The sequence below is a fragment of the Nonomuraea sp. NPDC050451 genome (assembly GCF_044458585.1).
Window position 1 is genome coordinate 1 of the sequence record NZ_JBITHZ010000020.1, and the last position, 204,737, is coordinate 204,737.

At 71.6% G+C, this 204,737-nt stretch carries 114 protein-coding genes and 2 tRNA genes; 64 read left to right on the forward strand and 52 right to left on the reverse strand.

All coding sequences use genetic code 11. From position 1 onward, the window contains the following. On the reverse strand, window positions 1–1,431 hold a 1,431-nt coding region (locus ACIBI9_RS41865), incomplete at its 3' end, for an ATP-binding cassette domain-containing protein (protein WP_397231022.1). A 173-nt stretch (window positions 1,432–1,604) separates the two neighbouring features. Here ACIBI9_RS41865 and ACIBI9_RS41870 point away from each other — a divergent pair. The 5 genes from ACIBI9_RS41870 (at window position 1,605) to ACIBI9_RS41890 (ending at window position 8,293) form a co-directional block, all read left to right on the forward strand. After that, on the forward strand, window positions 1,605–3,905 hold the full coding sequence (locus ACIBI9_RS41870; RefSeq protein WP_397231024.1) for an ATP-binding protein: 2,301 nt from the start codon (window positions 1,605–1,607) through the stop codon (window positions 3,903–3,905). A 327-nt stretch (window positions 3,906–4,232) separates the two neighbouring features. Next, complete coding sequence (locus ACIBI9_RS41875; protein ID WP_397231026.1) at window positions 4,233–5,006, forward strand: AMP-binding protein; 774 nt, start codon at window positions 4,233–4,235, stop codon at window positions 5,004–5,006. A gap of 120 nt (window positions 5,007–5,126) precedes the next feature. Further along, window positions 5,127–6,428, forward strand: a complete 1,302-nt coding sequence (locus tag ACIBI9_RS41880) for an ABC transporter substrate-binding protein (protein ID WP_397231028.1) — start codon at window positions 5,127–5,129, stop codon at window positions 6,426–6,428. A 48-nt stretch (window positions 6,429–6,476) separates the two neighbouring features. Beyond that, a complete protein-coding gene (locus ACIBI9_RS41885; RefSeq protein WP_397231030.1) occupies window positions 6,477–7,439 on the forward strand; it encodes a carbohydrate ABC transporter permease in 963 nt (320 codons plus the stop codon). Continuing rightward, window positions 7,436–8,293: a carbohydrate ABC transporter permease gene (locus ACIBI9_RS41890; RefSeq protein WP_397231032.1), complete on the forward strand. Its 858-nt coding sequence runs from the start codon at window positions 7,436–7,438 to the stop codon at window positions 8,291–8,293. The genes ACIBI9_RS41885 and ACIBI9_RS41890 overlap by 4 nt, the downstream gene beginning before the upstream one ends. A gap of 92 nt (window positions 8,294–8,385) precedes the next feature. Here ACIBI9_RS41890 and ACIBI9_RS41895 read toward each other — a convergent pair whose 3' ends face one another. From ACIBI9_RS41895 to ACIBI9_RS41930, 8 genes are all read right to left on the reverse strand, one after another. Continuing rightward, a complete protein-coding gene (locus ACIBI9_RS41895) occupies window positions 8,386–9,390 on the reverse strand; it encodes a 2-hydroxyacid dehydrogenase (RefSeq protein ID WP_397231034.1) in 1,005 nt (334 codons plus the stop codon). Beyond that, entirely contained in the window at window positions 9,387–10,004 is a 618-nt protein-coding gene (locus ACIBI9_RS41900) for a histidine phosphatase family protein (RefSeq protein ID WP_397231036.1), read from the reverse strand. The genes ACIBI9_RS41895 and ACIBI9_RS41900 overlap by 4 nt, the downstream gene beginning before the upstream one ends. After that, window positions 10,001–11,425, reverse strand: a complete 1,425-nt coding sequence (locus ACIBI9_RS41905; RefSeq protein ID WP_397231038.1) for an FGGY-family carbohydrate kinase — start codon at window positions 11,423–11,425, stop codon at window positions 10,001–10,003. Before ACIBI9_RS41905 ends, ACIBI9_RS41900 begins: the two co-directional genes overlap by 4 nt. After that, window positions 11,422–12,921 carry an FGGY family carbohydrate kinase gene (locus ACIBI9_RS41910; RefSeq protein WP_397231040.1) on the reverse strand — a complete coding sequence of 500 codons (1,500 nt, stop codon included), beginning with the start codon at window positions 12,919–12,921 and terminating at the stop codon, window positions 11,422–11,424. Before ACIBI9_RS41910 ends, ACIBI9_RS41905 begins: the two co-directional genes overlap by 4 nt. Continuing rightward, the gene (locus ACIBI9_RS41915) at window positions 12,921–14,153 is read right to left on the reverse strand and encodes a sugar ABC transporter permease (protein ID WP_397231042.1); all 1,233 of its coding nucleotides are present in this window, start codon (window positions 14,151–14,153) and stop codon (window positions 12,921–12,923) included. The genes ACIBI9_RS41910 and ACIBI9_RS41915 overlap by 1 nt, the downstream gene beginning before the upstream one ends. Further along, window positions 14,150–14,911, reverse strand: coding sequence for an ATP-binding cassette domain-containing protein (locus tag ACIBI9_RS41920; RefSeq protein ID WP_397231044.1), 762 nt, complete (start codon window positions 14,909–14,911; stop codon window positions 14,150–14,152). Before ACIBI9_RS41920 ends, ACIBI9_RS41915 begins: the two co-directional genes overlap by 4 nt. After that, the gene (locus ACIBI9_RS41925; RefSeq protein WP_397231046.1) at window positions 14,911–16,008 is read right to left on the reverse strand and encodes a sugar ABC transporter substrate-binding protein; all 1,098 of its coding nucleotides are present in this window, start codon (window positions 16,006–16,008) and stop codon (window positions 14,911–14,913) included. Before ACIBI9_RS41925 ends, ACIBI9_RS41920 begins: the two co-directional genes overlap by 1 nt. Window positions 16,009–16,143: 135 nt before the next feature. Beyond that, on the reverse strand, window positions 16,144–17,109 hold the full coding sequence (locus ACIBI9_RS41930) for a sugar-binding transcriptional regulator (protein ID WP_397231048.1): 966 nt from the start codon (window positions 17,107–17,109) through the stop codon (window positions 16,144–16,146). Window positions 17,110–17,293: 184 nt separating this feature from the next. Here ACIBI9_RS41930 and ACIBI9_RS41935 point away from each other — a divergent pair, with 184 nt between their 5' ends. After that, window positions 17,294–17,614: a hypothetical protein gene (locus ACIBI9_RS41935; protein WP_397231050.1), complete on the forward strand. Its 321-nt coding sequence runs from the start codon at window positions 17,294–17,296 to the stop codon at window positions 17,612–17,614. Window positions 17,615–17,618: 4 nt separating this feature from the next. On the opposite strand, the gene ACIBI9_RS41940 is transcribed toward ACIBI9_RS41935, so the two are convergent. Further along, window positions 17,619–18,605: a LacI family DNA-binding transcriptional regulator gene (locus ACIBI9_RS41940; RefSeq protein ID WP_397231052.1), complete on the reverse strand. Its 987-nt coding sequence runs from the start codon at window positions 18,603–18,605 to the stop codon at window positions 17,619–17,621. Window positions 18,606–18,672: 67 nt separating this feature from the next. On the opposite strand from ACIBI9_RS41940, the gene ACIBI9_RS41945 reads away from it, so the two are divergent. Beyond that, the gene (locus ACIBI9_RS41945; protein WP_397231054.1) at window positions 18,673–19,845 is read left to right on the forward strand and encodes a CynX/NimT family MFS transporter; all 1,173 of its coding nucleotides are present in this window, start codon (window positions 18,673–18,675) and stop codon (window positions 19,843–19,845) included. Between the two features lie 11 nt (window positions 19,846–19,856). Continuing rightward, window positions 19,857–20,525 carry a hypothetical protein gene (locus ACIBI9_RS41950; RefSeq protein WP_397231055.1) on the forward strand — a complete coding sequence of 223 codons (669 nt, stop codon included), beginning with the start codon at window positions 19,857–19,859 and terminating at the stop codon, window positions 20,523–20,525. Here ACIBI9_RS41950 and ACIBI9_RS41955 read toward each other — a convergent pair. Both ACIBI9_RS41955 and ACIBI9_RS41960 read right to left on the reverse strand, forming a co-directional pair. Beyond that, on the reverse strand, window positions 20,494–21,027 hold the full coding sequence (locus ACIBI9_RS41955) for a cysteine dioxygenase (protein ID WP_397231057.1): 534 nt from the start codon (window positions 21,025–21,027) through the stop codon (window positions 20,494–20,496). The genes ACIBI9_RS41950 and ACIBI9_RS41955 overlap by 32 nt on opposite strands. Further along, on the reverse strand, window positions 21,024–21,884 hold the full coding sequence (locus ACIBI9_RS41960; RefSeq protein ID WP_397231059.1) for an amidohydrolase family protein: 861 nt from the start codon (window positions 21,882–21,884) through the stop codon (window positions 21,024–21,026). The genes ACIBI9_RS41955 and ACIBI9_RS41960 overlap by 4 nt, the downstream gene beginning before the upstream one ends. 265 nt (window positions 21,885–22,149) lie before the next feature. On the opposite strand from ACIBI9_RS41960, the gene ACIBI9_RS41965 reads away from it, so the two are divergent. Next, window positions 22,150–23,139 carry a LacI family DNA-binding transcriptional regulator gene (locus ACIBI9_RS41965; protein WP_397231061.1) on the forward strand — a complete coding sequence of 330 codons (990 nt, stop codon included), beginning with the start codon at window positions 22,150–22,152 and terminating at the stop codon, window positions 23,137–23,139. A 226-nt stretch (window positions 23,140–23,365) separates the two neighbouring features. Here ACIBI9_RS41965 and ACIBI9_RS41970 read toward each other — a convergent pair whose 3' ends face one another. Both ACIBI9_RS41970 and ACIBI9_RS41975 read right to left on the reverse strand, forming a co-directional pair. After that, window positions 23,366–24,745 (reverse strand): aromatic amino acid lyase, encoded by a 1,380-nt coding sequence (locus tag ACIBI9_RS41970; protein ID WP_397231063.1) that lies wholly within the window; start codon window positions 24,743–24,745, stop codon window positions 23,366–23,368. Window positions 24,746–24,752: 7 nt separating this feature from the next. Continuing rightward, window positions 24,753–25,133 (reverse strand): phage holin family protein, encoded by a 381-nt coding sequence (locus tag ACIBI9_RS41975; protein ID WP_397231065.1) that lies wholly within the window; start codon window positions 25,131–25,133, stop codon window positions 24,753–24,755. 134 nt (window positions 25,134–25,267) lie between these two features. On the opposite strand from ACIBI9_RS41975, the gene ACIBI9_RS41980 reads away from it, so the two are divergent. Next, window positions 25,268–25,543, forward strand: coding sequence for a hypothetical protein (locus ACIBI9_RS41980; protein WP_397231067.1), 276 nt, complete (start codon window positions 25,268–25,270; stop codon window positions 25,541–25,543). A 78-nt stretch (window positions 25,544–25,621) separates the two neighbouring features. On the opposite strand, the gene ACIBI9_RS41985 is transcribed toward ACIBI9_RS41980, so the two are convergent. After that, complete coding sequence (locus ACIBI9_RS41985) at window positions 25,622–26,395, reverse strand: FAD:protein FMN transferase (protein ID WP_397231069.1); 774 nt, start codon at window positions 26,393–26,395, stop codon at window positions 25,622–25,624. 50 nt (window positions 26,396–26,445) lie between these two features. Next, window positions 26,446–27,147, reverse strand: coding sequence for a hypothetical protein (locus ACIBI9_RS41990; protein WP_397231071.1), 702 nt, complete (start codon window positions 27,145–27,147; stop codon window positions 26,446–26,448). A 52-nt stretch (window positions 27,148–27,199) separates the two neighbouring features. Here ACIBI9_RS41990 and ACIBI9_RS41995 point away from each other — a divergent pair, with 52 nt between their 5' ends. The 3 genes from ACIBI9_RS41995 to ACIBI9_RS42005 all read left to right on the forward strand — a co-directional run bounded on the left by ACIBI9_RS41995 (window position 27,200) and on the right by ACIBI9_RS42005 (window position 28,868). Next, the gene (locus ACIBI9_RS41995; protein WP_185068009.1) at window positions 27,200–27,592 is read left to right on the forward strand and encodes an OsmC family protein; all 393 of its coding nucleotides are present in this window, start codon (window positions 27,200–27,202) and stop codon (window positions 27,590–27,592) included. 237 nt (window positions 27,593–27,829) lie between these two features. Continuing rightward, window positions 27,830–28,753, forward strand: a complete 924-nt coding sequence (locus tag ACIBI9_RS42000; RefSeq protein ID WP_397231073.1) for a nucleoside hydrolase — start codon at window positions 27,830–27,832, stop codon at window positions 28,751–28,753. Window positions 28,754–28,794: 41 nt separating this feature from the next. Further along, a tRNA-Lys gene (locus ACIBI9_RS42005) sits at window positions 28,795–28,868 on the forward strand. 44 nt (window positions 28,869–28,912) lie between these two features. Here the strand turns inward: ACIBI9_RS42005 and ACIBI9_RS42010 are convergent. Both ACIBI9_RS42010 and ACIBI9_RS42015 read right to left on the reverse strand, forming a co-directional pair. After that, on the reverse strand, window positions 28,913–29,431 hold the full coding sequence (locus tag ACIBI9_RS42010; protein ID WP_397231075.1) for a flavin reductase family protein: 519 nt from the start codon (window positions 29,429–29,431) through the stop codon (window positions 28,913–28,915). Next, entirely contained in the window at window positions 29,428–30,468 is a 1,041-nt protein-coding gene (locus tag ACIBI9_RS42015; protein ID WP_397231077.1) for a MupA/Atu3671 family FMN-dependent luciferase-like monooxygenase, read from the reverse strand. The genes ACIBI9_RS42010 and ACIBI9_RS42015 overlap by 4 nt, the downstream gene beginning before the upstream one ends. A gap of 324 nt (window positions 30,469–30,792) precedes the next feature. On the opposite strand from ACIBI9_RS42015, the gene ACIBI9_RS42020 reads away from it, so the two are divergent. The 18 genes from ACIBI9_RS42020 to ACIBI9_RS42105 all read left to right on the forward strand — a co-directional run bounded on the left by ACIBI9_RS42020 (window position 30,793) and on the right by ACIBI9_RS42105 (window position 130,378). Beyond that, on the forward strand, window positions 30,793–31,542 hold the full coding sequence (locus tag ACIBI9_RS42020) for a thioesterase II family protein (protein ID WP_397231079.1): 750 nt from the start codon (window positions 30,793–30,795) through the stop codon (window positions 31,540–31,542). A 37-nt stretch (window positions 31,543–31,579) separates the two neighbouring features. Then, window positions 31,580–57,010, forward strand: coding sequence for an SDR family NAD(P)-dependent oxidoreductase (locus ACIBI9_RS42025; RefSeq protein WP_397231081.1), 25,431 nt, complete (start codon window positions 31,580–31,582; stop codon window positions 57,008–57,010). A gap of 31 nt (window positions 57,011–57,041) precedes the next feature. Next, window positions 57,042–67,934, forward strand: coding sequence for a type I polyketide synthase (locus tag ACIBI9_RS42030; RefSeq protein ID WP_397231083.1), 10,893 nt, complete (start codon window positions 57,042–57,044; stop codon window positions 67,932–67,934). Between the two features lie 33 nt (window positions 67,935–67,967). Continuing rightward, window positions 67,968–77,336, forward strand: coding sequence for an SDR family NAD(P)-dependent oxidoreductase (locus ACIBI9_RS42035; RefSeq protein ID WP_397231085.1), 9,369 nt, complete (start codon window positions 67,968–67,970; stop codon window positions 77,334–77,336). A gap of 48 nt (window positions 77,337–77,384) precedes the next feature. Continuing rightward, window positions 77,385–78,974, forward strand: a complete 1,590-nt coding sequence (locus tag ACIBI9_RS42040) for a (2,3-dihydroxybenzoyl)adenylate synthase (protein ID WP_397231087.1) — start codon at window positions 77,385–77,387, stop codon at window positions 78,972–78,974. 25 nt (window positions 78,975–78,999) lie between these two features. Continuing rightward, entirely contained in the window at window positions 79,000–80,421 is a 1,422-nt protein-coding gene (locus tag ACIBI9_RS42045; protein ID WP_397231089.1) for an isochorismate synthase MenF, read from the forward strand. A 40-nt stretch (window positions 80,422–80,461) separates the two neighbouring features. Next, complete coding sequence (locus ACIBI9_RS42050) at window positions 80,462–81,361, forward strand: ABC transporter ATP-binding protein (protein ID WP_397231091.1); 900 nt, start codon at window positions 80,462–80,464, stop codon at window positions 81,359–81,361. After that, window positions 81,358–82,146 carry an ABC transporter permease gene (locus tag ACIBI9_RS42055; RefSeq protein WP_397231093.1) on the forward strand — a complete coding sequence of 263 codons (789 nt, stop codon included), beginning with the start codon at window positions 81,358–81,360 and terminating at the stop codon, window positions 82,144–82,146. Before ACIBI9_RS42050 ends, ACIBI9_RS42055 begins: the two co-directional genes overlap by 4 nt. A gap of 180 nt (window positions 82,147–82,326) precedes the next feature. Beyond that, window positions 82,327–83,229: an FG-GAP repeat domain-containing protein gene (locus ACIBI9_RS42060; RefSeq protein WP_397231095.1), complete on the forward strand. Its 903-nt coding sequence runs from the start codon at window positions 82,327–82,329 to the stop codon at window positions 83,227–83,229. Between the two features lie 57 nt (window positions 83,230–83,286). Continuing rightward, a complete protein-coding gene (locus ACIBI9_RS42065) occupies window positions 83,287–110,634 on the forward strand; it encodes an SDR family NAD(P)-dependent oxidoreductase (protein ID WP_397231097.1) in 27,348 nt (9,115 codons plus the stop codon). 26 nt (window positions 110,635–110,660) lie between these two features. Further along, a complete protein-coding gene (locus ACIBI9_RS42070) occupies window positions 110,661–111,479 on the forward strand; it encodes a hypothetical protein (RefSeq protein WP_397231099.1) in 819 nt (272 codons plus the stop codon). A 2-nt stretch (window positions 111,480–111,481) separates the two neighbouring features. After that, entirely contained in the window at window positions 111,482–114,562 is a 3,081-nt protein-coding gene (locus tag ACIBI9_RS42075; protein ID WP_397231100.1) for an amino acid adenylation domain-containing protein, read from the forward strand. Between the two features lie 131 nt (window positions 114,563–114,693). Continuing rightward, window positions 114,694–120,978, forward strand: coding sequence for an amino acid adenylation domain-containing protein (locus ACIBI9_RS42080; RefSeq protein WP_397231102.1), 6,285 nt, complete (start codon window positions 114,694–114,696; stop codon window positions 120,976–120,978). Continuing rightward, window positions 120,975–126,491, forward strand: a complete 5,517-nt coding sequence (locus ACIBI9_RS42085; protein ID WP_397231104.1) for an amino acid adenylation domain-containing protein — start codon at window positions 120,975–120,977, stop codon at window positions 126,489–126,491. Before ACIBI9_RS42080 ends, ACIBI9_RS42085 begins: the two co-directional genes overlap by 4 nt. Next, a complete protein-coding gene (locus ACIBI9_RS42090; RefSeq protein WP_397231106.1) occupies window positions 126,488–127,621 on the forward strand; it encodes a saccharopine dehydrogenase NADP-binding domain-containing protein in 1,134 nt (377 codons plus the stop codon). Before ACIBI9_RS42085 ends, ACIBI9_RS42090 begins: the two co-directional genes overlap by 4 nt. Further along, window positions 127,618–128,652, forward strand: coding sequence for a Gfo/Idh/MocA family oxidoreductase (locus ACIBI9_RS42095; RefSeq protein ID WP_397231108.1), 1,035 nt, complete (start codon window positions 127,618–127,620; stop codon window positions 128,650–128,652). Before ACIBI9_RS42090 ends, ACIBI9_RS42095 begins: the two co-directional genes overlap by 4 nt. Further along, the gene (locus ACIBI9_RS42100) at window positions 128,649–129,392 is read left to right on the forward strand and encodes a thioesterase II family protein (RefSeq protein ID WP_397231110.1); all 744 of its coding nucleotides are present in this window, start codon (window positions 128,649–128,651) and stop codon (window positions 129,390–129,392) included. Before ACIBI9_RS42095 ends, ACIBI9_RS42100 begins: the two co-directional genes overlap by 4 nt. A gap of 11 nt (window positions 129,393–129,403) precedes the next feature. Further along, window positions 129,404–130,378, forward strand: coding sequence for a methyltransferase (locus ACIBI9_RS42105; RefSeq protein WP_397231112.1), 975 nt, complete (start codon window positions 129,404–129,406; stop codon window positions 130,376–130,378). Between the two features lie 57 nt (window positions 130,379–130,435). On the opposite strand, the gene ACIBI9_RS42110 is transcribed toward ACIBI9_RS42105, so the two are convergent. The 5 genes from ACIBI9_RS42110 to ACIBI9_RS42130 all read right to left on the reverse strand — a co-directional run bounded on the left by ACIBI9_RS42110 (window position 130,436) and on the right by ACIBI9_RS42130 (window position 136,532). After that, a complete protein-coding gene (locus tag ACIBI9_RS42110) occupies window positions 130,436–132,940 on the reverse strand; it encodes a PEP/pyruvate-binding domain-containing protein (RefSeq protein ID WP_397231114.1) in 2,505 nt (834 codons plus the stop codon). A 219-nt stretch (window positions 132,941–133,159) separates the two neighbouring features. Continuing rightward, window positions 133,160–133,795 carry a response regulator transcription factor gene (locus ACIBI9_RS42115; RefSeq protein ID WP_185067987.1) on the reverse strand — a complete coding sequence of 212 codons (636 nt, stop codon included), beginning with the start codon at window positions 133,793–133,795 and terminating at the stop codon, window positions 133,160–133,162. 3 nt (window positions 133,796–133,798) lie between these two features. Then, complete coding sequence (locus ACIBI9_RS42120; protein WP_397231116.1) at window positions 133,799–135,100, reverse strand: sensor histidine kinase; 1,302 nt, start codon at window positions 135,098–135,100, stop codon at window positions 133,799–133,801. Further along, window positions 135,097–135,819 carry an ABC transporter permease gene (locus ACIBI9_RS42125; protein WP_397231118.1) on the reverse strand — a complete coding sequence of 241 codons (723 nt, stop codon included), beginning with the start codon at window positions 135,817–135,819 and terminating at the stop codon, window positions 135,097–135,099. Before ACIBI9_RS42125 ends, ACIBI9_RS42120 begins: the two co-directional genes overlap by 4 nt. Beyond that, window positions 135,816–136,532 (reverse strand): ABC transporter ATP-binding protein, encoded by a 717-nt coding sequence (locus ACIBI9_RS42130; RefSeq protein WP_397231120.1) that lies wholly within the window; start codon window positions 136,530–136,532, stop codon window positions 135,816–135,818. The genes ACIBI9_RS42125 and ACIBI9_RS42130 overlap by 4 nt, the downstream gene beginning before the upstream one ends. 161 nt (window positions 136,533–136,693) lie before the next feature. Here ACIBI9_RS42130 and ACIBI9_RS42135 point away from each other — a divergent pair, with 161 nt between their 5' ends. Further along, window positions 136,694–137,539 (forward strand): ABC transporter ATP-binding protein, encoded by an 846-nt coding sequence (locus tag ACIBI9_RS42135; RefSeq protein WP_397231122.1) that lies wholly within the window; start codon window positions 136,694–136,696, stop codon window positions 137,537–137,539. Window positions 137,540–137,547: 8 nt separating this feature from the next. Further along, window positions 137,548–138,387 carry an ABC transporter permease gene (locus tag ACIBI9_RS42140; RefSeq protein ID WP_397231124.1) on the forward strand — a complete coding sequence of 280 codons (840 nt, stop codon included), beginning with the start codon at window positions 137,548–137,550 and terminating at the stop codon, window positions 138,385–138,387. A 230-nt stretch (window positions 138,388–138,617) separates the two neighbouring features. Here ACIBI9_RS42140 and ACIBI9_RS42145 read toward each other — a convergent pair whose 3' ends face one another. The 3 genes from ACIBI9_RS42145 to ACIBI9_RS42155 form a co-directional block, all read right to left on the reverse strand. Then, window positions 138,618–139,349, reverse strand: coding sequence for a 4'-phosphopantetheinyl transferase (locus ACIBI9_RS42145; protein WP_397231126.1), 732 nt, complete (start codon window positions 139,347–139,349; stop codon window positions 138,618–138,620). 133 nt (window positions 139,350–139,482) lie between these two features. Next, complete coding sequence (locus tag ACIBI9_RS42150; RefSeq protein WP_185067983.1) at window positions 139,483–140,145, reverse strand: response regulator transcription factor; 663 nt, start codon at window positions 140,143–140,145, stop codon at window positions 139,483–139,485. Continuing rightward, the gene (locus tag ACIBI9_RS42155) at window positions 140,132–141,232 is read right to left on the reverse strand and encodes a sensor histidine kinase (protein WP_397231128.1); all 1,101 of its coding nucleotides are present in this window, start codon (window positions 141,230–141,232) and stop codon (window positions 140,132–140,134) included. Before ACIBI9_RS42155 ends, ACIBI9_RS42150 begins: the two co-directional genes overlap by 14 nt. 735 nt (window positions 141,233–141,967) lie before the next feature. On the opposite strand from ACIBI9_RS42155, the gene ACIBI9_RS42160 reads away from it, so the two are divergent. Both ACIBI9_RS42160 and ACIBI9_RS42165 read left to right on the forward strand, forming a co-directional pair. Next, window positions 141,968–144,712 carry an AAA family ATPase gene (locus ACIBI9_RS42160; protein ID WP_397231130.1) on the forward strand — a complete coding sequence of 915 codons (2,745 nt, stop codon included), beginning with the start codon at window positions 141,968–141,970 and terminating at the stop codon, window positions 144,710–144,712. Window positions 144,713–144,922: 210 nt separating this feature from the next. After that, window positions 144,923–145,852 carry an aldo/keto reductase gene (locus tag ACIBI9_RS42165; RefSeq protein WP_397231132.1) on the forward strand — a complete coding sequence of 310 codons (930 nt, stop codon included), beginning with the start codon at window positions 144,923–144,925 and terminating at the stop codon, window positions 145,850–145,852. 16 nt (window positions 145,853–145,868) lie between these two features. Here ACIBI9_RS42165 and ACIBI9_RS42170 read toward each other — a convergent pair whose 3' ends face one another. Beyond that, window positions 145,869–146,747, reverse strand: coding sequence for a UbiA family prenyltransferase (locus ACIBI9_RS42170; protein WP_397231134.1), 879 nt, complete (start codon window positions 146,745–146,747; stop codon window positions 145,869–145,871). 207 nt (window positions 146,748–146,954) lie between these two features. Between ACIBI9_RS42170 and ACIBI9_RS42175 the strand changes: the two genes are divergently transcribed. Then, complete coding sequence (locus ACIBI9_RS42175; protein ID WP_397231136.1) at window positions 146,955–148,622, forward strand: 2-isopropylmalate synthase; 1,668 nt, start codon at window positions 146,955–146,957, stop codon at window positions 148,620–148,622. 267 nt (window positions 148,623–148,889) lie between these two features. Here ACIBI9_RS42175 and ACIBI9_RS42180 read toward each other — a convergent pair whose 3' ends face one another. Both ACIBI9_RS42180 and ACIBI9_RS42185 read right to left on the reverse strand, forming a co-directional pair. Continuing rightward, complete coding sequence (locus ACIBI9_RS42180) at window positions 148,890–149,099, reverse strand: DUF5988 family protein (protein WP_397231138.1); 210 nt, start codon at window positions 149,097–149,099, stop codon at window positions 148,890–148,892. A 12-nt stretch (window positions 149,100–149,111) separates the two neighbouring features. After that, window positions 149,112–150,524: an acyl-CoA carboxylase subunit beta gene (locus ACIBI9_RS42185; RefSeq protein ID WP_397231140.1), complete on the reverse strand. Its 1,413-nt coding sequence runs from the start codon at window positions 150,522–150,524 to the stop codon at window positions 149,112–149,114. Between the two features lie 307 nt (window positions 150,525–150,831). Between ACIBI9_RS42185 and ACIBI9_RS42190 the strand changes: the two genes are divergently transcribed. Next, window positions 150,832–152,040 (forward strand): NADP-dependent malic enzyme, encoded by a 1,209-nt coding sequence (locus ACIBI9_RS42190; protein WP_397231142.1) that lies wholly within the window; start codon window positions 150,832–150,834, stop codon window positions 152,038–152,040. Between the two features lie 83 nt (window positions 152,041–152,123). Here ACIBI9_RS42190 and ACIBI9_RS42195 read toward each other — a convergent pair whose 3' ends face one another. Both ACIBI9_RS42195 and ACIBI9_RS42200 read right to left on the reverse strand, forming a co-directional pair. After that, the gene (locus ACIBI9_RS42195; protein ID WP_397231144.1) at window positions 152,124–152,552 is read right to left on the reverse strand and encodes a nucleoside deaminase; all 429 of its coding nucleotides are present in this window, start codon (window positions 152,550–152,552) and stop codon (window positions 152,124–152,126) included. A 69-nt stretch (window positions 152,553–152,621) separates the two neighbouring features. Further along, complete coding sequence (locus ACIBI9_RS42200; RefSeq protein ID WP_397231146.1) at window positions 152,622–153,479, reverse strand: DUF4429 domain-containing protein; 858 nt, start codon at window positions 153,477–153,479, stop codon at window positions 152,622–152,624. Window positions 153,480–153,517: 38 nt separating this feature from the next. Here ACIBI9_RS42200 and ACIBI9_RS42205 point away from each other — a divergent pair, with 38 nt between their 5' ends. Further along, window positions 153,518–154,105: an HD domain-containing protein gene (locus tag ACIBI9_RS42205; RefSeq protein ID WP_397231148.1), complete on the forward strand. Its 588-nt coding sequence runs from the start codon at window positions 153,518–153,520 to the stop codon at window positions 154,103–154,105. Here ACIBI9_RS42205 and ACIBI9_RS42210 read toward each other — a convergent pair. Beyond that, entirely contained in the window at window positions 154,102–154,812 is a 711-nt protein-coding gene (locus ACIBI9_RS42210) for a FadR/GntR family transcriptional regulator (RefSeq protein ID WP_397231149.1), read from the reverse strand. The genes ACIBI9_RS42205 and ACIBI9_RS42210 overlap by 4 nt on opposite strands. A gap of 133 nt (window positions 154,813–154,945) precedes the next feature. Here ACIBI9_RS42210 and ACIBI9_RS42215 point away from each other — a divergent pair, with 133 nt between their 5' ends. Genes ACIBI9_RS42215 through ACIBI9_RS42235 form a run of 5 tightly spaced genes read left to right on the forward strand, consistent with a single transcriptional unit; the run spans window position 154,946 to window position 161,324 of the window. Beyond that, entirely contained in the window at window positions 154,946–156,550 is a 1,605-nt protein-coding gene (locus tag ACIBI9_RS42215) for an ABC transporter substrate-binding protein (RefSeq protein ID WP_397231151.1), read from the forward strand. Then, entirely contained in the window at window positions 156,547–157,506 is a 960-nt protein-coding gene (locus tag ACIBI9_RS42220; RefSeq protein WP_397231153.1) for an ABC transporter permease, read from the forward strand. The genes ACIBI9_RS42215 and ACIBI9_RS42220 overlap by 4 nt, the downstream gene beginning before the upstream one ends. Beyond that, window positions 157,503–159,440 carry a dipeptide/oligopeptide/nickel ABC transporter permease/ATP-binding protein gene (locus ACIBI9_RS42225; RefSeq protein ID WP_397231155.1) on the forward strand — a complete coding sequence of 646 codons (1,938 nt, stop codon included), beginning with the start codon at window positions 157,503–157,505 and terminating at the stop codon, window positions 159,438–159,440. Before ACIBI9_RS42220 ends, ACIBI9_RS42225 begins: the two co-directional genes overlap by 4 nt. Next, on the forward strand, window positions 159,433–160,422 hold the full coding sequence (locus ACIBI9_RS42230) for an oligopeptide/dipeptide ABC transporter ATP-binding protein (RefSeq protein WP_397231157.1): 990 nt from the start codon (window positions 159,433–159,435) through the stop codon (window positions 160,420–160,422). Before ACIBI9_RS42225 ends, ACIBI9_RS42230 begins: the two co-directional genes overlap by 8 nt. Further along, window positions 160,419–161,324, forward strand: coding sequence for a dihydrodipicolinate synthase family protein (locus ACIBI9_RS42235; RefSeq protein ID WP_397231159.1), 906 nt, complete (start codon window positions 160,419–160,421; stop codon window positions 161,322–161,324). The genes ACIBI9_RS42230 and ACIBI9_RS42235 overlap by 4 nt, the downstream gene beginning before the upstream one ends. Window position 161,325: 1 nt before the next feature. Here the strand turns inward: ACIBI9_RS42235 and ACIBI9_RS42240 are convergent, their stop codons facing one another. From ACIBI9_RS42240 to ACIBI9_RS42250, 3 genes are all read right to left on the reverse strand, one after another. Next, window positions 161,326–161,583: a DUF1876 domain-containing protein gene (locus ACIBI9_RS42240; RefSeq protein ID WP_185067965.1), complete on the reverse strand. Its 258-nt coding sequence runs from the start codon at window positions 161,581–161,583 to the stop codon at window positions 161,326–161,328. Between the two features lie 67 nt (window positions 161,584–161,650). Continuing rightward, on the reverse strand, window positions 161,651–162,607 hold the full coding sequence (locus ACIBI9_RS42245) for a sugar kinase (RefSeq protein WP_397231160.1): 957 nt from the start codon (window positions 162,605–162,607) through the stop codon (window positions 161,651–161,653). A gap of 9 nt (window positions 162,608–162,616) precedes the next feature. Continuing rightward, window positions 162,617–163,723: a winged helix DNA-binding domain-containing protein gene (locus ACIBI9_RS42250; protein ID WP_397231161.1), complete on the reverse strand. Its 1,107-nt coding sequence runs from the start codon at window positions 163,721–163,723 to the stop codon at window positions 162,617–162,619. 100 nt (window positions 163,724–163,823) lie between these two features. On the opposite strand from ACIBI9_RS42250, the gene ACIBI9_RS42255 reads away from it, so the two are divergent. Genes ACIBI9_RS42255 through ACIBI9_RS42265 form a run of 3 tightly spaced genes read left to right on the forward strand, consistent with a single transcriptional unit; the run spans window position 163,824 to window position 167,722 of the window. After that, window positions 163,824–164,858, forward strand: coding sequence for a LacI family DNA-binding transcriptional regulator (locus tag ACIBI9_RS42255; protein ID WP_397231162.1), 1,035 nt, complete (start codon window positions 163,824–163,826; stop codon window positions 164,856–164,858). A 34-nt stretch (window positions 164,859–164,892) separates the two neighbouring features. Continuing rightward, entirely contained in the window at window positions 164,893–165,894 is a 1,002-nt protein-coding gene (locus tag ACIBI9_RS42260) for a hydroxyacid dehydrogenase (protein WP_397231164.1), read from the forward strand. Window positions 165,895–165,952: 58 nt separating this feature from the next. Beyond that, the gene (locus ACIBI9_RS42265) at window positions 165,953–167,722 is read left to right on the forward strand and encodes a serine/threonine-protein kinase (RefSeq protein WP_397231166.1); all 1,770 of its coding nucleotides are present in this window, start codon (window positions 165,953–165,955) and stop codon (window positions 167,720–167,722) included. Between the two features lie 2 nt (window positions 167,723–167,724). Here the strand turns inward: ACIBI9_RS42265 and ACIBI9_RS42270 are convergent, their stop codons facing one another. The 3 genes from ACIBI9_RS42270 to ACIBI9_RS42280 form a co-directional block, all read right to left on the reverse strand. Then, window positions 167,725–171,024, reverse strand: a complete 3,300-nt coding sequence (locus ACIBI9_RS42270) for a protein kinase (RefSeq protein WP_397231168.1) — start codon at window positions 171,022–171,024, stop codon at window positions 167,725–167,727. Between the two features lie 105 nt (window positions 171,025–171,129). Next, complete coding sequence (locus ACIBI9_RS42275) at window positions 171,130–171,684, reverse strand: GNAT family N-acetyltransferase (protein WP_394504169.1); 555 nt, start codon at window positions 171,682–171,684, stop codon at window positions 171,130–171,132. Window positions 171,685–171,696: 12 nt separating this feature from the next. Further along, a complete protein-coding gene (locus tag ACIBI9_RS42280; protein WP_397231170.1) occupies window positions 171,697–172,206 on the reverse strand; it encodes a shikimate kinase in 510 nt (169 codons plus the stop codon). A gap of 38 nt (window positions 172,207–172,244) precedes the next feature. Here ACIBI9_RS42280 and ACIBI9_RS42285 point away from each other — a divergent pair, with 38 nt between their 5' ends. Further along, entirely contained in the window at window positions 172,245–172,526 is a 282-nt protein-coding gene (locus tag ACIBI9_RS42285; protein ID WP_192787484.1) for a hypothetical protein, read from the forward strand. A gap of 13 nt (window positions 172,527–172,539) precedes the next feature. Further along, window positions 172,540–173,019 (forward strand): ChaB family protein, encoded by a 480-nt coding sequence (locus tag ACIBI9_RS42290; protein ID WP_397231172.1) that lies wholly within the window; start codon window positions 172,540–172,542, stop codon window positions 173,017–173,019. Between the two features lie 101 nt (window positions 173,020–173,120). On the opposite strand, the gene ACIBI9_RS42295 is transcribed toward ACIBI9_RS42290, so the two are convergent. The 3 genes from ACIBI9_RS42295 to ACIBI9_RS42305 all read right to left on the reverse strand — a co-directional run bounded on the left by ACIBI9_RS42295 (window position 173,121) and on the right by ACIBI9_RS42305 (window position 176,327). Beyond that, entirely contained in the window at window positions 173,121–174,950 is a 1,830-nt protein-coding gene (locus ACIBI9_RS42295) for a transketolase (RefSeq protein ID WP_397231174.1), read from the reverse strand. Between the two features lie 86 nt (window positions 174,951–175,036). Next, the gene (locus ACIBI9_RS42300; RefSeq protein ID WP_397231176.1) at window positions 175,037–176,044 is read right to left on the reverse strand and encodes an SDR family oxidoreductase; all 1,008 of its coding nucleotides are present in this window, start codon (window positions 176,042–176,044) and stop codon (window positions 175,037–175,039) included. A gap of 7 nt (window positions 176,045–176,051) precedes the next feature. Further along, on the reverse strand, window positions 176,052–176,327 hold the full coding sequence (locus ACIBI9_RS42305; RefSeq protein ID WP_397231178.1) for a hypothetical protein: 276 nt from the start codon (window positions 176,325–176,327) through the stop codon (window positions 176,052–176,054). Between the two features lie 54 nt (window positions 176,328–176,381). On the opposite strand from ACIBI9_RS42305, the gene ACIBI9_RS42310 reads away from it, so the two are divergent. Genes ACIBI9_RS42310 through ACIBI9_RS42320 form a run of 3 tightly spaced genes read left to right on the forward strand, consistent with a single transcriptional unit; the run spans window position 176,382 to window position 178,395 of the window. Next, entirely contained in the window at window positions 176,382–177,377 is a 996-nt protein-coding gene (locus ACIBI9_RS42310) for a DNA topoisomerase IB (RefSeq protein WP_397231180.1), read from the forward strand. A 45-nt stretch (window positions 177,378–177,422) separates the two neighbouring features. Continuing rightward, the gene (locus ACIBI9_RS42315; RefSeq protein WP_394504181.1) at window positions 177,423–177,671 is read left to right on the forward strand and encodes a BON domain-containing protein; all 249 of its coding nucleotides are present in this window, start codon (window positions 177,423–177,425) and stop codon (window positions 177,669–177,671) included. Next, entirely contained in the window at window positions 177,664–178,395 is a 732-nt protein-coding gene (locus tag ACIBI9_RS42320) for a metallophosphoesterase (RefSeq protein WP_397231182.1), read from the forward strand. Before ACIBI9_RS42315 ends, ACIBI9_RS42320 begins: the two co-directional genes overlap by 8 nt. On the opposite strand, the gene ACIBI9_RS42325 is transcribed toward ACIBI9_RS42320, so the two are convergent. Continuing rightward, window positions 178,392–180,173, reverse strand: a complete 1,782-nt coding sequence (locus ACIBI9_RS42325) for a PP2C family protein-serine/threonine phosphatase (protein ID WP_397231184.1) — start codon at window positions 180,171–180,173, stop codon at window positions 178,392–178,394. The genes ACIBI9_RS42320 and ACIBI9_RS42325 overlap by 4 nt on opposite strands. Before the next feature lie 30 nt (window positions 180,174–180,203). Further along, complete coding sequence (locus ACIBI9_RS42330; protein WP_165959640.1) at window positions 180,204–180,353, reverse strand: GPGG-motif small membrane protein; 150 nt, start codon at window positions 180,351–180,353, stop codon at window positions 180,204–180,206. A gap of 113 nt (window positions 180,354–180,466) precedes the next feature. On the opposite strand from ACIBI9_RS42330, the gene ACIBI9_RS42335 reads away from it, so the two are divergent. Continuing rightward, window positions 180,467–181,063: a nucleotidyltransferase gene (locus tag ACIBI9_RS42335; protein WP_397231186.1), complete on the forward strand. Its 597-nt coding sequence runs from the start codon at window positions 180,467–180,469 to the stop codon at window positions 181,061–181,063. A gap of 81 nt (window positions 181,064–181,144) precedes the next feature. On the opposite strand, the gene ACIBI9_RS42340 is transcribed toward ACIBI9_RS42335, so the two are convergent. After that, the gene (locus tag ACIBI9_RS42340) at window positions 181,145–181,486 is read right to left on the reverse strand and encodes a PRC-barrel domain containing protein (protein WP_394504184.1); all 342 of its coding nucleotides are present in this window, start codon (window positions 181,484–181,486) and stop codon (window positions 181,145–181,147) included. 150 nt (window positions 181,487–181,636) lie between these two features. Here ACIBI9_RS42340 and ACIBI9_RS42345 point away from each other — a divergent pair, with 150 nt between their 5' ends. The 6 genes from ACIBI9_RS42345 (at window position 181,637) to ACIBI9_RS42370 (ending at window position 189,253) form a co-directional block, all read left to right on the forward strand. Then, on the forward strand, window positions 181,637–182,722 hold the full coding sequence (locus tag ACIBI9_RS42345) for an acyltransferase family protein (RefSeq protein WP_397231188.1): 1,086 nt from the start codon (window positions 181,637–181,639) through the stop codon (window positions 182,720–182,722). Between the two features lie 67 nt (window positions 182,723–182,789). Then, the gene (locus ACIBI9_RS42350) at window positions 182,790–183,605 is read left to right on the forward strand and encodes an SAM-dependent methyltransferase (RefSeq protein WP_397231190.1); all 816 of its coding nucleotides are present in this window, start codon (window positions 182,790–182,792) and stop codon (window positions 183,603–183,605) included. A gap of 381 nt (window positions 183,606–183,986) precedes the next feature. Next, on the forward strand, window positions 183,987–184,850 hold the full coding sequence (locus ACIBI9_RS42355) for a DMT family transporter (protein ID WP_397231192.1): 864 nt from the start codon (window positions 183,987–183,989) through the stop codon (window positions 184,848–184,850). A 187-nt stretch (window positions 184,851–185,037) separates the two neighbouring features. Continuing rightward, window positions 185,038–187,188: an accessory Sec system translocase SecA2 gene (secA2, locus tag ACIBI9_RS42360; protein ID WP_397231194.1), complete on the forward strand. Its 2,151-nt coding sequence runs from the start codon at window positions 185,038–185,040 to the stop codon at window positions 187,186–187,188. Between the two features lie 45 nt (window positions 187,189–187,233). Beyond that, window positions 187,234–187,608: a VOC family protein gene (locus ACIBI9_RS42365; RefSeq protein ID WP_397231196.1), complete on the forward strand. Its 375-nt coding sequence runs from the start codon at window positions 187,234–187,236 to the stop codon at window positions 187,606–187,608. Window positions 187,609–188,368: 760 nt separating this feature from the next. Next, complete coding sequence (locus ACIBI9_RS42370) at window positions 188,369–189,253, forward strand: DMT family transporter (RefSeq protein WP_397231198.1); 885 nt, start codon at window positions 188,369–188,371, stop codon at window positions 189,251–189,253. Between the two features lie 644 nt (window positions 189,254–189,897). On the opposite strand, the gene ACIBI9_RS42375 is transcribed toward ACIBI9_RS42370, so the two are convergent. After that, window positions 189,898–191,061: an FAD-dependent monooxygenase gene (locus ACIBI9_RS42375; protein WP_397231200.1), complete on the reverse strand. Its 1,164-nt coding sequence runs from the start codon at window positions 191,059–191,061 to the stop codon at window positions 189,898–189,900. An 87-nt stretch (window positions 191,062–191,148) separates the two neighbouring features. Here ACIBI9_RS42375 and ACIBI9_RS42380 point away from each other — a divergent pair, with 87 nt between their 5' ends. Then, on the forward strand, window positions 191,149–191,703 hold the full coding sequence (locus ACIBI9_RS42380) for a TetR/AcrR family transcriptional regulator (protein WP_397231202.1): 555 nt from the start codon (window positions 191,149–191,151) through the stop codon (window positions 191,701–191,703). A gap of 579 nt (window positions 191,704–192,282) precedes the next feature. Here ACIBI9_RS42380 and ACIBI9_RS42385 read toward each other — a convergent pair. Beyond that, entirely contained in the window at window positions 192,283–195,264 is a 2,982-nt protein-coding gene (locus ACIBI9_RS42385) for a hypothetical protein (protein ID WP_397231204.1), read from the reverse strand. 7 nt (window positions 195,265–195,271) lie between these two features. Next, window positions 195,272–195,847: a GNAT family N-acetyltransferase gene (locus tag ACIBI9_RS42390; protein ID WP_397231206.1), complete on the reverse strand. Its 576-nt coding sequence runs from the start codon at window positions 195,845–195,847 to the stop codon at window positions 195,272–195,274. A gap of 109 nt (window positions 195,848–195,956) precedes the next feature. Between ACIBI9_RS42390 and ACIBI9_RS42395 the strand changes: the two genes are divergently transcribed. From ACIBI9_RS42395 to ACIBI9_RS42405, 3 genes are read left to right on the forward strand one after another with little or no spacing between them, the layout of a single operon-like run. Continuing rightward, window positions 195,957–197,159, forward strand: coding sequence for an acyl-CoA dehydrogenase family protein (locus ACIBI9_RS42395; protein ID WP_397231208.1), 1,203 nt, complete (start codon window positions 195,957–195,959; stop codon window positions 197,157–197,159). Further along, complete coding sequence (locus ACIBI9_RS42400) at window positions 197,156–198,319, forward strand: acyl-CoA dehydrogenase family protein (RefSeq protein ID WP_397231210.1); 1,164 nt, start codon at window positions 197,156–197,158, stop codon at window positions 198,317–198,319. Before ACIBI9_RS42395 ends, ACIBI9_RS42400 begins: the two co-directional genes overlap by 4 nt. Then, entirely contained in the window at window positions 198,316–199,368 is a 1,053-nt protein-coding gene (locus tag ACIBI9_RS42405; protein ID WP_397231212.1) for an acyl-CoA dehydrogenase family protein, read from the forward strand. Before ACIBI9_RS42400 ends, ACIBI9_RS42405 begins: the two co-directional genes overlap by 4 nt. Here the strand turns inward: ACIBI9_RS42405 and ACIBI9_RS42410 are convergent. After that, complete coding sequence (locus ACIBI9_RS42410) at window positions 199,339–199,929, reverse strand: TetR/AcrR family transcriptional regulator (protein WP_397231214.1); 591 nt, start codon at window positions 199,927–199,929, stop codon at window positions 199,339–199,341. The two genes, ACIBI9_RS42405 and ACIBI9_RS42410, sit on opposite strands and share 30 nt — an antisense overlap. Window positions 199,930–200,237: 308 nt before the next feature. Between ACIBI9_RS42410 and ACIBI9_RS42415 the strand changes: the two genes are divergently transcribed. After that, complete coding sequence (locus ACIBI9_RS42415) at window positions 200,238–200,876, forward strand: nuclease-related domain-containing protein (RefSeq protein WP_397231216.1); 639 nt, start codon at window positions 200,238–200,240, stop codon at window positions 200,874–200,876. 4 nt (window positions 200,877–200,880) lie between these two features. Here the strand turns inward: ACIBI9_RS42415 and ACIBI9_RS42420 are convergent, their stop codons facing one another. Together ACIBI9_RS42420 and ACIBI9_RS42425 are read right to left on the reverse strand one after the other, a co-directional pair. Further along, window positions 200,881–202,245 carry a VWA domain-containing protein gene (locus ACIBI9_RS42420; RefSeq protein WP_397231218.1) on the reverse strand — a complete coding sequence of 455 codons (1,365 nt, stop codon included), beginning with the start codon at window positions 202,243–202,245 and terminating at the stop codon, window positions 200,881–200,883. Beyond that, window positions 202,229–203,077, reverse strand: a complete 849-nt coding sequence (locus ACIBI9_RS42425; protein ID WP_397231220.1) for an AAA family ATPase — start codon at window positions 203,075–203,077, stop codon at window positions 202,229–202,231. Before ACIBI9_RS42425 ends, ACIBI9_RS42420 begins: the two co-directional genes overlap by 17 nt. Window positions 203,078–203,195: 118 nt before the next feature. Here ACIBI9_RS42425 and ACIBI9_RS42430 point away from each other — a divergent pair. Next, a tRNA-Lys gene (locus ACIBI9_RS42430) sits at window positions 203,196–203,272 on the forward strand. Between the two features lie 45 nt (window positions 203,273–203,317). On the opposite strand, the gene ACIBI9_RS42435 is transcribed toward ACIBI9_RS42430, so the two are convergent. Both ACIBI9_RS42435 and ACIBI9_RS42440 read right to left on the reverse strand, forming a co-directional pair. Continuing rightward, complete coding sequence (locus ACIBI9_RS42435) at window positions 203,318–203,875, reverse strand: phospholipase (protein ID WP_397231222.1); 558 nt, start codon at window positions 203,873–203,875, stop codon at window positions 203,318–203,320. A gap of 154 nt (window positions 203,876–204,029) precedes the next feature. After that, window positions 204,030–204,608, reverse strand: coding sequence for a hypothetical protein (locus tag ACIBI9_RS42440; RefSeq protein ID WP_397231224.1), 579 nt, complete (start codon window positions 204,606–204,608; stop codon window positions 204,030–204,032). Between the last annotated feature and the right edge of the window lie 129 nt (window positions 204,609–204,737).

The following is a 204,737-nucleotide window of genomic DNA, read 5'->3' on the forward strand; positions in this document are numbered from 1 at the left end:
GCCGGTGCCCATGGTGATGTTGTAGCGGGCGGTGAGGGGCCAGCGGGTGTGGTCCTGGGCGATGACGGCGGTGCGCAGGCGCAGGTGTTCGGGGTCGACCTGGCGCAGGTCGGTGTCGTCCCAGCGGACGGTGCCGGTGTCGGGTTCGTACAGGCCGGACAGGATTTTGGCGAGGGTGGTCTTGCCGGAGCCGTTCTCGCCGACGAAGGCGATGACCTCGCCGCGTTTGATCTCGATGGAGACCTCGCGCAGGGCGGGCTCCTCGGCGCCGGGGTAGGTGAAGGTGATGTCGGCGGCTGTGATGCGTTCGAAGCTCTCGGGCACCGACGCCTCGCGCGCGGCCGGGACGCGGCGTTCGGCGTCGGCGCAGAACTCCAGGAAGTCGGTGAAGTAGAGGCCCTCTTCGTAGAGGCGGTTGGTGGCGTACATCAGGTTGGCCAGCGAGGACTGGGCGGACCTGATCGCCAGGACCGCGGTGCCCGCCACCGCCAGCGGGATCGCGGCCAGGGCCAGGAGCACGCCGAGGGCGACGTAGACGAGGGCGGAGCCGAGGCCGCCGAGGGCCTCGCCGACCAGGCGGGCGAAGGTCTGGCGCCGGGCGAGCCTGAGCAGGACCTCCTGCTCGGCCTTGGCCACGGCGTCGTACATGCGCAGCAGGAAGCCGCGCATGGTGAACGAGCGCACCTCGGCCGCCGGCTCGCGGTTGGCCAGCAGCTCCGCGATGATCCACTTGCGGCGGTTGGCGGGGATGAGGGCGTAGAGGGTGGTGTAGCGCATCTTGGCGCTGCGGACCGCCGCCCAGGCGTCGGGCAGCACCGCCAGCAGGAGGAGCGGGAGCAGCACCGGATGGAGCAGGCCCAGGACGCCGGCCACGGCCGCGATGCCGACCGCGGCCGTGACCACGTCGATGGCCGAGGTCACCACCGAGTCGGCCATGGCCACGCCGCGCAGTCTGGCCCGCTGCAACGCGTCGTGGAACTCCGGGTCGTCGTAGGCCACGAGCTCCACCCGGCTGGTCAGCCCGTACAGGCGCTCCTCGGTGAGCCGGCTCACCTGGGGGTCGAGGCGGGACTGCGCCCAGCCCGCGCCGGCCTGCACGCCGGTGCGGAGCGTCGCGGCCACCCCGACCAGGGCGAGGCTGGGCAGCGCGGCCAGCACGCGGTCGGGGGTGGGGCCCTCGCTGAACAGGGCCGTCAGCACGCCGGTGGTCGCCAGCAGGCCGAAGGCCGTGAAGACGCCGCCGAGCAGGTTGAGCGTGATCGTGGCGAGGGTGTCGCGCGAGCTGGCCCGCCAGGCCATGCGCATCGCCTGCGCCACGAGCGACGGCAGCCGCCTGGCGATGGTCAGGAATCCGACCTCCGCCAGCTTGTCCTGATGGGCGTGCCAGTCGGAGAAGGAGATCTCACCGAGTTCGAGCGGCTCATCGGCCATGACTTGAGTGTGCCCACGGGCACTGACAGATCTCCATCGATTATGTCTGGGCGCGCGGCGTAGTTGGTGACACACTCACAGTGATGCTGTGATTCGCCGACTTCAGCGACCTGCCGGCCGAGCCGAACGCGTTCGTGGGCCGGGAGTCCGATCTCGATGAGCTCGTCCATCTGATGCGCGTCTCCCGGGCCGTGACCCTCTGCGGCGCGGGCGGCATCGGGAAGACCCGGCTGGCGCTGCGGCTCGCGGCCAGGGTGGGCCCCGACCACCCGGGGGGCGTGTGGCTGATCGAGCTGGCCGACCTGGAGAAGGGCGAGCTGAGAGGGTACGTCGCCGCCGCGCTCGGCATAGCGGGCGACCTCGCCGAGTCGATCGCGGGCCGGCGCGCGCTCCTGGTGCTCGACAACTGCGAGCCCGTGATCGGGGAGTGCGCGGAGCTGTGCCGTGACCTGCTCGGCGCCTGTTCCGGGCTCACCGTGCTGGCCACCAGCAGGGAGCCGCTGCGCGTGCCCGGCGAGACCGTGTGGCGGGTGCCGCCCCTGTCGGTGGACGCGCCGGTGGATGGGCCGGTGGACGGGCCGGTGGGCGGGGAGGAGAGCGAGGCCGTGCGGCTGTTCGTGGCCAGGGCCACCGCCGCCCGGCCCGACTTCGAGCTGACCGACGAGAATCGGCCGCTGGTCACGGAGCTCTGCCAGGCGCTCGACGGCCTGCCGCTGGCGATCGAGCTGGCCGCCGCCATGGTGCGGGTCCTGTCCGTGCGCCAGCTCGTCGAGCGGCTGGACGACCGGTTCAGGCTGCTGGCGGGCGGGGCGCGTACGGCTCCGGCCCGGCACCGCACGCTCAGGGCCGCCGTGGACTGGAGCTACCGGCTGCTCTCCCCGCAGGAGCGGCTGCTGCTGCGCCGCACGGCCGCCTTCCGCTCCTCCTGGACGCTCGATCTGGCCGAGGCGGTCTGCTCGGGGCCGGGCCTGCCCGAGGAGGACGTACTGCTCAGGCTGTGCGACCTGGTGGACAAGTCGCTGGTCGCACTCGACGGGGAGATCGCCGGTCAGGCGCGCTACCGGCTGCTGGAGACCGTACGGGACTACGCGCTGGAGCAGCTCGCCGAGTCCGGCGAGGAGACGGAGCTGCGGCGCAGGCACCTGACGGCGCTGGCCGCGATGGCGAGCGGGTTCAAGGAGGCGATCGCGCCGGGAGCACGCACGTCGTGGCCGGTGATCGAGCGGTACGTGAACCTGTTCGACGCACTCAAGGTCGAGGTCGGCTCGGCCTGCGACTGGTCGATCGCCATCGGCCTGCCGGAGACCGCGCTGGGCCTGCTGACCGACCTGCGCTACCTGCTGGTCGGCAGCGGCAGGAAGCTCGACATGGCCGAGCGGCTCGACCGGCTGCTGGCCCTCGACGTCCCGCAGGTGCGGCCGGCGCTGCGCGGCCAGGCCACGATCCTGCGCGGCGAGCTGGCGCTGGCGGCGGGCGACCTCGAACTTGCCACGTGGTGCACCCGCGCCGGGCTCGACCTGTGCAGGGCCGCCGACGACGCGTACGGCGAGGCCGTCGGCACGATCGTGCTCGCCCAGCTCACCGGCAAGCCCGACACCCTGGCCCGCGCGCTGGAGCTGGCCAGGCGCTCCGGCGATCTCATCCTGGAGTCGCTGGCCCAGGGCACCCGGGCGCAGTTCGGCCTGCACCACGGCCGTCTGCGGGAGGCGCAGCGCGGGTTCGAGGAGGTGCTGGCGATCAACGAGGGGCTCGACAACCACGTCGGCCGGTCCTTCGCCCACATCGGGCTCGCCCAGGTCGCCAGGCGTTCGGGCGACCTCGCGACGGCCAAGCGGCACTACGAGTCGGGGCTGAGCCTGCTGCGGCACGTGGACGCCAGGCAGCAGATCGTGAGCTGCCTGGCCGGGCTCGGCAAGGTGGCGCTCGACCAGGGTGACCTGTTGGAGGCCAGGACCAGGTTCACCGAGGCGCTGGTGCTCAGCCGCGACGCGGGGCTGCGGGCGGGCATCGCCAGGCGGCTGGAGGAGTGGGCGGTCCTGGTCTCCGCCGAGGGCGACCACCGGCGCGCGGTCGTGCTGGCCGCCGCCTCGGTGGCGCTGCGCAGCCGCCAGCCGGACGCGCGTACGGAGGACGTCCTGCGACCGGCGCGGGCCGGGCTGGGCGAGGCCGTGGTCGGCATGTTGTGGGCCGAGGGCGCGGGGATGACCGCCGAGCAGGCCGTGGCGTGCGCCCTGGACGGCGCGCTGCCCGAACGCCCCGTCGAGCCGGTCCTGCCGGTCAACCAGGACAGCAGGCTCACGGCGAGGGAAAGCGAGATCGCCGAGCTGATCGCCAGAGGGCTCAGCAACCGGGCCATCGCCGACGAACTGGTCATCAGCCCGGCGACCGCCGCCCGCCACGTGGCCAACATTCTGTCCAAGCTGGGCTTCTCCACACGTACACAGATCGCCGCATGGGTGATCGAGAGCCGCTGATCCGCGTACCTCTCTACACATCACAGAGCCTGCCGGTTTACATCGTCGAATGGCCATGTCAGCGCATGTGCGGCACCCGTCTGCACACCTACCGTTGCTACGTGTGATCGGCCGCACCGCCTTTCCACCTTTGGCGGTGCGGCCGGTCCATCGGGGACGTCACGCGTCCGCACGGAGCTGGGCCTCCTCGGAGGGGTGGAGGTCCGGTTCCGGGCGCGTGGCAGCGGGCTCGAGTCGCGCAGGGCTCGGGCCCGCCCGCGGGAATGCACATCGGCCTACATACATCGGTGGATGCTGTGCATGCCCGGCGGCCGTACGTTGGCGGTCATGAAGCCTGCCGCCTCGACCACCGGGACCGTGATCCACGAGGTGTTCCGCCGGGCGTACGAGCGCGGGGAGCGGCCGGCGCTCGTCGATCTGCGCGGCGGCCACGTCTACGGCTACCGCAGGCTGGTGACCGAGGTGACCAGGGCGGCCTCGGGGCTCGTACGCAGGGGTGCGCGGCGCGACCAGGTGGTGGGCGTGCACGTCTCGACGGCCGGCGCGCAGACGCTGGCCGTGCACACCGTGCTCGCGGCGGGCGGCGTGGCTGCGCCGATCGACCCCGCGCTCGGCGCCGGGGAGATGGCCGCGTGGCTGCGGGCGTGCGACGCGCGCACCTTGATCACCACCCCCGACCTGGCGGAGACGGCGGTACGGGCCGCCGACGAGTCCCGGGTGCGCCAGGTCGTCTCGCTGGGTGCGGCGCTCGACACGATCGACTTCCGCGGCCTGTTCACGCTGGAGCCCACCCCGCTGCCCGCGCTCGACGCCAAGCGCCAGGACGCGCTGCTGACGGCGGACGGTCGCCGGATGTCCCACGCCGACCTGCTGTCCAGGATGGCGGAGCTCGACCTGCCCGTGGGCCTGGCCGAGTCCGACGTCGTGCTGACCACGTGGCCGCCCGACGGCCGGTGCGACCTGGTCGCCCTGGTCGGCCTGGGCGTGTCCAAGGGCGCGCTGGTGGTCGCCGCGGGCGGCGGAGATCCGCCCGGCACGAGCTACGACTTCAGCGTCACGGTGGTGACCAACCCCGAGGGCGGGCTCGAGCGCGTCCGCTGAGTATGCGGAGCTGTTATCCGCCCATCCCTTGACGCCGCGCGGCGGGAAGTGGGTAGATGGCCGTTGGTTGACAACGTTGTCAAATCACCAACTTCGGGGGCTTCGAAGGGATGGTGTGCGATGCGACGGTGGTTAGCGACCGTCTCGATCTCGATCGTGAGCGCGTTGAGCCTGGTGGCCTGCGGTGGCGGCGGAGGGGGACAGGCGTCCCAGTCTCCGGCTGCGAGCGGTGGCGGCGGGGAGAAGAAACAGGTTGAGGTCTTCTCCTGGTGGACGGGCCCCGGTGAGGCCGACGGCCTCCAGGCGATGAAGAAGATCTTCGAGCAGCAGAATCCGAACTACACATTCTTCGACGCCGCCGTGGCGGGCGGCTCCGGTGACAAGGCCAAGGCGTTGCTCCAGTCGAAGCTCCAGGCCAACACCCCGCCCGACACCTTCCAGGGACACGCGGGCGCCGAACTCCAGGGCTACATCAAGGCCGGCAACCTGGAGGACCTGACCTTCCTCTATGACGAGCTGAAGCTGAAGGACGTCTTCCCCACGCAGCTCGTCGAGCAGATCAGCGTCGACGGCAAGATCTACTCGGTGCCGGTGAACATCCACCGCTCCAACGTGCTGTGGTTCAACCCGGCGGTGCTCAAGGACGCCGGCGTGGCCGCCGCGCCCAAGACGATCGACGAGTTCATCGCGGACCTGGAGAAGGTCAAGGCCAAGGGCAAGATCCCGCTGTCGATCGGCTCCGAGTGGACCGTAACCCACCTGCTGGAGAACGTGCTGCTCGGCTCGATGGGCACCGACGCCTACAACGCGCTGTTCAAGCCGGGCGCCGACTGGAGCAGCCCGCAGGTGACCAAGGCGCTCGAGAGCTTCGCCAAGATCATGTCGTACGCGGGCGACCCGCAGGACGACTGGCAGCCGGCCGCCAAGCAGGTCGCCGACGGCGAGGCCGCGTTCAACATCATGGGCGACTGGGCGTACGGCTACTTCCACAACCCGCCGGAGGGCGGCCTGGGCAAGACGTCGAAGACGGACTTCGACTGGGCGCCGGCTCCCGGGACCGGGGGCACGTACATGTGGCTGTCCGACAGCTTCACCCTCCCCAAGGGCGCGAAGAACCGTGACGGCGCCACCGCCTGGCTGAAGGTCGCGGCCAGTAAGGAGGGCCAGGACGCCTTCAACCCCAAGAAGGGCTCCATCCCCGCCCGCAAGGACGCCGACCAGGCCCTCTACACCGACTACCTGGCCGACGCGCTGAAGGACTGGTCGAGCAACAAGCTCGCCGGGTCGATCCAGCACGGCGTCTCGGTCAACCAGCCGTGGCTGGCGGCGATCACCGAGTCGGTCGGCCTGTTCATCGGCAGCAAGGACGTCAAGGCCCTGCAGCAGGGGCTCGCCGACGCGGCCAAGTCCAACGCTCAGTAGCGATGTGCGGCGGGCGTCACCCGGCGCCCGCCGCGCCCGTGGGAGGGAATGCTTGTGAGGCGGGCACGCACGTGGCTGCCCGGACTCCTCCTCGTCACGCCGTCGATCATCCTGATCGGCGTCTTCGTGTACGGCATGCTCGGCTGGAACTTCCGGCTGGCCATGACGGACAAGCACGATGAGGTGTCCGAGGGGAAGTTCGTGGGGCTGCAGAACTTCATCGACATCTGGGACCAGCCGCGGTGGCACCTCTCGGTGAACCACGCGATCGTCTTCACGATCGTGTTCGTGCTGGGCGCGCTCCTGCTCGGGTGGCTGCTGGCGTTCCTCATGGAGAAGGGGATCAGGGGCGAGGGGACGTTCCGGGCGATCTACCTGTTCCCGATGGCCATCTCGTTCGTCGCGACCGGCATCGTGTGGCGGTGGCTGATGAACTCGGGGACGGGGGAGCGGGCGGTCGGCCTGAACCGGCTGTTCGACTGGATCGGGCTGCCGCAGTGGCAGTGGTTCAGGGATCCGGACTGGGGGATGGCCGCGATGGCGATCCCTGCAATCTGGCAGATGTCCGGATATGTCATGGCGTTGTTTCTGGCGGGCTTCCGCGGGGTGCCCGAGGAGCTGCGGGAGGCCGCGCGGGTGGACGGCTGCACCGAGTGGGGCGTCTACCGGCACGTGGTGCTGCCCCTGCTGCGGCCGGTCACCCTGTCCGCGCTGATCATCCTGGGGCACATCTCGCTCAAGGTGTTCGACCTGATCGTGGCGGTGTCGGGCAAGCAGATCATCACGGACGTGCCCGCGGTGTTCATGTGGGTGGCGGTGTTCGACTCGCACGACCCGGCCAAGGGCGCCACGATCGCCTCGTACATCGTGCTGAGCGTGGCGGTCTTCGTGATCCCGTACCTGATCTGGTCCGTGCGTGCGGAGCGGCGAACGGTCAGGCCCGAGAGCGGTAGCTCGCGTGGCCAGCGAGGGCCAAGTGAGCGCGACCATGAACAGGAGAGGCGCTCATGACGGCGGTGGCCACGCGCCGGACGGTCTTCCCGTGGGTGCGGTTCGGACTGCTGATCCTCTTCGTGGTGATCTTCCTGATCCCCATCTACGTGCTGCTGGTCACCAGCTTCAAGCCGCTCACCGAGGCCGACCCCGGCCAGGCGTGGAACCTGCCGCGGACGTGGACGACCGAGGCGTGGCGGGTGGCCTGGGAGAAGCTGGCCCCGGGCCTGTGGAACAGCGTGCTGCTGGCCGTGCCGGGCTCGCTGCTGTCGTGCGCGCTCGGCTCCATGAACGGCTACGTGCTGTCCAAGTGGCGCTTCCCTGGGGCGGACGTGCTGTTCACGCTGTTCCTGTTCGGCATGTTCATCCCGTACCAGGGGGTCATGATCCCGCTGGTGCAGCTGCTCGTGGGGCTGAACGAGCTGACCGGGCTGCAGGGCGTCTTCTACGGTGGCATCCCCGGGCTGGTGCTGGCCCACGTCGTGTACGGGATCCCGATCTGCACGCTGATCTTCCGCAACTACTACGTCACGATCCCCGACGAGCTGATCGAGGCCTCCCGGGTGGACGGGGCGGGCATGCTGCGGGCGTACTGGTCGGTGGTGCTGCCGGTGTCGGCGCCCGCGATCGCGGTGGTCGTCATCTGGCAGTTCACCTCGCTCTGGAACGACTTCCTGTTCGCCGTCTTCCTGACCGGGCCGACGAGCTGGCCCACGACCGTGATGCTGAACAACATCGCCGGTGCGCAGGCCACCCCGTACAGCCAGCAGATGGCGGCGGCCATCCTGTCGTCGATCCCGACGATGCTGATCTACGTGCTGCTGGGCAGGTTCTTCATGCGGGGGCTGATGGCGGGAGCGCTCAAGGGGTAGCCCCCGTCACCGCCGCTTCCCGCCGTACTTCGGCGGGGTCCTTTCGGGAGGGGAGCGGCGGTGACGGCCCTACTCGGCGGGCGCGGTGGGTGTCAGGCGGTGGCCACGTGGGACAGGGGCTCGCCGCGTACGTAGCGGGCCACGTCGGCGGCCACGATCGAGGCCGCCTTCATGGCCGTCTGCTTGCTGGCCCCGGCCAGGTGCGGGGTCATGATCAGGTTCGGGGTCGTGAGCAGGCGCGAGCCGGCCGGGATGGGCTCCTCCGGGAAGACGTCCATGGCGGCCCCGAACAGGTGGCCCGACTCCAGGGCGTCGCACACGGCGTCGTAGTCGACCAGCGCGCCCCTGGCGCAGTTGACCAGGACCGAGCCGCGCGGCATGGAGGCGATCTCGGCCGCGCCGATCATGCCGTTGGTCTCGGGGGTGGCGCGGGCGTGCAGGGAGACGAAGTGGGAGCGCCGGAGCAGCTCGTCCAGCTCCACCCGGCCGGGCACGTCCACGTACGGGTCATAGACCAGGACCGCCGCGCCGAAGCCTTCGAGCATGCGGGCCACGCGGCGGCCGATGGCGCCGTAGCCGACCAGGCCGACCGTGTTGCCGTCCAGCTCGGGGCCGACGTTCTCGTACATGTAGTAGTCGCCCCGCCACACGCCCCCCGCCAGGTCGTTGTGCGTCTGGGGGATCCTGCGGGTGGCGGCCAGCAGCATGGCCAGGGTGTGCTCGGCGGTGGCCACCGCGTTGCGGCCGGGCGCGAACGTCACCGCCACGCCCGCCGCCGTGGCCGCCTCCAGGTTGGCGTTGACGGGACCGCCCCGGCTCACGCAGAACAGCCGCAGGTCGGGGGAGGCGTCCAGGACCCGCTTGGTCAAAGGGGCCATCTGGGTCACGCAGACCTCGACGCCGCGTAGCGCCTCGATCAGCTCGTCCTCCACGTCCGAGGCCTCGTCCACCTCGCCCACCCGGCCGAACGGCTCGACCGGCCACGGCAGCGTGAGCTCGCTGATGTCCAACTCGCCGGGGACCTCACGCCTGAGCGCGTCGATGAGCAGGCGGTTCTGGACGAAGTGGTCGCCCGCGGCAAGCACTCGGATGGTCAACGAACGGCTCCAATCGGGGAGTTGTACTGCAGCATCGCGGCCCGCCGCCCGGCACGCAGGCGCAGCTCGGTCAGGGCACAGTTGTCCAGGCGCGGGAACAGCCGCCGGTACTCGCCGAGCGGCACCCCGATCAGGCGGCACAGGGCGAGCCTGATGGCGGTCGTGTGCGCGACCACGAGCACGCGCCCGTCGGGGTGGGCGGTGGCGATGTCGTCGAGGGCGGCCACGAACCGGTCGGCGGCCAGGTGCGGGTCCTCGCCGCCGGGCAGCGGGTGACCGGCGGGGTCGGACTCGAACGCGGCCCGTGCCTCGGGGAAGCGGGCCGCCATCTCGGCCGAGGTCAGGCCCTCGCCCTCGCCGAAGTCGAGCTCGCGCAGCCTCGGGTCGGTCCGGAGCTCCACCCCCGCCTTGTCGGCGCCGGCCGCGGCGGTGATCCGGGCCCGGCTGAGCGTGGAGGCCCACACGGCCGCCAGGCCCGCCTGACCGGCCCACTCGGCCAGCTGGGCGGCCTGGGCGTGCCCGCGCGGGGTCAGCTCGATGTCGCTGATCCCCGCGTAGCGGTTCTCGGCGTGCCAGACGGTCTCGCCGTGGCGGACCAGGACGAGGTCGGTCATCGGGCGGTCCTCTCGCGTGCGTGCCGGGCGGCGGCCGGGTCGAGCCAGCCGCGCCCTTCCAGCTCGGTGACGAAGCGCAGGTAGGGCTCCGTGAGGTCGGCTCCCGACGGGTCGACGACCGCGCGGGTCCTGATCATCCGGTCGGGGTCGCCGCCCGCCAGGACGGCCATGCCCAGGGCGGGCTCGGCGTTCTCCCGCAGCGTCACGGGACGTCCCAGGACGTCCGCCCTGAGCCGGGTCCAGTACGCGCTGCGGGTGGCGCCGCCGGTCAGGATGATCTCGCCGTCCACGGGGGCGCCGAGGAGGTCGAGGTAGTCGAAGCAGAGGCGCTCGACGAAGGCCGCGCCGAGCAGGATCGCCGCGTAGCGCTCGACGTCGTCGGCCGGGCTGCCGAGCGTGAACCCCTCGGCGCCGGGGGCGTCGAACGGGAAGCGCTCGCCCCGCGAGACCAGCGGGTAGGTGACGCTCGCGGGCGGTCCCGGGCGGTCGGCGGCCTGGGCGCTCAGCGCGTCGAGGTCGCGGCCGGGCAGGTCGCGGGAGAGCACGCCGGCGCCGGTGCTCGACGCGCCGCCCGGCAGCCACGAGCCGTCCGGCGCGCGGTGCGAGTAGACGACGCCGAGCGGGTCGTGGATCAGCTCCTTCGTCACGCCCTTGAGCACCAGTGTCGTGCCCAGCACCGAGTTCCAGCTCCCGACCCGGGTGGCGCCCGCGCCGAGCTGGGCCGCGCACCCGTCGGTGGTCCCGGCGATCATGGGAGTGCCCGCGGGGATGCCGGTCTCCTCGGCGGCGGCCGCGCAGACCACGCCCAGCCGGGTGCCGGGCCGTACGACCTCGGGGAGCATTTCCGCGGGCACGTCCAGGGCGTCCAGCACCTCGGACGGCCAGCGCTCCTCGATGAGGTCCACGCCGGTCTTGAGCGCGTTGCTGAGGTCGGTGGCCACCTCGTGGCCGACGAGGCGCCGGTTGACGAAGTCGTTCTGGTGCGCGAGCCGCGCCCCGGCGGGGGCGTCCTGGAGCAGCCACAGGAGCTTGGGCAGCGCCCAGTTGGGCTGCATGCGCCGGTAGCCGAGCCGCTCCCACACGCGGGCGCCGACCTCGTTGGCGCGCGTGGCGTCGGCGCGCCGGTCGTCGTACATGAGCGCGGGCGTCAGCGCCCGGCCGTCAGGGCCGGTGAGCAGGATCGTTCCAGACGTGGCGGCCACGGCCACGCCCGCGACCCGCTCGGGCGGCACGTCGCGCAGCGCCTCGCGGGTGGCGGCGGCCAGCTCGCGCCACCACTGCTCGGGGTCCTGCTCGTGCCGGGGGCCGTCGCGGTGGCTGGTCAGCGGCCGGCTCGCCGTGCCGAGCACCTGCCCGTCCCCGGCGACGGCCATCGCCCGCACGCTCTGGGTCCCGAGATCGATGCCGATCCAAACACTCATGTACGGCCTCTCGAACGGTCGCGCATCTCGCCCAGCAGCGGCCACGAAGCCGCGTTCGCCGCGCGCAGGGTCAGGAAGTCGTCGAACAGCCCGTCGTAGAACGCCCGGCGGGCGGGGTCGGGCTCGACCGCGTCGCGCAGCCGTACATGGTCCGAGGCCGCGGCGGCGATCGACGGTGCGGCGCCCGTGGCGGCCAGCCCCACCAGGTACGCGCCCCGGGCCCCCACCTCGGCGTCGGCCGGGCGGCGTACGGGCAGCCCGGTGACGTCGGCGATCAGCCCGAGCCAGGCGGCGCTGGCCGCGCCGCCCCCGCACACGCGCAGCTCCGTGGGCGCGGCGCCCGTGGCGGCCAGGCAGTCGCGGATGACCATCGTGAGACCTTCGAGCGCCGCCCTGGCGACGTCCTCGCGGCCGTGCTCGAACGACATGCCCAGCAGCGAGCCCCTGGCCAGCGGGTCGGAGAACGGCGCCCGCTCACCGGCGGGCGACAGGTACGGCAGGAGCGTCAGCCCCCGCGCGCCCGGCCCGCTCAGCAGGGCCAGCTCGCCCAGCTCGGCCGGGTCGCTCAACCCCAGCATGCGGCACGTCCACTGCACCACCTCGGTGCCCGCGAACGTGGGGAAGGCCCGCAGGTAGCCGCCGGCCAGCGCGATCGTGATCCCGATCGGCTCGCCCTCCAGGTCGGCCGAGTCGACGATGACCTCGGTGCAGAGCGTGGTGCCGAGGATGCCGCACGCCTGACCGGCCCGCACCGCGCCCGCGCCCAGCGCCGTGGCGGCGATGTCGTACGGGGCCATCACGACCGGCGTCCCGGCGGGCAGCCCCACCGCGGCGGCCGCGGCCCGGGACAGCTCGGCGACGTGGCCGGAGCGGATCGGGGGCAGCAGCCGCTCGGCCCACTCCGTCCCGAACAGGCTCAGCAGCGAGGGGGAGTACGCCCGCGCCCGCAGGTCCATGAACGGCGCGGAGGCGTCGGACTCGTCGGCCACCAGCTCCCCGGTCATCCGCGCGAAGATCCAGCCGCCGCAGGTGAGCATGGCGCTCGACCGCTCCAGCCGCCCGGGGTCGTGCGCGCGCAGCCAGGTCAGGATCGCGTGCGGCAGCCCGGAGGCGGCCGACGAGCCGTTGAGCCGGAACGCCTCGGCCGCCGTCCCGGAACGGGTCCAGGCGTCCACGGCCGAGGCCGCCCTGGCGTCGTTCCAGAGGATCGCGGGCCCGGTCGGCTCGCCGTCCGGGCCGACCAGCCAGCAGCCGTCGCCCTGGGCGGTCACGGCCACGAAATCCACCCTGTCGTCAGTCGGGCCCACCTGGGCGGCGACCTCGCGCACCGTGGCGGCGACCGCGTCCCAGACGGCGTTCATGTCCTGCTCGGCGTGGCCGGGCAGGGGCCTGGAGACCACGGTCTCCCGCCGGGCGACGAACGCCTCCGCGCCCTCGGCGTCGTATCCGACCGCCTTGATGACCGTGGTGCCCGCGTCCACGCAGATGATCGCCATCAGGCCCTGCCGTGGGAGGTCCTCGACCGGCGCGACACGGAGTCGACGATCACGGCGAGCAGCAGGACCGCGCCGGTGACCACGAACCTGATCGACGAGTCGAGGTTGAGCAGGGTCAGGCCGCTGGAGATGGACTGGATGACGATGATCCCGAGCAGCGCGCCGAACGCGGTGCCGCGCCCGCCGAACAGGCTCGTCCCGCCGATCACGGCCGCCGCGATGGCGTTGAGGTTGACGTCGCCGCCGCCGCTGGACTGGTTGGCCGCCGCGAGCCTGGCCGCGGCCAGGATGCCGCCGACCGCGGCGAACGTCGAGCAGAGCACGAACACCGAGGTGTAGACGGCCCTGACGTTGATGCCGGCCCGGCGGGCGGCCTCCACGTTGCCGCCGACGGCGTAGACGGCCCGGCCCCACTTCGTCCGCGACAGCAGGTAGTGCATGATCAGCACGAGTCCCACGAAGAAGACGAACATCCAGCCCACGCCGCGCGTCTGGCCCAGGTACCAGACCACGAAGGCCAGCACGACCAGCAGCGCCACGCTCCTGACGGCCAGCGTGGACACGCTCCTGGCCGACAGCCCGGCCTTGCGCCGCTCCTGGGCATGCAGGTATCCGGTGACGAACAGCCAGACGGCCGCGACGACCGCGAACGTGTACGACAGCCAGGCCGGCACGAAGTCGAGCTGCGCGAAGTTCACCAGGCCCGAGTCGAAGGGCAGGTTGATCGACCCCTTGGTGCCCAGCACGTACAGCTGGAGCCCGAGGAAGGCGAGCAGGCCGGCCAGCGTGATCACGAAGCTCGGCACCCCGAACCGGTTGAACAGCTGCCCGTACACCCAGCCGATGACCGCGCCCATGATCACGGCCGCGGCGATGGCCAGCCAGACCGGCAGCCCCTGGCCCACGAACAGCACCGCGAGCACCGCTCCCGACAGCCCGCTGACCGAGCCGACGGACAGGTCGATCTGGCCCACCAGCAGCACGCAGACGATGCCGAGCGAGATGATGCCGACGGCGGCGGACTCCAGGGTGAGGTTCACCAGGTTCGCGCTGGACAGGAAGATCGGGTTCAGGACCTGGAGGACCGTCCAGATGACCACGAGCCCCACCACGACGGGGATGACGCCCAGGTCGCCGCCGCGGGCCCGCTCGACCACGTCGGCGAGCGCGCCGCGCAGTCCGTCGCGGTCCTGCAGCCGCTCGTCCTGGCGGTCCGTCGTCACTGTGCTCATGAGCCGTTCCCCCTCTGCGCACGCCGGGACACCACGTTGTCGGTGGCGCCGGTGATGGCGGCGATGATGTCCTCGGTGGAGACCTGGTCCACGTCGAACACGCCGTTGTTGCGGCCGAGCCGCAGCACGGCGACGGTGTCGGCGACGGCCTTCACGTCCGCCATGTTGTGGCTGATCATGATGACGCCCAGGCCGTTCTCCCGCAGCCGCTCGACCAGGTTGAGCACCTCGGCCGTCTGCGCCACGCCCAGCGCGGCGGTGGGCTCGTCGAGGATGATGACCTTCGGGTCGCCGAGCAGCGACCGGGCGATGGCCACCGTCTGCCGCTGGCCGCCCGACAGCGCCGCGACCGGCACCCGTACGCTCGGGATCTTCGCGGAGAGCTGGCGGAGCAGCTCCCACGAGCGGGTCTCCATGGCCACGTCGTTGAGACGCAGCGGGCGGATCTCCTGGCCGAGGAACAGGTTCTGGATCACGTTGAGGTTCTCGCAGAGCGCGAGGTCCTGGAAGACCGTGGCGATGCCGAGCTTGTGCGCGGCGGCCGGGGTGGGGATGTTGACCTCGTTCCCCTCGAACGTGATCGTGCCGCCGTCCGGCGGGTGCACGCCCGAGAGGATCTTGACCAGCGTCGACTTGCCCGCGCCGTTGTCCCCCACGACGGCGACGACCTGGCCGGCGGCGACGTCGAGGTCGATGCCGGTCAGCGCCGCCACCGCGCCGAAGGTCTTGCTGATCCCGCGCAGAGACAGGACGTTCATCACTTGATTCCGAGCTCGGCGCAGCCCTTGGCGTACTCACCGGTGCAGGCGTCGGCGGCCTTCATGATGCCGCTGTCGAACAGCACTTCCTTGATGTTCTCCTTGGTCACCACCGTGGGCACGAACAGCTCCGACGGGGTGTTGTAGAGCGTGGACTTGCCCGCGGGCTTCTTGCCCTGCATGAACTCCCACGCCACGTTCGCGGAGGCCTCGGCCACGATCTTGATCGGCTTGGAGATCGTGTTGTACTGGTCGCCCGCGATGATGCGCTGGGCGGCGGCCAGCTCGGCGTCGTTGCCGGTGACCGGCGGCACCTTCACGCCCGCGGCCTTGAACGCGGCGATCGAGCCGCCGCCGGTGCCGTCGTTGGCCGCGACCACGCCGACGATCTGGTCCTTGAACTGCGTGATCTGGCCGCTGACCCAGGTCTGGGCCTTCTCCGGCTGCCAGTCGGGGGTGTCGTACTCGGCCAGCAGCTTGAACCCGCTCGGGTCGATCGCGCTGTGGATGCCCTTCTTGATCAGGCCGGCCGCCGCGTCCGTGGGCGAGCCGTTGACCTGGAGGATCCCGCCCTTGGCGTTCTCCTTCTTCAGGTGGTCGACCAGGGACTGGGCGATCATGGCGCCGATCTTCTCGTTGTCGAACGAGATGTAGTAGTCGGCGGGCGTGGCCGGGATCGGCCGGTCGTAGGCGATGACCGGCACCTGCTGCGACTGGGCCGACTTGACGATGGTGGCCGCGGCGGCGGAGTCGACCGGGTCGATCACGATGGCCTTGACGCCCTGGGCGAGCGCGGAGTTGGCCTGTTGCTGCTGCTTGGCGGCGTCGGAGTCGGCGTTCTGGTAGATGACCTCGCAGGTCGGGCAGAGCTGCTTCATCTTGGCCTCGAACAGCGGCTTGTCCGCCAGCTCGTACCTGGTGGAGGCGAGGTCGGGCATGAGGAAGGCGACCTTGGCGTTCTGGACGGCGCCGCTGCCGCCGCCACCACTGGTGTTCCCGCCGGTCGAGCCGGAGCCGGAGCCGCACGCGGCCAGCACCGAGCCTGCGAGCACTGCCACTGCGGCGAACGCGGAGGTCCGCATCTTAGCTCTGTTCACGGGTTTCTTTCCTCACTTGCTACCGGGATTCATGACGCACTGCCCCCGAAACAGGACAATGCCCTCACAACCAGGCACATCCTGTGGTGCGGCTCACGGTAGCGCGGGTGCTGAAACTTTGTCCAGCAAAAATGTTCAGAGCTGGCGAGCGGCGGCCACCAGGCCCTCTGCCGTGGGGACATCCGTGACGAGCTGGTTGAAGTAGCCGCCCTTGGCGCCCGCGACGATGGACAGCACCTTCTCGGCGCCCACCGCGACCGCGATCGTGGCGGGGATGCGGCGCAGCTCCTCCAGCTTCGTGGCGACCAGGCGCTCGCTGCCCGGGTACGTGACGGGCTCGCCGTCGCGGTCGTAGACGCGCATGCACACGTCGCCCACGGCCTGGCGCAGGCTGTCGGCGTCGCGCGGCATGAGGGCGGGCGTCATCTGCCGCATCAGCGGGGCCGAGCCGACGCCGACGACGGCGCACTTGGCGTGCGCCCACAGGTCCATGACCCGGCGCACGGACGGCTCGTGCTGCAGCGAGTAGAACAGCTCGGGGCCGGGCAGGGCGGGCGCGTAGAGGTAGGCGGGCACGCCGCCGGCGCGTTCGGCCAGGATGCGGGTGGTCTCGTTGGTCTGGAACCAGGGCTGCGGCTCCTCCTGGCCGCCCACCGCGGGCGCGATCGTGACGCCCGGATACTGGCCGAGCCCCTCGCGGGCGCACTCGTAGACCGTGGTGCCGGACGAGACGAGCACGACGTCGCCGGACTCCAGCCCGACCGCCGCCAGCGCGCGGGTCACGGCGGGGGCCAGCCACGGGCCCAGCGTGGGGCCGCTGACCTTGGGGACGAGGAAGACGCGCTCCAGGTCGAGCGCCTGTGCCACCTCGGCGGCCAGCGGGCCGTCCTCGAGCGCGGCCGGCCGGTGCACCTTGATCTCGACGATGCCCTGCTTGCGGGCCTCGGTGAGCAGCCGGCTCACGGTCGCCCTGGAGACGCCGAGCCGCTGGGCGATGTCGCCCTGCGTGGCCTCCTCGATGTAGTACTGCTGGGCCGCCGCGTACATCAGCTCAAGCGGGAACCTGGCCTGCGTCTCTGGTGCGACGTCGGCGGCATTCATGCGCGCGCTCCTGTGAACATTTTTGCTGAACCGATGCGCAAACGACTATAGGCGGTGATGTCCCCGGGGGCCACTGCCGCGTTCTCCGCTGGAAAGGCTAGTCGCCATGACGACCTCTAGGCAGAGCCACTACTCTGTGCTTACGATCGACTGCGCAAAGTATTGCGCTGATGGGGGAGGGGCAATGTCCAAGGGGATGTTCGTCGCGGTGGCCGTCGGTCTGATCGCCGGGAACATGGCGCCACCCGCCGCGGCTGCGGCCACGGTCCTGCGCTGCGACACCTACGTGCACGCGCAGGACAACGACCTCGGCATCGCGTCCTGCACCAACCCCACGGGCCAGACCTGGAAGTTCCGGGCCGTGGTGGTCTGCGGCCGGGCGCCCGACGTCGTCGGCGAGTGGGTGACGCTCCCGCCGGGCGCGTCGGGGGAGTCGCGGGGATACTGCGGAGGCATCTTCACCAGCGGCGTGGGCGCCGTGGGCGTGGACGAGCGGGTCGTCTGACCGGTCAGCCCGGCGGGGGGAGTTCGCCGGAGCCGCGGGCGATGAGCCGTACGGGCAGCTCGATGTGCTCCGGCGGGCCCGAGTCGCCGCGCAGGCGGCGGAAGAGCAGCTCGGCCGCCACCCGCCCCATCCACGCCGGGTCCTGCGCCACCACGCTCACCCCCGGGGTCAGCAGGTCGGCCAGCTCGAAGTCGTCGAACCCCACCAGCGCCACCCGGCGCCCCGCCAGCGCGCGCAGCGCCGTCACGGTGTAGCGGCCGTTGCCGGTGAACAGGGCGGAGGGCGGATCGTCCAGGGCGAACATGCGGGCCAGGTCCGCGCGTACGCCCTCCAACGAGGGCGGTCGCATCGACACCAGCCGCTCGTCGAACAGTCCCCCGAGCGCCTGCCGGTAGCCGTTGAGCCGCTCGGCCGCGGTGAAGATCCCCGGGGCGTCGCCGAGGAAGGCGATCCTGCGGTGGCCGTGGCCCATGAGGTGGCGGATCGCCTCCTCGGCCCCGCCCAGGTTGTCGGCGAGCACCGTGTCCACGTCGATCCCCGTCCCCGGCGGCCGGTCGGCGAACACCACCGGCGTGCCGGCTTCCAGCTCGGGCCGCAGGTACGTGTGATCCTCGCCGGCGGGCACCATGATCAGCCCGTCCACCCGGCGCGCGCAGAACGTCTCGACCAGCTCGCGCTCCCTGAGCGGCTCCTCGCTCGACGAGCCGCTCAGCAGCAGGCAGCCGTGCTCGATGACGACGTCCTCGACGGCCCGGCTCAGACCCGAGTAGAACGGGTCCGCCACGTCCTCGATGACCAGCCCGACCGTGGCGGTCCTGCCCCTGCGCAGCACCGCCGCGCTCTCGTTGCGGCTGTAGCCCAGCCGCTCGATGGCCGCGCGCACCCGCTCGGCGGTGGCCGGGTGGACGCCGGGCTCGCCGTTCACGACGCGCGAGACGGTCTTGAGCGCCACGCCCGCCGCCGAGGCGACGTCCTTCATCGTCGGTCTCACGCCAGGATCATTCCTCACCTGGACCAGGCAGACAACGTTGTCAGGGGTTATGCGAGAGTGGTTCCCTATGTCGTTGAGATCTGCCGTGCTGGTGACCGGGTTCGTACTGGCCGCGCTCAACCTGCGCCCCGCCATCGCGGGTGTCTCCCCGCTCCTCGACGAGATCATGAAGGACGTGGGCCTGTCGCCCGCCGGCGGCGGCGCCGTCACCACGGTCATGGTGGTCTGCCTCGGGGTGTTCGGGCCGGTCACGCCGCTGCTCGCGCGGCGCCTCGGGCTCGACCGCACGCTGCTGGCCGGACTGCTGGTCATCGCGGCGGGCGTGGCGCTGCGCGGCCTCGACGGCGCGCCGGTGCTCTACCTCGGCTCCGCCCTGGCCGCCACGGCGATCGCCGTCATGAACGTCTCCATGCCCGCCGTCGTCAAGGAGCACTTCCCCACCCGGGTCAACCTGCTGACCGGCGTCTACGTCGCAGCGGTGGTCGCCGGCGCCACCCTCGCCTCCGGGCTGGTCATCCCCATCGAGCACGCCACCGGGTACGGCTGGCGCGGCGTCTCCGCGCTGCTCGCCGTGCCCGCCCTGCTGGCCGCGCTGCTCTGGCTGCCCCAGGCGCTGCGCAAGCAGAGCGGGGCGCAGAACGGGCCCAGGCCGTTCGGAGTGGTGATCAGGAGCCCCGTGACCTGGTCCGTGACCGCCCTCATGGGCCTGCAGTCGCTCACCTTCTACGTCATGCTGGCCTGGCTGCCGACGATCTTCCTGGAGGCCGGACTCCCCGCCGACCAGGCCGGCTACCTGCTCAGCCTGACGAACCTGGTCCAGGTCGTCACCTCGCTGGCGATCCCCGTGCTGGCGGGCCGGCGGGCCTCGCAGGTGCCGTACGTGGTCGGCGCCGGGGTGCTGACCGTGCTCGGCTACCTCGGCATGCTGCTGGCCCCCACGGCCGCGCCCTGGCTGTGGATGATCGTGCTGGGGATCGGCCAGGGCGCCTCGTTCGCGCTGGCACTGCTGATCATCGCGCTGCGGCCCGCCGATCCGGCCACCGTGACCGCGCTGTCGGCCGTGGCGCAGTCGGTGGGGTACGTGATCGCGGCGCTGGGGCCGTTCCTGTTCGGGTTCCTCAGGGAGGTCTCCGGCGGCTGGACGGTGCCGCTGCTGGCCGGGCTGGGGGTGCTGGTGGTGCAGATCACGGCTGGGTGGTTCGCGGGGCGGCCTGCTACCTTAGGTAAGGCTAACCTTTAGGGGGATTCAGGGTGCTGACCGAGACGCTCCAGCGGGTCGCCGACGCGCGTGGCGGGGTGCTGGGCGTCGAGCCTCGCCTGGTCATCGAGCCCGACAGCAGCTGGACGCCGGTCACCGAGCTGCTGCGGGAGCCGTACGCGGCGCTGCTCGGGCTGATCGACGAGACGGCCGCGCGCTGGAACGCGCCACGTCACGTCGGCGCGGCGCTGTTCTGGAAGACGTACGGCTACTGGCACACGATGCCCATGGCGCTCGGCTGGGCGCTGGACGGGCGGGTGCCGATCATGCGGCCGGCGGACACGTACTTCAAGGTGTCGGACGCCGGGGTGACGATCGCGGCCACGCGGGTGAGCTGGTCCGAAGGGGCCGCCGCGATCCGCGAGGCGCTCGCCGAGTCGCAGGCGCCGCTGGTGCGGGCCATCGGGGCGGTGGCGAAGGTGGGCGAGCGGACGCTGTGGGGATCCACGGCGGAGGCGCTCGCCCATCCGCTGACGTCGATCGTGCCGGGCGACTACATGCGGCTGCTGAAGGAGATCGGCCCGCCGGTCGACGGGCTGATCGAGCCCGCCGGCGACGGCTACTTCCGCAGGACCTGCTGCCTGTGGATCACACTGCCCGATGTAGAGCCCTGCGGAAGCTGCTGCGTGCTCAGGCCACCACCGCGTCGTCCAGCGGCCTGAGCTCGTCGGCGTAGCTCACCGAGACGCGGCGCATGACGCCGGTGCCGTCGATGGAGTACTGGCCGAGCCGCCACAGCGGCGGCGAGTAGGCGTGGATGGAGACGCTCTCGTCCACCGCGCCGTTGAGCCGGTGGATGTGGTCGGGCCCGAACGAGAACGACTGCCCCTCCGAGACCACGGTCTCCAGGTGCTCGCCGCCGATGCGCGGGTTGCACTCCAGGAGCGCGCCCTGCACCACGTGGACGGCGCCGGAGGAGATGTCGTGGTCGTGCCAGCCGGTGTCGTCCTCGGGGCGCCAGCAGAGCAGCCAGACGTCCACGTACGCGTCGCGGTAGAGCGAGGCGTAGTGCCTGCCGCCGTCCTCGGGGAACTCCACCTGGTCCCGCCACTCCTCTGGGTGGGCGGCCAGCTCGTTCACCAGGTCGCGTAGTTCGCGCCGGTCGAGCGCGCGCTCGGGCAACTGGGCACAGGTGCCCCCGTCCTGGATCTGCTTCGTGCTCACGTACGAGTCTCCCTTCTGGCTAGTAGACGACGGGGGTTTGCGACCCGGATGGCGTGGCCGGCGGCCGCGCCGAGTCCGGGCTCGGGTGCGGTGGCGTAGGGGGCGTCGGAGCCGTTGACGACGACGTCGATGCCCAGCTCGCGGACGATCGCGTCGATCGCCCGCGGGCCGTAGGAGGAGGTCTCCACGAAGAAGTTCGGATCGACCAGACCGCGGCTGCCACCGCCCCTGGCGATCAGGCGCTCGGAGTGCAGCGGGCCGAGCCCCGCGAGGAGGGCGAAGCAGACGCGCAGCTCCGGGTGCCTGGGGCGGACGACGGCGTGGAAGTAGTGCCAGGCGCTGTGCATCTGCTGGACGTACGGCACCACGGCGGGCCACCAGGGCGGCGTGCCCGGGGTCTTCGCGGCCGGGCCGGGGTGGACGAACAGCGGAAGGTCCAGGTCCGTCAGCACCTCGAGCAGGCCGTCGTCGGGCACGGCCGTCGCGGGGATCTGCAGCCCCGCGAAGCCGCGGCCGAGGTCCCGGGCCAGGCGCTCGGGGTCGGGCCGGCTGAGGCACGTGGACGCCCAGGCCCCGAACGGCTCGCCCAGCGCGAGCGCGCCGTCGTGGTAGGCGTCGATGACCTGCCAGGACTCCTCCGGCGGCAGGAACTCGACGCCCAGCGGGCTGGACGGCGACACCAGCGCCAGCTCCAGGCCGGTGGTGTCGCGGTGCTCGAGGTCCTGGGGGTCGATCTCGTACGGGGGCTCGTCGTCGAGGATCAACGTCCAGCCGTCGACGCGGGGAGGGGAGGAACGGGCGCGCAGGGCGTCGACGAGCGGGCGCGTCCAGACATGCTGATGGACGTCGATGCTCACGGCCTCCTCCTTCCCCTATTCCCTACTAACATTACAGGTAACCCGCCCCACCTTGCGACACTGAGCTGTGAAGCGTTTCAGTGATACGGTTCAGTGAACCGCTTCACAAGCCCGTTGTCAACGGGCTCGGGCGCCGCGGCCGCGGCCCGGAAACGCCGACCAGCCCGGTCTTCCCGGGTGGCTGCTGCTCGGCGCTTTGGGTGGCAAAGCCGACAATCGGCTGGCAGGAATCGGTTCTGTCGGCGCGAGCGAATAGGCTGGCTTAATGCCTCGCAAGAGAGCCACGATCCGGGAGGTGGCTCAGGCCACGGGCCTGTCACCGGCAGCCGTCTCATATGCGCTGCGCGGCCTGCAGGTCTCCGAGGAGACCATGGAGCGCGTACGCGCGGCGGCGGCCGAGCTCGGCTACGAGGCCGACCCCATCGCCAGGGCCCTGGCCAGCGGGCGCACCGGCATGATCGGCCTGCTGTGCGGCTCGCTGGAGGACCTGTGGCAGCAGTCCCTCGCGGTCGGCATCAGCAGGGGATTGCGGGAGAAAGACCGCTATGCCCTGATTCTCGACGCGGTGGGGGATCCCGCCCGCGAGCGGGCCTTCGCCCAGCGGCTGCGCGACCAGCGCGTTGACGGCCTGATCGTCCAGCCGATCGATCCGGTGGCGGCGTTCTGGCCCGAGCTGTGCGAGTCGCTGCCGGTGGTCGCGATCGGCGACTCGATCGCGGGCACGGCCGGGGAGGTCGTCTTCGACAACCGGCGCGGCGTGACGCTGGCGCTGGAGCACCTGCGCGCGCTGGGCCACCACCGCATCGCCGTCCTCACCCCGACCCGGGCCAGCACTCCCGACCGGCCCGCCGACGTGCACGTCACCGCCGAGGCCGACCGGCTGGGGCTGGACATCGTGGTCGCCACCGCCCCGCACGGGCTGGCGGGGGCCACCGCCGCGGCGCGCGAGCTGCTGGCGGGGCAGGGGCCGAGCGCGGTGTTCTGCTTCGCGGACTCGATCGCTTACGGGGTTTACGCCGCCGCTCAGGAGCTGGGGCTGGCCGTGCCCGAGGACGTGTCGGTCATGGGGTATGACGATCACCCGATGTCGGGGCTGCTCACGCCCGGTCTCACGACCGTCGATTGGGACATCGACGGGATCGTCAAGGCGGCGGTCCGCCTCATCTCGGCCGCGGCCGACGGGGGGACCCGGCGCCGGCGCGTCGTCCAGGCACCCACCCTCCGCGAACGGGGATCGGTCGCCCGCGTGCCATAACGCCTCCCCGCCCTCCGCCACACACCACCCCGCCCCGCCGCACCGGCGCCGAACACCCCGAGGCCGGGCACCCCGGCACCGGACGCCCCTGGGGCCGGGCGCCTCCGAGACTGGGCGCCCCCGAGACGGCGCAGTCGTGGGTCGCTTGCACCCCCCGCACGCACGCCCGCCCGCACCCCCCGCGTCTGCCGGGCCGCCGGTGGGCGTGGACGTCGGGTGGGGTGGGTCAGGGTGGGGGGTGGGGGGTCAGGGCGTGGCGGGAGGTGGTGAGGTCGTCGGTGAGGGGGCGGTCCGGGGTGGGGGTGTTGAGGGCGCGGAGGGCGGCGGTGCGTTCGCAGGCCAGGACGATCTCCAGGGGCTCCAGGCAGCGCAGGGCGTTGCGGGCCGCCTGGGTGGCGAAGCCCGCGTGGTCCTCCGTGCCCAGGGAGATCACCGCCGTGCCCGTCGTCACCGGCGTCGCGAGGAGGCGGAGCTCGGCCAGGGCGTCCTGGGCCACGTACTCCAGGATCAGCGCCCCCGACGACCCCGGGCGGTCGGCGAGAAAGGGATGGTTGCCGGTGTAGGCGGGGTCCATGAGGGTGGCCAGGCGGGCGGTGCTGAGCTGGGCCGTCTGTACGAGCGCGGCGCGCAACGCGTCGAGCGCCAGCGCCAGCGGGGCCGAGTGGAAGTTGCCGTTGTGCCAGGCCAGGGAGCCGGAGATGAGGGGGTTCTCGGCGGCGGCGTTGAGGTCGATCTCGACGGCGGCCGTGGCCCGGTCGAGGGCGTCCACGGCGGCCCCGTGCACCTGGGCGAAGGCCCGGTAGCCGTACGGGTCCTGCACGCGGGTCGCCAGCTCCTGGGTGAGCAGGCCGCGCAGGCGGGCGGCCACGGCGGCCTGGCCGGGGTGGGGGCGGGCCTCCTGTACGGCGGCCGCCAGCGGCTCGGCCGACGCGCCCACGGCGGTGAACGACATCGCCGCCACGTCGATGACGGCCTCCAGGAGGAGACGGAGGCGGTGGCAGGCGATGGCGGCGTCGGCGAGCGTGGCGGCTCCCGAGCTGATGAACGGGAGGGCGTCTTCCGGGGCGAAGGGGAAGCGCGGTTCGGCCGCGTCGATCGGCGGTGTTCCAGGAGGAAGCGGGGGCGTGGCGTCGGGGGAGAGGGGTGGGGGTTCGTGGTGCCAGGGGAGCTCGCCGAGCAGGCACAGGGCCGTGGTGGCGAGGGCGCCGAGGTCGCCGGTGCCGATGGCGCCGTACGTCTGGATCGGCGGGGTGAAACCGCCGTTGATCGCCTCGGCCAGCACCGGCAGGACGGCCGGGTCGATGCCGGAGCCGCCGGCGAGGAGCTGGTTGAGCCGGACCACGAGCATGGCCCGGGCGCGGGCCGCCGGGATGGGCGGGCCGGCGCCGCACACGTGGCTGCGGAGCAGGTCAAGGCCGGGTTTGTCGAGGATGACGCCCCTGTTGGCGCCCACGCCGGTGCTCCGTCCGTACACGGGGCCCGTGAGCTCCCGAGCGGTGGCCCACGCGGCCCGGGCCCGATCGAGGGAGGCGATCGTGACCCGGGCACCGCCGTACGCGGCGTCGTGGACCTGCGCGCAGGTCAGGCCGGCACCGTCGAGCTCCACCGGCGGTTCAGTCGCCGTCGGGAATGAACAGGCCCAGCAGCCAGCTCACCACGCTGATGATGATCGCGCCCCAGAAGGCGGCCGGGTAGAAGTTGTCGACGTGGAAGGGGATGTCGAGCTGACTTGAGATCCAGCTCGTCAGCAGCAGCATGGCCGCGTTGATCACGAGGAGGAACAGGCCCAGCGTCAGGACGATGATCGCGCATCCGAGGGCCTTGACGATGGGCTTGACGATCGCGTTCACGATGCCGAAGATCAAGGCCACGATCAGCAGCACGCCCCAGTATTTGGCGGAGTTGGTGGAGGTGCTGACCTCGATGCCGGGGACCAGTTGGATGGCCACCCAGAGGGCCGCCGCCGCGGCGATGGTTCTGATGATGAATCTCACGCTGCTTGATCCTCCCACTTGAGATCGGCACTTCGATAGTGGCGCGGCCACTACGATTCCCAGCGGTTACTGTCCGTAGTCGCCGGTTATGGTTGGCCCAACTCGGGAAGGGGCGTCCAGGGGGAGGGAGCGAGATGGACGCGAACGGGCTCGAGTCTTTGCCGGCAGACGAGTTGCACGACCGTGCGGTGCGGTATGCCGTACGCCATGGGGACCTGGGGTTTCTTTGGGACCTGTTGAAGGTGATCCCGGCCGCCGAGGCCGCCAGTGGTCACGGCACGGAGGCCGCCAACGACCTCAGCAGGGTCTCCGCGCTGCTCAGCGATGCCATCGCCTCCGGCGAAGGGCAGTTGGGCGAGGCGCTACGCCCGATCTACATAGAGTATTTGCGTAGACATCCCGACGCCTGACCGTGCTGCCGGCGCGTCGGGGGTGACCTCGCAGGGCCGATGCGGGCCACCCTCCGTCACCACGCGGGCGCGGCCCGTTCAGCCCGCCAGGCGGGCCTCGATGCCGCTGTACTCCGCGAAGCCGGGCGTGCTGACCTCCTGCCCGTCACGGGTGATGATCATCGTCTGGTACGGCCCCGCCGCCAGGTCGGCCGCGAAGCGCCTGGCCAGCATGGGGCCCATGGCGTAGATGGCGGTGGCGTACGCGTCGGCCAGTCCCAGGTCGGGACCGATCACGGTGACCGAGCCGAGCCCTTCCTCGACGGCCCCCGTGTGCGGGTTGACGATGGGCGCGCCGCCGGAGGTGGCGATGCCGAGGTCGTGGGCGAAGACGACCTTGCGGATCACGTCTTTGCGCGGATCGCGGATGCCGACGCGCCAGCGCTTGCCCGGGGCGGCCGAGCCGCGCACCCTGATGTCCTCGCCCGCGCTGATGCGGTGGTCGCCCGCGCCGGCATTGACCAGGGCGCGGGAAAGGCGTTCGAGCGCCCAGCCCTTGATGTAGCCCGACGGGTCGGTGACGCCGTTGATGCGGGCCTCGAAGTAGCCGTCGGTGGCCTGGCTGATCTCGTCGCAGCGGTGGAGGACCTCGATGAGCTCGGGGATCTGCCTGATCGTCTGGCCGCGGTTGAGGCGGCCGATCTGGCTGTCCTCCCTTACCGGGCTGAAGGTGTCGTCCACCCACCTCAGCCAGGAGAACGCGTCATCCAGCAGGGGCGTCATCTCGCGCGCCGGGAGAGCGGTGCGGATGTCCACACTGACCGGCATGCCCATGACCATCTCGACACGGGCGCTTCCGGGGAAAGTCGTCACCTTGCCTCCTTGTCCGCAGCCCACCGTTGCAGATGGCGCGTAATGTGAAGCTAAACCTTTTGCCCTGATTTGAAATGAATCTGTGATCTCGGGACAGCAAGGCGTGACAACGCACCCCGTACGTACCTCTTGAACTGCCGCGGACCGGCCACCACCACGTCGCGCTCGGCGATGTCGGGAATCTGGCGGCTCAGGCCGGAGGCGCTCAGGCGCTCCTTGGCCCGCGGGTCGTGTTCGGCGCCCTCGATGAGGATGAGCCCGTATCGGGCCTCCAGGTCGCGCAGCTCGTCGGTGGCGCGCTCGGTGCGGTAGACGGCCACGGTGTCGGGCGTGCCGGCCAGCCGTTCGCGCAGGGCGGCCGCGTCGAGGCCGGTGGCGATCAGCAGGGTCGGCCTGGTCGTGTGGGAGACCTGGTGGCTCCAGACCGCCATGACGGCCGCCATCGCGTACAGGATGAGCGAGCCGGCGCGGCTGAGGTCGGTCACGTACGCCGTGGAGCTGAACTGGTGGGCCACCAGCAGCGCGCCGGCGAGATAGCTGCCGAGCCGCAGGCGCTGCCTGGCCTCCTCGGTGCGGAGGTAGTCGGCGGCCTTGACGGTGATCAGGCCGAACGCGACGAGCAGCGCCGCGGCGGCGTAGGCACTGGGTCGCCACGGGTAGCCGAATCCCGGCTGGATCGCACCGAACTCGGCCACCGCGACCCCGCACCAGAAGAGAACGGGACCTTGGTTCGCATTCGCCTCGCTAGCCATGCCACTCACGATGCTGAATGAACATTAAAGGTTTCTGAGTAGGGTCTGAAACATGGCTAACGTGCGTGTCGAGCGAACTGAGGACGGCGGATTCCGGGCTACGAACGCCCGCGGCGCCGAGGTACGGATGGGCGGCGGCGACGAGGACGGGGTGTTCACCCCGGTGGAGTTGCTGCTGGCAGCGGTGGGCGGATGCAACATCGTGACGGTCGAGCCGCTGACCGCCAAGCGGGGTCACCGGCTGGTCCGCCTGGCGATGACGGTGCAGGCGGAGAAGGTCGAGCCCAGCAAGCTGGGCCCGGTCACCGTCACGTACGACGTCGAGCTGCCCTCGGAGGAGGCCGACGAGGTGTTCAGGGCGGTCGCGGAGCGGGTGCACGAGAAGTACTGCACGGTGAGCAGGTCGCTTCAGGAAGGTACGGAGGTTCGGTTGGAGCTTCCGTAGTCGGATTAAACAGATATTCGACCCCGTTATGACGCGACCGTTGCATTCGTCTCGGTAGCGTTGTAGCAGGTCAAGAGGCCAATAGACCTTCACCGAAGCGGACGCGGAGGGGGACCGCGGTTCGCTAGTGCGGGACCGCCGGCGTTTTGGGGGAAGCGCCGGCCTGGACCGCCGCCGATCGGGCCGGGCAGCTTTGGGGGAACTGCCCGGCCCGATCTATGCGTATCCTCCCCTTCCGTGAAGAAAGTGCTGATTGACTGCGACCCCGGCATCGACGACGCGCTCGCTCTGGCCCTGGCCGCCGGCTCCCCCTCCCTGGACGTGGTGGGCGTGACCACCGTGGGCGGCAACGTTGACCTCTCCTTGACCACCGCGAACGCGCTCGCGCTGCGGGAGTTCCTGGAAATGGGGAATGTCCCCGTGACGCCGGGCAGCGCCGGCGCCCTGCTGCGCGAGACCGTACGCGCCACCCGCGTGCACGGCGCCACGGGCCTCGGCGGCGTGGTGCTCCCCGCCCCGCAACTCGGGCCCTCGGACGGCCACGCGGTCGACTTCATCGTGGACACCCTGAAGGCCGCCCCGGGCGAGATCACGCTGGTGGCCGTGGGCCCGCTGACGAACATCGCCCTCGCCGTACGCCGCGAGCCGCGCGTCGTGGAGTGGGCCCGCGAGCTGGTGATCATGGGCGGCTCGTTCACGCGAGGCAACCACAATCCGGCGGCCGAGTTCAACATGCTGGCCGACCCGGAGGCGGCCGCCATCGTCTTCGGCGCCGGGTGGACGGTGCGGATGCTGGGGCTGGACGTGACCTTGTCCGCCATGGTGACCTCGGAGGTCCTGGACCGGATGTGGCCTCTCGGCAAGCTGGCCGAGCTGCTGGTGCCCGCCGCGCAGTTCTACGGAGTGGTGACGGCCGACAGCGGGCCGGCCATCCATGACGCGTGCGCGGTGGCGTACGTGCTCGACCCCTCCCTCTTCACCTGCGTCCCCGCAATGGTGAACGTCGAGACCGCCGGCCTGTACACGCGGGGGATGACCGTGACGGACTTCAAGGTGAGCGAGCAGGACGCGAACGCGCTCGTGGCCACGTCGATCGACGTCAAGGGATTCTGGGAGCTGGTGCTGGGAGCGTACGAGAGGTTGGCGGGGCGGCTCGGATGATGTGCGGGCAGGGCTCAGCGGCTGATACAGTTACACCTGTTGCGCCGCTAGCTCAGTTGGTCAGAGCAGCTGACTCTTAATCAGCGGGTCCGGGGTTCGAGTCCCTGGCGGCGCACAGCGAAAAGCCCAGGTCACTCAGGTGGCCTGGGCTTTTTTGATTCAGGCGAGCGCCGGGCAGCGCCGCGTCAGGATCGGGAAGGTCTCGGCGCACACCCGGCCGAGACGCCCGCGGTGGAAGACGAGCGGGTCGTCGTCGGAGTCGTTCACGGTGAGCGACACCACCTTGGCGAGGATCAGCTCGTGGTCGCCCACCACGTGGCTCAGGTCCAGGACGCAGTCGATCCACGCGACCGCGCCCTTGATCGCCGGGTGGCCGCTCTCCCGTACCGACCAGTCGACGCCCGAGAACTTGTCGCTCCCCTTGGCCGCGAACGACCGGCACACCTGCTCCTGCGCGGCGCCCAGCACGCTGATCGTGAAGGCCCCCGCGGCCTTGATGCGGGGCCAGGTGGCCGAGGTGTGGGCGGCGCAGAAGCTCACGATGGGCGGGTCCAGAGAGACGGAGGTGAAGGAGTTGACCGTGAAACCGTGCGGTTCGCCGTCCTCCAGCGCCGCGATGACGACGACCCCCGTCGGATAGTGGCCGAGCACGCGCCTCAGCCTCAGGCTGTCGATCATCGTGTGCTCCAGCGTCGCTTGAGCTCGTCGAGGTGGCGCAGCCCGTCGAGGACGGTGTCCGTGTCGGGGACGAAGTCGATGAGACAGGCGACCTCGTCGACGCCGATCTCCTGGAGCGAGTTCAGCACGGCCATGCCGTCGTCGACCGTGCCGAACAGGCCGCCCGTGTCGAAATAGCGGTCGAACGAGACCTCCAGGAGGAACTCGATGTCCTCGGGGTCCATCGAGTCCGGGTCGATGCCGGGCATCAGGTCCTCGGCCGCCTTCAGCACCAGGCCGAGAGAGCTGCGCAGGTAGTCGGTGAAGGGCTGGTGGACCACCTCGCGCACGCGGGCGCGGTCCTCGCCGATGAAGGTGTGCAGCATCAGCGCGACGTGGCCGGTGCCGCTGTGCGCCCTGGCGTAGTGCTCGCGGTAGTCGGCGACCTTGCGTACGAGGTCGTCCAGGCTCTGGCCGAGCAGGTGCGTCAGGATGCCGTAACCGAGCTCGCCCGCCTGGCGGAACGTCTCCGGATTGCCCGAGCTGGTGAGCCACGTGGGCAGCTCCGGCTGGACCGGCGCCGGGTACGCGCGCAGCTTGACCGACTCGCCCGCCCCGTCGACCAGCTCCACCTCTTCCTGCCGCCACAGCCGTCGCACCGTGTCGATGGTGTCCATCGTCACCTGCCGGCGGCCGGCGTAGTTCTCGGGCCGCAACGCGAAGTCGACCACATGCCAGCCGGGGGCGAAGGACACGCCGACCCGGCCGCCGGACAGGTTGTCCACCATGGCCCATTCCTCGGCGATGCGCACCGGGTGGTGCAGCGGCGCCACGACGCTTCCCGCGCGGATGGCGACCCGCTCGGTCACGGCGGCGACGGCCGCGGCGCTCACGGCGGGATTGGGATATCGGCCGCCGAATTCATGAAAATGCCGCTCGGGTGTCCACACCGCGGAGAATCCGTGGGTGTCGGCGAACCTGGCCCCTTCCAGCAACAGCCGGTACTGGTCGGTTCCCGCCCTGACATCGTCGGCGAAATAGAATAGACCAAAGTCCATCGTTTCTCCTTGCGTGCCGCTCTGATGCGCCCGGTCCGGGTGTCACAAGTATTTGTGAGCAGAGAAAGCGGGGTAACCCCTAGCGCCCACTAGCCGGACGTCCCCGCTGCTGGGCACGGCTTGACGCGCTCGGGCAACCCTTATCGCCCCTTGTTTCGGCGCGGCTTCACCGCGCGCCGGACCGTCGACGGATTCGTTAGGGGAATGGTCCCGGACATTAGGGGGCGAATCCCGTGGCTACGCCTCGGCCGCATGGGCTGGAATACACAGAAAGCGGCGTGGCGCCGAATTCCTGGTCGGCAGGGTCGAAGGAAGGAATGTCCAGTGATCACCGAAACCGGAGCGTGGGTACGGCGGTTCTTCGCCGCGCCGGCATCCGCCACCCGTCTGATCTGTTTCCCGCACGCGGGCGGCTCCGCTTCCTATTTCCACCCGGTCGCCAAACAGCTCTCACCGCGGCTCGACGTCCTGGCGATCCAGTATCCGGGCCGGCAGGAACGCCGCCTGGAGCCGTGCATCGACGACATCGCCACCCTCGCCGATCGCCTCACCGGGGAGATCCTGCCCCTGGCGGACCGGCCGATGGCCTTCTTCGGGCACAGCATGGGCGCGGTGGTCGCGTTCGAGGTGGCCAGGAGGCTGATGGGCGACGGCGTCTCGCCGCAGGTGCTCTTCGCGTCCGGCCGGCGCGCGCCGTCGAGCGTACGCGTCGAGACCGTGCACAAGGAGGGCGACCGGGCGCTCATCGCCGAGGTGCGGCGGCTCGGCGGCACCGACACGCGGATGCTGGACGACCCCGAGCTCGTGAACATGATCCTTCCGTCGCTGCGCGGCGACTACACGGCGATCATGACCTACCGCTGCCCGCCCGGCGTCAAGATCGACGCGCCGATCATCACCCTGGTCGGCGACTCCGACCCGCACGTGTCGCTGGACGAGGCGAAGCGCTGGAAAGAGCACACCAGCGGCCCGTTCGACATGCACGTCTTCCGCGGCGGCCACTTCTACCTGAACTCCCACGCGGCAGCGGTCATGCGGAAGATCACCGAGAACATCCCCGCCGTACAGGCGTAGGTCCCCCTTTCGGTTGCAGGAAGAGTACGAGGCGAGAATGGCTGCGAACGACACCAAGCTCATCGAGGCCCTGCGTTCCTCATTGAAAGAGACGGAACGGCTGCGTGCGCAGAACCGTTCTCTCGCCGAGGCGGCGCGCGAGCCGATCGCGATCGTGGGAATGGCCTGCCGCTACCCGGGCGAGGTCCTGTCACCGGAGGACCTGTGGGACCTGGTGGCCTCGGGCGGTGACGCGATCGGGGAGTTCCCCACCGACCGCGGCTGGGACCTCGAGAAGCTGTACGACCCGGACCCCGACAGCCGTGGGACGTCCTACTCCCGGCATGGCGGTTTCCTGTACGACGCGGGGGATTTCGACCCCGGGTTTTTCGGGATTTCGCCGCGTGAGGCGTTGGCGATGGATCCGCAGCAGCGGTTGCTGCTGGAGGCGTCGTGGGAGGCGATCGAGCGGGCGGGTGTCGACCCGGCGGGGCTGCGCGGCAGCCGTACCGGTGTGTTCGCCGGGGTGATGTACCACGACTACGCCCCTCAGGTGGCCTCCGTGCCCCAGGAGCTGGAGGGCCTGGTCGGGACCGGGAACTCGGGCAGCATCGCCTCGGGCCGGGTGTCGTACACGTTCGGGTTCGAGGGCCCGGCGGTGACCGTGGACACCGCTTGTTCGTCGTCGCTGGTGGCGCTGCACCTGGCGGTGCAGGCGTTGCGGTCGGGCGAGTGCGACCTGGCGCTGGCCGGTGGTGTCACGGTGATGGCCACGCCTGGGACGTTCGTGGAGTTCTCCCGGCAGCGCGGGCTGTCGCCGGACGGGCGGTGCAAGGCGTTCTCCGCCTCGGCTGACGGCACGGGGTGGGCCGAGGGTGTCGGCATGCTGCTGGTGGAGCGGCTGTCGGATGCGCGGCGCAATGGTCATCGGGTGCTGGCGGTCGTCAAGGGGTCGGCGATCAACCAGGACGGTGCGAGCAACGGTCTGACGGCGCCGAACGGTCCTTCGCAGCAGCGGGTGATCCGGCAGGCGCTGGCCAACGCCGGTCTGTCGGCCGGAGATGTCGATGTGGTCGAGGCGCACGGGACCGGTACGACGCTGGGTGACCCGATCGAGGCGCAGGCGTTGATCGCGACGTATGGCCAGGAGCGGGATCGGCCGTTGTGGCTGGGGTCGCTGAAGTCGAACATCGGCCACTCCCAGGCTGCGGCCGGTGTGGGTGGCGTGATCAAGATGGTCATGGCGATGCGGAACGGGGTTCTGCCGCAGACGTTGCATGTGGATGAGCCGTCGCCGCACGTGGACTGGTCGGCCGGTGCCGTTGAGCTGCTGACCGAGGCTCGGTCGTGGGACGTTCAGGATCATCCGCGTCGCGCCGCCGTCTCGTCGTTCGGAGTGAGCGGCACGAACGCCCACGTGATCATCGAGCAGGTTGACGCCGAGGCCGCGAGTGATGATGCGGTTCTGCCCATGGTGCCGTGGCTGATCTCGGCGAAGACGCCCGAGGCGCTGCAGGCCCAGGCCCGGCGTCTGGAGTCGTGGGTCTCGGAGGAGACCTCGGTCGCCGGCATCGGCGCGGCGCTGGCGATGAACCGGGCGGTGCTGGAGCAGCGTGCGGTCGTGGTGGGCGCTGATCGTGATGAGCTGCTGGCCGGGTTGCGGGAGGTGACGGCCGGGAGTGGCTCTGGCGGCCGGTTGGCGTTGCTGTTCGCCGGTCAGGGCAGCCAGCGGGTCGGCATGGGCCGACAGCTCGCTGATGCGTTCCCGGTGTTCGCCGCAGCGTTGGAGGAGATCGACCAGCTCCTACCGGTGCGTGAGGTGATGTTCAACGGCCCCGATGAGGTGTTGAACGAGACCGGCATGACCCAGCCGGCGCTGTTCGCCTTCGAGGTCGCCCTGTATCGGCTGCTGGAATCCTTCGGCGTCCGCGCGAATGTCCTGATCGGTCACTCGATCGGGGAGATCGCCGCCGCGCACGTGGCTGGAGTGTTCTCGCTGGCGGATGCGTGTGCGCTGGTGGCGGCCCGGGCCCGGTTGATGCAGGCGCTTCCCACGGCTGGGGCGATGCTGGCGATCGCCGCACCTGAGGCAGAGGTTCTTCCGCTGCTGGAGGGCCGGGTCGGGATCGCGGCGGTCAACGGCCCTGCTGCGGTGGTGGTCTCCGGCGACGAAGAGGCGATCGCGCAGATCGAAGGACGGGTGAGCGTTAGGACGCGCAGGTTGCGGGTCTCGCATGCTTTCCACTCGCCGTTGATGGAGCCGATGCTGACTTCCTTTGAGGAGGCCATCTCCGGTCTGACCTACCACGAGCCCGCTCTTGCGATCGTTTCCAACCTCACCGGCCGGCTGGCTGAGCCGGGGCAGCTCACCAACCCCGGTTACTGGGTGAAGCACGTGCGCGAAGCCGTGCGGTTCGCCGACGGGGTGACGGCTGCAGGGGCGAGCCACTTCCTGGAGGTCGGCCCGGATGGGGTGCTGACGGGGCTGGCTCAGCAGAGCATCGCCGACGGTGTGTTCATCCCCGCCACCCGCAAGGACCGCGACGAGGTCCGTACTCTGGTCGAAGCTCTGGGACGGATGCACGCGTGTGGTCTCGCCGTCGACTGGGAGGCGTTCTTCGCCCCCGTGGGGGCGCAGCGAGCGGACCTGCCCACTTATGCCTTCCAGCACCAGCGGTACTGGATGTCGGCACGGGCCGATGCCGGGGACATGGCCGGGGCCGGGCTCGCGGCAGTCGATCATCCGCTGCTGAGCGCGGTGACCGAGATCGCCGGTGGCGAGTCCGTGATCTTCAGCGGCCGGCTCACCGTGGCCGCGCAGCCGTGGCTGGCCGACCACGCCGTCAACGGCACGATTCTCCTGCCCGGCACGGCGTTCCTCGAGCTGGCGCTGCGGGCCGGGGACGAGGTCGGCTGCCCGGTCGTACAGGAGCTCACCCTGCAGGCGCCGCTGCTGCTGCCCGCCGACGGCGGGCGCCAGCTGCAGGTGCTGGTCGGCAGCGGTGACGAAGCCGGAGTGAGGCCGGTCTCGATCCACTCGCGCGCCGACGGCGACGCCCCCTGGGTGCTGCACGCCGACGGCGCGCTGGCCGATGCCGCGCCCGCGCAGGTGGAAGGGCTGGAGCAGTGGCCGCCGGCCGGCGCCGACGTGATCGACGTGTCCGACGCCTACGACCTCCTCCTGGACATGGGGTACGAGTACGGGCCCGTCTTCCAGGGCCTGCAGGCGGCCTGGCGCCAGGACCGCGACGTGTTCGCCGAGGTCGCGCTGCCCGAGCAGGCGCACGCCGACGCGGCCAGGTCGGGACTGCACCCCGCCCTGCTGGACGCCGCCATGCACGCGCAGCTGATCGCCGGGGACGGGCAGACCGTCCTGCCGTTCTCGTGGGGCGGAGCGCGCCTGCACGCGGCGGGCGCGAGCAGCGTCCGGGTACGGATCTCCCGCATTCGGGACAACTCCATCGCCCTGACCATCGCCGACGCCGAGGGTGCGCCGGTGCTGTCGGTCGATTCGCTGGCCGTGCGCCCCGTCTCGGCCGACCAGCTCACCGGCGGTCGCGCCGACTCGATGTTCCGCGTGGACTGGACGCCGCTCTCGCTCGCCCCCGCCGAGGCCGGGGACCTGCCCGAGCTGACGGCCATCGCCGAGGGTGCCGACGTGCCCGAGGCTGTGACGTACGTGGTGTCCGCGCCGGAGGCCGAGGTCCTCGACGCCGTCCACGAGATCACCGCCGAGGCCCTGGGCGTGATCCAGGATTGGCTGGCCGACGAGCGGTTCACGTCGTCGCGGCTGGTCGTGGTGACGCGTGGTGCGGTGGCCGTGCAGGCCGCCGAGGGCCTGGACGTCGGTACGGCCCCGGTGTGGGGCCTGGTGCGGGCGGCCGAGGCGGAGAATCCGGGCCGGTTCGTGCTGGTGGACGTGGACGGCAGCGCGGAGTCGTGGCGTGCCCTGGGTGCGGTGGTCGCTTCGGGGGAACCGGAGGCAGCCGTTCGCGACGGGCAGGTGCGGGTTCCCCGGCTGGCGAAGGCAGAGGCGTCGGCGGGTGAGCCGGTGTTCGGCCCGGACGGCACGGTGCTGGTGACCGGTGGCACGGGCGGGCTGGGTGCTCTGGTGGCCCGGCACCTGGTGACGGCGCATGGAGTGCGCCGGCTGGTGCTGGTGAGCCGGCGCGGACTGGAGGCGCCTGGCGCCGCCGACCTCGTGGCGGAGCTGGCCGAGCTGGGGGCCGAGGTCGCGGTCGAGGCCTGCGACGTGGCCGACCGGGAGGCGCTGGCCCGGGTTGTCGCTTCGGTGGCGGACTCGTTGACCGGGGTGGTGCACGCGGCCGGTGTGAGTGACAACGGCCTGGTGGGGTCGCTGTCGGTGGAGCGGCTCGCGCGGGTGCTGGGGGCCAAGGCCGTGGCGGCGTGGCATCTGCATGACCTGACGGCGGGGTTGGACCTGTCGGCGTTCGTGCTGTTCTCGTCGGCCGGTGGTCTGGTGTTGGCGGCGGGGCAGGCCAACTACGCGGCGGCGAACGTGTTCCTGGATGCCCTCGCGTCGTACCGGCGGTCGATGGGGTTGGTGGCGACGTCGCTGGCGTTCGGCCTGTGGGACACCGACGCGGGTATGGGCGGCGCGCTGAGCGAAGCGGACTTCGAGCGCATGCGGCGCCAGGGCCTGCCGGCGCTGTCGGTGGAGGAGGGCCTGGCGCTGTTCGATGCCGGGTCGGCCGGTGACGCGGCGGTGCTGGTGCCGTTGCGGGTGGACGCGGCGGCACTGCGGAGCCGTGGCGAAGGGCTTCCGGCGCTGTTGCGCGGGCTCGTACGCGGCCCCGCGCGGCCGGTGGCGCGTGCGGCGGGAACGGGGCTGGCACGGCGGCTGGCGGGGCTGGAGCCTGACCAGAGGGACCGGGTGCTGCTGGAGCTGGTCCGCCAGGAGGTCGCCAAGGTACTCGGACACGCTTCGATGGACGCGGTCCAGCCGGATCGCGCCTTCCAGGAGCTGGGCTTCGACTCGCTGACCGCGGTGGAGTTCCGCAACCAGCTGATCGCCGCCACCGGGCTGCGGTTGCCGGCGACGTTGGTGTTCGATTTTCCGACGGCTGAGGCGGTGGCCGGGTATCTGGCGGGTGAGCTGGATGGCGGGCGGTCGTCGGGGGCTGTGGTGGCGGCTGCTGCGGTGGTCGATGAGCCGATCGCGATCGTGGGGATGGCGTGCCGGTATCCGGGTGGGGTGACCTCGCCGGAGGGTTTGTGGGAGCTGGTGTTCTCGGGCCGGGATGCGGTTGGGGAGTTCCCGGTTGATCGGGGTTGGGATCTGGAGAGGTTGTATGACCCGGATCCGGATAGTCGGGGGACGTCGTATGCGCGGCATGGCGGGTTCTTGTATGACGCGGCGGAGTTCGATTCGGGATTTTTCGGGATTTCGCCGCGTGAGGCGTTGGCGATGGATCCGCAGCAGCGGTTGTTGCTGGAGGCGTCGTGGGAGGCGGTCGAGCGGGCGGGGATCGATCCGACGGGGTTGCGTGGGAGCCGGACGGGTGTGTTCGCCGGTGTGATGTATCACGACTACGGGCTGGGCACTCCGGCGAACACCAGCGGCGGAAGCCTGGTGTCGGGGCGGGTGTCGTACACCCTGGGCCTGGAAGGTCCTGCGGTCACGGTTGACACGGCGTGTTCGTCGTCTTTGGTGGCGTTGCACTGGGCTGCTCAGGCGTTGCGATCCGGTGAGTGTGATCTGGCGCTGGCCGGTGGTGTGACGGTGATGTCGACGCCGGGGATGTTCATCGAGTTTTCGCGTCAGCGGGGGTTGGCGGCGGATGGGCGGTGTAAGGCGTTCTCGGCGGCGGCTGATGGCACCGGCTGGGGTGAGGGCGTCGGTGTGCTGCTGGTGGAGCGGCTGTCGGACGCGCGGCGCAACGGGCACCAGGTGCTGGCGGTTCTCAAGGGCTCGGCGATCAATCAGGACGGTGCGAGTAACGGGATCACGGCGCCGAACGGTCCTTCGCAGCAGCGGGTGATCCGGCAGGCGCTGGCCAACGCCGGTCTGTCGGCCGCCGATGTGGATGTGGTCGAGGCGCACGGGACGGGCACGACGCTGGGTGACCCGATCGAGGCGCAGGCGTTGATCGCGACGTATGGCCAGGAGCGGGATCGGCCGTTGTGGCTGGGGTCGCTGAAGTCGAACATCGGTCACACGCAGGCCGCCTCGGGTGTGGGTGGCGTGATCAAGATGGTCATGGCGATGCGGAACGGGGTCCTGCCGCAGACCCTGCATGTGGATGAGCCGTCCCCGCACGTGGACTGGTCGTCCGGTGCCGTTGAGCTGCTCACCGAGGCGCAGCCGTGGCAGCAGAACGGGCACGCCCGTCGTGCGGCGGTCTCCTCGTTCGGGATCAGTGGCACCAATGCGCATGTGATCATCGAGCAGGGCCCGGGTGTGGAGGAGGAGCCTGAGCCCGTTGAGGAGCCGCGGGTGGTGCCGTGGCTGGTGTCGGCCAAGGATGCGCCGGCGTTTCAGGCTCAGGCGTCTCGACTGGCGTCGTGGCTGGAGGAGCGGCCGTCGCTTTCCCTGGCGGATGCCGCTTGGTCGTTGGCCACCGGGCGGGCGGCGCTGGAGCAGCGTGCGGTCGTGGTGGGCGCTGATCGTGATGAGCTGCTGGCCGGGTTGCGGGATGTGACGGCCGGGAGTGGCTCTGGTGGCCGGTTGGCGTTGTTGTTCGCCGGTCAGGGCAGTCAGCGGGTCGGTATGGGCCGGCAGCTGGCTGAGGCGTTCCCGGTGTTCGCCGAGACGCTGGAGGAGATCGACCAGTTCCTGCCGGTGCGTGAGGTGATGTTCGACGGCCCCGATGGGGTGTTGAACGAGACCGGGATGACCCAGCCGGCGTTGTTCGCCTTCGAGGTCGCGTTGTATCGGCTGCTGGAATCCTTCGGCGTCCGGGCGAATGTCCTGATCGGGCACTCGATCGGGGAGATCGCCGCCGCGCATGTGGCGGGAGTGTTTTCGCTGGCGGATGCGTGTGCGCTGGTGGCGGCTCGGGCCCGGTTGATGCAGGCCCTACCGGCCGGTGGGGCGATGCTGGCGATCGCCGCGCCCGAGGCGGAGGTTGTGCCGCTGCTGGAGGGCCGGGTCGGGATCGCGGCGGTCAACGGTCCGGCTGCGGTAGTGATCTCCGGCGACGAAGAGGCGATCGCGCAGATCGAGGAGCGGGTCAGCGCTCGCACGCGCAGGCTGCGGGTCTCGCATGCTTTCCACTCACCGTTGATGGAGCCGATGCTGGCCGACTTCGAGCAGGCCATCACCGGACTGACCTACCACGAGCCCACTCTCGCGATCGTTTCCAACATCACCGGCCAGATCGCTGAGCCAGGCCAGCTGACCAACCCGAGCTACTGGGTAGAGCACGTGCGGCAGGCCGTGCGATTCGCCGACGGCGTGATGGCCGCGGAGGCGAGCCACTTCCTGGAGATCGGCCCAGATGGAGTGCTGACCGGGCTGGCCCAGCAGAGCATCGCCGATGGTGTGTTCGTCCCCGCCAGCCGCAAGGACCGAGACGAGGCGCGCGCCCTGATCGAGGCACTCGGCCGGTTGCACACCCACGGCATCGCTGTGGACTGGACGGCGGTGCTGGCACCGGGCAGGCACGTCGACCTGCCCACCTACGCCTTCCAGCGGGAGCGGTACTGGGTCAACGCGCAGGTCGAGGCCCGTGAGATGAGCTCCGTCGGGCTGGCGGACGTGGACCATCCGCTGCTGGGCGCCATGACCGAAGTGGCCGGCGGGGAGTCGGTGGTCTTCAGCGGCCGGCTGTCAGTGGACACGCAGCCCTGGCTGGCCGATCACATGGTCAACGACACGATCCTGCTCCCCGGCACCGCGTTCCTGGAGCTGGCACTGCACGCCGGCAACGAAGTGGGCTGCTCGCGCCTGCAGGAGCTCACTCTCCAGGCGCCGCTGCTGCTGCCTGCGGACGCCAGTTGTCAGCTGCAGGTCGTGGTGGGCGCGAGCGACGAGTCCGGGACGAGGCCGGTTTCGATCCACTCCCGGGTCGAGGACGACGCAGCGGGCGCGTGGACGGGGCACGCCGAGGGCGCGCTGACCACGGCTCCGCCGGTATCGGTGTCGGCGTCCAGGCTGGAACAGTGGCCGCCGTCCGATGCCGTCGGGATCGACGTGGCAGACGCCTACGACGTGCTGCTGGACAGGGGTTACGAGTACGGGCCGGTCTTCCAGGGACTGCAGGCGGCCTGGCGGCGCGACGAAGTGATATTCGCCGAGGTCGCGCTGCCGGAGCAGGCCTTCGCCGACGCGGGACGCTTCGGGGTGCACCCGGCTCTGCTGGACGCCGCGCTGCACGCGCAACTGGTCGCCGCGGACGGGCAGACGGTCCTGCCGTTCTCCTGGGCCGGAGTGGACCTGCACGCGGCCGGCGCGACCAGCGTCCGGGTGCGGATCTCCCCCCTGCGTGACAACGCCATCGCTCTGACCATCGCCGATCCCACCGGGGCTCCGGTCCTGTCGGTGGAGTCGCTCGCGGTTCGGCCGATCTCGGCTGACCAGCTCGCCGCGGCCAGGAGCCTCGAGTCGCTGCACCACCTCGAGTGGAGCACGGCCGATCCCGCGGCCCAGGCGCCCACGTGGGTGTTGCTCGAGGCCGGTCTGGTGGGACTCGCCGAAACCGGGACGGTTCCGGAGCGTGTCCTGGTGGCGGCTCCGGCCGGTCGGGGCGCGGTGCACGAGGTGCTGGGCCTGCTGCAGGAGTGGCTGGCCGATGAGCGGTTCACGTCGTCGCGGCTGGTCGTCGTCACGCGTGGCGCGGTGGCGGCCGGTCCGGAGGATGTGCCGGATCCGGCGCAGGCGGCGGTGTGGGGTCTGGTACGGGCCGCGCAAGGCGAGCAGCCGGGCCGGTTCGTCCTGCTCGACCTGGACGACGACACGTCCGAGGACGTGATCGGCCGGGCGCTGGCCTGCGATGAGGCCCAAGTGGCGGTGCGGGCCGGTGAGGTGCTGGCACCACGTCTGACGCGGGCGGCGGTGCCGGAGGGCCGAGGCCCGGTGTTCGGGCCGGAGTCGACGGTGCTGGTCACCGGCGGTACGAGTGGTCTGGGCTCGCTGGTGGCCCGGCACCTGGTCACGGCGTACCAGGTGGGGCATCTGGTGCTGGTCAGCAGGCGCGGGCCGGATGCTCCGGGGGCGGCGGATCTGGTGGCCGAGCTGTCCGCGCTGGGCGCCGAGGTGAGCGTGGCCGCCTGCGACGTGGGCGACCGCGATGCCGTCGCTGAGCTGATCGCCTCCATGCAACGTCCGCTGGCCGGTGTCGTACACGCGGCCGGCGTCCTCGACGACGGCGTGATCACCTCCCTGACCTCTGAGCGTCTCGACACGGTCCTGCGGCCCAAGGCCGACGCCGCCTGGCACCTGCACGAGCTGACCCGGGATCTGGATCTGTCGGCGTTCGTCCTGTTCTCCTCGATCGCGGGCGTGCTGGGTGGTCCCGGCCAGGGCAACTACGCGGCGGCGAACGCGTACCTGGACGCCCTGGCGGAGCACCGCAGGTCACAGGGGTTGCCCGGGATCTCGCTGGCCTGGGGCCTGTGGGACATGGGCGGCATGACCGAAGAGCTGACCGAGGCCGACCTGCGCCGCATGGAGCGCGTAGGGCTGAAGCCGCTGTCGGAGGCAGAGGGGTTGACGCTCTTCGACGCCGCGCTGTGCTCCGATCGGCCGGTGCTGGTCGCGGCGCGGTTCGCGCAGGCCAGGAGCGCTCGCACCCAGCCGCGGCGGGCCGCCGCGGTCAACGGGCTCGCCGACCGGCTGGCCGCGATGGAGCCGGCCGAACGCCGGTCGGCAGTGTCGAACCTGGTGCGCCAGGAGGTGGCGACCGTCCTGGGGCACGCCTCGGCGGACGCGGTACAGCTCGATCGGACGTTCCAGGATCTCGGCTTCGACTCCCTCACCGCGGTCGAGTTCCGCAACCGGCTCACCGCGGTCACCGGGCTGCGCCTGCCGGCCACGCTGATCTTCGACTACCCGACCGCCGCCGCGGTCGCCGACTACGTGGACTCGGAGCTGACGGGGGCCGCGTCCACGGCATCCGTCGCCGTGGCCCGGACGATGATCGACGACGAGCCGATCGCGATCGTGGGGATGGCCTGCCGCTATCCGGGTGGCGTGGTGTCCCCGGAAGGTCTGTGGGAGCTCGTCTCCTCCGGCAGGGATGCCATCGGGGAGTTCCCCACCGACCGCGGCTGGGACCTCGCCAGGGTGTACGACCCCGATCCGGAGAGCAAGGGCACCTCCTACGTACGACACGGCGGGTTCTTGTACGAGGCCGCCGAGTTCGACCCCGGCTTCTTCGGGATCTCGCCGCGCGAGGCGTTGACCATGGATCCGCAGCAGCGGCTGCTGCTGGAGACCTCGTGGGAGGCGCTTGAGCGCGCCGGTGTCAGTCCCGTCGGGCTGCGCGGCAGCCGGACCGGTGTGTTCGCCGGTGTGATGTACCACGACTACGGGCTGGGCACTCCGGCGTCGACCAGCGGTGGCAGCCTGGTGTCCGGGCGGGTGTCCTACACGTTCGGGTTCGAGGGCCCTGCGGTCACGGTGGACACGGCGTGCTCGTCGTCCTTGGTGGCGCTGCACCTGGCGGCACAGGCGCTGCGCTCCGGCGAGTGCGACCTCGCGCTGGCCGGTGGTGTGACGGTGATGTCGACGCCGGGCACGTTCATCGAGTTCTCCCGTCAGCGCGGCCTGGCCACGGACGGCCGGTGCAAGTCCTTCGCCGCCGCCGCGGACGGTACCGGCTGGGGCGAGGGCGCCGGGGTGCTGCTGGTGGAGCGGCTGTCGGACGCGCGGCGCAACGGTCACCAGGTGCTGGCGGTCCTCAAGGGCTCGGCGATCAACCAGGACGGTGCGAGCAACGGGATCACCGCGCCGAACGGCCCTTCGCAGCAGCGGGTGATCCGGCAGGCGCTGGCGAACGCCGGTCTGTCGGCCGCCGATGTGGATGTGGTCGAAGCACATGGCACGGGCACCAAGCTCGGCGACCCGATCGAGGCCCAGGCGCTCCTCGCGACCTATGGCCAGGAGCGGGATCGGCCGTTGTGGCTGGGGTCGCTGAAGTCGAACTTCGGTCACACGCAGGCCGCCGCCGGTGTGGCCGGGGTCATCAAGATGGTGATGGCCATGCGGCACGGCCTCATGCCCCGGACCCTGCATGTGGACGAGCCGTCGCCGCACGTGGACTGGTCGGCCGGTGCCGTCGAACTGCTGACCGAGGCCCGCCCGTGGGAGCGGCAGGACCGGCCACGGCGGGCGGCGGTCTCCTCGTTCGGGATCAGCGGCACGAACGCTCACGTGATCATCGAGCAGGTGGACGCCGAGGCCGCGAGTGATGATGCGGTTCTGCCCATGGTGCCGTGGCTGATCTCGGCGAAGACGCCCGAGGCGCTGCAGGCCCAGGCCCGGCGTCTGGAGTCGTGGGTCTCGGAGGAGACCTCGATCGCCGGCATCGGCGCGGCGTTGGCGATGAACCGGGCGGTGCTGGAGCAGCGTGCGGTCGTGGTGGGCGCTGATCGTGATGAGCTGCTGGCCGGGTTGCGGGATGTGACGGCCGGGAGTGGCTCTGGTGGCCGGCTGGCAATGCTGTTCGCCGGTCAGGGCAGTCAGCGGGTCGGTATGGGTCGGGAGCTCGCCGAGGCGTTCCCGGTGTTCGCCGAGACGCTGGAGGAGATCGACCGGCTGATGCCGGTTCGTGAGGTGATGTTCAACGACCCGGATGGGGTGTTGAACGAGACCGGGATGACCCAGCCGGCGCTGTTCGCCTTCGAGGTCGCCCTGTATCGGCTGCTGGAATCCTTCGGCGTCCGCGCGGATGTCCTGATCGGTCACTCGATCGGAGAGATCGCCGCCGCGCACGTGGCCGGAGTGTTTTCGCTGGCGGATGCGTGCGCGCTGGTGGCGGCCCGGGCCCGGTTGATGCAGGGGCTTCCGGCAGGGGGCGCGATGCTGGCGATCGCCGCACCTGAGGCGGAGGTTCTTCCGCTGCTGGAGGGCCGGGTCGGGATCGCGGCGGTCAACGGCCCAGCGGCCGTGGTGATCTCCGGCGACGCCCAGAAGATCGCGGAGATCGAGGAGCGGGTCAGCGTTCGGACGCGCAGGCTGCGGGTCTCGCATGCTTTCCACTCGCCGTTGATGGAGCCGATGCTGGCCGACTTCGAGGAGGCCATTGCCGGGCTGACCTACCACGAGCCGACGGTTGCGATCGTTTCCAACCTGACGGGCCGGTTGGCCGAGCCGGGGCAGCTGACCACCCCGAGCTATTGGGTGGAGCACGTGCGCCAGGCCGTGCGGTTCGCTGACGGAGTGACGGCTGCCGGGGCGAGCCACTTCCTGGAGATCGGCCCGGATGGGGTGCTGACCGGGCTGGCTCAGCAGAGCATCGCCGACGGGGTGTTCATCCCCGCCAGCCGCAAGGACCGCGACGAGGTCCGTACCCTGGTCGAAGCTCTGGGACGGATGCACGCGTGTGGTCTGGCCGTCGACTGGGAGGCGTTCTTCGCCCCTGTGGGGGCGCAGCGAGCGGACCTGCCCACCTATGCCTTCCAGCGGGAGCGGTACTGGGTCGCGGCGCGGGCCGAGACCGGCGACGTGGACGCGGCCGGGCTGGGCGCCGTCGATCATCCGTTGCTGAGCGCGGTGACCGAAGTCGCAGGCGGGGAGTCGGTGGTGTTCAGCGGCCGGTTGTCGCTCGCCACGCAGCCCTGGCTGGCAGATCACCTGGTCAACGGCATGGTCCTGCTTCCCGGCGCGGGCCTGGTGGAGCTGGCGGTTCGGGTCGGTGACGAGGTGGGCTGCCCGTGCCTGCAGGAGCTGACCCTGCAGGCCCCGCTGGTGGTGTCCGCCGAGGGCGGCGTGCAGCTGCAGGTGGTGGTCGGCGCGGCGGAGGATTCCGGCCAGCGGTCGGTGAGCATTCATTCCCGGTCCGGTGACGGGGACGAGTGGGTCCGGCACGCCGAGGGCGTGCTGGCGCCCACGGTCGCGGAGCCGGGCTTCGACGTGGCGCAGTGGCCGCCGGCGGACGCGGTGCCGGTCGAGGTCGAGGACCTGTACGAGAACCTGGCGGGGATCGGCCTTGAGTACGGCCCGCTCTTCCAGGGATTGACGAGAGCGTGGGCGCGGCCGGGCGAGGTGTTCGCCGAGATCACGCTGCCGGACCAGGCGCATGCCGAGGCGGCGCGGTTCGGGATGCATCCGGCCCTGCTGGACGCCGCGCTGCACGCCAGCGCACTGGGCGATCTGCTGCCGACGCCCGAGCCGGGACAGCCGTTCCTGCCCTTCGCCTGGTCGGGAGTGTCGCTGCACGCGACCGGAGCGACCGGCCTGCGCGTCAGAGCCACCAAGAACACCGGCGCCGGCAGCACCTCCGTCTCGCTGACCATCGCCGACGGCACCGGCGCGCCGGTGGCCGACATCGACGCGCTCACCGTCCGGCCGCTGTCCACCGGCCAGCTGCAAACGGGTCACAACCCCCTCTACCAGGTGACCTGGACGAAGCCGGCCGAGATTCCGGCGGAGCCGGCCGAAGCGGGCGAGTACGCGGACCTGGCGGCCCTCGGCGACGCGGACCCGGTCCCGGAGTGGGCGTTCCTGGAATGCCCGGCCACCGACCCCGAGACGGACGTCCCCACCGCCATACGGCAGGCCACTCGCCTCGTCCTGGAATCGGTGCGGGAGTGGCTGGCCGACGCGCGGTTCGCGTCGGCGCGGCTGGTCGTCGTCACGCGTGGCGCGGCGGCGGTGAAGCCCGACGAGTCCGTGGACGTCGGCGTGGCCCCGGTATGGGGGCTGGTGCGGGCGGCCGAGGCCGAGAACCCGGGCCGGTTCGTACTGGTGGACCTGGACGGCAGCGAGGAGTCCTGGCGCGCTCTGGGCGCGGTGGTCGCTTCCGGGGAGCCCGAGGCCGCGGTCCGCGAGGGCGAGGTGTGGGTGCCGCGGCTCGCGCGGGCCGCGAGCGCGGAAGGCGGGTCACCGGCGTTCGGGCCGGACGGCACGGTGCTGGTGACCGGTGGCACCGGCGGGCTGGGCGCGCTGGTCGCCCGGCACCTGGTGGTCACTCACGGCGTGCGGCACCTGGTTCTGGCCAGCCGCAGCGGGCCGGCGGCCGCGGGCGCGGCCGATCTGGTGGCCGAGCTGGGCGAGCTCGGGGCCGAGGTGTCGGTGGCGGCCTGTGATGTCTCCGATCGCGACGCGCTGGCCGAGGCGATCGCCTCTGTCCCGCGGCAGCATCCGCTGGTCGGCGTGGTGCACGCGGCGGGCGTGGCGGACAACGGGCTGGTGGGTTCGTTGTCGGTCGAGCGGATCGACGGGGTGTTGGGGGCGAAGGCGGACGGAGCCTGGCACCTGCACGAACTGACCCGCGATCTGGACCTGTCGGCGTTCGTGCTGTTCTCGTCGGCCGGCGGGTTGGTGCTGGCGGCGGGGCAGGCGGCGTATGCGTCGGCCAACGTGTTCCTGGACGCGCTGGCAGTGCACCGTCGCTCACTGGGGCTGCCGGCGACGTCCTTGGCGTACGGGCTCTGGGACGCGGAGACGGGGCTCAGCGCCTGGCTGAGCGAGGCCGACCTGGAGCGGATGCGGCGTCAGGGGCTGCCGGCGCTGTCGGTGGACGAGGGCTTGGCGTCGTTCGACGCGGGCGTGGCGGCGGAGGCGGCGGTGCTGGTGCCGTTGCGGGTCGACGCGCAGGCGCTGCGTTCGAGGGGTGACGGCCTTCCGGCGCTGCTGCGCGGGCTGGTGCGCGGCTCGGCACGGCGGGTGGCCCGCTCGGACGCCTCGGCGCTGGGGCGGCGGCTGGCCGGTCTGGAGCCGGCGGAGCGGCGGCAGGCGCTGCTGGAGCTGGTACGGCAGGAAGTGGCGACCGTGCTGGGGCACGCCTCAGGGGACGCGGTACAGCCCGATCGCGCCTTCCAGGAGCTGGGCTTCGACTCGCTGACCGCAGTGGAACTGCGTAACCGGTTGAACGCCGTTTCCGGGCTGCGCCTGCCGGCCACACTCGTCTTCGACTACCCGACCGCCGCCGCGGTCGCCGACTACGTGGACTCGGAGCTGACGGGGGCCGCGTCCGCGGCATCCGTCGCCGTGGCCCGGACGGTGATCGACGACGAGCCGATCGCGATCGTGGGGATGGCCTGCCGCTATCCGGGTGGCGTGGTGTCCCCGGAGGGCCTGTGGGAGCTCGTCTCCTCCGGCACGGACGCGATCGGGGAGTTCCCCACCGATCGCGGCTGGGACCTGGACAAACTGTACGATCCCGACCCCGACAGCAGGGGCACCTCCTACGTACGACACGGCGGCTTCCTGTATGACGCGGGGGAGTTCGACCCCGGCTTCTTCGGGATCTCGCCGCGCGAGGCGCTGGCCATGGATCCGCAGCAGCGGCTGCTCCTCGAAACCTCGTGGGAGGCCCTGGAGCGCGCCGGAATGGACCCGCACGGGCTGCGCGGCAGCAGAACCGGCGTGTTCTCCGGCGTCATGTACCACGACTACGCCTCTCAGCTCACGTCGGTGCCGGAAGAGCTGGAAGGGCTGATCGGCACCGGCAACTCGGGCAGCGTCGCCTCCGGCCGGGTGTCGTACACCTTCGGCTTCGAGGGACCCGCGGTGACCGTGGACACGGCCTGCTCGTCGTCGCTGGTGGCGCTGCACCTGGCGGTGCAGGCGCTGCGGTCCGGTGAGTGCGACCTGGCCCTCGCCGGCGGCGTGACCGTGATGGCGACGCCGGGCACGTTCATCGAGTTCTGCCGGCAGCGCGGCCTGTCCACCGACGGCCGCTGCAAGGCGTTCTCGGCCGACGCGGACGGCGCCGGCTGGAGCGAAGGCATCGGCGTACTCCTGGTGGAGCGCCTGTCGGACGCGCAGCGCAACGGCCACCAGGTGCTGGCGGTCATCCGCGGTACGGCGGTCAACCAGGACGGTGCCAGCAACGGCCTGACCGCTCCGAACGGCCCCTCGCAGCAGCGGGTGATCCGCCAGGCCCTGGCCAACGCCGGGCTGTCGGCCGGAGACGTGGACGCGGTCGAGGCACACGGCACGGGGACCCCGCTGGGTGATCCGATCGAGGCGCAGGCGCTGCTGGCCACCTACGGTCAGGACCGGCCGGAGGACAGGCCGGTGTGGCTGGGATCGATCAAGTCGAACATCGGCCACACCCAGGCGGCCGCCGGCGCGGCGGGCGTCATCAAGATGGTCATGGCGATGCGCAACGGCGTACTTCCCAGGACCTTGCACGCGGACGAGCGCAGCCCGCACGTGGACTGGTCGGCGGGCGCGATGGAACTGCTGACCGAGGCCCGGCCGTGGGACGTCGAGGATCGTCCGCGCCGCGCCGCCGTCTCCTCCTTCGGCGTCAGTGGCACGAACGCACATGTGGTCCTGGAGGAGCCGCCGATCGAGGCCCCGGTGGAGGCCGAGCCCGTTGACGAGCCGCCGGTGGTGCCGTGGGTGCTGTCGGGTCGTAGCGCGGAGGCGTTGCGGGCTCAGGCGGGCCGGTTGGCTGACGCGGTGGCCGGGGTTCGGCCGGTGGAGGTCGGCTGGTCGCTGCTCGGCCGCTCGGCGTTCGATCACCGTGCGGTGGTGATCGGTGCCGACGGGGAAGAGCTGCTGGCCCGGCTGGAGAGGCTGGACGAAGGCGCGGTGCGCGGTGTGGCCGGGCCGGGAGGTAAGACGGTGTTCGTCTTCCCCGGTCAGGGGTCGCAGTGGCTCGGTATGGGTGTCGAGTTGCTGAACGACTCGCCGGTGTTCGCCGCGCGGATGGCGGAGTGCGAGGCGGCGCTGTCGGAGTTCGTGGACTGGTCCCTCACAGACGTGCTGCGTGGCGGGGAGACCCTGGACCGGGTCGATGTGGTGCAGCCGGTGCTGTGGGCGGTGATGGTGTCCCTGGCCGAGGTGTGGCGCTCGCTCGGCGTGACGCCCGCCGCGGTCGTCGGACATTCCCAAGGTGAGATCGCCGCCGCCGTGGTGGTCGGCGCGCTGTCGCTTCAGGACGGCGCCCGGGTGGTCGCGCTCCGGAGCCAGGCCATCGTGGCGCTGGCCGGACAGGGCGGCATGGCCTCGATCCCGCTACCGGCCTCGGAGGTGACGGCAGACGACCGGATCTCCATCGCGGCCGTGAACGGGCCTTCCTCGACGGTGGTGTCAGGCGATCGGGACGCCATCGACGAATTGCTGGCTCGGTATGACGCGGAGGGCGTGCGGGCGCGGCGGATCGAGGTGGACTACGCCTCGCATTCGGCGCATGTCGAGGCGATCGAGGACGAACTGGCGAGGCTGCTGGCTCCGGTGACGCCGCAAACAAGTGAAGTGGCGTGGTACTCGACAGTCCGGCAGTGCTGGCTGACCGGGGCCGAGGTGGACGCCGCCTACTGGTACGAGAACCTGCGGCGAACGGTGTGGTTCGCCCCCGCGGTGAGCGAGCTGGCGGGTTCGGGCTTCCGGTTCTTCGTGGAGGTCAGCGCCCATCCGGTGGTGCAGATCGGGATGCGCGAGGCGGTCGAGGAGGCCGGTGCCGAGGCGGTCGTGGTGGGTACGCTGCGCCGCGACGACGGTGGCCTGCGCAGGTTGTGGACCAGCGCCGCCGAGCTGTGGGTGCGCGGCGCCGAGATCGACTGGGGCCGTGCGTACGAGCCCGCCCGGCCGAACCGGGTCGAACTGCCCACCTACGCCTTCCAGCACCAGCGCTTCTGGCTGCTGGAATCGGCCGGTGCCGGCGACGCGGAGAGCCTTGGCCTGTGGGCCACGGGACACCCGCTGCTCGGCGCGGTCACGGGCCTCGCCGACGGCGGAGCGGTGGTCCTCACCGGCCGCGTGTCGATCGCCACCCACCCGTGGCTGGCCGACCACGCCGTCAACGGGCAGGTGTTCCTCCCCGGAACGGGCTTCGTGGAGCTGGCCATCAGGGCCGGTGACGAGGCCGGCTGCGACCTGCTCGAAGAGCTGACCCTGCAGGCCCCGCTCATCGTGCCCGAGCGCGGCGCGGTCCAGCTCCAGGTGGCCGTCAGCGCCCCGGACGAGGACGGCCGCCGGCGGCTGGGGATCTACTCCCGCCTCCATGGCGCGCAGGACGAGCCCTGGACCCAGCACGCCGCCGGAACGCTGACACGAGCCGGCGTGACGGCGCCGGAGCCCGACAGCGTCTGGCCGCCGGAACAGGCAGAGGCGGTGGCGCTGGACGGCCTGTACGACCAGTTCGCCGCCATGGGCCTCGGGTACGGCCCCGCCTTCCGCGGGCTCCGGGCCGCGTGGCGCAAGGGTGACGAGGTCCTCGCCGAGCTGGCGTTGCCGGAGGAGATGGCACGCGACGCGGCCCGGTTCGGGCTGCACCCGGCGCTGTTCGACGTGGCCCTGCACGCCACCGCACTCGGCGGGTTCGCGCCGGACGCGGAGCCCGGCCGCCCGTCCCTGCCGTTCGCCTGGAGCGGCGTGGCGTTGCACGCCTCCGGCGCCACGAAGCTCCGCGTACGGATCTCCTTGCGAGCGCAGGGCGCGGTTTCCGTGACGTTGACGGACACGGGCGGCCTGCCCGTGGCCACGGTCGCCTCGCTGGCGGTACGTCCGGTGTCCGCCGGTCAGCTGGAGACCACCCCGGCGGCCAGGAACAGGAACAAGCTGTTCCAGGTCGACTGGGTGCCGGTGACATTGAGCGCGACAGGCGACGCGCGAGAGATCCTGCCCGGCCTGGCAGGGCTCGCCGAGGCCGGGACGGTTCCGGAGTGCGTGCCGGTGGCGGCCCCTGCCAGTGTGCACGAGACGCTGGACCTGCTGCGGGAGTGGCTGGCGGACGAGCGGTTCACGTCGTCGCGGCTGGTCGTCGTCACGCGTGGCGCGGTGGCGGCCGGTCCGGAGGACGTGCCGGACCCGGCGCAGGCGGCGACCTGGGGCCTGGTACGGGCCGCGCAGGCCGAGCAGCCGGGCCGGTTCGTCCTGCTCGACCTGGACGACGACACGCCCGAGGACATGATCGGCCGAGCGCTGGCCGGCGACGAGGCCCAGGTGGCCCTGCGGGGCGGTGAGGCCCGGGTGCCGCGCCTGGCCCGGGCGGCGGCGCCGGAAGGCCGGGGCCCGGTGTTCGAGCCGGAGTCGACGGTGCTGGTCACCGGCGGTACGAGCGGTCTGGGCGCGCTGGTGGCCCGGCACCTGGTCAGCACCTATCAGGTGAGGCATCTGCTGCTGGTCAGCAGGCGCGGGCCGGATGCTCCAGGGGCGGCGGACCTGGTGGCCGAGTTGTCCGCGCTGGGCGCCGAGGTGAGCGTGGCCGCCTGCGACGTGGGCGACCGTGACGCCGTCGCTGAGCTGATCGCCTCTATGCAACGTCCGCTGGCCGGTGTCGTGCACGCGGCCGGCGTCCTGGACGACGGCGTGATCACCTCCCTGACGTCCGAACGGCTCGACACGGTCCTGCGGCCCAAGGCCGACGCCGCCTGGCACCTGCACGAGCTCACCCGGGATCTGGATCTGTCCGCGTTCGTCCTGTTCTCCTCGCTGGCAGGCGTGATGGGAGGCGCGGGCCAGGGCAACTACGCGGCGGCGAACGCGTACCTGGATGCCCTGGCGGAGCACCGCAGGGCACAGGGGCTGCCCGCGATCTCGCTGGCCTGGGGCCTGTGGAGGGAAGGCGGCCTCGCGGAGCTCGACGACGCCGCCCTGCGGCGGCTCGCGCGCTCCGGCGTCGACCCGTTGTCGGCCGAGGACGGGCTGGCCCTGCTCGACGCCGCGCTCGGCACCGACCGGGCCACGCTGGTCCCCGCTCAGCTGAACCTCAAGGTGCTCGGCGCCCACGCGGACATGCTGCCCCCGCTGCTGCGCGGTCTCGTGTCCGGTCCCGCCAGGCGCGTGGTGACAGCCGCGTCGGAGGCCGCGGCCACGCTGAAGCAGCAGCTGGCGAGCCTGCCGCCGGCCGGACAGCAGTCCGTGCTGGAGGACCTGGTACGCGATCAGCTGGCCGTGGTGCTCGGCTTCGCCGACCGGTCAGGCCTCGACGAGGGCATGTCGTTCCAGGAGCTGGGCTTCGACTCGCTGATGGCGGTGGAGTTCCGCAACCGGCTCAGCGAGGTCACGGGCATACGGCTGCCGGCAACGCTGGTCTTCGACTATCCCACCCAGGCGGCGCTCGTCAGGTTCCTGTCCGGCGAGCTGCTGGGCACGCGCGAGGTCGCGGTCACGGCACGGACGTCGGCGGCGGACGACGAGCCCATCGCGATCGTCGGAATGGCCTGCCGCTTCCCCGGCGGGGTCGCCTCGCCCGAGGACCTGTGGCGGCTGGTGGCGCAGGCCGGGGACGCCGTGGGCGAGTTCCCGGCGGACCGCGGCTGGGATCTGGACAGGCTCTACGACCCGGACCCCGGCAACCGGGGCACCTCGTACGCCCGGCACGGCGGCTTCCTGTACGACGCCGCCCAGTTCGACCCCGGCTTCTTCGGGATCTCGCCGCGTGAGGCGCTGGCCATGGACCCGCAGCAGCGGCTGCTGCTCGAAACCTCGTGGGAAGCGCTCGAACGCGCCGGAATAGATCCCCACGGGCTGCGGGGCAGCCGGACGGGTGTGTTCGCCGGTGTGATGTACCACGACTACGCGTCCCAGCTGTCCTCGGTGCCGGCGGAACTCGAGGGCCTGATCGGCACCGGCAACTCGGGCAGCGTCGCCTCCGGCCGGGTGTCGTACACCTTCGGCTTCGAGGGACCCGCGATGACCGTGGACACGGCGTGCTCGTCGTCCCTGGTGGCGCTGCACCTGGCGGTGCAGGCGCTGCGGTCGGGCGACTGCGACCTGGCGCTGGCCGGCGGCGTGACCGTGATGGCCACCCCGTGGACGTTCATCGAGTTCGCGCGGCAGCGCAACCTCTCCGTGGACGGCCGGTGCCGGGCGTTCGCCGAGGCAGAGGGCGGCGTCGGGCTGTCGGAGGGCGCGGGCATGCTGCTGGTGGAGCGGCTGTCGGACGCGCGGCGCAACGGCCACCGGGTGCTGGCGGTCGTCCGCGGGTCCGCGGTCAACCAGGACGGCGCCAGCAACGGCCTGACCGCCCCGAACGGCCCCTCCCAGCAGCGGGTGATCCGCCAGGCGCTGGCCAACGCCGGGCTGGAGGCGGCGGACGTGGACGCGGTCGAGGCGCACGGCACGGGCACCGTGCTCGGCGACCCGATCGAGGCCCAGGCGCTGATCGCGACCTACGGCCAGGAGCGGGACCAGCCGCTGTGGCTCGGCTCGATCAAGTCGAACATCGGCCACGCGCAGGCCGCCGCAGGCGTCGCCGGCGTGATCAAGATGGTGATGGCCCTGCGGAACGAGACGCTGCCGCAGACCCTGCACGCGGACGAGCCGTCCACGCACGTGGACTGGACGGCGGGCGCGGTGCGGCTGCTCACTGACGCGCAGCCGTGGCAGCGCAACGGGCACGCGCGCCGCGCCGGCATCTCCTCCTTCGGGATCAGCGGCACGAACGCCCACGTCGTACTGGAGGAGTCCCCGGTCGCGCCCGAGCCGGAGCCCGCCGGCGAGCTGCCCATGGTTCCGTGGGTGCTGTCAGGACGCAGCGAGCAGGCGCTCTCGGCGCAGGCCGGACGGCTCCGCTCCTGGATCGAGTCGCGGCCGGAACTGGACGTGGCCGACGTCGGATGGTCGCTGGCGGCGGGCCGGTCGGTGCTGGAGCACCGCACGGTGATCACAGGCGCGGACCGCGCCGAACTGCTCGAAGCGCTGGCGGCGCTGGCCGACGGCAGACCGGACGAGCCGAGGACCCAGACGGGCCTGGTGCGCTCACGGGCCAAGCTGGCGCTGCTGTTCGCCGGTCAGGGCAGCCAGCGGGTCGGTATGGGGCGGGACTTCGCTGAGGCGTTCCCGGTGTTCGCTGAGGCGCTGGAGGAGATCGACCAGTTCCTGCCGGTGCGTGAGGTGATGTTCGACGATCCCGATGGGGTGTTGAACGAGACCGGGATGACCCAGCCGGCGCTGTTCGCCTTCGAGGTGGCGCTGTATCGGCTGCTGGAATCCTTCGGCGTCCGCGCGGATGTGTTGATCGGCCATTCGGTCGGGGAGATCGCCGCCGCGCATGTGGCGGGAGTGTTCTCGCTGGCGGATGCGTGCGCGCTGGTGGCGGCCCGGGCCCGGTTGATGCAGGCCCTACCCACGGGTGGCGCGATGCTCGCGATCGCCGCACCCGAGGCCGAGGTTCTGCCCCTGCTGGAGGGCCAGGTCGGGATCGCGGCGGTCAACGGTCCCGCAGCGGTCGTGATCTCCGGCGACGCCCAGAAGATCGCGCAGATCGAGGAACAGGTCAGCGCTCGCACACGCAGACTACGGGTCTCCCACGCCTTCCACTCCCCGCTGATGGAGCCGATGCTGGCCGACTTCGAGGAGGCCATCTCCGGTCTGACCTACCACGAGCCGACGGTCGCGATCGTCTCCAACCTCACCGGCCGGCTGGCCGAGCCGGGGCAGCTGACCACCCCGAGCTACTGGGTGGAGCACGTGCGGCAGGCCGTGCGGTTCGCCGACGGGGTCGCCGCCGCTCGCTCCGCCGGGGCGAAGGTGTGGGTGGAGGTCGGTCCGGACACCACGTTGACCGCGCTGGCCCAGCAGAGCCTGGAGGACGGTGCCTTCGTACCGGTCGTGCGCAAGGACCGCGACGAGGCCCGTACGTTCGTCGAGGCCCTGGGCCGGATGCACGCGAACGGCGTCACCGTCGACTGGAAAGCGTTCTTCGCGCCGGCCCGCCCGTCCCGGGTGGACCTGCCCACGTACGCCTTCCAGCACGAGCGCTACTGGCTCCAGCCCGGCCCCGACACCGGCGACGTCACCACCGCGGGCTTGGGCGCCGTCGAGCACCCGCTGCTCAGCGCGGCGACCGAGGTCGCCGGCGGCGAGACGGTGATCTTCAGCGGGCGGCTGTCGGTCGCCACGCACCCCTGGCTGGCCGACCACGTCGTGGGCGGCAGCGTGATCGTGCCGGGCACCGCGCTCGTCGAGCTGGCCGTCCGGGCCGGGGACGAGAGCGGCTGCCCGCACCTGCAGGAGCTCACCCTGCAGGCCCCGCTGGTCCTGCCCGAGGGCGGCGGCGTCCAGCTCCAGCTGGTGTCCACCGCCACCGAGGAGCCGGGCCGCAGGTCGCTGGCGATCCACTCCCGTACGCAGGACGCGACCGAGTGGACCCAGCACGCCCAGGCCACGCTCACCGCGACCGCGCCCGAGCCGGACATCGACCTCCGGCAGTGGCCGCCCGCGGGCGCGCAGCCGGTCCCGGTCCAGGACCTCTACGACGACATGCTCGCGATCGGACTGGACTACGGGCCGACGTTCCAGGGGCTGACCGGCGCCTGGGAGCGGGGCGGCGAGGTGTTCGCCGAGATCGCCCTGCCGGAGGAGGCGCACGCGGACGCCGGCCGGTTCGTGCTGCACCCCGCCCTGCTGGACGCCGCGCTGCACGCCACCGCACTGGGTGGGCTGCTGCCGCGGCCCGAGCCGGGGCGGCCGTACCTGCCGTTCGCGTGGTCGGGCGTGTCCCTGCTCGCGGCGGGAGCGACCAGCCTGCGCGTCAAGATCGCCAACGTCGGCGGCGCGGCCATCACGCTGAGCATCGCCGACGATCTGGGCGCGCCGGTCGCCGCCGTCGAGACCCTCACCCTGCGCCCGATGGCCGGCGGCCCGCAAGGCGGCGGGAACCAGGGCACGCTGCACCAGATCGAGTGGACCCGGCTCCCCGACGCGCCCGCGTCCGAGACGCCGCGCTGGGCGCTGCTCGGCGCCGACGACCTCGGCACCGGCTGCGTCACCTATCCGGACCTCGCCACTCTGGTCTCGCTGCACGACCCGGCCGATCTCCCGGAGGCGGTCCTGGCCGGCCCCTCCATCGGGCAGGACCATCACGCCGCGACGCACGACGTCCTCGAACTGCTGCAGAGCTGGCTGGCGGAGGAGCACTTCGCGTCGTCCCGGCTCGTCGTCCTCACGCGCGGCGCCCTCGCCACCACCGCCGTCGAGAGCCCGGACCTCGCCCAGGCGGCGGTGGGCGGCCTCGTCCGGGCCGCACAGGCCGAGCAGCCCGGCAGGTTCGTGCTGCTGGATCTGGATGCCGAGGCGCCCTCCGGCGACGTGCTCGCCAGGGCGCTGGCGTCGGGTGAGCCGCAGCTCGCGGTGCGGGCGGGCGAGATCTGGGCGCCGAGGCTGGGCCGGGTCACGGATCTGGAGGATCAGGGTCCGGTGTTCGGCCCGGACGGCACGGTGCTGGTCACCGGTGGCACGGGCGGGTTGGGTGCGCTGGTGGCCCGCCACCTGGTCATCGAGCACGAGGTCAGGCGGCTGCTGCTGGTGAGCCGCCGCGGCCTGGACGCGCCGGGTGCGGCCGAGCTGGTGGCCGAGCTGGAAGGGCTGGGCGCCGAGGTGGAGGTGGCGGCCTGTGACGTGGCCGATCGTGAGGCGCTGTTCGGGGTGGTCGCCTCGGTGGCGGACTCGCTGACCGGTGTGGTGCACACGGCCGGTGTGCTGGACGACGGGGTGATCACCTCCCTGTCGGGCGAGCGGCTGGACGTGGTGCTGCGGCCCAAGGCCGATGCCGCCTGGTACCTGCACGAGCTGACGCGAGGGCTCGACCTGACCGCGTTCGTGCTGTTCTCCTCGATGTCGGGGGTGCTGGGAGGAGCGGGCCAGGGCAACTACGCCGCGGCGAACGCGTTCCTCGACGCGCTGGCCCAGCTACGGGCAGCCGAAGGGCTGGCGGGCACGTCCCTGGCCTGGGGGCTGTGGGAGCAGGGCGGCATGTCCGGCGAGCTGACCGAGGCCGACCTGCGCCGCCTGGCGCGCATGGGCGTGGCGCCGCTGTCCGCGGCCGACGGGCTCGCGCTGTTCGACACCGCCGTCGCGTCCGGCCGGTCACTGCTCATCCCGGCCCGATTCGTCCAGGCCCGCGCCGGCGCGCGGACCTCCATGCGGCGGGCGGGCACCACCGACGGGCTGGCCGAGCGGCTGTCCGCGATGGAACCGGCCGAGCGCCGGTCGGCGCTGTCGGACACCGTACGCGGCCAGGTGGCGGCCGTCCTCGGATTCTCCGACGGATCCGCCATCGACCCGCAGCGCCCGTTCCAGGACCTCGGGTTCGACTCCCTTACCGCGGTCGAGTTCCGCAACCAGCTCGGCAGGGCCACGGGCCTGCGGCTGCCCGCCACCCTCGTCTTCGACTACCCCACCCCGGTGGCCCTGACCGACCACCTCATGGGCTACTTCGGCGAAGCCGGGGCGAAGGACGAGGAGGCCGGCATCCTGCGGCTCTTCGCGGAGCTGGACCAGCTCCAGGATTCACTGACCACACTCGCCGAGGACAGCACGGTGCGCACCAGGCTCACCGCGCGCCTCAAGGAGCTCCTGTCGGGCCTGAACGGCACAGGCGAGTCGGACGTCGCGGACCAGCTCGAGTCCGCCAGCGACGACGAGATGTTCGCCTTCATCGACAACGAGCTCGAGATCTCTTGACAGTTGCAGCGGCTCAGAAGGGCTACGTTCGATGGCAAACGAAGACAAGCTCCGGGGCTACCTGAAGCGGGTCACGGCCGACCTGCACCAGACCAGGCAGCAACTGCGGGAGATCCAGGGCCGGGAGCACGAGCCGATCGCGATCGTCGGCATGGCCTGCCGCTACCCGGGCGGGGTCGCCTCGCCCGAGGAGCTGTGGCGGCTCGTCGCCGACGGCGTCGACGCGATCTCCGAGTTCCCCACCGACCGCGGCTGGGACGAGAACCTCTACCACCCCGACCCGGACAATCCGGGTACGACCACGGCCCGGACGGGCGGCTTCGTCTACGACGCGGCCGACTTCGACGCCGGCTTCTTCGCGATCTCGCCGCGTGAGGCGTTCGGGACCGACCCGCAGCAGCGGATGTTCCTGGAGTCGTGCTGGGAGGTGTTCGAGCGCGCCGGCATCGACGCGAACTCCGTGCGCGGCAGCCGGACCGGCGTCTACGCCGGCGTCATGTACCACGACTACTTCCGCGCCGAGGCGCTCGGCAGCGTGGTCTCCGGCCGCGTGGCGTACGCGCTCGGCCTGGAAGGTCCGGCGATCTCGGTCGACACGGCGTGCTCGTCGTCGCTCGTGGCGCTGCACCTGGCGGCGCAGGCGTTGCGGCGGGGCGAGTGCTCGCTGGCGCTGGCCGGCGGCGTGACGGTGATGGCGACCCCGAACACCTTCATCGAGTTCTCGCAGCAACGGGGCCTGTCGGCCGACGGCCGCTGCAAGTCCTTCGCCGACGCGGCGAACGGCACCGGCTGGAGCGAGGGCGTGGGGGTGCTGCTGCTCGAACGCCTGTCGGACGCGCGGGAGAACGGGCACCACGTCCTCGCGGTCATCCGCGGCAGCGCGGTCAACCAGGACGGCGCCAGCAACGGGCTGTCCGCGCCGAACGGCCCCTCCCAGATCCGGGTGATCCGGGAGGCGCTGGCCGACGCGGGCCTGTCGCCCTCGCAGGTCGACGCGGTGGAGGGGCACGGCACAGGCACCACCCTGGGCGACCCGATCGAGGCGCAGGCGCTCATCGCCGCGTACGGGCAGGACCGCGAGGGCGGACGGCCGCTCTGGCTGGGCTCGCTGAAGTCGAACATCGGCCACGCCCAGGCCGCCGCCGGCGTCGGCGGCGTGATCAAGATGGTGATGGCGCTGCGCAACGGCCTGCTGCCGCGCACCCTGCACGTGGACGAGCCGTCCACGCACGTGGACTGGTCGGCCGGCGCCGTCGAGCTGCTCACCGAGCCCCGGCCGTGGGAGCCCGGCGAGGCGCCCCGCCGCGCCGCGGTCTCGGCCTTCGGCTTCAGCGGCACCAACGCCCACATGATCCTCGAAGAGGCGCCCGCCGAGCAGGACGACGCCGCCGAGCAGGCCGGGCTCAACCTGCCGCTGGTGCCCTGGGCGATCTCCGCCAGGGACGCGCAGGCGCTGGCCGCCCAGGCCGACCGGCTCAACACGTGGGCGGCCGAGCGGCCGGACCTGCGTGCCGAGGACGTCGGCTGGTCGCTCGCGACCGGCCGCGCGGCGCTGGACCAGCGCGCCGTGATCGTGGGGGAGACCCGGGACGAGCTCCTGGCCGGTCTCCGGTCGCTCGCCGACGGCGCCACCGCCGTCACGGGTTCCGGGGCGGGAGGCAGGATCGCCTTCCTGTTCGCCGGCCAGGGCAGCCAGCGGGTGGGCATGGGCGCCGCGCTCGCCCAGGCGTTCCCGGTGTTCGCCGCCGCGCTCGAAGACGTCTGCAAGGTCCTGGACCCGCTGCTGCCGCACCCCATCAGGGACGTCATGTTCACCGACCCCGACGGGGCGCTGGACGAGACGGGCATGACCCAGCCCGCCCTGTTCGCCTTCGAGGTCGCCCTGTACCGGCTGCTGACCTCGCTGGGCATCGAGGCCGACGTGCTCGCCGGGCACTCGGTCGGCGAGCTCGCCGCCGCCCACGTGGCCGGCGTCTTCTCGCTGGCGGATGCGTGCGCGCTGGTGGCGGCCCGGGCCCGGCTGATGCAGGCGCTGCCCGCGGGCGGCGCCATGCTCGCCGTCGCCGCCCCGGAGGAGCAGGTCCTCCCGCTGCTGGAAGGCCGTGCGGACCGGGCCGGGATCGCCGCGGTCAACGCGCCGGGCGCGGTCGTCGTCTCCGGCGACGCCGGCGACATCGACGAGATCGCGCGGGCACTTGAGGCGCGGCAGGTACGCACCCGCCGGTTACGCGTCTCCCACGCGTTCCACTCGCCGCTCGTCGAGCCGATGCTCGAGGAGTTCCGGCAGGTCGCGGAGTCGCTCACGTACGACGAGCCCGCCATTCCGATCATCTCTGACGTGACCGGCCATAAGGCGCAGTCCGGGCAGCTCACCGACCCCGGCTACTGGGTGGACCACGTCCGCCGGGCGGTGCGCTTCGCCGACGCCGTCACCACCGCCAGGGCCGGCGGCGCCACCGTGTTCGTGGAGATCGGCCCGGACGGGGTGCTGACCAGCCTGGCCAGGCAGACGCTCGACGGCGACGACGCCGCGTTCTTCGTCAGCGCCACGCGCAAGGACCGCGACGAGGCCCGTGCCTTCGTGGAGGCCGTCGGCCGGCTGCACTGCCGGGGCGTCGCCGTCGACTGGGACGCGTACTTCGCCGACGCCGTCCCCCAGCGCGTCGACCTGCCCACGTACGCCTTCCAGCGCAAGCGCTTCTGGTTCATGCCCGGCGCCGCCCCGGCCGAGCAGGCGCCCGACGGCTCCGTCGACCCCGAGTTCTGGGCCGCGGTGGAACGCGAGGACGTGGCCGCGCTCGCTGCCACCCTCGGCATCGAGGACGGCTCCCCGCTGGCCGCCATCCTGCCCGCGCTGTCGTCCTGGCGGCGCCGGCGGCGCGACCAGGACGTGCTCGACTCCTGGCGGTACCGCGTCACCTGGACGCCCGTCGGCGCGCCCGGCGGGAAGCCGCCCGCGCTGTCGGGCACCTGGCGCGTCGTCGTCCCGGCGGACCGGGCCGGCGGCGACGCGGCGGCCTCCGTCGCCGGGGCGCTCGAACGGCACGGAGCCCGCTGCGAGCTCCTGACGATCACCTGCGACTCCGGCAGGGACGACCTCGCCGCCCAGCTGGGCGGGGACGAGGCGCCGGCCGGCGTGCTCGCCCTCCACTGCGACCTCGCCCGGACGGTCACGCTGATCCAGGCCATGGACGACGCCGGCGTGGCGGCGCCGCTCTGGATCGCCACCGACGGCGCCGAGAGCGTCAGCCGGGCCGACCCGGTCCGCGACCCGGAGCAGGCCGCGGTCTCCGGGCTCGGCCGGGTCTTCGGCCTGGAGCACCCCGCCCGCTGGGGCGGCCTCGTCGATCTGCCGGAGACGCTCGACCAGCGCGTCCTGACCCGCCTGGTCACCGTGCTGGCCGGGATCGGGGAGGAGGACCAGCTCGCCGTCCGCGCCTCGGGGATCTTCGCCCGCCGCCTGTCCAGGGCGCCCAGGGCGCGGAACGACTCGGCCGAGCGCTGGCGGGCCCGCGGCACCGTACTGATCACCGGCGGCACCGGCGGCCTGGGCGCGAACGTCGCGCGGTGGCTGGCCCGCGACGGCGCCGAGCACCTCGTGCTCACCAGCCGGCGCGGCGCCGACGCCCCCGGAGCCGCCGCGCTGGTGGCCGAACTCCAGGAGCTCGGCGCGCGGGTGACGGTGTCCAAGTGCGACGTGGGCGACCGCGACGCGCTCGCGGCCCTGGTCCGCGAGATCGAGGCCGATGCCCCCGTCCGATCGGTCTTCCACACCGCGGGCGTGCCCCACATGCAGCCCCTCACCCGGCTCGGACGGGACGAGCTGGCCGAGGCCACCCAAGCCAAGATCGTCGGAGCCGCCAACCTGGACGCGGCCTTCGACGGACCGCTCGACGCGTTCGTGCTGTTCTCGTCCGGCGCCGGTGTCTGGGGCGGCGCCCTGAACGGCGCGTACGCCGCCGGCAACGCCTACCTCGACGCGCTGGCCGCGCACCGCCGCGCCCGCGGACTGGCCGGCACGGCCGTCGCCTGGGGTTTCTGGGACGCCGCGGGCGGCGGCATGACCACGCTCCTCGACGAGGAGGACGCCCGCCGGACCGGCGTCCGCTACATGGACGCCGGTATGGCCATCGACGGCCTGCGTCAGGCCCTGGACGACGGCGAGACCAACCTGGTCGTCGCCGACGTCGACTGGGAACGGTTCTTCCCCATCTTCACCGCCGCCCGGCGGCGCCCGCTCCTCGACGGCGTCCCCGAGGCCGTGGCGGTGCTCCAGAAGGAGACGGAATCCGACTCCGAGTCCTCGGAGCTGCGCGCCAAGCTGCTCCCGCTGAACGAGGAGGAGCAGGACCGGTTGCTGGTCGCGCAGGTGCGCGAGCAGGTGGCCGCCGTGCTCGGGTACGCCCCCGGCGAGGTGGAGGTGGACCGGGCCTTCAGAGACCTCGGCTTCGACTCGGTCACCGCGGTCGAACTGCGCGGCAGGCTCAACGCCGCGTTGGGCGTTCGGCTCCCGGCGACGGTGGTCTTCGACTACCCGAACGTCAAGGCGCTCGCGAGCCTGGTCCGCGGCGAGATCCTGGGCACCCGGACGGAGGCCGGTCCCACCGGCGAGAGCCGCGGACCGGTCTCCGACGACCCGATCGTGATCGTCGGGATGAGCTGCCGGATGCCCGGCGGCGTGACCAACGCCGACGACCTGTGGCGGCTGGTCGCCGAGGGCGGGGACGCGATCTCGGCCCTCCCGGACGACCGCGGCTGGGACGTCGAAGGGATCTACGACCCGGACCCCGAGGCCCAGCTCGCCTCGTACGTACGGGACGGCGGCTTCCTGCGCGACGCGGCCGACTTCGACCCCGAGTTCTTCGGCATCAGCCCGCGCGAGGCCCTGGCCATGGACCCGCAGCAGCGAGTCCTGCTCGAAGCCTCGTGGGAGGCGATCGAGCACGGCCGGATCGAGCCGGGCTCGCTGCGCGGCACCCGTACCGGCGTCTTCGTCGGCGCGGCCTACGAGGAGTACGGCCGCCACTCCGACCAGGTCCCGCTCGAATCCGTGGGACACCTGGTCACCGGCACGCTGAGCAGCATCGCGTCCGGCCGGGTCGCGTACGCGCTGGGGCTCGAAGGACCCGCGGTGACGGTGGACACGGCGTGCTCGTCGTCGCTGGTGGCGCTGCACCTGGCCGCGCAGTCGCTGCGGAACGGCGACTGCGATCTGGCGCTGGCCGGCGGCGTCACGGTGATGTGCACCCCGCTCGGGTTCATCGGCTTCAGCCTGCAGGGCGCGCTCGCCCGAGACGGCAGGTGCAAGCCCTTCGCCGGCGCGGCGGACGGGTTCGCCCTGTCGGAGGGCGTCGGCATGCTGCTGGTGGAGCGGCTGTCGGACGCCCGCCGCAACGGTCACCGGGTGCTGGCGGTCGTCAAGGGCTCGGCGATCAACCAGGACGGTGCCAGCAACGGCCTGACTGCCCCGAACGGTCCTTCCCAGCAGCGGGTGATCCGGCAAGCCCTGGCCAACGCCGGGCTGTCGGGCGCCGAAGTGGACGTGGTCGAGGCGCACGGCACCGGGACCACCCTGGGTGACCCGATCGAGGCCCAGGCGCTGATCGCCACCTACGGCCAGGACCGGGAACGGCCGCTGTGGCTCGGCTCGGTCAAGTCGAACATCGGCCACACCCAGGCCGCCGCCGGTGTCGCCGGGGTCATCAAGATGGTGATGGCCATGCGGCACGGCGTGCTCCCGCAGACCCTGCACGTCGACGAGCCGTCGCCGCACGTGGACTGGTCGGCCGGTGCCGTCGAGCTGCTGACCGAGGCCCAGCCGTGGGACGTCGAGGATCGTCCGCGCCGCGCCGCCGTCTCCTCCTTCGGCATCAGCGGCACCAACGCCCACGTGATCATCGAGCAGGTGCCGGGCACGGACGCCGAGCCCGAGCCCGTTGACGAGCCGCCGATGGTGCCGTGGGTGCTGTCGGGTCGTAGCGCGGAGGCGTTGCGGGCTCAGGCGGGCCGGCTGGCTGACGCGGTGGCCGGCGCCCGGCCGGTGGATGTGGCGCATTCGCTGGTGGCTTCGCGGTCGGCGTTCGATCACCGTGCGGTGGTGATCGGTGCCGATCGGGAGGAGCTGCTGGCCGGTCTGGACGATGGCGCGGTGCGGGGCGTGGCCGGGCCGCGTGGCAAGACGGTGTTCGTCTTCCCTGGTCAGGGGTCGCAGTGGCTCGGTATGGGGGTGGAGCTGCTGGATGATTCGCCGGTGTTCGCGGTGCGGATGGCGGAGTGTGAGGCGGCGCTGTCGGAGTTCGTGGACTGGTCCCTCACGGACGTGCTGCGTGGTGGGGAGGGTCTGGACCGGGTCGATGTGGTGCAGCCGGTGTTGTGGGCGGTGATGGTGTCGCTGGCCGAGGTGTGGCGCTCGCTCGGGGTGACGCCCGCCGCGGTGGTGGGTCATTCCCAGGGTGAGATCGCCGCCGCCGTGGTGGCGGGCGCGCTGTCGCTTCAGGACGGCGCCCGGGTGGTCGCGCTCCGGAGCCAGGCCATCGTGGCGCTGGCCGGACAGGGCGGCATGGCGTCGATCCCGCTGCCCGCCTCGGAGGTGGCGGTAGACGACCGGATCTCCATCGCGGCGGTGAACGGGCCTTCCTCGACGGTGGTGTCAGGCGATGCGGATGCCATTGAAGAATTCCTGGCTCGGTATGACGCGGCTCGGGCGCGGCGGATCGAGGTGGACTACGCCTCGCATTCGGCGCATGTCGAGGCGATCGAGGAGGAGCTGGCGAGACTGCTGGCTCCGGTGGCGCCACGCGCAGGCGAGGTGCCGTGGTACTCGACAGTCCGGCAGTGCTGGTTGACCGGGGCCGAGGTTGATGCCGCGTACTGGTACGAGAACCTGCGGCGGACGGTGTGGTTGGAGCCGTCGGTGCGGGCGCTGGCCGAGCAGGGGCATGGGGTGTTCGTTGAGGTCAGTGCCCATCCGGTGTTGACGATGGCGGTGCAGGAGACCGTCGAGGACGTGGTGGCGTGTGGCACGCTGCGTCGTGACGACGGCGGCCTGCGCAGGTTGTGGACCAGCGCCGCCGAGCTGTGGGTGCGCGGCGTGAACGTCGACTGGGCGCAGGCGCTGGAGCCCGCCGCCCCCCGGATGGTCGACCTGCCCACCTACGCCTTCCAGCACCAGCACTTCTGGCTGGAGGAGCGCACCGCGAGCGCGGGTGACGTCGGAGCCGCCGGGCTCGGGGCGGCCGGGCATCCCCTCCTCGCCGCGGCGGTCTCGCTGGCCGACGCCGACAGCGTGCTGCTGACCGGCAGGCTCTCGCTGAAGACCCACCCGTGGCTGGCCGACCACCGGGTCAACGGCCAGGTGCTGCTGCCCGGCACGGCGTTCGTGGAGCTGGCCGTCAGGGCCGGTGACGAGGCCGGCTGCGACCTGCTCGAAGAGCTGACCCTGCAAGCGCCCCTCATCGTGCCGGAGCGCGGCGCGGTCCAGCTGCAACTGGCCGTCGGCGCCCCCTACGAGGACGGGCGGCGGCAGCTCACCGTCCACACCCGGCCCGACGGCGGAGCCGCAGACGACCCGTGGACCTGCCACGCCACCGGCGTGCTCGCGCCGGAGGCCGCCGCGCCGCCCGCCCAGGACACGGCCGCCTGGCCGCCCGAGGGCGCGCAGCCGCTCCCGCTGAACGGCCTGTACGACTGGCTCGGCGCGGTCGGCCTGGGTTACGGACCCACGTTCCAGGGCCTGAAGGCGGCCTGGCGGCGCGACCAGGAGCTGTTCGCCGAGGTGGCGCTGCCGGAAGGGACCGAGACCGGCGGATTCGGGCTGCACCCGGCGCTGCTCGACGCCGCGCTGCACAGCGTCGCGCTCAACGCGGCCACCGCCGAGGACGGGCCGCGGATGCCGTTCGCCTGGACCGGCGTGCGGCTGCACGCGACCGGCGCGACCTCGATCCGCGTCCGGCTCACCCCCCGCGGCACCGACGACGTGACGCTCGCCGTCACCGACACCACCGGCGTGCCCGTCGCGCACGTGGAGTCGCTGATCCTGCGCCCGCTGCCCGCCGACCTCGGCGCCGAGCAGCACGCCACCGGAGAGGACTCGCTCTACACGCTCGAATGGGCGCCGGTGCCCGTCGGCGAACCCGCGGGCGAGCAGCGGTGGGCGGTCATCGGCGACCCGTCAGAACTGGCGGCCGCCGGGATCGACGCGTCGGCGCACGCCGGCCTGGCCGAACTCCTGGCCACCGGATCGGTGCCCGAATGGGTGATCGTCCCGCTGGACGGCGTACCGGAGCCCGACCTGGCCGCGGCGGTCCGCGACCGGACCTGCCAGGTGCTGGAGCTGCTGCAGACCTGGCTGGCCGAGGAGGGCTTCCCCGCCTCCAGGCTCGTCCTCCTCACCCGCGGCGCGGTCGCGGCGACGGCGGAGGAGGAGGTGCCGGACCTGGTCAACGCCGGGGTCTGGGGTCTCGTCAGGTCCGCGCAGTCGGAGAGTCCAGAACGGGTCGTCGTCCTCGACCTCGATCGCGACCCGGACTCCTGCCGGGCGCTGCCCGCCGCGCTCGCGACAGGCGAGGCGCAGCTCGCGATCAGGAAGGGGACGTCGTACGCACCCCGCCTGGCCCGGCCCGGGGCCGACGGCGCGCTGACCCCGCCGGCCGGGGCCGCGAACTGGCGGCTGGACGTCACCACCCGCGGCACGCTCGACGACCTCGCGCTGCTGCCCACCCCGTCGGCGCCGCTCGCGCCCGGCCAGGTACGCATCGGCACCAAGGCCATGGGGCTGAACTTCCGCGACGTGCTGATCGCCCTGGACATGTACCCGGGCGACGCGCCGATGGGCGGCGAGGGCGCCGGAGTCGTCATCGAGGTGGCCGACGACGTCACCACGCTCGCGCCCGGCGACCGGGTGATGGGCATCGTCGACGGCTTCGCCCGGGAGGCGGTCACCGACCACCGGCTGCTCGCCCGCATCCCGGACGACTGGACGTTCGCCCAGGCGGCGTCCGTGCCGATCGCCTTCGTCACCGCCTACCACGCCCTGGTGGACCTGGCCGGGCTCCAGGCAGGCGAGGCGCTGCTGGTGCACGCGGCCGCGGGCGGCGTGGGCACGGCCGCCGTGCAGCTCGCCCACCACCTGGGCGCCGAGGTCTACGGCACCGCCAGCGAGAGCAAATGGGACGCGGTACGTGAGCTGGGCGTCCCCGCCGAGCGCATCGCCTCGTCCCGGACGCTGGAGTTCGCGCGGACCTTCGCCCCGGGCGTGGACGTCGTGCTCAACTCCCTCGCGGGCGAGTTCGTGGACGCCTCGCTGGGCCTGCTGCGGCCGGGCGGGCGCTTCATCGAGATGGGCAAGACGGACGTACGGGACCCGGCCGAGCTGCCCTCGGTCCGCTACCAGAACTTCGACCTCACCCTGCTCGGCCCGGCCCGCACCGGCGAGATCCTGGCCGAGATCGCCGCCCTGTTCGCGCGCGGCGCGCTCCGGCTCCCGCCGATCAGCACGTGGGACGTCCGCCGCGCCCCCGACGCGTTCCGGTACGTCGCCCAGGCCCGCCACATCGGAAAGGTCGTACTGACCGCGCCGCCCGCCCTCGACCCCGAGGGCACCGTGCTCGTCGCCGGCGGCACCGGCGCGCTCGGCGCCCTCGCCGCCAGGCGCCTGGTCACCGAGCACGGCGTGCGGCACCTGGTCCTGGCGAGCCGCCGCGGCCCCGCCGCCGACGGCGCGGCGGCGCTGGAGGCGGAGCTGGCCGGGCTCGGCGCCACCGTGACGGTCGCCGCCTGCGACGCCGCCGACCGCGACGCCCTCGCCGCGCTGCTCGCGAGCATCCCCGCCGAGCACCCGCTGACCGGGGTCGTCAGCACGGCGGGCGTGCTCGACGACGGGATGATCTCCTCGCTCACCCCGGAGCGCGTCGAGGCCGTCATGCGCCCGAAGGTGACCGCCGCGGCCAACCTGCACGAGCTGACCGCCGAGCTCGACCTGGCGCAGTTCGTCCTGTATTCGGGCGCCGCGGGCATCCTCGGCAGCCCCGGCCAGGGCAACTACGCCGCGGCGAACACGTTCCTGGACGCCCTCGCCCAGCACCGCCGGGCCCGCGGGCTGGCGGCGACCTCCCTGGCCTGGGGCCTGTGGTCGCCGCAGAGCGGCAGCGGCATGACCGGCCACCTGGACGAGGCCGACCTGAGCAGGCTGAGCCGGTCCGGCATGGGCGCGCTCGACCTGGAGGAGGGCCTCGGCCTGTTCGACCGGGCGCTGAGCGTGGACGAGGCGGCGCTCGTGCCGATCCACCTGGATCTCGCCACGCTGCGCGCCGGCGCGGCCAAGGGATTCGGCCACCCGCTCTTCCGCGGCCTGGTACGCATCTCCGCCCGCCGCGTGCTGGCGGCGGAGACGCCCCTGGGCGATTCGCTCACCGACCGGCTGGCCGCCCTGCCGGAGGCGGAGCGGGCTCCGATGCTCCTCGACCTGGTACGCGGCCACGTGGCCGCCGTGCTCGGCTTCGCCGGGCCGGAGTCCGTCGAACCGGGACGGGCGTTCAAGGAGCTCGGCTTCGACTCGCTGACCGCCGTGGAGCTGCGCAACCGGCTCAAGGCGGTCTCGGGACTGCGGCTGCCCGTCTCCCTGATCTTCGACTACCCCAACGCCGCCGCGCTGGCCGGGCACCTGCTGGAGGAGCTGGCGCCACCCGCGCACAGCGCCGAACAGCAGGTCCTGGCCGAGCTCGACCGGATCGAGGCCAGGCTGGCCGTCATGGCGGCCGAATGCGCCACCGCCGGGGAGATCACCGCCCGGCTCGAACAGCTGGTCTTCTCCTGGAAGGAACGGCACCAGGAGGCCGCCACCGTGGACGACGTGGCCGGCCAGCTCAGCGCGGCCACGGCCGACGAGATCATCAGTTTCATCGACAGCGAGTTCGGACTCTCCTGAGCAGGCGTCACCGAAGCTAGGAAGGCAGCACACATGGCGACAGAAGAGCAGCTCGTCGAATACCTCAAGCGCGTGACGACCGAGCTCCACGACAGCAAGAAGCGGCTGCAGGCGGCCGAGGACAAGGACCACGAGCCCATCGCCATCATCGGCATCGGCTGCCGCTACCCCGGCGACATCGCGAGCCCCGAGGACCTGTGGCGGGTCGTGTCCGGCCGTACCGACGCCATCTCCGGGATGCCGGACGACCGCGGCTGGGACCTGGAGTCGATGTACAACCCCGATCCCGACGCGGTCGGCACCTCGTACGTCCGGGACGGCGGCTTCATGCGGGACGCCACCGCCTTCGACGCCGCGTTCTTCGGCGTCTCCCCGCGCGAGGCCGTGGCCATGGACCCGCAGCAGCGGCTGCTGCTCGAAACCTCGTGGGAGGCGATCGAGCGGGCCGGCATCGACCCGGCCGCGCTGCGCGGCAGCCGGACCGGCGTGTTCGTGGGCGCCAACAGCCCCGAATTCCTCACGATGATGATGCAGGCGCCGCCGGAGCTGCAGGGCTACCTGATGACCGGCGTCGCCACGAGCGTGGTGTCGGGCCGCGTCTCGTACACGCTGGGCCTGGAAGGACCGGCCGTCACGATCGACACGGCCTGCTCCTCGTCCCTGGTGGCGCTGCACCTGGCGGTGCGGGCGCTGCGCAACGGGGACTGCTCGCTGGCGCTGGCGGGGGCCGTGACCGTCCTGTCCACGCCCGGCACCTTCATCGGCTTCAGCCGGGTACGCGGGCTGGCCAGGGACGGCCGCTCCAAGGCGTTCTCCGCCGAGGCGGACGGTATGGGGCTCGCCGAGGGAGTTGGCATCCTGCTGGTCGAGCGGCTGTCGGACGCCCGCCGCAACGGCCACCCGGTGCTGGCGGTCGTCCGCGGCTCGGCGGTCAACCAGGACGGCGCCAGCAACGGCCTGACGGCGCCGAACGGCCCCTCCCAGCAGCGGGTGATCCGCCAGGCGCTCGCCGACGCCAGACTCGCGCCGGTCCAGATCGACGCGGTCGAGGCGCACGGCACGGGGACCCCGCTGGGTGATCCGATCGAGGCCCAGGCGCTGATCGCGACCTATGGCCAGGAGCGGGACCAGCCGCTGTGGCTGGGGTCGATCAAGTCGAACATCGGTCACGCGCAGGCGGCCGCCGGCGCGGCGGGCGTCATCAAGATGGTGATGGCCATGCGCAACGGCGTCCTGCCCGCGACGCTGCACGCCGAGGAGCGCTCGCCGCACATCGACTGGTCGGCGGGCGCGGTGGAGCTGCTGACCGAAGCCCGCCCCTGGCCCGCCGGCGGCGAGCCGCGCCGGGCCGGCGTGTCGTCGTTCGGCATGAGCGGCACGAACGCGCACGTCGTGCTGGAGGAGGCTCCAGCCGAGACCCCGGCGGAGTCCAGCGAGGAGCTGCCCGTCGTGCCGTGGACGCTCTCGGCCAGGACGGGCGAGGCGCTGCAGCGGCAGGCCGGACGGCTGGCCTCGTGGGCCCGGTCGCATCCCGAGCAGGGCGCGGTGGACGTCGGCTGGTCGCTGCTCGGCCGCTCGGCGTTCGACCACCGCGCGGTGGTGATCGGCTCCGACCGGGAGGAGCTGCTGGCCGGTCTGGACGAAGGCGCGGTGCGGGGCGTGGCCGGGCCGCGTGGCAAGACGGTGTTCGTTTTCCCTGGTCAGGGGTCGCAGTGGCTCGGTATGGGGGTGGAGCTGCTGGATGATTCGCCGGTGTTCGCGGCGCGGATGGCGGAGTGTGAGGCGGCGCTGTCGGAGTTCGTGGACTGGTCCCTCACGGATGTGTTGCGCGGTGGGGAGGGTCTGGACCGGGTCGATGTGGTGCAGCCGGTGTTGTGGGCGGTGATGGTGTCGCTGGCCGAGGTGTGGCGCTCGCTCGGGGTGACGCCCGCCGCGGTGGTGGGTCATTCCCAGGGTGAGATCGCCGCCGCGGTGGTGGCGGGCGCGCTGTCGCTTCAGGACGGCGCGCGGGTGGTCGCGTTGAGGAGCCAAGCGATCGTTGCGCTGGCGGGCCGGGGCGGTATGGCGTCGATCCCGCTGCCGGCTTCGGAGGTTGTGGCGGGCGACCGGATCTCTATCGCGGCGGTGAACGGGCCGTCTTCGACGGTGGTGTCGGGTGATGCGGATGCCATTGAGGAATTGATTGCCGACTATGAGGCCCGTGGAGTGCGGGCGCGGCGGATCGAGGTGGATTACGCCTCGCATTCGGCGCATGTCGAGGCGATCGAGGAGGAGCTGGCGAGGTTGCTGGCTCCGGTGGCGCCACGCGCAGGCGAGGTGCCGTGGTATTCGACGGTTCGGCAGTGCTGGTTGACCGGGGCCGAGGTGGATGCCGCGTACTGGTACGAGAATCTGCGGCGGACGGTGTGGCTGGAGCCGTCGGTGCGGGTGCTGGCCGAGCAGGGGCATGGGGTGTTCGTTGAGGTCAGTGCCCATCCGGTGTTGACGATGGCGGTGCAGGAGACGGTCGAGGACGTGGTGGCGTGTGGCACGCTGCGTCGTGACGACGGCGGCCTGCGCAGGTTGTGGAGCGGCGCCGCCGAGCTGTGGGTGCGCGGAGTGGAGATCGACTGGGCCGGTGTGTACGAGCCCGCCCGGCCGCACCGGGTCGAACTGCCCACCTACGCCTTCGAGCGCGAGCCGTACTGGCCGAAGACCGTCCAGTCCAACGGCGACCTCACCCAGGTGGGCCTGGGCCCCGCCGGGCACCCGCTGCTGGCGGCGGCGGTGTCGCTCGCGGACGGCGAGGGCGTGCTGCTGACCGGCAGGCTCTCCTTGAAGACCCACCCGTGGCTGGCCGATCACCAGGTCAACGGCCAGGTGCTGCTGCCCGGCACCGCGTTCGTGGAGCTGGCCGTCAGGGCCGGTGACGAGGCCGGCTGCGACCTGCTCGAAGAGCTGACCCTGCAGGCCCCGCTGATCCTGCCCGAGCGCGGCGGAGTCCAGGTGCAGGTGGCCGTGGGGGCGCCCGACGAGGACGGCCGGCGCGCGCTGACCATCCACGCCCGGCTCGACGACGAGCCCTGGACCAGGCACGCCACCGGCTTCCTCGCCAAGGACACCGGCGCCGCGGCGTTCGGCGAGCCGTCGTGGCCGCCCGCGGGCGCGACCGCCGTCGGCGCCGACGACGTCTACGAGCTGCTCGCGGGCATCGGCGTCGGCTACGGCGCGGCCTTCCGCGGCCTGCGGGCCGTCTGGCGGCGCGACCGGGAGCTGTTCGCCGAGGTGGCGCTGCCGGAAGGGACCGAGACCGGCGGATTCGGGCTGCACCCGGCGCTGCTCGACGCGGCCATCCAGCCACTCGCGGTGGGCGACTTCTTCCCCGCCCAGGACGGCGCCGGGCCCGTCCTGCCCTTCGCCTGGACCGGCGTGCGGCTGGCCGCCACCGGCGCGGCCACCTTACGGGTCCGGCTGGCGCCCGCGGGAGCGAACGCGGTCCGCATCGAGGTGGCCGACGCCACCGGCGCGCCCGTCGCCTCCGTGGACTCGCTGGTCGTGCGCGCGATGGCCGCAGCCGACCTCAAGGCCGCCGCGGACCCGCTGCGGGACGCGCTGTTCGCCCTCGACTGGGTGCCCGCGCAGCCCGCCCCCGCACGGGACGGCATCCGTTACGCGATCGCCGGCGGCGACGCCACCCGGCTCGGCATGCCGGTGGACCTCCTCGACCCGGACGGCCCCGTGCCGGACCTGGCGATCCTGGTCTGCACCCCGTACGCGGGCGACGACCCGGCCGCCGGGGCCCGCGCCGCGACCGGCGAGGTGCTGGCCGCCGCCCAGTCCTGGCTGGAGCAGGAACGGTACGCAGACGTGCCCCTGGTCGTCCTCACCCAGGGAGCAACCGGCGACGACCTGCCGAGCGCCGCCGTATGGGGGCTGATCCGCTCGGCCCAGTCGGAGAACCCCGGCCGGTTCGTCCTCCTCGACGTCGACGGCACCGACGAGTCCTGGCAGGCGGTCCCCGCCGCCCTCGCCTCGGGCGAACCCCAGATCGCGCTGGTCGAAGGCGAGGCCCTGGTCCCGCGGCTGGCCCGGCACCGCGCCGCGGAGCCCGTGGATGCCACCTGGGCACCCGACGGGACCGTGCTGATCACCGGCGGCACCGGGACCCTGGGCGGGATCGTCGCCCGTCACCTGGTGACCGAGCACGGGGTCCGGCGGCTGGTACTGATCAGCCGGCGCGGCCCCAACGCCGACGGCGCGGCCGACCTGATGTCCGAGCTGACCGGGCTGGGCGCGGACGTGACCGTCACCGCCTGCGACGCCGCCGACCGGCAGGCGCTGGCGGACGTGCTGGCCGCCATCCCGGACGAGCACCCGCTCACCGGCGTCGTCCACACGGCCGGCGCGCTGGATGACGGCGTCCTGGCCGCGCTGACGCCCGAGCGGATCGACAACGTGCTGCGGGCCAAGGCCGACGCCGTGCTGAACCTGCACGAGCTGACCAAGGACCTGCCGCTGACCGCGTTCGTGCTGTTCTCGTCGGCGGCCGGCGTCTTCGGCGGCCCCGGCCAGGGCAACTACGCCGCCGCCAACGCGTTCGTGGACGCCCTCGCGCAGTGGCGCGGGCGGCTCGGCCTGCCCGCCCTGTCCCTGGCCTGGGGCCTGTGGGAGCAGGACAGCGGCCTGACCGGCACCCTCAGCGAGGCGGACCGGGCGCGGCTGGCCCGCACCGGGGTCGCGCCGCTGTCCACCGCCGACGGGCTCGCGCTGCTGGACGCGGCCTGCGCCGGGGACCGGGCGGCGCTGGTGCCGATCCGGCTGGAGTTCGCCGCGCTGCGGATGGCGGCCCAGTTCGGGGCGCTGCCCACGATCCTGCAGGAGCTCGTCCCCACCTCCAAGCGGCGGGTGGTGGGCAACGACCCGGCCGCCGCGTCGGAGCTTCGCGAGCGCCTGGCCCGCATGCCCGCGGCCGAGCACGCCAGGGTGCTGCTCGACCTGGTGCTCGGCCAGGTGGCGACCGTGCTCGGCTATCGCGACGCCGGCGCCGTGGAGCAGGACCGCCCGTTCAACGAGGCCGGGTTCGACTCGCTGACCGCCGTCGAGTTCCGCAACAGGATGAACGCGGCCACCGGGCTGCGGCTGCCCGCCACGCTGATCTTCGACTACCCGACGCCCGTCCAGCTGGTCCAGTACCTGCGGGACCGCCTGCTCGACGGGCCCCAGACGGCCGCGTCCACCACGACCCGGGCCGGTGAGGAGGAGCCGATCGTCATCGTCGGCATGAGCTGCCGGCTCCCCGGGGGCGTCACCAACCCCGACGAGCTGTGGAACCTGGTGGCCGAGGGCGGCGACGCGATGTCGATGTTCCCTTCCGACCGCAACTGGAACCTGGACGAGCTCTACCACCCCGACCCCGAGCACCCCGGCACCACGTACGCCCGCGAGGGCGGCTTCGTCTACGACGCCACCGCGTTCGACCCGGCGTTCTTCAGCATCTCGCCCAGGGAGGCCGTGGCCATGGACCCCCAGCAGCGCCTGCTGCTGGAGAGCTCGTGGGAGGCGCTGGAGCACGCCGGCATCGATCCGGCGGCGCTGCGCGGCAGCAAGACCGGCGTGTACGTCGGCCTGATGTACCACGACTACGGGATGCACCTGCAGCAACCGGCGAGCGACCTCGAGGGCCTGGTCGGCACCGGCATCTCGGCCGGCGTCGCCTCCGGGCGGGTGTCGTACACCTTCGGCTTCGAGGGCCCGTCGGTCACCCTCGACACGGCCTGCTCCTCCTCGCTGGTGGCGCTGCACATGGCGATCCAGGCGCTGCGGCGCGGCGAGTGCTCGCTCGCCCTGGCCGGCGGCGTCACCGTGCTGTCCACCCCCTCGGTGTTCGTCGACTTCAGCCGCCAGCGCGGACTGGCCTCCAACGGCCGCTGCAAGTCGTTCGCCGCGGCCGCCGACGGCACCGGCTGGGCGGAAGGCGTGGGCATGCTGCTCGTCGAGCGGCTCTCCGACGCGCGCCGCAACGGCCACCCCATCCTGGCCGTCGTGCGCGGCAGCGCGATCAACCAGGACGGCGCCAGCTACGGGCTCACCGCGCCCAACGGCCCCTCCCAGCAGCGGCTCATCGAGCAGACGCTGGCCGACGCGGGGCTGCGCGCCGCGGACGTCGACGCCGTCGAGGGCCACGGCACCGGCACCACCCTCGGCGACCCGATCGAGGCGCAGGCCATCGTCGCCACCTACGGCCAGGACCGGCCGCAGGACCGGCCGCTCTACCTGGGCTCGGTGAAGTCGAACCTCGGCCACACCCAGGCCGCGGCAGGAGTGGCGGGCGTCATCAAGATGGTGATGGCCATGCGGCACGGCGTGCTGCCGAAGACCCTGCACGTGGACGAGCCGACGACGCACGTGGCGTGGGACGCGGGCGCCGTCAGGCTGCTCACCGAGGCCACCCCGTGGCCGGAGACCGGCAGGCCGCGCCGCGCGGGCGTCTCGTCCTTCGGCATCAGCGGCACCAACGCGCACGTCATCGTGGAGCAGGTCCAGGAGAAGCCCGCCGCGCCGCCGGCGGAGACCGGGCGGCCGGTGATCCCCTGGGTGCTGTCGGCCAAGACGCCGGACGCCCTGAAGGCCCAGGCCCGCCGGCTGCGCGAGCACCTGGCGGCCCGGCCCGGCCGGCCGGTCGCGGACCTCGCCTGGTCGCTGGCCACCACGCGGTCCTCGTTCAAGCGGCGGCTGGTCGTCCTGGGCGCCACCCATGGCGACCTCGCCGCCGGGCTGGAGTCCGCGATCGAGGGGACCGCGGCGGACAACGTGATCCTCGGATCGGCGGCCCGCGGCCGGACGGCGTACCTCTTCACCGGCCAGGGCAGCCAGCGCCCGGCCATGGGGGAGGAGCTGTACGCGGCCTACCCCGAGTACGCCGAGGCCTTCGACGCGGTCTGCGCCAGGTTCGACCGGCACCTCGACCGGCCGCTGCGCGAGGTCATCGCCGGCGACCCCGACCTGCTCAAGCAGACGCGGTACACGCAGGCGGCGCTGTTCGCCGTCGAGGTCGCCCTGTTCCGGGTCCTGGAGGCGTGGGGCGTGCGGCCCGACTACCTGGCCGGCCACTCGATCGGCGAGATCGCCGCCGCGCACGTCGCCGGCGTGCTGTCGCTGGACGACGCGGTCACGCTCGTCGCCGCCAGGGGCAGGCTGATGCAGGAGCTGCCGCCCGGTGGCGCGATGGTCTCGGTGCGCGGCGCCACGGAGGAGGAGGTGCTGCTGCTGCTCGCCGCGTACGAGGGGCGCGTCGGCATCGCCTCGCTCAACGGACCGGCGTCCCTGGTCCTGTCCGGCGACGAGGCGAGCGTGCTGGAGCTGGCCGAACGGCTGGCCCGGCGCGGCTGCAAGACCAAGCGGCTGACCGTCAGCCACGCGTTCCACTCGCCGCTGATGGAGCCCGCGCTGGAGGAGTTCGTGAGCGTGGCGCGGGGGCTGGCCTTCCAGCCGCCGACCATCCCCGTCGTCTCCAACGTCACCGGCGAGCTCGCCACCGCCGACGAGCTGACCTCTCCCGAGTACTGGGCCCGCCACCTGCGCCAGGCCGTGCGCTTCTGCGACGGCGTGCGGACACTGCGGGACCAGGGCGTGTCCACGTTCCTGGAGCTCGGCCCGGACGCCGTGCTGTCGGCCATGGTCGAGGACTGCCTGGACGGCTGGAGCGGCGTCGCCGCGCCGGTGCTGCGCCGGGACCGGGCCGAGGCCACCACGCTGGTCGAGGCCCTGGCCCGGGCGCACGCGAACGGGGTCGGCGTCGACTGGAGCACGGTGATCGGTACGGGCTCCCCCGTACCGCTGCCGACCTACCCCTTCCAGCGGCAGCGCTACTGGCCGGACGCGCCCCGGCACGAGGAGGCCGCGGGGCCCGACCAGGGGCTGTGGGACGCCGTCGCCCGAGGCGACCGCGACGGCCTGCTCGCGGTGCTCGGACTGCAGGGCGGGGCGACGCTCGACGAGCTGCTGCCCGCGCTGGCCAGACTGCGCGGCCAGGACGGCGCCGATTACGCGGACGTGCGCTACCAGCTCGGCTGGCGCCCTCTGACGGACCTGCCCGCACCCGCGCTCCGCGGCACCTGGCTGGTGGTCGCCCCGGACGAGACGCCGGCCCAGGCGCTGGCGGCCGGGCTCGCGGCGCACGGCGCGGACACCGTACGGCTCTCCGCGATGCCGGACTCCGACGGCGGCGTGGCCGGCGTCGTGTGCCTGCTGCCGGAAGGCGCGACCGCTCCGGCGCTCCCTGCGGGACCGGCGCCGGTCTGGTTCCTCACGCAGGGGGCGATCCAGGTGGCGCCGTCCGACCCGCTGGCCGGGCCGCAGGCCGCCCGTGACTGGGGCGACCTGCGGGCCGCGGCCGGCCAGGGGCGCGGCGGACTGATCGACCTGCCGTCCCGGCTGGACGAGCAGGTCATGCGCCGGCTGTGCGGGGTGCTGTCCGGGCTGACCGGCGAGAACGAGGTGGCGGTGCGCTCCGGCGGGGCCTTCGCCCGCAGGCTGCGCCCGGCACCGCCGCGCGGCGCCCCGACCGGCCGCGAATGGCGTCCCGGCGGCACGGTCCTGGTGGCCGGTCCGCTCGACGATACCGCCGCCGAGCTGGCCAGATGGGTCGCGCGCAACGGCGCGGACGAGGTCGTCCTGACCCAGCCGCACGCCGAGCTCGAAAGCGAGCCGGGCGTGGTCGTCCGGGCCGTCGGCGGGCGGCTGCCCGCCGGTCAGGTGACCGCCGTCGTCTGCACGACCGCCGAGGCGGCGTACGCGCTCGACAAGCCCGCCCGCGCCGCGGACGTGCCCGTCTTCCTCATGTTGGCCCCGGCGCACGCGGCCTGGGGCGAGGACGGCGCCGGCACGTACGAGTACTTCACCGCGCTCGCCGACGAGCGGCTCGCGTCCGGGCAGCCCGCGCTGGCCGTCGCGGCGGGGCTCAAGGAGCCCGCGGACGCCGTCTCCGCCGTCCGCCAGGCCCTGCGCCAGGGGGACAGGGCGCTCGTCGTCGCCGACCCGGACTGGGCCGCGCTCGCCGCGGCCGGGCACGCCCGGCTGCTGGGGGAGATCCCGCAGGCGGACCGGCAGGACGGGCCGGACGACGTCGTGGACGGCATCGCCGCCTTCCGCCGCCTGCTGTCCGACAGCCCGGCCGACGAGCACCACGGCATCATGCTCGACGTGGTACGCGGCCAGGCCGCCGCGATCCTGCAGCTGCCGCTGCCCGACGCGGTGGAGCGGGACGCGGAGTTCTTCGAGCTGGGCTTCTCCTCGATGGCCGCGGTGGAGCTGCGCAACCGGCTCGTCGAGCTGACCGGCATCGAGGTCGCGGCCGACGCGATCTACGACTACCCGACCCCCGCCGAGCTGGCCGAGCACCTGCTCGCGGAGGCCGTGAGCTGAGCTCGCGGACATCCCTCGTGACGGTCCACCTGAGGAAAGGACGCACCCGTGCTGGATGGATGCACCCCCTGGCCCGAGGAGTTCGCCGAGCGCTACCGCTCGGCCGGCCACTGGCGCGACGAGACGTTGGGCGAGATCCTGAGCGCGCGGGCGCGCTCCCACCCGGACAGGACCGCCCTCGTGGCGGGCGCCCACCGGTGGAGCTACGCCGAGCTGGACAGCCGGGCCGACCGCATGGCGGCGCGGCTGCGCGAGATCGGCATCGGCCCGGGCGACCGGGTCGTCGTGCAGCTCCCCAACGTCCCGGAGCTCGTCGCGCTGCTGTTCGCCCTGTTCAGGATCGGTGCCCTGCCGGTCATGGCGCTGCCGGCCCACCGCGGCAGCGAGATCACGTACTTCTGCGAGTTCACGGAGGCGGCCGCGTACGTCATACCGGACGTGCACGTCGGGTTCGACTACCGGGACCTGGCCGCCGACGTGGCCGCGCGGGTGCCCACGCTCAAGCACGTGCTCGTCGCGGGCGACCCGGGCGGCTTCACCAGGCTGGACTACGCGGACGCCGGGGCGGCCGGCCTGCCCCGGCCCGACCCCGCCGGCGTGGCGCTCTTCCTGCTGTCGGGCGGTACGACCGGCGTGCCCAAGCTCGTGCCCCGCGCGCACCAGGAATGGGCCTACAGCGGGCGCGCGGTCGCCGAGGCGTGCGACTACGGCGAGGGGACCGTCCACCTGGTGAGCCTGCCGCTGTGCCACAACTGGCCGCTGACCCACGGGCTGCTGGCCACCTTCCACGCGGCCGGCACGCTCGTGCTGGCGCCCGGCCCCAGCCCGGACGAGACCTTCCCGCTCATCGAGCGGGAAGGGGTGACCGAGACCGGCCTGATCCCCGGCGCGGCCCTGCTGTGGATGGAGGCCGCAGAGTGGGACGAGTACGACCTGTCCAGCCTGCGCCGCGTCACGATCGGCGGGTCGAAGCTGCAGAACGAGCTGGCCCGCCGGGTCGAACCCGCGCTCGGCTGCCGGCTCCAGCAGGCGTTCGGCATGGCCGAGGGACTGTGCGGGTTCCACCGATGGGACGACCCGGAGGACGTGGTGCTCGTGAGCCAGGGGCTGCCCGTCTCGCCGGACGACGAGGTCCGGGTCGTCGACGAGGACGACCGCGACGTCACGCCGGGCGAGGTGGGGCAGCTCCTGGCGCGCGGCCCGTACACGGTGCGCGGCTACTACCGGGCGCCCGAACACAACGCCAGGACGTTCACCGCCGACGGCTACTACCGGACCGGCGACCTCGTACGGCTGCTGCCGACCGGGCACGTCGTCTTCGAGGGCAGGGTCAAGGACCAGATCAACCGGGGCGCCGAGAAGATCGCGGCCGAGGAGGTGGAGAACCACCTGCTCGCGCACCCCGGCGTCAGGGAGGTCGCCCTGGTGGGCCTGCCCGACGAGGTGCTCGGCGAGCGGGCGTGCGCCTGCGTCGTGCCCCGCGGCACGCCGCCGACGCTCGGCGACCTGACCGCGTTCCTGCGCGAACGCGGGGTGGCGGCCTTCAAGTTCCCCGACCGCCTGGAGATCGTCCAGGAGCTCCCGGTCACCCCGCTCGGCAAGGTCAGCAAGAAGGCGCTCGCCGGGATGTTCAGCTAACCCACGCTCGCAGAGGACGTACCCGATGCACGTCGCAGACATCGACTTGCCCGGCTTCCTGGAAGTGCACGCCAAGGCCACCATCGAGGCGCGCAACAACGCCTGTCCGGCGCTGGCGACCTGGCGTCAGGAGATCCCGCCCGTGGACCCGGTCGGGCTGCTGAGGCCGCTGTTCGAGCGGTCCACCCGGACCTTCGTCTGGATGTCGCCGCACTCCAGCGTCATCGCGATGGGCAGCGCGACGGACTTCACGCACACCGGCCACGACAGGTTCGCCGGCATCCGGCGGGGCTGGGAGAGGGCGGCCAGGACCGCGGTCTCCGGCGGGCCGGGCCCGCGCGCCATGCCGTCGCTGGTGGGCGGGTTCGCCTTCGCGCCGCGCCCCGGGCCGCTGCCCGAGGCGCTGATGTGGGTGCCCAGGGTGCTGATCTCGCGAGATCCCGACGGCACGACCTCGCTCGCGCTCAGCGTCAGCGTCGATCCCCGGCCCACCACGACGGACGGGCCCGCGCGCACGGTCGCGGACGCCTTCGCCCTGATCTCCTCCGCCGGCATCCGCCCCTGCCCCAGCCCGCTGCTCCCGGGCACGACCACGATCGAGGTCCCCTCCGCGTCGGAGTGGAAGGCGCTGGTCGCGCACACCACCGAGCAGATCGCCCGCGGCAGGTTCGACAAGGCCGTGCTGGCCCGCCAGCTGCGGATCACCTCCCCGTGGGGGTACGACCTGGCCTCCGTGCTGGGGTCCCTGCGGGACACGCAGCCGGGGAGCACCGTCTTCGCCGTGGCCGCGTACGGGCACGCCTTCGTCGGCGCCACCCCGGAGCGGCTGGTCGGCCTGCGCGGCGGGCGGGCCGAGTCGATGAGCCTGGCGGCGTCCATGCCGCGCGGCGCGACGCCCGCCGAGGACGCGTGCCTGCGCGCCGCCCTGCTGCAGGACGACAAGAGCCGGCGCGAGCAGCGGATCGTCACCGCGACGTTGAGGCAGGCGTTCGACCAGGTGTGCCGGACGGTCACGGTGCCGGACGAGCCGCACGTGCTCGACCTGCCGAACCTGCGGCACCTGCACACCCGCATCGTCGGCGAGATCGCCGACCCGGAGACCGCCAGCGTCCTCGATCTGGTGGAGCGGCTGCACCCGACCCCCGCCGTCGGCGGTCATCCGCGCCGCGCCGCGCTCGAGTGGGTGCGCGACGCCGAGCCCTTCGACCGCGGCTGGTACGCGGGCCCCGTCGGGTGGATGAACGACGACCAGGAGGGCGAGTTCGCGGTGGCGATCCGCTCGGCACATGTCCAGGACGAGACCGCGACCCTGTACGCCGGATGCGGCATCGTCGCGGGCTCCGACCCGGAGGCCGAGCTGGAGGAGACCCGGCTCAAGTTCCGCCCCATGCTTAATGCGCTGGCGATTCCTTTGTCGGAAAGGGCACCATATAGACAGTCCCGATGAGAAGATCTTGGAAACGACCGGTCTCCGGAGGGGCTGGAAAATGATCGAAATAACCGGCTTGACAAAACGCTACGGCAATAAAACCGCGGTCGACGGATTGACGTTCAGTGTCCACCCCGGGCGGGTCACCGGATTTCTCGGCCCCAACGGAGCGGGCAAATCCACCACGATGAGAGCCATTCTCGGCCTCGACCGCCTCGACGCGGGAAGCGTGACGGTCAACGGCCGCGCCTACGCGGGCCTGCCCCGGCCGATGCGCGAGGTGGGCGCCCTGCTGGACGCCCGCGCCGTGCACCCCAGGCGCACGGCCCGCAACCACCTGCTCTGCATCGCCCAGACCAACGCCATCCCCGCGCGGCGGGTGGACGAGGTCCTGCGCCTGGTCGGGCTGGAGTCGGTGGCGGGCAAGCGCGCCGGCGGCTTCTCGCTGGGCATGGGGCAGCGGCTCGGCATCGCGGTGGCGCTGCTCGGTGACCCGAAGGTGCTGTTGTTCGACGAGCCCGTCAACGGCCTCGACCCCGAGGGCATCAAGTGGATCCGCGAGCTGATGCGGGGGCTGGCCGCGGAAGGCCGCACCGTGCTGGTCTCCAGCCACCTGATGAGCGAGATGGCGCAGACCGCCGACCATCTCGTCGTCATCGGCAAGGGGAAGCTGATCGCCGACATCGGCATCGCCGAGTTCGTCCGGCAGGGCTCCAACGTGCTGGTGCGGGCCGAGGAGCACGAGCTGCTCGTCCCGCTCCTGACCGAGGCCGGCGCCACCGTCCACCCGGGCACGGACGGCGCCCTCATCGTCACCGGGCTGGAGCCCAGGGAGATCGGCAAGGCGGCGCTGGCCGCCGGGGTGGTGCTGACGGAGCTGACGCCGCAGCGCTCCCTGGAGCAGGCCTACATGGATCTGACCCGTGACAGCATCGAGTTCCAGGCGAGTGTGGCATGAGCGTGGCCATCGCGGACACGATCCGCTCCGAGTGGACCAAGTTCCGCACGATACCGTCCAACATCCCCACGATCCTCACCGCCGTGGCGCTCATGGTCGGCCTGGGCGCGGCCACCGCCAACGGCGCGGCCGAGGGCTACCTGGCTGCCTCCGAGACCGGCAGGGCGGTGTTCGACCCCACCTACATCAGCATGTACGGCGGATTCCTGTTCGCCCAGATCACCGTGGGCGCGCTGGGCGTGCTGGTGGTGACCCACGAGTACGCCACCGGCCTGATCCGCACCAGCGTGACCGTGGTCCCGCGGCGCGGCCGGCTGCTGGCCGCCAAGGTGGCCACGTTCGGGCTGATCGCCCTGCTGATGGGCCTGGTGGCGGGCTTCGGCGCGTACTTCCTCGGGCAGCGGGTGATCGGGGCGGCCGGCGCGCCCACCGCCTCGCTCGACCAGCCGGGCGTGCTGCGCGCCGTCGTCGGCATGGGCCTGATCTGGGCGCTGGTCGGCCTGGTCGGCGTGGCGGTCGGCGGCCTGCTGCGGGCCACGATGAGCGCCACGACCGTGGTGGTGGCGATCAACTTCATCATCCCCGTCATCACGCCCAGGCTGCTGCCCGACGCGGTCGGCGCCTGGGTGACGACGTACTGGCCGATCTCGGCCGGCCTCCAGGTCACCACCACCGTGCAGCTGCCCGACCGCATGCTCCCGTGGGCGGGGTTCGGTGTGATGGCCGCCTTCACCGCGGTCCTGCTGCTCGCGGCGTTCGCGCTGTTCCGCTCGCGCGACACCTGAGACCTCCCACCGGCACCCGGCGCGCGTCATCGCGCGCCGGGAATTCGGCATGCCGTCAGGCCTACGAAGTGGGGCCTGACCGGCCTCTTTAATGGGCGCTAGGGGTTACCCGCCTAATCCCGGCTCGCGAATACTGATGACGCTTGACCGGGAAATCCTGGCGGGGAGGAGCGTTCAACAATGGCGTCGAGTTTCGCGAACGGCCAGTGCCGTTCCTTCCGCGGCGACGGGCGGCCGGACCTGTTGGTGCGCAACACGGAAACCGGCGAATTGTTCGTCCATCCGCACAGCGGCGAGTTCAACGGGACCGAGACCTACGGCGACCCGGTGAAGATCGGTGACGGCTTCGGCTGGTGGCGGTTCTTCTTCGTCCGCGCCGTCGACGCGACCGGCGACGGGCGCGCCGACATCTGCGCGTTCAGCGCCAGCGAATACGGCATCAACCCCGGCGAGAACGGCGAGCACGGCTTCTTCCTGCTGCGCAACCTGGGCGGCCCGGGCGAGATCGGCCCGTTCGCCGAGCCGGTCCGCGTGTCCAGCAAGCGCGACGACGGCCGGGAATGGGAGACGATCGGGTTCGCCGACGTGACCGGCACCGGCACCGACGACACGTTCGGCAAAGGCAAGGACGCCGGCAACGTGGACGTCTTCCCCCACCGCGACCAGGGGGTCGTGCGGAACGACACCTACGACAAGGACCCGGTGCGGCTCACCGAGGTCGGCGTCGACGACTTCCCCGTCGCCATGGCCGACTTCACCGGCAACGGCAACCTGGACCTGCTGGTCCGCCGCGCGAACGGCGACCTCGACCTGTACGAGTTCGCGGCCCCGCCCGGCTCCCCGGCCGCCGCGACCACCGAGGGCACCTGGTACACCGTCGCCCACGGCTGGCAGGACATGCGCCTGATGACGCTCACCGACATCGACCTGGACAGCCGGCCCGACCTGCTGGGCCTGCGCCCCGACGGAACGCTCGAGGCGTATCGGCACTCCGGGAAGTTCAGGCCCGAGGACCCGCTCGACCTCTTCCGCGAGCCGGTCACCGTCGGCACCGGATTCGGCAAGTACGACGTCATCAGCTGATGGCCCAAGAGCGTTTCCCTGCCCTCTGCTCGCTCCGTCGGAATCTGGATTGGTTCAATGTCCTACGAACGCTCCTCTCGTAGTTTTTCCGACGACGCGGTGGCGATCGTCGGCATATCCTGCCGCCTCCCTCAGGCCCCGGACCCCGACTCCTTCTGGCGGCTGCTGCGCGACGGGGTCGACGCCGTCACCGACGTTCCCGGCGGCCGGTGGAACTCCCCTGAGACCGAGTCGCTGCGCGGCGGCTTCATCACCGGCATAGCCGAGTTCGACGCCGAGTTCTTCGGGATCTCCCCGAACGAGGCCGCGATGATGGACCCCCAGCAGCGGCTGCTCATGGAGCTGAGCTGGGAGGCGCTCGAAGACGCCGGCATCGTCCCGGACAGCCTGCGGGGCACCGGCACGAGCGTCTTCATCGGCGCCATGGCCGGCGACTACGCCCAGCTGCTCCAGGGCGCCGGCCGCGCGGCGCTGACCCGCCACAGCCTCACGGGCATCAGCCGGGCCCTGCTCGCCAACCGGATCTCGTACACGCTCGGGCTGAACGGCCCCAGCATGACCGTGGACTCCGCGCAGTCGGCCTCCCTCACCGCCGTGCACCTGGCCTGCGAGAGCCTGCGCAACGGCGAGTCGGGCCTGGCCATCGTCGGCGGCGTCAACCTCAACCTGACCCCCGACAGCACGCTCGCCGCGCTCAGGTTCGGCGCCCTGTCGCCCGACGGCAAGTGCTTCACGTTCGACGCCCGCGCCAACGGCTACGTCCGCGGCGAGGGCGGCGGCATCGTCGTGCTCAAGCCGCTGGCCCGCGCGCTCGCCGACGGCGACCGCGTCCACTGCGTGATCGCGGGCAGCGCCGTCAACAACGACGGCGGCGGCGACGGGCTCACCGTCCCCGACCAGTACGCCCAGGAAGAGGTCATCCGGCGGGCCTGCGAGCGGGCCGGCGTGCCGGCGGCCGACGTCCAGTACGTCGAGCTGCACGGCACCGGGACCCGGGTCGGCGACCCCATCGAGGCACGCGCCCTCGGCGGCGCCGTCGGCACCGCCAAGGACCCGGGCACGCCGCTGCTCGTCGGCTCGGCCAAGACCAACGTCGGCCACCTGGAAGGCGCCGCGGGGATCGTCGGCCTGCTCAAGACCGTGCTGGCCATCAGGCACCGCGAGCTGCCGGCGTCGCTCAACTTCGAGACGCCCAGCCCGCTGATCCCGTTCGACGAGCTGAACCTGCGCGTCAACACCGCGCTGTCCGCCTGGCCGCGCGCCGGCGAACCGCTGCTCGCCGGGGTCAGCTCCTTCGGCATGGGAGGCGCCAACTGCCATGTGGTGCTCGCCGAGCACCCGCAGGAGACCCCGCGACCGGCGCCCGGCCCCGCCGGGCCGGTGATCCTGCCGCTGGCCGGGCAGAGCGAGGCCGCGCTGCGCGCCCAGGCGGGACGGCTGCGCGACCACCTGCTCGCCGAGCCCGCCGCCGACGCCGCGGACACGGCCTACTCCCTGGCCACGACGCGTACGGCCTTCGACCACCGCGCCGCCATCGTCGTCGACGAGCCGTCCCGGCTGGCCGAGGTGCTCGACCGGCTCGCCAGGGGAGAGGCCGCCGCCGAGATCGTGACCGGACGGCCGGGCGACGGCGACGTAGCCTTCCTCTACTCGGGCCAGGGCAGCCAGCGCCCGGGCATGGGCCGCGAGCTCTACGACGCGTACCCCGCCTTCGCGCGGGCCCTCGACGAGATCGCCGCCTGCTTCGACGGCGAGCTCGCCAGGCCGCTGCTCGAGGTGATGTTCGACGATCCCGATGGGGTGTTGAACGAGACCGGGATGACCCAGCCCGCGCTCTTCGCCTTCGAGGTCGCGCTCACCCGCCTGTACGAGCACTGGGGCATCCGCCCCGACCGGCTCATCGGCCACTCCATCGGCGAGATCACGGCCGCGCACGTCGCCGGGGTGCTGTCCCTGGCCGACGCCTGCACCCTGGTCGCGGCGCGCGGCAGGCTGATGCAGGCCCTGCCCGCCGGTGGCGCGATGATCGCCGTCCAGGCCACCGAGGCGGAGATCCGCCCCCATCTCGACGACTCCGTCAGCATCGCCGCGATCAACGGCCCCGACTCCGTCGTCGTCTCGGGCGCGGAGGACCGCGTCACGGAGATCGCCGAGGAGTTCCGCGCCCGCGACCGCAAGACCCGCCGGCTGCGCGTGAGCCACGCCTTCCACTCGCCGCTGATGGACCCGATGCTGGCGGAGTTCCGGCAGGTGGCCGAGTCGCTCACCTACCGCGAGCCGGCCATCCCGATCGTCTCCAACCTCACCGGGGCCGTCGCGTCCGGCGAGGACCTGTGCTCACCCGGCCACTGGGTGTGGCACGTCCGCGAGGCCGTGCGCTTCAGCGACGGCATCCGCGCGCTGGCCGACACGGGCGTGACCACGTTCGTGGAGGTCGGGCCCGGCTCGGTGCTGGCCGCCATGGGGCAGCACTGCCTGCCCGCCGACCCCGGTATCCGGTTCGTCGCCACGCTGCGGGACAACCGGGCCGAATGCCACAGCGCCGCCCTGGCCCTGGCCGAGCTGCAGGTACGCGGCACCGCGCCGGCCTGGGACGCCCTGTACCCGGGCGCGCGGCGCGTCCCGCTGCCCACCTACGCCTTCCAGCGCACGTACCACTGGCTTCCCGAGTCGGACGGCGCGGCGCCGCCCCCACCCGCGCCCCCGGAGCCTGCGGCCACCGGCGGGCGGACGCAGCCACTCGCCGACCGGCTGCACGGCCTGCCGGGGCCGGAGCAGGAGCAGCTGCTCCTGGAGCTCGTACGGACCTGCATCGCGCTCGTCCTCGGCCACGCCAACGCCGCGACCGTGGACACCGCCACCGCCTTCAAGGCGCTCGGCTTCGACTCCTTCAGCGCCGTCGAGCTCAGGAACCGACTCAACGCCGCCACCGGGCTCCGGCTGCCCAGCTCGCTGCTGTTCGACCACCCCTCGCCGCAGGCGCTGGCCGCGTTCCTGCGCGCGGAGCTGACGGGCGGGCAGGCCGCGCAGGCCGTGGTGACCGCCGCCTCGGTGGCGGACGAGCCGATCGCGATCGTGGGCATGGCCTGCCGCTTCCCCGGCGGGGTGCAGTCCCCGCAGGACCTGTGGGAGCTGGTGATCTCCGGTACGGACGCCATCGGGGAGTTCCCCGTCGATCGCGGCTGGGATCTGGCGGCCCTGTACGACCCGGATCCGGACAGCCGCGGGACGTCTTACGCCAGGCACGGCGGTTTCTTGTACGACGCGGGGGAGTTCGACCCCGGCTTCTTCGGGATCTCGCCGCGTGAGGCGTTGGCGATGGATCCGCAGCAGCGGTTGCTGCTGGAGGCTTCGTGGGAGGCGATCGAGCGGGCGGGCGTCGACCCGGCCGGGTTGCGCGGCAGCCGTACCGGCGTCTTCGCGGGCGCGATGGCCCAGGACTACGGCCCGCGCCTGCACGAGGCCACCGGGGCCGCGGAAGGCTACGTGCTGACCGGCACCTCCGCCAGCGTGATCTCCGGCCGCGTCGCGTTCTCGTTCGGGTTCGAGGGCCCTGCAGTGACCGTGGACACGGCGTGCTCGTCGTCGCTGGTGGCGCTGCACCTGGCCGCGCAGTCGCTGCGGTCGGGCGAGTGCGACCTGGCGCTGGCCGGCGGCGCGACCGTGATGGCGTCCCCCGGCATGTTCGTGGAGTTCTCCCGGCAGCGCGGGCTCTCGCCGGACGGGCGGTGCAAGGCGTTCTCCGCCTCGGCCGATGGCACGGGCTGGGCCGAGGGTGTCGGCATGCTGCTGGTCGAGCGGCTGTCGGACGCGCGGCGCAACGGTCACAAGGTGCTGGCCGTCATCAAGGGGTCGGCGATCAACCAGGACGGCGCCAGCAACGGCCTGACCGCCCCGAACGGCCCCTCCCAGCAGCGGGTGATCCGCCAGGCGCTGGCCAACGCCGGTCTGTCGGCTGGAGAGGTCGACGTGGTCGAGGCGCACGGGACCGGGACGACGCTCGGCGACCCGATCGAGGCCCAGGCGCTGATCGCGACCTACGGACAGGAGCGGGACCGGCCGCTGTGGCTGGGCTCGCTGAAGTCCAACATCGGCCACTCCCAGGCCGCCGCCGGCGTGGGTGGCGTGATCAAGATGGTCATGGCCATGCGGAACGGCGTGCTGCCGCAGACCCTGCACGCGGACGAGCCGTCCCCGCACGTGGACTGGTCGACCGGCGCCGTCGAACTGCTGACCCAGGCCCAGCCGTGGGAGCTCCGGGACCGCCCGCGCCGCGCCGCCGTCTCCTCCTTCGGCATCAGCGGCACCAACGCCCACGTCATCATCGAGCAGGGCGACCCGGCCGCCCCGGCCCCCCGCGACGACGCGAACCTCCCCGCCGTCCCCTGGCTCGTCTCGGCGAAGACGCCAGAGGCGCTGGCCGGGCAGGCCGAGCGGCTCGCGTCCTGGGCGACGCCCGACATCCCCGTCGCCGCCGCCGGCGCCGCGCTGGCCGCCGAGCGGTCCGTGCTCGAACACCGCGCGGTGATCGTCGGCCGCGAGCGCGACGACCTGCTCGCCGGCCTGCGGGCACTGGCGGGCGGCCCCGCCGCGCCCGGCGTGCTGACCGGCAGCGGCCCGGCGGGCCGGCTCGCCCTGCTGTTCACCGGGCAGGGCAGCCAGCGGCTCGGCATGGGCCGCGAGCTGGCCGCGGCCTTCCCCGCCTTCGACGAGGCGCTGGAGCAGATCTGCGCGCTGCTGGACCCGCACCTGCCGCACCCGCTGCGCGAGGTGATGTTCGCCGACCCCGACGGGGTGCTCAACGAGACCGGAATGACCCAGCCGGCCCTGTTCGCCTTCGAGGTCGCGCTGTACCGGCTGCTCGAATCCCTCGGCGTACGGGCGGACGTGGTGGTCGGGCACTCCGTCGGAGAGATCGCCGCCGCCCACGTGGCCGGGGTGTTCTCCCTCGCCGACGCCTGCACCCTGATCGCCGTACGGGCCCGGCTCATGCAGATGCTGCCCCCGGGCGGCGCGATGCTCGCCATCGCCGCGTCCGAGGCCGACGTCCTGCCGCTCCTCGACGGGTACGAGGACCGGGTCGCCATCGCGGCCGTCAACACCCCGACCTCGGTGGTCATCTCCGGCGCCGAGGCCGCCATCGAGGAGATCGCGCAGAACGTCACGGCACGCAAGCGCCGGCTGCGGATCTCCCAGGCCGCCCACTCACCGCTGATGGAGCCGATGCTGGCCCCCTTCGAGGAGGCCATCACGGGGCTGACCTACCACGAGCCCGCCATCCCGGTGATCTCCAACGTCACCGGCAGGCTCGCCGAGCCCGGCCTGCTCACCAGCCCCCGGTACTGGGTCGACCACGTACGCCGGCCCGTCCGTTTCGCGGACGGCATCGCCGCCGCGGACGCCGCGCTCTTCCTGGAGGTGGGGCCCGACGGCGTCCTCACCGGGCTGGCCCAGCAGATGCTCTCGGACGGCGTCTTCGTCCCCGCCGTACGCAAGGACCGCGACGAGATCGACACCTTCGTCCAGGCACTCGGACAGCTCCACGCCTGCGGCGTCACCGTCGGCTGGAACGCCTACTTCGGCGCCGCCCCCGCACTCCACGTCGACCTGCCCACCTACGCCTTCCAGCGCCAGAGGTACTGGCTGGAGGCACGCGGTCCCGTGGACCTCCCCGCCGAGCACGTCGGGCTGTTCGAGGTGGACTGGATGCCCGTACCCGCCGTGGGCGGCGCCACCATGCCGCCCGGCGACGTGCTCCTGCCCTGGCACGACGAGGACGAAAGGGAGGGGACGGACCGGGCGCGTGCCGCCGTGCTCCGCGTGCTCTCCGCCGTCCAGGACTGGCTCGGCGGCGACCGGCCCCCCTCGGCCCGGCTGGTGATCGTCACCAGGGGAGCGACCGATGAGGTGCCCGACCTGGCCGGTGCCGCCGTGTGGGGCCTGGTGCGGTCGGCGCAGACGGAGTACCCGGACCGGTTCGTGCTGCTCGACGACGACGGCAGCGCCGAGGACGCCGTCGCCGCCGCCCTCGCCTACGACGAGCCCCAGCTGGCGATCAGGTCCGGCAAGATCTACGTCCCGAGGCTGGCGCGGCGCGGCCGGCCGCCGGCGGACCGGCCCTGGGAGCCCGGCGGGACCGTGCTGGTCACCGGCGGCACCGGCGCGCTGGGCCGCACGGTCACCCGGCACCTCGCCGCCCGGCACGGCGTACGGAACCTCGTCCTCGTCACCCGCGACCCGAGCTCGGCCGGAGCCGCCGCGCTCGCGGCCGAGCTGGCCGACCTCGGCGCGCACGCCGAACTGGTCGCGTGCGACGTCACCGACCGCGAAGCGCTGGCCGGGCTCATCGACTCCTGCCGCGACCTGACCGGCGTCGTGCACATCGCCGGCGTGCTCGACGACGGCGTCGTGTCGGCGCTGACCCCGTCGCGGCTCGACACCGTGTGGCGGACCAAGGCCGAGACCGCCTGGCTCCTGCACGAGCTGACCCGCGAGCGCGAACTGTCGGCGTTCGTGCTGTTCTCGTCGTGCGCGGCCACGCTCGGCAGCGCCGGCCAGGCCAACTACGCCGCCGCCAACGCCTTCCTCGACGCCCTCGCCCGCCATCGCCACTCGCTCGGCCTGCCCGCCACAGCCCTGGACTGGGGCCTGTGGGACAACTCCGCCGAATTCGGCGGCATGGCCGGTACGCTCGCCACGGCCGACCTGGCGCGCTGGGCCCGGCTCGGCGTCGCCCCGTTGCCGCGGGACGAGGCGCTTGAGCTCTTCGACTCAGCGCTCGCCGGCGGCGCCGTGACGATGCTGCCCGCCCGGCTGAGCCTGGCCAAGGTCGCGGACCCCGTACCGGCGATGCTGCGCGGGATGCTGCGCAAACCCGTCGAGCGCCGCACGGTCGGGGGCTCCGGCTCCGGAGACGTGCCGCTGGCGCAGTCCCTGCGCGGGCTGAGCCCGGACGAGCAGGAACGCACCCTGCTCGACCTGGTACGCGGCCAGGCCGCCCTCGTGCTCGGCCACGTGACGCCGAACGTCATCAGCGCCACCGGAGCGTTCAAGGACGCCGGCTTCGACTCGCTCACCGCGGTCGAGCTCAGGAACCGGCTCAACGCCGCGACCGGGCTGCAACTGCCCAGCTCGCTGCTGTTCGACTACCCGTCGCCCAAGGCGCTGACCGAGCACCTGCGTACCGAACTGCTCGGCGGCTCCGCCACGCCCGCCACCGCGGTGCGGTCGGCCGGGCACGACGAGCCGATCGCGATCGTGGGCATGGCCTGCCGCCTCCCCGGCGGCGTGCTGTCGCCGGACGACCTGTGGGAGCTGGTCGCGCAGGGCCGGGACGCGGTGGGCGAGTTCCCCGTCGACCGCGGCTGGGACCTGGACCGGCTGTTCGACCCCGACCCCGGCAACCGGGGCACCTCCTACACCCGGCAGGGCGGCTTCCTGTATGACGCCGCCGACTTCGACGCGGCCTTCTTCGGCATCTCGCCGCGCGAGGCGCTGGCCATGGACCCGCAGCAGCGGCTGCTCCTGGAGGCCTCGTGGGAGGTCTTCGAGCACGCCAACATCGACCCGGCCACGCTGCACGGCAGCGAGACCGGGGTCTTCACCGGCATCGCGCCGATGGAGTACGGGCCACGGCGCTCCGAGGGCTCCGACGCGGTCGAGGGGTATCTGCTCACCGGCCAGCTGGCCAGCGTGGCGTCCGGGCGGGTGTCGTACACGTTCGGGTTCGAGGGCCCGGCCGTGACCGTGGACACGGCGTGCTCGTCGTCGCTGGTGGCGCTGCACCTGGCCGCGCAGGCCCTGCGGACGGGCGAGTGCGACATGGCCCTGGCGGGCGGCGCGATGGTGATGGCGTCGCCGGGCACGTTCGTGGAGTTCTCGCGGCAGCGGGGCCTGTCGGCGGACGGGCGATGCAAGGCGTTCTCGGCCTCGGCTGATGGCACGGGCTGGGCCGAAGGTGTCGGCGTGCTGCTGGTGGAGCGGCTGTCGGACGCGCGGCGCAACGGGCACCAGGTTCTGGCGGTCATCAAGGGGTCGGCGATCAACCAGGACGGCGCCAGCAACGGCCTGGCGGCGCCGAACGGGCCGTCCCAGCAGCGGGTGATCCGGCAGGCGCTGGCCAATGCCGGGTTGTCGGCCGCTGAAGTGGACGTGGTCGAGGCGCACGGGACCGGGACCACTTTGGGTGACCCGATCGAGGCCCAGGCGCTGATCGCGACCTATGGCCAGGAGCGGGACCGGCCGTTGTGGCTGGGGTCGCTGAAGTCGAACATCGGTCACGCGCAGGCGGCCGCCGGTGTGGCCGGGGTCATCAAGATGGTGATGGCCATGCGGCACGGCCTCATGCCCCGGACCCTGCATGTGGACGAGCCGTCGCCGCACGTGGACTGGTCGGCGGGTGCTGTTGAGCTGTTGACCGAGGCTCGGTCGTGGGACGTTCAGGATCATCCGCGTCGTGCCGCCGTCTCGTCGTTCGGGGTGAGCGGCACGAACGCCCACGTGATCCTTGAGCAGGGGGACCTGCCCGAACCGGCTCCTGACGAGGTCGCGGACTCGCCGGTGGTGCCATGGGTGCTCTCGGCGAAGACGCCCGAGGCGCTGGCGGAGCAGGCTGGGCGGTTGGCGTTGTGGGTGTCGGCGCGGCCGTCGCTTTCGGTGTCGGACGCTGCTTGGTCGTTGGCGACGGGGCGTTCTGCGCTGGAGCAGCGTGCGGTCGTGGTGGGCGCTGATCGTGACGAGCTGCTGGCCGGGTTGCGGGATGTGACGGCCGGGAGTGGCTCTGGTGGCCGGTTGGCGTTGTTGTTCGCCGGTCAGGGCAGTCAGCGGGTCGGTATGGGTCGGCAGCTGGCTGAGGCGTTCCCGGTGTTCGCCGAGGCGTTGGAGGAGATCGACCGGTTGTTGCCGGTGCGTGGGGTGATGTTCGACGACCCGAATGGGGTGTTGAACGAGACCGGGATGACCCAGCCGGCGTTGTTCGCCTTCGAGGTGGCCTTGTATCGGCTGCTGGAGTCCTTCGGGGTGCGAGCGGATGTGCTGGTCGGTCACTCGATCGGGGAGATTGCCGCCGCGCATGTGGCGGGAGTGTTTTCGCTGGCGGATGCGTGTGCGCTGGTGGCGGCTCGGGCCCGGTTGATGCAGGCGCTTCCGGCCGGTGGGGCGATGCTGGCGATCGCCGCGCCTGAGGCGGAGGTTGTGCCGCTGCTGGAGGGCCGGGTTGGGATCGCGGCGGTCAACGGCCCAGCGGCCGTGGTGATCTCCGGCGACGCCCAGAAGATCGCGGATATCGAGGAGCGGGTCAGCGTTCGGACGCGCAGGCTGCGGGTCTCGCATGCTTTCCACTCGCCGTTGATGGAGCCGATGCTGGCTTCCTTTGAGGAGGCCATCTCCGGTCTGACCTACCACGAGCCGACCCTCCCGGTCGTCTCCAACCTCACTGGCCGGCTGGCCGAGCCGGGGCAGCTCACCAACCCCGGTTACTGGGTGGAGCACGTGCGTCAGGCCGTGCGGTTCGCCGACGGGGTCGCGGCTGCGGAGGCTGATTGTTTCCTGGAGGTCGGCCCGGACGGGGTGCTCACGGGGCTGGCTCAGCAGAGCATCGCCGATGGGGTGTTCGTCCCCGCCAGCCGCAAGGACCGCGACGAGGCCCGCGCGCTGATCGAGGCGCTCGGTCGGTTGCACACCCACGGCATCGCTGTGGACTGGACGGCGGTGCTGGCACCGGCCAGGCACGTCGACCTGCCCACCTACGCCTTCCAGCACCAGCGGTACTGGCTGGAGTCGGGCGGAGCCGTCAGCGACGTGACCGCCGCCGGGCTGAGCGCCGTGGAACACCCGATACTCAGCGCGGCCGTGCCCGCCGCCGACTCCGACACCCTCACGCTCACCGGGCGGCTGTCCCTGGCCACGCTGCCCTGGCTCGCCGACCACGCGGTCAACGGCACCGTGATCCTCCCCGGCACGGGCTTCCTCGAGATCGCGCTGCGGGCCGCGGCGGAGACCGAGGACTGCGAGGCGGTCTCCGAGCTGGCCATCCAAGCTCCGCTCGTGATCACGCACGAGCACCCCGTACAGCTCCAGGTGGTCATCGACGGACCGGACGACGGCGGCCGGCGTGGCATCGCCGTGTACTCCCGCGCCGAAGGCAGCGACTCCTGGCAGCGGCACGCCCAGGGCACGCTCGGCCCCGCCGTCGCCGAACCCGGCTTCGACCTCGCGCAATGGCCCCCGTCCGGAGCGCGGCCCATCGACATCGAGAACCTGTACGACGACCTGGCCGTCTCGGGCCTGGAGTACGGCGACGCCTTCCAGGGCCTGGTGAGCGCCTGGCAGCGCGACGGTGCGGTCTACGCCGAGATCGTGCTGCCCGACCAGGCGCTGGCGGGCGCGGAGCGGTTCGGGTTCCACCCCGCTCTCCTCGACGCGGTGCTGCACTCCATCACGCTCGGCGACCTCCTGCCGCGTACCGAGCCGGGGCAGCCGTTCCTGCCCTTCGCCTGGTCCGGCATCTCGCCGCACGCGGTGGGCGGGACCGCGGCGCGGGTCCGTACGACGGCGAAGGGCCAGGGCGAGCTGGCGCTGAGCGTCGCTGACCACACCGGCGCGCCGATCCTCACCGTGGACTCCCTGGTGGTCAGGCCCGTGACGGCCGAGCTGTCGGCGGGGAGCACGCCGTACGCGCTGGACTGGGTGAGCGCGCCCGCCGCCGCCGGGCCGGAGCCCGAGCGCGTGGTGGAGCTCGACGGCCTGTCCTCGCCGACCGACGTGGAGGCGGTCCCCGACCTGGTGCTTGCCCGCGTCCCGGCGGGTGAGGGGCGTACCAGGACGTACGAGGTGCTCGCGCTCGTTCAGCAGTGGCTCGCGGACGAGCGGTTCGCGCAGTCCCGGCTGGCCTTGGTGACCAGTGGGGCGGTCAGCGCGGCCGAGGGCGAGGTGCCGGATCTGTCCACCGCGCCCGTCTGGGGCCTGATGCGGTCCGCCCAGTCCGAGCACGCCGGCCGGTTCGTCATCGTCGACACCGACGACCATCCCGACTCCGCGGCCATGCTGCTGCGCGCCTGCGCGTCCGGCGAGCCGCAGGTCGCCCTGCGGCGGGGCGAGATCCGCGTGCCGCGCATCGTTCCCGTGACCCAGCCCGTGACCGTGACCGCGTCCGGGACGGTGGACGGGACCGTGCTGCTGACCGGTGGCACGGGCGAGCTGGGGGCCCTGGCCGCGCGGCGGCTCGTCACCGGGCACGGCGTCCGGCACCTGCTGCTGGCCGGCCGTCGCGGTGCCGCGGCGCCCGGCGCCCAGGCGCTGGTGGACGAGCTGACCTCGCTGGGCGCCCAGGTCACCGTGGCGGCCTGCGACGTCGCGGACCGCGCGGAACTGGCCGCCCTGCTGGCCGGCATCCCCGAAGACCGGCCGCTGCAGGGTGTCGTACACCTGGCCGGGATCGTGGACGACGGAGCCGTGACCTCGCTGACCCCCGAGCGGATCGACCGCGTCTTCGGCCCGAAGGCGGACGCCGCCTGGCATCTGCACGAGCTCACCGAGGACCTGTCGTTCTTCGTGATGTACTCGTCCGTCGCGGCCACGGTCGGCAGCGCCGGCCAGGCGAACTACGCCGCCGCGAACACGTACCTGGACGCCCTGGCCCTGCACCGGCGGGCGCGAGGTCTGCCCGCCGCCTCCTTCCAGTGGGGGCTGTGGGAGTCGGACAGCGGCATGGCCGGCGCGCTGAGCCAGGTCGACGTCGCCCGCCTCAACAGGGTCGGGCTCGCGCCGCTGCCCGTGGCCGAGGGCATGTCCCTGTTCGACGCGGGGCTCGCGCTCGACAGGGGAGTGCAGATACTCGCCCGCCTCGACACGGCCGCCCTGCGCCGCCAGGACGAGATCCCCGCCGTCTTCCGCGCCCTGGTCAAGCCCCCTGCGCGCAAGTCGGCGGCACCCAGGCAGGCGAGGGCGCGGGCCGACAAGGGCGCGCTGCTGTCGCTCATCCGTACGAGCGTCGCGCAGGTGCTCGGCCACGCCGACGCCGGCGCCGTGGACATCGGGACGGCGTTCAAGGACCTCGGGTTCGACTCGCTGAGCTCCATCGAGCTGCGCAACCGGCTCAACGCCGCCACCGGCCTGCGGCTGCCGGCCACGCTCCTGTTCAACTTCCCCACCCCCGACGAACTCGCGGAGCACCTGCGCGCCGAGCTCACCGGGGCCTCGCGGGCCGACCAGGTGGCCGCCCAGACCGGGACCGCCGACGAGCCCATCGCGATCGTCGGCATGGCCTGCCGCTACCCCGGCGACGTGGTCTCGCCCGAGGACCTCTGGCGGCTCCTCACCCAGGGCGCCGACGCGATCACCACCTTCCCCGGCAACCGGGGCTGGGACCTGGAACGGCTGTACGACCCCGACCCCGCCCACGCGGGCACCAGCTACGCCCGAGAGGGCGGGTTCTTGCACGACGCGGACCTCTTCGACCCCGCGCTCTTCGGGATCTCGCCACGCGAGGCCACCGCGATGGACCCGCAGCAGCGGCTGCTGCTCGAAACCTCGTGGGAGGCGATCGAGCGGGCCGGGATCAGCCCCAAGGCGATGCGCGGGAGCCGTACCGGCGTGTTCGCGGGCGTGATGTACCACGACTACGGCACGCGCCTGCCGCAGGCGCCCGAAGGGTTCGAGGGGTTCGTGCTCAACGGCAGCGCGGGCAGCATCGCCTCCGGCCGGGTCGCCTACACGTTCGGGCTGGAAGGCCCGGCCGTGACGGTGGACACGGCGTGCTCGTCGTCGCTGGTGGCGCTGCACCTGGCGGCGCAGTCCCTGCGGTCCGGCGAGTGCGATCTCGCCCTCGCCGGCGGTGTGACGGTGATGGCCACGCCCAACGTCTTCATCGAGTTCTCCCGGCAGCGCGGGCTCGCCGCGGACGGCCGGTGCAAGGCGTTCTCGGCCTCGGCCGACGGCACCGGCTGGGCCGAGGGCGCGGGCATGCTGCTGGTGGAGCGGCTGTCGGACGCCCAGCGCAACGGCCACCAGATCCTCGCCCTCATCCGGGGCACCGCGATCAATCAGGACGGCGCCAGCAACGGCCTGACCGCCCCGAACGGTCCCTCCCAGGAGCGCGTGATCCGCCAGGCCCTCGCCAACGCCGGTCTGACGACCGCGGACGTGGACGTGGTCGAGGCCCACGGCACCGGTACGACACTGGGCGACCCGATCGAGGCGCAGGCCATCATCGCGACCTATGGCCAGGAGCGGGACCGGCCGCTGTGGCTGGGCTCGCTCAAGTCGAACATCGGCCACACGCAGGCCGCCGCCGGGGTGGGCGGCATCATCAAGATGGTCATGGCCATGCGCCATGGCCTCATGCCCCGGACCCTGCACGTGGACGAGCCGTCGCCGCACGTGGACTGGTCGGCTGGGGCGGTCGAACTGCTGACCTCGGCCCGCCCCTGGGACCTCCAGGATCGCCCGCGCCGGGCCGGAGTCTCCTCCTTCGGCGTCAGCGGCACCAACGCCCACGTGATCGTCGAGCAGGGCCCGGCCGCGGTCGAGTCCGCCGACGAGGGCGATCCGTCGCTGCCCGCCGTGCCCTGGATCATCTCGGCCAACGACACCGCAGCGCTACGGGAGCAGGCAGGCAGGCTCGCGGCTTTGGCGTCGAGGGATGACATATCGCTTGCCGGGGTCGGTAAGGCGCTCGTGTCCGCGAGAGCGGTGCTGGAGCGGCGTGCGGTGGTGGTGGGCGCTGATCGTGATGAGCTGCTGGCCGGGTTGCGGGATGTGACGGCCGGGAGTGGCTCTGGTGGCCGGTTGGCGTTGTTGTTCGCCGGTCAGGGCAGTCAGCGGGTCGGTATGGGTCGGCAGCTGGCTGAGGCGTTCCCGGTGTTCGCTGGGGCGTTGGAGGAGATCGACCGGTTGTTGCCGGTGCGTGGGGTGATGTTCGACGGCCCGGATGGGGTGTTGAACGAGACCGGGATGACCCAGCCGGCGTTGTTCGCCTTCGAGGTGGCGTTGTATCGGCTGCTGGAGTCCTTCGGCGTCCGCGCGGATGTGCTGGTTGGGCATTCGGTCGGGGAGATTGCCGCCGCTCACGTGGCGGGAGTGTTCTCGTTGGCGGATGCGTGCGCGCTGGTGGCGGCTCGGGCCCGGTTGATGCAGGCGCTTCCGGCCGGTGGGGCGATGTTGGCGATCGCCGCGCCTGAGGCGGAGGTTGTGCCGCTGCTGGAGGGGCGGGTGGGGATCGCGGCGGTCAACGGTCCGGCTGCGGTGGTGGTCTCCGGTGACGAAGAGGCGATCGCGCAGATCGAGGAGCGGGTCAGCGCTCGCACGCGCAGGCTGCGGGTCTCGCATGCTTTCCACTCGCCGTTGATGGAGCCGATGCTGGCTTCCTTTGAGGAAGCCATTGCCGGGCTGACTTACCACGAGCCGACGGTTGCGATCGTTTCCAACCTGACGGGCCGGCTGGCCGAGCCGGGGCAGCTCACCCGTCCCGGTTACTGGGTGGAGCACGTCCGGCAGGCGGTGCGGTTCGCCGACGGGGTCGCGGCTGCGGAGGCTGATTGCTTCCTGGAGGTCGGCCCGGACGGGGTGCTCACGGGGCTGGCTCAGCAGAGCATCGCCGACGGTGTATTTATCCCTGCTGTACGCAAGGACCGCGACGAGGCCCGCGCCCTGGTCGAAGCGCTCGGCCGGTTGCACACCCACGGCATCGTCGTGGACTGGGACACCTACTTCGCCTCCGTCCCCACCCGGCACGTCGACCTGCCCACCTACCCCTTCCAGCGCCAGCGGTACTGGCTCGACGCCGGATACTCCACCGGTGACGTCGCCTCGGGCGGCGGGCTGGCGGCCGTCGAGCACCCGCTCCTGACCGCGACCGTCCCCTCTCCGGGGACCGACACCCTCACACTCATCGGCCGCCTGTCGCCGGCCGCGCAGCCGTGGCTGGCCGACCATGTGGTGGGCGGCCGGGTGGTCGTGCCGGGCTCGGCGCAGGTGGAGCTGGCGGTACGGGCCGGCGATGAGGCGGGCTGCCCCGTGCTCGACGAACTCACCCACCAGACCCCGATGGTCCTGCCCGAGCGGGGCACCCTGCATCTCCAGGTGGTGGTCGGAGCGGCCGACGAGTCGGGACGCCGGCAGGTGACGATCTACTCGAGGGCCGAGGACGCCACGGACTGGAGCCAGAACGCCCAGGGCGTGCTCTCCCCGGCCGCCGCCGTACCCGGCTTCGATCTCACGCAGTGGCCACCGCCCGGCGCGCAGTCCCTCGACGTGGGCGGCGTCTATGAAGATCTCGCCGAGACCGGCATGGAGTACGGCGACGCCTTCCAATGCCTCAGGGCCGTCTGGAGGACCGACGACGCCGTCTATGCCGAGATCGCCCTGCCGGAGCACACCAATCCCGAGACCCGGCGGTTCGGCCTGCACCCGGCGCTGCTCGATGCCTCCCTGCACGCCATCCCCATGTCCGGCCTGCTGCCGCAGGCCGAGCCGGGACGGCCGTACATCCCCTTCGCCTGGAGCCGGGTGGCGCTGCACGCCGACGGCGCGACGGTGCTACGGGTCAGGATCGCGCCCACGGCCGGTGCCGGGGTGGTCGCCCTGACCATGGCGGACGCCGCCGGCGTGCCCGTCATGGAGGTCGGCTCGCTCACGCTGCGCCCGAGCTCCGCCGACCAGCGGACGACCGGTCCCAACACCCTGTTCCAGATCGACTGGGTGCCGGCCGGTGGCCGTACCGCGCAGAACGACCTCCAGTACGAGATCTTCGACGTGCCCGTGACCGAGGCGGCGACCCCGGAGGCGATCAGGCACGCCACCTGTGCCGCGCTGGCGGCGGTGCAGGAGACGCTCGCCGCCGACCGGCCACCTGCGCGCCTGGTGGTCGTCACGCACGGCGCGGTCGCGGCGACCCCGGACGACGTGCCGGACCCGGCGCAGGCGGCGGTGTGGGGCCTGGTACGCGCCGCGCAAGCCGAACAGCCGGACCGGTTCCTGCTCCTGGACGTGGACGACGACTCGACGGAGCCGGTCTCCCAGGCGCTCACCACCGGTGAACCCCAAGTGGCGGTACGGGCCGGCCAGTTGCTGGTGCCGCGCCTCAGCCGCGCCGAACGGCCGGAGGAGCAGGGGGCGGCGTTCGGAGCGGACGGCACGGTGCTGGTCACCGGTGGCACCGGTGGGCTCGGCGCGTTGGTCGCCCGCCACCTCGTCACCGCGTACGAGGTCAGGCGCCTGCTGCTGGTCAGCCGTCGCGGTGCGGAGGCGCCGGGCGCGGCCGAGCTGGTGGCCGAGCTTTCTGACCTGGGTGCCGAGGTGGACGTGGCCGCCTGCGACGTGGCGGACCGCGACGCCCTCGCCCGCCTGATCGCTTCCATCCCCGCCGACCGCCCGCTGACGGGCGTCGTTCACACAGCAGGCGTACTGGACGACGGTGTCGTCGGCTCCCTCACTCCGGAGCGCATCGACGCCGTCCTGCGGCCCAAGGCCGACGCGGCCTGGCACCTGCACGAGCTCACGCGGGACCTTGATCTGACCGCGTTCATGCTGTTCTCTTCCCTGTCCGGGGTGCTGGGCAGCGCGGGTCAGGGCAACTACGCCGCCGCTAACATGTACCTGGACGCCCTGGCCCAGCGGCGCAGAGCGCAGGGCCTTCCGGCGACCTCGCTGGCGTGGGGCCTGTGGGCCACCGGCGGCATGGCGGGGGAGCTGGACGAGTCCGACCTGCGCCGCCTCGAACGCGGCGGCATCACACCCCTGCCCATCGCCGATGGGCTGGCCCTGTTCGACGTCGCGGTCAACGGCGACCGCGCCGTCCTGGTCCCGGCCGCGCTGAGCATGCCGGCGCTGCAGGCCCAGGCGCAGGCGGGCACGCTGCCCACGCTCCTTCACGGGCTGGTCCGCGTGCCCACCCGCCGTACCAGCACGACCAGCACCAGCGCGAACCCGACCGATCTCCTGCAGCTGGTGCGTAGCCAGGTGGCTACGGCGCTCGGGTTCCAGAGCGCCGATGCGGTGGAGCCGAGCAAACGGTTCCAGGAGCTGGGCTTCGACTCGCTGACCGCGGTGGAGTTCCGCAACCAGCTCAACGCTGCGACGGGGCTGCGGTTGCCCGCGACGTTGGTGTTCGATTTTCCGACGGCTGAGGCGGTGGCCGGGTATCTGGCGGGTGAGCTGGATGGTGGGCGGTCGTCGCAGGCTGTGGCACCCACCGCGATGGCGGCGGATGAGCCGATCGCGATCGTGGGGATGGCGTGCCGGTATCCGGGTGGTGTGGTTTCGCCGGAGGGTTTGTGGGAGTTGGTGTTCTCGGGCCGGGATGCGGTTGGGGAGTTCCCGGTTGATCGGGGTTGGGATCTGGAGAGGTTGTATGACCCGGATCCGGATAGTCGGGGGACGTCGTATGCGCGGCATGGCGGGTTCTTGTATGACGCGGCGGAGTTCGATTCGGGATTTTTCGGGATTTCGCCGCGTGAGGCGTTGGCGATGGATCCGCAGCAGCGGTTGTTGCTGGAGGCGTCGTGGGAGGCGGTCGAGCGGGCGGGGATCGATCCGACGGGGTTGCGTGGGAGCCGGACGGGTGTGTTCGCCGGGGTCATGTACCACGACTACGCGCCCCAGCTCTCGGCCGTGCCCGGCGAGCTGGAAGGGCTCATCGGCACAGGAAGCTCTGGCAGCATCGCCTCCGGCCGGGTGAGCTACACCCTGGGCCTGGAAGGTCCGGCCGTCACCGTGGACACGGCATGCTCGTCCTCCCTGGTGGCGCTCCACCTGGCGGTTCAGGCACTGCGGTCGGGCGAGTGCGACCTGGCGCTGGCCGGCGGTGTCACCGTGATGGCCACACCGAGCACCTTCATCGAGTTCTCCCGGCAACGGGGACTGTCCCCGGACGGGCGCTGCAAGGCGTTCTCGGCCGCGGCCGATGGCACCGGCTGGGGTGAAGGTGTCGGCATGCTGCTGGTGGAACGCCTGTCGGACGCCCAGCGCAATGGTCACCAGGTGCTGGCGGTGGTGCGGGGCTCGGCGATCAACCAGGACGGTGCGAGCAACGGCCTGACCGCCCCGAACGGCCCCTCGCAGCAGCGGGTGATCCGCCAGGCCCTGGCCAACTCCGGGTTGTCGGTCGGAGACGTGGACGTGGTCGAGGCACACGGCACCGGGACCGCTCTGGGCGACCCGATCGAGGCACAGGCGCTGATCGCGACCTATGGACAAGAGCGGGACCAGCCGCTGTGGCTGGGGTCGATCAAGTCGAACATCGGCCATGCGCAGGCCGCGGCGGGCGTCGCAGGTGTGATCAAGATGGTCATGGCGATGCGGAACGGGGTTCTGCCGCAGACGTTGCATGTGGATGAGCCGTCGCCGCACGTGGACTGGTCGGCTGGGGCGGTGCAGTTGCTGACCGAGGCGCAGCCGTGGGAGCAGAACGGGCATGCCCGTCGTGCGGCGGTCTCCTCGTTCGGGATCAGTGGCACCAACGCCCACGTCGTGTTGGAGGAGCCTGCCGCTTCGGAGATCGAGGCCGAGATCGGTGGCACGGAGTTGCCGGCGGTGCCGTGGCTGGTGTCGGCCAAGGATGCGCAGGCGCTTCAGGCTCAGGCGTCTCGACTGGCGTCGTGGCTGGAGGAGCGGCCGTCGCTTTCCCTGGCGGATGCCGCTTGGTCGTTGGCCACCGGGCGGGCGGTGCTGGAGCGGCGTGCGGTCGTGGTGGGCGCTGATCGTGACGAGTTGTTGGCCGGGTTGCGGGATGTGACGGCCGGGAGTGGCTCTGGTGGCCGGTTGGCGTTGTTGTTCGCCGGTCAGGGCAGTCAGCGGGTCGGTATGGGCCGACAGCTCGCTGAGGCGTTCCCGGTGTTCGCTGGGGCGTTGGAGGAGATCGACCGGCTGATGCCGGTGCGTGAGGTGATGTTCGACGACCCGGATGGGGTGTTGAACGAGACCGGGATGACCCAGCCGGCGTTGTTCGCCTTCGAGGTGGCGTTGTATCGGCTGCTGGAATCCTTCGGCGTCCGCGCGGATGTGCTGGTCGGGCACTCGATTGGAGAGATTGCCGCTGCTCATGTGGCCGGGGTGTTCTCGTTGGCGGATGCGTGTGCTCTGGTGGCGGCTCGGGCCCGGTTGATGCAGGCGCTCCCCGCTGGTGGCGCGATGCTGGCGATCGCCGCGCCCGAGGCGGAGGTTCTGCCGCTGCTGGAGGGCCGGGTCGGGATCGCGGCGGTCAATGGCCCGGCTGCGGTGGTGATCTCCGGCGACGAAGAGGCGATCGCGGAGATCGAGGGCCGGGTCAGTGCTCGCACGCGCAGACTACGGGTCTCCCACGCCTTCCACTCGCCGTTGATGGAGCCGATGCTGGCCGACTTCGAGGAGGCCATCTCCGGTCTGACCTACCACGAGCCCGCTCTTGCGATCGTTTCCAACCTGACCGGCCGGCTGGCCGAGCCGGGACAGCTGACCACCCCGACCTACTGGGTGGAGCACGTGCGTCAGGCGGTGCGGTTCGCTGACGGGGTCGCGGCTGCGGAGGCTGATTGCTTCCTGGAGGTCGGCCCGGACGGGGTGCTGACGGGGCTGGCTCAGCAGAGCATCGCCGATGGGGTGTTCATTCCCGCCACCCGCAAGGACCGGGATGAAGCTCGCGCCCTGGTTGAGGCGCTTGGTCGGTTGCACACCCACGGCATTGCTGTGGACTGGACGGCGGTGCTGGCCCCGGGCAGGCACGTCGACCTGCCCACCTACGCCTTCCAGCGGGAGCGGTACTGGGTGCCGGCTGCTCAGGACACCGGCGATGTGGACGCCGCCGGGCTGGGTGCCATTGACCACCCCATGCTCCGTGCCGCCATCTCGGCGCCGGACTCCGACACTCACACCTTCACGGGTCGGTTGTCCCTCACGTCACAGCCCTGGCTGGCCGATCACCAGGTCAACGGCCGGGTGGTGGTGCCGGGTGCGGCGCTGGTGGAGCTGGCGGTGCGGGCCGGGCATGAGCTGGACTGCCCGCAGCTGCGGGAGCTGACCATCCAGGCACCGTTGCTGGTGCCGGCCGAGGGTGGCGTGCACATCCAGTTGGTCGCCGGGCCATGCGACGAGTCAGGCAGCCGCCCCGTAAGCATCCATTCCCGCAGCAACCAGGCTGCGGAGTGGGTGCAGCACGCACAGGGCTTGCTCGCCGACCAGGCCGAGGAGCCGGTGTTCGACCTGGCTCAATGGCCTCCGGCCGGGGCCACGCCGGTCGATGTCGAGCAGCTGTATGACGACCTGGCTGCGGATGGATTGGAGTACGGGCCGCTGTTCCAGGGGCTGACTGCGGCCTGGCGGCAGGGAAGCACGGTGTTCGCCGAGATCACGCTGCCGGAGCAGGCGCACGCCGAGGCGGGCCGCTTCGGTTTGCACCCCGCCTTGCTGGATGCCTCCCTGCACGCTGCCGCGTTGGGTGAGGTGGTGCCGAGGCCGGAGGCCGGGCGGCCGTATCTGCCGTTCGCCTGGAGCGGGGTGTCGTTGCACGCGGCCGGTGCGAGCGGCCTGCGCGTCAAGGTAGCCGCAGGTGAGAGTGCGGCGAGCATCACGTTGAGCATCGCCGACGAGACCGGCGCGCCGGTGGCCGAGGTCGATGCGCTCACCTTGCGCGCTCTGTCCGCAACCGAACTCAGCGCGTCCGAGACCCAGGGCTTGCTGCACCAGCTCGACTGGGTGGTGGTCCCGGATGCTCCCGCGCAAGAGGCGCACCGGTGGGTCGTGCTGGGGTCCGATGACCTGGGCACGGGGACCGAGACCCGGTCGGATCCGGCCTCCATCCAGCCGCCCGAGGCGGTTCTGGTCGCGTGCCCGGCCGCCGGCCAGGACGTGCACGCTACGACCCATGCGACGCTGGAGCTGGTCCAGGAGTGGCTTGCCGACGACCGCTTGGCGTCGTCGCGGCTGGTCGTCGTCACGCGCGGCGCGGTGGCGGCCGGCCCGGAGGATGTGCCGGACCCGGCGCAGGCGGCGGTGTGGGGGCTGGTACGGGCCGCGCAGGCCGAGCAGCCCGGCCGGTTCACGCTGCTGGACCTGGACGCGGAGCCGCTGCGCACGGAGACGGTCGACCAGATCTTGGCCACAGGCGAGGCCCAACTGGCCGTCCGAGCCGGTCAACTGCTGGCCCCGCGCCTCAACCGAGCCGCAGGATCGGAGGAGCCAGACCAGCTCAGCGAACCCTGGGTTGGTGGGCACGAGGGGACCGTGCTGGTCACCGGTGGCACCGGCGGGTTGGGCGCGTTGGTGGCCCGGCACCTGGTGGTCGCACACGAGGTCAGGCACCTGCTGCTGGTCAGCCGCCGGGGCCTGGAGGCGCCCGGGGCCGCCGCGCTCGCGGTCGAGCTGGCCGAGCACGGCGCGAACGTGTCGGTGGCCGCCTGCGACGTCGGCGACCGTGACGCCCTCGCCCGCCTGATCACCTCGATTCCCGCCGAGCACCCGCTGACGGGCGTCGTCCACACGGCAGGTGTTCTGGACGACGGTGTCGTCGGCTCCCTCACTCCGGAGCGCATCGATGCCGTCCTGCGGCCCAAGGCCGACGCGGCGTGGCACCTGCACGAGCTCACGCGGGACCTTGATCTGAACGCGTTCGTGCTGTTCTCCTCGGTGGCCGGGGTGCTGGGCAGCGCGGGCCAGGGCAACTACGGCGCGGCCAACGCATACCTGGACGCGCTGGCACACCACCGCAGAGCGCAGGGTCTCCCCGCCACCTCGTTGGCCTGGGGCGTCTGGGCCACCGACGGTATGGCGGGCGAGCTCAAGGAATCCGACCTGCGCCGCATGGAACGCGCAGGCGTGAAGCCGCTGTCCATCAATGACGGGCTCGCTCTCTTCGACACCGCTGTGTCGTCCGGCCAGGCGCTGCTGATTCCCGCACGGTTCGTACAAACCCGGACCAACGGGCGCACCCCGGTCCGTCGTGCCGGCAGCGCCAACGGGCTCGCCCAGCGTCTGGCCGCGCTGGACCCGGCCGAACGCCGGGCGATGCTGACAGACCTGGTCCGCGGCAGCGCGGCCACAGTGCTCGGGTTCGCAGACGGGTCGGCCATCGACCGGCAACGCCAGTTCCAGGACCTCGGCTTCGACTCGCTGACCGCAGTCGAGTTCCGCAACCAGCTCAACGCGGCCACCGGCCTGCGGCTCCCGGCCACCCTCATCTTCGACTATCCGACCGCTGAGGCGGTGGCGGAGTTCCTGGCGGGTGAGCTGGTCGGCGGGCAGTCCTCGCAGGCTGTGGCACTCACCGCGACGGCGACGGACGAGCCGATCGCGATCGTGGGCATGGCGTGCCGGTATCCGGGTGGCGTGGCCTCGCCGGAGGACCTTTGGGAGCTGGTGTCGCAGGCCCGGGACGCGATCGGAGACTTCCCGACCGATCGCGGCTGGGATGTGGAAGGGGTGTACGGACCGGAGCCCGGCACGCCGGGCAAGACTTACACGCGCCTGGGCGGGTTCCTGTACGACGCCGCCGAGTTCGACCCTGTGTTCTTCGGGATTTCGCCGCGTGAGGCGTTGGCGATGGATCCGCAGCAGCGGTTGTTGCTGGAGGCGTCGTGGGAGGCGGTCGAGCGGGCGGGGATCGATCCCCATGGGTTGCGTGGGAGCCGGACGGGTGTGTTCGCCGGTGTGATGTATCACGACTACGGGCTGGGCACTCCGGCGTCGACCAGCGGTGGCAGCCTGGTGTCGGGGCGGGTGTCGTACACCCTGGGCCTGGAAGGTCCTGCGGTCACGGTTGACACGGCGTGTTCGTCGTCTTTGGTGGCGTTGCACTGGGCTGCTCAGGCGTTGCGATCCGGTGAGTGTGATCTGGCGCTGGCTGGTGGTGTGACGGTGATGTCGACGCCGGGGATGTTCATCGAGTTTTCGCGGCAGCGGGGGTTGGCGGCGGATGGGCGGTGTAAGGCGTTCTCGGCGGCGGCTGATGGCACCGGCTGGGGTGAAGGTGTCGGTGTGCTGCTGGTGGAGCGGCTGTCGGACGCGCGGCGCAACGGGCACCAGGTGCTGGCGGTCGTCAAGGGCTCGGCGATCAACCAGGACGGTGCGAGCAACGGTCTGACGGCGCCGAACGGTCCTTCGCAGCAGCGGGTGATCCGGCAGGCGCTGGCCAACGCCGGTCTGTCGCCCGGAGATGTGGACGTGGTCGAGGCGCACGGCACGGGTACCAAGCTCGGCGACCCGATCGAGGCCCAGGCGCTCCTCGCGACCTATGGCCAGGAGCGGGATCGGCCGTTGTGGCTGGGGTCGCTGAAGTCGAACATCGGTCACACACAGGCCGCCGCCGGTGTGGGTGGCGTGATCAAGATGGTCATGGCGATGCGGAACGGGGTCCTGCCGCAGACGTTGCATGTGGATGAGCCGTCGCCGCACGTGGACTGGTCGGCGGGTGCCGTTGAGCTGCTCACCGAGACGCAGCCGTGGGAGCAGAACGGGCACGCCCGTCGTGCGGCGGTCTCCTCGTTCGGGATCAGTGGCACTAATGCCCACGTCGTGTTGGAGGAGCCTGCCGCTTCGGAGATCGAGGCCGAGATCGGTGGCACGGAGTTGCCGGCGGTGCCGTGGCTGGTGTCGGCCAAGGATGCGCAGGCGCTTCAGGCTCAGGCGTCTCGACTGGCGTCGTGGCTGGAGGAGCGGCCGTCGCTTTCCCTGGCGGATGCCGCTTGGTCGTTGGCCACCGGGCGGGCGGTGCTGGAGCAGCGTGCGGTCGTGGTGGGCGCTGATCGTGATGAGCTGCTGGCCGGGTTGCGGGATGTGACGGCCGGGAGTGGCTCTGGTGGCCGGTTGGCGTTGTTGTTCGCCGGTCAGGGCAGTCAGCGGGTCGGTATGGGCCGGCAGCTGGCTGAGGCGTTCCCGGTGTTCGCTGGGGCGTTGGAGGAGATCGACCGGTTGTTGCCGGTGCGTGGGGTGATGTTCGACGGCCCGGATGGGGTGTTGAACGAGACCGGGATGACCCAGCCGGCGTTGTTCGCCTTCGAGGTGGCGTTGTATCGGCTGCTGGAGTCCTTCGGGGTGCGGGCGGATGTGCTGGTTGGGCATTCGGTCGGGGAGATTGCCGCCGCGCACGTGGCGGGAGTGTTTTCGCTGGCGGATGCGTGCGCTCTGGTGGCGGCTCGGGCCCGGTTGATGCAGGCGCTTCCGGCCGGTGGGGCGATGTTGGCGATCGCCGCGCCTGAGGCGGAGGTTGTGCCGCTGCTGGAGGGCCGGGTCGGGATCGCGGCGGTCAACGGCCCGGCTGCGGTGGTGATCTCCGGCGACGAAGAGGCGATCGCGCAGATCGAGGAGCGGGTCAGCGCTCGCACGCGCAGGCTGCGGGTCTCGCATGCTTTCCACTCGCCGTTGATGGAGCCGATGCTGGCCGACTTCGAGGAGGCCATCTCCGGTCTGACCTACCACGAGCCGACCCTCCCGATCGTTTCCAACCTGACGGGCCGGTTGGCCGAGCCGGGGCAGCTGACCACCCCGAGCTATTGGGTGGAGCACGTGCGGCAGGCCGTGCGGTTCGCTGACGGAGTCACGGCTGCCGGGGCGACCCACTTCCTGGAGATCGGCCCGGATGGAGTGCTGACAGGGCTGGCCCAGCAGAGCATCGCCGATGGCGTCTTCATCCCCGCCACCCGTAAGGACCGCGACGAGGCCCGCGTCCTGATCGAGGCACTTGGCCGGTTGCACACCAACGGCATCGCTGTGGACTGGACGGCGGTGCTGGCACCGGGCAGGCACGTCGACCTGCCCACCTACGCCTTCCAGCACCAGCGGTACTGGGTGCCGGCCAGTCTGGAGTCCGGTGATGTGGACGCCGCCGGGCTGGGCGCCATCGAGCATCCGATGTGGAGCGCGGTGACCGAGGTGGCCGGCGGCGAGTCGGTCATCTTCACCGGCCGCCTGTCCCTCACGTCACAGCCCTGGCTGGCCGATCACCAGGTCAACGGCCGGGTGGTGGTGCCGGGTGCGGCGCTGGTGGAGCTGGCGGTGCGGGCCGGGCATGAGCTGGACTGCCCGCAGCTACGGGAGCTGACCATCCAGGCACCGTTGCTGGTGCCGGCCGAGGGTGGCGTGCACATCCAGCTGGTCGCCGGACCATGCGACGAGTCAGGCAACCGCCCCGTAAGCATCCATTCCCGCAGCAACCAGGCTGCGGAGTGGGTGCAGCACGCACAGGGCTTGCTCGCCGACCAGGCCGAGGAGCCGGTGTTCGACCTGGCTCAATGGCCTCCGGCCGGGGCCACGCCGGTCGATGTCGAGCAGCTGTATGACGACCTGGCTGCGGATGGATTGGAGTACGGGCCGCTGTTCCAGGGGCTGACTGCGGCCTGGCGGCAAGGAAGCGCGGTGTTCGCCGAGATCACGCTGCCGGAGCAGACGCACGCCGAGGCGGGCCGGTTCGGTTTGCACCCCGCCTTGCTGGACGCCTCCCTGCACGCCGCCGCGCTGGGTGACGTCGTGCCGAGGCCGGAGGCCGGGCAGCCGTATCTGCCGTTCGCCTGGAGCGGGGTCTCATTGCATGCGGCCGGTGCGAGCGGCCTGCGCGTCAAGGTGACCGCAGGTGAGGGTGCGGCGAGCATCACGCTGAGCATCGCCGACGAGACCGGCGCGCCAGTGGCCGAGGTCGACGCCCTGACCCTGCGTGCCCTGTCCACCACCGGGACCCCGGGCTCGCTGCACCAGCTCGACTGGATCGCGGTCCCGGACACATCCAGCTCGCCAGCACCTCAGTGGGTCGTGCTGGGTCCCGACGACTTGGGCACCGATGCCCAGACGTACCCCGACCTGGCCTCAGTTCAGCCGGCGGAGGCGGTCCTGGTCGCGTGCCCGGCCACCGGCCAGGACGTGCACGCCACGACCCACGCGACGCTGGAGCTGGTCCAGGAGTGGCTTGCCGACGATCGCCTGGCGGCGTCGCGGCTGGTCATCGTCACTTACGGCGCGGTGGTCGCGGCCGCGGACGACGTATCGGATGTGGCGCAGGCGGCGGTGTGGGGTCTGGTACGGGCCGCGCAGGCCGAGCAGCCCGGCAGGTTCGTGCTGCTGGATCTGGATGCCGAGGCGCCCTCCGGCGACGTGCTCGCCAGGGTGCTGGCGTCGGGTGAGCCGCAGCTCGCGGTGCGGGCGGGCGAGATCTGGGCGCCGAGGCTGGGCCGGGTCACGGATCTGGAGGATCAGGGTCCGGTGTTCGGCCCGGACGGCACGGTGCTGGTCACCGGTGGCACGGGCGGGCTGGGCGCGCTGGTGGCCCGCCACCTGGTCACCGAGCACGAGGTCAGGCGGCTGCTGCTGGTCAGCCGCCGCGGCCCGGACGCGCCGGGCGCGGCCGAGCTGGTGGCCGAGCTGGAAGGGCTGGGCGCCGAGGTGGAGGTGGCCGCGTGCGACGTGGCCGATCGTGAGGCGCTGTTCGGGGTGGTCGCCTCGGTGGCGGACTCGCTCACCGGCATCGTTCACACGGCCGGTGTGCTGGACGACGGCGTGATCACCTCCCTGTCGGGCGAGCGGCTGGACGCGGTCCTGCGGCCCAAGGCCGATGCCGCCTGGCATCTGCACGAGCTCACGCGGAACCTCGACCTGACCGCGTTCGTGCTGTTCTCCTCGCTGGCCGGCGTCCTGGGCAGCGCGGGCCAGGGCAACTACGCCGCCGCCAACGCGTACCTGGACGCCCTGGCACACCACCGCAGAGCCCAGGGTCTCCCCGCGACATCCCTCGCCTGGGGCCTCTGGACGACCAGCGGCATGGCGGGCGAGCTGACGGAGTCCGACCTGCGCCGCATGGAACGCGCGGGCGTGCAGCCCCTGACCGCCGAGGAGGGACTGGAACTCTTCGACATCGGCACCCGATCCGGCCGGGCCGCGCTGGTCCCCGCGAAGTTCACCAAGGCCGGGACCCGTACCCGGCCACGCCGTGCCCGCCCGGCCCAGGGACTGGCGGAACGGCTGGCCACGATGGAGCCGGACCAGATTCAGGACACCCTGTCGGAGCTCGTCAGGGGCCAGGTCGCGGCGGTGCTCGGGTTCGCCGACGGGTCGGCGATCGAGCCGGGACGCCAGTTCCAGGATCTCGGCTTCGACTCCCTGACCGCGGTCGAACTCCGCAACCAGCTCAACGCGGCCACCGGACTGCAGCTCCCGGCCACGCTCATCTTCGACTACCCGACTCCCCACGACCTGACGCGATTCGTACTGGAGCAGCTCTTCCCGGCCGCCGCGGCCAGGACGGCCGGGCCCGCCGCGGTCCGGAGCGACGCCGAGGTACGGCAGCTCCTGACGACCATCCCGATCTCACGGCTACGTGAGGCCGGGCTGCTGGACAGCCTGTTCCGCCTAGCCGGCCCGGAGGAGGACGGAGAGACGAACGGCAGGACCGAGGAGATCGACAGCATGGACGCCGACCTCCTGATTCAGCTCGCCCTTGAAGGCGGGAGTTCCTAGGCAGAACTCCGATCAAAGGAATGATCATGACCCTGGTAACCACTTGGACGACGCTCAAAGAATCCAACTCGGCGGACCTCGTCCTCTGCGTCGACTTCACGGAGACCGGCCGTGCGGAGGCGGGCTTCCCCGAGCTGGTGGCGAACATTGACTACGACGCGACCTTCTGGCACGTGCGCCCGCCCGCCGTGGCGCCCGGTTGCGGGATCGACGGTGCCGCCTATGTCCGTTCCTGGGTGGAGCCCATCAAGGAGAGCGGCAGGAAGGTCCACGCGGTCATGGGCTACTGCGTGGGCGCCGTCTACGCGGCCGAGCTCGTCGACAGGCTGGCCGAACTGCAGGGCTCGACGCCCAAGCTGATCCTCTTCGACCCGGAGCCCACGAGCCTGGAGAACGTCTACTTCCAGTTCGGCAAGGTCTTCGGCATCCTCTCCTCGATCCTGAACGAGGAGGACGTCACCCAGATCCGGGAGACCATGGACACGATGCTCCAGGTCGAGGGGATCACGGTCGAGGGCTACGCCGCCCAGCTGTATGCCACCTTCCGCGAGGTCGGGCACCGCGCGTTCGAAAGGGCCGGGTTCGACCCGGAGTACTCCGAGGAGATGTGGGAGACGTTCAGCGCCTTCCTGGCCTTCCTCACCTACGCCGACCACCTGGACCCCTGGGAGGGGTGGCTGCGTGCCACCGCGGTGAGCTCGTCCAACCCGAGGAACGGCCTGAACCGGCTGCGTGACTCCGGCCGCACCGTCGTGGCCGAGGAGCTCAGGTTCGCGGAGGGCCACGACGTGCTGCTCACCTCGGACGAGGTCGCCAGGGCCGTCACCAAGCTGCTGGAGAGATGATCATGGAGCAGATGCTGGGTCAGCGCGCCTCGCGCAAGGAGCAGGCGCTGTGGATGCTGGAAGAGCTGGTCCCCGGTACCGGGGTGAACAACCTGGGCGTGGCGTTCAGCGTGGCGAGCCTGCCGAGCCGCACGCTCATGCTGGACGCGATCAACCACGTCCTGCGCCGGCACGAGATCCTGCGCACGGTCTTCGGGATCGAGGCGGAGGGCATGACGCGGGAGGTCGTGCCGCCCGAGTACGCCGAGCTGCGCTTCGAGGAGGCCGGCCGGGGTGCCACGCGCGAGTGGCTGACGGAGTTCGTGGCCCGGCCGTTCCAGCCGGACGGCGAGCTCCTGGTGCGCGCCGCCGTCCTGGAGGAGGAGGCGGGCGAGGTCTACTGCCTGGCGATCCACCACTCGATCTTCGACGGGCTGTCGTCCGCGCTGCTGATGAACGAGCTCGCCGCGACCTACAACGCCCTCGCGGCGGGCGAGTCGCCGCCGTGCGACACCGTGCCGGCCTGGGAGGAGCCGGCCGCCCACCCGCGCAGCCGGGAGTTCTGGCACGACAAGCTGGACGGGTTCCGCGCCGACGAGCTGGACCTGTGGTGCGAGCAGCCGGAGGCCTCGCAGGTCACCCTCTTGGGCGACGTGGTCAACTGGGAGCTGTCCCCCGCCGCGCGCGACGCGGCGCGGCAGATGCAGCGCGAGCTGCGGTCGCCTGAGTCGGTCGTCCTCATGGCCGCGTACGGCGTGCTGCTCGCCGCCCACGGGGCCGGCCCCGACCTCACCATCGGCTCGCCCGTCAGCGTGCGGACGCCCGAGGCCGGCACGCGGATCGGCTACCACATCAACGTGCTCACCCTGCGCACCCGCGTGCAGTCGGCGAACACCTTCCGCACGTACACGCGGCTCACCCGTCGCACGTTCATGGAGGCCATGTCGCACGCCGACCACCCGGTGGACGACCTGCTGGAGTTCGTTCCCCGCGACGGCTGGCGCAACAACCTCTTCCGGCACACCTTCAACTACGTGCCCGCCGACCTGTCCGCCGAGTTCATGCTGGGCGGGTTGCGGGCCGCGCAGGTGGTGATCGAGAACGGCTTCAGCAAGTTCGACCTGGAGTTCTTCGTCACCTCCACCCCCGAGGCGATCAGGATCAGGACCGCGTTCTGCGTGGACGTCCTGGACCGGGCCGACGTGGAGCTGCTGCTGGCCCGCTTCGACGAGCTGCTCGTCACGCTCGCGGAGCAGCCCGACACGCCGCTCGCGGACATCCCCGTCTGGTGTTACCAGGACCGGGCGGCCATCGAGCTGGCCAACGCCACCGAGCGCGCGGTGACGCCGGCGACCGTACTGGACAAGATCGCCCGCCAGGTCTCCGCCGCGCCGCCGGAGGACACCGACGCGGTGCTCGACGGCGAGCGCCGCGTCGGGTTACGCCGCCTGTGGGCCGCCGCCGAGGCCACCCGCGACGCGCTGCGGGCCGCCGGCGTGGGCAGGGGCGACGTCGTCGCGCTGCTGGCGCGGCGCGGTCCCGAGCTGGCCGCCGCCGCCGTCGGCGTGTGGCTCGCCGGGGCGGCGTACCTGCCGCTGGAGCCCGACCACCCGCAGCAGCGGCTCGACTACCAGCTCGACGACGCCGGCGCCGCCGTGGTCCTCGCGGGCGAGGGGATCGTCGTCTCCGGCGACCGTACGGTCCTGCCGCTCGTGCCCGTCGACTCGGTGACGCCGGTCTCCGGCAAGGTGACGGCGTTCAACAGCGTCAGGCCTGAGGACTGCGCGTACCTCATCTACACCAGCGGCTCCACCGGGCTGCCCAAGGGCACCCTGATCGACCACTACAGCCTCGCCAACCTGATCGCGCACTTCGCGCACCAGCTGGCCGTGGGCGCGGCGGACACCGTGCTCTGGCTGACCACGTTCAGCTTCGACATCTCCGCTCTGGAGCTGTTCCTGCCCCTGACGACGGGCGCGCGGCTGGCCGTCGCGCCGGACGACGCCCGCACCCAGGGCGAACCCCTCGCGGAGGCGCTGCGGCGCTACGACGTCACCATCGCCCAGGCCACGCCGACCACCTGGCGCCTGGTCATCGACCAGGTGGCCGGGCAGCTGGCCGGCCGCCGCGTGCTCTGCGGCGGCGAGCCGATGCCCGCCGTCCTGGCCAAGCGGCTGTCCGCGACCGGGTGCGAGCTCTACAACGTGTACGGCCCCACGGAGACCACCATCTGGTCCACCTCCGGCCGCATCGACCCGGCCGCCGACCGCGTCGACGTGGGCGTGCCCATCGCCAACACCAAGGTGTACGTCTCCGCCCCCGACGGCCGCCCGCTGCCGATCGGGACCCGGGGCGAGCTGTGCATCGCCGGCGACGGGGTGGCCATCGGCTACCACGACCGGCCGGAGCTGACCGCCGAGCGGTTCGGCGAGCACCCCGTGTACGGCCGGTCCTACCGCACGGGCGACCTGGCCCAGTGGACGTCCGACGGCCGGCTGGAGATCCTCGGCCGGCTCGACCGCCAGATCAAACTGCGCGGCAACCGGATCGAGCTCGCCGAGGTCGAGGGCGTGCTGCTGGCCCACCCGGACGTCAGGGCCGCCGCGGTCGTGGTCGTCGGCGACCCCAGCGCCGACGCCGTCCTGTGGGCCTTCGTGGTGGCGCCGGAACGCCCCGAGGTCACCTCGGAGCTGTGGGAGCACGCCAGCGCCTCCCTCCCGTACGCCGCGACCCCCCAGGAGTACGTGACCGTGGACGCGTTCCCGATGACGGGCAACGACAAGGTCGACTACCCCGCCCTCCGCCGCCTGGCCATGGAGCTGCGCGACGCCGAGGCCAGCGTGGAGGAGGAGGAACTCCCGTCCGACAGCGGGGACCAGCTGGTCGACTCCCTGGTGGCGCTCTGGAAGGTCATGCTCAACCGCAACGATCTCGGCCCCGACAGCCACTTCTTCGCGCTCGGCGGGCACTCGCTGCTGGCGGTCAAGCTGCTGCAGGAGATCAAGCGGGAGACCCAGATCCGGCTCAAGCTCAAGGACATCTTCGAGGAGCCGACGCCCGCCGGCCTCGCCCGGAGGCTGCAGGCGGCCAACGCGAACCTCTGACGAAACCGCGGCCGGGTCCCCCACCCGGCCGCGGGCGCGATGCAGGCACTACTCGATAGGCGGGTTCTCTCGTGTCGGAAAAAGCCGTCGTTCCCCATGCCCCTTCCACCTCTCCGCCGACCCTCGAATCGATGCGCGCGGACATCGCGGGCCAGCTCGACCTCGACCCCTCGGCGGTCACCGACCACGCCGACCTGATCAGGCTGGGGCTCGACTCGCTCCGCGCGATGAGGCTGGCGGGGCGGTGGCGGCGCGCGGGAGCCGGCATCGCGTTCGCCGAGCTGGCGACGGAGTTCACGCTCGCGGCCTGGTGGTCGCTGGTCAGCTCGCGGCTGTCCCCGCCGGTGGACGCCGCCGCGCCGGAGCCGGTCGTGGACGAGGCGGCGCCGTTCCCTCTCACCCCGGTCCAGCTGGCGTACTGGATCGGGCGCGGCGACGGGCAGGTCATCGGTGGCGTCGGCTGCCACGCGTACCTGGAGTTCGACGGCTGCGGCATCGACCCGGCGCGGCTGGAGCGGGCCGTACGCGCCCTGATCGACCGGCACGGCATGCTGCGCGCGATCTTCCACGACGACGGCACCCAGCAGATCACGGACACCAGCCCTTGGCCCGGCCTGACCGTTCACGATCTGACGGAGCTTGGTGAAGTGGCCGCCGAGGCCGTCAGGGAGCGGCTGTCGCACCGCCGCTTCGACGCCTCCAAGGGAGAGGTGTTCGACGTACGGCTGTCGCTGCTGCCGGGGGGCCGCTCCAGGGTGCACTTCGAGGTGGACTTCCTGGTCGCCGACGTGCTCGGGCTGCAGATCCTGCTGCGGGACCTGGCCATGCTCTACCTGGACCCGGACCGGCCGCTTCCCGGGCTGGCCTGCTCGTTCCCCCGGTATCTCGCGGCCCGCGACGCCGAACGCGCGGCACGGCGCGTACGGGACCAGGAGTACTGGCGCGGCCGGCTGGACGAACTCCCCGGCGCGCCCCAGCTGCCCCTCGCCGTGGAGCCCGGCCGGATCGCCCACCCCCGGTTCGTCCGCCGAGAGAGGTGGCTGCCCCTCGACTCGTGGCGGCGGATCCAGGAGCAGGCCCGAGCGTACGGGCTGACCCCCGCCATGGTGCTGGCCGCCGCCTACGCAGAAGTGCTCGCCGCGTGGAGCGGCGAACCGCGCTTCCTGCTCAACCTGCCGCTGTTCGACCGGGACGAGACCGTGCATCCGGACGTGGCCCACCTGGTCGCGGACTTCACCAACCTGATCCTGCTGGCCGCCGACCTGTCCGAGCCGCAGCCGTTCGCCGAGCGCGCCAGAACCCTCCAGGCCCGCTTCCGCGCCGACGCGCGGCACACCGGGTACTCCGGCGTCGAGGTGCTCCGCGACCTCGCCCGGGGCGGCGAGCACACCGGGGCTCCGGTGGTGTTCGCCTGCAACCTGGGCACCGAACTGATCGTCCCGGAGGTCCGCGAGGCCTTCGGCACACCCGGCTGGATGATCACGCAGACGCCGCAGGTGTGGCTTGATCACCAGATCAACGAGTACGACCACGGGCTACATCTGGCGTGGGACGCGGTGGAGGAGCTGTTCGCGCCGGGTGTGTTGGATGCGATGTTCGCCGCTTACGGGGGGTTGCTGGATTGGTTGGCGGAGGGGGATTGGTCGGTTGCGGCTCCGGTGGGGTTGCCTGCTGATCAGGCGGTGGTGCGGGATCGGGTGAACAGCACGTCGGGGCCGTTGCCTGAGGGCGTTTTGCACGGGCGGTTCTTTGAGCGGGCGGATCGTGAGCCGGATCGGGTGGCGTTGATCGCTGACGGCGAGGTGGTGTCATACGGCGCGTTGGCCGATCAGGCACTGCGGGTGGCGGGGCATCTGCGGGGAGCCGGGGTTGGGCCGGGCGATGCGGTGGGGGTGGTGTTGCCCAAGGGGCCGGATCAGGTTGCGGCGGTGTTGGGTGTCCTCGCCGCTGGTGGGGTGTATGTCCCGGTTGGGGTGGATCAGCCGGTCGCGCGGCGGGAACGGATCTTGTCGCGGGCGGGTGTGTGTCACGTCCTGACGGGTCTACCTGGGGAAGCGCGACGGTTGGCTGAGCCGGTGGCGGTCGCGCCGGATATGTCGGCGTATGTGATCTTCACGTCGGGGTCGACGGGGGAGCCGAAGGGAGTGGAGGTTTCTCATCGGGCGGCGCTCAACACGATCGAGGACATCAACCAGCGCTTCGGTGTGGGGCCGGACGATCGCGTCCTGGCGGTGTCCGCGTTGGACTTCGACCTGTCGGTGTATGACATCTTCGGCCTGCTGTCCGTGGGTGGCGCGCTGGTACTGCCCCGAGAGGACGAACGGCGCGATGCCCAACGCTGGGCGGAGCTGTGCGCCGCGCACGGGGTGACGATCTGGAACACCGTCCCGACCTTGCTGGACATGCTGCTGCACACCGCGGCTCCGAGTCTGCGGTTGGCGTTGGTGTCGGGTGACTGGGTGGGGTTGGATCTGCAGGCGCGGCTGGCCGCCCAGAGTGGGTGCCGGTTGGTGGCGTTGGGTGGGGCGACGGAGGCGGCGATCTGGTCCAACGCGTGGGAGGTGGACCGCGTCCCGGCGCATTGGACGTCGATCCCGTACGGGCTGCCGCTGCGGAATCAGCGGTACCGGGTGGTGGACGGGCGCGGCCGGGACTGCCCCGACTGGGTGGCAGGGGAGTTGTGGATCGGCGGCGCCGGCGTGGCGGTCGGTTATCGGGGTGACCCGGAGACGACGTCGGCCAAGTTCGTCGAGTGCGGGGGCGAGCGGTGGTATCGGACCGGGGATCTGGGCCAGTACTGGCCGGACGGCACGCTGGAGTTCCTGGGGCGGGCCGATCAACAGGTGAAGATCCGGGGGCATCGGATCGAGTTGGGCGAGATCGAGGCGGCGCTGGAGGCGTCTCCGCAGGTGGCTCGTGCGGTGGCGGTCGCGGTGGGGGATCGGCGGCAGCGCCGGTTGGCGGCGTTCGTCACTCCTGAGGACGTCGATCTGGACAAGTTGCGTTCGTTCCTTTCTGATCGGCTGCCCGGCTATGCCATCCCGCCGACGATCAGCGCGCTCGAAAGGCTGCCGCTGACCGCCAACGGCAAGATCGACAGAAGTGCACTCACCACCCTGGTCAGCGAGACAGCAGAGAGCACGGTCGAGGAGCCGCCCGTAGGGCCGGCCGAGACCGTGCTCGCCAAGATCTGGGCCGATCTGCTCGAACTCCCGGCCGTGCAGCGTACGGACAGCTTCTTCGCCCTCGGCGGCGACTCCCTGCTCGCCACCCGCATGATCGCGCGCCTGCGTGTGGAAGGCGTCGCCGATGCCAGGCTGAGCCTGCTGTTCGAGACGCCCGTACTGGCGGACTTCGCGGCCACCTTCACCATGGGAGAGGCGGCCGCGCCCGCTCCCGCGCTGGTCCCGGACGTCGAGCACCGCCACGACCCGTTCCCGCCCACCGAGGTGCAGCGGGCCTACTGGCTCGGCCGGGCCGAGCACTTCACGCTCGGCGGCGTCGGCTGCCACTTCTACACCGAGTTCGACGGCGACATCGACCTCGACCGGCTGGAAACGGCCTGGAACCTGCTGATCGAGCGGCACGAGATGCTGCGCGCGGTCTTCGACCAGGACGGGCTCCAGCGCATCCTGCCCGAGGTGCCGCGCTTCGCCGTCGCCGCCGTCGACAGCGTCGAGCAGCTGCGCGAGCAGATGTCGCACCAGGTGCTCGACGTGTCCAGCTGGCCGCTGTTCGACGCGCGGGCCGCCCGCCACGACGGCGGGGTACGGCTCGGCGTCAGCTTCGACAACATCATCGTCGACGCGCTCAGCATGATGGTCTTCTTCGCCGAACTCGACCAGCTCTACCACGACCCCGCGACCGTCCTGCCGCCGATCGAGGTGTCGTTCCGCGACTATGTGCTCGCGCAGGCGCCCGATCCCGCGGTCTTCGAGACGGCCAAGGAATACTGGGCCGCCCGGCTGCCCGAACTGCCGCCCGCCCCCCGGCTGCCGCTGCGCGTGGACCCGGCGATGATCGACCGGCCCCGGTTCGCCCGCCGCGAGTTCCGGATGCCGGCCGAGCGGTGGCGTACCGTCACGGATCTGGCCAGGCGGCACGAGCTGACCCCCGCCACCGTGCTGGCCGCCGCCTTCGGCGAGGTCCTGGGCAGGTGGAGCGGCCAGGAGGCGCTGACGCTCAACCTCACGCTGTTCGACAGGCGGGAGGTCCATCCCGACATCCACCGCGTGCTCGGCGACTTCACCTCCCTCCTGCTCGCCGGCTACCGGCCGGGAGCCGGCTGGCTGGACGGGGCGCGCGGGCTGCAGGAAGAGGTGTGGCGCGGGCTCGAGCACGGCGAGGTGTCGGCGGTCTGGGTGATGCGGGAGCTGGCCAGGCGGAACGACTCGATCGAGATGACCATGCCGGTCGTGTTCACCAGCACGCTCGGCGTCGCCGGCGACGGCGCGTTCGGTCCCTCCTTTGCCGAGCAGGTCTGGGGTGTGTCGCAGACCCCGCAGGTCTGGCTGGACAGCCAGGTGGGGGAGGTCGAGGGCGACCTGCTGGTCCGCTGGGACGCGGTGGAGGAGTTGTTCGCGCCGGGTGTGCTGGATGCGATGTTCGCCGCTTACGGGGGGTTGCTGGAGTGGTTGGCGGAGGGGGATTGGTCGGTTGCGGCTCCGGTGGGGTTGCCTGCTGATCAGGCGGTGGTGCGGGAGCGGGTGAACAGCACGTCGGGGCCGTTGCCTGAGGGCGTTTTGCACGGGCGGTTCTTTCAGCGGGCGGATCGTGAGCCGGATCGGGTGGCGTTGATCACTGACGACCGGGTGGTGTCGTACGGCGCGTTGGCGGATGAGGCGTTGCGGGTGGCGGAGCATCTGCGTGCGGCTGGGGTCGCCCCGGGCGATGCGGTGGGGGTGGTGCTCCCGAAGGGGCCGGATCAGGTTGCGGCGGTGTTGGGTGTCCTCGCCGCTGGTGGGATGTATGTCCCGGTGGGCGTGGATCAGCCGGTCGCGCGCCGGGAACGCATCCTGTCGCGAGCGGGTGTGCGCCACGTCCTGACCGAATTGCCCAAGGAAGCGCAACGGCTGGCCGAGCCCGTGGCGGTCATACCGGATATGTCGGCGTATGTGATCTTCACATCGGGGTCGACGGGGGAGCCGAAGGGGGTGGAGGTCGCTCATCGGGCGGCGTTGAACACGATCGAAGACATCAACCAGCGCTTCGGTGTGGGGCCGGACGATCGCGTCCTGGCGGTGTCCGCGTTGGACTTCGACCTGTCGGTGTATGACATCTTCGGCCTGCTGTCGGCGGGCGGTGCGCTCGTCCTGCCGCAAGAAGATGAGCGGCGGGACGCGCAGGCTTGGGCCCGGTTGTGCGCCGCGCACGGGGTGACGATCTGGAACACCGTCCCGACCCTGCTGGACATGCTGCTGCACACCGCGGCTCCGAGTCTGCGGTTGGCGATGGTGTCGGGTGACTGGGTGGGGTTGGATCTGCAGGCGCGGCTGGCTGCTCAGGGCTCGTGCCGGTTGGTGGCGTTGGGTGGGGCGACGGAGGCGGCGATCTGGTCCAACGCGTGGGAGGTGGATCGGGTCCCGGCGCATTGGACGTCGATCCCGTACGGGCTGCCGTTGCGGAATCAGCGGTACCGGGTGGTGGACGGGGGCGGCCGGGACTGCCCGGACTGGGTGGCGGGAGAGTTGTGGATCGGCGGCGCCGGGGTGGCGGTCGGTTATCGGGGTGATCCGGAGACGACGTCGGCCAAGTTCGTCGAGTGCGGGGGCGAGCGGTGGTATCGGACCGGGGATCTGGGTCGGTACTGGCCGGACGGGACGCTGGAGTTCCTGGGGCGGGCTGATCATCAGGTGAAGATCCGGGGGCATCGGATCGAGTTGGGCGAGATCGAGGCGGCGCTGGAGGCGTCTCCGCAGGTGGCTCGTGCGGTGGCGGTCGCGGTGGGGGATCGGCGGCAGCGCCGGTTGGCGGCGTTCGTCACTCCTGAGGACGTGGATCTGGACAAGTTGCGTTCGTTCCTTTCTGATCGGCTGCCCGGCTATGCCATCCCGCCGACGATCAGCGCGCTGGAAAGGCTGCCGCTGACCGCCAACGGCAAGATCGACAGAAGCGCTCTGGCCACCCGGTTGGAACCGCTGCCGGATGACGACCCCCCACGCCCGGGCACGGAGGCGCTGCTCGCCGAGCTGTGGGCCGAGCTGCTGGAGATCCCGCCCCCAGGCCGTGGTCAGAGCTTCTTCGCCCTCGGCGGTGACTCCCTGCTCGCCACCCGTTTCGCCGAGATCGTACGGCGGCGGCTCGGCGTGGAGCTGTCCCTGCGCCGCTTCTTCGCCACTCCCACCATCGCCGACTGCGCCGAGGCGATCGGCCTGACGGCGGACGACACCCAAGAGACGGAAGAGGGCGTGCTGTGACCCAGGCACCGGCCGTACACGAACTCATCGCCGACACGGAGGCCGCGGGGATCCGGCTGTGGGAGGACGACGGCAGCCTCCGCTTCCGGGCGCCCAAGGGAGCGCTGACCGAGGAACGGCGCGCGGCGCTGATCGGCGCCAAGCCCGAGATCATCGCGCACCTGCGCCGCGAGTCCGAAGCCGAGACGGTCCGGCCCGACCCCGAACGCCGCCTCGAGCCCTTCCCGCTGACCGACGTGCAGCAGGCCTACCTGCTCGGCCGCAACGACGCGTTCGGCTACGGCGGAGTCGCCTGCCACGGCTACGTCGAGGTCTCCTTCCCCAGGCTCGACCCGGAACGGGTGCAGGCCGCGTGGCGCGCCCTGATCGCCCGCCACGACATGCTCCGCGCCGTGATCCACCCCGACGGCCACCAGCAGGTGCTCGCCGGGATCCCCGGCTACGAGGTCCGCGTGACGGACCTGCGCGGTACGGACCCGGAGGAGCGGCTCGCCGCCGTCCGCGAGGAGATGGCGCACACGGTCTACCCGGCGGGCAGCTGGCCGCTGTTCGAGCTGCGGATCTCGCTCACCGATCGCGGAGCCCTCCTGCACGCCTCGATCGACCTGCTCATCGCCGACTACGTCAGCATCCAGCTGCTGCTCGGCGAGCTGCACCTGCTGCACGAGAACCCCGACGCCGACCTGCCACCCGTCCCGGTCAGCTTTCGCGACTGCCTGCTGGCCCTGCGCGCGCAGCGCGAGAGCGCCCGCTACGACCGGGACCGCGCCTACTGGTGGGGGCGGATGGACGACCTGCCGCCGGCGCCCGAACTGCCCGCGCTCGACCAGGCCGCCGCGGACGCCCGGTTCCTGCGGTGGGAGAGCAGGGTGGAGCCGGAGGAGTGGGCGCGGTTACGCACCCGGGCCGCCGCGGCCGGCATCACGCCGTCGCAGGCCGTGCTGGCCGCCTACGCCGAGGTCATCGGGAGGTGGAGCCGCCGGCCCAGGTTCACGCTCAACCTGACGCTGCTCGACCGCCCGCCGCTGCACCCGTACATCGACCAGGTCGTCGGCGACTTCACCACGCTCAACCTGCTCGCCGTCGACACCACGCCCGGCCGCTCCTTCGCCGAGCGTGCCCATGCCGTCGGCCGGCAGCTCTTCGCCGACCTGGAGCACCGCCGCTGTGGCGGCATCGAGGTCATACGCGAGCTGGCCCGCCGGCGCGGCCGGGACGCCGCGCTCATGCCGGTGGTGTTCACCAGCGCCATCGGCCTCGGCCGTGACGACGCCGAGCACGGCACGCCGGAGTACGGCATCAGCCAGACGCCCCAGGTGTGGATCGACTGCCAGGTCAAGGAGCACCGCGGCGCGCTGCTGGTCAACTGGGACGTACGCGCGGGGGTGTTTCCCGAAGGGCTCGTGGACGACATGTTCGCCGCCTTCACCGCGCTCCTGCACGGCCTGTCCTCGGACGAGGCCTGGTCGTCCGAGGACCCCGTCGAGCTGCCCGGAGCGCAGGCACGGCGTCGCGCCCTCGTCAACGCCACCGCCGCGCCGCTCCCGGACGGGCTGCTGCACGAGGAGGTCGTGGCCCAGGCCCGCCGCACACCGGAACGGACCGCCGTCGTCACGGGCGCCGGCTCGATCACGTACGGCGAGCTGCTGGGCCGGGCGGCCGCGGTGGCGCGGGCGCTGCACGAGGCGGGGCACCTGCCCGGCGAGATCGTCGCCGTGGTCATGGACAAGGGCGTCGAGCAGGTCGTGGCCGTGCTCGGCACGCTGCTGGCCGGCGGCGCCTACCTGCCGGTCGACACCGGTCAGCCAGCGGCGAGGCGAGACCGCATCCTCGCCGACGCCTCGGCCCGCCTGGTGCTCACGCAGTCCTGGCACGCCGAGAACGACTGGATCGCCGTCGACACCCTCCCGCGGGCCCACGCCGAGCACGACCGGATCGCCGGCCCCGCCCTCCCACCGGCCCACGCCGAGGAGGGCGGCGCCCGGCGGCACCCTGATGACCTGGCCTACGTCATCTACACCTCGGGCTCGACGGGCGTGCCCAAGGGCGTGATGATCAGCCATCGCGCCGCCCGCAACACCATCGACGACATCAACGCCCGCTTCGGCGTCGGCCCGGACGACCGCGTGCTGGGGCTGGCCAACCTGGGGTTCGACCTGTCGGTCTACGACATCTTCGGACCGCTCGCCGTCGGGGCGGCACTCGTGCTGCCGGACCCGTCACGGCGGGGCGACCCGGCCCACTGGGCCGAGCTCGCCGCCGGGCACGGGGTAACCGTGTGGAACTCGGTGCCCGCGCAACTCCAGATGCTCCAGCACTACCTGGACGCGGAGCCCGGGGCGGAGCTGCCCGCGCTGAGGCTGGCGATGCTGTCGGGCGACTGGATCCCGGTGGCGCTGCCCGGCCAGATCCGCCGCCGCGTGCCGGAACTGGACGTGATCAGCCTGGGCGGGGCCACGGAGGCCGCGATCTGGTCCATCTACCACCCCATCGACGGCCCGCTGCCCGGCTGGGTGAGCGTCCCGTACGGCAAGCCGCTGGCCAACCAGACCTTCCACGTGCTCGACGCCGCCATGCGGCCCTGCCCCGACTGGGTGCCGGGAGAGCTGTACATCGGCGGCTCCGGCGTGGCGATGGGCTACCTCGGGGATGAGGGCAGGACGGCCGAACGCTTCGTGCGCCACGGCGGCGAGCGCCTCTACCGCACCGGCGACCTCGGCCGCTACCGGCCCGACGGCAACATCGAGTTTCTCGGCAGGGAGGACTCCCAGGTCAAGATCCGCGGGCATCGGATCGAGCTGGCCGAGGTGGAGACCGCGCTGCAGGCACACCCCGCGGTCGCGGCCGGGACCGTGATCGTGGACGGCGACCGCGCACTGGAACGCCGCCTGATCGCCTTCGCCCAGGCCGCGCAGAAGGACGACGGCACGCCGGCCGAGCGGACCCGAGAAGGCGGCGCGCCGGATGCGGGGGCTGGGCGGGGTGGCGGGTCGGACGCGGGGGCTGGGCGGGGTGGCGTGCCCGATGTCGTGGGAGCGGCCGAGGTGGCGGCGGTCGCGGCACTGGAGGGTGTCGACCTGGCGCGCGTCGTGGCGGTGGCCGAGACGCTCGACGAGATCGCGCTCGCGTCGATGGCGGCGGCGCTCCGTACGGGCGGCCTGTTCGCCACCGAGGACGGCCACGGCCTTGAGGAGATCCTGGCCGCCGCGCGGGTCGCGCCGGACCACCACCGGCTCGTCCGGCGCTGGCTCGCCGCGCTGCACGAGCGCGGACGGCTCGACCGCGACCCCGATGGACGGTATCGGAACCTGCGCGGGGACACCGGCGTGGAGCCGCTGTGGCGCCGGGTCGAGAGCCTGACCGAGGGGCTCGACTACGGGGCCGAGCTGATCGGGTTCCTGCGGGTCAGCACCACGCACCTGCCCGAGCTGATACGCGGCGAGCTCGACGCCCGCGAGCTGCTGTTCCCCGAGGGCGACGTCGGGACGGCCGAGGGCGCGTACAAGGACAACGTGCTCAGCAGGTACGTCAACCGCATCGTGCGCGCGGTCGTCGGCCGCGTGGCCGAGCAACACACCGGCGGGCCGCTGCGCGTCCTGGAAGCGGGCGCGGGCGTGGGCGGCACCAGCGCCGAGCTGATCCCGGAGCTGGCCGGACACCAGGTCGAGTACGTCTTCACCGACCTGTCGCGGTTCTTCCTCACCCAGGCCGCCGAACGGTTCGCGGACCACCCGTGGGTGCGTTACGGCCTGTTCGACATCAACGCCGACTACCGCGCCCAGGGATACGAGCCGAACTCCTTCGAGGTCATCCTCTGCGCCAACGTCCTGCACAACTCCCACGACGCCGCCGCCGTGCTGGCCAGGTTCCGCGAGCTGCTGGTGCCCGGCGGGTGGCTGGTGTTCATCGAGACCACCCGCGAGCACGTCCAGATCATGAGCTCGATGGAGTTCCTGATGAACCCGCACGACTACGCCGACGTGCGGCAGGGCCGCGACCGGACGTTCGTCACCCGCGACGAGTGGCTCGACCTGCTGCGCGGGGCAGGGGCCCGCACGCTCGCCTGCCTGCCCGGGCCGGGCGACCCGCTGGCCTCCCTCGGGCAGTGCGTCTTCGCGGCCCGCTTCCCCGACGACCGGGAGCGGATCGACCTGGCGGAGCTGCGGGCGTTCCTCGCCGAGCGGCTGCCCGACTACATGCTTCCGGCCCACGTCCAGGTGGTCGACGAGCTGCCGCTGACGGACAACGGCAAGATCGACCGGGCGCGGCTGCGTACCCTCCTGCCCAGTACGGCCGGCGAGAGCGCGCCCGGCGGCGAGGAGCCGCGCGACGACCTCGAACGGCGGCTGGCCGCCCTCTGGGCCCAGCTGCTCGGGCTCCCGCGCGTCTACCGGGACCAGGACTTCTTCGCGCTGGGCGGCGACTCCCTGCTGGTCACCCGCCTGGCCGGGCGGGTGCGCGAGGAGCTGGCGGAGGCGAGCGGCTTCTACTGGGACAGCCTGGTCCGGCAGCTCGTCAACCAGCCGACCGTCGCCGCGCTGGCCGCCCACCTGCGCCAGGCCCGCGACGAGCGCGAGCAGGGGCTGCCGAGAACGCACGCCGGCCCGCTGGTACGCCTGTCAGGTGACGGGGGCGACGGTTCGGTGCGGGTGCTGCTTCACGACGGCACCGGCACCCTGACCCCGTACCGGGCGCTCGTCCCCGAGCTCTCCGGGACGCCCCTGCTCGGCCTGGTGATCAACGACGCGGAGCGCTACCTCGAGCTCGACCCCGCGCAAACGGTGGAATCGCTGGCCGGATCGTACGCGCGGCTCCTGCTCAAGGAGGGCGCGGCCAGGTACCACATCGTGGGTTACTGCATGGGCGGCCTCATCGCCACCGAGGTCGCCCGCCGCCTCACCGAGAGCGGCGCGGTCGTCGACGGGCTCACGGTCATCAGCAGCTCCCGCTTCCCCTACCGGATCAGCGACGAGCTCATGCTGGAGTACGGCTTCGCGCAGGCCTGCGGCCTGGACCCGGCGCGGCTCGGCTACCCCGGCGGAGACCTCGCCCGGGCCCTGCGCGCCGTGCTCGAATCATCGCCCGGACACGTACGCGAGGGCAGCCTGGCCGCGCTCGCCGGCAGCGCGGATCCCGGCCTCGCGCAGATCGGCCGCCACTTCGCCGAACTGGCCACCACCTCACCCCCGGACCGGCTGGCCGCCGTCGCCCGCGCCCTCGGCCATCCGCCCGAGCGGGTGGACCTGGCCTACCGGGTCTTCCGGCAGAGCTTCACGGCCGTCACCCATTACGACCCGGAGCCGTACGCGGGCGACATCACGTTCCTCCGCCAGCGCGGCGTCACCAACCTCGTGCCGACCCTGCAGGACGACATGACGGCCTTCTGGCAGAACCTCTGCCTGGGCCGGCTCACCGCGCTCGACATCGAGGGCGACCACTTCAGCTGCCTCAGCGGGCCGTACGCGGCCGACGTGGCGAAACTGGTGACCGAGGTGACAGAGGTGACCGCGTGATCGGCGTACTCGGCGGCTATGGCGCGGTCGGCGGCACCGCGGCACGCCTGCTCGCCGGGCGCGGCCCACGGGCGGACGGAGGGGAGGCCGATCACCCGGGTGTGCGCGTCGGCGGGCGGGACGGGGCGGCGGCCCGGCGTTTCGTCGACGCGGAGCTGGGCGGGCACGGCGAGGCGTGGCAGGTGGACGCGCTCGACGCTGCCGAGCTCGCCCGGTTCTGCGCGGGCTGCCGGGTCGTCGTCAACTGCGCGGGCCCTTCCTACCTCCTGCGGGACCGGGTGGCGCGGGCCGCGTTCGCCGCCGGGGCCGACTACGTGGACGCCGCCGGTGACGCCGCCGCCTTCGCCCAGCCGGCCGGGACAGGCACGCAGGGACGTACGGCGGTGCTGTCGGCGGGAATGCTCCCCGGCCTCACCGGACTCGTGCCCCGCCACCTGGCCGGCCTCGCCTCGGCTGCCCTGACTCCGAACGCCGAGCACGGGCGTGGCTGCGGGCTCCGGCTGGACGTCTACACCGGCGGGCTGGACCGGCTCACCCCCGCCGCCGCCGGTGACTTCCTGCTGGCCGGACAGGAGGAGCGGGGCGCCGCGCTGGCCGCGTGGCGTGACGGCGCCAGGGTCGCCCGTGCCCTCACCCCCGTCCACGACGTCCAGCTTCCCTACTTCCCCGGACCGGTCACCGCCTACCCCTACCTGAGCGCCGAGGCGGAGCGGGTGGCCGTGGAGCTCGGGCTGGCGCAGGCCCGCTGGTACAACGTCATCGCCGGCGACGGCGTCCTCGCCGCCGCGAGCACCGCCGGCCAGGCCGCGGACCTGACGCGCGCGGCCGAGCTCGAACTGGCCGGGCGCACCCCGTACTACGTCCTGCTCTTCCAGCTCAGCGGCCCGCACGGCACCCGCACCCTGGCACTGCGCACCCGCGACTCCTACGCGCTCACCGCCGCGGTCGCCGCCCACGCGGCCATGGCGGTGCTCCGCGGCGACGTCGCGGCGGGGCTCCACCACGCCGACGCCGTGCTCGACCCGGCCCGGGTGCTGGCGGACCTGGAGCCCGTGGCGAAGATCGAGATCACCGACGCGGTGGCGCCGATCGACCTGGTCGCGCCGGTGTTCGAGGAGGGCGCGCTGTGAAGCGGGTCGTGGTGTGCGGGACCAAGTTCGGCCAGATCTACCTCTCCGCGCTGCGGGACGGCCCCTTCGAGCTGACCGGCGTCCTCGCCCGCGGCAGCGCCCGATCCGCCGCGTACGCCGAGGAGTACGGCGTCCCGCTGCTCACGGACCCCGACCAGGTGCCCGAGCTCGCGGACCTGGCCTGCGTGGTCGTACGGTCGGGAGTCGTCGGGGGAGAGGGCAGCGAGCTGGCCGGCGCCCTGCTGGCCCGCGGCGTGCACGTGCTGCAGGAGCATCCGCTGCACGCCGACGAGCTGGCCCGCTGCCTGCGCACCGCCCGGGCCGCGTCCGCCGTGCACCACGTGAACACCCTGTACGTCCACCTCGACCCGGTACGCCGGTTCATCGAGACAGCCCGCCGCCTGTTCGAGCTCCAGCAGCCCCTCTACGTGGACGCCGCCTGCAGCGTCCACGTCGCCTACGCCCTGTTCGACATCCTCGGCCGCGCCCTGGGCGCGTTACGCCCGTGGACGTTCACCGCCACGGCCCCCGGCACGCCCTTCACCTGCCTCACCGGGACCGTCGGCGGCGTGCCGCTGACCCTCCGGGTGCAGAACCAGATCGCGCCCAACGACCCCGACGCCCACCTGCACCTGCTCCACCGCGTCACGGTGGGGACGGAGGGCGGCAGCCTCACCCTGGTCAACACGCACGGCCCGCTCGTGTGGAGCCCGCGCATGTACGTCGGCCGCGACGCCGACGACCGCTTCGCCACCGGCGCGGACCACCTGCGCCTGCCCAGCGCCACCACCATCGGGCCGGCGCACGCGCCCACCTTCCACGACATCGTCACGTCCCTGTGGCCCGACGGCGTCCGGCGGGCGCTGTCGGAGCTGCGCCAGGACGCCGAGGAAGGGCGGGATCCGCTGCGGCAGGGCCAGTACCACCTGACGCTCAGCCGCCTCTGGCTCGACGCCACCGCCGCGATCGGCAGGCCCGAACTGCTGGTCCAGACGGCACCCCGACCCCTGTCCGCCGCGGAGCTCACATGAACTGGTTCCACTGTTACCGGCCCAGGCCGTACGCCGGGCTGCGGCTGTTCTGCTTCCCCCACGCGGGCGGCTCCGCGAGCTTCTACCGGAGCTGGCATGGGGACGCGCCGCACTCCGTCGAGGTACGCGCCGTGCAGTACCCGGGACACGGCGATCACCGCGCCGCCCCGCTCGTGGACGACGCCGTCCACCTCGCCAAGCTCGTCACCGACGCCATGGCGCCGCTGCTCGACCGGCCGGTCGCGCTGTTCGGGCACAGCATGGGTGCCCTGATCGCGTACGAGGTGGCCCGCGCGCTGGAGGCCAGGGGCAGGGGCGTGACGCACCTGTTCGCCTCCGGCCGGCACGCCCCTCACGAGCACCGCCCCGGCGACACGCACGCCCGCTCCGACGACGAGCTGGTGGACGAGCTGGTCCGGCTCGGCGGCGTGGAGCGGGAGCTCATGGACGATCCGGATATCCGTGAGCTGGCCCTGCCCGCCGTACGCAATGACTACCGGGTCGACGAGACCTACCGGCACCGGCCGGGCGGCGTGCTCGCCTGCCCCGTCACCGCGCTGCTCGGGAGCGACGACCCCGAGGTGACCGCCGGGCAGGCGGCCCGATGGGGCGAGCTCACGAGGGACCGATTCGCCGTCCGCGTGATGGAGGGCGACCACTTCTACCTCGTGCCGCGGCAGGGTGACGTGATCGCGGAGCTGTCCCGCGCCGTCGCCACCGCGTGGCCGTCCACACCCTGAGGAAGGATTCGATGGAGCAGGATCTGATGCGCATCCTCACCGGAGGATGGGTGGCGCAGGCGACCTTCGCCGCGGTGCGCCTGGGCGTTACGGACGTGCTCGACGGGCGACGCCTCGCCCCCGAGGAGATCGCCGAGGAGGTCGGCGCGCACCCCGGCGCGCTGCACCGCCTGCTCCGGCTGCTGGCGGGCGTGGGCCTGGCCGACGCCGACGGCGACAACAGGTACGGGCTGACCCCGATGGGGGCGCAGCTGCGCGGCGACGCGCTGGGCCCGCTGGCCGCCCTCTACGGCGAGGACTATTTCGCCTCCGCCTGGGACGGCCTGGCACACGCGGTCCGCACCGGGGAGCCGGCGTTCGAGCACGTCCACGGCGAGCCCGTCTTCGCGCACCTGGCCGGCGACCCGGGCAAGGCGGCCGTCTTCAACCGGGGAATGGCGGCGGGCGCCTCGTTCTTCCGCGGTATCCCCGACGCCTACGACTTCTCCGGCGCCCGCCGGGTGGTCGACCTCGCCGGCGGCACCGGCGCCCTGCTGGCTACGGTCCTGCGGAGCGACCCCGCGGCGCGAGGCGTGCTGTTCGACGTGCCGGAGGTGGTCGAGGCCGCGCCCGCGCACCTGGAGCGGATGGGCGTGCTGGACCGGTGCGAGCTGGTCGGCGGCGACCTGTTCGACTCCGTGCCGGAGGGCGGCGACGTCTACGTGCTCTCGCGCGTCCTGCACGACTGGGACGACGAGCGCTGCGCCGTCCTGCTGGCCAACTGCGCCAAGGCGATGGAGCCGGGAGCCGAGCTGCTGGTCGTCGAACGCGTCGTCGGCGAGGACTCGTACCTGCCGCTCGCGTTCGACCTGCACATGATGGTGATGACCGGGGGACGGGAGCGTACCGAGGCGGAGTACCGCGCGCTCCTGGAGGAGGCCGACCTGACCCCGGGCAGGCTGCTCGACCTGCCGCTCGGGATGCGGCTGCTCACCGCCACCCGCTGAAACCGGGCCGAACGAAGGCGCCGGGCTCATAGGGAGCCCGGCGCCTTCGTGGTGGTATCAGCTCAGGACGAGCGCCTCCTCCCGCTCCCGCGCCGACTCGCCGATCACCTCGACGCTGCCCTTGCTGCCGTCGACCCGGATCCGGTCGCCGTCCCGCACCAGCATCGTGGCGTTCCTGGTGCCGACGACGGCGGGGATCCCCAGCTCACGCGCCACGATCGCGGCGTGCGACAGGGGAGCGCCGACATCGGTGACGACCGCCGCCGCGCGCGGGAAGAGCAGCGTCCAGCCCACGTTCGTCACGGTCGTCACGAGGATCTCGCCCTCGCCCAGACGGTCGCCCTCCGCCACCGACGCCAGCACCCGGGCGGTCCCCTCGACCACGCCGGCCGCGCCGGGGAAGCCGCTGATGGTCTGCGACGGGGGCGCCGCCGTGTCCTCGGCGTCGAACACGTCGCCGCGCCGGTGCGGGTCCGCGGCCCACCGCTCGGGGTCGAACCGGCCCCGGATGACGCCCGGGTACGGCGGCAGCGCCTTGTACAGCTCGTACGTGGCCCGCCTCCTGGCGACGTACGACAGCGGCCGGTTCCAGCCGCGCAGCACGCCCAGGATCTCCTCGATCGTCAGGAAGAACAGATCGTCGCCCTGCCCGGTCACCTCGCCGGCCCGCAGGACGAAGTCGCGCACCATCCAGAAGCCGCGCATCATCTCCGACCGCGTCTCCTCGCGGGAGCGGACGATCGCCTCCCAGCGGTCGATCTGGCGGCGGAACTTCTCGGCCTGCTTCGGGTGCCGCTCGCGGAAGCGCCGCCAGGCCGCCGCGCTCGCCGCCTCCTGGCGTTCGAGCAGCTCGGTGGGGTCGACCGTGAGGCCGGCGAGCTGCTCGTCGATCCACGCCGGGTCCTCCACCGGCCGGGCGGCCGAGACCTCGAACTCGTCCGGGCAGCGGTGCCCGTACCTGCGGACGTACTCCTCGCGGGAGATCTCGCCGCGCTTGAGCCGGGCCAGCCCGAGCAGCGGGCCGAGGCTCTCCAGCCGGCCGTCCCGGCCCTGGATGCCGGACATGAGCACGGTGGCGTCCGCCTCTCCGACCAGCTTCGTCAGGCGGGCGCCGAGGTAGACCAGCGAGCCGGCGTCCTGGCGGGCCGCGGCGGCCAGCATGCGGTTGCACTCGTCGAACCTGGGCTCGATCTCGCTCTGCCAGAGCGCGACCAGGTCGTCGCTCTCGGCGATCATGGTGCGGAGCTCCTCCGTACGGCCGGGAGCCTGCGCTATGTACTCGGGGATCCGCTCCACGAGCTTCTGGATCTCGCGGCGGCCGCCCAGCATCGGCCTGGCCGCCCTGAGGGTCTGCCAGCGCGACATCGGCAGCAGCGGGGTCTGTACGCCCTCGGGCAGCCTGCCGTAGACCGGCTCCTGCGCGTCCTTGATCTTCTTGGTCATGCCGAGCGCCCTGCCGAGGGAGGCGGTCAGGCTCATGTTCATGTAGACGCGGCCGCCGATGTTCCCGCAGATCGGGTGGCCGCCGAGGTCGCCGACGATCATGATCTCGGAGATGAATGCCTGCACGAGCGACCAGGTGCACGGCGTCATGACGCTGGGGATGGCCTCGCCCAGGTTGCCGTTGGTCCACAGGTAGTCGCCCTGGAGCGAGTCGTTCCACACCTCGCGCTGGCCGGTGATCGGCCTGGCCTGGAGGATGTGCGGGCGCCCGTCGTGCAGGGCCCACTCGATGTCCATCGCGCGGCCGTACAGCTCCTCGATCTCCAGACCCAGCTCGGCCAGCCGCGTCGCCTGCGCGGAGGTCAGGACCGGCTCGTCGCGCCTGGCGGGCGGGACGGGCTCCTCCCGGGTGCCGTCCGGGGTGCGCACGGTCATGACGGCCTTGGACGCGATGCGCTCCTCGACGACCGTGAGGCCGGCGCGGTCGACGGTGATCGTGTCGGGCGTGACGAGGCCGCCGACGACCGCCTCGCCCAGGCCCCATGCGGCGTTGATGGTCAGCCGGTCATGGGGGGAGACCCGGTCCTCGGTGAACAGCACGCCCGCCGCGTCGGCGGGCACCAGCTCCTGGACGACGACGGCGATGGCCACCTGGTCCCGCGGGATGTCGTGGCGGTCGCGGTAGGCGATCGCCCGGTCGGTCCAGAGCGAGGCCCAGCAGCGCCTGACCGCGTCCAGGAGCTGTTCGGCGCCGCGGATGTTGAGGTAGCTGTCCTGCTGGCCGGCGAACGACATCCCCGGCAGGTCCTCCGCGGTCGCCGACGACCGGACGGCCACCGCGGCGTCCTCGCCCAGCGAGGCGTACGAGGCCAGAATGTCCTCGGCGATCTCCGCAGGGATCTCGCACGCGGCGAACAGCGCCTGGATCTCCTCGGCGTCCCCGGACAGGATCGCCTCGCGCAGACCATGGCGGGCCACGAAGTCGCGGTAGGCGCCGGTGGTGACGTGGAAACCCGCCGGCACCGGCAGACGAGCCCTGGCCAGGCGCGCCAGGGACTCCCCCTTGCCGCCGACGATCTCCAGCTCGGCCCTCGGGTCGGCCAGGGCAAGCGTGTTCATGAGCTCATCTCCAAATCCTTCCGGACGATCTCCAGGAACCGATTCGGCGGCACGCGGAAAGAATTCAGCAGCAAAAAGGAAATGCGGTGGTCGTATTTGACACACCGCTTGACTCGTCGCGTCCGGGGCGGGAAAGGTGCCCTCGGGTAGAGATGGAACGGCCGCCTGTTCCACGGTACGAAGCGCCCGGAGGGGAGGCACACCCCTAGGCGCCCTTAATCAGCTGTCGGCGCCCGGCCTGAGCAGGCCCGTCTCGTAGGCGGCGGCGACCGCGGCCGCACGGTCGTTGACCTCGAGCTTGGCGAAGATGTGCAGCAGGTGCGTCTTCACGGTGGCCTCGGTGATGAACAGCCGCTTGGCCACGTCGCGGTTGGTGGCGCCCCGGGAGATGAGCGACAGGACCTCCAGCTCGCGGCGGCTGAGAGGCTGCTGGCGCGGCGCGCGCAGCTTCTGCGTCAGCACGCCGGCCACGGAAGGGGACAGCACGGTCTCGCCGCGCGCCGCCGCCTGCACGGCGCGGCGCAGCTCGGCGCGCGGGGTGTCCTTGAGCAGGTAGCCGGTCGCCCCCTCCTCGATGGCCGGCAGCACGTCCACGTCGTCGTCGAACGTGGTCAGCACGAGCACGCGGACATCGGGCGCCTGCTCGCGCAGCCGGCGGATGAGCTCCGCGCCCTTCATCCTCGGCATGCGCAGGTCGGTGAGCACGACGTCGGGATTGGTGCGCTCCACCACGGCCAGCGCCTCGAACCCGTCACCCGCCTCCCCGACCACCTCGAACTCGTCGTCGGTGAAGATCCCGCGCAGCCCGTCGCGGACGACCGGATGATCGTCCACGATGATCAGCCGAATCGGCATGTCTCACCCGGCGTTTCTGGATCGGTCGGATGGATCGAGGCCCGTTTCGGCGGGGATGGCGGGGACGGCGGCGGAGATGCCGGTGCCCTCGCCGGGGGCCGACTCGATCTGGAAGTCGCCCGCCAGCCTGGTCACGCGCTGGCGCATGGACAGGAGGCCGAAACCGCCCGCCTCGGAGGCGGGCGCGGCCGGCAGGCCCGGTGGCTCGGGGGCGAAACCGGCTCCGTCGTCGCGTACGTCCAGCACCACGACATCTTCCATGTACGACAGAGTGAGGGCAACTCGTCCGGCCGAAGCGTGCTTGGCGACATTCGCCAGCGCCTCCTGCGCCACCCGCAGCAAGGTGATCTCCACCTCCGCGTGCAGCGGCCGGGCGTCGCCCGTGACCTCCAGGGACGAGAGCACGCCGCTGGCCTGCGACCACTTGCCGGAGACGTCCTGGAGCGCGGCGGGCAGCTGCGACTCGGCCAGCGGCGCGGGGCGCAGGGCCTGCACCGACCGGCGGGCCTCCTTCAGGCTGTCCCTGGCCAGCGTGCGAACCGTGTCAAGGCGGGCACGAGCCGCCTTGACGTCGTCGAGCGCCTCCTCGGCGGCCTCCACCTGGGTGACGATGGCGGTCAGCCCCTGCGCGATCGTGTCGTGGATCTCCCTGGCCAGCCGCTGCCGCTCCCCGAGCACCCCGGCCTCGCGGGCCCTGGTCAGCAGCTGGGCCTGCAGGTTCGCGTTCTCCGCCGCGAGGGCGGCCAGCCGCGCGCCGGTCTCCTGGAGCTGCGCGATCATCACCCTGCGGCTCTCGTTCTGGTCGGAGATGGTCTGGACGACCAGGCCGACCGCGGAGGCGACCAGCGCGGCCACCAGGAACGAGAAGAGCATCTGGCCAGGGCTCCGCCCGGCCTCCGGCCGCATCGAGACCAGCACCCCCGCGGTCGCCGCCACCCCGGCGTAGGCCCACCAGCGGGGCAGCAGCGCGAACGACTGGATGAACACCGCCGGACCGGCCACCGTGAACACCGAGTCGATGCTGACCAGCGCCCCGATGGCGGCGAGCAGGACGACGAAGTAGGCGAGCGCGACGAGATGGTGCTTGATCCACTCCGGGTGCGCGCCGACCATGAACCAGTGCCAGGCCATCGCGAACAGCGCCAGGACCAGCGTGTCCGGCCGCCAGTTCTGCAGCAGGGAGAAACCGGCCGGGAGCAGGATGAACAGGTAGGGCAGATAGGGCCAGACCCGGTCCCATCGTGAAGGGCCGGGGCCGGTGGAGGTGACCACCGGCCCCGGCCCTTCACGGTCGACTCTGCTCACCACCGGAAGGCCTTGATGGCGACGCCACCGGCGACGAGGCAGATCGCGAGCATGACGGCCAGCGAGAGCGGGGACAGCGCGTGGCCCTCCCAGCCGGCGCGGATGGCCTGGACGGCGGGTGCCATGGGGGTCAGGTCACCGATCGCCCGCATCGACCCGCCCATGCTCTCGCGGGGGATGATGGCGCCGGAGATGAAGACCATCGGGAAGAACAGGCTCAGCCCGATCACGGTCGCGCCGCGGCCGGAGGGCACCACGGCGCCGAGCAGGAAGCCGATGGCGCTGAGGCTCAGCGCGGCGAGGATCCACGCCACGACCACGCCGCCCAGGTCGGCGGGGGCCGACGCGCCGTAGACGAAGAAGCCGATGGCCACCAGCAGCGCCGTGCCGAACACGGCCAGCAGCATGTGAGCGACCCACTGGGCGCCGAACAGCATGCCCGGCGAGGCGGGCGTGGCCCGCAGCCGCTTCAGCACCAGGCGCTCCCGGTACTGGGCGACCGTTGCCGGCAGGATGACCAGCGCGGCCATGCCGATGACGAAGGTGGTCAGCATCGGCACGTTGGCGTCCGCCAGCGACAGCCCGCTGGGAAGGGACCCGCCGTTGCGCAGCTTGACCCAGAGCATGATCGCGGGGAAGGCCAGCGCGAAGAACGCCGACATCGGGTCCCGTGCGATCAGCTTGAGCTCGACCGCGATGACCTGAGTGATGCCTCTCATGCCGCCTGCCCTCCCGTCAGAGCGAAGTACGCGTCCTCGAGCGATTCGGTACGGCCCTGGGCCTTCAGCTCGCCCGGGGTGCCGTGGGTGATGACGCGGCCCCGGTCGATGATCGCCATGCGGTCGCACAGCGCCTGGGCCTCGTCCATGAAGTGGGTGACCAGCACGACGGTCACCCCGCGGTCGCGGATCTCGCGGACCAGGCCCCACGTCATGCGGCGGGCCGAGGGGTCCAGACCGGTGGTGAGCTCGTCGAGGAAGACGACCTCCGGGTTGCCGACCAGGGCCAGCGCGATGAACAGGCGCTGCTTCCAGCCGCCCGACAGGCTCCTGAAGCTGGAGCGCTGCCGCTCGGTCAGCCCCCACTCGTCCATGAGCGCCCTCCAGTCGGCGGGCTTGTCATAGAAAGAGGCATACATCTTCAGCGCCTCGCCCACCTTGAGCGCGTCCGGCAGCGCCGCCTCCTGCAGCTGAACGCCGATGCGCGGAAGGAGCCGGCGCCGGTCGGTCTGCGGGTCGAGGCCCAGCACGCGCAGCACACCGCCGTCGCGCTGCCGCAGGCCCGCCATGCACTCCACGGTCGTGGTCTTGCCCGCTCCGTTGGGGCCGGCGATCCCGAAGATCTCGCCCTTTTCCACCTTCAGGGATACGCTCTCGAGAACCTGCTTGCCTCGGTAGCTCTTACTCATACCCTCGATTTCGATGACTGTCATGTTTACAGAATCATCGGTGGCCGCGGCTTACGACATCCTCCGAACGGTTGATAGGGGGTCAGCTCCTTGATTTGGGGTCCGACCTGCGGCTTAGACGTATGACCAGGTGAAACCCTAAATAGGGGTGTCGGTGGCTGAGCCGATCCCCAACCCTGATGGGTATGAGCGATACAGCGGTGCGCGTACGTGAGCTGCGCAAGCGATATGGCGACGTGGTCGCCATTGACGGCGTCGACCTGGACATCGCCCGGGGTGAGGTGTTCGCGCTCCTCGGCCCCAACGGCGCAGGCAAGACGACCACTGTTGAGATCCTCGAAGGGCACCGCCGCCGCGACGCCGGCGACATCAGCGTGCTCGGCGAGGACCCCGGCCAGGCCGGCCGGGCCTGGCGCGCCAGGCTCGGCATCGTGCTGCAGTCGGCCACCGACGCCGCGGAGATGACCGTCCGGGAGATGGTGCATCACTACGCGAACTACTACCCGAGCCCGCGCGACCCCGACCACGTGATCGAGCTCGTCGGGCTCACCGGCAAGGCCGACGTCCGCACCCGCCACCTCTCCGGCGGCCAGCGGCGCAGGGTCGACGTGGCGCTCGGCGTCGTGGGCAATCCCGAGCTGGTCTTCCTGGACGAGCCCACCACGGGGTTCGACCCCGTGGCGCGCCGGCAGTTCTGGGACCTGATCTCGCAGCTGGCCGACGAGGGCACCACCATCCTGCTGACCACGCACTATCTGGACGAGGCCGAGGCGCTGGCCGACCGGGTGGGAGTGATCGTGGGCGGCAAGGTCGTCGCGCTGGGGGAGCCGTCCACGCTGGCCGGCCGCGCGCAGGCGATGGCCACCGTCAGCTGGGCCGGGCCGGACGGGGAGCGCAGCGTGAAGACGGCGACGCCCACGCAGGTCGTCGCCGAGCTGGGCCGCCAGTTCGAGGGGGAGATCCCGGAGCTGGCCGTGACCCGGCCGACCCTCGAAGACATCTACCTCGGCCTGATCGGAGACCAGCCGTGACAACCACGATGTCGAGACCGACGACCCGCATCCCCGCCGCGAGCTCGGTGAGCCTGCCCAGCACCTGGAGCCTGACGCTCAAGCGCGGCGCGCTGGAGCTCAGGAGCTTCTTCCGCACCAAGAGCCAGTTCATCGTCATCTTCTCGCTCCCGGCGATCATGCTGATGCTGCTCGGCGCGATGCAGATCAACAAGCCGGCCGTCGCCGGGATCACGGGCGCCCAGATCCTCACGGCGGGCATGATCGGCGCCGGAGTGATGGGCACGTCCTTCCAGAACCTGGGCATCAACATCGCCCTGGAACGCCACGACGGAACATTGAAGAGGCTTTACGGCATGCCCATGCCGCGGATGGCGTATTTCGGCGGGAAGGTCATCCAGGTCCTGGTGTGCATGGTCGCCGAGGTCGCCATATTGGTCACGGTGGGAGCACTGCTGTTCGGCATCCAGGTGCCCACCTCTTTCGACCGGTGGCTGACGTTCGTCTGGGTGCTCCTCCTCGGCGGTACGGCCTGCGCGCTCCTGGGCATCGCGGCCGGCAGCCTGCCGAAGTCGACGCGCGGGGCCAACGCGGTGATCACGCTGCCCTTCCTCATCGTGCAGTTCTGCTCCGGCGTCTTCATGCCCTTCTCCGACGTGCCGGGCATTCTCCAGTTCTTCGCGTCGCTGTTCCCGCTCAAGTGGATCACCCAGGGCATGCGCTCGGTCTTCCTGCCGGAACACGCGGCGGCTCTGGAGCCCTCCCACTCGTGGCAGCATCCGATGACGGCCATCGTGCTCGCCGCCTGGTGCGTGGGCGCGCTGTTGCTGTGCCTGAAGACGTTCCGCTGGACGGCCAGGGACAGCTGACCTCGAATCCTCGTGACGGTGGCGGGTCATCTGAACGCCACCGTCAATCGCATGCCCGGCCTCTGCGCCGGGCTTTCGCGTCGGTAGGTTCTCACGCGTCACCGCCGGGGCGGGAGCGTCCACGCGCCTTGCGGGCGCGGGGAGGGGGAGGGCGGGCGTGGCGCGCCGCCGTACCCGGCCGGAGGTACGAGATCGGGCGCGGCAGGTGTGTGCCGCGCCGTCCGGCCGGGTCAGGCCTTGACAGGCTGGGCGACGGGGCGCCTGTGCGCCGAGCGCTGGCGGCGGGTGGCGGGGCTGGTGGCCTTGACGATGGCGGTCACGATGAGACCGTCCTGGGCCTTCCACTTGCCGGAGAAGCCCATCAGCTGACGGCCCTCCACGTGCGGCCCGGTCACCAGGAGCCGGGCGGAGAAGGTGCCCTGCACCGGGTTGAAGGTGAGGATCGCGTCCTCGAAGTCGAGCCACCGCTTGGCCAGCGGGAACCAGGCCTTGTAGACCGACTCCTTGGCCGAGAACAGCAGGCGGTCCCATGCGACGTCCGGGTAGTCGGCGGCGAGTGCGCTCAGTGACTTGCGCTCCTCCGGCAGGGAGACCGCCTCCAGGACGCCGTACGACAGCGGCTGGTTGGGCTCGGCGTCGATGCCGATCGTGATGGTGTCGGTGCCGGGGCTGACGACGGCGCCGCGGTAACCGGCGCAGTGGGTGATGCTGCCCACGAAGCCCTTCGGCCACTGAGGTTCACCGCGCACGCCCGGCAGGATGGGCTGCTCGGGCAGGCCGAGCAGTCCCATCGCGGTCCTGGCGCACATGCGTGCCGTGGCGAACTCCTTGCGCCGGCTCTCCACCGATCGGCTGATCACCTCTTCTTCCTCAGGGAAGAGCACCGCGTCGTGGTCGTCGAACGTGTCGACCGCCACCACCCACGGCGGGAGGATGCTCCCGATAAATGCATTGGTGTTCACAATTCCACGCTAGGCAGGGCCTTCGTGGAAGAAAATGTCCGGGCGCTTCTTCTCGGGCTCTCCGGAGACGGTTGCGGGGTGAACCTACTCCGGGAAGGGGGTCCGATTTATATGGATATATGGCGATTGAAGGCTAGTTGTCGGATCGTGTCCGTGATGGTGTGATCAGCGAGGCGTCGATCGCCCGGTTGACGGCGTCGATGCGCGAGGCGGCCCCGAGCTTGACGAAGATGTTGCGCAGGTGGCGCTTCACCGTGGCTTCCGTGGTGTTGATGCGGGCGGCGATCTGCCGGTTGCTGAGCGCCTGCGCGGCCAGTTCGAGCACCTCCCGCTCCTTGCTCGTCAGCACCTCGGACGGTGAGCTCTCCATCTGGGCGAGGCTCTCGCGGGAGACGGCGAGCACGACCCGCTCGGGTTCGTCGTGCACGCTCCGGATGGCCGACACCAGCTCGTGCCAGTGGACGCTCTTCAGCAGGTATCCGCGGATGCCGGCGGCCAGGAGCCGGTGCAGCAGCTGCGGTCCGTCGTACATGCTCAGGATGATGATCTGCGTGTTCGGTGACTGGCTTCGCAGGCGCGTCACGGTGTCGGTGGCGGAGTCGCCGGGGATCTCCACGTCGAGCAGGAGAATGTCCGGCTTCTTGTCGGCCACCATGCTGAGCGCGCCGCTGGAGGTGCCGGCCTCGCCGACCACGACCAGCCCCTCCTGGGATTCGAGGATCTCCCTGAGGCCCTCGCGGAAGAGCGCGTGGTCGTCCACGATGGCCACTGTGGTCGGTTGCTCACTCCTGATCATCGGGTCGCCTCTGGATGGGCACGGCGAGGTCGACCCTCGCCCCCTTGCCGGGTTCGCTCGCGATGGTGACCGTGCCGCCGAGCAGCTGGGTGCGTTCCCGGATGGAGGACAGGCCCAGGCTGCCCTTGGGCGCCTGCTGGTTCGGGTCGAAGCCGCAGCCGTCGTCGATCACGGAGGCGATCAGCTCGTGCGGTGCGACGTCGATCCTGATGAAGATGGTCGAAGGGTCTCCGTGGGTGAGCGCGTTGCGGGCCGCTTCGCGCAGGATGAGCAGGCACTCCTCGCTGACGATCGGGGGCGCCCAGCTCTGGTCGCCGTTGACGACCAGCTCGACCTGCACGTCGTCGGTCCCGATCACGTCCAGGTAGCCGAGCAGTCCCTTCTCGAGGGTCCTCCCGTCGGGAGGATGGAGGTCGGAGGTGACCTGGCGCAGGCTGCACATCGTCTCCTGGATGGCCTGCTGCGCCATTTCCAGCTTGGCCAGCGCCTTGGCCGGCTCGGTCGGCCGGTAGAGGTTCGACAGCTCCAACTGGCGCTGGGCGACGCTGAGGCTGTGGCCGATGCGGTCGTGTAACTCCCTGGCGATCCGGCGGCGCTCGGCCATCTGCGCCTCGGTCACCTGGTTCAGCAAGAACCCGGTGTAGCTGCTCGAAGCCTCTCTGATGCGCAGGGAGATGCTCTGTTCCAGAGCCGTCACCACGAGCCTGAGCAGCCGGGCGGCCTGGGTGTCGTCCTGAAGGCGGTGACTAAGAGTAGTGAAGGCGGCGCGGAAGAAGACCGACGCTGCCAGGAGGGACTCTCTCGGGTGGATACCGGCGGAAGCTCTGGCCACACCGATGTCCCAGGACAGGAAACGGGACGTCTCATCGTCGAGCAGGCGGCCTGCCCGCAGCGTGCCGGCCATCTCCGTCAGGATCTCGCCCGCGTTCGCCATGACCTGGGCTTTCGTGTGCTGATCCCTGATCAGTACGCTGCCGATCGAGGCCAGTCCCTGCTCGTACTTGCTCAGTATGTCGGCTCGACACTCCTCGATAAGATTCGCCGTCCCCGTGGCATCTTGCTCGCCCCTTTGCGCAATTTCTCCCACCACGTCCCCTTGGAAATGCACGAATGCTTACATCTTGGGTCAACACTGATGAGTAGGCAACTGTATGAACATAGGCCCCGATGCGCCGCAGGCCTGCGCTCCGAGCTCGCGAGCCCTGTGACCAGTGGGAACGCCTGCGACGTAGGAATGTCAATATTTCGTGACTTAGGGTGCCCTGTCGTGGGGTGGCTCGGCGGGGGCTCCGAGGGCCGGTGAGACGATGCCGATCTTGTGCTAACCGTCCAATAGGGGTTGTTTGTGAGATGTGAAGCTGCCACGGTCGGTAAGACCAAGATCGACATGAGCATGGCTCGCATTAGCGCTGCTCGGCTAATGTTGACCCGCGGGTAATAAATGATTCAAGCGCTTCGCCGGGACGGCCGCGTCCGCCGCCCACCCCTGGGCCACGGGGCCGCGGACGGTGGCCCAGGGCCTGGTGCCGCACCGAGGTGACCGCCCGGCGGGTCGACCCGGACCGCGCGTTGGTCCGAAAGTTGGAGACGGTCTGGTCCGTGTGGAGCGGCGGGCGTTATTAAGGATAAGTCATATTGTGGGCACCCCGAACTGACACCTAACGTGATGACCGTCAACCCATAACCGGTTACGGAAGAGGTTGAGGGTCATGCGGCAAGTCCGACGGATCGTGAAATCGAAGCCGAAAAAAGAGCTGAATGGCTCCTTGGACCTCAGAACCCCTTCCGGCCGGAAATTGCCTTTCTAAAAGGGGTGTCCATCATGGGGCTGTACGAAAGAGACACCGCCATGGCCTCCATGCAAGGTCTCCTCGCCGAGGCCGTGGGCGGCAAGGGCCGGGTCGCAATGGTGACGGGAGTCGTTGCGACGGGCAAGAGCGAGCTCCTGCACGCCTTCGCCGAGCAGGCTCTGGAGCGCGGCGCGCTGCCGCTGGTGGCATCCGCCACCCGGGCGGAGAGCGACCTGCCGCTGGGCGTGCTCGGCCAGCTCTTCCAGAACGCGCCGCTACAGGAAGACGTACGCGCGCTCGCGGCTGACCTGCTGCGAGAGGGCGCGCAGATGGCCTCCCCCGCGAAGGGGGAGAGCTTTGAACAGGTGGACGCCCAGATCGTGCACTCGCTGTGCGCGGTGCTGCTCTCGCTCGCCGAACGCCACCCGCTGGCGATCGTCGTCGACGACGTCCATCTCGCCGACAGGGCCTCGCTGCTCTGCCTGTCCTACCTCGTCCGCAGGGCCAGATACTCCCCGCTCATGGCGGTGTTCGGCCAGGCCGACTACCGGCCGCACACCCACGGCTTCTTCGCCACCGAGATGCTGCGCCAGCCGCACTGCACGCCCGTGAGGCTGGGGCCGCTGTCGTACGACGCGGTGGTGAGCATGGCGGCCGAGCACCTGGGGGAGGCGGCGGCCGAAGCCGTGGCACCGGACTGGTACGCGCTGAGCGGCGGCAACCCACTCCTGCTCAGGGGCCTGATCGAGGACTTCGGGACGAGCGGCGGCGCCCCCGCCGAACGTTACGGCGAGGCCGTGCTGTCCTGCCTGCACCGGGCCGACCCCGCGCTCCTGCAGGTCGCCGGCTGGCTCGCGGTGCTGGACGACCCGGAGCTCCTGCAGCGCCTGGTCGACGCGGACGGCACGACGGTGGCCCAGGCCACCCGCTGGCTGGAGACCGCCGGGCTGCTGGAGTCGGGCCACTACAGGGCCGGGATCGCCAGGGAGACGGTGCTGGCCGAGTTGGGCGACGAGATGCGGCGCAGCGTGCACCGCAGGGCCGCCGAGCTGCTGCACCTGGAGGGGGCAGACGACGTCGCGATAGCCGAGCACCTGGTCGGCGCCGACGCCACCGACCTGCCGTGGGCCGTCCCCGTGCTGGAGGCCGCGGCGCTGCACCGGCTGGACGACGGGTTCGTGGACGAGGCCGTCGACTATCTCAAGCTCGCCTGGCGCTGCTGCACCGACGAGCGGCGGCGTACCACCATCGCCACGCTCCTGATGCGCGCGGAGTGGCGCATCAACCCCAGCACCCCGGCCGAGCACATCGCCGAGCTGACCGACGCCCTGCACAACGGCACCCTGCGCGGCAGCGACGCGGTCGTCCTGGCCAGGGCGCTGCTCTGGCACGGCAAGGTGGACGACGCCTGCCAGGTGCTCGAACACCTGAAGGAGAGCGGCGACACCGAGCCGCAGACCGTGGCCGAGCTCGTCGGCACCAGGCTGTGGCTGCGTGCCTCGGCGCCGCCGCTGCTGGCCCACGTCAACAGGGCGACCACCGAGCAGAACAAGGAGGCCGTGTTACCGGTGCGGGTGAGCCGGCGGCTGGAGGCGATCAACGCCCTGACCTCGGTTCTCACCCGCGGTCCCCGCGAGCGCACCCTGGCCACGGTGGAGCGGATCCTGCACAGTTCGCGCCTGGACGAGATGTCCATGGACACGGTGGAGAGCGCGCTGCTCGCGCTCACCTACGGCGGCTGGCCGGACAAGGCGGCGCCGTGGTGCGACGCCTTCATCGAGGAGGCGCAGTCCCGCAGCGCGCCGGCCCGCCGGGCCCGGCTCACCGCGATCCGCGCCGAGATCGCCATGCGGCGCGGCGACCTGGAGACCGCGGCCTCGTCCGCGCGCCTGGCCCTGGAGCTCATCCCGCCGGCCAGCTGGGGCGTGACCGTGGGTTCGCCGCTGGCCAACCTGATGCTGGCCAGCACCGCCATGGGGCAGTACGACCAGGCGCTCGCCCAGGTCAACACCGCGGTCCCGGAGGCCATGCTGCGCACCCGCTTCGGGCTGCACTACCTGCACGCCCGCGGGCGCTACCACCTGGCCGTCGACCATCCGGCGGCGGCGCTGCGGGACTTCCGCTTCTGCGGCGAGCTCATGGGCGAGTGGGAGATGGACACGCCGGGCTTCATCGCCTGGCGGGCCGACGCGGCCGAGGCGCTCATCCGGATGGGCGAGCACGACGAGGCCCGTGCCCTGGTCGAGGAGCAGCTGTCGCGCTGCGGCCCCATGGCCTCCCGCACGCAGGGGATCGCGCTGCGCCTGCTGGCCGCCACGAGCGAGCTCCGGCACCGGCCCATGCTGCTGCGGCAGTCCACGGACCGCCTGCAGGCCTGCGGCGACCGCTACGAGCTGGCCCGGTCGCTGTTCGACCTCACCGAGGCGTTCCACAGCGTCGGGGAGTTCCGCAGGGCGGGCATCATCGCCAGCCGTACGCGCATCCTCGCGCAGGAGTGCGGCGCCCAGCCGCTGAGCCAGGCGCTGGCCGGTGACGGCTCCGCCGCCGCCGACGGGCAGAACGCGGAGATCAGCAAGGTCGTGGCGATCCTCAGCGACGCGGAGCGCCGGGTCGCCGGCCTGGCCTCCGTCGGCTACACCAACCGCGAGATCGCGGCCAAGCTGTTCATCACGGTGAGCACAGTGGAACAGCACTTGACGCGCATCTATCGCAAGCTCGGAATCACCCAGCGCTCGGATCTTCCCACCGATCTGGAGCTGAGCCCGGCCGTCCGCTAACCCTCCCAGATCCTGCCCACCACGCGGAGTCCGCGTGGTGGGCAGCTCCATTAACTAGGTGTATAACTAGTCGTTGCGTTCTGTGTCATACGGGATAAACGGGAAAAATTCCCCCCTTATTCACCTGCCCATAGGGGAGATAGGGGTTGTGGCACAATCATGGCCCGCCGATCGTATGTATAACGTGACGGCCAAATGGAGGGGAGTGTCGTGGACAGCAGAAGGCTGGGCGATGCGGGGCTGATCACCTCGTGTCTGGGCTTCGGGTGTCTGGCCCTCTCAGGCGTGTACGGCCACGTGGACCGCTCGGAGTCCCTGGCGTTGATCCACTACGTTCTCGACGTGGGCGTGACGCTGCTCGACATGTCCGACGACCACGCCGACGGCGAGGTCGAGCGGCTCGTCGGCGAGGCCGTCCGGCCCTGGCGCGACGACGTGCTCCTGGCGACGCGGACCGTCCAGCGCGGCACCGGCTGCGGCGAGCTGGCGCAGGCGTGCGACGCCTCGCTGAAGCGCCTGGGCGTCGACTACGTCGACCTCTACATAGCCCGCCACGAGGAGCCGTCCGTGCCGGTCGAGGAGACCGCCCACCAGCTGGCGGACCTGGTGAGCACGGGCAAGGCCCGCCACGTCGGCCTGTCGGGGGTGACGGGGGACGAGCTCCGCCGGGCGCACGCGGTCCATCCGATGGCCGCCCTGTCGACGGAATACTCCCTGTGGCACCGTGCGGTCGAGCTCGACCAGCTGCCGGTGGCACGAGAGCTCGGGATCGGCGTGCTGGCCTGCCGGCCGCTGGGCCGCGGCTTCCTGACCGGGCGGAGCCTGTCGCCCTCGCGGCTCGGTCCGGCCGACCCTCGCCGGGCGGATCCCCGGTTCTCGCCGCACAACCTCCCGCGCAACATCGCGATGCTCCGGCGGGTGCAGGCCGAGGCGGCGAACATGGATGTCAGCACGGGCCGCCTGGCCCTGGCCTGGTTGCTGTCGCGGGGGCCGGACGTGGTGCCGGTGCCCAGCACGCGCGACCCGGTCCACCTGGAGATGAACGTGGGCTCCGTCAGGCTCCTGCTGACCGAGGCGGTGTGCCGGCGGCTGGAGGAGGACTTCCCGCCCGGCTCGACCGGCGCGGGCTGCGCGGTCTGATCGGCCGGTCCGCCTGTCAGATGAGGAAGAGCGGCACGATCGCCAGGCCGTGCAGGGCGTACTGGGTGGCCATGAAGGCGCCGTACGGCTCGCGGCGGCGGCCCTTGAAGCACAGGACCGTGATGACCAGCGCCCCGCCGATCATGGCGAGCGCGGACGGCCACAGCGGGAGCCGCAGCAGCAGGACGGCCACGGTGAAGGCCAGCGCCAGCCCGATCGCCGTGCAGCAGATCGTCAGCCGCAGGACGCGCTCGCCGTGCATGACCGCGAAGGTCATCCGCCCGGCGCGGGCGTCGCCCTCGATGTCGGGCAGGTCCTTGGTCGTCGAGCCCACGAGAGCGGTCCACAGCGACGCGGCGAGCACGAAGACGATCAGCATCAGCGAGCTCCTGATCTCGCTCGCGTAGGAGAAGGCGCCCCCGTAGTAGGTGAGCAGGGTGGCCACGCCTCCCGTCAGGACCGTGCCACCGGAGCTGCGCTTGAGCGGGAACGGCGGGCCCGAGTAGAGGTAGCCGAGCGTCAGCACGACGGCGAGCATGCCGCCCATCAGCGGGGCGAGCGCGAAGCCGGCCGCGAGCGACAGCAGGGCCGCCCCGATCGCGACCGCGCTGGCGAAGCCCGGTGGCAGGTCGCCACGGACGATGGGCCTGCGTGAGCCGTTGAGCCGGTCCTCCGGCACGTCCATGACGCCGTTGAAGAGGTAGACGGCGAAGATCATCATCACCCATGCGGCGGCGCCCCAGACCGTTCTGCCCAGGTGCCCGTCGTCGCCCGCGACCGAGGCGCACAGCGCCGTGCCGGTGAGGAAGCGCAGCAAGAAGATGAACTGCACTGTAGGCCGCGCTTCCGCGAAGCACAGACCGCCTCGCCGGAGCGCCGGTTCGATAGTCGCCATGATCGGAGTGTGAAGGGCGGGCAGGGGCCCGAGAAGGGGGGTGCGTCGAAAGATACCGGGGGCGCGCACTCTCGATACCCCCGCCGAATCCCTTGGTCAGGACCGGCACTCTCATGATCCTCGACCTGTTGCGGGCTTTTCGCCGACTGTACGTTGAGTCCGGAGATCTCCAGAGCCACCCCATGAGACCTGCGAAGGAGATTCACGATGGCCCCGACCCGTTCCGTCGAGCGCTATTCGAACTTCACCCCGCTGGCCCTGGCCGACCGGACCTGGCCGGACAAGAGGATCGTGGCGGCGCCCCGCTGGCTGTCGACGGACCTCCGCGACGGAAACCAGTCGCTGGCCAACCCGATGTCGCCGGCGCGGAAGCTGCGCATGTTCGAGCTGCTCGTCGACATCGGCTACAAGGAGATCGAAGTCGGATTCCCCGTGGCCAGCCAGGACGACTACGACTTCGTCCGGATGCTCATCGAGCAGGACCGCATCCCGGACGACGTATGGATCTCGGTGCTCGTACCGGCGAGGGACGAGCTGATCGAACGCTCGGTCACCGCGCTGGCCGGCGCCCCTCGCGCCACGTTCCACCTCTACAACGCGACCGCGCCGCTGTTCCGGCGCGTGGTGTTCAACATGGACCGCGCCCAGTGCAAGGACTTAGCCGTGCAGGGCACCCGGTTGATGATGAAGTACGCGGAGCGGGATCTGGCGGACTGCGACCTGCGCTACCAGTACTCGCCCGAGCTGTTCAACGAGACCGAGGCGGACTTCGCCCTGGAGGTCTGCGAGGCGGTCATGGACGTGTGGGAGACCGGCCCCGGCCGCCCGATCATCCTGAACTTCCCCACCACCGTCGAGCGTTCCCTGCCCTCGGTGTTCGCCGACCAGATCGAATGGCTGGACCGCAACCTCTCCCGCAGGGAGCACGTGTGCCTGTCCATCCACCCGCACAACGACCGCGGCACGGGGGTGGCCGCGTCCGAGCTGGCGCTGCTGGCCGGGGCCGAGCGCATCGAGGGGTGCCTGTTCGGCAACGGCGAGCGGGCGGGCAACGTCTGCCTGGTGACGCTCGGCATGAACATGTTCACCCACGGGGTGGACCCTGGCATCGACTTCTCCGACATCGACCGGATCCGCGACACGGTCGAGCTCTGCAACGAGATTCCCGTGCACCCCCGGCACCCTTACGGCGGCGAGCTCGTGTACACCGCCTTCTCCGGCTCGCACCAGGACGCGATCAAGAAGGGCTTCGACGACCTCGAGCGGGCCGCCGGCGACAGCGGCGTCAGCGTCGACGAGATGCCGTGGAGCATGCCGTACCTGCCGGTGGACCCCAAGGATGTCGGGCGCACGTACGAGGCGATCGTGCGGATCAACAGCCAGTCGGGCAAGGGCGGCATCGCGTACGTCATGAGCGCCTGGCACGGGATGCGCCTTCCCCGCGAGCTGCAGCGGGAGTTCGCCGGGCTGGTCCAGGCCCGAGCGGAGGCACGGGGCAGCGAGCTGTCGCCCGAGGAGATCTGGACGCTGTTCGAAGAGGAGTACCTCGCCGGCCAGTCCCGGACCGACCCGCTGCGGCGGGGCGACCGGATCACCGCCACGCTCCACATGGACGGCCAGCAGGAGCAGACCGTCCGGGCCATCGGAGCCACGATGGCGCCCTGGGGCGTCGACGTGCGGGCGGTGCACCGGGCCGACGGCACCGAGCGCGTCACGAGCATGAAGACGACGGTCTACGCCGAATGCAAGGTGGACGGCACGACGGTCTGGGGCGTGGGCGTCGACACCAACGTGGTCGACGCGACCCTGGCCGCGGTCGGCTCGGCCGCCAGGCGGAGCGGCCGGACGGAGGTCACGCTCGCGAACGCCAGCTGATGCCGGAGGACACGCCGGCGGCCGCCGAAAGGCGGCCGCCGCGGCGTTTTCCGGAGATTTTCGTGAAAAAGAACAAAGAGAGCCACCGCCCATTTAATTCTGGGCGGTGGCTCTCGTTCTGCTGGGGGCTTCGCAAAAGGGGGGGTGCCGTCTAGTTCAATGCCTCACCTCTCCGGCGGGATAAACATCCGTCAAACCCGACTACTCATATTGAATCGCCGGTCCGGCTGTTATCCCACCCCTAGCGAACCCTTAGGCGGTCACGGGTCACTCGGCAATTGCCGTCCGCATGATCCAGTGATAGGCGGGCACCTCCTGCCCGTCCACGTGCGTGCGCTCGCCTTTGTGGAGAAAGTGCTCGTACCCGCTGCCGAAAGGCAGTTTGATCTTCTCGCAGAACTTCGCGAGGGTCACGATCCGCTGGTCGGCCGGCAGGTGGTTCGGTCCGCCGACGAGCATTACCTTGATGTTCGACATGGTCTCCTCGATTCAGAGCGGGATGTTGGAGTGGCAGCCGCGGTCCTGCGGTGCCGATGCCAGTGCTTCCGCCAGCCGGAGCCGGGTCTCGAGAGGCGAGACGACCGCGTCGACCACGCCGAGCGACATCGCCCGCTCGACCCCGCCGGCCGTCCGCCGATGCTCTTCCACCAGTCGCGCGTGCAGGTCCGCCTGCTCGGACTCGGGCACCGCGGCCAGCCGCTTGCGGTGCAGGATGCCGACCGCCGCCTCGGCCCCCATGACCGCCACCTCCGCGTCGGGCCAGGCGTACACCGCGGTCGCGCCCAGAGACCTGGAGTTCATGGCGATGTAGGCGCCGCCGTACGACTTGCGGGTGATGAGGGTGACGCGCGGGACGACGGACTCGGCGAAGGCGTGCAGGAGCTTGGCGCCCCGCCTGACCACGCCGCCCCACTCCTGCTGGACGCCGGGCAGGTAGCCGGGCACGTCGACCACGACCACGAGCGGGACGCCGAGCGAGTCGCACATCCGCACGAAACGCGAGGCCTTCTCCGCCGAGAGCGAGTCGAGGCAGCCGCCCTTGCGCAGCGGGTTGTTGGCGACCACGCCGACGGCCCGCCCGCCCAGCCGGCCGAGCCCGACCACCATGTTGGGGGCCCAGCGGGGCTGGAACTCCAGGAACTCCGGGTCCAGGAGCTCGCGGAGGACCGGCCGGACGTCGTAGGCGCGGCGCGGCTGCTCGGGAAGGAGCGCCCGCAGGTCGCGCGGCTCGCTCAGCGCGGCGAAGTCGAACCGGCCGGGGTGGGTGAAGAACCCCGTCAGCAGGCGGGCCCGGTCGTAGGCCGCCTGCTCGGAGTCGACCGTGATGTGCGCGACCCCCGATTTGGGGCCGTGCGCCTCCGGGCCGCCCAGGCCCGCCATGTCGATCTCCTCGCCGGTGACGCTGCGGACGACGTCGGGCCCGGTGATGAAGACCCGCGCGACGTCCGACATGATGATCACGTCGGTCAGCGCGGGACCGTAGGCGGCCGCGCCCGCGGCCGGTCCGAGGACGACCGAGATCTGCGGGATCAGGCCGGAGGCCGAGGTCATGGCGGCGAACATGCGCCCGACGCCGTCCATCGACTCCACGCCGTCCGCCAGCCGGGCGCCGCCGGAGTGCCACAGGCCGATCACCGGGCAGCGCCGGCGGACGGCCAGCTGGATGGCCTCGACGATGCGATTCGCGCCTGCCCAGCCCAGCGCGCCGCCCATGCGCGTCGCGTCCGTGCAGTAGGCGATGACCGGCGAGCCGTCGATCAGACCGTGTACGGCCTGCACGCCGCTCTCGTCGTCGCCGGGCATCGGCACCAGGGAGCCGGGATCCAGGAGCCGCGAGAGGCGTGCCGATGGCGTCCGCGGATCGAGTGGTGCTTCCGTGGGAAAAGCGGTCAGGACCGTCATCGTTGTCCTTTCGCAGGTATCTGTCCTTCGAATTTCCCGACCGACCCCTATCCCGGACAACCCCTACTGCCTCGTACCTCTTACCAGGGGACGGCCCCGATATAGGGGGGACGTGGGGTAACCGGGAATTGCCGCCCGTGTGACACTCGGGATGTGTTGTTAATCACAGCGATCGTCGCGGAAAGGGATGGACGCCATGAAACGTACACAGCTCAAAAAGGCGCGCCCCGCGCGTACCACGGTGCGAAATGAGGTGCCTGACATGCGCACCCCGTCCGGCCGGCTGATGCGGTTCTAGGAGCTCCGGATGACGACCGAAATCACCGCGCCGGCCATCAGCCTCGCCACGCTTCTCGACCAGGACCCGGCCTTCCGCCTGCACGAGGGCGGCAAGCTGGAGACGCGCCCGTCGGTGCCGGTGCGCGACGCCAACGACCTGTCGCTCGCGTACACGCCGGGGGTGGCCCGCGTGTGCACGGCCATCGCCGAGCGGCCCGAGCTGGCCGACGACTACACCTGGCGGTCCAACGTGGTCGCCGTGGTCACCGACGGCACCGCCGTGCTCGGGCTCGGCGACATCGGCCCCACCGCGGCCATGCCGGTCATGGAGGGCAAGTCGCTGCTGTTCAAGCAGTTCGGGGGCGTGGACTCGGTGCCCATCTGCCTGGACTGCACCGACGTCGACGCCCTGGTGGAGACGATCGCCCGCATGGCCCCGTCCTTCGGCGGCATCAACCTGGAGGACATCAGCGCCCCGCGCTGCTTCGAGGTGGAGCGCCGGCTCAAGGAGCGGCTGGACATCCCGGTCTTCCACGACGACCAGCACGGCACGGCGATCGTGGTGCTGGCCGCGCTGCGCAACGCGGCGCGGCTGACCGGGCGGCGGCTGTGGGACCTGCGGGCCGTCGTGGCCGGCGCGGGCGCCTCCGGGCTGGCGGTCACGAGCATGCTGCTCAAGGCCGGCATCGCCGAGGTCATCGTGTCCGACAGCAAGGGCGTGATCCACCAGGGCCGTGACGACCTCAACACGTACAAGGCCCTGATCGCGACCTGCACGAACCAGTCGGGCCACACCGGCACGACCGAGGAGGCCATGGCGGGGGCGGACGTCTTCATCGGCCTGTCGGGCTCGACGATCAGCGAACGGGCCATCGCGTCGATGGCGCCGGGCTCCATCGTGTTCGCCCTGTCCAACCCCGAGCCGGAGATCCACCCGGGGATCGCGATGGAGCACGCCGCCGTCGTGGCCACCGGGCGCAGCGACTTCCCCAACCAGATCAACAACGTGCTCGCCTTCCCCGGCGTGTTCAGGGGCGCCCTGTCGGCGCGGGCCGTGGAGATCACCGAGAACATGAAGATGGCCGCGGCGCACGCCCTCTCCAGCGTGATCGAGGAGGAGCTGTCGGCGGAGCGGATCATCCCGGAGCCGTTCGACCCCCGGGTGGTGCCCGCGGTCGCCGCGGCGGTGGCCGACCAGGCCCGCCGTGACGGCGTGGCCCGCCTGCGCGGCCTCTGAGGCGCACCCGCCGGGGCGCCCTGCTCTCCGATCACACCTCGGAGGCCGGACGCGTCCCGGCAGGCCCCCCGTCGGGGGAGGGGTCAGACGTAGTAGCCCTCAACGGGTACGCGCGCCTCGTCGTACAGGGCCGGGCCTTCGGCGGGCGGGTCCACGAAGGCGCTGCCCGGCGGCTTGAGGCCGTTGAGCTGCTCGCCGGACAGCGCGTAGACGACGCGGCCCAGGCCCGAACGGGCGATGGCCCCCGCGCACATCCCGCACGGCTGGCAGCTGGTGTACATCGTGGTCGTGGCCGCGGCGGAGGGGTCGAGCTCGCGGGCGGCCCAGCGGGCCAGCTTCAGCTCCGGGTGCGCGGTGATGTCGTGGTCGGTGAGCGAGCTGTTGCGCTCCTCGACCAGGATCGAGCCGTCCGGGCCCGCCAGCAGCGAGCCGAACGGCGGGTTGCCGTCGGCACGGGCCTCCGCGGCCAGCTCGATGGCGCGGCGCAGGAGTCTCTCTTCGTCGCGGGTCACGCTTGGTCCTCCGATCCTGGGCATCTGGCCACATTTTCCACCGGCCGCGGATGCCCCGGCCGGGCGGGGTCACGTCTCCTGGAGGCGGCGGATCATGGCTTGCTTGGCCGCCGTGAACTCCTCGTCGGTCAGCACCCCGGATCGGTGCAGCTCCCCGAGCTCCCCCAGGCGGCGCAGGACCGCGTCGTGCACGTCGTCGTTCACGGGCGGGGGAGGCGGCGGCAGCTCGGCCTCCCGCGGCAGCCGGGCCAGCACGGCGGCGGCGACCAGGGCGGTGGTCCCGCCGAAGCGCTGGATGCCCCACGACACACAGTGGGGGTCCTTCTGCGGCGGCTGCGCGGGCCCCTCGCCCTTGACGCGGAAGCGCAGCGTGCCGTAGCCCATGCCGGACTGCGGCTTCCACTCCACGCCGGCCACGTCGGACAGCGGGAACTCCTGGGGTCCGGCCTTGTCCTTCTCCGTGCTCGCGAACCCGGTCCACTCCAGCCGCACCCGCTCCCCGTCGAAGAGCGCGGTGCCGTCGCCCGCCGTGGCCGAGACGGGCACGGAGGGCCCGGCCAGGAGGTAGTCGTCGCAGGCGGCGGTGGGCGTCTGGTAGACGAGCAGGGTGTCGCGGACCTCGTCGACGAAGTATTCGGCCGCGCCGGCGCGGCTCTTGGGAACGGCCAGCCGGTAGGGGTCGGCGGGCGGGCCGAGCAGCCCCGCCACCGCGTCGGAGAGCGGGTCGGCCCCTTTGCGCAGCCGCATCCGCACGTGGCCGCCCTTGCGCGACGGCTCGAACGCCATGCTCGCGATCGCCTCCAGCGGCACCACGAGCTCGCCCAGCGTCCTGCGCAGCTCGTGCACGCCCTTGTCGCTTCCGGGGACAATGCGCAGGAACTCGCCGTTGAACGTCCACGAGCCGTCGGCGACGGCGATCTCGGCCATATTCTCAGCCTAGGACACGCGGGGTCGAGAGGAGCGGGATGGAGATCTTCACGAGCTGGTCGTCCTGGGCGCAGGCGGAACGCCCCCTGAGCGAGGCGCTCCCGCCGGGGACCACGGAGTCCCTGCGCGACGCGGTGGCGTTCGCCCGCGCGCAGCACGGGGTGCAGCAGCGGCCCACCGGGCGCCCGTACCTGGAGCATCTGCTCGAGGCGCTGGAGGTGGCCGTGGTCGGCGCCGAGCTGACCGACCGGGACGTGCTCGTGGCGATCGTGCTGCACGACGTGCTGGAGGACACGCCGTGCACCGAGGCGGAGGTCGCGCGGAGGTTCGGCGCCGGCGTGGCCGAGCTCGTACGGTGGGTGACCAAGCCCCGCGGGGTCGCGAAGGCCGACTACCTGAGCACCCTCGTGCAGGCGCCGCTGCACGCGGTGTTCGTGAAGCTGGCCGACCGGGTGAGCAACGTGCAGGAGCTCCAGCGGATGCCGTGGCGGTTCCAGCGGCGCTACTACCTGGAGACCGTGGCCTACATCATGCCGCTGGCCGGTGCCCACCCCTGGTTCGCCAGGTGGTTCGGGGAGTGGCGCACGCGCTGGCATCCCCGCGTGGAGCGGCTCAGCGCCTACTAGCCGCCGATCCTGGCCACGCGGTTGCGCACGCCCTCGAAATGGGCGTGCACGGCGGCCACGGCCGCGGCCCGGTCGCCGGCCAGCACGGCCGTGTAGATGTCGCGATGGCGCCTGACCACGTCGCCCGGCGGCTCGTCGGGCGCGCCCAACTCGTCGCGCAGCTGGTAGTAGACGTCCCAGAACGCCCCCAGGAGCTGGCCCACCAGCGGGTTGCCGAGTGGGCGGTAGAGGAGGTCGTGGAAGAGGCGGTCGGTCTCGGGGGAGACCGGCCCGGCCGGCGCCTCGGCCTCCATCCTGGCGATGACGTCGGCGACCGGCGTCAGGTCGGCCTCGGGGCCCAGCTCGATGAGGCGCTCGACGAGGCCGCTCTCCAGGATCTCGCGGATCTCGACCAGGTTGGCCAGGTGGTTCTTGCCGTTCTGCAGCGTGATGCGGCTGTGGAAGGTCAGCTCGTCCACCAGCCCCGCCAGCGACATCCGGCCCACGAACATGCCGAAGCCGTGGCGGATGTCCACGATGCCGACCGCCTGCAGGGCCTTGAGCGCCTCCCTGATCGAGTTGCGGCTGACCCGCAGCTCCTCCATGAGCTCCGACTCGGTCGGCAGGGGGTCTCCGGCCACCAGCCCACGCCGGACGATCAGGTCCTTGACGCCCTCCTGGGCCTCGACGGCACGGCTCGGCCGCGCCGGACGCGGGACTGTGGTCATGAAAGATCCTTTCATCGTATGTAACATTCCGGAAATCTTCTGTTGACCTCAAGCCGTGGCAGCATCTAGCGTCCACGTTACGGCAAAGATAGGACATGGGATGTCCCACGTGCTACGTCCCAGGAGGAATTCCGTGAGCTCTGAGTTCAGCCGCCGCGACTTCCTGCGTTACAGCGGGGCTACGGGTGCGGCGGCGTTCGTCGCGGCGACGCTCTCCGCGTGTTCCGGCGGCCCGGCCTCGACCGGATCGGTCGGCGCCGGATCCAACAAGGACCTGATCACCGCCGTCATCGGCTACGGCAACGACCAGAGCTGGGATCCGACGCAGACGGCGTCGGCGTTCGCGATGGCGGGGATCAACCACATCTACGAAGGGCTGCTCGACACCGACCCGATCACGCGCGAGCCGTACCCGGCCCTGGCCACCGCCCTGCCCACCGACCTGAACGCGACCTCGTGGAAGTTCACGCTCAGAGACGGCGCCAAGTGGCACGACGGCCAGCCGGTCACCGCTGACGACGTGGTCTTCACCTTCGAGCGGATCCTCGGCCCCGACAACGTCCTGACCGGCAACTTCTTCAAGTCCTGGCTCCAGGAGGTGAAGAAGGTCGATGACAAGAACGTCGAGCTGGTCTTCAAGTTCCCCTTCCCCGACGCCGCGCCCAGGCTGACCATCGCCAAGATCATGCCCAAGCACGTGTTCAGCCAGGCGGGCGCGTGGGACAAGGCCAAGAGCGGCATGACGGTGGGCTCGGGGCCGTACAAGCAGACCGCGCACAACCCCAAGTCCAACACCTCCTTCGAGGCGTTCGACGGCTACAACGGCCCGCGCCCGGCCACGGCCAAGAAGATGAACTGGCTGACGATCGTGGACGCCGCCGCCCGCGTGGCCAAGATCTCCGGCGGCTCGGCCGAGGCGCAGATCGCCGACAACATCCCGTACGCCAACGTCGACCAGCTCAAGCAGCAGGGCCTGACGGTCGAGGGCGGCAAGGGCATGAACCACATGTTCCTGATGTTCAACACGGGCGCCAAGCCCTTCGAGGACGTACGGGTGCGCCAGGCCCTGCACTACGCGATCGACAAGCAGAAGATGATCGACGTGGCGCTCAAGGGCCACGGCACGGCCTCCAGCTCCTTCCTCAACGAGGGCCACCCCGACCACAAGCGGGCCTCGGTCGTCTACGACTACGACCCCGACAAGGCCAAGGCGCTGCTGGCCGAGGCCGGGGTGAAGAACCTCACGATCAACCTCATGGCCGTCAACGTGAGCTGGATCGCGGACTGCCTGCCCACCATCGCCGCCTCCTGGGAGGCCATCGGCATCAAGACCACGCTGGAGCCGCAGGACACGGCCGCGCTGTTCGCCAAGATGGACCAGTTCCAGGACTACCAGGTGGTGGCCGCCGCCTCGAACCCCAACCAGTTCGGCATGGACGCCGACCTGATCCTGCACTACAACTACGTGCCCGGCGGCCTGTGGATGAAGTACAGCCACTGGGACGGCACCGCGGACGCCAAGAAGCTGTTCGCGATGATGGACGAGGCCAGCAAGGAAACCGACAAGGCCAAGCGGACCGAACTTATCCACAAATATCTGGACTTTGTGGCTGAGCAGGCCATCCTCTACCCCGTCGTCCACAACGAGCTGATGACCGCCTGGGACCCGAAGAAGCTGTCCGGCATCCGCGCCCAGCCCTACCCCGGCATCAACCTGCTGCAGGCCAAGAGGACATGACGCTCGTCGCCAGGATGCTGCTCCGGCGGCTCCTCATGCTGATCCCGCTGCTGCTCGGCGTGGTCGCGTTCGTCTTCATCGTGATGCGCTTCTCCAACAGCAAGCCGGAGTACGCGTACTTCCAGGGCGCGAACCCGACCCCCGAGCAGATCCACCAGTTCCAGCTCGAGAACGGCCTGCTGGACCCGCTGCCCCTGCGCTATGTCCGCTTCGTCGCGGACCTGGCCCAGGGCGACATGGGCACCAGCGTGCTCACCAAGAAGCCGGTGCTGGAGTCCGTCACGACCGCGCTGCCGCTGACCCTGCAGCTCACGTTCCTGGGCCTGGCCGTCGCGGTGGTGCTGTCGCTGGTGTTCGGCGTCACCGCGGCGCTGTTCCGCGACCGCTGGCCGGACCAGGTGATCCGCGTGGTGTCGCTGATCGGGGTGGCGGCGCCGCCGTTCTGGCTGGCGCTGCTGATGATCCAGTACCTGGCCGTCGGCGAGGGCCTGTTCCCGACGGGCGGCTACATCAACCCGGCCGACTCCACGGCCGGGTGGCTGCAGTCGATGACGCTGCCCGCCCTGTCGTTGTCGCTGCCGATCGCCGCCCAGCTCACCCGCATCATCCGCACGTCGATGGTGGAGGAGCTGGACCGCGACTACGTGCGCACCGCGATCGGCAGCGGCCTGCCGCCGATCGTGGTCGTCGGCCGCAACGTGCTGCGCAACGCCCTGATCACCCCGCTGACCGTGCTCGGCCTGCGCATCGGCTACCTGATCGGCGGCACCGTGGTCATCGAGACCATCTACGGCCTGCCCGGCATGGGCCAGCTCATGATCAACGCCGTGCGCGACGGCGACCCGGCCGTCGTCCAGGGCGTGGTGCTGACCATCGCGGTCGGCTTCATGGTCGTCAACCTGGTCGTGGACATCCTCTACCTGCTGGTCAACCCCCGCCTCAGGAGCGCCGCATGAGACGTGGACTGACGGAACGGCTCTCCGTGCCGAAAAAGGGGCCGGGCGTGGGCCTGCGCCGCCTCAAGCCCCTGTCGTGGGTGGCGGTCGGCATCGTGGCCGTGGTCGTGCTGGCCGCGCTGCTCGCGCCGTGGATCGCGCCGCACTCGCCGTACTTCCAGGAGGCCACCGGCGGCGGCCCGTCGGCCGCGCACTGGATGGGCCTCGACAGCGCCAACCGCGACATCCTGTCCAGGCTCCTGTACGGGGCCCGCTGGTCGCTGATCATCGGCCTCGGCGCGACCGGGCTCGCCCTGGCGGCCGGGGCGGTCGTCGGCGCGATCGCGGCCACCTCGCGCAGGGCCGTGGACGAGACCATCATGCGCCTGCTCGACGTCGTCATGGCCTTCCCCGGCATCGCGCTGGCGGCCGTGCTGGTGGCGGTGTTCGGCGGCAGCATCCCGGTGCTGGTCATGGCCATGGCCTTCCTCTACATGCCGTCCGTGGCCAGGGTCGTGCGGGCCAACGTGATCGCCCAGTACGGCGAGGACTACGTCGCGGCCGAGCGGATCATCGGGGCGCGCACGCCGTACATCGTCGTCAAGCACGTCGCGATCAACTGCGCCGCGCCGGTCCTCGTCTTCTGCACGGTGATGGTGGCCGACGCGATCGTGTTCGAGGCGTCGCTGTCGTTCATCGGCGCCGGCGTGCGCCCGCCGAACCCCTCCTGGGGCAGCGTCATCGCCGACGGCAAGAACATGGTGCTGCTCGGCGGCTGGTGGGCCACGGTCTTCCCCGGCCTGCTGATCCTGCTGACCGTGCTCGCGCTCAACATCCTCTCGGAGGGCATCTCCGACGCCTGGGCCGCGCCCGCCGCCCGCAGGGCCGTCCCGAAGAAGGACGACGCGTTCGAGCGGGCCAGGCCCGGCTCCGGCGAGATCGTCGAGCTGCCCGGGCTGGCCGAGGCCGCCCGCAGGCTGGCCGAACGCGCCCGCCCGCTCCCGCAGGGGCCGCCGGTCCTCGCGGTGGAACGGCTGCGGATCGGGTTCGCGGACGGTGTGGACATCGTGGACGGCATCGGCTTCGAGGTGCGCCCGGGCGAGGTGCTCGGCCTGGTCGGCGAGTCGGGCTGCGGCAAGTCGCTGACCGCGCTGACCATCATGGGCCTGCAGCCGCGCAACGCCCGGGTCAGCGGCCACGTCCGCTTCGACCAGCGCGAGCTGCTCTCGGAGTCGCGCCGCGCCCGCCGCCGCCTGCTCGGCCACGAGATGGCGATGATCTACCAGGACGCCCTCTCCTCCCTGAACCCGGCCATGACCATCAAGGCCCAGCTCAAGCAGCTCACCCGCCGCGGCGGCCGGCGCACCCCCGCCGAACTGCTCGAACTCGTCGGCCTCGACGCCCGCCGCACCCTGTCCGCCTACCCGCACGAGCTGTCGGGCGGGCAGCGGCAGCGGGTGCTGATCGCGATGGCGCTGTCGCGCGACCCGAAGCTGATCGTCGCCGACGAGCCCACCACCGCGCTCGACGTCACCGTCCAGGCACAGGTCATCGAGCTGCTGCTGAAGCTGCGCGAGGAGCTGGGGTTCGCGCTGATCCTCGTCTCGCACGACCTCGCGCTGGTCGCCGACGTCACCGACCGCGTGGTCGTCATGTACGGCGGCCAGATCGTCGAGACCGGCGCCACGGCGACCCTGGTCGGCGCGCCCGCCCACCACTACGCCCGCGGCCTGCTGGGCTCGGTGCTGTCGCTGGAGTCGGGCGCCGAGCGGCTCACGCAGATCCCCGGCGTGGTGCCCGCCCCGGCCGACTTCCCGGCCGGCTGCCGGTTCGCCGACCGGTGCCCCATGGCCACGGACGTGTGCCGTACCGAGGCTCCGGTGCTGACGGGGGACACCACGCACGCGGTGGCCTGCCATCATCCGGCGCTCGTAGGGAGTGAGCAGCATGCTTGAGCTGAAGGACGTGCACGTCGTGCACAAGGCCCGCTCGGGCGGCCTGTTCTCGCGGGACCGCGTCCACGCGCTGACCGCGGCCGACCTCACGGTGAGCCCCGGCGAGACGGTCGGGGTCGTGGGGGAGTCGGGCTGCGGCAAGTCCACGCTGGCCAGGGTGCTGGTCGGCCTGCAACGGCCCACCCAGGGGACTGTGACCTTCCGCGGCAAGGACCTGTGGGCGCTGAAGGAGGGCGAGCGGCGCGCGCTGATCGGCTCCAGCGTCGGGATGATCTTCCAGGACCCGTCCACGGCGCTCAACCGGCGCCTGCCCGTCAGGCAGGTGCTACGCGACCCGCTCAACGTGCACCGCCGCGGCACCCCCGCCCAGCGCGACGCCCGCGTACGCGAGCTGCTCGACCTGGTGGGCCTGCCCGCCGGCGCCGCCGACGCGCTGCCCAGCCAGCTCTCCGGCGGGCAGCGCCAGCGCGTGGCCGTGGCCAGGGCGCTCGCGCTCGAACCCGACCTGGTCGTGGCCGACGAGCCCACCAGCGCGCTCGACGTGTCGGTCCGCGCCCAGATCCTCAACCTGCTGCTCGACCTGAAGGAACGGCTCGGGCTCGCGCTGGTGTTCGTCTCGCACGACATCCAGACGGTACGCAGGATGAGCGACCGTGTGGTCACCATGTACCTCGGCCGGATCGTCGAGCAGGCGCCCGCGCAGGCCGTGCCGATGGGCGCCCGCCACCCGTACACGCGGGCCCTGTTCTCCGCGACCCCGGGCCTGATCTCGCCCATCAACCCGATCCCTCTCGTGGGCGTGGTGCCCTCCGCCACCAGGCCGCCGAGCGGCTGCCCGTTCCGCACCCGGTGCTGGCGGGCAGACCACCTCTGTGCCGAGGACTGGCCCGCGGCGCGGACCGAAGGCGACCACCTCTTCCACTGCCACCACCCGGTGGCCGCGGGAGCCACCGACGTTGAGCTGATTCAGGAGCGCGTATGACTTTGACCGGTGTCATTCCTCCGGTTTGCACCCCTTTGACCCCTGACTACGAGGTGGACGCCGCCTCGCTGGTCCGGCTGGTCGACCACCTGCTGGAAGGGGGTGTGGACGCGCTGTTCGTGCTGGGGTCGTCGTCGGAGGTGGCGTACCTGACGGACGCGCAGCGGCGGGTGGTGCTGGACACCGTGGTCGGCCACGTGGGCGGGCAGGTGCCGGTGCTGGCCGGCGTGATCGACATGACGACGCCACGCGTGCTCGAACACGTGCGGGTCGCGGCCGAGGCGGGGGTGTCGGCGCTGGTGGCGACCGCGCCGTTCTACACGCGTACCCATCCGGACGAGATCCGCACCCACTTCCGGACCGTCGCCGCGCGGGGCGGGCTGCCGGTCTACGCGTACGACCTGCCGGTTTCCGTGCACACCAAGCTGAGCGCCGAGCTGCTGCTCGGGCTGGCCGCCGAGGGCGCGCTGGCCGGAGTGAAGGACTCCAGCGGCGACGACGGCGGCCTGCGCCAGGTCATCCTGGGCCGCGAGGCGCCCTTCAGCGTGCTCACCGGGTCCGAGGTGACCGTGGACTCGGCGCTGTGGATGGGCGCGGACGGCGTGGTGCCCGGGCTGGGCAACGTGGATCCGCAGGGATACGTCGAGCTCTACCGGTGCGCCTCCCGGGGCGACTGGCAGGCGGCAAGAGCGGAGCAGGAGCGCCTGGTCAGGCTGTTCGAGATAGTCCGTGTAGGCGGCTCACGCATGGGCGGCAGCTCGTCGGGCCTCGGAGCCTTCAAAGCCGCGCTTCACCTACGCGGTGTCATCGATTGCCCGATCACCGCGCTCCCGCAGGTTCCGCTCAATGACGACGAGGTCGGCCGGATCGGCAAGCTCCTGGCTGCCGCCGGGCTGCTCTGAACTATGCCGTGCCGGCCAGTTGGGCCACGTCGTCCGCGCCGTCCTCGATCAACTTCGAGGCCAGGTTGGACAGGGCCCGCCCAGCGGCCAGCTCGTCCCCGATCCCGGGCACCGGCCGGTCGGTGGGATTGCGTCGGGCGTGCGCCACGCTCTCGTGACGTTTGCCGTCCGCGGTGAACAGCACCGCCGTGGCCGTGGTCACGGCGTCCTCGTCGTCCTCACTGATCCAGATCTGGATGTTCCACTGTTTGTACTCCATGGAGGACCACCTCCCTACCTTCGAGGGTCTCTCTTTAGAGCCCAAAGGTAAAGGTCAGGGTGCCTGATCACCTGTTCACGCCGTCGGCGGGCCGCCGCAGCAGGCTCAGGTCGGCCCGCCGCGGAAGGCTTTCCCAGTCGCCCTGGGAGGTCACCGCGAACGCCCCCGCCGCGCAGGCCGTGCTGAGCCGCTCGGCGGGCTCCGCCCCGGCCAGCCAGTCCGCCAGCCAGCCGGCCGCGAACGCGTCCCCGGCTCCCACGGAGTCCACCTCCGTCACCCGGTACGGCTCCGCCCGCCACACGACGCCCTCCGACAGCTCCATCGCGCCCTTCGCGCCGAACTTCACCAGCACGTGCCGCGGACCGAGCGCCGCCAGCGCCTTGGCCAGCTCGTCGGGGCCGTCCACGTCGGCGATCAGCCGGCCCTCGGCCTCGGTCGCGAACAGCACGTCCACGTCTCCGACCGTCTCCCGCAGCCACGCCCCGGCCTCCTCGGGCGTCCAGAGCGCCCTGCGGAAGTTGACGTCCAGGGAGACGAGCACGCCGGCGGCCCGGGCCTCGACGATGGCGTGCCGTACGGCCTCGCGGGCGGACTCCGAGAGCGCGGGCGTGATCGCGGAGACGTGCAGCACCCTGGCCGACCTGATGAGCTCGGGGTCGAGGTCGGCGGCGCTCAGCCGCGAGCCGGCGCTGCCCTTGCGGTAGTAACGCACGTCGATGAGGTCGGCCGTGCGCCTGCCCTTGATCATCAGCCCGGTCGGCGCGCCTGGATCGGGGATGGCCCGCACGTCCACGCCCTCGCCCGCCAGCGTGGCGCGGATGAGGTCGCCGAACTCGTCGGCGCCGACCTTGCCGACCCACGTCACGCTGTGCCCGAGCCGGGCCACGCCGATGGCGACGTTCGACTCGGCGCCGCCGAGGCCGAGGTCGAAGTCGCGGGCGAAGCGCAGCGGCCCGGTACGGCGAGCGGCGAACAGCGCCATGGTCTCGCCGAAGGTCACAAGGTCGGTCACCGGTTTGTGCATGGCTGCAGCCTAGTGTCCGGGCATGGAAGGCCCGTCGGAGACGGAGATTTCGTGTTTGTCGCCCGGGGCCAGGAACTCCAGTAGCCTCCGCGCCTCCTCCTCGACCTCCTCCAACACCGGGATCCGCGTCCACTGATGGATGGTGAGCGTGGAGGTGCCCTTGGCGCGGGCGACCGTCCAGTCCCCGGCGGTGAAGCCGTCCACCAGGATGATGCGCGGCACGACGTTCGTGCCCATGAAGCCCTGGAGGGCGGCCAGTCCGGTGTCGTCGATGGCCCGGGAGCGGTCGGCGTAGGACAGGAACAGGTTGTCGAAGTCGTACATCAGCCGCACCGGCGCCGGGGTGTCCTCGCCGGGCCGTACGGCGTCGGGCAGGTCGTACAGGGTGCGGCCGGACTCGTCCCTGAAGCGGACCAGGTCGAGCGAGTCCACCACCTCGCCCAGCCGCGTCAGCCCCGACCATGTCTGCACGTCCATCACCGAGGCCGGTCCGAACGCCGCGAGATAGCGCCGCACCAGCTCGGCCGGAGTCATCGGCGGCACCTCGAAGCCCAGCCAGGACTCGGCGCTCGTGTGCGCGATGGGCCCGCTCTTGCCCCACAGGCCCCGGGGCGGCACCTGCACGAGCGGCACCAGCCACCGCACGCCCTGGCCGAGCGCGTGCGGATCGTTCGACGGCCACCGCTCGGCCAGTTTCCGGCCCAGCTCGGCGAACGTCATGGGCCGCTCCTCCAGCAGCGCCCGCCCGACCGCCTCCAACTCGTCCAGGTCGACCCCTTGCAACCGCTTGCCGAACGTCGACTTGGTCATGCGCCCGATGGCGGGCTGCAGCAGCGGCCGGATGGCCAGGCAGTCGCGGGCGGAGACGAGGTGGATCGTGCCGCGCTGCAGCGCGATGCGTACGAGCTCGCGCGAGAGCAGCAGGTCGGCGGCGTCGGCGGGTTTGAAGCCCTCCACCCGGTTCCACAGGCCCGCGTACCAGGTGTGCGGGGTCTGCGCCTGGAGCCCGCCGAGGCGCTCCACGACCTCGGCCACGGAGTTGTCGGTGCGGCGCAGCAGGTGCTGGCGGTCGAGCGTGGCCCGGTTGAGCGCCCTGCGGCTGATGAGGGGATCCATGAGGTCAAAGGTAGGGGCTGACGAGGTCAATTCCAGTCCTCAATCGCGATTGATCGAATGAAATCGAAACGATCAATTCGAAAGGCATAGGATCGATGGTATGTCCGTCGAGCAGCGCCACAGGCTCATCCTCCGCCAGGTCCGCGACCGCGGCTCGGCCCGGGTGGCCGACCTGGCCGAGGCGCTGGGCGTCTCCGCCGTCACCCTGCGCAGGGACGTCGAGCAGCTGGCCGCCCAGGGCCTGCTCACCAGGGTGCACGGCGGCGTCACACTGCCCGCCGAGGCCCCGGCCCCGCGGGCCGGCGGGCTGACCATCGGCATGCTGGTCCCGACCGCGCACTACTACTACCCGGCCGTGATCAAGGGCGCCCAGGAGCAGGCGGCCAGGGCGGGGGCGCGCCTCGTGCTCGGCATCTCCCGCTACGAGGACGCCGAGGACCGAGCCCAGGTGCGCCAGCTTGTCAGGGGCGGCATAGACGGCCTGCTGCTCACCCCGAGCAGGCAGCCCGACGACTCCCACGTGGAGTGGCTGGCCGGGCTGAGCGTCCCGGCCGTGCTGGTGGAGCGCCGGGCCGAGCCGGCGGGCCCGGCCGCCACGCTCGACGCGGTCGCCTCCGACCACGCCCACGGCGCCTACCTCGCCGTGCGCCACCTGGCCGAGCTGGGCCACCGGGGGCTCGCGCTGGTCGCCTGCCCCAGCCCGACCATGCCGGGGATCCGGGCGGGCCTGCTGGCGGGCGCCTCGGCGCTGGGCCTGGACACCCCCGCGGAGATTGTCATCGAGCGCGACCGCACCGACGAGCTCGTGGCGGGCGTGCTGCGCCTGGTGCGCGACCGGGGCGTGACAGGCCTGCTCGTGCACAACGACGAGGACGCGCTCACGCTGGTCAGGCACCTGGTCGCGGCGGGCGTGGACATCCCGGGTGAGGTGTCGCTGGTCGCCTACGACGACGAGGTGGCCGCGTTCTCCTCGCCCTCGCTCACCGCCGTGGCGCCGCCCAAGGAGGAGGTCGGGCGCTGCGCGGTCGAGCTGCTGGTCGCCCGCCTGACCGCGGGCGCCACCCCGGTCGGCCGCCACGTGGCGCTGCTGCCCGAGCTCAGGCCCCGGGAGTCGTCCGCACCCCCTTCGTTATGATCGATTCGATCGTATTGATTGCGGGGAGAGCGATATGAGCGAATCACGGCCGAAGACGCTGCTGGCCATGGGGCGACCGGTGGCGGCCCGGCTCCTCACCGGCGAGGTGCGCGACCGCCTGGTCGGCATCGCCGACGTGGACCCCGACCTGGTGGCCGAGGACTTCGCCGATCCGGCCGTGGCCGAGGCGCTGGCCGGCGCCGAGGTGCTCTACACGAGCTGGTGGTGCCCGCCCATCACCGGGGACGTGCTGGCCGGGGCGCCCAGGCTGCGCGCGATCGTGCACGCCGCGGGCACCGTGAAGCACCACGTCACCGAGGCGTGCTGGGAGCGCGGCATCGTGGTGTCCTCCGCCGCGGCGGCCAACGCCGAGCCGGTCGCGGAGTTCACGCTGGCCTCGATCCTGTTCGCCAACAAGCGCGTGCTCGACATCGCCGCGCTCTACCGCGAGCAGCGTGCGCGGATCGACGCGGACAGCCGCTTCCCCGGGTTCGGCAACTACCGGCGCACGGTCGGCATCGTCGGGGCCTCCAGGATCGGCCGCCGGGTGATCGAGCTGCTGCGGCCGTTCGAGCTCGACGTGCTCGTCGCGGACCCGTACCTGACGGAGGATCTGGGTGTGCCGCACGTCGGGCTGGACGAGCTGATCGAGCGGAGCGACGTGGTCAGCCTGCACGCGCCCTCGCTCCCGGAGACCAGGCACCTCATCGACGCGGCCCGTCTCGCCCGCATGCGCGACGGCGCCACGCTGATCAACACGGCCAGGGGCGCGCTCGTCGACCAGGACGCGCTCGTCGCCGAGCTGGCCGGCGGGCGGCTGTACGCGGTGATCGACGTGACCGAGCCCGACCCGCTGCCCGCCGACTCGCCGCTCTTCGACCTCCCGAACGTCCTGCTCACCCCGCACATCGCCGGTTCGCTCGGCGGCGAGCTGTCCCGCCTCGCCCACCAGGCGCTCGACGAGCTGTCCAGGTACGCCCAGGGCCTGCCCTTCCGGTACGGCGTCGAAGCGGAGTCGCTGGCGACAAGCGCGTAATGCCCGTACTGCCGGGGTCCGATGGCGCGGGCAGCGGGTCGGCCCTACGCTGCTCTGCATGCACAAACGGGTGATCGACGGCCGCTTCGAGCTCACGGAGCGGCTCGGTGGCGGGGGCATGGGCCTGGTGTGGCGGGCCTGGGACGTGGCCCTGCACCGCGAGGTCGCGCTCAAGGAAGTACGCCCGCCCGACCCCTCCATGGACGAGCACGACCCGGCGGGCGCCCGCGAGCTGCGTGCCAGGGTGCTGCGCGAGGCCCGCGCCCTGGCCCGGCTGAACCACCCGCACGTGGCCACCATCCACCACATCGTCGACCCAGGCGAGCAGGGCTACCCGTGGATCGTCATGGAGCTGGTCACGGGCGGCTCGCTCCAGGACCGCATCCAGCGCGGGCCCATGGCGCCGCAGGAGGTGGCGCGCCTGGGCCGGGAGGTCCTGTCCGCGCTGCGCGCCGCGCACGCCGTCGGCATCCAGCACCGCGACGTCAAGCCCGCCAACGTCCTGTTACGCGAGGACGGCCGGTCGGTGCTCACCGACTTCGGCATCGCGGCGGTACGCGAGTCCACGAGCCTGACGGCCACCGGGTCGTTCATCGGCTCGCCCGAGTACATGGCGCCCGAGCGCATCAACGGCGTCGAGGGCGACCCGGCCTCCGACTTCTGGTCGCTCGGCATGATGCTGTACGTGGCGGTGGAGGGGCGCCACCCGCTGCGCAGGAGCACAACGCTGGCGACCCTGGCCGCCGTGCTCAACCAGGAAGTGCCGCCGCCGGAGCGCGCCGGGGCGCTCGCCCCCGTGCTGAGCGCGTTGCTCAGGCGCGAGCCGGCGGCCCGCCCCGACGCCGAGACCCTCGACCGCATGCTGGCCTCGGCGGCCGACCCCGGCGCGCCGCCGCCCCCGATGCCCGCCGCGCCCGCCCCACCGATGCCCGGCCCGCACGCCCAGGGCCCCGCGATGGGTCCCGCGATGGGCCCGGGCCCCGCGATGGGTCACGCGACGGGGCCCGCGACGCCCGGGCCGCACGCCGCCCACACGGTGCCGCCCATGGCCGGTCACACAGGACCGCCCGTTGCCGGGCACTCCGGGCACACCATGCCGCCCGGGTACGGGCACGCGCCGCAGCAGCCCCCGTGGGGTCCGGCGCCCATCCCGAAGGCGACCACCGTGCACTCGCGCCGCCGCGGCGGCGGCCGCACCGTGGGCATCGTGACGTCGGCCGTCGCGGTCACGGTGGCGGGCGTGCTGGTGTGGCAGGTGCTCCCCTCCCTGTCGAGGAGCACCACGAAGACCGACCCGTCGGTGCAGTCCACCTCGGAGGAGGTCACCGATCCCGAGTACCCGAGCGCCAGCACGCCTACCACGCCTGACACGCCTGCCACGCCCGGCAACCTGCACACCCCTTCGGGAATGCGGGCACTGATCGCCAAGATCAAGACCGAGCTCGGCGGCACCAAGGTCGTCAGGATGACGGTGTACCCCACGTACGCCTCGATCGAGGCGCCGGTCAAGGACAACAAGGCGCTCTACGACACGTACTTCTACCGTGACGGCGCGATCACCAAGTCGAGCGCCGGCGGGAAGATGAAGGGCACCCCTTTCGTGGACCTGCAGAAGTACAACTGGGACGCTCTCCCCGCCCTGCTGAAGAAGGCGAACAAGGACCTTGGTGTCGCCAAGCCGACCTCGCGTTACCTGATCGTGGACCCCGACTACGTGTTCACCAACCCCCGCCAGGTGCTGCTCGTCTACGCGTCCGACGACTACGGCTCGGGCTACCTGGTCGCCAACCTCCAGGGCAAGGTGGTCAGGACCTACCCGAGCGACTAGCGTCAGCAGATCTTCTGATATCCGCTCTCCGGGATCAGCCGGGTCCACTCCGCCCTGCTCAGCGACCCGCCCGCCTTGGTGCACACCTCCTGTGCCGCCAGCGAGGGATCGACCGGGCTCTCGCGTACGGTGCCGTCGAGCCCGACGCCCCGCAGCCGCTTGCCGTCCTGGGTGAAGGCCGGTCCGGCGGCCCACGAGCCTGCCTGGCCGACCTCCCGCATCGTGCTCGCGTCCCAGAGCGAGGTGCGGGCGGCGTCGATGGCCAGCAGGTCGCCGCCGGGGGAGAAGCGGAGCTCGTCCACCGGGGCCGTCCCCGTCTGGATGGTGCCCCGCGGCTTCCCCTTGCGTAGGTCCCAGAGGAGCACGTGCCCGCCCTCCAGCCCGAACGCCAGCGTGCGCCCGTCGGGGGAGAAGGCGAGCGCGGTCGGCGCGGGCGGGTCCTCGCCGGCGTCGGCGGACCGGTCGAGGTCCAGCGGGGTGATCGCGCCGGTGCGCAGGTCGAGGAGCTTGGCGCCGGCGGCCAGCGTCGAGCCGTCGGGGCTGAAGGCCATCGCCAGGTCGCCCGCGCCCTCGTACGCCTTGATGCGCCGCCCCTTGCGCACGTCCCACGTCTCCAGGGTCCTGCCGCGCGCGGTGGCCAGCGTGTCACCGGCGGGGGAGAGGGCCACGGCGAGCACGTCGCCGCCCGCGTCGATGGCGGCGACCCGGCGGCTGCTGGTCACCTCCCACACGGTCACCGGGTCGCCCGCGACGGCGAGCAGCCGGCCGTCGGCGTCGAAGGCCAGGTCGCCGGCGGCGGCGATGCGGCCGAGCCGCTTTCGCTCCACGGTGTCGGTGAGCTCGATGGAGTCGCCGACCTCCTTGGCGGCGACCCGGCCGTTGCCGGAGAAGGCGGCGGAGGGGGCGTCCTCGGACGGCACGGGCAGCCCCGAGACGTCGAGCGAGACGACGGAGCCGGTGCCGCTCAGGTAGCGCAGCGAGTGGCCGTCGGTGGAGAAGGCCAGGCCGCGCTCGGGGTTCCTGAGGGGGTAGGCGCCCGCGAGGCGGCGTTCGGCGACGTTCCAGACCCGGACCTCGCCGTCACCGGGCAGGGCGAGCAGGCGTCCGTCGGGGCTGAAGGCGGGCGGGTCGGCCGAGGTGTGCCCCAGGGAATCGGCTCCGACCACCTCGACGGCGCGCACCGACTCTCGGGCAGTGCGCCCGTCCGCCCGGAACATCTCGGGTGTTCCGGACGCCGCGGGGTTCGGCGTGGTCGCCCGCTTGGGGGCGACGGGGCTCGGAGGCCTGGCCGCCACGAGCGTGATGCCGTCGCGCCCGGCCACCGCCAGCGTCGCCCCGTCGGGGCTGAACGCCAGGGCGGGCGCCGCCGCGTCCGCGCCGGTGGGCGGCTGGACCGAGACGGTGCCGGTCCTGGTCCGCCCTTCCAGCTCCCACAGCTCGACCCGCCCGCTCAGGCTGGAGAAGGCGGCCCTGGTCCCGTCGGCGGAGAGTGCCACCTGGCGGTCGGCGACGTCGAACAGCAGCCGCCCGCCCCGGTAGACCCTGGTCCTGTTGCCCTGGCCGATCGCGTAGGTGACCGGCTCTAAGGGCGCGCGCCCCGTGGCCACCTCGAACGGCCGGCCGTCGGCTCCCTCCGCGAACCTCCCGTCGTCGCTCAGCACGCTCCCCGGCGGCAGCGGGTACGAGGCGAGCCGCCGCCCGCCGGCCAGGTCCCAGACGGCGACCGTACCGGTGCCCCATTTGACCAGTTGGTCGCCGCGCAGCAGGTAGCGGGCCCGCAGGTCGGCGGCGGGGTCGGTGAACACCCCCAGCTCCGGCTGCACCAGCGAGGCCTGCAATGCCGCCCGCGCCTCGAACACCGGCGACAGCTTCCAGGCCGCCACGCTCAGCCGCATCGCCGTACGCGGATCGGAGGACCGCAGCGCCTCCGCCCTGGCGGCCACGGCCCGCGCGTTGGCCTCGACGAGCTGCCCGCGCAGCTGGTTCTGCCCGTGCACGGACACCACGGACAGCGTCACGGCGATGGCCAGCACGGCGCCCAGCGCCGCCAGCGCGGGCGCGAGCAGCCTCCTGCGCTGCTTGGACAGGGCGACGCTGTCGTTGACGAAGTCGCGTTCGAGCTGGTTGAGGCGCAGATGACGGCGCTTGGTCGCGGCCCAGGCGAGCGCCGTGTCGAGCGCCTGGCCGCGGAAGAGGTGGCTTCTGCCGCGCCGGTGCTCCGACCAGTTCCTGGCGGCGTCGCGGATCTCCCGGTGCACCTGCATGCTCTCGCGCTCGTCCTCGACCCACGCGCGCAGCCGGGGCCAGGCCCGGTAGAGGGCCGCGCTGGCGGGGGCCACCCGCTGGTCGCTGACCGCGACGAGCTTACCCACGGGCGTCTCGGTCGGCGCCACGCGCACGCTGCGCCGTACCAGGAGACCCGCCTCCATGAGCGGGCCGAGCACGTCGCCCTCGTCGTGCGGGCTGTCGCCGTCGAGCAGGCGCAGCAGCAGCCCCGGCACCTCCGCCTGCTGCCGCGGCGTGAGCGCGAGGTACGCCTCCTCGGCCACCTCGCCCAGCGAGCGCGGACCCGCGTGCCCCTCGGGCGGCCGCACGGCGGCCCGGCTCTCGATACGCAGCTCCCGCGCGGCGGGCCGGTCGGAGGGATCCTTGGCCAGGGCGCGCCCGACCAGCTCGCGCAGCGGCTCCGGCAGCGCGCCGAGGTCGGGGTCGACGGTCAGCAGCCGGTGCATGACCCCGCCCAGGCTCGTCCCGCTGAACGGGTCGTCCCCGGTGGCCGCGAACAGCACCACGGCGCCCCACGCGAACACGTCGGCCGCCGCCCCCGAGTCCCGCCCGGTCAGCACCTCGGGTGCCGTGTACGTGTAGGTGCCGCCGGCCGGCACCCCCAGCTCGATCACCTTGGGCCCGTCGGCGGCCAGCAGCACGCTCTCCGGATTGAGCCCCCGGTGCGTCAGACCCGCCTCGTGCAGCGCGCTCAGCGCGGACGCCAGCGCTCCGGCCAGCGCGACCAGCTCGTCGCCCGCGTACGGCCCGTGCAGCTCGACCGCGCGCCGCAGGTCAGGCCCGTCCACGTATTCGCTCACCACGTACGGCACGCCCTCGTCGTCGCCGACGGCGACCACCTCCGCCAGATGGGGGCAGGTGACCCGCTCGAACCGGCGACCGACCTCGCCACGCGGCACCGTCACCGCGAAGCGGCGCCCCTCGTCGTCGTAGGCGTCGTAAACCACGCCGCGCCCGCCCGCGCCGAGTCTGGCCGCCAGCCAAAAGCCGCCAAGCCTCTCGGGGTCACCGGGCACCAAGCGCATCGTCACTGATGCTTAGATGCACGCCACTGCCCAATGGTTGTCCCAAAGACGCCACAGGTCCCCCGCGCGCCTCGGGGGACCCATGCGTCATGATCATTATGCCAGGCTTCCGGATCTTGCCGGCCATTCGTGCCGGAGCACCGACATGAGCACCGCGTCGTGCCACTCGCCGTCCCACAGCAGGGCGTCGCGTTCGACGCCCTCCTCGACGAAGCCGACCTTCTTGTACACGTGCCGCGCCCGCTCGTTGAAGGCGTAGACGCCCAGCCTGATGCGGTGCAGCGGCGTCGTGGCGAAGGCGTGGTCGAGGACCAGCTCGATGGCCTCGGTGCCGTAACCCTTGCCGAAGGCGCGCTCGCCGATGAGCGCAATGCGGAGGTTGCAGGCGAGGTTGTGCGGGTCGAGCTCGTTGAGCACGATCTCGCCGACGTATTCGCCGGCGGCCGTGATAGCCAGGTCGAGCCGGTCGGCGTGGTCCTTCCTGGTGGCGTACCACTGGCGGGCGGCTTCGCGGTCGATCTCGCCGTGCGAGCCCGTCAGGCGGCCCACCTCGGGGTCGGAGACCAGCTCGAAGAGGCCGTCGACATGCTCGGGGCCGACCGGGCACAGGGTCACGCGGTCACCCGTCAGGGTGGGCTTCTCGGCGAACATCCCCTTTGGCTATCAGTGCCGATCGCCCTCGGGCAAACCCATTTCCCGCAGCGTGGCGTCCCGTACCTGTTCGGGGGTCAGCACGCCGACGTCGCACCTCAGGTCCGCGACCTCCCGGAAGAACGGTTCGCGGCGGGCACGCATGGCGGCGGGGCCGAAGTCGGGGCGGTGGCTGCTCGACTTCATCCGCTGCGCCAGCACCTCGTCGGAGGCGTCCACCCAGACCACGAACGCCTTGGCCAGCGCCTCGCGCACCTCGGGGAACTCGACCGTGCTGGCCGCCGCCGCGATGACCTCCGGCTCGCCGGCCAACTGGTGCAGCACGTGGTCGGCCTCGTAGCGGTGCAGGGCGTCCGCGCCCTCGCGCTCGGCGATCTGCGCGGCGGTGCCGCCGTAGCGCTCCTTGAGGAACGGGTCGCTGTCGCTGAACGGCAGCCCGAGCGCCTGCGCGATCAACCGGCCGGCGCTCGACTTGCCCGAGCCCATAAGCCCGACCAGTACGACTGGTTTGTTTTTCGACATGTGGATAGAGGTTCCTTCGTGTCAAGGAGGTAAATCTGATGACCATCGCCGGAAGCATCATCCTCATCATGCTCGGCGCGATCCTCACCTGGGCCGTCGAGTTCGACCTCGCCGGTCTCGACATCAACGTAGTGGGGGTCATCCTCATGCTCGGCGGCCTGGTCGGACTCCTGTTCGGCATCTACAGGATCAGCGTCACCCGCAGGGCGGTCGGACCCATCGACGAGCCGGTTCACCGTCACGAGGTCTACGAGGAGCCTGAGGCCCGCAGGACCACCGTGTACGAGGAGCGCCGCCGCTACGACGAACCACCGCTGTAGGAGGTGCATCGACATGCCAGCTGTTGAAGAGCTGCCGTCGACCATCAAACGTTCGCCGAAGAAGGCACAGAACACGTGGATCAAGGCGCACGACAACGCCGTTAAGGAGTACGGCGAGGGCCGGCGCGCCCACATGACCGCCTTCGCCGCGCTGAAGCACTCTTTCGAGAAGGTAGGCGACCACTGGGAGCCGAAGCCGAAGAAGGGACCTTCCGACGAGAGGGCGGCGATGACCCGGCCGGGGAAGGCCACCGAGATGGCCCGGGCCGGGAAGGCCGCGGTGACCCGGACCGCCAAGGCCGCGATGACGCGGACCACCAGGACGGCCGCCAAGACGGCCGAGGGCGTCAACGCCAACGCCACCAAGGAGCACCTGCAGAAGCTGGCCGCCAAGCTGGACGTGCGCGGCCGGTCGAAGATGACCAAGCAGGAGCTGGTGAACGCCATCAAGAAGGCGAACAGGAAACTGACGGCGAAGGCCCGGACCCGCTGACGGGAGGCGTCCCGCTCAGGGGTCCGCGCCAAAAGGGAGGGCCGGGGGCATGGTGCCCGTCGGCCCTCACTCATGTCCGGCACTCATGTCCGGCAGATCCGTCACAGGAGCCGCTTGACCGCCTCGGCGATCGCGTGGCGGTCGATGCCGGCGTCGGCCAGTTGCTCCTCGGGCGTCGCGGACCCGGGCAGGCCCGTCACGGCCAGCTTCACCACCCGCGGCCCCAGCTCGCTCACCGCGTCCATCACCGCGTCGCCGAGCCCGCCCTCCAGCCGGTGGTCCTCCACCGTGATCAGGTTGCCCGTGGTGGTGGCCGCCTCGACCAGCACGGCCGTGTCGACCGGCTTGACCGAGTACAGGTCGATCACCCCCACCGGGATCCCGGCCTCCCGCAATTCGTCGGCCGCGGCCAGCGCCTCGTGCACGGTCACGCCCGCGGTCACGACCGTGGCGCGGTCGTCGGGCGAGTGCCGCAGCACCCGCGACCCGCCCACGGGGAACCGCTCGTCCGGCGGGTAGATGACCGGCGTCTCCCCCCGCGTGGTGCGCAGGTAGGACACGCCTTCGACATCCGCCAGCTCGGCCGTCAGCGCCGCCGCCTGGTTGGCGTCGCACGGGTAGAGCACGGTGCTGCCGTGGACGGCCCGCAGCATCGCCAGGTCCTCCAGGCCCATCTGGGAGGGCCCGTCCTCGCCGATCGCCACCCCCGCGTGCGACCCCACGAGCCGGATCGACGCCCTGCTCACGCCGGCCATCCTGATGAAGTCGTACGCCCTGGTCAGGAACGCCGCGAACGTGGCCGCGTACGGCTTCCACCCGCGCACCTGCAGGCCGACGGCGGCGGCCACGAGCTGCTGCTCGGCGATGTACATCTCGAAGAACCGCTCGGGGAACTCCTTCCCGAACGCCTCCGTCTTCGTCGAGTCCGCCACCTCGCCGTCCAGCGCGACGACGTCCCCGCGCGCCGCGCCGAGCGCCGCCAGCGCCTCCCCGAACGCCGTCCGCGTGGCCGCCTTGTCGCCCACCTCGTACGCGGGCAGGCTCATCGGCCTGGTCTCGAACCGGTACGGCGCCGCCGGGGCCTCGGGCTTGTGCACCTCGACCCGCAGATCCCGCCGGCCGCCCAGCTCCTCGACGGCCCTGTCCGGCTCCTTGAGCGGCTTGCCATGGGCGCCTTCGCGGTTCTCGACCTCCAGGGCCCCCTCGCCCTTGCGCGTCTTGGCCAGGATCACCGTCGGCCGCCGGCGCGTGTTGCGGGCGTCGCTGAGCGCGTAGTCGATCTGTCCGGGATCGTGCCCGTCGATCTCGATCGTGTGCCACCCGAACGCCCCGAACCTGCGCGCGTAGGCCCCCGTGTCCCATCCGTGCCGGGTGGGCCCGCGCTGGCCGAGGCGGTTCACGTCCACGATCGCGGTCAGGTTGGCCAGCCCCTCGCAGCCCGCGTGCTCGGCCGCCTCCCAGATGGACCCCTCGGCGAGCTCGCTGTCCCCGCAGAGCACCCACACCCGGTACGGCATCCGCTCCAGCCGCCCGGCCATGGCCACGCCGACCCCGACCGGCAACCCCTGGCCGAGGGACCCGGTGGCCACGTCCACCCACGGCAGACGCGGAGTCGGATGCCCCTCCAACCGGCTGCCCCGCCGGCGGAACGTCAGGAGCTCCTTGTCGTCGACGACCCCCGCCGCCTTGAAGAGCGCATAGAGCAGGGGGGACGCGTGTCCCTTCGAGAAGATCAAGTGGTCGTTGGCGGGGTTGTCCGGGTTCTCGAAGTCGTAGTGCAGGTGACACGCGAAGAGCACGGCCATCAGATCGGCCGCCGACATCGACGAGGTCGGATGGCCGGACCCGGCCTCCGCGGCCGCCCGCACGGAGTCGACCCGCAGCTGCGCGGCCAGCTCGGTCAGGTACTGAAGATCGCGCTCAGGCATCATGGCCTCCTCGGAAGCGGTTTCTCGCCGCCTACCCCTCCAGGCCCGCTTAAGTCAGGTCGGTCAGGGGGACGGGGACGGGGTTCGACTCATCGCCCGCGCAGGCGCAGGGCGGCCCACGCGGCGGCCGCGCCTCCGGCCAGCGCGAGGAGGACCGGACCGCGGCGCTGCGACAGCCAGAGCTGGGGGCTGTGGGCGTGGGAACGCGCGTCGAACGAGCCGTGGGCGCCGTAGTCCACGTCCTCGTCCGCCGGCTCCCACAGGTTGGCGACGCCGTCGGCGGGCTTCTCGTCCGTCTGCTGGGACCGGGCGCCGGTCCTGGCCAGGTAGCGGTCCACCAGCGCCGGTGCCACGCGCTGGGCCAGGAGGGTGGCGACCGTGCTGGCGCCCACCCAGTACTCCTTGCGCTCCGGGTGCTCGGCCGCGTACACGATGGCCCTGGCGGCCACCTCCGGCTGGTAGATCGGGGGGACCGGCTGCGGGTGGCGCCGCAGCTTGGACAGCACCCAGTCGAACTGGGGGGTGTTGAGCGCGGGCAGTTGCACCATGGTGATGTCGATGCCGCTGCGGTCGGCCAGCAGCTCCGTGCGGACCGACTCCGTGAACCCCTTGACCGCGTGCTTGGCGCCGCAGTACGCCGACTGCAGCGGGATGCCGCGCTGCGAAAGCGCCGAGCCGGTCTGGACGATCACGCCCGCGTTGCGCGGGCGCATGAGGTCCAGGGCCACCTTCGTGCCCCAGACGTAGCCCAGGTACGTCACCGCGGTGGTGCGGGCGTACTCATCTGGGGAGATGTCAGTGAATCTGGCGAAGACGGAGGAGAAGGCGGTGTTGATCCAGACGGAAATGGGCCCCATCTCCGCCTCTATGCGCTCGGCCGCCCTCCTCACCTGGTCGTAGTCGGCCATGTCGGCCTCGAATACCTGGCCGGTGCCTCCTTCCACACCCACGTCCACGGCGGCGGCGCCCAGCCCGGTCGTGCCCCGGGCGATGAGCGCCACCTTCGCACCCTGGTGCCCGAGCTGCCGGACGACCGCTCGCCCGACCCCGCCACTGGCACCCGTCACCACCACTACGCGCCCTTCAAGTGGTGTCATGTCGTGATCAGCCCGCCTCTCCGTCCTGTCGCAGCTTCTGGCGTCGCACGGCCAGGGTGATGTCGACCACCGTGATCAGGCCCACCACGAGCGCGATGCCCGTCATGACGGGCGCCCCGACGATGATCCCGAGCACCGCGAACGCGAACATGAACACCAGCAAGAACGACCCGATCCTGATGTGCGCCACGTCGCGGGGCGTCGCGGGCACCATGGGATGCCCCTTGGTGTCCCGCTCCTCGTGCCACTTTCCGTTGTCAGGCATGTCCCTGTAATCAGACATGCCGCCCACCTGCCCGTTCTGTTTGGCCCTTAACGTCCGGGGTAGCCGCCGTCCGTGCCCAAGCTGCGTCCCAGTGATCAGAGCGAGCCGGGGATCGTACGGAGGCGTCGCGGGCGCGGGTTCGGCTATCAGGGGCCTGACGGGCGTGCGGTGCGCGACCAGGCCACGCTGGCCCGCATCAAGGCGCTGGCCATCCCCCCGGCCTGGACCGACGTGTGGATCTGCACGTCCCCCTACGGCCACCTGCAGGCCGTGGGCACGGACGCGGCCGGCCGCAGGCAGTACCGCTACCACGACCTGTGGCGCGAGCAGCAGGACCAGGCCAAGTTCGACCGCGTGCTGGAGGTGGCCGAGCGGCTGCCCGAGTTCAGGAAGGCCGTGGACGGCCAGCTCGACGGCCGCGGCCTGACCAGGAAGCGGGTGCTGGCCGCCGCGGCCCGCCTGCTCGACGTCGGCTTCTTCCGCATCGGCGGCGAGAACTACGACACCTTCGGGCTGGCCACGCTCAAGATGGAGCACCTCACCTGCGCCAACGGCATGATCACCTGCTCCTACCAGGCCAAGGGGGACATCGCCCGCGAGGTCGAGGTGGCCGATCCCGGGGTCTGCAAGGTGCTCAGGGCGCTCAAGGCGCTCGGCGTGGAGGGCGGGCTGCTGCGCTACCGGCGGCGCGAGGGCGGTTGGGGCTACATCAGGAGCGATGACATCAACGACTACCTGCGCGAGATCATCGGGTACGAGGTCACCGCCAAGGACTTCCGGACCTGGCACGCCACCGTCCTCGCCGCAGTGGGCCTGGCGGTCTCCAAGCCGGCCGGCCAGAAGAAACGTGCGGTGGCCCGGGTCATGCGGGAGGTCGCCGAATATCTGGGCAACACGCCCACGGTGGCCAGGGCGTCGTACGTGGATCCGCGGGTGGTCGAGGCGTACGACCAGGACAGGACCATCGCGGCCGCGCTGACCGAGCTGGGGTCGGACGCCGACTTCGGGCAACTGGCCACGGTGGGCCCGGTGGAACAGGCGGTTATTGACCTTATTCGTGCCGTTTGAGGTGTTAATCCGGGGGCATGCGGCGACAGAAGAAGGAGGCGAGCGATGGAAGCTCCGCAGTACGTCGCGGCCCGCGTCCAGCAGGCGCTGGCCGAGGACGGGCGCACGCACGAGCTGGGAATCCGCGTCGACATACGAGGCGACCAGTTGTTCCTGCGCGGTGAGGTCAGCGGGACAGGACAGCGCGAGCGGCTCGGCCAGGTGGCGCACGAGGCCGCGCCCGAGCTCCACCTGCACAACGAGATCAAGGTCGTGGAGGCCAGTGAGCCGGGGGAGGATGAGCGTCTTGACTGACCTGCGTATCGCGGCCGTCGGAGACATCCACCTGGGGGAGGACGACAGAGGCCAGTACCGCAAAAGACTGGTGGGCATCGAGGAACGCGCGGACGTGCTCATGCTGGCCGGGGACCTGACCAGGCACGGCACCCTCGAGGAGGGGCGGGTCGTGGCCGACGAGCTGCGCGGCCTGCCGATCCCCGCCGTGGCGGTGCTCGGCAACCACGACTACCACTCCGACCTGCAGTACGAGATCGCCGGCGAGCTGCGTGACGCGGGCGTCGTCGTGCTCGACGACGACGGCGCCGTCGTCCAGTGCGGCGACAGGAAGCTGGGCGTGGTCGGCGGGAAGGGGTTCGGCGGCGGGTTCGCGGGCAAGTGCGCCAGCGAGTTCGGCGAGCGGGAGATCAAGAACTTCGTCGCCCACACCCGCTACATCGCCGAGTCCTGGAAGGTCGCGCTGAAGGAGATCGTGGCCGAGAAGCGCGTGGTGCTGTCGCACTACTCCCCGATCAAGGAGACGCTGGAGGGGGAGCCGCACGAGATCTACCCGTTCCTGGGCAGCTACCTGCTGGCGGAGGCGGTCGACACGGCAGGCGCCGACCTGATCCTGCACGGCCACGCGCACAAGGGCAGCGAGAAGGGCATGACGCCGGGCGGCATCAGGGTCCGTAACGTGGCGCTGCCGGTGCTGGGCCGGGCCTACGCCGTCTACTGCCTCGATTGCGAGACCGGGTTCTAGAGGACCTTCGCGGCCAGGAGGCAGATGTCGTCCTCGGCGTTCTCCCCGCCCAGCCGCTTGAGCAGACAGCTGATCAGCTCCTCGGGGTCGTCCCCGGCGCACAGGTGCGCGGCCTGGACCAGAGCTTCCATGCCGGCGTCCAGGTCCTGCCCGCGCCGCTCGACGATCCCGTCGGTGTAGAGCAGGAGGACGTCGCCGGGGTCCAGCTGCGTGGTGGTCAGGCCGTACTCGGTGGCGTCGAACGCCCCCAGCATCGTCCCCGAGGTCCCCTCGACCAGCGCGGCTCTGCCGCTCCTGACCAGCACGGGAGCGGGGTGGCCGGCGTTCGTCCAGGCGTAGGTGCGCTCCTTCGGGTCGAAGTGGCCGACGATCGTCGTGCCCGTCACCGTGACGGCCTGGTTCGCGTGCACGGTGAGATCGTTCAGCCAGGTGGTGAGCCGGCCCGCGTCCGCCCCCGTGTAGGCCAGCCCGCCCAGGCCCGAGCGCATCTGGAGCATGATGCTGGCCGCGGTCAGCCCGTGGCCCATGGCGTCGCCGATCGCCAGCAGCACCCGGCCGTCGGGGATGAGGTTGGCCTTGAACCAGTCGCCGCCGAGCCGGGCGAGCTCCTCGCCGGGCAGGTAGCGTACGCCGACGGTCAGGCCGGGCAGGTGGATGAGGCCGCGGCGCATCGGCATGATCGTGTTCTGCAGCTGGATGGTGATCCGGTGCTCTTCCTCGGCCCGTTGGCGCTGCCAGTGGGCCTGCTCGTGCGCCACGGCCAGAGCCCGCTCCCTGCGGCGGTTCTTGGTCACGTCCTGGGCCAGGCAGCGCACCTTGACCGGCAGGCCGTCGGTGTCGAGGATCGGCTCGCTGAACACGCTGAGATGCCGCACCCCGTGCCGGTGCTGGATCCTGAACTCGGTCTCCACCGCCTCCCTGAACTCCAGCAGGGAGTGCATCATGTCCTCGACGATCGGCAGGTCCTCGGGCACGACGATGCCGGGAAGCTCTTCGAGGGACATCGGCCCGTCGTCGCGGTCGCGGCCGAACATCTCGTACATCGCGGGGGTCCAGAGCGTGCGCTCGGCCGCCAGGTTCCACTCGCCCCAGCCCAGCTCGGCCAGGCGCTGGGCGCGTTCCCAGCCGGAGACCAGCAGCTCCTCGTCGTCGAGCGTCCGCCAGCTCACCAGCAGCCCGTCGTCCACGCGCGAGGCGCGCACGCTCAGCGTGGCCGGCCAGAGCAGGTAGTCCAGCACCTCGACGTATTCGAGCGGCTCGCGGTGCGCCGACACGCCGGTCTCGTACACGGCGATGTAGTCGTCGAGCAGCCCCGAGCTGGCCACGCCCGGGGTGACCGCCAGGAGCCGGCATCCGGCCAGCTCGCCGGCGGGGCGCCCGGACACGGTCCTGGCGTGCCGGTTGGCCGCCAGGATGCGGAAGTCGACCACACGGCCCAGTGAGTCTTTGACGGGGGTGAGGTAGAGGGCCGAGGCGTGGACGGCCTCCAGCATCCCGCGTACCCAGGCGGGCACTTCGAGCGCCTGTGCCGGTTCCTCCGGTGGGCGTTCGATGCCCTTGGCGACCTCGATCAGGTCGAGGCCGCTGTGATGCGCCATTCTGGCGAGCTGCTCGGCGGCCTCTCCCGGGCGGATGTTGAGCTCGGTCGCCAGCCGGGCCGTGGCCTCGTCGAGTATGGCTTCGGAGCGCCGGTGGTGTCGCAGCCGCGCCAGTTGTTCACGTACTCTCGCCGATGCCGCGCCGGTTTCGAAGCGGCGGAACGGCGGATATTTGTTCACACGCTCCCCATGCCCTCGGGAGCGCGGAACTTACACGTTGAAGATGCTGACTCCGCCAGGTCCGACCAGGAATCCGAGGACGATGAGCACGATCCCCCAGAGGAGGTCGCGCCTGGCCAGGATCACGTAGATCCCGGAGATGACGAGTATTACCGCGATGATCCAAAGCAAAGTAGCCATGGGTCTGCCTCTGCCCTAAGGGGGGTTTGCATAACATGTTTTTTCCCTCATTAATGGGCAAGAGACCCCGGCATCCAACGCCTAGTTGACGATCGTTTGGGTAGCCCGAAAACATGACGAGCCACGGCCACGCTGTCACCGATGCCATCCTCGACACGCTCAAGCGTGCCAGCTCAGGGCTGAAGGATGCCGGGGTGAAATTCGCGCTGGCCGGCGGATGCGCGGCGTATGCGAGAGGCGCCGCTCCGTCACTGCACGACGTCGACTTCATGCTGACGGAGCACGACGTGCCGACCGCGCTGGAGGCGCTGCGTGGGATCGGCTTCCAGACGGCCAAGCCGCCGGAGGACTGGCTGGTCAAGGCGTACGACGAGGGACGGCTGGTGGACCTGATCTTCCGGGTGTCCGACCAGCCGATCACCGACGCACTGCTGGACCGGGCCGAGCCGCTCAAGGCGTCCGCCGTGATCGTGCCCGTGCTGGAGGCCACCGACCTGGTCATCTCGTGGCTGCTGCCGCTGTCGGAGCACGCCTGCGACTACGGGTCGCTGCTGGCCCAGGTGCGCGCGCTGCGCGAGCAGGTCGACTGGCCGCGCGTGGCCGCCGTCCTCCAGGACTCGCCGTACGCGATGACGTTCATCACGCTCCTGGAGCGGCTGGACGTGCTGAAGGGCCCGATCGAGCCGAAGGGCGACCCGAAGTGGCCGTGATACAGCGAGCCGAAGTGGTCGTGATACGCGGCGAAGGGCCGCGCCCCCTAGGGGCGCGGCCCTTCTGTTGCGGCACGGAAGTTACGCGAACCGGCCGTAGTAGTCGCCTAGCCGCGTCCGGTACTCGGGTTCCTTGAACGTGCCCTCGTCGAACTCGGGCGCGTCCTTGATCTCGGCCTTGGTGCGCGCCACGTACACGTTGCGCTCCTGAGGGTCGATGCTCGTGACGACCTGCGCCGGGAGCATGACCTTCTTACCGAAGATCCAAGGGCCGGTGTCGACGATGATGTAGCTCTCGCCGACCTCGTACGTCGCCTCGTCGACGGACCCGATCTTCCCATCGGTCGCCTGGACGTGGTAGCCAACGAGATCCAGGGGTTGGCCGCGGTCGTAGACGTCAGCTCGATAGTTCCAGAGCTCCATGTGGGCTCTCTCCCTCTCTTCTTCCGTCTTGCTCGGGCACGCCTTCTGCTACCCGGGGGCGGCCGCGTAAACGTCTTGCAAAGCACTTGCATGCAGGCGAGCGGCAAGCGGCCGGGCGCACCCTCTCCATGACAGGAGGGGGTGGAACCCATGCGAACCAGCTCAGACCGGCTGTACGAGATCGACGGCCTCCGGCTGCTGGCGGCGCTCTGCGTCGTGCTCTTCCACTACACGTTCTCCGGCTGGGCCGGCGGCACGAGCCCGGTGGCCTTCGCCGCCGAGAGCTCCTGGTCCAAGTACGGCTACCTGGGCGTGGACCTCTTCTTCCTGATCAGCGGGTTCGTGGTGCTGATGAGCGCGTGGGGCAGGAGCCCGCGCTCGTTCCTGGTGTCGCGGGCCGTGCGGCTCTACCCCGCGTACTGGGTGGGCATCGCGGTCACCGCCGTGGTCACCGTGACGCTGGGGCAGGGGCTGTTCCAGGTGACGCTGCCGCAGGTGCTGGCGAACCTGACGATGTTCCAGGCGGTGCCGGACATCGCGAACGTGGACGTCGTCTACTGGACGCTCTGGGCCGAGATGCGGTTCTACTTCCTCATCCTGGCTCTCACCTGGATCGGGATGACGCGCGGCCGGGTCATGGCGGGGCTGTGGGGCTGGCTGGGGCTGACGTTCGCGGTGGAGACGGGGTTGCTGCCCGGGTTCGCCGACCTGATCGTGCAGTCGGAGTTCTCCCACTACTTCATCGCGGGGATGGCCCTGTTCATGCTCTACAAGTTCGGGCTGAACCTCCAGATCGCGCTGCTGGTGCCGATCTGCCTGGGCAACGCGGTCTACCGGGCCATCGGGTACGCCGACGCCGTCGGCTCGCGGTACGCGGTGTCGTACTCACACACGGTGATCACCGCCGTGGTCGTGCTCGTCTTCCTGATCATGACGCTCGTGGCGTTGCGGGCCACCCGCCTGCTGGCCAGGCCGTGGCTGGTGACGGCCGGCGCGCTCACGTACCCGCTCTACGTGTTGCACGCGCACATCGGGTTCATCCTGTTCAACCGGGTGGGGGACGCGGTGGACAAGTACGTGCTGCTGGCCGCGCTCGTCGTGGTCATGTGCGGGGCCGCGTACCTGGTGCACAGGTTCGTGGAGCGTCCGCTGGCGCCCGCGTTCAAGCGCCTGCTGTCCGGCCGGCCGGCCGTTCCGTCACTGGGTGTGCTCGTCGCGGGGCGTCCGACAATCTGACGCGTTCTTCCCGTTAAGCCGCCAAGTGCGACTACGATCCCGGTCAAAGCACGCAAAGGGGGCGGGGTTGAGTCTCAGCGGAGAGTACGAGTGGGCTCCTCCTGGGGTCGACCCGACGCGGCCCAGCGTGGCCCGCGTACACGACGCGCTGCTCGGCGGCATGGAGAACTACGCCGCCGACCGCTCGGTGGCCCGCAAGCTGAAGGACACGGTGCCCGAGGTGGTGGACCTCGTCTGGTGCAACCGCGCCTTCGTCGGCAGAGTCGTGGACTTCCTCATCCGCGAGGCCGGGATCAGGCAGATCATCGACCTGGGCGCCGGGCTGCCCACGGTGGAGAACACGCATGAGGTGGCCCAGTTCGCCGACCCCAGGGCCAGGGTGGTGTACGTCGACAACGACCCCATGGTCGAGCCGCACGCCCGCGCCATCCTGAACGGCAACCCGTACGCCGACGCCATCACCGCCGACGTCCGCGACGTGGACGCCGTCCTCGGCCACCCCTCGCTGCGCCGCCTCATCGACCCGGCCCAGCCCACGGCGATCATGATCATCGGCCTGCTGCACCTGCTGTCCGACCAGGACGACCCGCACGGGCTGGTCCGGCGCTACATGTCCGCGCTGCCGAAGGGCAGCTACCTCGCCGCCTCCAACATGATGGCCTCGGCCAACCCCAAGGCCCAGGCGCTGGAGGCCATGCTCCACGTCACCATGGGCACCGGGTACTTCCGCGACCGGGACTCCATCGCCGCGTACTTCGACGGGCTGGTGCTGGTGGAGCCCGGGGTGGTGCACTTCCCCGAATGGCACCCGGACGAGCGCCTCCCCGGCCCGCTGGCCCCCTGGGAACAACTCCTCCTGGGCGGCGTAGCCCGCAAACCCTAACCCCCACCCACCCCCGCCCCCGGCCTCCGCTCACCCCCGGGCCTCCGCTCACCCCCGGCCTCCACCCGCCCCCGGCCTTCGCCCACCCCGCCCATCCGCCCCTCGTTGGCCCCCCGTCCGGCCCCGCCCGCCCGCACGGCGTCCCGTCAAAGGCACACCGGCCGAAGTACGGCCGCCCCTTTCCCCTCAAAGGGACATCAGCCGAAGTACGGCGCTTTCGCGCGCGCTAAGGTGAGCGAGTGCACCGACGTCTGATCTGCTCCCCGCCGCCCGCCCTCTAGCGGGCGGCATTCCCTGAGATTCCGGGTCTGACCGATCCGGGGGTGGTTGCTGCCCGCATACCGGGCCCATTCCAACCACTCCATCCGGAGCACTCCTGTCATGACCCATGTCTCCGCCCGGCGGGGCGCCCTTTACGTGTCCGTGGCCGCGACCGCCTGGGGCACGGGCGGCGCCGCCGGTTCGCTGCTCTTCGAGTCCGGCGGCCTCGGCGCCGTCGGCGTCTCCCTCTGGCGCTACCTCCTCGGCGCTGCCTTCCTCCTGGTGCTCACCCGCCGCCCCGTCGTGATCAACGGGCGGATCCTGCTGATCGGTGCCGGAATGGCCGTCTACCAGACCGCGTACTTCGCCGGGATCGCCCACTCCGGCGTGGCGATCGCGACCGTGGTGACGATGGGCGCCACCCCCGTCTTCACCGCCCTGGGCAGCCGCTTCCTCCTCCGCGAGCCACTCGGCCGCGTCGCGCTCACCGCCCTCGCCACCGCCCTGATCGGGCTTGTCCTCCTCACCGGGGAGACCGCGCTGCAGTCCCGCACGTCCTCCATCGCGGGCATCGGCCTCGCCCTGCTCTCGGCCGCCGGGTACGCCGGGGTCACGGTCCTCTCCCGGAGGCACGGCGAGGACGACCCGCAGGGCGTGGCGATCGGCGGGTTCGTGGTCGGGGCGGCGTGCCTGGCGCCGTTCGCGCTGGTGGAAGGGGTCGTGCCGAACGTGAGCCTGTCGTCGGTGGCGCTGCTGCTCTACCTGGGCGCGGTGCCGACCGCGCTCGCGTACGGCCTGTTCTTCCGCGCCCTGACCGCGCTGCGCGCCACCACGGTGTCGATCATCTCGCTCGGCGAGGCCGTGGGTGCGGCGCTGCTCGGCGTGGTGCTGTTCGGGGAGCGGCTCACACCTCTTGCCTGGTCGGGGTGCGCGCTGTTGCTGGCCGCCGTCACAGTTCTCGCCGTACGGGCTGAATCCGGGTGACTCGGACATGAGCGATGTGGCGGTGCAGCGTCCCGGATGAGCTAATGTCCGGTACGGCGGCGCTTGCCGTAACGTCGCTCCGCTCCCCTCCCTTGAAAGAGGGAACGGTGTCGGCGAAGCGTGCGTTGGAGGAACTGTGGCCTCAATAAAGGGAATTATCAGGAATCTCCTGGATCGTCCAGGAGGGGTGCCCCTGACCCCTTATCAGAAGATTGTCAAGGCGGCGGAGGGTCGCGCCGAGCGATTGCGCAAGCTCGACGAATTGCCCGAGCCGAAGATGGACGATCTGGCAGAGTTCTGCGCCATCGCACGCGAGGCCGCCGACAGGACGCTGGGCCTGCGGCCGTACGACGTGCAGTTGCTCGGCACCTTGGCCCTCCTCGACGGGAAGGTCGCCGAGATGGCCACCGGTGAGGGCAAGACGCTGTCCGGCGCCATGGCGGCGGCGGGCTATGCGCTGCAGGGCAAGCATGTCCACGTGATCTCGGTGAACGACTATCTGGCCAGGCGTGATGCCGAGTGGATGGGGCCGTTCTACGGGGCGCTCGGCGTCACCGTGGGTTGGATCGGCCAGAACTCCACGGCGGAGGAGCGGCGCGAGGCGTACGCGAAGGACGTCACGTACGGGCCCGTCAGCGAGATCGGGTTCGACGTGCTGCGCGACCGACTCCGTACGGCCGCCGACGAGATCATCGTGCCCGCGCCCGAGGTGGCCCTGATCGACGAGGCCGACTCCGTTCTGGTCGACGAGGCCCGCGTGCCGCTCGTGATGGCCGGGTCCACCGACCCCGGCAACGCGGTGCCGGAGATGGCGGCGCTGGTCAGGCAGCTCGTACGCGGCTACCACTACGAGATCGACGAGCAGGCCCGCAACGTCTACCTCACCCCCAAGGGCGCCGACAGCGTCGAGAACCTCCTCGGCGTCGAGCTCTACGACGAGCACGAGCCCGGCACGCTCATCGAGCTCAACCTGGCCCTGCACGCCCACGCGCTGCTCGCCCGCGACGTCGACTACATCGTGCGCGACGGCAAGGTCCAGCTGATCAACCCCTCGCGCGGCCGGGTGGCGCTGCTCCAGCGCTGGCCCGACGGCCTGCAGGCGGCCGTGGAGGCCAAGGAGGCGCTGCCGCCGAGCGAGAAGGGCGAGATCCTCGACTCGATCACCGTTCAGGGCCTGATCCGCCGCTACCCGGAGATCTGCGGCATGACGGGCACGGCGGTGGCGGTCAGCGAGCAGCTCGGCGAGTTCTACGGCCTCAAGGTCGCGGTCATCCCGCCCAACCGCCCCTGCGTGCGCGAGGACGAACCCGACCGCATCTACCCGACCGTCCCCGACAAGGACGCCGCCCTGGTCGAGGAGATCCAGGAGATCCACGCCACCGGCCGGCCGATCCTCATCGGCACGCTCGACGTCGCCGAATCGGAGAACCTCGCCAAGCTCCTCCAGCGCCGCGACATGGAGCCGGTCGTCCTCAACGCCAAGAACGACGCGGAAGAGGCCGCGATCATCGCCAAGGCGGGGGAGCGCGACGCCATCACCGTCTCCACCCAGATGGCCGGGCGCGGCACCGACATCCGCCTCGGGGACGGCGTCGCCGAGCTGGGCGGCCTGTACGTGATCGGCTCGGGCCGCCACGCCAGCAGCCGCCTCGACGACCAGCTCCGCGGGCGCGCCGGCCGCCAGGGCGACCCGGGCGGCTCGGTCTTCTTCGTCAGCACGCAGGACGACCTGATCACCCAGTTCGTCCCCGACGAGCGTCCGCCCGCCGCCGACCCCGACGGCATCGTCCGCCACCGGCGCGGCGCGTACCTCGTCGGCCACGCCCAGCGCGTCGCCGAGGGCGTCAACCTGGAGATCCACCGCAACACGTGGCGTTACACCCGCCTCCTGGAGCACCAGCGCGAGCTCATCCTGGAGTGGCGCGACAAGGTCCTGCACGGCGACTCCGCCTCCAAGGCCCTGTCCACGGCCGATCCCGAACGCTGGGAGTTGCTGCCGGAGGACACCAGGGACGAGACAGCCCGCCAGATCGTCCTGCACGCCATCGACCGCTGCTGGACCGAGCACCTGGCGTTCCTGACGGACCTTCGCGAGGGCATCCACCTGCGCGCGCTGGGCCGGATGAGCCCGATCGACGAGTTCCACCGGGAGGCGGTGGCCGAGTACAAGTCGCTGCTGGCGGAGGTGGAGCGGCGCTCGCTGGAGTCCTTCGAGGAGCCCGAGCCGGACCTGAAGCGGCCGACTGCCACCTGGACGTACCTGGTGCAGGACAACCCGTTCGGCACGGAGTGGGACCGCATCCTCAAGCGTGTGACGGCCGCCACTCGACGCGGCTAGCCGTACCTGACAGAAGATGACAGGTACGGCTGAAACCCTGTACTTATGACGACGAAAGCAAAGCTCCTGGCCGTCACCCTCGACTGCGCGAAGCCCAAGAAGCTGGCCGAGTTCTACCACGAGATCACGGGGTGGGAGATCCAGTACGCGGAGGACGAGTACGCCGCCGTCGGGAACGGGACCACCAGCATCTACTTCGGCCGGATCCCCGACCGCAAGCCGGTGACCTGGCCGAGCTCCGACAAGCAGTTCCACCTGGACTTCCGGGTGCCGGACGTGGAGAAGGCGGTGGAGGAGTACGTCGCGCTGGGGGCGACGAAGCCTGAGTTCCAGCCGGGGATCACGGAGGACGGCGTCGGCTGGATCGTCCTCCAGGACCCCGCCGGCCACCTCTTCTGCGTCTGCCCCGACCGCTCCTGACCCCTTTCCAACCCGATCACCCCAGCAACAACCTGCCCAGGCATACGCCCCCTCCAGCCTGGCACCCTGCGGGCGTGACGGTCCATTGAGCCTGACACCCTGCGGGCGTGACGGTCCATCGAGCCTCGCACCCTGCGGGGCGTTGACAGTCCATTAAGCATGGCAGCCCTGCCGGGCGTGACGGCGCCCTGAACACGGCGGCCTGTCAGGTGTGACGTTCGCCCCGGCACGGCCGCCACCTGCTCGCCCTTTTGCCGCCTCGAGCACCACCACCGCGCCACCACCTTGGGGCGCCATCACTATGGGCCCGCGCCCCCATCCGTCCCACGCGGCACCGCCACGCGACACCACCACCGTCGGACACCACCACCGTCGGACACCACCACCGTCGGACGGCACCACCGTCGGACAGCACCGCCTTGGAGCGCCGCCACCTTCGGCACCCACCTCCTTGGGACGGGACCACCCTGGGGGTACTGCCCGTGCGGCACCACCGTCCATGCGGCACCACCGCGCATGTGGCACCACCGCCGTGGACGTGACCTGGGGCGGCACGCCGACCACGAAGCCCAACGGGAGGCCGACCACCGGGCCTGGCCAATCATGAGGCCACAAACGTGCAACAACAGGTCACATATGTGTCCTGGCCGGGACCACTCTCCACCCCAACGATCCACCAAAAGTATGATTCGCCAGCTTTGCTTCCCTCATAAGCTAGAGCAATGCTCTTGGAAGGATCCATACCCCTGCGCGGGCGCCGATGACCTGGGTCGGCCTGATAATCGCCCTGGCAGGAGCGCTTGGATACGCACTCGGCGCGGCCCTGCAACAGTACGAGGCCGTGGCCGCCGGCGCCTCGCTCAAGCTGGTAAAGCGCCCCCGCTGGTGGATCGGCGGCGTCATCGGCTTCACCGGCGCCTGCCTGCACGCCGTGGCGCTGAGCTTCGCCCCGTTGGTGGCCGTCCAGCCGATCAGCGTCGCCACGCTGGTGTTCGCCGTACCGCTGGCCGCATTCATGTACGGGCGCAAGCCGTACCGAGCGGAAATCCTGGGCTCGATCGCGGTGGCCGTGGGCCTGCTCTGGCTCATGCTCCTGGTGCCGCACCACAACGTGACGCCGAGACTGAGCGACGGCGCCGCGCTCGTGTTCGTGGCCGTGATCGGCGTGATCGTCCTGGTGACGCAGCTGATCGCGAGCCGCGTGCACGGGCCGAGCAGGGCGTTACTGCTGTCGGTGGGCGCGGGCGTGGTGACGGCGAGCGTGTCCACGTTCGTCCGCGTTGTCGGGGGCGGCATGCAGGGGGACTGGGGCCGGCTGGTGCACTGGTTCACACTCGCCGTGCCCGTGCTGCTGGTCTGCGCGGTGGTGCTGTTGCAGCGCTCGTACGCGGTCGGCTACTTCGGCATCGCTTACGCCGGCGTACAGGTCATCGACCCCATCACCTCGGTCCTCGCCGGCGTGATCCTCCTCGGCGAACCCCTGCCCACCAACCCCTCCACCGCGATCCCCGCCATCCTGGCCAGCGCGCTCACCATCGGCGGCACGATCACCCTGGGCCGCCTCGCCCCCGACCACTCCCACCCCGCCCCAACGCGGTCCGAACCGACCCCCGAACCAGTGTCCGCAACCTCCCAGGCCAACTGAGCCCACAAACCCGACTCGTCGCCCTTCAAAGGCCCAACCTCCGCCATGGGCCTGAGCCGGCACCCTCCGAGACGAACCAATCCATCTCCCCAGCCACGGGCCCGGATCGGCGCCCTTGGCGTCAGCCGACTCGCCCGTCACCCCCGTCACCTTGTCGCAGAGCTGGATTCGCGCCCTCCGAGTCAACCCGCTCGCTCGTCATCCCCCGTCACTCCGTCGCGGGCTGGGTCGGTGGCCTTCGAGGTGAGCTGATCCGGGTCCTTCGGGTCGGTCCGCTCGCTTGTCATCCCCCGTCGCTCCGTCGTGGGGCTGGGTTGGCGCTCTCCGGGTCAGCTGGCTCGCTCGTCGCCGTCGTCGCGGGGCTGGGTCGGTGGCCTTCGAGGTGAGCTGATCCGGGCCCTTCGGGTCGGTCCGCTCGCTTGTCATCCCCCGTCGCCCCATCGCGGAGCTGGATTGGCGCCCTCCGGGTCGGTCGGCTCGCCTGCCCCCGTCGCGGGCTGGGTGGGTGACCCTCGATGCGAGCTGATCTGCATTCTTGGTCGCCGGGCTGGGTCGGCGACCTTCGGGGTGAGTTTCCGCAAGTGATCATGCTCTTAGACCTTTTGGACCTGCACCGCAGCGGGATGCCACTCCTCAACCGGTGGTTACGTGTGAGGGGCTGGGCGGTGGCCCTCGCTTCCGGATGCCGTCGGCGGTTGCCAGCCCAGGAGGTCGTCCATGGAGCGCAGCATCAGCGCCGGGCTCAGCCGGGCCGCCAGTGACATCCCGAAATCCCGCAGCCGCACCGCCACCGGGTTGCGGAGTTGGGTCATCCTGCAGATGGACATCGACCGACGCACCACGTTCGTCGTGCGCTCCAGGCGGGCGGCGGTGTAGGCGGAGAGGTCCGCGCCGGCGACGTGGGCGAGGGTGACCGCGTCCTCGATCGCCTGGCAGGCCCCCTGGCCGAGGTTCGGGGTCATCGCGTGCGCGGCGTCGCCCACCAGCGCCACCTTCCCCCTGTGGTACGCGGGCAGCGGCGTGCGGAGGTGGTGGATGTCGTTCCGGATGATCTTCGTAGGATCGGCCGCCCGCAGCAGCGTGGGAATCGGCTCGTGCCAGTCCCCGAACCTCCGCCGCAGTTCCTCCAACTCGTCCCCGAGTACGGTCCCCGCGGGCAGCACGTCGGTCGCGTACACGTACACCATGTCATCGGCCACCGGGCTGATCCCGAACACGAGCCCCCGGCCCCAGCTCTCCGAGCCCGAGATCGTGAGGTCCCCCCGTGGGACGAGGCCGCGCCAGGCCGTCACCCCTGAGTACGTCGGACCGGGGTGCTCCGGGAAGAGCGCCTGCCGGGTCTTCGAGTGGATGCCGTCGGCAGCCACGATCAGGTCAGCCGCAAGATCGCCGGCATCCGTACGCACTACGCCGTCCTCGGCGTCCACCCCGGTGACCGTGGTGCCCAGCCGCAACCGGTCGGCCCCCAACGCGTCCACGAGCACGTCCATCAACGTCGCCCGCAACATGACCACCGCCGAATCCCCGTAACGGGCGTCCGCGGCTTCCGTCGTGGTGTGCACGAGCCATCGCCCGTCCCGTCTCCGTATCCCCGCTTGCCCCTGCAACCTGGAGAGCTTGCGGACGGGATCGCCGAGGTCGAGGGTGTCGAGCGCCTTGAGGGCGTTGGCTGCGATGGCCAGCCCTGAGCCGGCGGGGTCGATCTTCGCGGCCCGCTCCAGGACGGTCACGTCCCATCCTCGGTGCCGTAACGCGATCCCGCTGGTCAGCCCACCGATACCGCCACCTATCACCACGGCTCTGGGCATCTCGCGCCCCCTCCTCGTCACTACGTCTGTAGTTTCACCATACTACGCCTGTAGTTGGCGTGCACTACCGCTGTAGTATCGGCTTCCGTGAAGCGCTCAGAGGTCGTCGCGGACACGGCGATCACCCTGCTGGCCGAACGGGGCATGCGCGGGCTCACCCACCGAGCCGTCGACGAAGCCGCCGGCCTGCCGTCCGGCTCCACGTCCAACCTGGCCCGCACCCGCGCCGCCCTGCTGGAGCTGACGTTGGCCCGACTGACGGAGCTGGAGCTGCGGGCTCTGGCCCCGGCGTACGAGAGTGACTCGTTCGAGTTGTCGGACCTGCCCGGTGTCATGGCGGAGGCGGTGTACATCCAGCTCACCGACCGGCGGCGGACGCTGGCCCGCTACGAACTGGCCCTGGAGGCGACCCGGCGGCCGGAACTGCGCAAGATCTACGACGAGGCCGGCCGCCGCTTCCGCGACCCCGCCGTCGCCCTGCTGACCGCCCTGGGTTCGCGGGACCCGGTACGGCATGCGGGTCAGCTCGTGGCGTTCGGAGAGGGGCTGATGTTCGACGCGATCGCGGGCGCGGGTGCCACGCCCACGTTGAACGAGCTCGTCGAGGCCATGCGCGAACTCCTCAACGGCATGCTCCACTGACCCCTGCTCTGCCCGCTCTATCGGGTCTGGTCGCTCTGCCGGCCCGGGGCTTGGCGGGTTGGGGAGGGGTGGCCCTGCTCGGCGTTGGTTGCTTGGCTGTGGTCGGTGGGGCTGGGTTCGGCCGTTTGGTGGGCTTGGGGTGGGTGCGGTCCTGCTCGGCTTGGCGCCGGTTGCTTGGCTGTGGTCGGTGGGGCTGGGTTCGGCCGTTTGGTGGGCTTGGGGTGGGTGCGGCTCTGCTCGGCTTGGCGCCGGTTGCCTGCCCGTGATTGGCGGGACCGGCTTCGGTTGCTTGGGTGCGCGGTGGTGGGTGCATCCGGTGGTCACCGCAGTACTCGGGTGCGGGACTGAGATGGCGTGCCGGGCCGAATGGGGGTGGCTCGGAATGCGGCGGTCAGCGGGATCAGGTTCGGTTGCTGGGGTGCGTGGTGGGGGGTGCATCCGGCGGTCGCCCCGTCAGCCGGGGGCGGATGACGGCGTGCCAGCGTCACTGGGTGGTGGCGTGAAGGTGACGGTCGGTGGGATGTGGGGGCGCTTGGCTTGGTGGCTGGGATGGTGGTGGGTGGCTTGGGTGGTGGTGGATTAGCAGGTGTTGCGGTGCGGGAGTTCGGGGAGGTGCTGAGTCCACTCCTGGGGGGACAAGGCGCCGTACTGGGAGCAGATGTACGCGGCGTGATCCCGAGGCGCGGGGCCGTGGGTCAGGTCGATGGTCAGGACGGTTCCGTGTCCTGCCAGGACCCGTAGTTGTCGTCCGTCCTCGGTGATCGTGGCTTGGGCTGCGCGGTCGACGCCGGCCGTGGGTACTGCCCTGTCGGTCACCGGGGTGTCGGTGCCGTCATGGAGGCGCCAGACGCGTACACGGTCGCTGTCCGTGCTGATGAGCAGTTGCCCGTCCGGGCTGAACCGCAGGTGGCCCGGCGAGGGGCGTAGCCGGGTGGACCGGGTGGGCACTCCGTCGAGGTCGTAGATCTGGATGCCGCTTTCCTCGGCGATCGCCACTCGCTCGCCGTCCGGGGCGAACGTCGTGTACTCCCACGGCATCCGGTCCAGCCATGGTGCACGGGATGGCCGGGGCGGGCGGCGTATCTCCGAGTATTTGCCGGCGAAGACCAGCGCGACCCGATCCCCGGGACCCACCACCGCGTACTCGCCTACGAACGTGGCTCGTCGTGCCCTCAGGTCCCACGCCCAGCGCTCGCCCGACAGCCGGGCCGCCGCGAACAGCAGGCCGCCGCCCGGGCTGAACCATGCCGACTGTTCCCCGGGTGCGCCGAGGCCGCGGCCGAAGGGTGGGCCGACGCCGTTGCCGGAGGTGGTGTCCCAGAGGTACGAGCGGTCGACGCCGACGAGGGCCAGCGTGTGGCCGTCGGGGGACCAGGCCATGGCGCGTACGGTCTGGACCGGGCCCGCCGTTCGGGCGAGCTGGCGACGGGAGGCGATGTCGTACACGCGCAGGGTTCCCTCGTCGAGGGCGGCGAGGCGGGAGCCGTCGTCGCTGATGGCGTGGAGGGAGCGGGGCCCCGCGTACGGGTCGGCGAACACGTCCACCGCCGGATCCGCCGCCGTCAACGCCCGGCGCGCCTCGGGGATCGGGGCCAGGCGCCACGCGGCGAGGCTGAGCTTGCGGGCCGTCACCGGGTCCGCCAGTCGCAACGCCTCCGCCCGGGACGCCGCCACCTTCGCCATCGCCTGATCCAGACGTCCGTCGGCTGCGCCCCGCTGCCACAGGGCGAGCAGCACCACCACCGACAGCAGCCCCGCCATGACCGTCCACCGTCGGCGCGATCTCCGGCGTACCCTGGCGAGCCCCGCGTCGAGGAACGTCTGTTCGCCGGCGCTCAGCGTCACCCGCCTCCGGCCGTTGGCCGCCCACGCCAGTGCCCGGTCCAGCGGCTCCCCCCGGAACAGCGCCGCGTCCCGCCGCCCGCCCGCTTCCCATTGGCGGGCCGCCCGTGCCAGCTCCCTGTGTACGGCCAGCCCGTCGCGTTCGCTGTCCAGCCACTCGTGCAGCCGGGGCCAGGCTCGCAGAAGCGCCGCGTACGTTATCGCGAGAGAGTCGTCCGTCTGGGGCGGACTCGGTTGCCGTCCCACTTCCGCGCCGTGCGTCTCCGGCCCTCGGGGTCGATCCGCCGGCGTCCCAGGGGTGGAGGCCATGCCGCTCTTCTTCGGGCGGGAGTTGGTGGTGGGGGGCGGATTCTTCGGGGGTGGGTGGGGGGTGAGGAGGCCTGCCTTGCTGTACGCCTCCAGGACTCCGTCGATCGAGGTCACCTCGTCGGTGGCGCGGCCGGCGACCAGGTCGGCTCTGGAGGCGGTGACGATGGTGTCGGAGCCCTCGGAGTCCAGGCCCACCAGGCGGAGGAAGACGTCCGGGACCAGGTTCTGCTCGGCTGGGCTGAGTTGCGCGTACACGGTCTCGGCGCGGGTGCCCAGCGGCGGGTCGGAGACCGGCTCGGGCGGTAGCAGGCGGCCCTGCTGGGATTGTGGGGCGTCGAGGAGGGAGAGGAGGAGCTGGCGGGCGCTCGGGCGGCGTTCGGGATCTTGCTGCAGGGCGGCGGCCACCAGCCCGCGTAACGGGCGGTCCAGTCGCTCGCCGTGGCCTAATCGCTCGTCCGAGGCGTAGGCGGCGAAGATCAGCAGCCGTCCCCAGGCGTGCACATCCGCGGCTGTTCCCCAGGCACTCGCATCCCTGGTCGGTCCCCAGGCATGCACGTCCGTGGCCGGTCTCCGAGGGGCCGGGCCGGTCCTGCGGGGGTCCGGATCGGGTCTGCGGGGGTCCGGATCGGGTCTGCGGGGGTCCGGATCGGGTCTGCGGGGGTCCGGATCGGGTCTGCGGGGGTCCGGATCGGGTCTGCGGGTGTTCGCGTCGGCTCTGCGAGCGGCCGGGGTGGGGCTGCGGGTGGCCGCCTCGGCTCGCCGGGTGTCTGCTGTCGGGCGTCCATGGCCGTCCGCGTCGGGCTCCCGACCGTCCGGGTCGGGCTCGCGACCGTCCGGGTCGGGCTCGTGACCGTGCGGGGCTGGTGGGTGGGCGTCCGGGTCGGGTTCGCGAGCGTCTGGGGCTGGTGGGTGGGCGTTCGGGGTGGGGGGCCGGAGGGCTGGGTCCGGCTCAGGGGAGAGGGAGAGGCGCCAGCCCAGGCCGACCAGGCGGGGTCCCTCGGTGCCCAGGATGACCTTGTCGGGGGTGAGGGACCCGTGTACCGCGCCCGCCTCGTGGGCGGCGGCCAGCGCCGTGGCCACGGCGGTGGCCAGGCGGTAGAGGGCGTCGCCCGTGTACGGCCCGTGCCGGTCCACGACCTGCCGCAAGGTGGGACCGGGGATGTACTCGCTGACCAGGTAGGGCGGCTCGCCGTCCAGGCACGCCTCCGTCAGCCTGGCGACCGACAGCGACCGCACGCGCCCGGCCGCCGAGGCGGCGGTGGCGAGCCGGGCGCGGGCCTCGGCGTCCGGCAGGCAGGGCACGCCCAGCGCATGCCGCGTGCCCGACTCGTCGTAGGCCTCGCGGACGATGATGTGCCCGCCGCCGTCGAGCCGGGCGCCGAGCCAGTAGCCTCCCAGCCGATCAGTCATACGCCTCTTAACGGTCCAAGCGGGCCCGGTGCTGGGGCCATTCCTCTTCGAGGATGCCGAAATAGACCGTGTCGCGCCAGGTGCCGTCCGGCCGCTTGCGATGCCGCCGCAGAGTCCCCTCGTGCACCCCGCCGATGCGCTTGATGGCGTTCTGCGACCGGAGGTTGAGGTGGTCGGTCTTGAGCAGGACGCGGTTGTAGCCGAACTCGAAGGCGTGGTCGATGAGCAGGACCTTGCAACTGGTGTTCACGGCCGTGCGCCACACCGACCGGCCGTACCACGTCCAGCCGATCTCGATGCTCTCGTCGAAGCCCGGCACGTCGCCGTACGTGGTCCAGCCCACGGCCCGCCCGCTCTCCTTGAGCACCACCGCGAAGGGGACGTGGTTGTCGTCGGACATCAGCCCGAGGGCGACCTTCCCCAGCTCCTCCTCGGAACGCGGCGCGGACGCGGGCAGCCAGCGCCAGACCTCCTCGTCGGCGCCGGAGGCGGCGAACAGGTCGGGAACGTGGTCGAGGGTGAGCGGTTCGAGCCGGACGACGCCGTTCTCGAGCACCACGGGGGCAGGCAACTTCGCGGTCATGGCAGGCAACTCTAGGGGCGCCCGTGAAGTCCTGATTATGGCCACCTGCACCCTTTTGTGGGGAACCACCTGTCGACACTCATACCGGCCGGTCGGTACGCTCGCAGGCATGGACTTCGCCTATGACAGCGTCACCGAGGACCTGCGCGAACGACTGCTGCGTTTCATGGAGGAATGCGTCTACCCCGCCGAGGCCCCCTTCGAGGAGCAGGCGGCGACCAGCGGCTGGAGCCCTCCGCCCCTCATGGAGGACCTGAAGGACGAGGCCAGGAAGCGCGGCCTGTGGAACCTGTTCCTCCCGGGCGAGCACGGCGCCGGCCTGACGAACCTCCAGTACGCGCCGCTGGCGGAGATCATGGGCCAGAGTCCCACCATCGCCCCCACGGCCACCAACTGCGCCGCGCCCGACACCGGGAACATGGAGGTCTTGTCCATGTTCGGCAGCGAGTGGCAGCGCAAGGAGTGGCTGCAGCCGCTGCTCGACGGGGAGATCCGCTCCGCGTTCGCGATGACGGAGCCCGACGTGGCCTCCTCGGACGCCACGAACATCGCCACCTCCATCGTCAGGGACGGCGGCGAGTACGTCATCAACGGCCGCAAGTGGTTCATCTCCGGCGCGATGAACCCCAACTGCAAGATCTTCATCGTCATGGGCAAGACGAACCCGGACGCGCCCACGCATCGCCAGCAGAGCATGATCCTGGTGCCCCGTGACACACCCGGGCTGCACATCAAGCGCGGCATGCACGTCTTCGGCTACACCGACGCCGACCACGGCGGCCACGCCGAGATCGTGTTCGAGGACGTACGCGTACCCGTGGAGAACCTGATCGGCGAGGAGGGCGGCGGCTTCGCCATCGCCCAGGCCCGGCTCGGCCCCGGCCGCATCCACCACTGCATGCGCCTGATCGGCATGGCCGAGCGCGCAGTGGAGCTGATGTGCAGGCGGGCGCTGGCCCGGACGACGTTCGGCAAGCCCGTCGCCCAGCAGGGCGTGATCCAGGACTGGATCGCCGAGTCGCGGATCAGGATCGAGCAGCTGCGCCTGCTCGTGCTCAAGACCGCCTGGCTCATGGACACGGTGGGCAACCAGGGCGCGCACACCGAGATCCAGGCCATCAAGATCTCCACCCCGATCGCCGTGGAGTGGATCCTGGACAAGGCCGTCCAGGTGCACGGCGCGGGCGGCGTCTCGCAGGACTTCCCGCTGGCGGGGCTCTGGGCGGGCGCCCGCTCGCTGCGCCTGGCGGACGGCCCCGACGAGGTGCACAAGCGGTCCCTGGCCTATCGCGAGCTGAAGAGGTACATGTGAACGAGGCGGAGATCAAGGAGCGGGTCGCGGCATTCCTCGCGGAGCACGACCCGGACGGGGATCGGCTGGAGTTCCTGCGGGCGAGGTTCGACGCGGGGCTGGCCTGGGTGTGGTTCCCCGAAGGGCTCGGCGGGCTGGGCGTGTCGCGGGACCTGCAGCTGGTCGTGGAGCGGGAGCTGGCCGGCACGCCGCAGCTCAACACCGGGGTCCAGGGCATCGGGCTCGGGATGGCGGCCCCGACGATCCTGGCGTTCGGGACGGAGGAGCAGAAACGCCGCTTCCTCAAACCGCTGTGGACCGGTGAGGAGATCTGGTGCCAGCTCTTCAGCGAGCCAGGCGCGGGATCCGACCTGGCCACGCTCGCGACCCGCGCCGTCAAGGACGGGGACGAGTGGGTCGTCGATGGCCAGAAGGTGTGGACGTCCGGTGCCCATCACGCGAGGTGGGCCATCCTCGTCACCCGTACCGACCCTGACGTGCCGAAACACCGCGGCATGACGTACTTCGTCTGCGACATGCAGGCGCCGGGCGTCGAGGTGCGGCCGCTGCGGCAGGTCACCGGTGAGGCCGAGTTCAACGAGGTGTTCCTGACCGGCGTGCGGCTCCCCGACGACCTGCGGCTCGGCGAGGTCGGGGACGGCTGGCGGGTCGCGCAGACCACGCTGATGAACGAGCGCGTCGCCATCGGCGGCGCCCCCGTGCGGCGCGGCGGCGGCATGGTCGGCGTCGTGGTCGACTCCTGGCGCGCCCACCCCGAGCTGCGCACCCACGACCTGCACCAGCGGCTGCTGTCGCTCTGGGTGGAGTCGGAGGTCACCCGCCTGTCCGGGGTACGCCTGCGCGAGCAGCTCGCCGCCGGCCAGCCGGGGCCCGAGGGGTCCGGCATGAAGCTGTCGTTCGCCAAGCTCAACCAGGCGCTGTCCGGCTTCGAGGTGGAGTTCGGGCGCGACCTGGGCTACGACGACTGGACGTTCCGCCGCTCCGAGGACGTCGACTTCTACGGCCGCGGCCCCGGCTACCGCTACCTGCGGGCCAAGGGCAACTCGATCGAGGGCGGCACGTCCGAGATCCTGCGCAACATCATCTCCGAGCGGGTGCTCGGCCTGCCCTCAGAGCCTCGCGTCGACAAGGACGTGCCCTGGAAGGACCTGCCGCGATGACACTGCTGTACTCAGAGGTCGAGGAGGAGCTGCGGGCCGCGGTGCGCGGGCTGCTCGCCGACCGCTGCCCGCCCGCCGCCGTGCTCAAGCGGATCGAGTCCGAGCCGTACGACCTCGACCTGTGGAAGACGCTGGCGGGCGAGATCGGGGTGGCCGGGCTGCTCATCCCCGAGCAGTACGGCGGCGCCGGGGCGTCGGCCAGCGAGGCGGCCGTCGTGCTGGAGGAGCTGGGCAGGGGAGTGGCGCCGGTGCCGTTCTTCACCAGCTCGGTGCTGGCCACCCGTGCGCTGCTGCCGACCGGTCCAGGGAGCGGTGACGCCCTGCTGGAGGAGCTGGCCGAGGGCAGGAAGACGGCCGCCCTCGTCGTGCCGTTCGCGGCCTCCCCGTACCGGGCGGGCGCGGCCGTGCGGCTGGAGGACGGGCGGCTGACCGGGACCGTCACCGGGGTGGCCGGGGCCGACGTGGCCGACGTGCTGCTGGTGCCCGTCGGCGGCAGGGTCCACGCCGTGGAAGGGGGCGCGGTCGTCCGGGTCGTGCCGTCGCTCGACCAGACCAGGCCCGTCGCGACCGTCACCTTCGACGGGGCCGAGGCCAGGGACGTGGGGGAGTGCGACCTGGCCGAGGTGCTCAGGTTCGGGGCGGGACTGCTGGCGTCCGAGCAGCTCGGAGTGGCCGAATGGTGCCTCGACACGACGCTCGCCTACGTCAGGGAACGCCACCAGTTCGCCCGGCCGATCGGCTCCTTCCAGGCGATCAAGCACCGGCTGGCCGACCTGTGGCTGGACGTCGTACGGGCCAGGGCCGCCGCCCGGAGCGCCGCGACCGACGGCTCGGCGGTCTCCGTGGCCGTGGCCCAGTCGTGGAACGCGGGCGTGGCCGTACACGCCGCCGAAGAGGCCCTGCAGCTCCACGGAGGGATCGGGATGACGTGGGAGCACCCCGTGCATCTCTACCTCAAGCGCGCCAAAGCCGCGGAGATCGCGCTGGGCACGCCAGGCGACCACCGCGCGGCGCTGGCCTCACTCGTCGACGTGCCCGGCCCCGAGTGAGGTGAGCAGCAGGTCGGCGAAGTGCCTGCCCACCTGGGCGCCGGTCAGCGGCCCGTCCACGTGGAACCACGAGCCCAGGTGGTGCACCGAGCCGAAGAAGTAGTCGACGACCAGCTCCGCCGGTACCCGGTCGCTGAAGACGCCCTCGCGCTGGCCCTCGGCCACGAGGTCGCGGAAGCGCTCGTGGTAGCGGCGGCGCTCGGCGCGCACGCTCTTCTGCGTCTCGGGTGCGAGCAGATGCATCGACCTGAAGAAGATCTTGGAGTCGTCGAGGTTCGCGGCCGTGGTCTCCACGACGTCGGCGGCGGCCCGGTACAGGCGCCGCCGCACCTCGCCGGGACCCTCGGCGATCTGCGTCAGCCGCTCCATCTGCATGCGCAGCACCCGGGCATAGATCTCGTGCAGCAGGTCGTCCTTGGAGTCGAAGTAGTGGTACATGGCGCCTTTGGTGACGCCTGCCGCCACGACGATCTCCTGGACCGAGGTGCTCTCGAAGCCGCGCTCGGCGAACAGGCGGGTCGCCTCGGCGAGCAATCGCTGTCTGACCGGTTCCTCTTTCACATGTCCCCCTTTGTCACCTGCCTTAGCATACCGACTGGTCGGTTGAGGTCATTTGCTGGTCTTGCGGGTACTAATTACGTCACCTTAGGCTCGCCTTGGTTGAGGGGCGGGTATCCCTTGACTGGCGAGGGATCTTCGGCGTGGCAGATCCTGCAACACATCTACATTGGGGGTTTGCCGTGCCCGGTGGCTCTATCTATGTGCAACCAGACGAGAAGTACACAGGGTCTTCTCCGCAGTGGTGGTATGAGAAGTTCTGGCGTGAGGACGCCGCCAACCGGCGTAAGTCCAGGTATGTCAAGGCCGCTGTGGGGCTCGTGATCGGGGTCGCCCTGGCCCTCAGATTCGACCTTTCCGCGGCCGCTCCGCTGTTCGGCCTGCTCCTGGCCGGGATCGTGGCGGCGGGCGACTGGTTCCTCGACTGGCGTTCCTTCCACGCGACGGCCGTCTGGCGCGGTGCGCGGAAGGGAGAGGCGATCACCGGGAAGCTGCTGCGCAGGTCCCTCGGCCGCCTCGGCTACACCGTGCTCGACGGCCGCGCCATCCGCGGCCAGGCGTCGATCGACCACCTGGTGATCGGCCCGGGCGGCTTGTGGATCATCGACAACGAGTCCTGGAGCCCCGACACCGAGATCGCCTGCTACGCCGGCCGGCTGTTCTTCGGCGAGAAGTACGGCTCCAAGACGGCCAAGCCGCTGGTGGAGGCGTCCGAGGCGTTCGCCGAGCTGCTCAGCCGCGAGACGCGCATCCCGGTGACGATCACGCCGCTGCTCGCCGTCCACTGCGGGCTGCTGCCCAAGGGCGGCGTCGTGGTCGCCGAGGGCCTGACGCTGCTCAAGCCCCGGCTGGCGGCCAAGGTGATCAAGTCGTCCGACCATGTCGCGCTCAACGCGGAGCAGATCGAGCTGCTGACCCGCACCGCGGCCAGGGAGCTGCACCGCGCCTGAGGCTTCAGGCCAGCGTCTCGATGAAGGCCGTGAGCTGGGCGACGTTGCGGCACTCGTGCATGGGGACGACCGCACCGTACTCGCTCGCGACCGAGTCACCCGTGTCCCACTGCGCCTCGGGCTCGGGGTTGAGCCAGTACGCGTGCCGCGACCGGCTCACGAGCGACCTGAGCACGTCCAGGGCGGGCGGCTGGTAGTTGGAGCGGGCGTCGCCCAGGATCAGCAGCGAGGTCTTGGGGCCGATGGCGTCGCCGTACCGCTCGGCGAAGCGCTCCAGCGAGTGCCCGTAGTTGGTACGGCCGAAGCGCACCATGTCGGCCTCGTTCGTCAGCCTGGTCACGGCCTCGACCACGTCGGCGCCGGGGACGAAGAACCGGGTGATCTCGTCCACGGTGTCCACGAACCCGAACGCCCGCACCTTCGTGAACTGCTCCCTCAGCGCGTACGTGAGCAGCAGCGTGAAGTGGGCGAACGACGAGACCGAGTCGCTGGTGTCGCAGAGGATGACCAGCTCGGGCTTGTGCGGCCGCGGCGGCCTGAAGTGCGTGGTCAGCGGCACGCCGCCGCTCTGCAGCGAGGCCCGCACGGTCCTGCGGAAGTCGAGGCGGCCGCGCCTGCCCTTGCGCTGCTTGATCGTCAGGCGCGTGGCCAGGCGTCTGGCCAGCGGGTGGACCTCGCGGCGCAGCCTGGCCAGGTCGGCCTTGGTGACGCGGAGGAAGTCGATCTGGTCGAGCGGGGGGCGGACGGCGGAGCGGGCGATGCGCTCGATCCCCGAGTCCTCGGCGATGCGGCGGCGCACGTCGGTGGCCACGGCCTCCTCGAAGCGCCGGGTGTTGTCGTAGACCGTCCTGCGGACGTTCTTCTCGGCCAGGCCGCCGCGCTCCTGGCCCTGCAGGACGTTCTGGAGGATGCGGGCCATCAGCGTCTCGGGGGAGAGGGCGCGCATGACGCTGTAGGAGAACCAGTTCTGCCGCCCGGGGGTCGCGGACGGCTGGTGGCCGAAGCGCCCCACCATCGCCTGGGCGAACTCGCGCAGCTCCTGGTCGGTGCCGCCGGTCAGCAGCCGGGCGAGGTGGTCGCGGAGCTCGTCGACGGGGGCCGTCTCCAGGTCGATCGGCCGCTCGGCGCGCTCGGCGTGCATGCCGGACGTCGAGGCCGGGAACCACAGGTCGAACAGCACGTCGAACCCCGGCCGGTACGCGGGCTTCTTGACCAGCGTGGCCGCGTAGGCGGCCCGCAGCGACTCCCGCTCGCTCAGCTCGATCACCCGCAGCGCGTGCGCGGCGTCCAGCCCCTCGGCCACCGACACCGGGATCCCGGCCTCGCGCAGCGCCCGCACGAACCCGACATGCCTATCGATCAGCGACATCGGGCAGCCCCAGCTCCTTGACCGCCCGAGCCTGGTCGGAGGCGTGCTTGAGCACCACGCCCAGCGTCCCGGCCACCGTGGCCTCGTCCAGGTTGTCGCGCCCGAGCGCCAGCAGCGTGTTGGCCCAGTCGACGGTCTCGGCCACCGACGGCGCCTTCTTCAGCTCCAGCGCTCGCAGCGTGGCCACCGTCCTGGCCAGCCGCTCGGCCAGGTCGGCCCGGATGCCCGGCACCTGGCTGAGCACGATGTCGCGCTCCCGTTCGGGTGTGGGGTATTCGAGGTGCAGGTAGAGGCAGCGCCGCTTGAGTGCCTCCGACAGCTCGCGGGTGGCGTTGGAGGTCAGCACCACGTACGGCCGGCGCGTGGCGGCGATCGTGCCCAGCTCCGGGATCGTGATCTGGAAGTCCGACAGCAGCTCCAGCAGCAGCCCTTCGACCTCGACGTCGGCCTTGTCGGTCTCGTCGATGAGCAGCACGGCGGGGCCGGCGGTCCTGATCGCCTTCAGCAGCGGCCGCTCCAGCAGGAACTCCTCGGAGAAGATGTCGTCGTCCGCGCTGGTGGCCTGGATCCTGAGCAGCTGCTTCTTGTAGTTCCACTCGTACAGCGCCCTGGCCTCGTCGAGCCCCTCGTAACACTGCAGCCTGATCAGCTCGGCCCCGGTCGCCATGGCCACGGCCTTGGCCAGCTGCGTCTTCCCCACGCCCGCGGGGCCTTCGACCAGCAGCGGCTTGCCCAGCGCCGCGGCCAGGAACACCGAGGTGGAGATGGCGTCGTCGGAGAGGTAGTCCACGGCGGCGAGCCGCTCCGCCACCTCGGCGGGAGAGTCGAACATCGATGATCCTGTCTGCCGGAGCCGGGGGCCGAACTTTATTCTAGCCCCGACCGTCCGACAGGCCCGCCTGCTACCGATTCGACCAGGATGCGGATCACCGGTATATTCCTCTCTGCAAGCGCCGCTAGCTCAGTTGGTCAGAGCAGCTGACTCTTAATCAGCGGGTCCGGGGTTCGAGTCCCTGGCGGCGCACCACACGAAAAGGGCGGGGATGCCAAGGCATCCCCGCCCTTTTCGCTGTCAGGACCCGACGCTTTCGGTGTACTCCGCGTTCTCCGCGTTCTGGGCGCTCAGCTGCGCCTCCTGCTGTACCTCCTGGATCTGCTCCTGGGTGACGTTGAGGTTCCCGAACTCCTTGACCGCCTGGTAGTACGTCCAGGCCAGGCCGTTGCAGGTGGACTTGGAGACGCCCGAGTACTTGGCGCACACCTGCTTCATGTCGTAGTAGAACGAGTCATCGATGCGTGACTTGTTCGCCGGGAACTGGCTCACGTCCTTGTAGTTGCGGTAGCCGAAATCGTGCCTTCTGCACGGCATCCGGAAATCGAAGCCGAGCGGCTGGTCCGGGCTGCTCGAGCACAGGTCGGTCGACCAGTCGAAGGCGTAGTCGGCCCAGGCGGCCTGGTTCTCCCAGGCGGCCCGCCAGGACGAGGCGCTGGCGGCCGTGGGCTGGGAGAAACCGGAAAGGGCGGCGAGTTTCTGCTCCAAGGTCACCGCGTGGGCCGGCAACGCGAACCCGAGTACGGTGATCACAGAGAGGGCGAAAGCGGCGAGTAGCGCGCGGGATCGTCTGACCATGAGGACCTGCTCCTGTTGCCGGGGGGTCGGATGCACGTCCTCACGATGACCCGAAACCACTCCGAAGGGCAGAAGCAGATCTTGCTCAATTCCGAAAGAAGGGTTCGCCGAGTCTCGATCTTTACATGGCGCCGCTTTTCTGTCAGTCGTGGAGTCAGTGAGGTCCGATGCTCTCCAGGGTGAAGCGCGCGTTCCACTCCCGCACCCACCTGCGGCCGAAGCCCTCGGCCGAGTTCAGCGGCGTGGCGGCCGCGTCGAACTTCCCCGTCACCGGGTCGAAGGCGAAGTCCGCGGCGGTGTCCTTCCTGACGTTGTAGGAGTCGAAGTCCGGGTTGAACGTCTTGTTGCTCAGGCCGCCGGCGTCGTCGGTGTAGGCGAAGCCGCCCGACGCGATGCTCACCGACCGGGTCAGCACGTTGTGGGAGGGCACGTACACGGAGTCGGGGTCGCGCCAGACGTACGCCTCCGTGCACTCCGTGGTGCCGATGGCGGTGCAGATCCGGCCGCTGGAGTCCGCCGGGACGTACCAGGACCGGAGGTTCGGGTACTGGCGGCCGTAGTGCCGGTACCACTTCTCGACGTTCTCGCGCGTGTTGGTGAAGCCGGTGCCGTCGCCGACCTTCAGCATGTCGTTGAAGCGCTCGACCACGACCTTGGAGTTGGGCACCGGCAGCCGCCCGCCGCTCTCGTGGTAGAGCTTGTCGTGCCCCACATACGTCACGTCCTTGAACACGTTGTCGGTCGCGACGTTGCTGTGCCCCGACTGTTAGGGCCTGTACGGAGTTGAGATCAGGGGGATTCGCCTGCGCCTTGGCCTGGATCCTGGTAGGCCAACGGCATGGCACGTGGAGACCTCACCGAC

Bases quoted from the DNA above. Each gene is read 5' to 3' on its own strand.
- ACIBI9_RS41870 (WP_397231024.1), top strand. From the start codon at position 1,605: ATGCGCGTCTCCCGGGCCGTGACCCTCTGCGGCGCGGGCGGCATCGGG.
- ACIBI9_RS41875 (WP_397231026.1), top strand. From the start codon at position 4,233: ATGAAGCCTGCCGCCTCGACCACCGGGACCGTGATCCACGAGGTGTTC.
- ACIBI9_RS41880 (WP_397231028.1), top strand. From the start codon at position 5,127: ATGCGACGGTGGTTAGCGACCGTCTCGATCTCGATCGTGAGCGCGTTG.
- ACIBI9_RS41885 (WP_397231030.1), top strand. From the start codon at position 6,477: ATGCTTGTGAGGCGGGCACGCACGTGGCTGCCCGGACTCCTCCTCGTC.
- ACIBI9_RS41890 (WP_397231032.1), top strand. From the start codon at position 7,436: ATGACGGCGGTGGCCACGCGCCGGACGGTCTTCCCGTGGGTGCGGTTC.
- ACIBI9_RS41900 (WP_397231036.1), bottom strand. From the start codon at position 10,004: ATGACCGACCTCGTCCTGGTCCGCCACGGCGAGACCGTCTGGCACGCC.
- ACIBI9_RS41905 (WP_397231038.1), bottom strand. From the start codon at position 11,425: ATGAGTGTTTGGATCGGCATCGATCTCGGGACCCAGAGCGTGCGGGCG.
- ACIBI9_RS41910 (WP_397231040.1), bottom strand. From the start codon at position 12,921: ATGGCGATCATCTGCGTGGACGCGGGCACCACGGTCATCAAGGCGGTC.
- ACIBI9_RS41915 (WP_397231042.1), bottom strand. From the start codon at position 14,153: ATGAGCACAGTGACGACGGACCGCCAGGACGAGCGGCTGCAGGACCGC.
- ACIBI9_RS41920 (WP_397231044.1), bottom strand. From the start codon at position 14,911: ATGAACGTCCTGTCTCTGCGCGGGATCAGCAAGACCTTCGGCGCGGTG.
- ACIBI9_RS41930 (WP_397231048.1), bottom strand. From the start codon at position 17,109: ATGAATGCCGCCGACGTCGCACCAGAGACGCAGGCCAGGTTCCCGCTT.
- ACIBI9_RS41935 (WP_397231050.1), top strand. From the start codon at position 17,294: ATGTCCAAGGGGATGTTCGTCGCGGTGGCCGTCGGTCTGATCGCCGGG.
- ACIBI9_RS41945 (WP_397231054.1), top strand. From the start codon at position 18,673: ATGTCGTTGAGATCTGCCGTGCTGGTGACCGGGTTCGTACTGGCCGCG.
- ACIBI9_RS41965 (WP_397231061.1), top strand. From the start codon at position 22,150: ATGCCTCGCAAGAGAGCCACGATCCGGGAGGTGGCTCAGGCCACGGGC.
- ACIBI9_RS41980 (WP_397231067.1), top strand. From the start codon at position 25,268: ATGGACGCGAACGGGCTCGAGTCTTTGCCGGCAGACGAGTTGCACGAC.
- ACIBI9_RS41990 (WP_397231071.1), bottom strand. From the start codon at position 27,147: ATGGCTAGCGAGGCGAATGCGAACCAAGGTCCCGTTCTCTTCTGGTGC.
- ACIBI9_RS41995 (WP_185068009.1), top strand. From the start codon at position 27,200: ATGGCTAACGTGCGTGTCGAGCGAACTGAGGACGGCGGATTCCGGGCT.
- ACIBI9_RS42010 (WP_397231075.1), bottom strand. From the start codon at position 29,431: ATGATCGACAGCCTGAGGCTGAGGCGCGTGCTCGGCCACTATCCGACG.
- ACIBI9_RS42015 (WP_397231077.1), bottom strand. From the start codon at position 30,468: ATGGACTTTGGTCTATTCTATTTCGCCGACGATGTCAGGGCGGGAACC.
- ACIBI9_RS42025 (WP_397231081.1), top strand. From the start codon at position 31,580: ATGGCTGCGAACGACACCAAGCTCATCGAGGCCCTGCGTTCCTCATTG.
- ACIBI9_RS42030 (WP_397231083.1), top strand. From the start codon at position 57,042: ATGGCAAACGAAGACAAGCTCCGGGGCTACCTGAAGCGGGTCACGGCC.
- ACIBI9_RS42035 (WP_397231085.1), top strand. From the start codon at position 67,968: ATGGCGACAGAAGAGCAGCTCGTCGAATACCTCAAGCGCGTGACGACC.
- ACIBI9_RS42045 (WP_397231089.1), top strand. From the start codon at position 79,000: ATGCACGTCGCAGACATCGACTTGCCCGGCTTCCTGGAAGTGCACGCC.
- ACIBI9_RS42050 (WP_397231091.1), top strand. From the start codon at position 80,462: ATGATCGAAATAACCGGCTTGACAAAACGCTACGGCAATAAAACCGCG.
- ACIBI9_RS42055 (WP_397231093.1), top strand. From the start codon at position 81,358: ATGAGCGTGGCCATCGCGGACACGATCCGCTCCGAGTGGACCAAGTTC.
- ACIBI9_RS42060 (WP_397231095.1), top strand. From the start codon at position 82,327: ATGGCGTCGAGTTTCGCGAACGGCCAGTGCCGTTCCTTCCGCGGCGAC.
- ACIBI9_RS42065 (WP_397231097.1), top strand. From the start codon at position 83,287: ATGTCCTACGAACGCTCCTCTCGTAGTTTTTCCGACGACGCGGTGGCG.
- ACIBI9_RS42070 (WP_397231099.1), top strand. From the start codon at position 110,661: ATGACCCTGGTAACCACTTGGACGACGCTCAAAGAATCCAACTCGGCG.
- ACIBI9_RS42075 (WP_397231100.1), top strand. From the start codon at position 111,482: ATGGAGCAGATGCTGGGTCAGCGCGCCTCGCGCAAGGAGCAGGCGCTG.
- ACIBI9_RS42080 (WP_397231102.1), top strand. From the start codon at position 114,694: ATGCGCGCGGACATCGCGGGCCAGCTCGACCTCGACCCCTCGGCGGTC.
- ACIBI9_RS42100 (WP_397231110.1), top strand. From the start codon at position 128,649: ATGAACTGGTTCCACTGTTACCGGCCCAGGCCGTACGCCGGGCTGCGG.
- ACIBI9_RS42105 (WP_397231112.1), top strand. From the start codon at position 129,404: ATGGAGCAGGATCTGATGCGCATCCTCACCGGAGGATGGGTGGCGCAG.
- ACIBI9_RS42110 (WP_397231114.1), bottom strand. From the start codon at position 132,940: ATGAACACGCTTGCCCTGGCCGACCCGAGGGCCGAGCTGGAGATCGTC.
- ACIBI9_RS42115 (WP_185067987.1), bottom strand. From the start codon at position 133,795: ATGCCGATTCGGCTGATCATCGTGGACGATCATCCGGTCGTCCGCGAC.
- ACIBI9_RS42125 (WP_397231118.1), bottom strand. From the start codon at position 135,819: ATGAGAGGCATCACTCAGGTCATCGCGGTCGAGCTCAAGCTGATCGCA.
- ACIBI9_RS42130 (WP_397231120.1), bottom strand. From the start codon at position 136,532: ATGACAGTCATCGAAATCGAGGGTATGAGTAAGAGCTACCGAGGCAAG.
- ACIBI9_RS42135 (WP_397231122.1), top strand. From the start codon at position 136,694: ATGAGCGATACAGCGGTGCGCGTACGTGAGCTGCGCAAGCGATATGGC.
- ACIBI9_RS42140 (WP_397231124.1), top strand. From the start codon at position 137,548: ATGTCGAGACCGACGACCCGCATCCCCGCCGCGAGCTCGGTGAGCCTG.
- ACIBI9_RS42150 (WP_185067983.1), bottom strand. From the start codon at position 140,145: ATGATCAGGAGTGAGCAACCGACCACAGTGGCCATCGTGGACGACCAC.
- ACIBI9_RS42160 (WP_397231130.1), top strand. From the start codon at position 141,968: ATGGGGCTGTACGAAAGAGACACCGCCATGGCCTCCATGCAAGGTCTC.
- ACIBI9_RS42170 (WP_397231134.1), bottom strand. From the start codon at position 146,747: ATGGCGACTATCGAACCGGCGCTCCGGCGAGGCGGTCTGTGCTTCGCG.
- ACIBI9_RS42175 (WP_397231136.1), top strand. From the start codon at position 146,955: ATGGCCCCGACCCGTTCCGTCGAGCGCTATTCGAACTTCACCCCGCTG.
- ACIBI9_RS42180 (WP_397231138.1), bottom strand. From the start codon at position 149,099: ATGTCGAACATCAAGGTAATGCTCGTCGGCGGACCGAACCACCTGCCG.
- ACIBI9_RS42185 (WP_397231140.1), bottom strand. From the start codon at position 150,524: ATGACGGTCCTGACCGCTTTTCCCACGGAAGCACCACTCGATCCGCGG.
- ACIBI9_RS42190 (WP_397231142.1), top strand. From the start codon at position 150,832: ATGACGACCGAAATCACCGCGCCGGCCATCAGCCTCGCCACGCTTCTC.
- ACIBI9_RS42200 (WP_397231146.1), bottom strand. From the start codon at position 153,479: ATGGCCGAGATCGCCGTCGCCGACGGCTCGTGGACGTTCAACGGCGAG.
- ACIBI9_RS42205 (WP_397231148.1), top strand. From the start codon at position 153,518: ATGGAGATCTTCACGAGCTGGTCGTCCTGGGCGCAGGCGGAACGCCCC.
- ACIBI9_RS42210 (WP_397231149.1), bottom strand. From the start codon at position 154,812: ATGACCACAGTCCCGCGTCCGGCGCGGCCGAGCCGTGCCGTCGAGGCC.
- ACIBI9_RS42220 (WP_397231153.1), top strand. From the start codon at position 156,547: ATGACGCTCGTCGCCAGGATGCTGCTCCGGCGGCTCCTCATGCTGATC.
- ACIBI9_RS42225 (WP_397231155.1), top strand. From the start codon at position 157,503: ATGAGACGTGGACTGACGGAACGGCTCTCCGTGCCGAAAAAGGGGCCG.
- ACIBI9_RS42230 (WP_397231157.1), top strand. From the start codon at position 159,433: ATGCTTGAGCTGAAGGACGTGCACGTCGTGCACAAGGCCCGCTCGGGC.
- ACIBI9_RS42235 (WP_397231159.1), top strand. From the start codon at position 160,419: ATGACTTTGACCGGTGTCATTCCTCCGGTTTGCACCCCTTTGACCCCT.
- ACIBI9_RS42240 (WP_185067965.1), bottom strand. From the start codon at position 161,583: ATGGAGTACAAACAGTGGAACATCCAGATCTGGATCAGTGAGGACGAC.
- ACIBI9_RS42245 (WP_397231160.1), bottom strand. From the start codon at position 162,607: ATGCACAAACCGGTGACCGACCTTGTGACCTTCGGCGAGACCATGGCG.
- ACIBI9_RS42250 (WP_397231161.1), bottom strand. From the start codon at position 163,723: ATGGATCCCCTCATCAGCCGCAGGGCGCTCAACCGGGCCACGCTCGAC.
- ACIBI9_RS42255 (WP_397231162.1), top strand. From the start codon at position 163,824: ATGTCCGTCGAGCAGCGCCACAGGCTCATCCTCCGCCAGGTCCGCGAC.
- ACIBI9_RS42260 (WP_397231164.1), top strand. From the start codon at position 164,893: ATGAGCGAATCACGGCCGAAGACGCTGCTGGCCATGGGGCGACCGGTG.
- ACIBI9_RS42265 (WP_397231166.1), top strand. From the start codon at position 165,953: ATGCACAAACGGGTGATCGACGGCCGCTTCGAGCTCACGGAGCGGCTC.
- ACIBI9_RS42275 (WP_394504169.1), bottom strand. From the start codon at position 171,684: ATGTTCGCCGAGAAGCCCACCCTGACGGGTGACCGCGTGACCCTGTGC.
- ACIBI9_RS42280 (WP_397231170.1), bottom strand. From the start codon at position 172,206: ATGTCGAAAAACAAACCAGTCGTACTGGTCGGGCTTATGGGCTCGGGC.
- ACIBI9_RS42285 (WP_192787484.1), top strand. From the start codon at position 172,245: ATGACCATCGCCGGAAGCATCATCCTCATCATGCTCGGCGCGATCCTC.
- ACIBI9_RS42290 (WP_397231172.1), top strand. From the start codon at position 172,540: ATGCCAGCTGTTGAAGAGCTGCCGTCGACCATCAAACGTTCGCCGAAG.
- ACIBI9_RS42295 (WP_397231174.1), bottom strand. From the start codon at position 174,950: ATGATGCCTGAGCGCGATCTTCAGTACCTGACCGAGCTGGCCGCGCAG.
- ACIBI9_RS42300 (WP_397231176.1), bottom strand. From the start codon at position 176,044: ATGACACCACTTGAAGGGCGCGTAGTGGTGGTGACGGGTGCCAGTGGC.
- ACIBI9_RS42305 (WP_397231178.1), bottom strand. From the start codon at position 176,327: ATGTCTGATTACAGGGACATGCCTGACAACGGAAAGTGGCACGAGGAG.
- ACIBI9_RS42315 (WP_394504181.1), top strand. From the start codon at position 177,423: ATGGAAGCTCCGCAGTACGTCGCGGCCCGCGTCCAGCAGGCGCTGGCC.
- ACIBI9_RS42330 (WP_165959640.1), bottom strand. From the start codon at position 180,353: ATGGCTACTTTGCTTTGGATCATCGCGGTAATACTCGTCATCTCCGGG.
- ACIBI9_RS42335 (WP_397231186.1), top strand. From the start codon at position 180,467: ATGACGAGCCACGGCCACGCTGTCACCGATGCCATCCTCGACACGCTC.
- ACIBI9_RS42340 (WP_394504184.1), bottom strand. From the start codon at position 181,486: ATGGAGCTCTGGAACTATCGAGCTGACGTCTACGACCGCGGCCAACCC.
- ACIBI9_RS42345 (WP_397231188.1), top strand. From the start codon at position 181,637: ATGCGAACCAGCTCAGACCGGCTGTACGAGATCGACGGCCTCCGGCTG.
- ACIBI9_RS42355 (WP_397231192.1), top strand. From the start codon at position 183,987: ATGACCCATGTCTCCGCCCGGCGGGGCGCCCTTTACGTGTCCGTGGCC.
- ACIBI9_RS42365 (WP_397231196.1), top strand. From the start codon at position 187,234: ATGACGACGAAAGCAAAGCTCCTGGCCGTCACCCTCGACTGCGCGAAG.
- ACIBI9_RS42370 (WP_397231198.1), top strand. From the start codon at position 188,369: ATGACCTGGGTCGGCCTGATAATCGCCCTGGCAGGAGCGCTTGGATAC.
- ACIBI9_RS42375 (WP_397231200.1), bottom strand. From the start codon at position 191,061: ATGCCCAGAGCCGTGGTGATAGGTGGCGGTATCGGTGGGCTGACCAGC.
- ACIBI9_RS42385 (WP_397231204.1), bottom strand. From the start codon at position 195,264: ATGACTGATCGGCTGGGAGGCTACTGGCTCGGCGCCCGGCTCGACGGC.
- ACIBI9_RS42390 (WP_397231206.1), bottom strand. From the start codon at position 195,847: ATGACCGCGAAGTTGCCTGCCCCCGTGGTGCTCGAGAACGGCGTCGTC.
- ACIBI9_RS42395 (WP_397231208.1), top strand. From the start codon at position 195,957: ATGGACTTCGCCTATGACAGCGTCACCGAGGACCTGCGCGAACGACTG.
- ACIBI9_RS42405 (WP_397231212.1), top strand. From the start codon at position 198,316: ATGACACTGCTGTACTCAGAGGTCGAGGAGGAGCTGCGGGCCGCGGTG.
- ACIBI9_RS42420 (WP_397231218.1), bottom strand. From the start codon at position 202,245: ATGTCGCTGATCGATAGGCATGTCGGGTTCGTGCGGGCGCTGCGCGAG.
- ACIBI9_RS42425 (WP_397231220.1), bottom strand. From the start codon at position 203,077: ATGTTCGACTCTCCCGCCGAGGTGGCGGAGCGGCTCGCCGCCGTGGAC.
- ACIBI9_RS42435 (WP_397231222.1), bottom strand. From the start codon at position 203,875: ATGGTCAGACGATCCCGCGCGCTACTCGCCGCTTTCGCCCTCTCTGTG.